This is a genomic window from Corynebacterium sp. HMSC067D03 (assembly GCF_001811185.1).
Taxonomy (GTDB): Bacteria; Actinomycetota; Actinomycetes; order Mycobacteriales; family Mycobacteriaceae; genus Corynebacterium; species Corynebacterium coyleae.
This window is the reverse complement of the sequence record NZ_KV803804.1, coordinates 51,825-216,153: the sequence shown is the minus strand read 5'-3', so window position 1 is coordinate 216,153 and position 164,329 is coordinate 51,825. Positions and strand designations below refer to the sequence as shown.

Sequence of the window (164,329 nt, the reverse complement as noted above, 5' to 3'; positions counted from 1 at the left end):
GTACTCGGCGTACTGCTTCGGGAACAGCAGCTGATCCAGCGCCGCACGACGCACACTGTGGTCGTCGGACTGCAGATCCGGCTCGAGCTCGGTCGGCACCTGGACGGTGTGGTCGACCTCGGAACGGTTCTCCAGCGCCTTTTCGCGCAGCAGCGGCCAGCCACCCGGAGGGGTGCCCAGCTCGCCCTGCAGGAAGCCGATGACGGATTCCGGAATGTCGTACTTGCGCGGGTTCTCTGCGAACTCCTGCGGGCTAACGCCCTGGCCGACGAGCTGCAGTGCCAGGTCGCCGACAACCTTGGAGGACGGGGTGACCTTGGTCGGGCGGCCGAGGATCTCGTTTACGCCTGCGTAGTAGTCCTCGATGAGCTCGAAGCGGTCTTCCAGGCCAAGCGCCTTCGCCTGGGTGCGAAGGTTGGAGAGCTGACCGCCCGGAATCTCGTGCTTGTACACACGGCCGGTCGGGCCCGGGATGCCGGACTCGAACGGTGCGTAGACCTGGCGCACGGCTTCCCAGTACGGCTCCATATCGAAGACGGCCTGCAGGTCGATGCCGGTGTCGCGCTCGGTGTTCTCAAACGCCGCGACGAGGGCGGACATCGACGGCTGGGAGGTGGTGCCTGCCAGCGGAGCGGATGCAACGTCGACGATGTCGGCACCGGCGTTGGCAGCCGCAAGGTAGGTCGAGAGCTGACCGCCCGCAGTGTCGTGGGTGTGGACGTGCACCGGCAGGTCGAAGCGCTCACGCAGCGCGGTGACCAGCTTGGCGGCTGCTGCCGGACGCATCAGGCCAGCCATGTCCTTAATCGCCAGGACGTGGGCGCCAGCCTCGACGATCTCCTCGGCGAGCTTCAGGTAGTAGTCCAGCGTGTACAGATCCTCATTCGGATCCATCAGGTTGCCGGAGTACGCCATCGCAACCTCGGCGACGGTGGTGTTGGTTTCCAGCACTGCGTCGATCGCCGGGCGCATCTGGGAGACGTCATTCAGCGCGTCGAAGATTCGGAAGATGTCAATACCGGACGAGGCTGCTTCCTGGACGAACGCCTTGGTCACGTTGTCCGGGTACGGGGTGTAGCCAACAGTGTTGCGGCCACGCAGCAGCATCTGAATGTTGACGTTCGGCATCGCCTCGCGCAGCTCGTCGAGACGCATCCACGGCGACTCGTGGAGGAAGCGCATGCCCACATCGAAGGTAGCGCCGCCCCATGCCTCAACGGAGGTCAACTCCGGGGTCAGGTGACCCACATGCTTCGCGGCAGCCACAAGGGTGTTGGTGCGAATACGGGTTGCCAAAAGTGACTGGTGAGCGTCACGGAACGTGGTCTCGGTGACACCCAGAGCGGTCTGATTGCGGATCTTTTCAGCCCACTTTGTCGGGCCGAGCTCGAGCAGGTCGTTGCGGGAGCCGCGTGGCATTTCGCCGTACTTGAGCTCCGGAAGCTTCTTCGACGGCTGAATGTTCGTCGGACGGGCACCGTTCGGCTGGTTCACCGTCACGGATGCGACGTAGTCGAGGATCTTGCCGGCATCGTCAGCTGCGGCCGGGGCCTCAAGCAGGTGCGGGTGGTCCGCGATGAAGCCGGTGTTGATGCGATCGTTGCGGAACTCGTCCTCACTGAGCAGGGCACGCAGGAAGCCGATGTTCGTGGACAGGCCCGTAATGGAGAACTCGTTCAGGGCGCGCAGGGCACGGTCGACGGCGACCTGGAAGTTGCGGCCACGGCAGGTCATCTTGACCAGCAGGGAGTCGAAGTTCGGGGTGATGGTGGTACCGACGGCCACGGAGCCGTCGAGACGCACGCCTGCACCACCCGGGGAGCGGTAGCCGGTGACTACGCCGGAGTCCGGGCGGAAGCCGTTGGCCGGGTCCTCGGTGGTGATGCGGCACTGCAGGGCTGCGCCGTTGACCTCGATGAGGTCCTGGGTGAGGTGGATGTCCTCCAGCTTCGCGCCGGCGGCGATGTACATCTGGTTCTTTACGATGTCGATGCCGGTGACTTCCTCGGTCACCGTGTGCTCGACCTGCACGCGCGGGTTCATCTCGATGAAGACGTGGTTGCCGGACTCGTCGACAAGGAACTCGACCGTACCTGCGCCCTCGTAGTTGATTTCCTTACAGAACGCCACAGCGTCGGCACAGATCTTCTGGCGCTGCTCTTCCGTGATGTGCTGCGCCGGAGCGATCTCAACAACCTTCTGGTGGCGGCGCTGCACGGAGCAGTCACGCTCAAACAGGTGCACCACGTTGCCGTAAGAGTCAGCCATGATCTGCACCTCAATGTGCTGCGGGCGGATCACGGCGCGCTCGATGTAGACGTTCGGGTCACCGAAGGCTGCCTCAGCCTCGCGGGATGCCTCGGCTGCGAGACGCTCAACGTCCTCGATCTTCTCAATGAAACGCATGCCGCGTCCGCCGCCACCGGCGACAGCCTTCACAAACACCGGGAACTCGAAGTCCTTGGCAAACTCTGCCAGCTCCTTCGGGTCAGCAGACGGCTCAGAGTCCTTCAGCACCGGCAGGCCGGCACGCTCAGCGGCCTGGACAGCGGCGGACTTGTCGCCCGTCAGGTCCAGCGTCTCCGGGGTCGGGCCGATGAACTTAATGCCGTTGTCGCGGCAGGCACGAGCCAGGTCAGCACGCTCGGAGAGGAAGCCGTAGCCCGGGTAGACGGCATCTGCGCCAGTTTGCTTCGCGGCACGGATGATTTCGTCGATGTTCAGGTACGCCTTGACCGGCTGGCCGGCCTCGCCGATCTGGACTGCCTCGTCCGCGAACGGACGGTGGAACGAGTTACGGTCCTCGCGGGGGTAGACCGCGACGGTCTTCGCGCCAGTTTCAAAGGCTGCACGGAAGGCACGAACGGCGATCTCACCGCGGTTAGCTACCAGGATTTTCTTGAATGCTGGCAGGTCATTAAGCGGGAGGTTATCCGGGTTCATTTGGTTCCTTTCCTCAAGGAAAGATCGAAGTCATACTGCAACGGGTAGTTTAGTACAGGTCACACTTTTCTTGGGTCGTTTTCGCCAACGAATGTGACACGTTTGCACCCTAACGCGGGGGTGCAAAAACGCGGGCGCCGCGTTGCGACGACCCGCGTTTCGGGGGTGATCCGCTTACGCCTTGACGTGGCGCTCCTCCGGGCCGTTGTAGGCCGAGAGTGGACGGATCAGGGAGTTGTTCTCAAACTGCTCGATGATGTGAGCGGTCCAGCCGGTAATGCGGGACATCACGAACAGCGGGGTGAAGAACTCGATGTCGAAGCCCAGGATGTAGTAGGCCGGGCCGGACGGGAAGTCCAGGTTCGGACGGATCTTGATCGAGGTGTTGTCATGCATGGTCTTGGCCATGATGTCGTACATCTCGACCCACTTCTGAGCGTCCTTCTCCGGATGCTCCGCAGCGAGCTTCTTAAAGGCGGCTTCCATCGTCGGCACGCGCGAGTCGCCCTTCTTGTACACGCGGTGGCCAAAGCCCATGACGAGCTCCTTGTTCTTGAGCTTGTCCAGGCACCACTGCTCTGCCTTGGCCGGGTCGCCGATTTCGGTCATGTGGTGCATGACGAACTCGTTGGCGCCACCGTGCAGCGGGCCCTTCAGGGCACCGATTGCGCCGGTGATTGCGGACCAGCCGTCGGACATCGTCGAGGCAATCGTGCGGGCCGTGAAGGTGGAAGCGTTGAAGGAGTGCTCGGCGTAGAGGATCATCGTCTTCTCAAACGCCTCGATGTCGGACGGGATGTTGGCCGGGGACTTCTCATCGTCACCGAAAACCATCCAGAGGAAGTTTTCGGAGAAGCCCTTCTCCTTGCTCGGGGCGATGTACTCCTTGCCCTGGCGGCGACGGATGTCGGTTGCGACAATCGTCGGCAGCTTGGCCAGCAGCTTGCGGCCGATGCCACGCAGGTGATCGGAATCCGGGGTGAACTTCTCCGGATCCTCTGCACCCAGGTAGGACACTGCGGTACGCAGCACGTCCATCGGGTGGCAGTCCTTCGGCATGAAGTTGATGATCTGGATCAGTTCTTCATCGATGTCGCGGTTTTCCATGCAGCCACCGCGGAACTCTGCAAACTGCTCCTCGGTCGGCAGTTCACCGTTCCACAGCAGGTATGCCACTTCCTCGAAGGTGCAATGCTCTGCCAGTTCCTGGACCGGGTAGCCGCGGTACAGCAGCGAGTTGGTCTCCGGGTTGACCTTGGACACTGCGGTGTAGTCAGCGACAACGCCGTTGAGGCCCTTACGAATTTCCTGCTCAGTCATGATGATTCACTCCTTCTTGGTGGTGGTGTTGGTGGTGGCGGTCTACTGCTCAAAGGTGGAGCTGTAGGTGTCTTTCGAGTAGGTGAAGACGGATTGGTCGAACTGGTTGTATTCGTCGTAGCGCACCAGTTCGTAGAGGCGGGCGCGGTGCTGCATCTTGTCCAGCCACGGCACCTGGGTGCCGGTTTCTGCGATGTCGCGCAGCATTGCTTCGGTCTGGCCCATGGCGATACGGAAGGTGGTCACCGGCCAGATCACGGCGTTGTAGCCGAGGTTTTCCAGCTGCTGGGCGCTGAGCAGGTCGGTCTTGCCAAACTCGGTCATGTTGGCCAGAAGCGGCGTGTCCACGGCGGCGCGGAACTTGGCAAAGTCTTCCTCCGAGTACAGCGCTTCGGTGAAGATGAGGTCCGCACCTGCGTCGGCGTATGCCTTCGCACGCTCGATGGCCTCGTCGATGCCTTCGATGCCGGCGGCGTCGGTGCGGGCACAGATGACAAAGTCGTCGTCCTGGCGCTCGCGCACCGCTGCGGTGATGCGGCGGATCATCAGGTCGCGTGGCACAACTTCCTTGCCGTCGAGGTGGCCGCAGCGCTTCGGGTTGACCTGGTCTTCCAGGTGGAGGCCAGCCAGGCCTGCCGCTTCAAACTCGGCGACGGTGCGGGCTGCGGACATCGGCTCGCCGAAGCCGGTGTCGGCGTCGATGAGCACCGGCAGGTTGGTGGCGCGGGCGATCTGGCCGCCGCGGTTTGCAACCTCGGAAAGCGTGGTCAGGCCGATGTCCGGCAGGCCCAGGTCGTTGGCTACCACGGCGCCGGAGACGTATACGCCGGAGAAGGATCCGATGTCCTCGATCAGGCGCGCGGTCAGCGGGTTGAAGGCGCCGGGCAGTGTGGTGATTTTTTCGTCGACAAGCGATGCTCGCAGTGCTTTGCGACGCTCGTTCGGGGTTGTGTCAGGCTTGAACATTAGAAGATGCCTCCCGGGATCTCCTCTGCAGCGGCGCGGGTTGCGTCGTTGACGCGGATGTTGAGTTCGGTCAGGTCAGTGAGGTTTTCCAGATCCTGCACGGCGGCGAGGAAGCGATCCTGCTCGTCCTTATCGACGATGCCCTCAGCCAGGGTGCGGAACTTCTGGATGTAGTTCTCACGCTCGAACGGACGAGCACCGTACGGGTGGGCGTCGGCGACAGCCATCTCATCCTCGATGACGGTGCCGTCGTTGAAGGTGATGACAGCCTTGGCGCCGAATGCCTTCTCGTCCGGATCCTGCGAGTGGTAGCGACGGGTCCACTCCGGGTCCTCCACCGTGGACACCTTGTGCCACAGCTCGACGGTCTCCGGACGGTTTGCGCGCTCCGGGGTGTAGGAGTCGACGTGGTGCCAGCCGCCGTCCTCAAGGGCGACAGCGAACATGTACATGATCGAGTGGTCCAGGGTCTCGCGGGATGCCTTCGGATCCATCTTCTGCGGGTCGTTCGCGCCGGTGCCGATGACGTAGTGGGTGTGGTGCGAGGTGTGCAGCACGATGGACTCGATCTCGGCGGTGGTCTTGCCTGCGTCTGCGATGGTCTGCTTCATGCGACGAGCCAGGTCGATCGGAGCCTGTGCCTGGTACTCGGCGGAGTGTTCCTTGGTGTAGGTGTCCAGGATCGCGCGCTTCGGCTCGCCGTCTGCCGGCAGCGGGACGGTGTAGGTGCGCTCCGGGGAGTGCAGCATCCATGCGATGAAGCCGTCTTCGCCTTCCCAGATCGGGGCCGGTGCGCCCTCGCCGCGCATGGCGCGGTCCACCGCTTCGATGGCCATCTTGCCGGCGAACGCCGGGGCGGATGCCTTCCAGGAGGAGATCAGGCCCTTGCGGGACTGGCGGGTTGCGGTGGTGGTGTGCAGCGCCTGGCCGATTGCCTGGTAGATGGTGTCCACGTCCAGGTTGAGCATGGTGCCGATGCCAGCTGCGGCCGAGGGGCCAAGGTGTGCAACGTGGTCGATCTTCCACTCGTGCAGGCAGATGCCCTTGACCAGGTTGACCTGGATTTCATAGCCGGTGGCGATGCCGCGGATCAGCGCCTTACCGTCGAGGCCCTTGTGCTGTGCAACAGCGAGGATCGGCGGGATGTTGTCGCCCGGGTGGGAGTATTCGGCTGCCAGGAAGGTGTCGTGGAAGTCGAGCTCGCGCACGGCGGTGCCGTTTGCGAAAGCGACCCATTCTGCGGAGTAGGTGCCGTCTTCGCCGAAGACGAGTGCACCCTTGTTGTCTGCCGGGTGTGCCTTGGCCATTGCGCGGGCGACGGCGACCGGGCGGCGGTTATAGGAGGCAACAGCGACAGAAGCGTTGTCGATGATGCGGTTGATGATCATTTCGCGGGTATCTTCCGGCACTTCAACCGGGTCGGCCGCGACCTTGGCAATCTTGTAGGCCAGATGCTCTTCAATCGGGAAGTCTTCTGCGGACTTATGGGTACGTACCTCGTGTTGGATCATTCTTCGGCTCCTTCTGGCAATCGAGATGATGATGCACCTCATATTAGGAGCGAAAGTGTGTTGCGCATCATAGTGGAAGTTGCGTATTCTTGCGTCCTGAAACTGACAGACTTGCAAAGTGTTGCAAATCACCAGGCCAAGCGGCTGAGAAGGAGCAAAATCAACGATGGCAAAGCTGTACGCGGGGGGTCAGATCCGCACACTGCGCACCGCTCGCAACCTCACTCAAGCCGATGCGGCGGTCCTCGTCGGTATCTCGCCGAGCTATCTCAACCAGTTGGAAAACGATCAGCGCCCTCTCACGGCGACGGTGTTGTTGCAGTTAACGTCCGCCTTCGGGGTGGATGCTTCCTTCTTCTCCGGCGACGCCGAACGCGAAACCGCAGCCGCCCTTTCGGAACTGCTCCCCGGCATCGCGCAGCACGAGCTGGAGGAATTCGCCCGCCACTTCCCTACCCTTGCGGAGCGTGTCCGAACCATCCCCGAGCGCCTCAACGAGCAAGCCCCCAACCCCTACGAGTACGCACGCAGCTTTTTCCAGGAACACAGCAACTACTTCCACTCCCTGGATTCAGCGGCCGAAACGCTTGCGGAGCATCTTGGTGGCCGCCAGTTGCGCCTGACCCGTCTTGCGTCGGTCCTCGACCGCGACTTCGGCTACACCGTGCGCTTCAACCAGCCTGTGGAGTCGGGTCGCTCCGACATCGACACCACCACCCGCGAAATCCGCCTGCGCTCAGGCTTGAGCGAAGCGCAACAGTGCTTCGAGCTGTCCTACCGCTACAGCAATCTCGCCCACGGCGACGTGATATCAGAGCTCATTGCGCGTATCGACGACACCCCGGCCCGCAACGTCACCACCCACGGCTTAGCCCAGTACTTCGCGGCCGCCGTAACCATGCCCTACTCCGAGATCCTGCAGGCTGCCCACGAGACGCGCTACGACATCGATGTCATCTCGGCCCGCTTCGGCACCGGATTCGAATCCACCTGCCAACGCCTCGGCACACTGCAGCGCCCCGGCGCGCAGGCTGTGCCGTTTGTATTTATGCGCACCGACCGCGCAGGAAATGTGTCCAAGCGCCAGGCCACCACGTCGTTCCGCTTCGCCGTCTCCGGCGATACCTGCCCGCTATGGGTGGTGCACCGTGCGTTTGAAACCCCAAACCGTGTGACCAGGCAGGTCTCCACCACCCCGGACGGGCGCACACAGATGTGGGTTGCACGCATGGTGCAAGGCCCAGCAGTCGGCTTTGGTCAGCCCCGGCGCGAGCACGCCGTAGCGCTCGGCTGCGACGCCGCCTACGCGCCCCAATTGGTGTACGCCGACGGCCTTGATCTGGCCCCGGCGTCAGCTACCCCGATTGGTCCGGGGTGCGCGACGTGTCCGCGCACCCGCTGCCCCCAACGTGCGTTTCCGGCTAGTCCAGATCCGACTTTGTAATCAGGCGGCGAGCCGCCTCGGTAATCGAGCCCGACAGGGACGGGTACACCGCCATCGAATTAGCCAACTGGCTGACGGTGAGGCTGTTGGTCACCGCGATGGTCAGCGACAAGATCAGCTCGGATGCAGTCGGCGCGACGATCACACCGCCGATGACCTGGCCGGAGCCCTTGCGGGCGAAAATCTTCACAAACCCGTACTGCAGGGAACGCATCTTGGCGCGCGGGTTCGTCGACAAGGGCAGCTTGTAGATGTCTGCCTCAACCTTGCCGTCGCGGATCTCCTGCTCGGTGACACCCACGGCAGCGATCTCCGGACGGGTGAACACGGCGTTGCCAACCGTCTTCAGGCGGATCGGGCTGACACCGTCGCCCATCGCGTGGTCAACGGCAGTGCGGCCCTGCTGCGCCGCAACCGACGCCAGCGGCATGAGGTCCGTGCAGTCGCCCGCAGCGTAAATGCCGGCGACGTTAGTGCGCGAGACGCGGTCCACATGAATGTGGCCGGACGGGGTGGTCTCCACCTTTGCGGCCTCAAGGTTCAAATCTGCCGTATTCGGAACAGAACCGATGGACATCATCACGTGCGAACCCTCAATGGCGCGGCCATCAGTGGTGTGCACGACCACAGCGTCACCCGTGTTTTCCACACGCTCCACACGCGCGTCCTTCTCCAACTGCACGCCGCGATCCGCCAGGACCTTCTCCAAGACATCGGCGGCGTCGGCGTCGTCGTGAGGCAAAATGCGATCGCGGGAAGCAACCATGGTCACCTTCACGCCCAGCTCCGCAAACGCAGAGACAAACTCCGCACCAGTCACGCCAGAACCAACCACAATGAGGTGGGTCGGCAGCTCCTGCAGGTCATACATCTGACGCCAGTTCAGGATGCGCTCGCCGTCCGGCTCCGCCCCCTTGAGCACACGCGGGCTCGCACCCGTGCACACAAGCACCATGTCGCAGCTGACGTGCTCAGTCTCACCAGACTCGGTGACAATCTCAATGTCATGCGTAGTGTGACCGACCTGCTTATCAGAGAAGCGCGCACGCCCCTTGACCAGGCGCACGCCCTTGCGCTCAAGCTGCTCGCGGATGTCACTGGACTGCTCCGCCGCCAACTGCTTCACACGCTCATTCAGCGCCAGCAGCGACAGCTTCGCGTCACCCAACGTGTGGTTGAGCCCCATATCGTCCGCGCGGCGCAAGTCCGTCTTAATGTTCGCGCCCGCAATGAAGCTTTTCGACGGCACAACGTCCTTACGGATCGCCGAGCCGCCAGCCCCAGAATCTTCCACCAACGTGATGTCTGCGCCGCGTTTCGACGCGAGCAGCGCGGCCTCGTATCCGCCGGGGCCTCCACCCATGATGACAATCTTCTTGGACAAAACGGCTCTCCTCAAAGTTTCAGACTTGACGTGACAGGTTAAACAACGTCACAGTCTACCCGGAGCCGGAGAAACCTCACCCACCCGGAAGTACTGCTCCACAATCGCACCGAACAAACGAACCCCAACCCCAATCGCCCGCTCATCAACATTCAGGTTCCCCTGGTGCAGATCCTGTGGCTCACCCTCACCGTTCCACGCACCCAAGCGCATCATCGCGCCGGGTACGTGCTCGAGGTACCACGAAAAGTCCTCCCCACCGCTGGATTGCGGGGCGGAGACAACACTGTGCGGGTCCACGGACCGGGCGGCTTGGACGGCCAGGGCGGTGGCGGCGTCGTCGTTAAGCACGGGCGGCACACCGCGGATGTAATCCAGGTGGTACGTGCAACCGGTCGGCGCAACGACAAGGTCGATGAGGTCCGTAATCAAGTCCTCGATCTCACGCCACGTCGTAATATCCGCCGTGCGCAACGTGCCTTCCAAAACACCCACTTTCGGAATCGCATTCGCCGCATCACCCGCATTGACGTGGCCAAACACCAACACAGTGCCTGTGCGCGGATCCACCCGGCGCGACAATAACGCCGGCAACTGAGTAATCAGCGCACCGATTGCGTACACCACATCGGCGGTCAACTGCGGGCGCGACGTATGTCCGCCGGGGCCCTGGACCTCGATACGAATCACGTCAGACGCCGAGGTGATCGCACCGGTGCGCACGCCGATCTCCCCAACACGGATATGCGGCTCGGCATGCACCGCATAAATCGCGGAAACTTTTTCCAACCCGCCCCACTTGACCACGTCCAGCGCGCCGCCGCCCATAACTTCTTCCGCAGGCTGGAAGATCACGCGAACACCCTGCTCAAGCTCGATCGTGGACAACGCACACGCAAGGCCCAGAGCAACCGTCGTATGCACATCATGGCCACACGAGTGCGACACGCCCGGGTTCACCGACGCGAACGGCAAACCGGTTTGCTCCGGCACACGCAGCGCATCGATGTCTGCGCGAAACGCCAAGCGCTTGCCTTCGGTAGGACCAAGGTCCACATACAACCCGGTGCCCGGGAAGCACACCGGCTTCAGACCATGTTCCTCCAGTACGTTGACCAAAAACTTGGTAGTTTCCACTTCCTCGTTGGATAGCTCCGGGTGTGAGTGAATGTGCCGACGCCACCCCACGACCTTGTCCTGGTTTTGATCAAACCAAGCCGCCACGGCTGTAGCGATTCCGGCGTTACTCACGCGTCCTCCCTTAAGGTCGTCCTGTACAGCGGGTACAAGCAAGTGCATATGTTGCACAGAGTCTACGCCGGGGTCGTCGCCACGCTAGAAGCGCACTGCTTTTTCGGTACTGCGTTTTCAGTGCAGTGCTGAATCTGTTCAGCAACGCTAAACACTGGTGTTCCCCTCGGTGCGCCGGGTTGAAGATAGGCGGTGGAAAACCGGGCAGTGTCGTACGGACTGCGGGGCCACTGGAACATGATCGCCTCCACTTTGGCGTCAGGGCCTTGGAGCACGTAGGCATCGTCGACATCATCAAGACTGCCCGGCAACAGCATCGCAGGTGGCACGTGCAGCGCACGAGCGATGCGGTAGAGAGTGCTTAAGGTTGGGTCGGCAGCCCGCTCGTTGTAGTCGTTGCGCTCAATGTTGGACACAAGCGAGCGCGACACTCCAGCGAGTTCCGCAAGGCGCGTTTGGCTCAACCCCCGCATGATGCGCAGCGCGCGAATACGTTCTCCCAAGCCCAGCGCGTAGCTGGCCCAGTGCGAGTCCGGTAGCAATTCCCCCATGACAGCTCTCCCCCTGGCTGTGTCGTTGTGCTGTTGTGCTGTTGTGCCGTTGTGCCGTTGTGCTCACAATGTAGCGCAGCGCAAGTGTGCACGCCACGGTTATTTTCGGTTCCGTGGCGCGTAGACCTTGCGCTGCGCTTGTACTGTGCGCGCGTTATGCGCGTTAGAGGTCGATGTTGCGCGGACCGTAGAGACGATCACCGGCATCGCCCAAGCCAGGCACGATGTAGGCGTCCTCGTTCAGCGACGGATCGATCGTTGCGGTGACCAGGCGGACAGGCCCGCCGTGAGCCTTGAGCGCATCCACGCCCGGCTGTGCACTGACCATGCAGATGCAGGTGATGTCGTCCGCACCGCGGCCAACAAGCAGATCGATGGCGTGGATGAGCGAGCCGCCGGTTGCCAGCATCGGGTCCACCAGGAACACAGGCTGTCCAGACAGTTCGTCGGGCAGTGCTTCGAGGTACGGCACCGGTTCGTGGGTTTTCTCGTCGCGAGCCAAGCCGATGAAGCCCACCTGGGCGTCCGGGATCATCGACAGTGCTGGATCGATCATGCCCAGACCGGCTCGGATGATCGGGACGATGATCGGCGGGGTGGCCAGCCGCGTGCCTTGAGCGACCGCAACTGGGGTTTCGGTGTCGAACTGCTCGACTTTCAAATCACGCGCCGCCTCGTAGATCAGCATTGCGCCGAGGTCGGCCAACGCCGCACGAAAAGCTGCGTTGTCGCTGCGCTTGTCGCGCATAATGGTCAGCCGCGAAGCAGCCAGCGGGTGGTTAATAACCGTGATGTCCATGCCGCCCATGCTAATTCACCGAAGTTTTTTCTCCTACGAGGGAACCGGCGTGGGGTTTTCGCCGTCCAATGTGCATGACTGTCTTTCAATTTGATTCCGCATCCGTGTTTTCCATGACCGATTCTCTACGCAACGACGCAGCCTCGCTGCGCGCCCTCAACCATGTGCCAGTGCCCGATGTGTGGCCATTGAGCGAATTCCACAACGCAGTGTCCACCGCTATCGAGCAAGCGAACAGTGACGCCAATTTGCTTCGCGACGAAGCCCGGCGCATCGCCGCAACCATGGACCTCACCGTTGATGCTGCGTGCGCCGTCGATACCGCCACCTGCCACAAGTTTGGAGCGACACTATGAACCCCACCCTTAGCACCATGCTCGACGCGCTTTCCTCGCTAGGCGGGCCGCCGTCAGTGACAAACAACCGCCACCTGAACTTCTCGTTAGATATCGGTACTGCTGCGGCACAGATTTTGTCCATGGCAGACATCATCGATTTTCCGACCCTTCCGGGCTATCGCATGCCGGACTTCAAGGACTTCGGTCCGCTCGCACAGGTTGCTAACGCGAGCGGAGAAACCAGGCTGCAGGCTGCATCCGACCTGGCGGCCTACCGTGCAGATATCAGTGACGCAGTCCTGCGCGGGTCAGTCCGCGCTTCGGCCGCGGTCGCCGAGCTTGTCTCTATTGCAATCGGTCTCATGCGCAACGCCGCGGCAGCGCCCGCGCTTGCGGCGACACCAATCGGCCCAATTGGTGCAGCGGCGTTTGTCGCGGCACAAGTCTGTCAGGCGCTCGATGCTGCGATGGCGGCTTTGCAGAGCTTGGAGAAGGACCTGGGCACCCTTGCGACGAAACTGGGTGCGTCGACCGCTGCGGCGGCCGCCCGTGTCATGCCGGGTCCGGGCGCGCTCGGTGAGGCAGCGAACGCAGAGTTACAGCGCCTATCGGCCTCGGTGCCATCATCCCCGCGCCAGCTTGTGGCCGCGGCGCTGCCGACTGCACCGAAACCCGCAGCCACGGTCCCCGCGCCTGCTCCGCCTGAGGTCACGCCAATGTCTGCTCCTCCACCGGAGCCCACGCCAGCGCCAGCACAGGGTGGCTCCCCTGTCGGCGCAGCCGCAGTGGCCGCAGCGAAAAGCCAACTCGGCACGCCATATGTCTGGGGAGGGTCGAGCCCCGGCGGCTTCGACTGCTCAGGGCTGACATCTTGGGCCTACAGCCAGGCAGGGATGGAGATTCCTCGCGTTGCGGCCGACCAGACGGTTGGCAGGCAGGTGTCCTACGAGGAACTGCAGCCGGGCGATCTTGTGCTCTGGTCGGGACACGCGGCGATGTACGCGGGCGACGGCATGATGATTGAGGCCGGCGACCCGGTACAGATGAACCCGGTGCGCACCGAGAACATCGGAATGCCGTTCTACGGGTTCTGGCGGCCAACCGGTTAATCTGCTGGCTGTGAGTTGAGTAGACTCTCACCCCATGAGTACCCGCGCGATCCTTCCCGTGAAACTGTCCCTGACCGAGGGCGATTTTTACACCCTGTGGGCCCCAACCTGGAAAGAGAAGGGCACGCAGTGGCAGGCCTTTCTTGGCGACGACCAATCGGTCCTCGCCTTCAACTCCCCCGAGGAGCTTCTGGCCTACCTCAACACCAACCCGTCGCATGACCTGAGTGACCACCCGAAGTGGGAGGCGTTTAACACTCAGGGCGACGACCGCGTCGTGCCGGGTGACAAGCAGTACTACGACATCATTGGCGCCCCGAACTTCCTAGCGGGTCGTCCGAGCCACGAGAACGTCTCGTCGCTGGCACGCGTCTTCCAGGTGTCGCGTTCGCTGGCCGAGGTGGCCAGCGCTGAGCATGCGCAGATCTTCTTCGCCTCCCACTCCATTTTGGGCAACGTCAACCGTGGCGCGGACCACTACGCGGGCGAGAACGGCATGTCTGAATGGTCGGGTGTGGGCCGCGTTGTGCTGACCAATTGGAAGCAGGTTGTGGAGTCGCTGGATGAGGTGGTGCGTGTCGTCGATACGCAAGATCTCGATGCGAACGAGGTTGCCGCAGCAACCACCGCTATTGCTGAAGCACAGGAAGCACGCGCAGCGGCTGAGGAGCAGCGCCGCGCCGACGAGCAGGCACAGGCCGCCGCGCAGGACCCGTACGATTCCTCCGTTTGGGGCCTTGCTGGCATCGACCCGGTGAAGGTTTCCATCCAGGGCCAGAGCGTGTACACGCTGCGCACGTACCTGAACGGCGCGCCGGTGTTCTTGGGTAAGTACGGCGAGATCATCACCTTCCCGTCCACGAAGCACCTCGGCCGCTGGATTTTGGAAAACGACGACCACGACCTCGCAGGCGTGTCCACTTGGCAGGACATCCTCAACGCGGCAAACGCTGGTGATCTCAAGGTGGAGGTTCACCCGGACAACTCCTACTCGTTTAACGGCATCGCCGCCGACATTGCCAAGGGCACCGACGCGGTAGACACCAAGCAGATGGCCAAGGCCTACGAACTGCTCGCGGACGCCGCCGACTGGGCGAAGGACGATTCGCTGAACTCCCTGCTGCTGGCCAACCCGCGCATGCAGGATTACCTGGCGTACATGCTTGGCTCCACCCGCGCCGCCGGTTACGTTCCGTCCGCACCGTTCACCGATAAGGCAGAAGCGTGGACCGAGATGGAAAACCAGCTGATCAAGCGCTTCTCCAAGTTCTAAGACCTGAGGTTTAGAATGGTCGGCTATGGCAGTGGACCAGGTCGACCCCCTCATCAACGCCATCTATCACTGGATGGACATCTCCGGCGTGCTCCTCATGGGTGTCATTGGCGGCACCCTGGCACGCCAACTCGGCTACGACATCGTGGGGTTTTTCTTCATCGCGATGCTTTCCGCACTCGGCGGAGGCATGTTGCGCGACGTGCTGATCAACGAGGGCACCGTCGCAGCAATGAGCCAGCCTGAGTACCTGATCCTTGCGTTTACCGGCGCGTTGATCGCCAGGTTCACCTACTTCAAGGGCCGCGCATGGGAATTTTTGCAATCGCATGGCGACGCGTTGGTCTCCGCATTGTGGGCGTCCACGGGTGCGTCGAAAGCAATCCAGTACGGGCTTCCGGTTGTGCCCACCATCATGATGGGTGTCTTCACCGCGACCGGCGGCGGCATGATCCGCGACGTGGTCACCGGCCAAGAACCGTCAGTGTTTGGCGGTAACCAACCCACCGTGCTGCCGGCAGTGGCGTGTGCAGTGATCACGCTGATCGGCAACGCCACTGGCTACCTCGCCTGGGGCATGATTCTCGGACCTGTTGCCAGTTTCGCCCTGTTCCTGTTCGGCTACTACGGCAACTGGCGCATTTCCACCGACTCGGAGTTCGCTCCGGTAAATACCACTGTGAACGCGACGGCGACGCAGGTAGCCACGCTTGCGCGCAAGGCTGAGAACAAATCACGCGCGGTGGCCCGCGAGTTGGAGCCAACCCGTGTGCGCTCCTGGCGCCACCGCCAGATGGAGAAGGCGTTGCAGCGTCGCATCGATGCGGAGATCCGCAAGGGCAAGCGCCCGGCGCAGGCGATGAGCGATGCGGATGATTTCCTCACCGAGTTCACCACCCAGTTCCCCGCTATTGATGCGGAGATGCTCGCAGAAGCCACGGGAATTGACACCCCTGTTGAAGACGAGGGGCTCCTCGACGGCATCGGCATGGATCTCTCCGGCGATTCCTACGATGACCAGGTAGAACCAGATCCGGAGGAAACTGAGGCGATGCATGCTGACATGCTCGATATCATTCTTTCCGATGAGAAACTTACCGACGAGCTCATCGACCGCCTCGTCACCCGCTACAAACAGAAGGGGTCCTAAATGATCAAGCGCACGTTGGCAGCAGTTCCGGTGGTGTGTTTGAGCATGGGGCTGTGCTTGACAGCGAACGCGCAAGACGCCGAAACCCCCGCCCCAACCGATGCCATCGAGCCGGCCGCCCCCACCACCGGCTACTACGACGACACCGGCAACTGGGTCCCACCCAAGCGCGACAAAGCACCCGATACCGATAACTGCCCGCAGGCAACCTGGCCGCCGGAGCCTGTCTCCACCTCAGAACGGGCCACAAGCACGCCGGACGCGTTGCCGGTGACCTACGACGGGCCGTGTGGGGTCAGCGTCGCCGACGGTTACGAGGTTCCGCAGGACGTGCTCGCATCCGCGTGGCTGGTGGCTGACCTGGATTCCGGCGACGTGGTGGCGATGAAGGATCCGCACGGACGATACCGTCCGGCATCGATCATCAAAGTGCTGTTGGCATTGGCGGCGATCGACGAACTGCCGCTAGACCAGAAAGTGCCGGTATCCGCCGAGTCCGCGGGCCAGGAAGGCTCCGCCGCAGGCATCGGCGAGGGCGGCGACTACACCGTCAACGACCTGCTCCACGGTCTGCTGTTGGCCTCTGGCAACGATTGCGCCCACGCGCTCGCCCAGGCGCTCGGCGGCAACGAGATGACGCTTTTGAAGATCAACGAAATGGCCAAAACACTCGGCATGACCGATACCCGTGCCACCTCGTATTCCGGCCTGGACAGCGCCGGCATGTCCACCTCCGCGTGGGATATGGGCCTGGCGTACAAAGCGGCGTTTGCGAACCCCACGTTCGCGGACATCGTCGCCACCGAGTCCTACACGTTCCCCGGATTCGACGACTTACCAGCCTTTGAGCTGTGGAATGACAACAAGCTCTACCTCAACGACCCTGACGGCATCGGTGGAAAAACCGGCTACACCGACGACGCCAACCACACCTTCGTCGGTGCGGTCAACCACGATGGCCGCCGCCTCGTCGCCGTCGTCCTCGACACCACTGCCCACGAACACCGCGCCTGGGAACAGGCGCAGATGCTGCTGCATGCGGCGTATGGGGTGGACGGTGTCGTCGCAAAGCTAGCGCCCCCAGAGACCAACACCCCTGAAACGACGAAGGCCGCCCCCTCCCCCACGCCCGAAGAGAACTCCGGTATGGAAGAGGAGACGGCCTGGAACCGTTGGTGGTCCTACCTTGTCGTTGCGGGCGTTGTGGCCCTCGCGTTGCTTGCCGCTGTGGTTAGTCTCGCGTCAGCACGGAAGCGAGGCCAACGCCGATAGCGCCAAGCGCGGCGCCGACGCCAAGCGCCTTGCCGGTAGACGCCGACTTATCGGTGTTACGCACCGCACCTGCACGGATGTTGATCACGGCCGGCTCCGGAACCTCCGCCGGGGCTGCGTCCAGGGACTCCTGCGTCGTCGCAGTCCATGCTGCAACGTAGAGCACCACGCGCCAGATCAGGTACAGCACGACCATGAGGGTGATGATCGGGCCGAAGATTGCACCCGCCGGGTTACCGGTAGCGGAAGAGATCACCAGGCCTGCGAACTGCTGCAAGATGGCAAAGATAACCGCGCCGAGCAGCGCACCCTTCAGACCTGATTTCACCGGCACCTTCGTGCGCGGCATGTACATGTTCACCCACAGCATGACCAAGAAGCTGGCCAGCACACTGACCAGGAATCCAACGACCCACACCACGAGGCGCGCGCCCGGGAAATCACCGATGCCGAGGCGCTCCATTGCGGTGCTGGTCCAGCCGGACACGCCAACCGCGGTCACGCCTGCAGCCACCACGAACAGGACAATGAGCACGATCAGGCCCAGCAGGTCCGCCAACTTCTTGGTGACAAAGTTGCCGCCTTCGTTCGCATCCACCTTCCACATTGCGGACACGCCCACGCGCAGGTTGTTCATCCACCCCAGGCCGGACCACAGAGTGGTTAGCAAACCGATACCAGCGACGGCACCGCGCTGATCAATAGCAGCATTGACCAGTTCATTGAGCATGTCGCCCAGATCGCCGTCGACGGAGGAGGTGATCTGGTTTTCAATCTCCTGGATCAGATCCGGCCGCGCACTCAGGAAGAAACCGAGGCCAGCGAAAAGCAGCATGAGCAGCGGAAACAGCGACAGCACCGAGAAGTACGTAATGCCACCGGCAAGCTGGTTACCGCCTTCGGTACCGAAGCGCTCGTTCATCCGCAGCACGTGAGCCGCAGCGGGCGCCTTCTCCTCTACTTTCGCCTCTAGGCCTTCTTGCTGTTGCTTCGAGGCGCGCTCGATTCCTTGTTCGTCGGTGTACGCCTTACGCGGCGATGTCGAGGTTGCCATCGACGGACGTCCCTTCTAAACGGATGTGCTTTACCGAACACATCGTAGAGGAGCCTGCGAAACGGCGTAGCGGGGGCGTTGCCCGGTGCGGGGTGGCGGCAGGCTCCTCTCATTTCAGGTCAGTTCAGTACATACTGTATAGTTCAGCACATGCTGACCATTGCTTCACGCCTCGACGTCATGAACCGGCTCGGCCGGGCCATGGCGGATCCGACGCGTTCCAGAATCCTGATGACACTACTCGACGGCCCGAGCTACCCGGCCGTGCTTTCGCACGACTTAGACCTGACCCGCTCAAACGTCTCGAACCATCTGACCTGCTTGCGTGACTGCGGCATCGTCGTCGCCGAGCCGGAAGGCCGCAAGACCCGCTACGAAATCGCCGATCCGCATCTCGCAGCAGCGCTCAACGCGCTGGTCAACGCGACGCTGGCTGTCGACGAAAACGCCCCATGCATCGACTCTGAGTGCTCGGTCCCCGGCTGCGGCGAGAAGGGAGCGGACGCATGAGTTCAGCGTGTGGATGCGAACACAAACCCGCCGCGGAGGTCGAAGAGCTCGATCGGCCATGGTGGAAGGATCCCGAGTTGCTGCTACCGATCTTCTCCGGCATAGCCCTCTTCATAGGTCTGGCGCTGGACTGGTCCGACTTGGAGACACCCGCGACAGTACTGTTCTGGGTCGGCCTGCTGTTGGGCGCTTACACGTTCGCACCCGGCGCGATCCGGAACCTTGTCACGAAGCGCAAGCTCGGCATTGGCTTGCTGATGACGATCAGTGCGGTCGGCGCGGTGATCCTCGGTTACGTCGGAGAGGCCGCGGCGCTAGCGTTCCTGTACTCGATCGCCGAGGCACTGGAAGACAAGGCGATGGACCGGGCCCAGAGCGGACTGCGGGCACTGTTGAAGTTGGTACCGCAGACCGCGACGGTGCTGCGCGACGGCACGGCGGTCGAGGTCGCAGCGAAGGACCTCGTGGTTGGCGAGCTAATGCTCGTGCGCCCCGGGGAACGAATCGCCACGGACGGCATCATTCGTTCCGGACGATCCAGCCTTGACACCTCAGCGATCACCGGAGAATCCATTCCGGAGGAGGTCGCACCCGGCGACGAGGTACCCGCGGGAGCAATCAACTCCGCCGGTGTGCTGGAGATCGAGACGACCGCAGCTGGAACGGACAACTCGCTGACCACCCTCGTCGACCTGGTCGAGCAGGCACAGGCGGAAAAGGGCGACCGCGCCCGGATCGCCGACCGGATCGCCCAACCCCTAGTGCCCGGGGTGATGATCCTGGCGGTGCTGGTCGGTGTGATTGGCTCGCTGCTGGGCGACCCCGAGACGTGGATCACCCGTGCGTTGGTGGTTCTGGTCGCAGCCTCGCCGTGCGCGCTGGCAATCTCCGTGCCGCTGACGGTCGTGGCCGCGATCGGCGCGGCCAGTCAGTTCGGAGTGGTCATCAAGTCCGGCGCGGCGTTCGAGCGGCTCGGCGGCATCCGTCACCTGGCGGTGGACAAGACCGGAACCCTTACCCGCAACCAGCCCGAGGTTACCGGCGTGGTCCCGGCGGACGGATTCGATCGGGCGCAGGTGCTTGCTTTCGCGGCGGCAGTTGAGCAGCAATCGACGCACCCCCTCGCCGCGGCGATCGCGGCAGCGGCGCCCGAAGCGCCCACCGCCTCGGACATCAGCGAGGAAGCCGGGCATGGCATCGGCGGCACCGTCGAAGGCCGACGAGTGCTGGTGGGCAGCCCCCGGTGGATCGACGCCGGGCCATTGAAGGCAGACGTTGAGCGCATGGAGTCCGAGGGCCAGACCTGCGTCCTGGTCACCGTCGATGACACCCTCGCCGGGGCGATCGGTGTCCGCGACGAGCTGCGTCCCGAGGTTCCCGAAGCCGTGCAGACCCTGCACGCCAACGACGTGGAAGTGAGCATGCTCACCGGCGACAACACTCGCACCGCCCGGGCGCTGGCTGAAATCGCCGGAATCGACGACGTGCGCGCCGAGCTGCGACCGGAGGACAAGGCAAACATCGTCGCCGAACTCTCCTCCAAGACGCCGACGGCGATGATCGGCGACGGCATCAACGACGCGCCGGCACTGGCAGGCGCGACGGTGGGCATTGCGATGGGAGCGACCGGCTCTGACGCCGCGATCGAGTCCGCTGACGTCGCCTTCACCGGCCACGACCTCCGGCTGATCCCGCAGGCTCTGCAGCACGCCCGCCGAGGCAGCAGGATCATCAACCAAAACATCGTGCTGTCTCTGGCCATCATCATCGTGTTGATGCCGCTGGCGATCACCGGCGTGCTGGGCCTAGCCGCCGTGGTGTTGGTTCACGAGGTCGCCGAAGTCATCGTGATCTTGAACGGCCTGCGGGCCGCACGAGCGAAGCGCTGAGGCTACGCCGGAAACGGACCTGGCTCCGCCGCTAGCCCTTAGCGCTTCGGCGCTAAGAACCCAACCTTCTCGTACACGTCCTTCAGCAGCGGCGATGCCACCTCGCGGGCGCGCTCGGCACCGCGGGCGAGGATGGCTTCGAGTTCGGCACGATCCGACATGAGTTCGTCGTAACGCGCGCGCAGCGGCGTGGTGAACGCCTCGAGCGCATCCGCCGTATCCACCTTCAGCGCGCCGTAGCCTTGGCCTTCGTAGCCGGCGACGATGTCGTCGATAGGCTTGCCTGTCAGCGCCGACTGAATCACCAGCAGATTGGACACGCCCGGCTTGTTTTCCTTGTCGTAGGCAATCACGCCATCGTTGTCAGTCACGGCGGAGCGGATGCGCTTGGCGGAGGTCTTCGGCTCGTCCAGAAGATTCACAATGCCCTTCGGGTTCGCACCCGACTTGGACATCTTCGACGTCGGATCCTGCAGGTCGTAGATCTTCGCCGCACCCTCCACGATCATGCCCTCCGGCACCGTGAACGTCTTGCCGTAGCGGGAGTTAAACCGCTCCGCCAGCGTACGCGTGAGCTCCAAGTGCTGACGCTGATCCTCACCCACCGGCACCAACTGCGGCGAGTACAGCAAAATATCCGCAGCCATCAGCACTGGGTAGGTAAACAGACCAACCGACGTGCGGTCCTGGCCCTGCTTGGCCGACTTGTCCTTGAACTGCGTCATGCGGCTGGCCTCACCAAAACCAGTCAGGCACTGCAGTACCCAAGTCAGCTCGGCGTGCTCCGGCACGTGGGACTGCACAAACAGGGTGGAACGCTCCGGGTCAATACCCAGCGCAATCAACTGCGCACAGCCCGCAAGCGTGCGGTGACGCAGCTCTTCCGGGTCCTGGTCCACCGTGATCGCGTGCAGATCCGGGATGAAGTAGAACGCCTCGTAGCCGTCCTGCAGGTCAATCCACTGTTTCAGGGCACCCAGGTAGTTTCCCAGGTGGTAAGAGTCGGCGGTGGGCTGGATTCCGGAAAGCACGCGTTGCATGCACCACATATTAACCCGATGCGCATTCGAGGGAACCGGGGGTTGTTTACTCGCTACGATGAAGCCCACGAAAGGAGCAGCGATGACTATGAGTAACCGCCCTGAGACAGCTCAGGATGTTAAGGGAGAACGTCCGCCCCGTGGCCAGATTGCTTTCGCAAAGCTGATCCTCAAGAGAGAGCGCGAGGGCAAAGGCAAGATCCGTGTCACTGATGAAATGCGTCGCGTCGCTTCTTTTGACCTCTGACCATGCGCATCACTGTTCTCCAGCCCGACCCGATCAGCCCGCTCCAGCGCCTCGGTCCATGGCTCGAACGCGCCGGCGCTGAGCTCGATGTCGTCGATCTCAACCAAACGCCACCGCGTATCGACGACACCACCTCCGCCCTCATCCTCCTCGGCGGTCGCACCAACGCCCTGGACACCGAGGCCGCACCTTGGCTGCCCGCCGTCCACGACCTCCTTCGCGCAGCTCATTCGTCAGGCATGCCGGTTCTGGGTATCTGCCTTGGCCACCAGATCATCGCCGACTGCTTCGGGGGCGAAGTTTCCGTCGGCTTAGCCAGTCAGGACGAAGAGGGCGCCGCACGAGTGTCGCTGACCGAAGCTGGTCTTGCCGATCCTCTTTTCGGCGCCCTCGATCCCGAATTGGTTGTGGTCGAATCCCACCACGATGCAGTGGTGTCGCTCCCGCCCGGCGCGCAACTGCTCGCCTCGAGTGCCCGCTGCCCCATCCAGGCGATGCGTCTCGGTTCCATCGTCTCGGTGCAGTTCCACCCCGAATGCTCCCCCGATGTTGCAGGTCAGTGGGCCGCGCGCAGCGGTTATGACGCTGCCGCCGTCACCCAGGAGCTTTCGCTTCACGACGACCACCTCACCCACACCGGCCGCACCCTTGCAGCCGGCTTCGTCCGTGCCGCCCAGGCGTGGCGGTAAGCCTTCCGGCCAAGCACCCCTAGTCCACGATCACAGTGGCAATCGCATAGTCGCCGTCGTGGCTCAGGGAGACGCTTTGGACGTGGGGGCCTAACCGTGCGACCTCACCGTGCAACTGGACCACAGGTCGCCCGAATGCGTCGTTGACTACTTCTATCTCGGCGAAGTTGAGCTCGTCCGGGGTGATAAGCGGGGGCTGGCCGATGATCGTTTGGGACCAGGCTTTGATGTAAGCCTCCTTTACCGCCCAGCGTCCGGCGAGCGATGCAGCACGATTCGGTTTCGTGTTGCACGTGCGTATCTCGCGGTCGGTGAACACAGAACCGAAGGTAGAACCTGGGAATTCCATTTGTTGGGCGAACGAGGAAACGTCCACGAGGTCGATGCCGATATGCATGGTCAAAGCCTAGTTTCTTGAATGTCCATCGGGGGTTGGCGTTCGTAATAGAACCTGCTGTGTGGCTGGGAATTTACCTACCGACTAGTAACTTACGGATTCGTAGGTTTAGAATGCCAGCATGCCAAATACGTTTACAGGTGTACATCAGACTGAAAAGGCAGCGGTTCCGGCGACAACCCCGGCACCGGCGACCACAGCCCAAAAACACGATGACCTCGTGCAACGACGCACCGAAGCGGCCGAGCCGATGGGATCAAAACCACTGGAGAAGGTCCGCGCAGCAGGCAGACTGACCGCACGTGAGCGCTTGGACTACCTCCTGGACGAGGGCTCGTTTGTGGAGTTCGACCAGCACGCCCGCCACCGCACCCATGACTTCGGGATGCAGGCGAAGCGGCCGGCAACGGATGGCATTGTCACCGGATTCGGCACGATCGACGGACGCGAGGTCTGCATCTTTTCCCAGGACGGCACCGTCTTCGGTGGCGCGTTGGGTGAGGTCTACGGCGAGAAGATGACCAAGATTCAGCGCCTTGCCGTCACCACCGGTCGTCCACTGATCGGCCTCTACGAAGGTGCAGGCGCCCGCATCCAGGACGGTGCGGTATCGCTGGACTGGATCGCGCGGACCTTCCTGCACAACATCGAAGCCTCCGGCGTGGTCCCGCAGATCTCCGTGATCATGGGCGCTTGCGCCGGCGGTAACGCCTACTCCCCCGCGCTGACCGACTTTGTGGTCATGGTGGATGAGACCTCGAAGATGTTCGTCACCGGCCCGGATGTGATCAAGACGGTCACGGGTGAGGAGATCTCGCAGGAGGAGCTCGGCGGCGCCTGGATCCACATGCAGCAGGGCGGCAACTGCCACTACGTTGCGGAATCCGACGAGGATGCGCTCGACTGGGTGGCTGACTTGCTCGAGTACTTGCCGTCGAACAACCGCCAGAAGTCGGCGCCGCGCCCGGCAATCCCAACCGATGCAGAGGCAGACGCCACCGATGCTGCCGCGCTGGATTCACTGATCCCAGACTCGCCGAACACCCCTTATGAGGTCCGCGACGTGATTGCGCATATCGCGGACGACGGCGAGTTCCTGGAGGTCATGGAGCAGCGCGCTGAAAACGTCGTCACTGCGTTTGGTCGGATTGAGGACCAGCCGGTGGGCTTCGTCGCTAATCAGCCCATGGTGCTCGCAGGTTGCTTGGACATTGACTCGGCGGAAAAGGCCGCGCGCTTCATCCGCACCTGCGACAGCTTCAACATCCCAATTGTCATGCTGGTGGACGTTCCCGGCTTCTTGCCCGGCGCGAACCAGGAACACAGCGGCATTCTGCGCCGCGGCGCGAAGCTGCTGTACGCCTACGGCGAGGCAACCGTGCCGAAGGTGACCGTGACCATGCGCAAGGCGTACGGCGGCGCGTATTGCGTGATGGGTTCGAAGGGCCTCGGCGCCGATGTGAACTTGGCCTGGCCGACCGCGCAGATCGCGGTGATGGGTGCGTCTGGCGCAGTCGGCTTTATCAACCGCAAAGACATTGCCAACGCCCGCGACTCCGGTGTGAGCGACGAGGAGCTCCGCGAACTGATTGCGAAGTACGAGCGCGACTACGAAGACGAGATGCTCAACCCGTACAAGGCCGCTGAGCGCGGTCTGATCGATTCGGTCATCCTCCCAAGCGAAACCCCTGCGGTTCTCGCAGCGCAACTGCGTTTCTTCCGTGACAAGACCGTGGCGCGTCCGATGCGCAAGCACGGCAATATCCCGCTCTAATCCCGCTCCGATTCAAGGACCACAAAGGACCATAAGGACACTGTTATGAATTCCACCTCTTTTTCTTCCCTGAAGCGTCCCGCAATCCTGTTCCCGGGGCAGGGGTCTTCCTGGCAGCAGGCACTTGCGGATGCTGCCTCGACTCCTGTGGCACGCAGCCGCATGGAGCAATTGCTTAACGACGCCCAGTCTCTCACCGCCGCCGTCGCCCGCCCGTTGGCCTCTGTGGTGCCGGGGGTTGTGCAGCGTATCCGCGAGGCGATGGATGCAGATGCTGCGCACGAGGCAATCGACGCCCTGCCCGCAGTCAGCGCGCCGGCGATTTTGCTATCGCAGATTGTTGCTGCTGAAGACCTCGAGCAGCTCGGCCTGGACACCGCCGACGCACTGTTCGCCGGTCACTCGCAGGGCATCCTGGGCGCTGCCGCACTGGATCGCGCCAACGGCCCGCAGGCTGCGGAGAAGGCGCTTGCGTTCGCGTTCATCATGGGTGCCGCCGCGACCAACGTGTACGGTGCCGCCGACTCGCGCAGCCGGATGCTTTCGGTTCGGGGCTTAACGCCTGAGCAGGTCGGTGAGTTTGTCGTCGATACGCAAGCTGCTCCGATCAGCGTGATCAATGGGCACCGCCACGTGGTGCTGTCCGGCAGCCCGGAGGCGCTCGCGCAGGCACGCAAGGACATCGAAGCGGCTGCGAGCAGATACAACGCCAAGTTGGAAGTGGAGTACGGCGGCTCCGAAATCACGCCGGTGTTCGATTCGCTTGATGTTGCGTACCCCTTCCATGTGGAGACCAACGCCGCTGGTGTGGATCTGGCGCAGCAGTGGGCGGACGCGTGCGGGATCACGTTTGAAACCACCACCCCGCGTGAACTGGCGCAGTCAATCTTGGTGGACCGATTCGACTTCACCGAAGTCGTGCGCGACCTGATTGCCCAGGGTGCGAGCCACATTTTCACGTTTGATTCGGCGACGGCAACCATTGTGACCAACCTGGCCAACGGTTCCGGCGTCGCTGTGCTCGATGCGTCCACTGCCGCGAAACGCGACGACCTCGCACGCCCGGGTGCTGAGCTGCCGCAGGGCGTGGACTATTCGGACTACGCGCCGCGAGTGATTGCGCTGCCGGACGGCAAGACGTACACGCAGACGAAGTTCTCGTCGCTGACTGGCCTGTCCCCAATCATCCTGGGTGGCATGACGCCGACGTCCGCAGACGGCGAGATCGTCGCCGCTGCTGCCAACGCCGGCTACTGGGCAGAACTTGCCGGTGGCGGCATGTACTCCGAGGAGGAGTTTGGCAAGCACACCGCCAACCTCAAGGCGTTTTTGCAGCCCGGTCGCACCGCACAGTTCAACACCATGTTCTTCGACCGCTTCCTGTGGAACCTGCAGTTCGGCCAAACGCGCATGGTGCCAAAGGCCCGCGCGGCCGGTGCCCCGTTTAACGGCGTGTGCATCTCCGCAGGCATCCCGGAAGTTGAAGAAGCTACGGAACTGTTCGCGCAGCTGCACCAGGATGGCTTCCCCTACATTGCGCTCAAGCCTGGTACGACGCAGCAGATCCGCAACGCGCTTGCCATCGCGGCAGCGAACCCGGACGACCAGGTCATCTTGATGGTGGAAGACGGCCACGCTGGCGGCCACCACTCCTGGGTTGACCTGGAAGACATGCTGCTGGAGACCTACCCGGAGATTCGTGCGCACGACAACGCGGTGCTCACCGTCGGCGGTGGCGTGTACTCGCCGGAGCGTGCCGCGGAACTGATCACGGGCCGTTGGTCCGAGAAGTTCGGGCTGCCTGCGATGCCGGTGGATGGTGTGTTCGTCGGCACCGTGGCTATGGCCACGAAGGAGGCGAAGGCCACGGATTCGGTCAAGCAGCTGCTCGTGGATACGCCGGGCCTGCCCCCGGAGAACAACGGCGGTTGGGTCGGCCGCGGTCGCGGCGTGGCCGGTGTGGCGTCGTCGCAATCGCACCTGCTGGCAGACTTGCACGACCTGGACAACTCCTTTGCCAAGGCGGCGCGGTTTATCGCCTCGTTGGATATTGAGGAGTACGCGGCGCACCGCGAAGAGATCATCGAGGCACTGTCGAAGACGGCGAAGCCCTACTTCGGCGACGTGGAGACGATGACGTACGCCGAGTGGGTCGAGCGCTTCGTCGAGCTCGCCGATCCGTTCATCGACCAGACCTGGAACGCGCGCTTTGTCGCGTTGCTGCAGCGCATCGAGGCACGCCTGAACGAAGCCGACCACGGTGAGATCCCGACCCTCTTCCCCGACGATGTCGAGATCTCCCCGCGTGATGGTCTTCAGACCTTGCTGCAGCACTACCCGCAGGCACGCAAGGTTGTGGTTTCCCCGCGCGATGCGGCGTGGTGGATCGGCCTGCACTACGCCTACCCGAAGCCGATGCCGTGGGTGCCGGCACTGAATGCGGATCTGAAGTCCTGGTTTGGCAAGGACACCTTGTGGCAGGCGCAGGATGAGCGCTACACCGCTGACCAGGTGCGCATCATCCCTGGCCCGGTTGCGGTTGCTGGCATTACGCGCAAGAACGAGCCGGTTGCGCAGTTGCTGGCACGCTTCGAGGATGCCGCGACGCAGATGCTTATCGACGACGGCGTCACCGCCGAATCCCGCTTCGCCCGACGCAGCGACGCCGCCGACGAGGCCGCGTACCTGCGCTCCTGCCCAACCTTGGTGTGGCACGGCCACCTGATGGCCAACCCGGCATACGCGCTGGACGAGGACGCCTTCGACGTGGAGGCAACCACCAACGCGGCTGGTGAGTGTGAGTGGACGATCCGGATCCACGCTGATTCCGCATGGGATCACCTGCCGGAAGATAAGCGCCCGTTCTACGTGCGTGAGGTGAACATCCCGGTCGAGATCCCTGCCGGCGCAGGCACGGGTGCCTCCCCGGTTGTGGACGGCGATCGTCTTTCCGACAGCGTCTTCGAGCTGCTGTCTGGCCTGGCGGGTGTCGGTTCGGTCAGCGAGGCCGGCGACACGATCACGGAGATTCCGCAGATCGAGGAACCGACCGAGGACGCACCGTTTGGTGTGGCGCGCTCGTCGTTTACGCTGCCTACTTCCCTGCTGGCGTCGCACTCCGCAGTTACGGGTGGCGCTGTGGCCGACAACGCTGTGGTTGGTACGCCGGACGTGCTGGTTGGCCCCTGCTGGCCGGCGATCTACGCCGCGCTGGGCTCCGGCAGGCTGGCTGATGGCACGCCGGTCATCGAGGGTCTGCTCAACGCGGTCCACCTGGATCACGTCATTGACCTGCGTGTCCCGCTGTCCGAGCTTGCCGATGGCAGGCGCATCGACGTGACCTCCAAGTGCACTTCTATTGCCGAGTCCACCTCTGGCCGCATTGTCACCGTCGAGTTGGAGCTGCGCTCTGGCGACGAGGTTGTGGCAACCCAGATGCAGCGCTTTGCCATCCGTGGTCGCGCCACCGGCACCGCGACGCCAGTCCCGGCGCCGGCGTACGGCGGCGGCGCGGCAAGCGATCAGGTGGAGCCGACCCCACGTTCGTTCGTGGACCGCACCGTGGTTCGCGCACCGTCGGACATGACCCCGTTCGCGCTGGTCTCCGGCGACTACAACCCGATCCACACCTCCGCCAACGCTGCCGCCCTGGTCAACCTGGATGCACCGCTGGTGCACGGCATGTGGCTGTCTGCCACCGCGCAGCACCTCGCTGCCGGCCACGGCCAGGTCATCGGCTGGACCTACTCCATGTACGGCATGGTGCAGCTTGATGACGAGGTAGAGATCACCGTCGAGCGTGTCGGCCGCGTCGGCATCCAGCAGGCCCTTGAGGTGACCTGCCGCATCGCGGGTGACGTTGTCTCCCGTGGTCAGGCGCTTCTGGCCCAGCCACGCACCGCCTACGTCTACCCCGGCCAGGGCATTCAGACCCAGGGCATGGGCAACGGCGACCGTGCGGCTTCCGCTGCGGCGCGCGAGGTGTGGCGCCGCGCAGACCGCCACACGCGCGAGACCCACGGGTTCTCCATCCAGCGCATTGTGGAAGACAACCCGTCGCGCTTGGTGATCCGCGGTGTGGAGTTCAAGCACCCGGACGGCGTGCTACACCTGACCCAGTTCACCCAGGTGGCCATGGCGGTTGTCGCCTACGCCCAGACCCAGCGCCTGAACGAGGCCAACGCGTTGGCCTCCGGCGCGTACTTTGCGGGCCACTCGCTTGGTGAATACACCGCGCTTGCCGCGCTGGGCAACATCTTTGATCTGGAAGCGGTCATCGACATCGTGTACTCGCGCGGCTCCGCCATGGGCTCCCTGGTGCCGCGCGATGCGGAGGGTAACTCCGACTACGGCATGGGTGCGCTGCGCCCGAACATGATCGGTGTCGGCCCGGAAGAGGTCGAGGCCTACGTCGCTGGTGTTGCGCAGGATTCCGGCGAATTCTTGGAGATTGTCAACTACAACATCAAGGGCCAGCAGTACTCCGTCGCGGGCACGAAGCGCGGCCTTGCTGCTCTGGAGCGCAAGGCCAACTCGGTCACGCCGCGCGCCTACGTCACGGTTCCGGGCGTGGACGTTCCGTTCCACTCGCGCGTGCTGCGCGAGGGTGTGGCGGACTTCGCCGAGAAGCTCGACGAGCACATGCCGGCGATCATCGACGTGGACACGCTGGTGGATCGCTACATCCCGAACCTGGTGGCTAAGCCGTTCGCGCTGACGCAGCAGTTCATCGACGCCGTCACCGACGAGGTCCCCTCCGAGCGCCTCAAGGGCATGACGCCGGAGAACACCGAACGCAACACGCTCGCACGCACGTTGCTTATCGAGTTGCTGGCGTGGCAGTTCGCCTCGCCTGTGCGCTGGATTGAAACGCAGGACTACCTGCTTGGTCGCGTCGACCAGGTCATCGAGGTCGGCCTTGCGTCCTCGCCGACGCTGACCAACCTGGCTAAGCGCGAGATGGATGTCATTGGCATCCACGTGCCGGTCTTCAACGTTGAGGCAAGCCAGGACATTGTCATGCTCAACGACGTGGTGTCCGCGCCGGAGCCTGTGCTTGTCGACGACACCCCGGCAGAAACAGACGCCGAACCGGCCCCAGAATCCGCCCCGCAACCGGCCGCCGAGGCTGCACCCGCGGCCCCCGTCGCACCGGCAGAGCCAGTACCGGCTGCACCGGCTGCACCTGCTGCATCCGGCGCACCCGCGTCCGACCTTCCCTTCACCGCGGCCGATGCGATCACCGTCCTGTTCGCGCTGCAGAACAAGATCCGCCCCGAGCAGATCAACGATTCGGACACTATTGAGGAGCTCACCGGTGGGGTGTCGTCGCGACGCAACCAGCTGCTCATGGACATGTCCGCCGAACTCGGCGTGCCCGCCATCGACGGCGCTGCTGAAGCCGACGTGGCCACGCTAAACACCCGCGTGAACACCGCCGCGCCTGGCTACACCCCGTTCGGCGCTGTCTTGAGCGAGGCCGTGGGCACCCGCCTGCGCCAACTCTTCGGTGGCGCAGGCCTGAAGCCGGCGTTTGTCGGCGAGCACCTCGCAGCCGCGTGGGGCCTGCCCGCATCCTGGACCGCACACGTCGAAGCCGAGATCCTGCTGGGCAGCCGCACCGAGGAATCGGTGCGCGGCGGCTCGCTGAACAGCCTGCCGTCTGCCACAACCAAGGCGGAGATCACCGCACTGATCGACCAGGCGGTACAAAACGTCGCCGCACGCTACGGCGTTGCAGTCTCCCAGGCCACCAGCGGCGGCGCATCCGGCGGCGGCGTGGTGGATTCGGCTGCGCTCGACGCCTACAAGGACGAAGTCACCGACACCCTGGTGGCTACCGCCCGCACGCTGCTGAACAAGCTCGGCATCGAAAACGAGGTCGCCGAGATCCCCGCACCGGACACCACGATCGTGGAAACGATCGAGGCAGAACTCGGCTCCGGCTGGGTCAAGCAGGTCACCACGGTCTTCGACGAGCGCAAGGCAGTGCTTTTCGACGACCGCTGGGCCCAAGCCCGCGAAGACCTCGCCCGCGTCGCCCTCGGCGAGCTCGACCTCGCACCACAGCGCTTCGCTGGCACCGGTTCCACCGTGGCCAAGCAGGCCGAGTGGTACGCCAAGCGCGTGGAGGGTGATCGTCGCAACGTACTCGGCGAGATCGCCGCTGCCGCCAACGCCGCAGCGAACGAGCCGTACGCAAACGACGTCGCCCTGGTCACCGGTGCCGCGCCGGGTTCCATTGCCACCGCAGTGGTGGAGGGCCTGCTCGCAGGCGGTGCGACGGTCATCATGACCGCATCCAACGTCAGCCAGGCGCGCAAGGAATTCGCCCGCACGCTTTTCGCTGAGCACGCCTCCGTGGGTGCGCGCCTGTGGCTGGTGCCGACGAACCTGTCGTCCTACCGCGACATCGATGCGCTCATCGAGTGGATCGGCTCCGAGCAGAAGGAAACCGTTGGCAAGGACGTCAAGATCATCAAACCGGCACTCACGCCGACGCTTGCTTTCCCGTTCGCAGCACCGCCGGTGTCCGGCTCGCTTGCAGAGGTCGGCGGCAACGCCGAAACGCAGGCCCGCCTGCTGCTGTGGTCGGTGGAGCGCACCATCGCTGGCCTGTCCGACCTGGCGCAGCGCGGCGATCACTTCCCTGCCGAGCGCGCGCACATCGTCCTTCCGGGCTCGCCGAACCGTGGCACCTTCGGTGGCGACGGCGCCTACGGCGAAGTCAAGGCCGCCTTCGACGCGATCGTAAACAAGTGGTCGGCGGAAACCGGCTGGCCAGAAGGCGTGACCCTGGCGCAGGCCCGCATCGGTTGGGTTGCCGGCACGCACCTGATGGGCGGCAACGACGGGCTCGTTCCGGCAGCACAGGCTGCGGGTATCCACGTGTGGAGCCCGGAGGAGATCTCCACGCAGCTACTTGGCCTGGTCACCGAGGAATCCCGCGAGCAGGCGAAGCAGTCCCCGCTGGATCTCGACCTCACAGGTGGGCTCGAGGACGCAGGCGTGTCCATCGCCGATCTGGCGCGTAATGCACGTGTTGATGTGGCGGGCACGGAGTCGTCGACAAGCAATGGCGCCACGGTGCGCGCACTGCCGAACGTCACCACCCCGCGCCAGCCTGCACCTGCAGCTGTGGGCGATGTGACCTGCGCACTTGATGACATGGTGGTTGTCGTCGGCATCGGCGAGGTATCCAGCTGGGGCTCCGGCCGCACCCGCCGCGAAGCCGAATACGGCATCACGCGCACGGGCGAGGTCGACCTCACCGCAGCCGGTGTCCTCGAACTGGCGTGGATGATGGGCCTGATCACCTGGTCCGAGGATCCGAACCCGGCCTGGTACGACGAAGACGGCGCAGAGGTCGCCGAGGAGGACATCTACGAGCGCTTCCGCGACGATGTCATCGCACGCAGCGGTATCCGCACCCTGACGGACAAGTACTTCCTCACCGACCAAGGCTCCATCGACTTAGAGCAGGTCTACCTCGACCGCGACATCACGTTCACCGTGGCCACGGAAGAGGAAGCTCTCGCATACGTGGAGGCCGACGGTGAGAAGACCACCATCCGCCAGATCGACGGCGAATGGAGCGTGACCCGCCACGCCGGTGCCCTGGCACACGTGCCGAAGAAGGCCACCCTGACGCGCACCGTCGCTGGCCAGATGCCGGACGGCTTCGACCCGACCAAGTGGGGAATCCCCGCACAGATGGCCGACGGCATGGACCGCATGGCCGCCTGGAACCTGGTCACCGCCGTCGACGCGTTCATCAACGCCGGCTTCACCCCGGCGGAGCTCATGCAGAAGGTCCACCCGTCCTTCATCGCCACCACCCAAGGCACCGGTATTGGCGGCATGGAATCGCTGCACAAGGTGTTCGTCTCCCGCTTCATCGGCGAGGAACGCCAGACCGACATCCTGCAGGAAGCACTGCCCAACGTGGTGGCTGCCCACACCATGCAGGCACTTGTCGGCGGCTACGGCTCCATGATCCACCCGGTCGGCGCCTGCGCCACCGCCGCCGTCAGCATCGAAGAAGCGGTGGACAAGATCGCGCTGGGCAAGGCTGACTTCGTAGTCGCCGGCGGTATCGACGACGTCCAGGTCGAATCCCTCCAGGGCTTCGGCGACATGAACGCCACCGCCGAAACCGCCAAGATGACGGCACAAGGGATCGACGGCCGCTTTATCTCGCGCGCCAACGACCGCCGACGCGGTGGCTTCCTCGAAGCCGAAGGCGGCGGCACGGTCCTGCTCGCCCGCGGCACCCTCGCTGCCGAACTCGGCCTGCCGGTGCTGGCAGTGGTCGCGTACGCCTCCAGCTTCGGCGACGGCGTGCACACCTCCATCCCGGCACCAGGCCTCGGCGTGCTCGCTGCAGCCTGCGGCGGAACCGACTCGCGCCTGGCCCGCTCCCTGTCCTCGCTGGGGCTGACCCCTGACGACGTCACCGTCCTGTCCAAGCACGACACCTCCACCAACGCCAACGACCCGAACGAGTCCGAACTGCACTCGGTGCTGTGGCCGGCCGTTGGCCGCGACCCGGACGCGCCGATGTACGTCATCTCGCAAAAGACCCTCACCGGCCACTCCAAGGCAGGTGCGGCACTGCTGCAGACCGGCGGACTCCTCGACGTGCTGGCCACCGGCGACCTCCCGCCGAACGCCTCCCTGGACTGCGTCGACCCGCTCATCGAGCCGAAGGCAACCAACCTGGTGTGGCTGCGCTCCCCGCTCGCCCTCGGCGCCGGCAACGTGAAGGCCGCGGCGCTGACCTCGCTCGGTTTCGGCCACGTCGGCGCGCTCGTCGTGCTGGGCCACCCGGGTGTGTTCGAAGCCGCACTGACACGCGACGGCCGCGACGCCGCCGCCTGGCGTGAGCGCGCAACCGAACGCCTCGCCCAGGGCGCAAGCCGACTCGAAGCCGGAATGATCGGCCGCGCCGACCTCTTCACCCAGGTGGAGAACCGCCGCTTCGCCGGTATCGACGACCACGCCGACGAGATCGCACTCCTGCTCAACCCCGATGCCCGTCTCAACGCCGACGGCACGTACCCGACCGCGACCCCGACCGTTTAAGGAGAGACACCATGACACCACTGTTTCGTACCGACGACACGTCGCTGTCCCACGACGAACTGGCAGCACTGACCACCGTCCTCGCCGAGGCCCATTCCTGGCAGGCCGTTGCCGGCACACCTGGCGTTGCTGGCGCGGCAGGCGGCACCGGCACTGCCTACGAAGACAACGTGTTCGGCGATGCGTTCGGCCAGCCGTTCGGCGCCCAGCAAACCATCGGCAACGTCACCTACTTCTAGAAAGGACCGCACACATGCATGACTTTCCGTTCCGCAAGGTCCTCGTCGCCAACCGCGGCGAGATCGCGGTCCGCATCATCCGCGCAGCCCGCGACGCCGGCCTTGCCTCCGTGGCTATCTACGCCGACCCCGACAAAGACGCGCCGTACACCGAAATGGCGGACGAGGCGATTGGGATCGGTGGCGAGACGTCGTCGCAAAGCTATCTGGATATCGACAAAGTGCTCAAGGCCTGCCGCGACAGCGGCGCAGACGCCGTCCACCCCGGCTACGGCTTCTTGGCAGAGAACGCCGAATTTGCCCGGCGCGTCATCGACGAGGGCCTGACCTGGATCGGCCCGCCGCCAAGGGCGATCGACGCGCTTGGCGACAAGGTCACCGCCCGGCGCATCGCTGAGGAGGTCGACGCACCGCTCGTGCCGGGCACGAAAGACCCGGTGGACAGCGCCGACGATGTGGTCGCTTTCGCCGACACCCACGGTCTGCCCGTGGCTATCAAGGCGGCGTACGGCGGTGGCGGCCGTGGCATGAAGGTCGCCCGCACCCGCGGCGAGATCCGCGAACTGTTCGAGTCCGCCACCCGCGAAGCCAAGGCAGCGTTCGGCCGCGGTGAGTGCTTCGTGGAGCGTTACCTCGACCGTGCCCGCCACGTGGAGGCGCAGGTACTGGCGGATACTCACGGCAACGTCATCGTCGCAGGTACCCGCGACTGCTCCGTGCAGCGCAGGTTCCAAAAGCTCATCGAGGAAGCCCCCGCCCCGTACCTCACCGATGAGCAGCGCGAACGCATCCACTCTTCCGCCAAAGCGATTGCAAAGCGGGCAGGTTACGTCGGTGTTGGCACCGTCGAATACCTCGTCGGCTCCGACGGGCTGATCTCCTTCCTCGAGGTCAACACCCGCCTCCAGGTTGAGCACCCCGTCACCGAAGAAACCACCGGCGTGGACCTCGTCATCGAGCAGTTCCGCATCGCCGCCGGCGAGCCACTGCGTTTCGACGCCGACCTGGAACCCACCGGCCACGCCATCGAATTCCGCATCACCGCAGAAGACGCCGGCACCAACTTCATGCCCATGCCCGGCACCGCCACCACCTACATCGAACCGGCAGGCCCCGGCGTTCGCGTCGACTCCGGCATCCGCGCCGGCTCCACCATCGGCGGCCAGTTCGACTCGATGCTGGCCAAACTCATCGTCCGCGGCGAAACACGCGACCAGGCCATCGCCCGCGCCAAGCGCGCCCTCGCCGAATTCCGGGTCGAAGGCATGCCGACCATCATCCCCTTCCACCAGCGCATGCTTAACGACGACGCCTTCACCGGCGACGCCACCCAATTCGCCGTTTACACCCGCTGGATCGAAGAGGAATGGGACCCGGACGTCGCACCCTACGAGTCCGACGGCGCTGGCGAAGACGGTGAGCAGGACGAAGCGCGCCGCCGCACCGTCTCCGTCGGTGTCAACGGCCGATCGATCGAGATCACGCTGCCGGAGCCGTTGCTTCTCGGCGCGGTGGCGCAGCGCCGCCGCGACCGCAAGCGCCGCTCCCGTAATGGCGGATCCGGCGGCAAGAGGTCCGGCAAGGGCGCTGCCAGCGCAGACACCCTGACCGCTCCGATGCAGGGCACCGTGGTCAAGTCCGAGGTCGCCGAGGGCGCCCGGGTGGAAGCCGGCGACATCGTGGTCATCCTCGAGGCCATGAAGATGGAAAATCCGGTCAAGGCCCACAAGAGCGGTGTGGTGAAAAACCTCGCCGTGGAGGCCGGCAGCCACGTGGATAAGGGCGCGGCACTGCTCGACATCACCGACGAGTAGCCGCTAGCCTGCGGTTTCCGCAACATACCCGAATCTCACCCGGCGCGTCAAAATTGGGGGTTGACGCGCCGGGCTTTCCGGTTCTATGGTTACCCACATGAGTGGTAAACCCATATACCTACAGATAGCAGATGAGTTACGTGACCTCATCGGGGCAGGCACCCTCGCTCCCGGCGACCGGGTGCCGTCTACCAACGAGCTCTCCGCCTACCACTCTGTCAATCCCACCACCTCCGCCAAAGCACTCACCGAACTGTTCAACGAGGGTCTGCTGGAGAAACGCCGCGGGCTCGGCATGTTCGTCCTGGAGAGTGCACGTGAGCAGGTGCTACGTACTCGTCGCGAAGCATTTGCCCGCGATTTTGTCCAACCGTTTGTCCATGAGGCCAACCAACTCGGCATCACCACCGAGGAGCTGACCGCAATGATTGAAAAGGAGCGTGCTCAATGAATCCCGGCTTCTACGCGCTGGTCGGCCCGAACGCCGCCGGCAAAACCCACTACCTCCACACGCTCATGAGCCCTCACGCCGCGTTCGTTCCGGCTGGTGCGGATGCCAAGTTTGCAGGCACGACCGTGGACGATCACTTACGCGCAGTCGCAGCGATCTACCCGCACGTGAGGCTCGAGTTCCCCAACGCCCGCATCAAAGATCTCTCCGTTGGGCAGCGCCGCCTACTCACCATTGAGGTGGCCCTAGCCATTGGCAAAGACCTGCTACTTCTCGACGAACCGTTTGATGGCATCGACACCACCACCCGCAAACAGGTCCGCCAGAGACTGATCGACTACATCGCGGAGAACCCGCAGCGCAGCGTGGTGATGGCATCGCATCGCCCCGAGGACTTCGTGGGTCTCGCCACCCATGTCATCCAGGTGTTTGATCGGGTGGTTTCGCGCCCAGTCCCACTCGACGACGCCCGCCTATGCTTTCCAACGGTCACCGGCCCCACCGCCGAGATCAAAGACCTTACCGCCCGCTTCCCCGTCGCTGAGACAGCGAGCCTCGGACCGATGACACGCGTCACTTTCGCCGAACCTATCGGCGAGGCCGATGTCCACTTGCCCATCGAGTACCCGGACGATGCCGAACTCATTGACCTCCTCGCGACGGAAAGGCCCGAACGATGAAACTCTTCCTCAGCCCCTTCAAACCAGCGATGTATTTGGGCATCTTTCTCGTCCTCTGCATTGCCGTACCCTTTGGACGATTGGAGTTTGGCGACGGCGGCCTGTGGACCATGGCGGGCGCTGCCACACTGTGGATACTCTTCGCAATCGGAGGATCGAACTGGCCAGCAATGAACCAGCTGGGCGCCAGCTTCAACCGATGGATGAATTCGGCAACGCTAACGGCTCTCGTGGCGGCGGTCATACTCACGCCACTTACCGCCGCGTCGGCGGTGTACCACCAAGCACATAGCCCGTACTACAAGTGGTATGACCCGTTCATTGTTACGAACGGACAACCGATGCCCTGGATCAACGGCAGCGGCGAACCGTATTTCGTTGAAGGCGCCGCGCAGGACCTGACATCCGTCGTGGCAACTGTGCTACTCCACTTCGTCATCTTCCTCACGATGGCGCTGACCGGTGTAGCAATCGGCCTTGCGCGAGGCACCCGCATGCAGTGGTTCATGCTCAGCAGCATGTTCGTGGGTGGTTTCACCGGGCTCCTAGTGGGGATCTACAAGGCGGATGTGAACCCCTCCGACCCCTACCTCTACGCCATCTTCGTAGCGGCAGCGGGGCCAGTAGTTTTGGCGGCCAGCGCAGTTGTGTTCGCTAGAACCCGCCGTTTCGTGCACTAACGCTCCAACCACTCGGAGCGCAGCAGCCCATGGCGGGAGCAAGCTGCCTCCCACGCCATCGGGCTGATTTTTACCACCATGCGCCGCTGGCATAGCGGGCAAATACGCGGCGCGTCGTAGGGCCTGGCCGGGTCGAGCGGCCAGGCGATCTCGCCGGACAGCACTGCGTCGGCGAGTTCCGTTGAATCCGGGATTTTCATCAGGGCCCGGCTAACTACAGCGACTTGATGGTGTCGTACAGAACACCGTGGCCGGAGTTCTGCTTCTCCCCCACCGGGGTGATGTTCAGGCTCAAGCCTGGCTTCGCCCCGCCTTCCAACACACGGTCAACGGCGTCGCGGTCCTTCTCCATCGGACGTCCAAACGTGGTCAGGTAATTACCGCCGATAATGGCATTCGCGCCGCCCATGAGTCCGGCTTCGGTGCCGTCGTCGCCAAGCGCGAGCTCCGTGCCACCCGCAAAACGGAGCTGGGTGGACGGCATGGCCAGGCGGAACGCGGCGACGGCACGCAGCGCCTCACCCTGGGGCACCAGCGGGCGGTCGGCGAACGGGGTGCCTGGGCGCGGGTCGAGGAAGTTCATCGGCACTTCATGCGGCTGGATTTCGGCCAACTGGGTGGCGAATTCGGCGCGCTGCTCGATGCTCTCACCCAAGCCGATGATGCCGCCGCAGCAGGTTTCCATGCCCTCTGCCAGCACGTTCTCCAGCGTGTCCTTGCGCTCCTGCCAGGTGTGGGTGGTGACCACGTTAGGGAAGAATGACTCGGCGGTTTCAAAGTTGTGGTTGTAGCGCGACACGCCCATCTTGGCCAGTTGGCGAGCCTGGTCGCGGGTGAGGATGCCCAGCGATGCGGAGATGGAAATGTCCACCTCTTCCTGGATGGCGGTGACGGCCTCGGCGACCTGGTCCAGCAGTTGCTGGGTCGGGCCCTTCACGGCGGCGACGATGCAGAACTCGGAAGCGCCCATCTTCTCGGACTGCTTGGCGGCCTCGACGAGCTCGGCGATGTCCAAGGTCACGGCGCGCACAGGTGATTCGAACAGGCCGGACTGGGAACAGAAGTGGCAGTCCTCGGGGCAGCCACCGGTCTTCAGGGAGATGATGCCTTCCAACGAGACATCGACACCGCAATGCTTGATGCGCACCTGGTGGGCGAGGTCGAGCAGTTCAGGCAGGCGCTCGTCCTCAATGTTGAGGATCTGGACGAGCTCCTCCTTGTTCAGGCCTTCGCCGTTTTCCAGGGCTTTTTCGCGGGCGATGTCAAGAATATCGGTCATCTGTGGGCTCCGTTCGCGTCGTTCACGTGATGGTTGCGCAACAGTTTAGCGTGCAATTGAACGGCGTTCAGGAAAACCCAGATTAGCGATACTTAACCACAAGCGGCGAGTGGTCCGACCAGCGCTCTTCCACCGTCGGCGCCTTCTCCACCCACGTGCGCTGCGCACGCTCCAGCATGTTCGCGGTGGCAGCCTGGACGTCGATGCGCCAACCCGCGTCGTTGTTAAACGCCTGGCCGCGGAACGTCCACCAGGTGTACGGCGCGTCCTCCGGGTGCAGCCTGCGCGCCACATCGAACCACTTCGGAGCACCATTTGCTTGACGACGACCCCCCGACCGGTACTCCACCGCCCCAGCCCATTCCACCGCAGCCTTGTCCTCTACATCCTGCGCCTCCGCGTCCGGGAAGCAACCGAACACCGCATCCATGAACGCGCGCTCATGTGGCAAGAAACCGGACTTCTTCCGGTTCGTCTTCCAATTCTTCAGGTCCTCGCGACGGTGGCAGATGTTCCAATCCCCGCCGATCACCATGTCCGGGTATTCGCCCGCCCACTGCTCCAGCAGCGGCTCGAACTGATCCAGAAAGCGATACTTCTCGTCCTGCTTGGCCGTCTCGGCTGCTCCTGAGGGGAGGTAGAGGGAGGCGACACGGGTGTCGTCGTCAAGCGATGCTGCAATAAAGCGACCCGCATCCTCGAACTCAGGAATCCCGATCTCCACATCGCGCAGCGGCGTGCGCGACAGGATGCCCACACCCGCGCGACCCTTCGCACCAGGCGTTTCAGCCGGCGCGACCTCCAAGTGCCACCCATTTTCCAGCGCCGGGGCAAGCGCAGCACGCGCCTGATCCACCGTGGCGCGCACCTCCTGCATCAGCACCACATCAGCCGGATTCTCGTTCAACCAGGCCAACATGCCCGGATTGTTCTCGTTGCGGACCTTCGTGGCGGCACGGATGCCGTTGACGTTGACGGATGCAATGGTAAGGCTCATGGGCCAAGACCTTACCTATCCCCTACCTCTCCCGGCCCTATCGCCAGACAGCGCCCCGTTGGGACGGTACTCTGGTGGGTTGAAGTCAGGAACCTTACAACAAAGGAGCATTATGGCGAAGATCATTTGGACTCGTACCGACGAAGCACCGCTGCTTGCGACGTACTCCCTCAAGCCAATCGTGGAGGCATTCGCTTCCCGTGCAGGCATCGAGGTCGACACCGCAGACATCTCGCTGGCAGGCCGCATCCTCGCACAGTTCCCAGATCGCCTCGGCGACAAGAAGGTCGACGACGCACTCGCACAGCTCGGTGAGCTGGCAAAGACCCCGGAAGCCAACATCATCAAGCTTCCGAACATTTCCGCTTCCCTCGTCCAGCTGAAGAAGGCCATCGCCGAACTGCAGGCCGCAGGCTTCGACATCCCGGACTACGAGGACGCGCAGGACAAGTACGACGCAGTCAAGGGCTCCGCTGTGAACCCGGTCCTGCGTGAGGGCAATTCCGACCGCCGCGCTCCGGAGGCCGTGAAGAACTACACCAAGAAGCACCCGCACTCCATGGGCGCTTGGTCGAAGGACTCCAAGACCAACGTTGCCACCATGGGCGCAGGCGACTTCCGCCACAACGAGAAGTCCGTCATCATGCCGGCCGAGGACACCCTGGCCATCAAGCTCGTCACCGCAGACGGCGAGCAGGTGCTCAAGGACGGCCTGAAGGTTGAAAAGGGCGAGGTCATCGACGGCACCTTCATGTCCGCGAAGGCTCTGGATGAGTTCCTGCTCGAGTCCGTGAAGAAGGCCAAGGAAGAGGGCGTGCTCTTCTCCGCGCACCTCAAGGCCACCATGATGAAGGTCTCCGACCCGATCATCTTCGGCCACGTCGTGCGCGCATTCTTCAAGGATGTCTACGACAAGTACGGCGCCGAGCTTCTCGACGCCGGCCTCAACGGCGAAAACGGCCTCGGCGCAATCTACGAGGGCCTTGCTGATCTGCCGAACGGCGAAGAGATCCGCGCAGCCTTCGACCAGGCCCTGCAGGACGGCCCGGCACTGGCACAGGTGAACTCCGCAAAGGGCATCACCAACCTCCACGTCCCGTCCGACGTGATCATCGACGCCTCCATGCCGGCCATGATCCGCACCTCCGGCCACATGTGGAACGCCGACGACCAGGAGCAAGACACCCTGGCCGTCATCCCGGATTCCTCCTACGCCGGCGTGTACCAGACGGTTATCGACGACTGCCGCGAAAACGGCGCATACGACCCGACCACCATGGGCACCGTCCCGAACGTCGGCCTCATGGCAAAGAAGGCTGAGGAGTACGGCTCCCACGACAAGACCTTCAAGATCCCGGCTGACGGCAAGGTCCAGGTTGTCAACGCCGCTGGCGACGTGCTGATCGAGCACGACGTCGAGGCTGGCGACATCTGGCGCGCATGCCAGACCAAGGACGCCCCGATCCAGGACTGGGTCAAGCTGGCCGTCAACCGCGCACGCCTGTCCGGCATGAAGACCATCTTCTGGCTGGACGAGGAGCGCACACACGACCGCAACCTCATCGAACTGGTGAAGAAGTACCTGGCCGACCACGACACCGACGGCCTGGACATCTCCATCGCCTCCCCGGTCGAGGCCACCAAGATCTCCGTCGAGCGCATCCGCCGCGGCGAGGACACCATCTCCGTGACCGGCAACGTGCTGCGTGACTACAACACGGACCTGTTCCCGATCCTCGAACTGGGTACCTCCGCGAAGATGCTCTCCGTCGTCCCGCTGATGGCTGGCGGCGGCCTGTTCGAGACCGGTGCCGGCGGCTCCGCCCCGAAGCACGTCCAGCAGGTTGAGGAAGAAAACCACCTGCGTTGGGACTCCCTCGGTGAGTACCTCGCACTGGCCGAATCCTTCCGCCACGAGAAGAACACCAACGGCAACGAGAAGGCCGGCGTCCTCGCCGCCGCTCTGGACAAGGCAACCGAAAAGCTGCTGGATGAAGGCAAGTCCCCGTCCCGCAAGGTCAACGAAATCGACGACCGCGGCTCCCACTTCTGGCTCTCCCTGTACTGGGCAGAGGCACTGGCAGCCCAGACCGACGACGCCGAACTGGCTGAGGTCTTCGGCCCGATTGCGAAGGACCTGCGCGACAACGCCGAAGCGATCGACTCTGAGCTGCTCGCTGCCCAGGGTGCCCCGGCCGACCTCGGCGGCTACTACTGGCCGGACGACGCCAAGACCTCCGCGGTCATGCGTCCGTCCGCAACCTTTAACAAGATCATCGACGCACTGGAGAAGTAAGCGCTCGGTTTGATCGGCCCCGGTCACTGTTTCCACACAGTGGCCGGGGCTTTTGCTGTTCGTCGCGTCGTCTGGCTTCCCCCGTGGCGTCTTCTGCTCGCCCTCCCCTTCCCCCTCTCCCTAGATGGTAACCACCAGATGGTAATCAACCGAGTGCCTGGACCGACGGTGCTCTTCCAACTCGGCTCATCACCATCCTCTGGTTACCATCCTCGGCGAAGGGCGGGAACAGCGCCGGCGAAGAGCGGGTGCGACTGCTCACCCCAAGGCTGCTCGGCGCCCGGCGATGGTGGCGAGAACCTCTCGGACGAACTTCTCAGGATGCCGGCGTAGGAAATCCGGCGAGTAGCGGAGGAATACGTATCCTTGGTTGGCGATCATCTTCTGTCGCTCGAACTCTTCCTGCCGCGCGCGTTCGGCGTTGGGTCCCTGGTATTTCACGTTGCCGTCGATCTCAATGAGTAACCAGCCATCGATGCAAAGGTCGGCGTAGCGTCCAGCCACTTCGTACTGTGTAAACAAGGGGCCGATCCCCGCACGGATCAGCAAGGCGCGCGCGAAAGATTCGTAGGGCGAACCGGAATCCGCGACGCTGTGCCGAATGCACTCCCGGACCACTGCAACACCTTTCAGTCTGCCAAGCTGGGATGCCTCCCGTTCAAGGAGTTCAAGCGTAAACCCACTGCGCCGGAGGTAGTCGGCAGCGACGAGCCCTTCGACGAAGCCGTAGTGGCGGGCGATATCAGCGAACGTTCGAAAACCATTGGTAACCCGGTGGCCGTCGCGCAACGAGATTTCGCTCTTGCGCAGCACCATGCGTCGAAACAGGATCCCTTCCCGGTTTCGTCGAGTAGGGGAGCTCCCCCTGGAAAGCAGACACAGTTCGACAGGCTCCTCCGTCGTACTGATCACCCAGATGCCATGCATGCGCGCGGCCGATCTCCCGACCAACACCGCTTCCCGGCTCATCATCGCAGCAGCTTCGACGCGTAGCCATTGGCGTTCGTGGAACTTCAGCTCTCTCCAACTCTTCTCCGGATACACAATGCTTGTGTCGAGTACCCGATGCGGCCCTCGGAGTTTGTCGAGTTGCTTGTGGGAGAGAACCCGCTTGTCCACAATCCCCCGCCGCAGCTCTTCCTTCCGTTCATCCCACCGTTGCAAGTGTGCCTTGTTTTCTCTGTCAATCCCCATACCAGTTCTGACGGTGAAAACCCGGCACCGGTTCCCTCCCGCGGCCGAAAACCTACCCGGCGTTGCGCAGTGCGGTGGCCAGCCCGTTCATGGTGACCTGGATCGTCTTGGAGACGAGGAAGGCCTCGTCGCCGGCGCTCGGCGAGCACACGGCCGAGTGCCCGGCCTAAGAGTCGGATGTCTTCACGGACGTGATCGCGGGCTGGGTATTTGCACTATTTTTATTCAGCCTTTCAACTCGGAAAATAGACCGCTTGGTACACAACGGCAGACTAAGCGGGCTACATTGCAGCCCATGGGAAACTACGACAACTCCAACGCACAAGAATGGTCCTTTGGTACGCGCTCGATCCATGCTGGCCAGCAGGTCGACCAGGACTACGGCGCGCGTAACCAGCCGATTTACATGACCACCAGCTACGTGTTCGACGATGCCCAGCACGCGGCGAACCGCTTTAACCTCTCGGATGCAGGCCCGATTTACACCCGCCTGACCAACCCGACGCAGCAGGCACTAGAGGATCGCCTGGCGTCGCTGGAGGGTGGCGTGGCGGCCACGGCGTTCGCCTCCGGCATGGCTGCGGAGACCGCTGCGATTCTTACTCTGGCGCAGGCTGGCGACCACGTTGTTACTTCCCCGCGCCTCTACGGCGGCACTGAGACGCTGTTCCAGCACACGTTGCCGAAGTTGGGCATTGAGTTCACCTTCGTGGAGAACCCGGACGACCCGGCAAGCTGGCAGGCTGCCGTCCAGCCGAACACGCGGGCGTTTTACGGCGAGACGTTCGGCAACCCGATCGCGGACGTGCTGGACATCCCGGCGATTGCAGAGGTTGCGCATAACAACCAGGTGCCGTTGATCGTCGATAACACGATGGCCACTGCTGCCCTGGTCAAGCCGCTGGAGTTGGGCGCGGACATCGTGGTCGTGTCCACGACGAAGTTCTACACCGGTAACGGCGCTGCGATTGGTGGCGCGATTATCGACGGCGGCAAGTTCGACTGGACCGTCCAGCGCGACGGCAAGGACGTCTTCCCACTGTTTACCACCCCGGATCCGGCGTACCACGGTCTGAAGTACGCGGACCTGGGCGCCCCGGCGTTTGCGCTGCGTGCCCGCGCCGGTTTGCTGCGTGACACGGGTGCGGCGATTTCGCCGTTCAACGCGTGGGTTGCGCTGCAGGGTATTGATACGTTGGCGCTTCGCGTGGAAAAGCACAATGCGAACGCGCTGAAGGTGGCGGAGTTCCTGGCGGGCCACGACAAGGTGGCCAAGGTCAACTACGCAGGCCTGGACGACTCGCCGTACAAGGCGACGAAGGACAAGTTGGGCCTGAAGTACACCGGCTCGGTGCTCTCCTTCGACATCGCGGGCGATCAGGATGACAAGACGAACGCGTGGAAGTTCATCGACGCGCTGAAGCTGCACTCCAACCTGGCCAACATCGGCGACGTGCGCTCGCTGGTGGTGCACCCGGCGTCGACAACGCACTCCCAGTCGGACGCTGCGGGTCTTGCCCGCGCTGGTATTACGCAGGCCACGGTGCGTTTGTCTGTCGGCATCGAGGATGTCGAGGACATTATCGCGGACCTCGAGCGCGGTTTCGCGGCGGTCTAAATGCTGGCTCCCGAAGGGCAGCTTGCCACGGTCGCCATCGGCGATGTTGTCACTGAGGCCAGCGAGGTGATCGCGGATACGCGCATTGCTTATCGACGATGGGGCGCACTGCAAGGCGACCCCAACGGCGTCAACAACGTGATCCTCGTCGAACACGCATTGACCGGCGACAGTGACGCCTCCGACTGGTGGTCCGAAGCCATCGGCCCAGGCAAGGCGCTAGACACCGACGAGTGGTGCGTGATCTGCACGAACGCACTCGGGTCGTGTTACGGCTCCACCGGCCCCGCGAGCGAGCATCCGGACGGCGGCGTGTGGGGATCGCGCTTCCCCGCCATCACGATCCGCGACATGGTGCACGCCGAGCACGCGTTCCTTGAGCAGTTAGGCATCGGCCGGCTCCATGCAGTCATCGGCGGCTCCATGGGTGGTGCGCGCACCCTGGAGTGGACGCTGCTTTACCCCGAGCAGGCCGACTACGCGCTGGTGCTGGCTGTGTCTGCCCGGGCGAGCGCCTGGCAGATTGGTATCCAAACCGCGCAGATCACCTCGATCACCCAGGACCCAGCCTGGCAGGGTGGCGACTACCACGGCACCGGCCAGTCGCCCGATGCCGGCCTTGCCGCCGCGCGCCGCATCGCCCACCTCACCTACCGCGGCGAGCTGGAAATCGACGAGCGCTTCGGCACCTCCGCCCAAACCGGCGAAAACCCACTCGGACCGTTCCGCCAAGACGGCCAACGTTTCGCCGTCCAGTCTTATTTGGAACACCAGGGCACAAAGCTCACCGAGCGTTTCGACGCCGCCTGCTACGTCACCCTCACCGAAGCCCTCAACCGCCACGACATCGGCCGGGGCCGCGGCGGGCTAAACAAGGCGTTGGCGTCCTCGACCGTGCCGACGATGATCGTCGGCGTCGACACCGACATCTTGTACCCCTACCACCAGCAGGAACACATCTCTCGAAACCTGGGCAACCTGCTGGCTATGTCGAAGTTGTCCTCCCCCGTCGGCCACGACGCCTTCCTTGTGGAGGCGCGTCAGATGGACCGGATTCTGCGCAACTTCATCAAACTCACCCACGAAATCCCGCCCGCCCGCGAGATCGCGTCACGCTACGGCGACTACGCGATCTAGGGGTTAAGACCCCAGCGCGTCCACCGACCAGGACAGCCACATCATGGTGGCGCCGAGGGCGGTGGTGAACGTGGCGTCGAAACGCTTGGAACGCACCGCAACCAGACCGATTACTTTGGAGTCGCAGGTCAGGCGCACCAGCGTGAGCCACAGCAGGGCCGCGCCAAGGGTGAACGTGGCGCGACGCCAGTGCTCGGTGGCGGCGAAGATGCCAGAGAGCACAAACCCGACGACAAACACGGCAACCCCGGTGCGCTGCGCCCACAATGGCAGGCGTGACGGGGCGTTGCCGCGGTCGTGAGGGTTATCCAGCGTCAACCCCGGTGGTAGCGAGGTGCCGGGGAGCTGGATGCGGGTGCTTCCCACGTTGTTACGCGTCCTGGTTTGCTTGCTGGTTCACGCCGGCTTGGCGCTCGGCGCTTTCGACGATGTTGCGCACCAGGAACGTGCGCGTCATCGGGCCGACACCGCCCGGGTTCGGGGAGACCCAACCGGCCTTCTCCCACACGTCGGGGTGCAGGTCGCCGACGGTTTTGCCGTCGACGCGGGAGACGCCGACGTCGAGAAGCGCCGCGCCTTCCTTGATCATGTCGGCGGTGATCATGTGTGGCTTGCCAGCGGCAGCGATGATCACGTCCGCGCGGCGAGTCTCCGCAGCGAGATCCTTGGTGCCGGTGTGGCACAGCACGGTGGTGGCGTTGACATCGCGAGAGGTCAGCATCAGGGAAATCGGGCGCCCCACGGTCACGCCGCGGCCGATGACGCACACGATCGCGCCGTTGAGGTCTACGCCGAAGCGCTCGAGCAGCTTGATGGAGCCGTTCGGGGTGCACGGCAGCGGGGCCGGCTCGTTGAGGACGAGTTTGCCCAGGTTCACCGGGTGGAGGCCGTCGGCGTCCTTGTCCGGGTCGATCAACTCCAGGATCCGGTTCTCATCCAGGTGCTTCGGCAGCGGCAACTGGACGATGTAGCCGGTGACGGAATCGTCGCGGTTGAGCTCGTCGATAACCGCCTCAAGCTCCTCTTGGGTGGTCTCCGCAGGCAGGTGCTTCTGAATGGAGGCAATGCCGAGCTCTTCGCAGTCCTTGTGCTTCATGCGCACGTAGTTCTGGCTGGCGGGGTCTTCGCCGACAAGCACCGTCGCCAGACCCGGGGTCACCCCCTGTTCCTTCAGTCGCGCCACGCGCTCGCGCAGGTCCGCGAAAATCTCCTCGCGGTAGAGTTTTCCGTCCAGTTTGATCGCAGTCACGGCCCCAATCCTAGACTCTTGTGCGTGCTCCACATCATCTATGACAATCCGGCCATTGGCGGCAATGCTGGCGCGGCGATCCGCCTTGCGGCAAATACCGGCGCGCAGCTGCATTTCGTCGAGCCGCTCGGCTTCAATTTTGACGACAAACACCTCAAACGCGCAGGCCTGGACTACCACGATCTTGCAGACGTGGTCATCCACCCCAACATCGACGTCTGCTTCGACGCGTTGGAAGGCTCCCGCATTTTCGCGTTCACCGCGCACACCGACCACCACTACCACGAGGTGCAATACCAGGACGGCGACGCGTTGCTGTTCGGCAACGAGGCCAACGGCATCCCGGGGGAGCACCTCGCCCACCCGCGGATTACGTGTCAGGTGCGGATTCCGATGCTGCCGTCGCGGCGCAGTATGAACCTGACGAACTCGGCGTCAGTCGCCATCTACGAGGCCTGGCGCCAGCTCGGGTTCCCCGGCGCTTTGTGACAGCGGCGGCAACTCGCGGGCGCGCAGCTTATCGACGAGCCCACGCGCCTGGTCCTCCTCCAAATCCCGACACGTCACGCTGAAGGCGCCGGGCACCAGGTCCAGGTCAATGCTGGCCAGGCCAAGTTTTCGCTGCAGCGGATCCTGGTTGAAGGTCAGTTCCTGAATGTGTGGGACGTCCACCATCTGGAACCAGCGCCCGATCCGCCCTGCCGTTGTCGTGACCGCGTCGGCGCGGACCTTGACCGTTTGACGTTTCCAGTCGAACGGCGAGATCCACCGGGCGCTGCGCGGGGAGCGGAAATCTACGTTGTCCAGATCGGTCAGTTCTGCGCCGGTTAGCGGACCGACTGCATCGATCACGGCCATCGCCTGTTCCCACGTCCCCACTGGCAGAATCTTCGACGTGCCGGTTTGTTTGTTGCGTTCCGAGCCATAACCCGCCGCCACGACAGAGACCGTCCACCATCCGAACGGGCGCCAGAACATTGGCTGGCGCAACTGCACCGCGTGGATACGCGAGCGAGGCATTGCTTGCCGACGACGATTCGCCAACCCATACGTCAAGTGGAACACCTCCCCGTCCTTCGTCGCGTTGAAGCGCCACGACTGGTCGATCGTGCGCCAAATGCGCGGCATGAAACCCACCACAACCGGGATGATCGCCGCGGCGGTCACATCCGTCCACAGTGGAATCGTCGACCACGCCAGTGTGAATACGGTCGACATTTGCAATGTGGTGCCGATCAGCGAGCGGCGAATCGGGATCGGCGGCACCAACATGTTCGGTGCGTATTCGGCCCCGGCAGCGGCGGCGCTCTCAAGCGAACGCTTTACTGGCCCGTCAATGCGGGCCAGGATCTGCGCGCGGACCTCTTCTGCTTCCTCGCGCGGAAGGTATGTGATGTCCAAACCTGAACTGGCGCTGCCTGCGGCCTCGATACGCACGGAGGCAAGCCCGAACAGTCGCGGTGCAAAGGATTCGACTACGTCAACGGCCTGAACACGGTCGTAGCGCGCGGTGCGGATTTGGTTGGTAAGCACACCGCGGCGGGTCTCCACTTCTTCGTCGCCTACCTTGAATCCGCTGCGACGCCACCACACCTGGGACACCGCGAAAATCACCACGAGCGCAGCCACAAGGCCTGCGGCTGCCCATGCAATGTCGGTGGGCCCGACGTTTTCGCGCTGCATCCACCGATAAATCGGCATGGTGAAGTTGAACAGGGCGAGTGTCGCTAGGGCCAGCATGAACGTCCACACACGCAACAATGGCGTGAGCCTATGGACGTGGCGGTAGCCCTCCATGCCGGGAATTGTCGATACGCGTCCGCTTGTCACAGCCCACTCATCCGCTCACGAGCCTTCAGCGCAAGGCGATCCCGCAACGCATCTGCATCCGCCGCAAGCAGTCCCGGCAGATCCGAGTTGGACGAATTCGACGCCGTATGCACCGTCAGCTCCTTCAGCCCCAGGGCACGTGTGATCGGCCCCGACTGCACATCCACGAACTGAATGCGCCCGTACGGAATCACCGTGATCGTGTGGAACATCTTGCCGGTGCTCAGCACCAGTTCGTCCTCGGTCTCCAGCCAGCCCATGTTGCGGACCTGGTACGGGATAAGGAAGAAGCGCCAGATGAAGATCACCGTGAAAATCCCCAGCGGGATCAGGAATCCCCAGCCCCACTCGCGGTAGGCCAAATACAGACCACCGCACACACCGATGGTCCACAGGGCATTCGACACCAGCATCGGCCACATCAACTTCGGCGACACTTTGTGCATCTCCTCGACCGAGGACGGCAAAGGCTGCACCGGGCTATGCACGCCGGTAGTGGGCTGGCCTGCAGTGTTCGGGCCTGCAGTGTTTGGTCCGGGGTGATGTTCAGGGCTTCCGCTGAGCGCTTCAGACATGGCGATCACGCTACCAGCAGCCCCAGACACGGCCTTGCTCATGACAGGGCTCATCGGAGCATTCATCGGAAGTCCCTCGATCCCCGGGAGAGCAGCTCCCCTATCTCCAACGGTTCGAACCGGTCCGCCACCACGGACACTGCCCCGGAAGCATTTTGCACAATCCCGCGTACGACGAGCGCTTTCGCAGTGCGGGCAAGGACGCGTTGCTTCTTCCACAACCCGACTGAGATAACCACGTTGACCAGCCCGGTTTCATCCTCCATTCCCAAAAATGTCACACCACCTGCAGTGACCGGATGTTGGCGGTGCGTCACCACTCCGGCGATGCGCACGCGAGTGCCGTCCTCCACGCCATGCAGCAGTTGTGCAACCGGAATAACGCCTCGCTCCTCCAGCGATTCGCGCACCATCTCTACTGGCATGAGCTCCGGGGTCACCCCTGTGGCTGCGATGTCAGCCACCATGAGTTCGAACGAGTTCATGCCAGGCAGCGCCGGCGCCGAGATCGCCGATAATCCGGGCAGCATGCCGTGGCGTTCCGTGGCAGCGATACCCGCTTGCCACAATGCTTGTCGACGAGACACCTCAAAGCAGTCCAACGCCCCCGCCCGCGCGAGCGCCTCGACATGGTCGACGCTTAGGTCAGCCCGGCGCGATAGATCCGCAATATCGGTAAACGGTGCCGCTGCTTCGATCCGGTCGGCGGCATCCGCACCTAAGCCACGGACGAGCCCGAGCCCCATCCGGATCGTTGAAGAATCAATGCAGCGCGCCTCGCGCCCCGACGCGTTGACCGACACAGGCAGTACCTCCACCCCGTGCCGGCGTGCGTCCTGTACCAGCGACTGTGGTGAGTAGAACCCCATCGGTTGCGCCCGCAGCAACCCCACGCAGAACTGCGCCGGGTAGTGGCATTTAAACCAGGCGGAGAAGTACACCAAAGAGGCGAACGACTGGGAGTGCGATTCCGGAAACCCGTATGCGGCGAACGCCACGATCTTCTGCCACAGCCGTTCTGCGACTTCTTCGCTGATTTGGTTGGTGGCCCAGCAGCCTTCGAAAAACCTCGCGCGCAACGCGGCCATCTTGGCCGGTGAGCGTTTCGATCCCATCGCGCGCCGAAGCGCATCCGCCTCACGTCCGGAAAAACCAGCCGCGTCGACGCAGATCTGCATAAGTTGCTCTTGGAACAGCGGGATCCCCAGTGTTTTGCCAAGGGATCGCTCGAGCACCGGATGGTCGTACACGACCGGCTCTAGCCCGTCGCGACGCCGCAGGTACGGATGCACCGAACCACCCTGGATTGGACCAGGGCGGATCAAGGCCACCTGCACGACCAGGTCGAAAAACCTGCGCGGCTTCAACCTAGGCAGCGTGCCCATCTGTGCGCGCGATTCAACCTGGAACACGCCGACGGAATCGGCGCGGCAAAGCATGTCGTACACGGCGTCGTCGTCAAGCGAAAGCTCCCACAAATGCACCTTGCGGCCTGTGGTTTCCTCCACGAGATCCACCATGTGGTGCAGCGCTTCGAGCATGCCGAGCCCCAGCAGGTCGAACTTGACCAGGCCAGCGGAGGCACAGTCATCTTTATCCCATTGCACCACCGAGCGATCTGCCATGCGCGCCCATTCGACGGGGACGACGTCGGCGATGGGACGGTCACAAATCACCATGCCACCAGAGTGAATGCCCAGGTGACGCGGCTGCCCCTTGAACTGCGCTGCAAGTTGCTCCACAGCCTCGGGCGGATCTGAAAGCCCCTTCGACCAACTATCCGCAGCGCCCTGTGCGTATCCGAGCGCACGCGCGGCATCACGGACCGCCCCTTTCGTGCGGTACGTAATCACGTTAGCTACCTGCGCCGCATTGTCGCGCCCATATGTGTCGTAGACGTACTGAATGACCTCCTCTCGCCGGCCTGACTCAATGTCTAGGTCAATATCCGGCGGGCCGTCGCGGTCAGGCGAGAGGAAACGCTCGAACAGGAGGCCTGCCTCGATCGGCTCGACATTCGTGATCCCGAGGGCGAAACACACCGCCGAGTTCGCCGCCGAACCACGTCCTTGGCACAAAATGTTCTGCTTCGCGCAGAAATCCACGAGGTCGTAAATGATCAGGAAGTAGCCGGGAAAGTTCAGCTCTTCAATCACACTCAGTTCGTAGCGGATCTGCTTCATCGCCTGGTTGCGCACATCCGCACTTCGCGTCGCGTACCGGAACTGCGCGCTCGCCAACGTCAGATCCCGCAGATGATCCATCTCGCCTCGCCCGCTTGGCGTTGGGTAGCGCGGCAGTTCAGGCGCGACAAGATTCAGCGTGAACGCGCACTGCTTTGCCAACTCAACGCTGTAATCCAGCATGTGTTTGCATCCCGGCAGCATGCGTTCGAGCTGCTCGCCAGAGCGCAGCCAGTTCGCCCCCATCGGGTGCAAGTCCCCGTGTGCTTGCGCAAGTGCTTCTCTGCGAGCCAACGCACGCTTCGCCGCAGCCAACCTCGCCTGCTCACGCGTGGCTGCCGCCGGTATCGCGGTGACGATGGCGGGGAGGTGATCAAAACGATCGAGCATTGCGTGCCGGTCAGCGTCTTCAGGAGTCATCGAAACTTCATATTCTCGCACCACATTGTCCTGGCCAAATGTTTCGACCAGGTGGTCGATTTCCCCTACCCACTGCCAGCCGGCGAGCACGACGCAGGTGCCGCCCAGCTGGTCGCCGATGAGCTCCAGCGGCGGATAGGCCACCTTGTCCTTTTCCCGGGTGGCCATGTGCGCGTCCGCCATCAGGTGGGAGAGTCGCTTGTACCCCTCCGGCCCGCGGGCGATCACGGGCAGGACGGTGTCACCCAACGTCAGCTCCGCCCCGAAGACGGTGTCCAGCCCGGCCGCGGCGGCCGCCTCCGCGAACTTCACCGCGCCGTAGAATCCGTCCCGGTCCAGCAGCCCCACCGCGCTCAGTCCCAGCTCAACGGCCCGGGCCACCAAGTCCTCCGGTTCGCTCGCCCCGCCGAGGAAGCTATACGAGCTGACGGTGTGCAGCTCGGCGAACGGTGTCGTCGATAGGCATTGTTTTTGCGGCGGGGGCGCTGGCTCCGCCTTGCCGTACGCGGCGCCTGCGGGCGTGCCGGTGTGACCGACCGGCACCGGCTCCGGGCCGGGGCGGCCGGAGAGGATGCGTTCGAGCCGCGACCACGACAGTGGCGCTCCCCCGTTGAACCTCATAGCGGGAACGCTACCACCGTTCGAAACTGTGTGCTAGTTACTCCAAGGGGTGATGTATTCGTTCGGTTCCCACCCCTCGATCGCCGCAAGCAACTCTGCAGCCTGCGCACCGTCAATCTGCTCCCGAATGATGTCCGCATGCCCGGCATGGCGGGCGAACTCCTCCACCGCATGCACATAGATGTAGCGCAACTTAGCTACCTGCGGCTCATCCATGCCGTACCACGGGAACGGCCCCACCGGCAGTTCCGCCTCAAGGTCACCGCCGCGACACATCTCCATATAGTCAGCTCGCACGCTATCGAAGCGTTCCAAGATGCGATCCAGCGTCTCTTCGGCAGTCGGCGTAAAGCTGGCTGCAAAGTCGGCCTGTGAGTGTTCATACCCGGCAACACCGGCACCGGAAAGCGACCTCACCATGACAAACGTGACGTGTTTGAGCAGTCCGCTAATGCTCAGCGCACTGCGGAGTGGAGTGCGCCTCGCAGCATCGTCGTCAAGCCCAAACGCGCTAGCCCGCAGCGCATCTAACTGCACGTCAAGATAGTTACAAAGCGTGTCTAGCTCATTGTCTTTGCGCGGAAAATACATCGATATTCCTTCCTGTTGATCACTTTCCAACCGGAACCCTAAGCCCCGTTGAGGACAGCTTTTGTCCGCAGTATGGAGAAGAATGACTGCATGGCAAATACGACGCAGCGCGTGCTCCAGCTTTTGGGACTATTGCAAGCGCGAACCACGTGGCAAGCAAGCGCCCTCGCCTCTGAGCTCGGCGTCACAGAGCGCACAGTGCGCCGCGATATCGCGCGGTTGCGCGATATGGGCTACCCGGTCAATTCCAGCAGCGGGATCGAGGGAGGCTACCAATTGGGCACTGGTCGCCATTTACCGCCCCTACTCCTCGACGACACCGAGGCCGTCGCGCTCGTCGCGAGTCTGCGCATGATGGCCCTGAACGGCACCGACAACGCTGGAACCGCCGCACTTCGTGCCTTGGCCAAAATTGATCATATCTTGCCGCCCCACCTGCGAGCCCTAGCATCAGCGGTTGATAACGCAACTACGGCGCTCCCCCATGAGCGCCCGACCGTCGAACTACAACTACTCACCCAACTCGCCACTTCACAGCGGGACCACACGCTCGTACGTTTCACCTACAGCAAGCCCAACGGCACATCATCCACGAGGGAAGTTGAACCAGCCCGGCTCATGACCCAAGGCGAGCTCTGGTACCTCCAAGCATTTGACAAAAGCAGAGACGACTGGCGCACTTTTCGCCTCGACCGAATAAGCAACGCACAGACAACATGCTGGGGTTTCACCCCGAAGATTCCACCACCCCCGGACTTCAGCAGCGATATCGCAAAACGCTATCCCTGCGTCATCCGTGTGGAGCTGGAAAGCTCACCCGATCTGGTGGCCGAACGGATCCCCCCTCCCTATCGCACCGACCTAGAGGTAACCAAAAATGGATGTACTTTCGTCACCGGCGCACCAGATTGGGACGATCTTGCATGGCACCTTCTTTGGGTATGCCGCGACCTGGACTGCACGATGAAGTTGGACGCGAACGCAGAGTCAGACCACCTTCGAACGGCGTTGCACAACATCGGACAAGCTGCGCTTTTATTGGCCCAGGCATAGAAGCGCAAACTGCTTTGTTCTAAAAAATAGACTAAGCGGTACATAGGGTGCTAGATTCTCACCCGTCAAACTTTCCCAATAAACAAGGAGACATCATGCGTATCAAGCGCACCCTCGCAACCGTTGCTGCTGCAGCGCTCGCCACCACCGGCCTGGTCGCTTGCTCCAACGAGTCCAACGACGCCACCGAGACCACCGCCGCAAACGGCGAGAACGTCACCGTCAAGATCGGTACCACCGAGGCCGACCAGGAGGCCTGGACTGTATTCAAGCAGCTCGCAGCTGACAACGGCATCGAGCTCGACATCGTGCAGTTCTCCGACTACTCCCCGGTCAACGAGGCGCTCGCACAGGGAGAGCTGGACGTGAACAAGTTCCAGCACATTAAGTACCTCGCCGAGTACAACGCTGCTTCCGGCAACGACCTCAAGGTTGTCGGCTCCACCGAGATCGTCCCGCTCGCACTGTTCTGGAAGGACCACGACTCGCTCGACGGCATCGAGGGCCAGTCCGTCGCTATCCCGAACGACCCGTCCAACCAGGGCCGCGCCATCAACGTGCTGGTTCAGGCCGGTCTGCTTACCCTCAACGACAACGTCGCTGACCCGCTGACCCCGACCCCGGCCGAGATCAACAAGGACGAGTCCAAGGTCACCGTCACCCCGGTCGACGCATCCCAGACGCCGAATGCCTACAACGAGGGCAAGCCGGCCATCATCAACAACACCTGGCTGGACCGCGCAGGCATCGAGCCGAGCCTGGCCGTGTTCGAGGACGATCCGGAGTCCAAGGAAGCAGAGCCGTACATCAACGTGTTCGCTGCTCGTTCCGAGGACATTTCCGATGAAACGCTGAACAAGCTGGTCGAGCTGTGGCAGACCCCGGAGGTTGCTGAAGCTACCGCCAAGGACTCCAAGGGCACCTCGGTTCCGGTCTACCGCGACCAGAAGGAACTCAACGACATCCTTGACCGTCTGCAGAACAAGTAAGCACAAGAAGCAATAAGGAGCGCGTAGATCATGCGTACCAAGCGTTTTCTCGCAGCGGCGGCAGCCTCTGTCATCGCCGCAACCTCTTTGGTGGCGTGCTCGTCGGAAACGGAGTCGTCGACAAGCAGTGCTGATGGCGACGCTGTGACCGTCAAGATCGGCACCACCGACGCCGACCAGAAGGCCTGGAGTGTCTTCGCGGACGAAGCCCAGAAGGCTGGCATCGAGCTCGACATCGTGCGTTTCTCCGAGTACCCGCAGGTCAACCCGGCGCAGACCGAGGGACAGATCGAGATTTCGAAGTTCCAGACCATCAACTACCAGGCCCAGTACAACGCCACCGCCGGCAAGGACCTGCGCATCATTGGTTCTGGCGAGATCAACGTGCTTGGCCTGTACTGGAAGGACCACGACTCGCTCGACGGCATCGAGGGCACCGAAATCGCTGTCCCGAACGACCCGTCCAACCAGGGTCGCGCGATCAACGTGCTGGTTCAGGCTGGTCTGCTGAAGCTGCGCGAAGGCGCGCCGAAGCTCACCCCGACCCCGGCGGACATCGATAAGGATGCCTCCAAGGTCAAGGTTGTCGCTGTGGATGCGTCCCAGACGCCGAACGCCTACAACGAAGGCCGCCCGGCTGTGATCAACAACAACTGGCTGGCACGCGCAGGTATCGACCCGGCTTCCTCGGTCGCGGCCGACGATCCGAACTCCGAGCTTGCGGAGCCGTACATCAACGTATTCACTGTCTCAGGCGATGACCTGGACAACGAGACGTACGCCAAGTTGGTCGACCTCTGGCAGTCGCCGGAGGTCACCGCAGCGCTTGACGAGGATTCCAACGGCACCGCCGTGCAGGTCCAGCGCAGCAAGGAGGAACTCAACGAGATCCTCGACCGACTTGTGGAGGAGTACAAGTAAATGACAACAACCGGCACCCGGATTGAGTTCCGGAACGTATCCAAGGTTTTCAAAACCAAAGAGCGCGAGGTCAAGGCCGTCGATGACGTCACCTTGACCGTCGAGCCAGGCGAAATCCTCGGAGTGATCGGCTACTCGGGTGCCGGCAAGTCCACGCTTGTCCGCCTCATTAACGGCCTTGACATGCCAACCTCGGGCGAATTGCTTCTCGACGACACCAACGTCGCCGGTATGCCCGAGCGCAAACTCCGGGAGATCCGCCGCAACGTCGGCATGATCTTCCAGCAGTTCAATCTCTTTTCCTCCCGTACCGCAGCGGGCAACATCGAATACCCGCTGAAACTGGCCGGTGTAGGCAAGGAAGAACGCAAGCGCCGCGTTGCTGAACTGCTCGACTTCGTCGGTCTGTCTGACCGTGGCGAGAACTACCCGGAGCAGCTCTCCGGTGGCCAGAAGCAGCGCGTCGGCATCGCGCGAGCACTTGCGACCAACCCGTCGCTGTTGCTTGCCGACGAAGCCACGTCCGCCCTCGACCCCGAAACCACCCACGAAGTGCTCGGGGTGCTGCGTCGCGTCAACGAAGAACTCGGCATCACCATCGTGGTGATCACCCACGAAATGGATGTCATCCGAGCCATCGCCGACAAGGTTGCCGTAATGGAGAACGGCCGTGTTGTGGAGTACGGCGGGGTTTACGACGTCTTCGCCAACCCACAAACCCCCGTCGCCCAGCGTTTCGCAGCGACGAGCCTGCGCAACACCCCCGATGATGTTGAGCGCGCCGAACTGCTGACCAAACCAGGTCGTCTGTTCACCGTGGATCTTTCCGAGGACTCCGGGTTCTTCGGCGCCGCCGAGACCGCCCGCACGCGCGGTGTTGTCATCGAGCCGGTCCACGCCGGCATCACCACCTTGCAGGAACGTTCCTTTGGCAAGATGACCGTCCGCCTCAACGGCGACGACGCCGCTATCAACGAATTCCTGGCCACACTGCAGCGCAGCACCGAGATTGAGGAGATCACCCGATGACCGAATACCTGCTCGCTGAACCGAACTGGGACAACCTCGGCCCCACCTTCCTCGACGCCATCGGCGACACCCTGTGGATGGTCGCCATCACCATGATTGTTGGTGGCTTCTTCGGCCTGGTGTTGGGCATGCTGCTCTACACCACCCGACCAGGTGGCATCCTGCGCAACAACGTGGTCTACACCCTGATCAACGTTGCGGTGAACTTCTTCAGGCCAATCCCGTTCATCATCATGATCGCGATGCTGTACCCACTGACTCTGGAGGTCGTGGGCACCACCATCGGCCGTGCCGCTGCAACGTTCGTGATGTGTTTCTCCGCCACGTTCACCGTGGCGCGCATCGTGGAGCAAAACCTCGTCGCGATCGACCCCGGCGTCATCGAGGCCGCACGCTCCATGGGCGCAGGCCCCTGGAAGATCATCACCTCGGTGATCCTGCCGGAGGCACTCGGCCCGCTAATCCTGGGTTACACCTTCATCTTCATCGCGGTTATCGATATGTCCGCGATGGCCGGCTACATCGGCGGCGGCGGTGTGGGTGACTTCGCCATCGTGTACGGCTACCGCGCCTTCGAGCCACAAGTCACCTGGGCTGCAGTCCTGGTCATCGTGGTGATCGTGCAGCTCGCTCAGTTCCTGGGCAACTGGCTGTCCAAGAAGGTCATGCGCCGGTAGATTGAAGTGCCATGAAGGTAGCGGCGTTCGACTTCGATGGCACTCTCCACCACCCTCCCCACGGTTTCGACCAGGAGGATATCGCCGCAATAGATGCCTGGCGCAAAGCCGGGCATCTTGCCATTTCTGCCACCGGACGCTCCCGTACAGCGCTCGCCCACGGCATGGCCGGCAGCACGCTAGCGTTCGACTACCAGGTGCTGTCCAACGGTGCATCAGCTACCGACGGCGCCAACCGCGACCTGCTCTTCAGCCACGAACTCGACGGTGCCGTCCTGCGTGCCGCCGTGGAACAGTTCGGGGAGCGCGAGGGACTGGCTATTTTCGGCACCACCATCGGACGTGTCGACGGCGTGTTTGCCAACAACACCGGCCGTACCCACGACTTCACGGCTCACTTCACGCCGATGGGGATTCGCGACATCCCGGACCACCAGTTCGCTGTCATTCCGTTCTGGATTCCTGACAACGACGCGCTGCGCGCCGAAGTCATCGCCTGGGCCACCAAACTCGGCGACGTAGAAGTCGCCCAAAACCAGGACTACATCGATCTGATGGCACCAGGCCGCTCCAAGGGTTCAGGGATCCTCGAGCTGTTCGAGGTACTCGGCATCAACCGCGATGGCGTTGAGCTCTACACGTTCGGCGACTCATGGAACGACCTGAGTATGCATACCCTCGCCGACCACTCGCACTGCTTCCACCACTCCCCCACCGACGTGAAAGCAGCCACAGACCACGTCATCGGGTCAGTGGCTGAGGTGCTCGACGAGTACATCTAGGACCTGGTTTCGCCCCCGCCCGGCATCACCTAACGTGGCTGCACGCTGAGCGCGCCCCAGGCGGAGCCTTCCTTGGGGGCCTTGCCGCAGGAATCGACAATCCCGCTGACCGGACGCTTTTCCAGTTCGACGACGTACTCCCCACCGGCGGTGGTGACGTTGACGGTGGCGGTGGTGTCGTCGATACGCACAGGCGCAACGTCGAACTCCCCGTAACGAGGCTCAGCGACCTCGCTGGCAACAGCAATCTCGGCCACCTGTTCCACAGGACTGAGCGTGCCGCGACCGCGATTGCCGGGTACGAAGTATTCGCCCCGCTTCGCTGCTGTGAGCATCGCGTCGGTGGCCTCCACGTTCATGCGGCCGAAACTGTATGCCCAAGGCATGAGCATCATGGTTGCGGCGAAGCGGTGGCCCTTGATGTGGGAAACCTCCCACACGACATCGTTGCCGGGGCCGAACGGGTAGCGCTCGTGCAGTGCGTTGACCAGCGGGCGACCCTTCACTGCGCAGCAGACATCGCGCTTGGCGTGGGTGCAGATCAGCAGCAGCGGGCGTTCGCGGCGCACTCCACCGTTCTTACCGGGACCCGACAGGTCGAGGTTCAAAATGTCTTCTGGCCCGTCCACATGGAGGACCTCGGTGATGCCTTCGTCGGCGAAGACGAGATAGAGGTGGTGATCCTCAATGTTGCGACCTTCGCGCGTTGGATGGCGGATGAGCAGCAGGGATGCGTCGTATTCGTCGAGGTGTTTGGAGATTTTGGGGGTGATTTCTTCGCCAAGTGCGGCGTTGGAAATCACGTCGCGGGGCCACGGGTCGGGCCACTCAAAGATGACGTAGGTAGCGCCGGGCTTGGCGGTGCCGGGCAGCGGTTCAACCTCAACATCTGAGCAGGGCAATTGTCGCATGTCACCACCATAGCCAAGCTTGGCCTAACTTATTAGATGACCCATTTGAACAACATTCACTTCTGTAACAGTTAGATAACCTTTTGGGTATTTCGCTCTGAGGCTTTTGTTCTGATTCCTCCTGCTGGTTACGGTGGCTTAATGCAAAAAAATTCCGGTTCCTTCCGCGCTGCGGTCGTGGGCGCTTGCGTAGCGACGATCGCTGCCTGCACCGCCTGCACCACACCCAGCTTCGGGGCCGGCGAAACGGTGGCCAGCAGCTTGTCCGCCAGCTCTCCGCGTCTGAAACCGTTGGGCAACGCTGACCCGTCTCCGAAGACGCAGCGCCCGTCGGCACCGTCACAGCTTGTGGTCACCGCGGTCCGTGTTGGCGCACATGAGGGATTCGACCGCGTCGTGGTGGATCTTGAGGGCGACGGGGATCCGGGTTGGTTTGTGGATTACACCTCCACCCCGATGCAGGAGACCACCGGCCAGCCGTTGAAGGTAGCGGGTAACGCGTTTTTGAACATCAACGTCGACGGCACCGTTTATCCGTTTGAGATGGGTAAGGATTCCGATGTTGAGGTGAAGATGGCTGGCGATACCGGCAACGTCATCGACGTGATCAGCGCCGGCACTTATGAGGGCCGCAGCCAGGTCGTGGTGGGTCTGCGCTCTGCCTTGCCGTATTCGGTGCAGGTGCTGGAGGACCCGAAGCGCGTGGTCGTCGACATCGTCCAGAACTAATCGCAGCGCTAAACCCCCACCGTTAATACACCGCCTCGACGCGCCAGCTGCGTCTGCTCCACACAAGCAACCAGCCTGTGACAGCGCCGTCTGGTCCGCCTTCGCGCCCGACGACTTGCATGCGCGCAAGCCGTCCTGTGGCCCCTTCGGTTTGGGCCCACCATCCTTCATCCACGGGCCACGGCCCGGCCCAGCCGGTAACCAGAAACCGGCGATCGCCCCAGGCCAGGGCGTACGGCGTGGTTGAGAGCAGCACTTCGGCGGTGACGATGACGGGGGTTGCGGTGTCGTCGATAAGCGCGATGCGCGAGGCGGGGTGCTCAATGCCGCCGCCGAGGCGCGCAGGCAGCGGTGCTGGGATCGCTCCGGGCCACGACCGCTTGTCGACGACCGGCCCCGCCTCCCCGTACGGCACCATCTGCACCCGTTCTGCCACGCCACGGCCGCCGACGAGCCGGGGTTGGAGCACCGCGTCGATGCCGAGTTGGGATTGCACGCGTTCCACGACGCGGCGGGCGGTGTCGGTGGAGGCGCCGTCGGCCCACAGTTCGCCGACGGGTTCGGGCGCGGCGAGTTCGAGTGGTTCCAGGATGAGACTTGTAATTTCGCCTGCGCCGCCGCCAGTGAGCCAGCCGTCGAGTTGCCAGCGCACACGGTCGGCGGTGGCGGCCTCGGTGAGTGCTTCGCGGGTGCGCCAGACGCGTTCGACACGGGTGCCGTCGCCAAGTTCGGCGGTCACCTTCAGCCGCAGGCAGTTCCGCCCCGTTTCCTTCAGCCGTTCGTGCAGGCTGGCGGCCAGCGCACGGGCGGCGAACGCTGCAGCATCAACTCGGTCGATCGGGTCCTCCGGAGTGATCGCCACCGCGAGGTCCTCCACGGGAATTTCGGGCGCGACGCGGCGGTCCGGCGTGGCTGCGGCGATCCGGTAGATGAGCATCCCGGACTGGCCGAAGCGCGTGGTGACAGCCGCCGGGGGCAGCGCCGCCAACTGCCCGAGCGTGGAAATCCCCAACTGCCCCAACGCCCGCACCGTGTCCATGTCCGCGCCGAGCGCTTCTTCGGCGACGAGCACACCGAGTGGCTGGTCTGCCAGGAACGTCGCCGACTGCCCCTGCGCCACCACGTCAGATGAGCGCGAGGCGATCACTGCGGTGGCGATCTCGTCGGCGGCACCGGCAAGGGCGTCGATGCCGCGGCGCGAGGCGGCGTCGATAAGCATCTCGAGCGCACGGTCCTCACTGCCGTGGAACTTGCCCGCGGCCTCAAGGTCCGCAACGACAAGGCCTGGGCGCAGCACTTCTACGCTCGCCGCGACATCGTCGAGACCCGCTGCAAGTGCTGCGAACATCCGGCCGTCGCGGTCGGCGTTGTCCTCCACCACCGTCAGCTCCGGCGCTGCCGCCTGTGCGTTTCGCACCCGCATCCCACGCCGGATGCCCACTTGGCGGGCTGCCTGCGAGCACGCCTTCACCCTGTGGTGCGCAGCAATCGCAATGGGTTCTATCAACTCGTCGCCGGACTCCAACTTCGCAGCCTGCACGGGCCAGTCCGGAAACCACAACGCCGCTACTCTCATGTGACCAGTCGCAGCTTTCGCCTATCGACGACCCGCTCACCACCAGCACCCAACGTCACCCGTGCACTCGCCGGACGATAGCCCTTACCTTCTGCGCGCACGTCGAAATCGATCCCGGTAATGCGCCCTGTGCCTCTGCCGATGCCGTGGAATTGTGCGAGCGTGCCCGTCAGCGTGAGCGCCGGCGACGGCACCGCAACGTTGACACACACAAGCGCCGCTTGCCCTTTCCGGATCCTGGCCAGCAGTGGCCGGGCGCGCACCGGGGTGAGCTGGAACGGGCTGCGGGTGCGCAGCACCACCAGGTCAAGCCCTTCGGCGAGCACGCCCGCCACCGAGAGGTCGTCAATACCCGGCTCCGGCACCGCAACGACCCGCTCAAGCGCATCGGCGCCGATCGCGGCATACGACAACTCCGGCCAACCCACCACGCCTGCGCGCCCACCGGCTTCCACCACCTGGCCGATGAGCTCCACGATCAGCGCCGGGGTGTCGCTGACGTGCGTGACCGCCCTTCGCGCCAAGCCACCATTCGGCAACACAGTCGAAAGACCACCGCCGATCGTGAGCACCTCAGTATCAGCAGCAACCTCCTGAGGGACCTCCCCGCCGAGCGCAGCCATACGCGCACGCAGCTCTGCGATCTGCTCAGCACGCGTCGGCTGAGCAGGCGCTTCGCCCACTTCATGCAGGTGCGCCGCCGCAGATAACGCTCGAATAGGTGTTCCACTCACGCCAGATAGTATGCACCCCGGGGTCGACGCAGGCAACGCCCCTGGTCGAACAGGCTTGCTAAATTATTTTCAACTTCTTTTCGCTGTTCAAGGAATGAAAGTCTTTCACGCGAATCAGCTTTTGTATACGCATTGAACCAGATTGAGTACGCTCAGCAGCATCATTTCCTATCCGAACATTCGCACAGCTGAAGGAGGCAGACTGATGGAGCGGGTTCCAATTCAACCGCAAACGCTCGCATGGGCACGTCAGGTATCTGGTCTCACAGTAAGCGAGCTAGCAAATGCAATCGGAGTGAAGGCAAAGCAGATTGACGCCTTTGAAACCGGCACCGCGAAGCCAACGTTCAAACAACTGGTCAATGTAGCGAAAAAGCTCGACCGCACACCCGCATTTTTCTTCACCGAACCGCCAGCCCAAGCAGATGTCCCCCCTACGGTTGATTTCCGGCAGTCCCCCGAAGCCGATGGGCTCGACGCAGCCACCACTAAAGCGCTGCGAAGGGCGGAACGCTACCGCGAGATCATGCTGGAGTACAGCCAACCTTCTCACGCCGGAATCACATTCCCTACCGCTTTTCACTGGGGCACAGAGCAGCAGGCAGCAGCAGCGATGCGTTCTCTGTTGGAGCTCGAGCCTTCTTTTGTTCCTACCGGACCAACAAAGGACGCTGGCTTCAAAATGTGGCGCGACCTTTTGGAAAACCATGGGATCATGGTGTTCCAAACTTCGGATGTGGAACGTGGAGTCTTCCGCGGCCTCTCTGTCTATCACGACGTGTTGCCGATTGTTCTACTCAACGGAAAAGACAGCTCTGCAGGAAAGACGTTTACCCTTTTCCATGAATTGGGCCACCTCATCAACCGCAGCAGCGGGTTGTGCTTGCTCGAGGAGACCGACACTGAAGAAGCGTTAGTTAACTCTTTCGCTGCACACTTTCTTATGCCAGGGGCAGCAGTTTCGGAGAAACTATCTGGCCTAGATAGCGATGACCTCGTCGGCGTAATTGCCACCCACTTCAAGGTAAGCCGGGTTGCTGCGGCTATTCGGCTCAAAAACCTCGGTGTGGTCAACGAATCGGCCGTGAAACGTGAAATGTCGTTAAGCAATTCCGCATGGAAACAAGAACGCGACCAGATGAAAAAGAAGGAAGCCGGGCCAGCATATTGGCGGATGCGTTACCGGGATCTCGGCGCAACGTACGTGGGCACGGTGGCTCGTGCGTTAGAAGAAGAGAAAATTAGCATTCTCGATGCATCGTATTTCCTCGATTCGCGTGTACCAACCGTCGACAAGCTGATTGATGCCTATCGAAGTGAGGCAGGATGACTTCCTACACCTTCGATGCCAACATCTTGATCAACATGGAGCGTTGGTATCCCCGCGAACATTTCGCGAGTGTTTGGAGCAATGTCGAAGAGTTGATCACAGATGGTCGCGCCTGCATTTGCGGGATGGTCGAAGAAGAGATCAAGCGAGGTACCGACGACCTTCACAAATGGACAAGATCCATTGATGAATTCGTCCATCCACACACGGAGCAGGACTATGAGATAGCAGCCAAAATCTCAACCGCCCACCCAGACTGGGTAGTTGAGAAACAAAACGCCGCTGATCCCTTCGTCATCGCGCATGCAGCAATCGAGGGGTCGATCCTCGTGACTCAGGAAACAAGAAAGGGACCCGGAGTTCAAGGCCGGAATTTGAAGATTCCCAATGTCGCCGACGAGCATGGTGTCACATGCATCAATTTTTTCGGCCTACTCAAGGCTGAGAACTGGAGGTTCTGACATGATCCCGATCAGCGCCAACGAGGTCCGTAGCCGCGTCACTCCGATCCCCACACCCGCCATCGTGCGCGCGCTGGGTTCGCTGGCTGTGGGCGGTTCCGTGGGCGTGATGGTGTCCGAAGCGCCGCTGGGCATCAAGGCGATCACAGCACTGGTCTGCGTCGTTGTTGCTATCGCGGTGACGTGGTTGCACCCCTACCGGAAGCAGATTGTGGCGTTTGCGGAGGAGAAAAATGTCAGCAGGGTGCCGTCGATAAGCATGGTTGTGCCGCTCATGGTGTGGTGGCTGGTACTCATGATGGGCCCGCTGGTGCACTGGTCCGCGGTGGCGGGGCTGCTGGTTGGCATCCTTGCGGCAGTGGCGGCGTGGTTGCTGTACCCGCACGTGGACGGCACGCGGCGCCTCGCGTACGCATAGAACTACTAGAAAGAATCTACTCGAAAGGCTTTCTAGTAGACGAGTTTTCGCAGCTCAACCTAGAAACATTCCCTTTCGAGTAGCTTTCGAGTAGCTTTCTAGTAGCTTTCGAGCTACCGCAAAGGCCCTTCCAAAAGCCATACCGCCCGAGGGTCCCGCGGACCTTTACCGCGCCATTGAATAAGGCCCTCCTCCCGCAGCGCTTTCAACGCGCGGCGGGCAGGCGGGTTCGAAATCCCCAAGGCATCTGCAACCTCCCCCGTAGACATTGGCCCGCCTTTCGCTTGCATGACTGACAGGGCGCTGCCGGCGTGAGGCGGGAGGGAGTCCGCGGTCTTCGGATCAAGCCGTTGAACCGCCTTCAACGTGAGCAGAACACTTCCGCTCGTCTGCTGGTAAATCGGGTCAGCAAAACCCACTCGCCGCATACCTGCGAACATACGGCGGATACCCTCGCCGAGTTCTTGACCAATCCGAAGCTCTGCCGTCACCCGCGCAATGAGAGGATTGCGCGCAAATCGAGCAATAGATTCTGGTCGTGTGGGGTCCACCAAACCGGGAAAGCGCCCCGGACTCGAAACTTCGAGGCGAGATGGATAGATCTCGAACCGCACATGGTCACCAGCTATGCTGTACGACCGGTGAATGACAGCATTTACTAATCCCTCAAGCCAAACGTCGTTCGGGATGAGATTTTCATCCTCGAACAACCCCGAAGCGCCCAGGCGCCGGACTTGCGGCAGCATCCCCTCAATCGCCCGCTGAGCAGCCCCAATTTGTTGTGGCAACGGCCCCTCAAACCGGTCGTCGGCCAAAAGCTGTTGCTGATGCCCCGCGAGCCGCTCATCCTCACCGAACCGCAGAACACGGACATGCGCATTAGGGAAGAACTCTTGCGGGTCTTTACCGAAGAGCAAGAGTGCTGCTGTTCGGGGCCTACCTTCACGGTCGATGAGATTTCTTGCTTTAAGAGCGTCTTCAGCGGAAGAAGAACCAATAACGTTGGCATATTCACCAACGACCTCCATATCGAGATCACCCATACCGACACGGGGCAGCACCGTCGCGTCGAACTGTTGCTCACCCTTGGTGTAACGCAGTTCGAGAATGCCGTCTGCATTCAGCAACCGAGATTCGTCGCCGACACGCAGGAAGCAGTCCCCCGACCGCAAATAATGCACATGCTCACTCGGGTCTACATGAAACAGGTAAACCTGCGCACCGTCGCCGATATCGAACGGCTCGATTCGAACGCGCACGGTTGGATCCGTGTGGTCGAGCGATGTTTGTCTCAGATCATTGTCCTGTTTAGGCGTCGGTGCCCCATCAAACTCCCGGTCAGTAATTCCGACAGCAATAATGCCGCCCTCCGCATTTGCCATGCCGACGATGGTCTTGGCGAGATCCTTCGGCTTGATACGGAAAGACTTTCGCTCGAACCATTGATCTTCCGGCAGACGCAGAAGGAGGCTCGGGTCATCTCGGTAGTTTCTCTCTGGATGCACAGAAGGAATTCTACTCGAAAGGCTTTCTAGTAGACGAGTTTTCGCAGCTCAACCTAGAAACATTCCCTTTCGAGTAGCTTTCTAGTAGCTTTCGAGCTACCGCAAAGGCCCTCGCGCAGGCCCCGCCATTCTCGAAACCCCTGCTGCGAAGTCCGCCGTAGATACGGATAATGGCACGCATGGCTCAAACCTCATCGACATCGCTCAAGCACATGTGGGAAACCCGCCCGCGGCGCATCACGAAAGACCAAGGTGGTCGGGCCGTATTCGGCGGTGTGTGCACCGGTTTCGGTGCCCGCTACGGCTACGACCCGGTGGCGGTGCGTATCGCGTTTGTGCTCACCGGGTTTATTTTCGGCGGTGGCATCTTCGCATACCTGCTGTGCTGGCTGCTCATGCCGCGTCTTGGGGAGGACATGAGCCCGGGCCGGGCGATCTTTACCCGCAAGGATCAGCGCAGCCCCATCGAGCAGAAGGAGTGCCGCACCGGCTGGCTGCTTCTGCTCGGGCTGATCATTTTCATCCCGGCGGCGGCTGACGCAGGCGATAACCGTGTGACCTTTGGCGTGTACGTGATGTTGCTGTTCATGTGGGTTTTCGCCTACGCCGAAAACCCGACGCCACCCGAGCAATGGCGTGACGACGACCTCGTGTGGCGCGACCAGAAACGCCGCCGCGGGTTCAGGCGCTAGCGGTAGCGCTTCGGCACATCCGGCGCGCCGAGCGTGAGCATGAGACGGTTGGCCCAGTTGAAGAAGGCCGACGAGTTGATCACGTCGATGATTGCCAGATCATCCAACCCGACCTCGCGCAGCGCCTCGACGTGCTCGGCACCGAAAGCAAACGGCGTGCGGGTCAGCGCAACCGCAGCCTGGCGGATCGCGTCCCAGGTGTCAGAGCCAAGGTCCGCCTCCACGCCTTCGTCCAGGAGACGATCGATCGCCTCCGCGTCGCCGCCTTCCTCCTTCGAACGTGCCTGGTGCACGGATGCGCAGTACTCGCAGCCGTTCAAACGGGACGCGACGGTAGCGGCAAGTTCGCGCTCGGCACGGCCCAGGCCACCTTCGGTGTTGTAGAAGATGTCCAGGTCGGTCAGGGTGCGCGCCTTCAATGCCTGCGGGTCGCGGGCGAGCAGACGGAAGTACTCCATGCCGATGCGTTCCGGCTTGATCAGAGCGTCGCGTTGCTCGTCGGTGAAGTCGGACTCTTCAAGCGGTGCCACCCACGGCTTCCAGCCCAGGGAGTGGTTGACAAACTTCTCGGGTGCAACAACCTCCGGCTGCAGGGTCGCCGCGGCCGGCTCCCAGCCGGGATCGGCGACGCCGGCGGGGCGCTCAACAGCAGCATCGCCAGCACCCGAACCACCCGAGGCAGCAGTACCGCCAGCCAGCACCTGCACACCGTGCACGACGCGCAGCTGGAACGCCACAAAGGAGATGAGTTGGCCGAGCGAGACGATCGCGTCCTCGGTGTAGCCAGCGGTCTGCAGGTGCCCGATCGCCGCCGGCGAAGCATCCTTCGGATGGAAGGTCAGCAGGTGGGCGAAGTCAAAGGCGGCGGCGAGCTGCCCCTCGCCGAAGGTGACAAAGTCCCCGCCCGCGTAGGGGCCGGCGGATACACCTGCGCGCACCGCGTCTTCGACCACGGCAACGAGCGCCTCGTCTTCGTCGACAAGCAAATCCGCGTAAAACTCCGCGGCGCGCTGCGCACCGGAAATGCCGGCGACGAAAGCGGCGACGGCGTAGCGGGTGGATACCGGCAGGGCCTCGATCAGCGCCGGGTTGGCGGGCTCAAACAGGGCTGCGAAGCTGCGCTGGGCGTTTTCTACGGCTTCGGGTCGGCGGCGGCGCAGTTCGGCAAGGTCGGCCGGGGTTTCTGCGAGCAGGTCGATAATGTCGTTAGACAACAAACTCTCCTAACTGTCGGGCACGGAAGACGGTGCCGGGGATGGCGTCGATAAGTTCACGGGTGACGTCGTGGCGCGGGTGTGAGAACACCTTGTCGGTGGGGCCATATTCCACTTGTTGGCCGCGGCTGAACACGCTCACCGTATCCGAAATCTGGCGCACCACCGCCAGGTCGTGGGAGATGAACACGTAGGTCAGCCCCAGTTCGCGCTGCAGGTTTTCCAGCAGTTCCAGGATCTGCGCCTGCACGGTCACATCGAGTGCGGAGACGGCCTCGTCAAGCACCACCAGTTCCGGCTCGACGATGAGCGCGCGTGCGATGGCGACGCGTTGGCGCTGCCCGCCGGACAGTTGCGCCGGGGTGCGCGTGGCGAACCGCTCCGGATCAAGCGCCACGCGCTCCAAGTACTCGTTGGCGCGCGCAAGGCTTTCGCGTTTCGACGCCCCCGCGAGGTTGCGCAGTGGCTCCGCCACAATCTCGCCGACCCGCATCTTCGGGTCTAGGGAAGAAAACGGGTTTTGGTACACCATCTGGATGCGGTTGCGGAAGTTGCGCTTCTGCTTCGGGCTCAGCGTGGTCAGTTCCTCGCCGTCGAGGGTGATGCTGCCCTCAGCAGGCTGGTTAAACATGGCGATCGTGCGGCCTGTGGTGGTTTTGCCGGAGCCGGACCCGCCTACCAGCGCGTGCGTGGAGCCGCGCGCGACCTCGAAGGAGATATCGGATACGGCGGTGAAATCGCCGTACTTCACGGCAAGGTTGTCCACGTGCAGGAGGGTGTCGGTGGTGACAGGGGGGCGTCGATACGCATTTGCCACGGACAGCGACGGCACGTTTGCCAGCAGGCGCTTGGAGTAGTCCTGTGTGGGGTTGGTCAGCACCGTGCTCACAGGACCGTGCTCGACGACGCGTCCGCGCTCCATGATGACCACGTCATCGGCGCGATCGCCCGCCACGGCAAGGTCGTGGGTGATGAAAATGACGCCCAGGCCCAACTCGGCACGCATCTCATCGAGCAGGTCAAGGATGGTTTTTTGCACGGTCACGTCGAGTGCGGACGTGGGTTCGTCCGCAATGAGCACCTCGGGCTCGAGCGCCACCGCAGCCGCGATAAGCACGCGCTGCTTCATGCCGCCGGACAACTCGTGCGGGTACTGGTTGTAGCGCTTTTCAGGATCATCGATGCCGACGCGCTCAAGCAGGGCAATTGCTTGACGACGACGCGACGCCGCGTCCCCCACCCCATGAATCTCCAACCCATCCTCCACGGATGCGCCGATGGTTTTCAACGGGTTGAGCGAGTTGTTCGGATCCTGCGGGACCAAACCAATCTTTGCGCCGCGCAGCTGACGCCACTCGGCCGCGCTCAGGCTGGCAAGATCCTGGCCCTTAAACCGGATGGAGCCCGCGCGCACGTTGCCGGTGGGCCCCAACAAGTCGAGCGCCGCCATGGCGGAAGTGGTCTTGCCAGAGCCGGACTCGCCGACGATCGCGGTCATCTTGCCTGCCTCGACAGCAAACGCGATGTTTTCCACGGTCGGCTCGGCATCACCGTACGCAACGGTAAGGCTGTCAACTTCAAGCAGCGGTGTGGTTGCGGTACTCACTTCGCATCACCTTCTGTCTGAATGACCTGGGAGATGTGGTTGGTGGACATCACGGTGGCCACAATGGCCAGACCCGGCAGCACGATCAGCCACCAGGCGGTGGACATGAAGTCGCGGCCTTCCGCGATCAGCAGGCCCCACTCCGGCACTGGTGGCGGTGCGCCGTAGCCCAGGAAGCCAAGGATGGACAACTGCAGGATTGCGGTGCCAAACTGCAGCGCAGCCAGCGCCAACACTGGGGTCAGCGAGTTGGGCAGCACGTGGCGGAACAACACCTGGGTCTGGGTTGCGCCAGAGCCGTAGGCAGCCTCGACGAAGTCTGCACCGGCAATCTGGATCACCTGCGAACGAGCCAGACGAGCGAACGTGGCCACCGATGTCATACCGACAGCAAACGCCGCCTGCAGCGAACCGAAACCGGTGACGATGATGATGGACAGCGACAGCAAAATGCCCGGGATGGCCAGCAGCACGTCCACGAACCGCATAAGCACGGTCTCTACCCAGCCACGCTGCGTACCTGCAACAAGGCCAATCAAGGTGCCCAGGACCAGGCCGACCACCACGGCGATCAGTGCGCCGAGCAGCGACTGGCGTGCGCCGTAAACCACGCGGGAGTACACGTCGCGGCCCACGGCGTCGGTACCGAAGATGTGCTCGCCATTCGGCGCGAGCAGCGCCACATCCACGCCCTTGTATGGGTCGTAGGTGGCAAACACACCCGGCAGCAGCGCCCACAGGGCAGCGATGACCAGGACGATCAGCGACAGGAACGTCGCCGGCGAGCGCCACCGGCGGTTCTTGCGCGACTTCGCCCGCACGCCAGCGCGCGTATTCGCCCGCGCAACAGGATTCGTTGCTGCTTGTGTTGTTTGTGTTGTCATCGGGCGCCCTCCTTCACGGCAGCCTGAGCGGTGCTCTTCTTAGCCTTGTTGCTCTGTGGCCCCGCATCCCGCAGTCGCACATCAAGCACCGGGTAGAGCAAGTCGACGATGAGGTTGATCAGCACGTACGCGGTCGCGGCGATAAGCACCACGCCCAGCAGGACCGGCATGTCGCGGCTGGACACCGCGTTGACGGTCAGGGAGCCCAAGCCTGCGCGGCCGAAGACGGTTTCGGTCACCACTGCCCCGCCGACGAGTTCGCCGAACAGCAGGCCGGCCATGGTGATGGCGGGCAGCAACGAGTTGCGCAGCACGTCGCGCCAGAAGATGCGGGCCTCGCTGGCACCGCGGGCGCGGATGACTTGGACGAATGGTTGGGCGCGGACTTCGTCGATAGACCGGATGAGCACCTGCATCAGCGGCGCAGCCATCGGCACGGCCAGGGTGAGCGACGGCAGGATGAGCCCCTCGAGCGGGGTCGGGTCGACCACGTTGACCCAGCCGAGTTGGAAGGAGAAGAACTGCAGCAGCAGGATCGCAATCCAGAAGCCTGGCAGCGACACCATGAACGACGGCAGCGCGCGGAAGAAATTACGCACCGCACCACCGCCCGGCAGCGTGGCCACATAGGCGGTGAGCAGCGCGACGATGACGGCAAGACCGATCGAGGTCGCGGCCAGCGCAAAGGTGTGTGGTGCGGCGTCGACGATGAGGTCGAACACCGGCGTGCCCGAGGCAACCGAGAACCCCAGGTTGCCGGTAAACAGCCCGGCAAGGGTGGCCAGGTACTGCTCGACGAGCGGTTTATCCACGCCCATCTGCTCGCGGATCTCCTCGATCTCTGCCTGGGACAGCCCAAGCGCGGGGTCCGCATAGCGCGCAGCCACGCCGTCCGATGGCAGGGCGGAAAGCAGGAAGAACGCAAGCGTGTAGGCAAGCAGCAGCACGAGCAGCGCCTGCCCAACGCGTTTCAGCACAGTGTTACTCATTTAGTTGTCCTCCCCATCACGGTCGAAGTACACCGAGTAGAAACTCGGGCGGGCCACCGATTCGGTAACAAAGCCCTTCACGTGTGGCGCAAGTGCGTACACCTGCGGCTCCTCGAACAACGGCAGCACGTAGGCCTGTTCTGTGAGGTAGTCCTGCACCGCCTTCGACGCGGCCGCACGGCCCGCATCGTCCGGTGTGGAAACCACCTTCTGCAGCAGTTCCTCGAGTTTGGCATCCACTGGGGTGCCATCTCCTGCGTTGTTCAGCAGCGAGTCGCGGCGGTTCACCGACAAGTGCGACTCAATCACGTCATAATCCGCACGCCCCACCATCGTGTGCATCAACTGCACGCGGTTGATGTCCTTCTGCGCTGCGTTTTGCGTGGCACGATCACCGGCCACCATGTTCAACTCAATGCCGAGGTCACGCAGGTCCGACTGCACCATCGTGACTATCTCTTTCGAGCGCGGCTGCGGCAGCGCGTGGTTGACCGACAGGCTCAACCGCTGCCCGTCTTTCACGCGGATGCCGTCGGGGCCGGGGGTCCAGCCGGCGTCGTGGAGAAGCGCACGCGCCTGATCGGGATCGAACGTGTACGCGCCGGGCTGCTCCGCGTAGCCAAGGGCACTCGAGGTCATCGACGACGTGGCCAGCGGGTAGGAATCCGACAGCAGAATGCGGATGATCTCTTCACGGTTGATGCCGTGGATAATCGCCTTGCGTACTCGAATGTCCTGCAGCAACGGGTGGTTAAACCGCATGGCCAATTGGTTGTTCATGCCGTTGGTGGCAGAGGCAACCACCTGCACACCCTGGTCTTTCAGGTGCCGCTCCACTGGCGGAGAGATCGTGCGCGCGGCGTCCGCTTGGCCGGACAGCAACGCGCCGGAGCGGACGGCTTCTTCGGCGGCGAAGGTGTAGTGGATGCCGTCAATGCGCGCCCGGCCCTGGTGCTCGAGCGACGGTGGCGCCCAGTCGTAATCCTCGCGCGTTTTCAGCACGAGGTCAGTGCCCAGCGTTTCACTATCGACGACAAAGGGGCCCGAACCGATCACATTCGCCGCCCCGCCTGGGCCGAAGTCCTCGTTGCGCAGCTGCAGGGAGGAATCCGCCAGCAGGCCCGCGTTGTACGAGGACGTAGCCTGCGCGAAGCCCGGAGAAGGTGCGGTGAAGTGGAAGCGCACCGTGTCCTCGTCGACGACTTCGCCGTAGTCGTAGTTGGAGATCTGCTCCGAGACGTTGAGCAGGCGGTCCTTGTCGCCCTGGCCGTAGAGGTCGAAGTTGTCCACGATGTTCTGCGCCGTCATCGGTGTGCCGTCGGAGTAGGTCACATCCGTGCGGATATCGAAGGTGAACACGGTGGCGTCCTCATTGATCTCCGGCAGGTCGGTGGCAATCCACGGCTGGAGTTCGAGCGTTTCAGGGTCTTGGTAGAGCAACCTGTCTGTTAACTGATTCACCACACCACCGTTGGGGTAAAACCCGGCAGCCGGCGGGTAGAGGCTGTTAAACCAGTTGGATTCCAGGTAGGTGAGCACGTTGTCACCCTCTGCGTGAGATTCAGCGCCACCCCCTGCGGTGCAGCCGCTCAGCAGGGCAACTGCACCTACAAGTACAACTGGGGCCGCGACCGTTTTCTTCGGCACGTTATCGTCCTCTTTTCCCTTGTGGTTTTCGGCACCATACCACTTTTAGACAATTCGGTTCTTCCTTAATAGACTGCGCAGTCTATACACGTTATAAAGATTCATCGAAATCGTGGAGGTACATCGCTGTGGGAGCAGACATCGCCATCGTCGGAGCAGGACCGCGAGGCATCTCCATCACCGAGCGCATCGCAGCCTTCCTCAACGACCGTGGCGCTACACCACTGACGTTGCACATCATCGACGACGCCCAGCTCGGTGCCGGCCGCATCTGGGACACCGAACAAACCCGCACACTGTGCATGAACACCCTGGCTGGCGCGGTAACCCTGTTCACTGAGCCCGGCGCGACCGTCACCGCACCTGTGCTCGAAGGCCCCACCATGTTTGAGTGGATCCAGGCGCTTCGCGGCGAATTCGCGCATCCGCTTATCAGCGACCACCCGCCGGCCGTCCCCAGCACCTTCGACGCTGAAATCCGTGTGACGCGACCTGAATCTAATCCTTCGCGCGCGTTGTATGGCGAGTACTTGCGCTGGGTGTGGCAGGTTGCGCTGGCCGAGCTGCCGGACTCCGTCACCGTGGTTGAGCACCAGTCCCGCGCGATGTCGCTGTACAGCGACGGAGGCCGCGACGCGATCTTGCTTGCAGATGGCACGCTGATCCACGCCGACGCCACCGTGGTTGCCTCCGGCTGGGTGCTGCCCGCCCCGACCCCGGCGCAGCAGGCGTTTGCCAAATCTGGCTTGACCTACATTCCGCCCGGCAACCCGGTTGAGCAGGACGTGGAGCGCATCGGCGAGGGCGAGCGCCTGCTTGTGCGCGGTATGGGCATGGGCTTTTTCGACCTCATGGCGCTGACCACCATCAACCGCGGCGGCCGCTTCTTCGAAGACGACACGGCCCGCTCCGGTTTGCGTTACGACGCCACCGGCGAGGAACCCCACTTTGTTGTCACCTCCGGTCGCGGCTACCCCTACCTGCCCAAGTCCGAGTACAACTCGCTGCCGCCAAAGGCCGATCTGTCACGCCTGCGCGCCGCTATCGACGCCAACCCCGCCGAACCCGGCAGCGGCACCTTGTCGTTTGGCCGCACCCTGTGGCCAGCGCTCGCCCGCGATGCCTTCGCCGAGTACTACCGCACCCTCGCGCGCGTGCGCCCCGAGGCGCTGAAGGTGCCGCTCGAGGAGATCCTCACACTTATCGACGACACCGACCTGGCCGTCCACGCCTCCGCCGACGACATCCTGCCGGTCGCCCGCGCCCTGGCCGAAGCACTCGAGGGCACAAGCACCGAACCGTTCGACATGGCTGCCTGGGTCGACCCGCTCGCCGGCACGGAAGATCTCAGCCTGGACGAACTCCAGCGCGTGGTCACCGACTCCATGGCGGGCGACATCGCCGAGGCCGTCGCCGCCTGGGACTCCCCGATCAAGGCCGGGCTGTGGGCGATTTCAGCCGGCCGCAAACCCAGCGCCATCGCCACCGAAAACGGCAAAGGCACCCCGGAGGTGGCCCGCTCGCAGTACATGGCGTTCGGTCAGATGGTCGGCTCCGGCCCGCCACTGTTCCGCACGCGCGAACTGCTTGCACTTGCCGACGCTGGCCTGGTGACGTTCCTGGGCCCGCAGCCGGTCGTCGATACGCAAGATGGCGCATTCACCGCGACCAGCCACGGGCGCAGCGCCACCGCGACCGCACTCGCCGACGCGTTCCTGCCTGGCCCGGACATCCGCAACACCAAGGACCCGCTGGTGCGCTCGCTTGTCGACGCCAACCGCGTCCGCCCCTTCGCCCAAACCGCCTCACCCGAAACCGACGCGGACACCCGCCGCGCCGTCCACCCCGACGGCACCCTGGATCCCCGCCTGCACATCGTGGGCATCCCCACCGGCAAGCAGTGGGCGGACACGACGATCTCGCCGATGCCGGGCACGAACCCGCTCATGCTGCAAGAAACCGACAAGACCGCCCTGTCGCTGCTCACCCAGGCGGGCGTGCTCTAGGTCGGCGCTGGGTCGGCGCTACCCTAAGGCCGGGTCGTAACCGCTGCTGATACAACACGAAAAGAAAGGAACGAAATGAGCCTTGGACGCAGAATGCTGATCATTGCGTTGAGTACGAACATTGCCATGCTTTGTTTAGTGAGTGCTGTTCTCCAGATAGTTCTGCCGAACGATGCACCGCAGTGGCTCATCTTTGGAAATATTGTTGTCTTCGTAGCGTGTGTCTACTACACATACAAAGCAGTGACGGTGTGGCCGGATGAAGAAAAGGCAGCCACAATTAGTTGATTGCCAAATTTCCTGGAGCGCTACCCTAAGTCGCGCGCAACCGCCCACCGGGTCAACTGGTGGCGGTTCGACGTCTGCGTCTTGCGCAAAATGTTGGAGGCGTGCGTCTCCACCGTCTTCACCGAAATGAACAGCCGCTCGGCGATTTCCTTGTAGGTGTAACCACGCGCAAGCAGCCGCAACACCTCAAGTTCACGCCGGGTCAGCGAGTCCACCGCCGGGTCGTCCTCCTCCACAACCGGACCAGAGGCAAACGCGTCGAGCACAAACCCGGCAAGCCGTGGCGAGAAGTACGCGTCCCCGCCACGCACCCGCTCAATCGCCTCCGCAAGCTCCTCACCTGCGATGTTCTTGGTCACGTATCCGCGTGCCCCTGCACGGATCAGCGCGATGACATCCTCGGCAGCGTCGGAGACGCTCAGCGCCAAATACGAAGGTCCCGGCGCGCGCTTGAGCACAGCCAACCCGCCGCCGTCGGGCATGTGCACGTCCAGCAACACCACATCCGGGCGCTCCTTTTCGATCCCGCGCACCGCCTCCGCAACCGTGCCCGCCTCCCCAACGATGTCCAGCTGACCGTCGCCTGCGGCAGCCAGTTCGGCCTTCACTCCGGCCCGAAACACCGAGTGGTCGTCTACTAAAAACACGCGCGTCATAGGTCTAACGCTAGTTCGATCTCGGAGCCATTGCCTATCGACGACACCACGTTAACCTCTCCCCCAACCCGCTCAACCCGGCCCACGATGGAATCGCGCAGCCCGTGCCGGTCCGCCGGCACCGCATCCGGGTCGAAGCCGGCACCCCGATCGCGCACAAACACTTCGAGCCTGCCCGCGAGGTGCTCCGCGTAGACGTCGATCGTGTCCACCCCCGCATGCTTTGCGGCGTTGACCATCGCTTCTCGGGCGGCAAGCACGACTGCTTCGGTGCGCTCATCGAAAGGAATGTCCTCGCCCACCGTGACCGGTTGAATCACGACCCCATAGGCGTCCTCCACCTCGCCCGCAGCTTTCTGCAACGCGGCGAAGGTGGTGGTGTGGTTGGACACGGTGTCGTCGAAAAGCCATGCCCGAAGTTCGCGCTCCTGACCACGGGCAAGGCGCACCACCTCGTCCGGATCATCCGCCTGGCGCTGGATCAGCGCCAGAGTCTGCAGCACCGAATCGTGCAGGCGCGAGGCGATCTCCGCGCGCTGATCCGCCACCGCCTTCGCCTCACGCTCCGCGACAAGCGAGTTGGTCAGCTTGGCAATCAGCGGCACCACAAGCACCCCCACACCCAACACCGTCACCAGCACGGAAACAACCACGCCTGCAACCCCGGCGCTCTCCCCAAGCAATGCCACAGCGAGCACCCCGCTCATGATCAGCAGCGCGCCTAAAGTCAACGCGGCGATGTTGCCCCACGAATCCGTACCGCGGTCGTACGCCTGCAACGCAATGACCGCACCGACGATGAGCACGCCGATGATGAACACCACCGTGGAACCCGCGCCGGAGGAAATCTGCAGCGACGTCAACGCACCAGCGAAACCTGCAAGCACCAGGAAGATGTCGAGCGCACTCGGGCGCTGCCGCGGCGCGGCACCTTCAGCAACCGGGGTAAACACCCACAGACCTGCGTACAGCAGCACGCCGAAGCCACCAGCGAAACTCGCCGCAACCAAAAACAGACGCACCCATTTCACGTCCACCCCGAGCAGGTCAGCCGCCCCGGACGCCACGCCAGCAATAACGCGGCGGGAACGATCACGGGTCAGCCGAGGATACAACGCAGACATGTCCCCTATCGTTGCACGGCAACCCCCTCAGGCACATCGGGGTAAACCCTGAGATGAAAACTCAGGGTCGTTCCCGATACCGCGCTTGGCGTTGCCTCGCAACAATAGAAGCTATGGAAACCAACACACTCAAGCGCATGTGGGAGACCCGCCCGCCCCGCATCCCACAAGACCAGGGCGGCAAGGCCGTCGTCGGTGGTGTCTGCGAAGGCATCGGTGCCCGCTACCAAATCGACCCAACGCTCATCCGCGTCCTGTTCGTCGTATTGTCAATCGCCTTCGGCGGTGGCCTGTTCCTCTACCTGCTCTGCTGGATCAATATGCCCCGCTTCGGGCTGACCCGCACCCCAGCAACTTCGATCGCCACCCCGAAAGAGCAGCTGACCAAGGTAGAGAAGAAAGAGCGCGACACCGGCTGGCTGCTGCTCCTCGGTCTTGTCATCTTCTTCCCGTCCGTTGCTGTTGCCAGCGACCTGCGCGGTGTTTTGGTTACCTTCGCGCTCTTCGCGCTCGGCTGGTACCTTGCCTACCAGCGCCAGCCGGAAGCACCGGAGGGACTCGTGGTGGGCTTGGAGTCGCAGACAAGCAAAGGCCCTGTCGTAGACACCTCCCACCTGACCGTGCCGGAGGGCTACGAACACCCCGGGCAGAAACCACCGGCATGGGACCCACTCGGTGCGGCACCTGGGCTGTGGCACCTGCCGGACCCAGTCGAGCCAGCTCCGGAGCGTGCGCAACCAAAGAAGCGCTACTGGTTGTGGATCCCCGTCACGCTGGTGCTGACAACGGCAACGGTGTTTGCGCTGGGGGTCACCAGCGAAGTACGACTTGGCAATTACAGTCGCTTCGGCAGCGCGTACATCACCGTGTACGACGTCGACGAGCTACCAGACCAAATGGGCACCAGCGGCTTCATCGGCGAGTCCTACATCGACTTCACCGATCTCGAACCGCTGAGTGAGCCGAAAACGGTCAACATCGCGAACAACATCGGCAGCACCGATATCATCCTGCCGGAAAACGTCCCCGTCGACATCAACTGCAAGGTGAACATCGGCGAGGCCGCATGCCCCGAAGAACGGCAAAACGCGGACACAGACAGCGCACTACTCACGATTAACGTGTCGCAGCGCGTCGGATCCGTGTCCGCGTACTACGCCCGCGAGGACGCGGGCGAAGGAAACTGACTTACTCCCACTCGATGGTGGCCGGCGGCTTGGATGTCACGTCCAGCACCACGCGGTTGACGTCGGCCACCTCGTTGGTGATGCGGGTAGAGATCACCTCAAGCGTCTCGTACGGGATGCGCACCCAGTCCGCGGTCATCGCGTCCTCGGAAGCCACCGGGCGAAGCACGATCGGGTGGCCGTAAGTGCGGCCATCGCCCTGCACACCAACCGAACGCACATCGGCCAACAGCACGACCGGGCACTGCCAGATCTGGTCATCCAGGCCAGCCTTGGTCAGCTCCTCACGAGCAATCGCATCAGCAGCGCGCAGGGTTTCCAGGCGCTCCTCGGTGACCTCACCGATGATGCGGATACCCAGGCCCGGCCCCGGGAACGGCTGGCGGTTCACAATCACCTCAGGCAGGCCAAGCTCGCGGCCAACCGCGCGCACCTCGTCCTTAAACAGCAGACGCAGTGGCTCGACGAGTTCGAACTCGACGTCGTCCGGCAGGCCGCCCACGTTGTGGTGGCTCTTGATGTTCGCGGTACCGGTGCCGCCGCCCGACTCCACAACATCCGGGTACAAGGTGCCCTGCACCAGGTAGTCCACCTTGTGATCCGACAGCACATCAGCCACGGCGCGCTCGAAGGAACGGATGAACTCCGCACCGATCGCCTTACGCTTGGCCTCCGGCTCGGTCACGCCGGCAAGCTTGTCCAGGAAGGCCTTGCGCTCATCCACAGTGACCAGCTTCGCGCCGGTCGCGGCGACGAAGTCCTTCTCCACCTGCTCGCGCTCACCCTGACGCAGCAGACCGTGATCCACGAACACACAGGTCAAACGGTCACCGATGGCACGCTGCACAAGCGCTGCCGCCACGGCAGAATCCACGCCGCCAGACAGGCCGCAGATGGCGTAGCCGTCGCCGACTTGGTTACGGACATCGTCGACAAGCTGCTGCGCAATATTCGACGCCGTCCAGTTCTGCTCCAGACCAGCAATCTCCGTGAGGAAGCGAGTCAGCACCTCCTGGCCGTGCGGCGAGTGCATCACCTCCGGGTGGTACTGCACACCAGCAAACTTGCGCTCCGCATTCTCAAACGCAGCAACCGGCGCACCCGGGGTCGAGGCAGTGACCTCGAAGCCCTCCGGCGCCTGCGTCGCAGAATCGCCGTGGGACATCCACACCGGGTGCTCATCCAGGCCAGCGTGCAGCACGCCACCCTTGACAGCCATCGCCGTACGGCCGTACTCGCGGGCACCGGTCTCCTCGACCTTGCCGCCGAGCGCCTGCGTCATCACCTGGAAGCCATAGCAAATACCAAAGATCGGCAGCCCCAGCTCAAAGATCTCCGGATCGAGCTGCGGGGCACCCTCCGCGTACACCGACGACGGCCCACCGGAGAGCACCAACGCCTGCGGGTTCTTCTCACGAACCTCCGCAGCCGTAATAGTCGACGGCACAACCTCCGAGAACACATGCGCCTCGCGCACACGGCGGGCGATCAACTGCGCGTATTGCGCACCAAAATCAACGACAAGAACAGGGCGTTTCTGAGCGGTAGTCACGGCCCAAATACTAGCTGATGGCATATAAATCCGAATATATTGTCCATTCTTCGACGTTTCGCCCCAGAATGATCTGCATGACATTGCGTGCCCCCTCCCCGGTTGAACCCAATGCCGACCGCACCGCCGTGTTGTGCATCCTTGGGTCCTGCCTGTTTCTGCAGCTTGGCGCGGCACTTGCCACGCAGCTTTTCCCCCATGCCGGAACCTGGGCGACGAGTTCATTCCGACTACTCATCGCCTCCGTCATCCTGCTTGCAATCTCACGGCCAGCGTTTTGGCGCTGGACCCCCGAACAATGGGGTGCAGCGATCGTGCTCGGAGTGTCGTTAGGCTGCATGAACGGCTTCTACTACGCCGGTATTGCAACTGTGCCACTCGCATCCGCGGTGACCATCCAATTCCTCGGCCCGCTGCTGCTCGCCGCGGTGTTGTCCCGTTCGGTACGCGACGGCATCTCCGTCGGGCTTGCGCTTACAGGTATGGCGCTGCTTGGCGCTGATTCGCTCTCCGGTGAGCCGCTCGACCGCCTCGGCGTGTTCTACATCCTGATCGCAGGCGCTGCCTGGGCGGTGTACATCCTTGCCAACAAGCGCACTGGCCGCCTCATCGCCGGCCAAGGTGGGCTCGCGGTTGCCCTTGCAGTTGGTGGTTTGGTGACGTTGCCCTTCGGTTTCGAAGGTGCACTCGTTATCGTTTCCGATACCAATCTGCTGCTCCTCGCAATTGGTACCGCAATCTTGGCGTCGCTGCTCCCAACATCACTGGAACTGATTGCTATGCGACGACTCCGCCCCCAGGTATTTTCCATCCTCATCTCGTTCGAGCCTGCATTTGCAGCACTCGTCGGATGGCTTGTGCTCAGCCAGGACCCCTCCCCGCTGAAGCTTGCGGCGATTGCCTTGGTTATCGGTGCTTCCGTCAACCAGACACTCGCCGGCAAGCGACTCCGACGTCAGGTTTAACGGACCGCAGCGCTGAGGCTGTCCAGAGTCTCGCGCACCTTCTCCGTCGAAGGTGCCTGTGCGAGGCGCTCAGCTGAGCGGTGCAGCTGGTTAATCGAGGCATCAGCAGCAGCCATTGCCTTGTTCACCTGCTCCACCAGCGGTGCGACCTCTTCGCCCATGTCGTTGGTGTTCTCAGACCAGCGACGAATCATCTCGAGCGGAATCTTGGTCAGCTCCGTGATGGAGTTAACCTTCAGCTCCACGCGGCGACGGAACGACGAGTGCAAGAACACGGCGTCATCCATGTGCTTGACGTCAGCCTCGAGTGCGTCGACGAGAAGCTGCATCGACTCCTGCACGTTAGCCTCCGTGGAGAACTGTGCGGTCTGTGCGGTGTGCAGACGAGCCAGAGCAATAGCCATACGTGCGTTGGACGTCTTGGCGTAGAGCTCCTGAGCGGTCTCCTCGAGGGTCCTCGCGTTCTCGTCGATAATGCCACGCATCGTCGCCCACACCTGCAGCGGTGCGAGCAGCAGCGTACGCGATGCACCCTCGGTGACCACGTTTTCCATCTCGGCCTTCACGTTGTTGGTCACTGCGTTTTCCTCGACCAGCGTCGCACTGGCCTTGCGCAGCTCCTCAGCAGCGTCCTTAATGGCGGTCTGCACCGTCATGAACTCGTCGAGTTCACGGTAGAGCGTCACAGCAGCATCGTAGATGTCGCCGGAGCCTTCCGGAAGCGTAAAGCCTGCATCCTCACGTGCCTGGACCTCAGCAGGAAGGACTTCGCGCAGGAATGCGTCGTAGTCCGGCAGCAGCTCCGTAACCTTCTCCGCGCCCATCACTGCACGCTCGCGGCGGCCAACACCGTTGGCCTTCGCCTCGTGCTCAACGATGTTTGCTTCTTGGTAAATACCAGCGGCTGCTTCGAAGTTCTCCGTCATCGGACGGGTACGCACCGAGAGGTAACCGCCGTTTGGCAGCGGCGTAACAGTGGCAAACACGTCGTACGCGGAGCCACTCTTCGCCTTATTACGCACATACGCGGCGAAAGGACGGCCCTCCTCGATGGTGTCCCACATGAGTTTGAACGCCGCACCAGGCATCTCCTCATGACGGATGAGGTTGTGCGGCTTACCGATCATCTCTTCGGCGGAGTACTGCGCGTACTTGATGAACACATCGTTCACATGCGTCATCACACCTTTGGCGTCAGTCACCGAAAAGAAGATGTCGTTCACATCAACTTCGTGGAATGGGCCCTCAGGGGCGTCGCGAAGAATCGTTACACGGCTAGACATAGGTCGATTTCATCCAGTTCTTAGTTACGGATTGCCAAATCGGCTTTCTGGAAAGCTTTGATCCCAGTATAGCCACATTTCGCCATAATTCTTTTCAGTCCACCAATGAGATTCTTCGCACCCCACGGATCGCTCGATGGACCGAAGAGCACGACCTCCAGTGGCGTCGAAGAAGTGAAGTCAGGTTCCTTCCGCACGCTACCTCGCGGAAAACGTGGGTGAGCTGTCTGAGCTTCCCAATACACGCCACCGGCAGCGGCCTCAGTTGCCTTCGTTAATGGGTTGCCAAGCATAACGGCATCTGCACCACAAGCGATGGCTGCAGCAATCTCGCCTGCCCCCCAAATAGTGGTATCCGCAAGAATGTGGACATAACGTCCACCAGTCTCATCGAGGTAATCCCGACGTGCTGCCGCGACATCTGCGATAGCGGTAGCCATCGGGACATTCACCACCGTGTCGGCATCGCCCGAACCGACAATGACACCAGCAACGCCAGCGCGCATCAGGTGGGTCGCGGTCGTGTAGTCATACACACCACCGGCAATGACCGGCACGTCGAGCGAACCGACGAACTCTTTCAAGTTCAACGGTTCCCCACCTTTTTGCACGTGCTCTGCAGACACGATCGACCCCTGAATGAAGAGGATTTCTGCACCTGCGGCGATAACTACAGGCGCCAATTCGCGCACGTTCTGCGGGCTCACGCGCACCGCAACAGTCACGCCAGAGTCACGCACCTGGGCGATACGTTCCGAAAGCAAGTCGTGATCAAGTTCTGCGGCGTGCAACTCCTGCAAGGTGCGCACGGCACGCTCACCTGCCTCGACAAACTCCTGGTACTTCTCAGCCGTATCGACGTTAAAGGGGTCCTCGCATGAGTCCACCACCTTCTTCACCGCAGCCTCCAGATCAGCGTGTCGGCCCCACAGGCCTTCCGCGTCAATCACACCGAGGCCACCCTGCTTGCCCATCTCGATAACAAACTCAGGGCTTGCCAACGCGTCCGTCGGGTGGGACGCAAGCGGGATATCGAACGTGTAGGCATCAATATGCCAGGAGGTGTCCACATCCTGCGAGGAGCGGGTGCGTCGTTTCGGAACGATCGACAAATCACTCAAGCCGTAAGCCTTGCGGGCTTCGCGCCCAATGCCGATTTCCACGTAGTCACGCATGTTGTGCTGGTTCTCCTACTGGCGGTAGTTCGGTGCCTCGACGGTCTGCGTGATGTCGTGCGGGTGGGACTCACGCAGGCCCGCGGTGGTGATCTGGACGAACTGCTTGGTCTGCAGCTCCTCGATAGTGGATGCGCCTGTGTAGCCCATCGCGGCACGCAGACCGCCAACGATCTGGTGGGTGATGGAATCCAGGTCACCGCGGAACGGCACGCGCCCCTCAATGCCTTCCGGCACGAGCTTGTCCTCGCTTGCCACATCCGCCTGGAAGTAACGGTCCTTGGAGAAGGAACGCTTCTCACCAGTCAGTCCACGGCCCTGCATTGCACCCATGGAGCCCATGCCGCGGTAACGCTTGTACTGCTTGCCGCCGACAACAACAATGTCGCCTGGCGCTTCCGCCGTGCCCGCCAACATGGAGCCGAGCATGACGGTGGATGCGCCGGCAGCCAATGCCTTAGCCACGTCGCCAGAGAACTGCATGCCACCGTCGGCAATGATCGGCACACCTGCAGCCTTCGCCGGCACGGCCGCCTCGAGGATGGAGGTAATCTGCGGTGCACCAACACCTGCAACCACGCGGGTGGTGCAGATAGAGCCCGGACCGATACCGACCTTGATGGCGTCTGCGCCAGCGTCGATCATGGCCTTCGCAGCGCTACGGGTAGCCAAGTTGCCACCGACAACGTCGACGCGGTCGCCGAATTCCTTCTTCACACGAGAGACCATCTCAAGTACACGGTTGTTGTGTGCGTGCGCGGAGTCGACAACGAGCGCGTCTACGCCCGCCTCAACGAGCAGACCAGCGCGCTCAAATGCGTCCTCACCGGTACCGACGCCAGCAGCGACAAGTAGACGGCCGTTCTCATCCTTCGAGGCGTTCGGGTACTGCTCGCTCTTGACAAAGTCCTTCACCGTGATCAGACCGGCAAGCTTGCCTTCGGAGGTCACAATCGGAAGTTTCTCCACCTTGTTGGCGGATAGCAGATCGAGCGCTTCCTTCTTGTCCACACCCTCCTGCGCTACAACCAGCGGCATCGGGGTCATGACCTCTGCAACCTTGCGCTGAGCGTCCGGCTCGAAGCGCATGTCGCGGTTGGTAATGATGCCAACAAGACGGTCAGAACCGTCAACTACAGGAAGGCCCGAGATGCGGAAACGGGCGCACAGCGCATCGACGTCGGCGATGGTCATATCGGGGGTGGCGGTAACCGGGTTAGTCACCATGCCGGATTCCGAGCGCTTGACCACATCGACGTGCTCCGCCTGGTCCTGAGCGCTCAAGTTACGGTGCAGCACACCGATACCGCCCTGGCGCGCCATCGCGATCGCCATACGGGATTCGGTCACTGTGTCCATCGCCGCCGAAATAATCGGCATGCCGAGACGGATATTGCGGGTGAACTGGGCTTCGGTGCTCACCTCAGATGGAACAATGTGGGACTCCGCCGGAAGCAGCAGCACGTCATCAAACGTCAGCCCCCTCAGCGCCACCTTGTTCGGATCGTCGCCACCCGTCCATACTCGTGCCTCAGACATCGACATGTTCTCCTCTCCCGCGCGATTGTTTTCAGCAATGATATAACGCCGCGCAAGCTCTGGGGCTATGCGGGGATGACGCCCTGATTGGCCTAGCAAGCGGCCACTTAATAGGCTGGGCACCGTGAATTACGACGACATGATGCCGCTGGACCCGTTCGCGGACGACCCAAACGATCCGGCGTCGTTCATCGAAGACGATGAGATCGTGGAGCCCCTCTCCCCTGAGGAGCGCGTCGCCGTCATCCAGGACCTTGCACACGTACGCGACGCACAACGCATGCTAAAGCCGCGCGGAATTTTGGGCATCCATTTCCTGTGCGAGGACTGCGACCAAATGCACTACTACGACTGGGAGATCATGGAACAAAACATGATCGCCACCCTCAACGGGGAACTTCCCCCGGTGCATGAGCCCAGCGCGCAACCGAACGTCACTGCGTACGTTCCGTGGGATTACGCGATGGGCTACCTCGATGGTCTCGAGGCACGCTAGCTAGAAGTTTTCCGACGAGCCCGCTCCACCCGGCACTACCGGCGCGGGCGTTGCTGCGTACCGCGATGCAGAATCGACTGGGTTCGACGGGACATTATCGCGGACCGTCGGCCGTGCTGGCGGCTGATCTCCTGGGATCGGAGTTTGCTCGCGCGAATCGGACGGCTCCACCACCGTCGGTCGCGGTTGCTCCTGCGGCTGGCGCGGCGGCAAGCTCCCGTTCGAAGGCGCCACGGCATCCGACCCCGGTGCCGGTGCCCCAGCCGTCGGCTGCGCATTCTCCGGAGCAGGCGCAGGGTTCTGCTCCGGCGCCGGCGCAGGCTGCTGCACGCTCGGCGGAACTTCAACTTCATGGACCTCCACCACAGTCGTGGTTTCAGTAACCGTGCGTGGCGCTGGTTGCACTACGTCTTCACCGTTACGCGCCTCACGCATCTTGATACCTGCCATAAGCCCCCTAGCCTGCTCAAGCAGGCTTCGGGCGGCCTCCATATCCCCGCTTTGGTTCGCTGCCTCCAGCTCGTCGAGCGTGGTTGCCAACTCCACCATCGTGGTTTCGTTCGCCGAGCTCTGCGTGCCATACACCGCAGCGCCAGTGCCGACGATAGCCACAGACGCAGCTGCAGCACCGACCACACCTGCGACCCATGGGTTGGCGGTCCGGCGGCGCGCGCGGACGTCGTCAAGCGATGCAACCGGCGCAACCGGGATCACCGTGGGAGCCGCTGGCATCGGGCGATCGACGTCCTGCTTTAGTCCAAGCAGCGCCGCAGCCAGTGGGTCACTGCCGTCACTGGGGTCTACACCACTCGAAAGCGCATCAAGAAACGCATCGTCGCGAACGCACTCTTCTCCAAAGTCGCCGCCACCAAAATCACGCGTCATGGCCTGAATGGTCTCCTTCCAACTGCTCACGCAACTTGGACAGCGCCCTATGCTGCGCGACACGCACCGCACCTGGAGTACTGCCCACTACCTCTGCCGTTTCTTCCGCCGAGAGGCCCACAAACACTCTCAGAATCACAATGTCGCGAGCCTTATCACTTAATGAATCGAGTAATGCGCGAACTTCGTTACTTCCGTCTGCAACAACGGCTGCATCCTCCGGCGTGAACGCAACAACCTCCTGGTCAGGGACATCTTCAGTAGGCGTTGTCTTGTCACGCACCAGGCTGCGGTGCGCATCGGCGACCTTGTTAAACGCAATGCCGTACACAAACGCCATGAACGGCCGCCCGGTATCCACGTAGCGGTCAATGGACGTCGCTACCGCCAAGCAGATCTCCTGAGCGACGTCCTCCGCAGTCGGCATGCGCCCGCCTCCAATGCGCGCCCTGGCGTAGCGCAGCACCCGTGGATGGACGATGGCAATCACACGCTGGAGAGCACGCGCATCCCCTTCGGCGGCACGTGGAACGAGGGTGACAAGTTCATCTTCCTCGTCACCCGCTGTCGCGCCGGTATTGCCAATCACAAGCAAACACTATAAACACTCATTCCCCCGCCATATGAGTTACCGACGCGTATCCAAGAATTCACCAACCTTTAACTCTTGCCATTTTCCCTGCGAATTGCGCTTTTATTCACAAGAGCCTCCGAGAAACACCCGTGCCGTAACCGCGCGGCAACCCTTTGTTCACCCACCGCCGGAACACTGCACTGCTGGTTGTGTACATCACGTTTTCCACGGCAAAGGAGATCTCACACCATGACGTTGCCACAGCAACTCCCCGGCCCCAATGCAGACTTTTGGGATTGGCAGCTTCACGGCGCCTGCCGAGGCGAAGCCTCGGAAATCTTCTACCACCCCGAGGGTGAGCGGGGCCGCGCCCGCACGCAGCGTGAGAATCGAGCGAAGGCTATTTGCTTCAATTGTCCGGTGCTTACCCAGTGCCGCGAGCATGCCCTGCGTGTGGCCGAGCCCTATGGCATCTGGGGCGGCATGAGTGAATCTGAGCGCTCCACTGCCCTGCGCCGCGGCCTTGGCAGCGTGAAGTACGTCGCCGCCGTCAAGTAAGCGCACGACAGAAGAATCACGCCAAAAGAAAAACAGTGCCCTACCGAAGTGGGGCACTGTTTTAGCGTATCGACGACACCCTAGTGGGCGTGTGCGTGACCTTCCTCGCCTTCTTCGGCCGGCTTGGTCACCACGGATACCTCCGTGGTCAGCACCATGCGAGCCACGGATGCGGCGTTGACCACAGCGTTGTGGGTCACCTTCACCGGGTCGATGATACCCTGGTCGATGAGGTTGCCGTACTCGAGCGTGGCGGCGTTGAAGCCCTCGCCGTTGTTCATCTCGGCAACCTTGGACACGACGACAGCGCCGTCGAGGCCCGCGTTGTCAGCGATCCAGAATGCCGGCTTGGACAGTGCACGTGCCACTGCCAGCACACCGGTCTTCTGCTCGCCTTCGAAGCCTTCAGCAAACTCCTCGAGCTGCTTGGCAATCTGCACCAGTGCGGAGCCGCCGCCGGCGATGATGCCTTCCTCTGCTGCCGCGCGGGCAGCGTTGATGGCGTCCTCGACGCGGAGCTTGCGCTCGTTTTGTTCGGTCTCGGTCGCTGCACCGACGCGCAGCACCGCGACACCACCGGAAAGCTTGGCCAAGCGCTCCTCGGCCTTTTCCTTGTCCCAGGTGGAATCCGTGGTTTCGATCTCGCGGCGGATCTGCTCGCGGCGCTCCTCGACAGCCTCTGCCGTGCCGGCACCGTCGACGATGACCGTGTCGTCCTTCGTCGTGGTTACGCGGCGTGCGGAGCCAAGGTGGTCCAGGGTGGCGTCCTTGAGGTTGATGCCAACCTCTGGGTCGATGACGGTCGCGTCGGTGACAACAGCAAGGTCATCCATGAACGCCTTGCGGCGCTCGCCGAAGTACGGCGACTTCACAGCAACGACCTTGATCACCTTGCGGATCGCGTTGACAACGAGAGCCTGCAGCGCCTCGCCTTCGATGTCCTCGGCCACGACGAACAGCGGCACCGACTCCGATGCAACCTGCTCAAGCAGCGGGAGGAAATCCGGCAGAGAGGAGATCTTGCCGCGTACGAGCAGCACGCGGGCGTCCTCAAGCACGGCCTGGCCGGCATCCGGATCGGTCATGAAGTACGGGGAGAGGAAGCCCTTATCAAAGGAAATACCCTCAGTCAGATCCACGTAGGAATCGATGGACTGAGACTCCTCGACGGTAAGCACACCGTCCTTGCCCACCTTCTCCATGGCACCTGCGACCATCTCACCAACCTCAGGGTCGCGAGAGGACACGGTGGCCACGTTGGCGATCTCAGCGGACGACTTCACGTCGGTCGCGCGAGCCTTGAGCTCCTCGACGACCTTGTCGGCTGCCGCCTTGATGCCCTTATTCAGCTCGATCGGGTTCGCACCAGCAGCCACGTTGCGCAGCCCTTCGGCGACGAGCGCCTGGGCGAGCAGCGTTGCGGTGGTGGTGCCGTCACCTGCAATGTCGTTGGTCTTGACTGCGACGGACTTCACCAGCTGCGCACCGAGGTTCTCAAACGGATCCTCAAGGTCAATGTCGCGGGCGATGGTCACGCCGTCGTTGGTGACGGTCGGGCCGCCCCAGGACTTTGCAAGCACAACGTTGCGGCCACGGGGACCGAGGGTGACCTTCACCGCGTCGGCGAGCGTGTTCACGCCGCGCTGGATGCCCTCGCGAGCTTCCTGATCAAATGCGATGAGTTTTGCCATAGCGTTTTACTTACTTCTCGACGACGGCCAGCAGGTCACGAGCGGACAGCAGGAGGAACTCCTCGCCGCCGTACTTCAGCTCGGTGCCGCCGTACTTGGAGAAGATAACCGTGTCGCCTTCCTTCACGTCCACGGTGATGCGGTTGCCGTTGTCGTCGAGACGACCCGGGCCAACTGCGATGACGACGGCTTCCTGCGGCTTTTCCGCAGCGGAATCCGGAATAACCAGGCCGGAGGCGGTGGTGGTTTCAGCCTCAGCGATCTGGACGAGGACCTTGTCCTCCAGCGGCTTGATGTTGACGTTTGCCATGATCAAAAACCTTTCATTGGTGAATGATTTAAGAGTTCAGGTCTCACGAGGCGCAGCCGTCGTCGCGGGTGAACAACTGTGCTTCACACAACCTGCTTTGGCACTCTACCCGTGAGAGTGCCAGCCAACAACACTGGTGGCGTTTAGCGGTTTTTCACCGCGTTACGCCACAGCTCGAACTCTTCGGGATTGTCGTTGCGGAAGTTTTCCACCGCACGGATCGCGTTGACAACCTCTTCGACCGTGCCTTCGCTGATGCTGCCGCCCCCGCGCGCCGCGAAGATCACTGGCCCGCAGATCGACCGGGTGGGATCCGTAAGAAACTCCGGGGTGTCCGTCTCTGCAGTGTTACGCGCAAGGGACGCAACAGGGTTCGGCTCCGCTCCGACAATTCCAGCGTCAACCCGGTAAATCGCGTGGAACCGGTTGCCGTCGCGGTCAAACGCCACTTCCACAACTCCATCGGTTCCGCCACCGAGCATCTCGCGCGCAGAGTCCTCATCGAACACGATGCGACGGTACGTCAGATCTGGGTTGACGAGCAGCCCGAAACGTTCGCGTTCGGCCTGCTCTTGGCTAAATTGCTCGGTGGTCACGGAGGATTTCCTTTCACGGGATACAGTTCAGGTGCTCAATATAGCCCCACCCTGGTGACCTCGCTCGGCGAGCGATTACACGAGCGGAACCTCTACCTCGAGCGACGTGTCCGTGCCTACGCCCAAATCAGACGGCGTGGCCCCTTCGTGGATGAGCTGACCCGCAAGCGCTGCGATCATCACACCGTTGTCGGTGCAGAGTTTGAACCGTGGCACACGCAGTTCGATGCCGCGGTCGTCGCAACGCTGCTGCGCGAGTTCACGAAGACGACTGTTGGCCGCCACACCCCCGCCGAGCAGCAGGGTGTTCGCGCCGGTGTCCTCGCAGGCCATGATCGCCTTGGCGGTAAGCACGTCGCAGACTGCCTCCTGGAAGGACGCGCACACGTCCTCCAGCGAGATCACGCGGCCCTCACGCTCGGCGGCCTCAACGTGGCGCGCGACCGCGGTCTTCAGCCCAGAGAACGAGAAGTTGTAACGGTGTTCGCCGCGCAGATCCTCCGCACGCGACAGCGCCCGCGGAAAACGCACCGCATTCGGATCCCCCTGCGCAGCTAACTTGTCGACGACCGGGCCACCCGGGTAGCCCAACCCCAGAAGCCGGGCCACCTTGTCGTAGGCCTCACCAGCAGCGTCGTCGAGTGTGGTGCCGAGTTCCTTCATCGGCTTGCCCACCGCGTCAACCTCGAGCAGCTGCGTGTGCCCGCCAGAGACCAACAGCGCAATCGAGTGCGGCAAGCTTTCCCCCTCGAGGTTGGCCACAGCGACGTGGCCGCCAAGGTGGTTCACGCCGTAAAAGGGCACGCCCCAGGCGGCGGCGTATGCCTTCGCGGCGGAAGCGCCAACCAGCAGTGCGCCTGCAAGACCGGGCCCGATCGTGGCTGCTACGGCATCTGGCTTCTCAATACCAGCGTCCGCCAGCGCCTTTTCCATCACCTGCGGCATCGCCTCAAGGTGTGCACGGGAGGCGATCTCCGGCACCACACCACCAAAGCGGGCGTGCTGTTCCATCGAGGACGCGACGACGTCGGCAAGGATTTCCATCGTGCCGTCGTCATGAAGGTTGATGATGCCTACGCCAGTCTCGTCGCAGGAGGACTCGATACCGAGGACAATCATTGCTTACACCCTTTCGCTCTTGCGCGGGCGCGTCATGGTGTACGCGTCCATGCCGGAGGCCTGATAGTAGTTCTTCCGCACGCCGGCGGTGAAAAACTCGAAACGTTTATACAGCGCGATCGCGGGCTCGTTATCCACCCGCACCTCAAGATAGACCGGACCATCCATGAGGTCAGCGGTGTGCATCATCTGGTCCATCAACGCCCGGCCCAGGCCGCGGCCCTGCTGTTCGGGGTCCACCCCGATGGTGTGGATTTCAAACTCTGGGTCGTCGCGCGGGCCCAGCATTGCAAGCCCCGCGTACCCAAGCATCCGGCCTGCTTCAAACGCACCGAGGTAAAACGTGTGGGGCGCAGCAATCTCTGAACGAAATGCTGCCTCCGACCACGGGTTATCCCCGGCGAACAGGACAGCCTCTATCGCTGCCGCCGCGGCCGCATCGCCGACTGTCAGTTCACGGAACTCCATCACGGCAGCGCGGGCGACTTCGGAGCTTGCTTCGGTGGCACCGCATCCGGCCGACGCAAATACAGCGGGACGAGAGGCTCCGGGGTGGCGCTCAGATCCGCCACAGCAACCAACCCAGCCGGGGCCGGCGCATGGTACGCAATAGTGCCTGCTACGACCGTGACCTGCTCTGCAAGGTTGTCGGGCACGCTCAGCACGTCCACCTGCTCCACTGGCAGATCCGCCGGCTTACATACCTCGGGGCCTGCAACACGGGCACCGTCGTTGTACCGGGCCCAGTACACCTCGCGGCGGCGGGCGTCGGTCACCACAAGCACATCGCCTTGGCGGTCTACCGCTACCGCATCGTGGGTGCATACCCCATGCACCGGAATGCCAAGCGCCTGGCCAAGCGCAGAGGCGGTGGCCATCCCGACACGCAAACCGGTAAACGGGCCCGGCCCGCAACCGACAACGATGGCGTCGAGGTCGGCGAAGGTGAGCGAGGCTTCGTCGAGAAGCACCTGCACTGTCGGCACAAGCTGCTCGTTGTGCGCACGCGTAGCAACGGTTGCCTCAGCAAGCGTTTTCGCCGCCTCGGTATCCACGACACCTGCGACCAAATCCGTAGTCGCCGTGTCGAGGGCGAGCACCAGCATTACTGGCCCATCCCCAGAGCCCACTGGCCCTTCGTGTTGTAGAACGGCATTGCGGTGTTCAGCGGGAAAGTCTCCGACTGCGGAACAGTGCAGATGTCGACCTTCTTCAACTCAACCGGGTCGATCAGGGCAGTCTCACCCTCCGCTGGGATCAGCAGCACGTAACCCATCTCGCCGTTGAGGTCCACATCCTCATCCGTCAGCGCGAAGGCTTCCTTCTTCGCCTTCACCAGCTCCTCCGGCTCGCCTGGGCACAGCGTGGTGTACCCCATGTACTCGTTTGCGTCGTACACCCTGGACGGGTCAACGAGCTGCGCGGCAACCATGTCGCCGCCCGGACGGGTCTGCAGCAACGCACGCGTCAGCGAGTTCGTCGGCTTCACCTCGTCCACAGCGTTCGAGCCACGGGACTGCGGAATGAAGATGATCCCGATCAGGATCACCAACCACAGCACCGCCGCAAGAATGATCCAACCACGGGCTTTGCTACTCGTTTTCAGCATGGGTGTAAGCCTACATCCCCTCTACGACACGCCAGGAAACTATCCGCCCCTCAGTCTCTGCGAGAGTCTCCCGATCCAACTGCACCAAGATGTGGCGCGCCCCCAACTGCTCCATCAAACCGCCGCCCCATTCTGCGACCACCACGGCATCTTCCAACTCGGTATCCAGGTCGAGCGCATCGAGCTCACCCAGCGGATCGTCGCCGAGACGGTAGGCATCCACATGCACCAACGCAGGCCCACCCACAGTGGAAGCGTGTTGGCGCGCGATGACAAACGTCGGGCTGGTCACGCGCCCCTTCACCTGCATGCCACGCGCAATACCTTGTGTGAACGTGGTCTTGCCGGCGCCGAGCGGGCCATCCAGGATCACTAGATCCCCCGCCTCAAGTGCTGCGCCGAGCTCCTCACCAAGCTGCTGCGTATCGACGACCCCCTCACACACCCGCTTTCCTTCACACGCAAACGTGTCCTTCACTTACTCCTCCCCTACATAGGTGCGAAGCGTTCGGCCCTCCGGCGCGCAGACGACCTCGTAGTTAATCGTGCCGGCAGCCTTTGCCAGATCCGTCGCGCTGCGACCGTCGGCGCCGAAGATGACCGCCTCGTCGCCTGCCTGGACGTTGTGTTCGTTCGCGCCGAGCCACACCACAATCTGGTCCATGCTCACACGCCCAACCTGGGTGTAGGTCTGGCCATTGATGGCGATCTCCAACGCACCCTGCCAGCTACGGTGCACGCCGTCTGCGTAACCGGCCGGAATCACTGCGGTGTAGCCGTCCTCGGGCGCTTCCCAGGTGCGTGCGTAACTGGTTGCTTCGCCCTGCTTCATCGGCTTAACCGCGATGACCTGGCCCACCCACGTCATCGCCGGCTTCAGGTCGTGGTCAAGTCCCGCCACCGGCTCGAGCCCGTACAGGCTCACGCCCGGGCGCACCATGTCAAAGTGCAAATCTTTGCGCGTCCAAGTCGCTGGCGAGTTCGCCATGTGGTTTCGCTCCACACGCAATCCGGCCGCACGCGCCGCCTCGATCGCCTTGCGGAAGTTCTCCGCCTGGAAATCCGTGTAGGGGTCGACCGGGTTGTCGGCGCACGCCAGGTGCGTCATCAAACCAGCAACCTCAATCTTGCCGGCCTGCTCCGCCTCAAACGCCATCTTGAACGCCGCTTCCCACTCCGGTTCGTCGATACCGGAGCGGTGCATGCCCGTATCCACCATGAGGTAGACGGTGCGGTGCGTGGGTTCGTCGATAAGCAACTGCAAATGGGCAACACTCGGCGCGCCAAGATCGATGCCCTCCGGCAACTCCTCGTGGATACTCCACAACCAGGCGAGCACAGGCTTCTGCGTGACCTTACGGACACGACGAGCCTCAGCCAACGTGGCCACGCCGAACGCATCTGCGCCATTGCGATCCATCACCGGAACACACTTTTCGACGCCATGGTTATAGGCGTCCGCCTTCACCACACACATGAGTTTCGCCTCGCCTGCCTGCTCTTTCAGACGGCGAGTGTTGTGCGCAATCGCACCTAGATCAATCGTTGTACGGAGCGGAAACATACGCCCCATTGTGCACCACCTACAGCAGGTGCACGACACCCAGCACAGTCAGCATTACTGCCACAGCCCACGTCGCGGCTGCCGTCACCTGCTGCGGGTGGCTGCGCGCCCACGCAAACCCCCTGCCTGCGAGACTTTCAGGACGAGCGCGCACCAACCCGACCAGCAGCGCACACAGCGTTGGCAGCGACAACGCCACCGAGGCGTACAGCGGAATCGCCGCGTAACGCACCTGCGCGTCAATACCCGAGGCGGACAGCAGCGCAAGCCCGCCGAAAAACGGTGCCGAGGTAGCGGACTGCACCAGCCCCAAGACAAAACCCGTCAGCACCGTCAGCGGACCGGGCGTGTTCAGGTGCTGCATGATCTTCTGCGTCAGCGCCTGGTTGTCACCGCCACGCATGGCAAGCACCGCCGTCAGCAAACCCGTTGCGATCAGCAACACACCGAAGACAGGGCCGTTGACAAAACGTTCAACGGCGGAGCCCAACCCGTCGAAAATGACAAGCATCAGCAGCGCAAGCCCCGCCACCCCCAGCCAGTCACCGGCAATCAGCAACGATGTCGTCTTGGCGTAGCGGCCGTTTCCCCGTGGCACCGCAATTCCTACTGCAACGATGACCCCGATGAGCAGAAGGTTCACCGAATCGACGAATGCGAGCTGTAACGCGCCGAGCATCCTGCCTCCTGAGTAACCCCGCCTGCAACGATGGACTCACCCTAGTCCAGACAAGGATGCAGTAGGATCGTCGGCGTGTCTGCGAAGCTAAAGAAACTCTCTGACCTGTCCAAGCGTGGCCCCCACCGCGTCCTTGAAGGCGACTTGGGCTACACGGGCCTGCCCGGCAAGGTGTACACCCCTGCCGAGGGCAAGAACCTGCCCGCTGTCGCGTTCGGCCACGACTGGACGAAAGACGTCGACGACTACCACGGCACACTGCGCCACCTGGCCAGCTGGGGCATCGCAGTCGCAGCACCCAACACCGAAACCGGGTTTAGGCCAGATCACCGTGGCTTTGCTGCAGACCTGGAGACGAGCCTGCAGATCCTCGCCGGCGTGCGACTAGGCAACGGCAACATCTCTGTCTCCCCAGGCAAACTCGGCATCGTCGGCCACGGCATGGGTGGTGGCGCCGCAGTGCTTGCGGCGGTAGACAACCCGAAGGTGAAGGCTGTGGCGACGGTGTACCCGGCAAACGTCGCACCGTCCGCGGTGGAAGCAGCCCGTGCGCTCTTCGCCCCCGGCATGGTCATCGGTCCCGGCGAGGACGGCGATTCCTTGTTCGACCCGGGCAACCCCGCAAAGCTTGCCTACAACTGGGCGGGCGATGTGGTCTACCGCGCACCGAAGAAGGGCGATCAGCAGTCCTTCTCCGAAGACGGCATGATCAAGCGCATCCTCGGCCTGGGTAAGTCCGACCGCGCACTGCAAGAAACCGTGCGCGGCTTGCTCGTGGGCTACTTGCTGCACGTGCTAAACGACGAGAAGGCCTACGCCGGCTACGCGGAAGCCGACGCCGAAGGCTCTGGCGTGGTCTCCCTTTCTGGCGAGAAGCTCGCCAAGGCCGCGGGGCTGGCCCGCGACAACGCCGGTTTCTCCCTGTTCTAGGGCGGCGCGCTTCCGCGAGGTTCTCACTCGCGGGTTAGGCCTCTTCGCCCACGCCGGGCTGCTCCGGCGGAGTCCCCCGGGCCTGGCTTTGCAGCACCGCATGCACCTGCGCCCTTCTTGCGCGACGCGCCGCAGACACACGCGAGCGTTCCAAGGTGTAATCCCCACGCGGCGCGACCGGCTTCGGCCGTTCCATCGTCTCGCGCGCTCTGGCGTAGTGCTTCGCAGTTTGTTCCATCTTGTTCTGGTGCTCGCGCATCATGGCCTCAAAATCAGCCATGCGTTTTTGCGTCCTACGTTGGAACTGGAGCACAAACAACTCGTAATCCATTGGTTACCACTCCCCCGTTTTCTTCATTGCCCACGGATCCTGCCCGCCCTGAGCGCCTGATTGTGCCCCGTCTGCGCCACCTACGGAAGCAGCTGTTGTATCGACGTGCTGTGCCTTCTTCGGCGGTGGTGGCGGCTCTTGCACCTGCGACAGTTCTGGCGGTGGGGCGATAACCCCATCCTTAGTCGGTGTCGGTGCAGGTGCAGGCGGTGGCGGTGGCGGTGGCGTTGGCGCCGGTGCTGGAGCAGGTTTCGGTGCTGGTTTCGCCGGTGGTTCAGGCTCCGGCTTCGGTGCTTCCTCCGGCGGGCATTCCACCTCTCCTTGTGCGAGGTCGAGCTCAACGCCCAGCTTCAGCCCCACATCGACCGAGATATTCACGCCGGCGGCCACAGTGCCGACCGAGGAGCTTGCAACCGTGTCGCATGGTTTCTCCACCGCAGGCTCTGGCTGGGTTTGCGCCGCCTCACCAGTGCACTCGGCAATGCTGTCGAGGCACTCCCGGATCACCCCATTTCGGTCCGTGGTCGTTGCCGTTGCACACCGCAGCGCTTCGATGATCACCTCTACGGCGATCTCCACAATCTGAGTGATCCCGCAACGCTGCGCGATTTCGAACACACGGCGCGCAGGTTCCAAGATCGCACGAATCGCCATATCAGCTGAGCGCACGATCGCTTCTATCGCCGAAGAGCACTCTCCAATACGCTGGCCTACCTGCTTGACGTGTTCAAAGTGGTCGGTCTCGCGGGCTTCATTTCGGCACTCCCGATCCCGGATGCCCACCTCTTCAAACCATCCGCTGTTATCTGCCGTGCACGTGCGCGCTGGTGTATCCGGACGCTCACAACTCAACGCCAATTGCAGGCCGATCTGTGCGAACACCGAAAGGTCGAGCCCGTTGATGCATGAGGACTCGGACATCAACTCACCGGCAAGGCCTCGCACGGCATTGCGCTGGTGTTCTGGCACCTCAGGTGCAACCTCGACTGCTTCGACGAGGGTGCGGACATCATCTTGCACTGTCGGCATCATGGCTGCTCCACCCCCTCAAGCACCTCGGCGGCGAGTGCATCGGCGGCCACGATGTCGTCGGTAAGCGCGAGCACCTGCTCCCAGTTCTCGCTACGGACCTCTAAAAACCGCTTCGACGTACTGTGAAGCGCCTCAAGTGCCTCAGCAACACGCCGGCCTTGCTCCGCGAAGCCATCGCCGAAAGCAGACGGGTCCACCGTGATGCGCCTCGTGTCGAGGTCGTGCGCCGCAGCACGGTACGCGTTAATCGCGGCACCGTACTGCGTTCGAACATTGTCAACGTCAACGTCGACAGCACTGACATGTCGTGTCATTTCCCACCCCTGAAAAGATTCCAGTCCAACTATTTCTACTTAGTTAGACTCCCCCAACGCCCCGGCGGTTCCCTGCCGGGGCAAAAAACTTCTTACTCAGAAGTTACACGGCTGCGACGACCGCCGCGAGCTGTCCGGCAACCTTTCGTGCCTGTTCTTCCTCAGCTGCTTCCACCATCACGCGGAACAGCTCCTCGGTACCCGACGGACGCAGCAAGACACGGCCGGTATCGCCCAGCTCCGCTTCGGCTTCGCGGATCGCGACGGTAACGGATTCGTCGTCAAGAATGCGCGACTTGTCTGAGACCGGAACGTTGATCAGCGTCTGTGGCAGCACGGTCATCACACTCGCCAACTCAGCGAGCGACTTCCCGGTCTCAGCCATGCGTGCCATGAGCATCAGACCGGACAGCACGCCATCGCCCGTGGTCGCATGCTCCGGAACCACAATGTGGCCGGACTGCTCGCCACCCAAGGAGAAGTCGCCACGGTTGAGCTCTTCGAGGACATAACGGTCGCCCACTTTGGTCTCCCGCATCTCGATGCCCTCGCGCTTCATTGCCTGCTTCAGCCCCAGGTTGCTCATCACCGTGGCCACCAGCGTGTTGGAGCGCAACGAGTTGTTGTCGCGCATCGCGGTTGCCAGTACAGCCATGATCTGGTCGCCGTCGACAACATTGCCCTCGGCGTCCACAGCCAAGCAACGATCCGCGTCACCATCGTGCGCCAAACCAAGGTCCGCGCCGTGCTCAACCACTGCGCGCTGAATCTGCTCCATGTGCGTGGAGCCTGCGCCGTCGTTGATGTTGTAGGCGTCGGGCTTGTTAAAGATCGCGGTCACGTCAGCTCCCGCTGCCGCATACGCCTTCGGGGCTACCTCGAACGCTGCACCGTTCGCGCAGTCCACCACAACCTTGATACCTGACAGGTCGGTGCTTACCGCATCAGCCAAGTGCGCCAAGTAGCGCGATTGCGCATCCGGAGCCTCTTCGATCACACGCCCAATGCTGGTGCCGGTCGGGCCCGTTTCCTCCAGCTCGTCCATGGCGCGTTCAATCTCGTCTTCAATATGGTCCGGCAGCTTATGCCCACCGGCGGAGAAGAACTTAATGCCGTTATCGGGCATCGGGTTATGAGACGCGGAGATCATCACGCCAATGTCGGCGCCGTAGTCGTCGGTAAGAAACGCCAAGCCTGGGGTCGGAATCACACCGACGCGCAGCACGTCTACGCCCTTCGATGCCATACCTGCTGCCATTGCAGCCGCCAGCATCTCGCCAGACACGCGCGGATCACGCCCAATCAGCGCCACCGGACGACGCTTCCCGGAGCGACGGTCCTTCGTCAACACCGTCGCCGCAGCTGCACCGAGCTTCAACGCCAACGGTGCCGTCAACGCCTCGTTGGCCAAGCCGCGAACACCATCAGTTCCAAACAATCGAGTCATGCCCACAATTATGCATGCTTGCTGCAATTGCTTATCGACGAACCCTCGCAACCGGTCAGCTCACCAACAATGACAGAAGAAACGGCAAACGCCGCCACCCGAAACCGGGCGACGGCGTGTGGAGTAAGCCAGCGATTAACGCTTGGAGTACTGCGGTGCGCGACGGGCCTTGTGCAGACCAGCCTTCTTGCGCTCCACGGCACGAGCGTCACGGGTGAGCAGGCCGGCCTTCTTCAGGGTCGGGCGCTCAGCCGGGTTGTAGATGTTCAGTGCGCGGGCAATAGCCAGACGCAGAGCACCGGACTGGCCGGTCGGGCCACCACCGGAGATGTTGGCCTTGATGTCGAACTGGCCCTCGCGCTCGAGCAGCGTCAGCGGGGTCAGGATGTCCTGCTGGTGCAGCTTGTTCGGGAAGTACTCCTCGAACTCACGGCCGTTGACTGTGATCTTGCCTTCGCCCTCGACGACGGTCACGCGAGCGATTGCGCGCTTACGACGACCAACAGTCTGGATCGGGCCCTCGTGCAGCGGTGCGACCTCAACGGTCTCCTCAGCAGCGTCAGCCTCCGGCGCAATTGCGTCACCGATGGTGTAGTTGAACTCCTCGGTTGCTGCGGTTGCGGCATCGATGTCGGTGTCGGCAGCGAGGTTGTCGTAGTTGTTCGGCTCGGTCATTACTGTGCCACCTGCTTAAACTCGTAGGTTTCCGGCTTCTGAGCAGCGTACGGGTGCTCGGAGCCGACGAAGACGTGCAGCTTCTTGATAGACTGGCGGGAGAGCTTGTTGTGCGGCATCATGCCCTTCACAGCTTCCTCGATCACGCGGTCCGGACGCTCGTCCAGTGCGCGGCCCAGGGTCATGGACTTCAGACCACCCGGGTAGCCGGAGTGGCGGTAACGCATCTCGCGATCGCGCTTGTTGGAGGAGATGTGGATCTTGTCGGCGTTGATCACGATGACGTGATCGCCGGTGTCAACGTTCGGTGCGAACTGCGGCTTGTGCTTACCGCGCAGCAGGTCTGCTGCGGTGGAAGCAAGCTTGCCCAGCACCACGTCGGTTGCGTCGATGACGTACCAGTTACGGGTTACGTCACCGCTCTTCGGGTGGTAAGTAGACATGCATGACTCCTTAAAGTCTGTCTAGATTGCTGCCGGCCATACTTCGCATGTTCCTCGACGGTTCCGGCGGCCGGTGGAGACCCGAAACGCGCGTCAGGCGGGACACACAGGGATTAAACACTACGGCAATCTGGCCGCAAAACAAAAACGCCGCCGCAGGTGTTCCCCATAGTCACCTGCGGCGGCGTTTCCCCCGAGTCCCCCTTTTTCTTTTGTGGATGCGCCGGGGACGGGTCTGCCGCGCCCTATCCCCCGATGGTCGGCGTTGTCGCCCCGACGCAAGTCTGTTGATTAGCCCCAGCTGTTCGCTGCAGCGTTGTTGACGGCCAACATGGTGGAGTTGCCATCCTCAACGGTCTGTGCGATCTGGGTGAGGATCTGGTTGAGATCCTCTGCTGCCTGATCCCACTTGGCTTGGTGTGCCTGGTAGGCGGTGGCGGCGGTACCTTCCCAGGTCTGAACCATGGGCTGGAGCATCTGCTTCAGTTCGGCCAGGTCGCCGTTGATGCGGGATGCGGATGCGCGCATATCTTCGGATGCGCCGGCGATCTGAGTGAAGTCGTATTTGATCTGCATGGTGGTTCCCCCTTGTGGTTAGAGTGCGAGTCCGCCAGCGAGCTGACGGAGGCTGTCGGTGTTGGTTGCGTCGGTGGACTCGTAGTGCTTCGCGTTGTCGCGAATGTTCGCGGAGATCGCGGTCAACGCCTCCGACAAACGCTTTTGAGCGTCGTCGTAGCGCATCATCAGGTCGTCGAAACTGCGCTGCGCGTTGCCCACCCAGTAGTTGCGAGTGGATTCGACTACCTGTTGGATGCGATCGATTTCACGGTTGACGTTTGCGTTGGTGTCGTCGGTACGGTCTGCGGCGGCGCGCATGACCTCCGCTTCAGTGGCGAACAGCTCCATGGTTTCCCCCTTGTGTGTTTAGGTTGGATGAACGGTGTGTGTTTGCCGTTCATATATCTGACTGACATTTGGTGCTTTCGGTTCCATCGAATTCAAAAGTTTTTCATGTCCGCATGTCAGCCCCCTTAAATTCAGCGGTTTCCATGGCCATTCGACACGTTGCGCGTTGCACTGTGGTGGGTTCATGGCGCGTGTGGCAGCCCACGAAAAGCTGGGTGGTGCCGTGCGGCCAGGTCTTCCAGAGCGCCTGCGATCCATCCGCGGCGCGCTCCAGGTAGGTCACCGAGGTGCCGTCCGTGTCCACAAGTTCTGTTTGCGGGTCCGCCTCAACATCGGCGAGGAGTTGCTCGGCCATAGTCTTGGCCGGTAGTTGGTACAGCCTCTCGACGGCGATGTGGAGGCGGAAATTCGGATCATCGCCGGTTGCGCGCCACGTGCCATCGTCGGCCTCAAGCGCGAACCCGGCAGGCAGTTCCACTTGAAGGCCGTCTTGTTCAAGCAGGACGGTCTGCGGTGCTTCTTCGCGTATCGACGACTCCACCGCCACAGACGGCGTTGCCCCCGCCGCAGCTTCAGTAGCCGTCGGTGTCGCAATTGAACTGTCCGTGTTCGCTGCACTGCTGACGCTGCCGGCACTGCCAACGCTGCCTTTCCAGACAACGTTGAAGATGACCACCGCACACACGACTACGACCACCGCGACGACTGCGGCGATGATCCAGACGCCGATGTTTGACGAGCGGTTGTCCGCAATTGCCGCGAACGTGTCTGTCGGCGGGTCCCGTGGCGGATCCCACGGCGCAGGTGGCGCGGAGGGTGCGTTGAGCGAACGTGGCACGTCTGCCGGATCGGGACCAAGGAGTTCGGTGGTTAAGTCAATGTCGTAGTCCGCCAGGGCGTACTCGAGCTCGCGTAGGCGCGTGTCGTCTGCGGTGATGTGCACGTGTGCCCCGTCTGGGTTCGGCCCCAGCACAGTGCGGATCGTGTTCGCGATTTCACGGCTGCTTGGCGCGTCGAAGCGGTGGACGTCGGCTGCACCGGTGAACACGGTCGACGCATCGGTCGCGGTAATGCGCAGGTCTGTCATTTAGTCCCCCATATTCAGCATCGGCAGTTGGATCATGCCCTTCGGCTCGCCCTGTACGAGCGTTGCGCGCCCTGGTGGCTGCGGTGCCGGTCGGACGCCGAAGAGTGCGCCTTCGTCCTTGGTGCCGTCCAGAATCAGCACGTCTGGGTGAAGGTCTTTCACAGCGGCGAGGAACGGGCCAAACATGGCACGCCCAACACCGCCGAACTTGCGTGCCACCACGATGTGCAAGCCGATGTCACGCGCGTGGGGCAACAAGTCGATGATTGGGCGCAGTGGTTCGTCGCCGACCAGGTCGAGATCGTCGATAAGCAAGTAGAGCTCTGGGCCTGCCCACCAGGACCTGTCTGCCAGTTGGGCGGGCGTGACGTCGCTGCCCGGCAGTCGCGAGGTCAGCGTGGTGGCCAGCGAGCGCACCGCATCGGTGAGCGCACTCGAGGAAGCTGCGTACGCCGCGACCATGTCGCTGTCCGCATGAGCCAGGTGTGCCCGGCGCGGGTCGCAGATCACCATGCGGGCTTGTTCGCGTGGCATCGCTGAAATAGCCGCAATCGTGCTGGCGATGAAGGCGGATTTGCCCGCGCCGCCTGCACCGATGGCCAGGATGTGGCCGGTGGAGTACAGCGGTGCAAGGTCCGCTCCGCCAATGCCGAGTGGGATGCGGGTGCCGTCGATAAGCGGTTGCGCGTCGACTCTTGCTGGCAGCACGCGCAGGCGTGGCACCGGCGTCTGGATCGCCGCCTGGGCTGCGATGTGTGCGATGTCTTCGGCGCTGGTCAGCGCGACATGCATGACTTTGCCGTCCGGGGTGAGCGCACGTCCCGGCACGGCGGCGAGGCGTTCTTGGGCCTTGCGGTCGATCAGCGAATCCATCGGCTCGGTCAGGCGCATCTCGATGCGGGTGCCGATGAGGTCGCGCACATTCGCGCGCACCGCGTTCCACCGCTGTGTGGTAATCAGCAGGTGCACGCGTGCCGCAGGGCCTTCGGAGGCGATTCGCGCCAAAGGATCACGCAGGTCTTCGAGTTTGGAATCGTTGGCCAGCAACGCATGCCAACCATCGACAACGAGCAGTGTCGCGCGCGAGGCAGGCGCATCCAGGAGTCCGGTGACCTCGTCGATAACACGACGCGTGCGTTCTTCATCCTTCACGTTCGCCACACCCGCCACGTGAGGCAGGGATTCGATGTCGCTGTAGTCGCCGCCGCCAGCGTTGATGATGTAAATCGCCACCTCATCGGTTGTGCGACACAGCGCTTGCTTGGCGACGATCGACCGCACCGCCATCGACTTCCCCGTCTGCGGCGCACCAGCAATGGCGGCATGCCCACCGGCACGGGAAAAGTCCACGGCGAAGGGGACTTGGAGTTGGCGATAGGGCTCGTCGACGAGGGCGATGGTGTCGTCGACAAGCGAAGAAAGCGCGAGAGTATCCGGCAACGGTGGCAGCCAGACCTGGTGGGCGCGCATGCTCCGGGTGGCGGCGACGTCGCGGGCTTTCTCCACAACGGCGTCGAACAGGGTTGTCGAATAGTCGGTATCGGTCACGGTTTGCGGAGCGATTTCTATCTCATCGCCGGTAAACACCCGCACTGTCGGGGTGTCGTCGGAGTGCGACAGCACCTGGCGGGTCAGCGGGCCGGAGACGTAAGAACCCCTAAAGCGAGTGAGTTCCATACCTGACTTGAGGTAACCCGAGCCCGGCTCACTGGGCAGTTCATAGGCATCCGGCACGCCGAGGACTTGGCGCGACTCCCCTGCGGAAAACGTCTTCAACCCGATGCGATACGACAAGTGGGAATCGAGCCCGCGCAGCTTTCCTTCCTCGAGCCGCTGCGAGGCGAGCAACAAGTGCACACCAAGTGAGCGGCCCAGGCGGCCCACCGCGACGAAAAGGTCCGCGAAGTGCGGGTGTTGCGAGAGCAATTCTGAAAACTCATCGACGATGATCACCAGCGACGGCAGTGTGTGCCCGGCGCGGGTGTAGTCGGTGATGTTGGCAAAGTTGCCTGCGGCACGCAGCAGTTCCTGGCGGCGGTTCAACTCGCCGGAGATGGCATCAAACATGCGCTCGACCAGCACGGCCTCGTCTTCAAGGTTGGTGATCACCGCACTGGTGTGGGGCAGGTCCTCGCAGCCGAGGAAGGTTGCGCCGCCCTTGAAGTCCACAAGCACCAAGTTGAGCTCGTCCGGCGAGTGCGTTGCGGCAAGCGCAACAACGATTTCCTTAAGCAGTTCGGACTTACCACTACCGGTAGCTCCGATGCAGAGCCCGTGTGGGCCCATGCCACCGAGCGCTGATTCTTTGAAGTCCAGGTACACCGGCTGCCCATCGGGGGTCGCGCCGATGGGCACGACAAGCTTGTTGCGCATCCCCGGCCACATTGTGGTGGCATCGAGTGCATCCAGGTCCGTAATCCCCAGCATGGCAAGCAGATCGCCCGTGTCTTCACTCGCACCTTCTGGGCGTCGGTAGAACCCGAGGTGGCGAGCGATGAACTCGGCCTGCGCGTCAGTGAACGAGTCCGGAAGGCCGAGTTGCTCCATGCCCTGTTCGGTGACCGCAGCGAGCGTATCGGTGCACACGAGGTGGAAGGCATCCGGGTCCACAAAGTAGTGCTCGTCCGGGTGGACGACAATCACACAGTCGGCGTCGGGGGCGTGGAGGTGCTCCACGGTGGCGTCGATAAGCACCACGCGAAAACGTGCATGTTCCGCGCGAGCGTGCGGCAGCCACTTCGCCCACGCGAATGGCGCGTCGATGCTGATCAACTCGGGCCCATGAAAAAACGCGAGTTGGCACACGATGGAACGCGCCACCTCATGCGCACCGGGACCAGCCAGGGTGACCGCGGGAAATGCATCGAGCTGCACAACAATCGGCATGCCAGGCACGGTGCTTACAGCAGCGACAGTGCGACGAAGACTCACCGCGCACACCGGGTCAAGGTCCTCTGGGCTTCCCGGATCCTCTACATCGACAGGCGTGCACAGCGCACCGCTGCCAGTCCCCAACCGGACGGTCAACGCCAGCGGTGACGCCGCAGTGCGCTCCCAAACCCGCTCCACCGGTGTCGCAGCAACAAGATCTGCCGGAGCCGGGTGCAACCCTGTCGCGTGCGCGCGCTGTTGCGCTGCGTTCGCGCGCGCCTTCCGGGTCAACGCATCCAGGTGGCGCAGGTACACCCGGCGCGTTTCGTTGATATCTCCCTGCCGATCTTGCGGATTGATCATGCCCAACAGTCCGAAAAGCATCATCAGCGGGAAGATCAACATCATTGGGCTCACAGTGCGTCCAGATGTCATCATCAGCGCCATCACCGCACCAACGGCAACCACCATCACAATTGGCAGCAAGATTTTGATCACCGGCTGCGTCTGCGGCTTTTGCGCTGTTGGGACTGGCTCTGCACGCAGTTGTCCTGTTGGCAGTGCCGGCACGTCAGGTGTGCCCGCAGTTGGTGCGAGCACAGCATCGTGGTCTAACCCGAGCATTCGTGGATCCCCCCTTTTCACCCCATGTGGCCACAGTTCCCCCGAACTGTGTTGGGCATAGTGTTGAGCGCAGTGTAGACCATTTGCCCGCCAAAGGGGTACGAAAAGCTGGACTGCAGCGTAACGGTGCGCCATACTGGCCCAAGTTGCGTGGCAAATGGGGGCCACGCGTTGAGACTTCCGGGGGAAGAGTTTTGGTTGCTACTTCGGCGCACCACATTGTGCGCGTAACCGTACGTGTTTCTGTTGCGGCGTTTCACCGCGATATCGATGTCACACTGCCGACATCCTCAACGTTTGCAGAGGTGCTGCCCGAATTGGCGCGTCTTGTGGAACTGCCGCAGATCCACCGCCCGTGGGAAATCTCCACGGCAGGCGGACGCCCACTCGACATGCACACGCCGTTGTACGCGCTCAAGCTTCACGACGGCGCCGTGATCGCCCTGCGCCCCAAAGAACCCATCGCACCTCCCGTGGTACGCGACGCCGCCGACGCCCTCGCGCACGCAGGCCGCAATGCCCGCAGCGTGCGCGGCCTCGACGCCGCCGCAACCCTCGTAGGGTTAGCGTGCATTGCGTTGCTGCTCAGCATGTTTACCCCACCTCCCGCGACCTTCGCCGTCACCGGGTTATGTGCGCTCACCCTCGCTGCTGTTGCGAAATCGCCCGCCGTGTTTGCTGCCGCGCCGTTGTGCCTCGGCTGGGCCGCCGCCACATGGGTCATCGGTGGCGCAGAACCGAACCTGCACAGCACAGACGTTGCTCTTGGCGCACTCGCAGGTGTCGTCACAGCCTTCATCACCGTCGGCATTGGAGTGGCTCTGCGCCTTGCAGGCCCTGCATTGGTGGCGTTTGCTGTCACGGTTGGTGTGCTCAGCGGCATCGGCACGTTAGGCACCTGGCTGCCCGCCGCAAACGCGCCTGCCGCATTATCCGTCCTCACCGGCCTGTTTACGGTTGCCGCCACACCCGGCATCGCCACCCGTGCTGCAGGCCTTGCCGTGGCGCACGTGCCCACCGCCGGCGAAGAATTCGATCGCGCCGACGAATACCAACCAGACGTCGACGCACGCAGCCGAGTCGCCACCACCATCGCCAGCGCAGTCACCGCCGGAATTGCCACAGTGAGCATCCCTGCGCTCCTCCAGATCGGCAGCAGCGGCGGTGCATGGAACTTCGTGTTCTGCACCTGCATCGCTGGCGCACTCGTCGTCTACGCATCGCGCCACCACTGGGCTGCAACCCGCATTGCGCTGATGGCGATAGCACTCGCGGCAGTCATTGCTTCCGCCATCAGCGTTGTGCGTATCGACGACCCGCATCCCGCCCTCATCACCATCGCCGTCCTCACCGCACTGGCAGCTACAACCACCGTGCTGTGGGCCCGGCGCGTACCCGACCTAGAACCGACAACCGTTGTCTGGTTCGAACGTGCCGAAATCGCCGCCCTCATCGCCGTCATCCCACTCGCGGTACACCTCACCGGGGTCTTCGACCTGATTCGAGGGCTGTAACAATGCGCACACGTTCCCTGCCCGCTTCCGCACTGTTGCCACTGATGCTCGCCATGCCTGTACTCTGCGCACCTGCAGCACTCGCGCCGGGCTCGCTTACCTACGCCTCCGCCCAAGACATCGCCTGCGCCGTGCCTTCGGCAGCACAACCACCAGGTGAGACACCTGCGGAGCTCCACGAGCTCCGTCGCTTCGCCACCGGAGCCGGCGTGCGCGTCGCCGTCATCGACACTGGCGTCGCTCCACACCCGGAACTTAATCACCTGCGCCCCGGAGCCGACTTTGTCGGCGACAACGCGCTTGCGGACTGCGACAGCCACGGCACCGTCGTCGCCGGCGTCATCGCTGGGCGCACGCTCGGCATCGCACCAGATGCGGAGATCCTCGCGGTGCGCCAAACGTCAGCCCATTACCGCGGTGGCCGCGGCCAATCTGTCGCGGGGGACCTTGAGACGCTCGCCTCTGCAATCAACAACGCGCTCGACGAGGGGGCGCGCGTGCTCAACGTCTCTGTCGTGTCCTGTGTGGACCCGGGGCTTGCCTCGCGCATCGACCTCAATGGGCTGCGCGGCGCGTTGCACCGTGCCGAGGCCGACGGCGCAGTCGTCGTCGCCGCATCCGGCAACACCAGCGCCGATTGTGAACCAGGCTTTAGCGTGATCCCAGCTCTGTTTCCCACGGTGCTTGCTGTGGGGGCTCGCGAGGACACCCACACGCTCGCGTCATACTCCTTGCCAGCGGAAATCTCCGCAGCCGGTCTTGTCCCACACGCGCTCGCATCCAGCGGCAACGGCTGGGCCGACGGCACGCTCACCCGCGACGGGTCACGCCCCTACGTTGGAACCAGCTTCGCCGCACCGGTAGTCAGTGGTGCGGCCGCGTTACTCATGCAGCGCTACCCCGGCATCACGCCGGACCACGTGCGCACGCTCATCACCGCCGCAGCACAACACGGCGGCGGCGCCATCACCCCGCACAACGTGATCAGCCAACTCACCCCGGACGACATCGCGCCACGGGACACCGTCACCGTGGCCCCAACAGAGCGCACCGCCTCCTTGGCCGCGAAACGGTTCAGCAGTGTCGGCCTCGGCGCAGTTGTGTTCGCTCTACTGGGCGCCCTTGCGCTGTGCGCTGCTAGTACGTGGCGGTCAAAGCCGCAGCCCGGGTCAGCTCCTCGCCCTCCGGCAAGAGGCTGACAATCTCCCAAGGCACGCGCTCGACATGCACCGCACCCACCGTGGCAAGTGTTTCCGCATCGGGTGCACGGTGGCGCAACCCGTTGCTCGCCACGACGTGGAAGCCATGGCCGGAATCCACACCGATCGAGCCATCCGCAAGCCCCGCAAAGTGTGTCGCCACCGACGCCCCAGACAGCGCAATCGCCGAAGCATCACCGGATCGCACTGCGCCGTACCGTGCTGCACCAGCGTGTTCTGTACCGTCGTGTTTTATACCGTCGTGTTCTGTACCGGACTGCACCGCGCCACCACGGTCCTGGTCCACGCATACCGTCTGCTGCACCGGGTCAACCCACTGCGGGCGACGCTCTGGAATCGTCAGCCCTAAGTCCCCGTCCTGATACGTGGCTAACTGTTCGCGGCCGATGCTGCGTTGCTTCGCGCCAGCATCCAACAGCACTGCCTGCTGCACCTCACTGAGCGGCTCGATTCTCCCGTTGAACAGCGCCCACGCACCGCTCTCAGCGACCAATACTTCTGGCAGCCGGTCGGGCGCAGGTACTGATACCGGTGGCAATTCCTTCAGCGCCGTCATCACCTGCAACGGTGGCTCCCACATCGGAGTGGTGTGCCCGACCCCCAACGCACGGCGCACAATACGCCCCTGCGGGGACGCCGCATCAGGCAGCAACTGTCTGCCCTCACCAGTCACCAACCATTGGCGGGTGCCGTCGGTGGCCAGCACGGTATCGTCGCCAAGCAAAGGCTCCGGACGCTGCCCCGCAACCACCGTCACACGGCCCGGCACCGCACACACCGACCATGCAGCATCAACCGCACCCTCCGGCGCAAACATCGCCGGCGCAGCCACAATGCCCACCGGAACGCCACGTGGCATCGCCGCCAAATGCTCATCACCCACCCGCGACGGATCAGCCGCCGCACCAGCAATCAAGCGTGCAGAAGAAAGATTGGTCACCGGATGAACAGTGTCATCAACACGCACATACAGCGTGCCGTCCGACGCCCGCAGAATCGGGGCATCCCCCGGATCTGCATTCGGACGCATCCACGCAAACAACCCCATCACCCCGGCGATCATCACCACCGCAGCAACACCAAACACCGTGGCGCGATGGCGCGCCGACAACGGGTCATGAATCATCCGGATATCCCCGAACAACAACCCATGCTCCATACGACGGCGCATGAACTGGTGGCCCGAAACCTGGGCACGTGTAGTAGGCAAAAGTTTCGCCATAATTCCCCCTCCCCCGAGTAAGTACTCAACAGGCTACAGCCTTAGCACCCCGCGCGCATCTACCAGGCGGCTACACCGGCATCTTCAAGCTCGTAAAGCTCATCCGAGCCGTGGTCCTGTCCGTCTTTGCGCATCGCCCGCAACTGGGCGGTGGAGAACTCGCTGTTGACCGCAAACACCGACGTCGTGCCCTTGCGATACACCGGCGTCACCCCGTTTGACGCCCAGAACGCCCGCAGCATCGGATACTGCGGTTTCTGGTCCGCCCAAAACGACCCCGGGCTGAGCACAAAGAACCGTACGTTCAAGTCCTTCAGCGCCTGCTCCACCACTTCGCCGTTGTCTTCTCCGATGAAGTCCGCGTGCTGGAAAACTGTGTCGTGCGCTGAGCCAATCCCGCCGGTCGGCCATAGGTAATGGCGGGAAACCGACGGCAACCCGTTGTAGGCATACATCCACGAATATCCATCCGCAGGATCACCCATGATCGTGCCTTCCCACGCTGCGTCCTGGGTCGCCAACCAGTCAAACACCTGGAGGTCATCCGCGCTTACCATCCGTCCGCTTTGGCGCGGGGTAGCAAACGCGTCCTGTGCACCAGCCTCAGTGTGGTTGCGTACCTGTGGCACCGCCGCAGACCCGGCGATCACCGCCACCGCGATCGACGCCAGCACCGTGGCTCGCTGCCCCGTACCGGTTCGTGCTGCGAGTGGAGCGAAGGTGACAAGGCGGATAATCACAGCAATGCCGATGGCGGCCGCTGCCCACACGCACATCACCACCGGCATGATCAGCCGGTGCCCCGTGCTGTAGTGCAGGTTGCCCACCATGGCCAGTACATCGCCCCACGCGTTATCGAATGGTGTGAGCGCATTTGCGGTCACCGCAAGCGAAACCACATACAACAGCACAGGCCACACCTGGCCACGCCACAGCACCAACGCCAGCGCGCCTGCACCGGCGAGCCACAGCATCACCGTCGGGTCGAAGTCCGGGAAAAACTGAGAGACGTGCCGGGTGTCCATCCGAAACGCACTCCCCCACGCGCCGCCGCGGCCTAGTTTCTCCTGCGGCGCCCACGAGGCAACCTCACTCGCCTGGTCCGACCCCGCCAGCACTTGGGGCAAAAACACGAGCGTTGCCGCGGCTGCCGGGAGTGCCATCCACACCGTATCGCTGCAACGCGAGCGCACCGGGCGAACCAGCAGCGACGTCGCCCACGCAAAGATGACGCCGAGTACCACCACGGTCACCGCAGCCGGGTGTGTGCACAACACGCCAAGGAACCCGATCGCAGCAGGCAGCGCACCCGCATGCCGTGCCGGAACTTCAAGGAACTGCCAAACCACGATGCCGGTCAGGGTCATCGCAAACAGGTACGGCCACATCCCCACGTAGTCGGGCACCCACAGCAGCTGCGGGGCCGCGTACGCCATGATCGCGGCAAACGCGGCGGCAATCTGCGCGGTGAGCCCAGTCGAGCGCATAAACGCGAACACCAGACTCACCATGGTCAGCGGCAGTGCCACCGCTGGCAGCACCGTCGACGCGATGTTGACCGCCCGAATCGGCTCAAGACCAGCAGCCTCCGCAAAGAGAGCAACACCCGCGTGGAATCCCGATGGGTAGAACAGCCGCGCGTGCGTTTCGAAGTTCTGCAGCTCGCCCATGCGTGTCGACGACGCCACGCCCGTCTCCATCACAAACCGCACCGCATTCGCATGCCACTGCGAATCCCACCCCTGGACGATGTTGTCCGCACCGTTGGGCATCTGAGCCAACCACGACAGCCGGTCCGTAACTGCCATCCACGCCGCGACCGCTACCCCGACAAACGGAATGCCCCAGTGCGTCCACTCCACCTTGCCGGGAAAAAGCGCACGGCGCCACGGCACATCACCACCGCGGCGGGCCTTGCGCGCAAACGCATAGCGCCACCCGCCAGCCACCGCGAGGGCAAGCACCATGCTCACCCCGAACGTCCACAGGTTAAACGGCGCACTAGTCACGCCCCACATCCACGACGACACTCCGATAACACCGAAGGTCACCGGCAGCGCCGTGGTCACCGCTGCAGGAACTCGGAGGCCTGCAACCCACGCCACCAGGAATCCGGGAAGCAGGAAAAACACAACTGCAAACCATGCTGCGGCTGCTGTGGTCATCGCACCTCCCAGATTGTCAGTAACCCAAGCATGCTACATCTCGCGACGCGCGCGGGTAGCTTCGGCGCGGGCAGCTAACTCAGAATCAGCGGGATACTCAACGCCGACCAACGTCAGGCCACGAGCGGGAGCGAGTGGGACTTCGGGCGCGCGTTCGTCGCGAAGCAAGAGCTCCTTTGGCCAGTCACTCCCCCGGCGGCCCTCCCCGACGGTTAAACACGTCGCGGTCAGCGCGCGAACCATATTCCAGCAAAACGCATCCGCAACAATGCGCGCTTCGTACACGGTGTCCTCGACCTGCGACCACTCGAAAGAATGCACGTCGCGGATCGTGGTGGCATGCTCCTTCGGGCGGCAAAACGCCGCAAAGTTGTTCAAGCCCACAAGCGCATCGGCACACGCCTGTGTCGTCTCAAGGTCGATAGGTTTTGGCCACACCGCCGTATCGCGCGCCCGTGTTGGCAACGCACCTGCCGGATGCGTAGTCACCCGATATACGTAGGTGCGAGCCAACGCCGAGAAACGCGCGTCAAACCCCTCTGGCGCTTCCACGACATTAAATACGCGGACGTCTTCCGGGAGCAGTTTTGCTAATCGACGAACCAACCGTCCCGGGTCCCCCTCAATCGAACGCTGATCAAGGCTGCTGCGAGGAATATCCACATGGGCGGTCTGTCCCGAGGCATGGACTCCTGCGTCGGTGCGTCCAGCGACGGTAAGGGAGACGCTACTACGCAGCACGAGGCTCAACGCCTCTTCGATGGTCTGTTGGACTGTGCGGATGCCGCTTTTCTGGCGCGCCCAACCGTGAAAATCGGTGCCATCGTAGGCGATATCCAAACGCAGCCGCATCGTCTCATCCATGGCGATCAATCTTATCTGGGCAATACAAAACGCCCAGCTACACGGGGTAGCTGGGCGTTACGCGAGGAAGGAAGTGAGTTTACTTCTCTTCCTCAGCAGCGGTCTCCTCTGCCGGAGCCTCGGTGGTCTCCTCTGCCGGAGCCTCCTCAGCCTTGGCCTCCTCAGCCTGGCGGGATGCAGCTGCGCGTGCAGCGCGGGTTGCCTCGGTGGTAACGGTCTCCTCGAGCACCAGGGAAATCTGGGTCATCGGAGCGTTGTCACCGGAGCGGTTCGGGAGCTTGATGGAGCGGGTGTAGCCGCCCTCACGGTTCTCGAACTTCGGCGCGAGCTCGTTGAACAGGTAGTTAACAACCTGCTTGTTCGGCAGCTCAGCGAGGACTGCGCGGCGGTCAGCCACAGTGCCCTTCTTCGCCTTGGTGATCAGCTTCTCAGCGTACGGACGCACGGCGCGTGCCTTAGCGTCCGTCGTCTTGATAGCGCCGTTCTCGAAGAGGGACTGCGCCAGGTTGGCCAGAATGTGCTTCTGGTGCGAGGCGGACCCTCCGAGGCGGGCACCCTTCTTGGGGGTAGGCATATTCGAACTCCTCGTATGCGGTTAGTTGAGCGCGTGCTCTGTTGTGTTACTCGGTCTCGTCCGCGCCGTCGTCCACGAAATCGCCAGTTTCGGCGTCGTAGCCTTCGAGCTGGGTCGGGTCGAAATCTTCCGGAGCGTCCTTCAAGGTCAGGCCCAGGTTAGCGAGCTTGATCTTGACCTCGTTGATCGACTTCTGGCCGAAGTTGCGGATGTCCAGCAGGTCGGTCTCGCTGTACTCAGCAAGCTCGCCCACGGTGTGGATCTCCTGACGCTTCAGGCAGTTGTAGGAACGAACAGAGAAGTTCAGGTCCTCGATCGGCGTGGAGTACGCAGCGATGTACTCGGACTCCTGAGCCGACGGGCCGATCTCGATGCCCTCTGCAGCGGTGTTGAGCTCACGAGCCAGGCCGAAGAGCTCCACCAGGGTGGAACCAGCCGACGCGAGCGCGTCACGTGCGGTCATCGAGTTCTTCGTCTCAACGTCGATGATGAGCTTGTCAAAGTCGGTGCGCTGCTCAACACGAGTTGCCTCAACCTTGTAAGCAACACGGGTCACCGGCGAGTAAATCTGGTCGACCGGGATACGGCCGGCCTCTCCACCGGAGTTCGGCATAGCCGGGACGTAGCCACGGCCGCGCTCGACAACAAGCTCCATCTCCAGGCGTGCCTGCTCGTTAAGGGAGGCGATGTGCAGATCCGGGTTGTGGATCTCCACGCCTGCCGGTGGCTCGATGTCACCTGCGGTGACGTCGCCCGGCCCCTCGACTGCAAGCTGCATGACTACCGGCTCGTCAAAGTCGGAAGACAGCACGAGGTCCTTGATGTTGAGGATGATCTCGGAGACATTCTCCTTGACACCGTTGATCGTGGTGAACTCGTGGAGCACACCGTCGATCTTGATGGACGTCACGGCTGCGCCCGGGATGGACGACAGCAGCGTGCGACGCAGGGAGTTGCCCAGGGTGTAACCGAAACCAGGCTCGAGCGGCTCGATGACGAACTTCGAGCGGTTGGTATCGATGTACTCCTCGGTCAATTCAGGACGCTGAGAGATGAGCATGAACTTCTCCTTTGGCTCCCGCTATATGAAGCCGGTAGGGACTGATATGGAAGATTCCGTGCACCGTGGACGGCGCGCGGGGTGAAGCAAACGTGTGAAAGTTTACTTCGAGTAAAGCTCGACGATGAGCTGCTCCTGCAGCGGCACCTCGATCTGAGCGCGCTCGGGCAACTGGTGCACGAGGATGCGCAGGGTGTCCGGAACGACCTGCAGCCAAGCCGGAACGACAGCGTCCAGGAGGTTGTCCTGAGCCTCTTCGAACCACAGCATGTTGCGGGACTTCTCACGGACGTCGATGATGTCGTACTGCGTTACCGCGAACGACGGAACGTCGATGCTCTTGCCGTTGACCGTGAAGTGGCCGTGGGACACGAGCTGACGTGCCTGACGGCGGGTCTTAGCCAGACCAGCACGGTAGACAACGTTGTCCAGACGGGACTCCAGCAGGATGAGCAGGTTGTCGCCGGTCTTGCCCGGACGACGGTTCGCTTCTTCGTAGTAGCGACGGAACTGCTTCTCCATCACGCCGTAGGTGAAGCGAGCCTTCTGCTTCTCCTGCAGCTGGAGCAGGTACTCGGATTCCTTGATGCGAGCGCGACCAGCCTGCCCCGGAGGGTACGGGCGACGCTCGAAGGACATGTCGCCGCCGACGAGGTCGACGCGGAGGCGACGGGACTTACGGGTAGCAGGGCCGGTGTAACGAGCCATGTCTCTTTACCTCTTTTCCTTTCAGCCTTAAACGCGACGACGCTTCGGCGGACGGCAGCCGTTGAACGGCTGAGGCGTCACGTCGGAGATCGAAGACACCTCCAGGCCGGCAGCCTGGAGCGAACGGATAGCGGTCTCGCGGCCGGAGCCCGGACCCTTGACGAAAACGTCGACCTTCTTCATGCCGTGGTCCATTGCCTTGCGGGCAGCGTTCTCTGCAGCCATCTGCGCAGCGAACGGCGTGGACTTACGGGAGCCCTTGAAGCCAACGTGGCCGGAGGACGCCCAGGAGATGACGTTGCCCTGCGGGTCCGTGATGGACACGATGGTGTTGTTGAAGGTGGACTTGATGTATGCGTGGCCTGCGGCCACGTTCTTCTTGACGATGCGACGTCCGCGACGTGCACCGGAACGAGTCTGAGTAGCCATAGGTTACTTCTTCTTTCCTGCGATGGTCTTCTTCGGGCCCTTGCGGGTACGCGCATTGGTCTTGGTGCGCTGGCCGCGGACAGGCAGGCCACGACGGTGGCGCATGCCCTGGTAGGAGCCGATTTCGATCTTGCGGCGGATGTCTGCCTGAACCTCGCGGCGCAGGTCGCCCTCGACGGTGTAGGAGGACTCAATCGCGTCACGCAGAGCGGAGAGCTGGTCATCGCTCAGATCGTCCGTGCGCAGGTCCGGAGAAATGCCCGTCTTCTCGAGCAGTTCCTTGGATCGGGTTGCACCGATGCCATAGATGTAGGTGAGAGCGATCTCCATGCGCTTATTGCGCGGGAGATCAACACCAGCTAGACGTGCCATGAGGTACGTACCTTTCGGGTTGTTACGGTGGTTTTCTCCCCACCCGTCCACGTCAACCAACGCTTTATCCGGACCGCGCCGGAGGATGGGTTGGGATTACACGCGGCTCCAGCCACCGTGGCCGGAGGTAAACGACCCACTATGAGCAGGTCTGGGTGAGGAGGCTGAAATGCTTACTTGTAGCGGTAAGTGATACGCCCGCGTTCCAGGTCGTAGGGAGAGAGCTCCACCACGACACGGTCCTCAGGGAGGATGCGGATGTAGTGCTGGCGCATCTTGCCACTGATGTGGGCGAGAACCTCGTGCCCATTGTCGAGTTCGACACGGAACATGGCGTTCTTCAGGGGCTCGACGATGCGGCCCTCAACCTCGATTGCGCCTTCTTTTGCCATACACTCCACTTCCTACACTGCCCGCAAATGTGCAGGCAGAAACGTTTTCTTACCGTGACAGTCGGTACCTGCCAACACTTCGTGGCAGCACCGCTGGACTACTTTATCCGCTCACCTGCGAAAACGCAAAAGGCCCCAGCATTTCGCCGGGGCCAATATGCAACAAAGATGCCTAGTAGACGTAGACCTTGTCACCGATCTGCAGATCGTTGAAGTAGCGCTGTGCATCTCCGCGGTACATGCGGATGCAGCCGTGGGACAGGATGCTCGGGTCCCCTTCGTGGAACGCGATGCCGTTGTAGGTGAAGTACGTGGCGTACGGCATTGGAGCGTTGCCGAACTCCCAGGAGATCTCGTCCTTGACCTTACGGTTGACGTAGAAGGTGCCGCGCGGCGTCTCGTAGCCCGGTCGGCCCGGACCAATCAGGCCCGACTGGTAGTACATGACACCGTTGTTCTGCAGCCAGGAACGGCGACCATCAATGTCAATGCAGGCCTTGGCATCGGCCGGGCACGGACCGTAGTCAAAGCCAGCACGCGGGTTCGGAGCCGGAGCAGGAGCTGGTGCCGGAGCGGGAGCCGGCTTCGGTGCAGGCTTCGGCTTCGGGGTCTTCTCGGCGATGAGTCCGGGGAAGAAAACCTCCACGATCTCGTCGATACGCTGCTTCGCCTTCGCCGGCAGATCCGGGCTGATATTCGCCAACCCGTCTGCCTGCAAGCGCAGGTTGTTGCGAAGATCCCAAGCTGCATCCCGTGCAGACTTATCCAGGTTTGCAAACGCGGTGTTTGCCGACGAGGACAGCGCATCAAGGCTGGAGGTTGCAACCGGATTCGGGGCCGGAGCAGGCGCTGCCTGCGCAGTCACAGGTGCGGCGAGCGTAGCGACGACACCAAAACCGGCGGCAAACGTAATTGCACGTCGCTTCAACGGCGACTGCTTTGCATGGCGAGGACGGTAAGACATGCCGGAAGTATAACCGTATAGCTATGAATCACGCATCGACGCGCCAGCCGTTTATACGCGCGGAGTAAGAATTCGTGGTCCCTGAGCGGTCGCCGCCACGGTGTGTTCCCAGTGTGCTGCCGGCGAGCCATCGAGGGTGGTAACCGTCCATTCGTCGTCAAGTACGCGCGTGTCGTAGCCACCACCCAGGATCAACATCGGCTCGATCGCCAACACCGAACCTTCCTGAATCACAGGACCCCGATTCGGCTTGCCCTCATTGGCCAGGTACGGGTCTTCGTGCATCGTGCGGCCAATTCCGTGCCCGCCGTAGCCATCCACAATGCCGAGCTCAACGCCGAAACGCTCCTCGGCGGCGTAGGTTGCCAACTCCAACGCGTGAGACACGTCAGTGAGCTTGTTGCCCGGAACCATGGCTTTCAGACCTTCTGCGAGCACCCACTCGGTTGCGCGGTTGAGCGCGTCCACATCCGGTGCAAGTTCACCGATACCGAACGACCAGGCACTGTCCCCTACCCAACCGTTGAACGTCGCGCCGCAGTCGATGGAAACCAGGTCCCCTTCTTTGAGCACCACGTCAGCGGATGGAATGCCATGGACCACCACATCGTTGACCGACGCACAAATCGAGCCAGTAAAACCGTGGTATCCGAGGAAGGTCGGCACCGCGCCATGGTCGCGAATGACGGTTTCCGCCACCTTGTCAAGGTCAAGCGTGCTGACACCCGGCTTTGCCGCAGCACGGACCTCCTGCAGCGCGACACCGACAATGCGGCCGGCTGCCTCCATCGCATCGAGTTCGTCGGGGGTTTTGGCGGCAATCTTGCGTTTGCGGAATGCCATAGCGGGGTGCTCCTTTGTGGTGGTCGTCGATAAGCAAAAGCGAAAGGCCGGTGCGAACACCGGCCTTGAGCGTATTCGGGCTACTTGCCCAGCTGCGCCATGGCGCGCTGGTTGATCTCGTCGACGTCGCCCACAGCGTCGATAGAAATGATCTCCTCACCGTAGTGATCGATCAGCGGTGCGGTCTCATCGCGGTACACGGCGAGACGGGTGCGGATGGTCTCCTCGTTGTCGTCTGCACGACCACGGGCGAGCATGCGCTCCACGACAACGTCCTCATCAACAACGAAGTTGAGCACGCCGTCGAGCTTCTCGCCCTTCTTCGCCAGTAGGTCGGTCAGGATCTCAGCCTGCTCCACCGTGCGCGGGAAGCCGTCCAGCAGGAAGCCGTCCTTCGCGTCGTCCTGGTTCAGGCGATCCTCAACCATGCGTGCGGTGACATCGGTCGGCACAAGCTTGCCGGCGTCGATGTAGCTCTTTGCCTCAACACCGAGCGGGGTGCCCTCGCCAATGTTGGCGCGGAACAGATCACCGGTGGAGATGTGCGGAACACCGAGCTTTTCGGAAAGGATAGCGGCTTGGGTGCCCTTGCCGGCACCGGGAGGGCCAAGGAGAACGAGACGCATTATCGCAGAAGTCCTTCGTAGTTGGATTGCAGAAGCTGGGATTCAATTTGCTTAACCGTGGTCAGGGCCACGGAAACCATAATCAGGATGGCCGTACCGCCAAACGCGCTCATACCCATCCGGCCGGAGCCGGTGATACCGGCGTCCATTGCCAGGTTCGGCAGCACTGCGATCAGCGCGAGGTAAATCGCGCCGACGAACAGCAGGCGGTTCATGACGAACGCGAGGTATTCAGCAGTCGGACGGCCCGGACGGATACCCGGGATAAAGCCACCGTACTTCTTCATGTTCTCTGCCTGATCGACCGGGTCATACTGGATCGACACATAGAAGTAGGAGAAGAAGATGATCATCACGACGTAGGTGAGGATGTACTGCCACGAACCCGGGTTCTGCAGCCATGCCATCACGTGGTTCATCCACCAGTTGTCCGGCGGAGTCGGGTTATTCATGGTCACGATCTGTGTGATCAGAACCGGCACGTACATCAGCGACGAGGCGAAGATGACCGGGATAACGCCAGCCTGGTTGACCTTCAGCGGCAAGTAGGTGGAAGAGCCACCGTACTGGCGACGACCCACCATGCGCTTGGCGTACTGCACCGGGATGCGACGCTGGCCCTGCTCAATGAAGACAATGCCGACGACCAGCGCAACAAGCGCGAGGATGACGAGGATCAGCGTCAAGGCACCGGAGTTCTGGAGGATGAACGCACCCTCGGACGGGATCTGGGTTGCGATACCCGCAAAGATGAGCAGGGACATACCGTTGCCCACGCCCTTTTCAGTGATGATCTCGCCGAGCCACATGATGAGCACCGCACCGGAGGTCATCACAAGGATCATCATGATCAAGGTCCAGACATTGCGGTCTTCCACCAGCACCGGCATTCCCTGGCCGAGCAGCTGCTCGCGGTCTGCCAGCGCGACGATACCTGCGGACTGCAGCAACGCCAGCGCCACCGTGAGGTAGCGGGTGTACTGCGTCATCTTCGCCTGGCCGGACTGGCCTTCCTTCTTCAGCTCCTCGAACTTCGGGATCACGACAGTGAGCAGCTGCACGATAATCGACGCCGTAATGTACGGCATGATGCCGATCGCGAAGATCGACAACTGCAGCAGTGCACCACCGGAGAACAGGCCAATGATGGAGAACATCGTGGCACGGTCACCCTGGGCAACCTCTTCGAGTCGCTGGTTGATCAACGCGTAATCAACGCCCGGGGACGGGATCTGGGCACCTACGCGGTACAGAATCATCAGCGCAAGGGTGATCAAGATCTTCTTGCGAAGGTCAGGATCCTTAAACGCTTGAGCAATTGCGGACACATAGCCTCCTGGCTTCCACCTGAACCGCGGCGGAAGGTAGTGGATAGTGCAGCGCCGACTCGTGCATGAAGGCACACAAAACGGGCCGTCGCCGTGTTTGACCCCACTACCCTAGCAGCTGTGCTTAAAAAGTTGATACTCACGGTCGACTTTACCGCTACAGCACAGCGAAAACCCCCACACCGGACAGTGATTGTCCAGTATGGGGGTTATCTCAAGCGCGGAAAGCGTTACGCTTTCGGCTCTTTACGCGTCCTTCGGAGCGCGCTTGGAGAACTCGACGACGGTGGCGGAACCGCCAGCAGCCTTGAGCTTCTCCTCAGCGGACTTGGAGAACTTGTTTGCGGTGACGTTGAGTGCGACGTTGATGTCGCCCTCTGCCAGCACCTTCACCGGCTGCTTCGGGCGAACGAGGCCCTTAGCGACGATGTCGGCAACTGCAATGTCGCCACCCTGCGGGAATGCTTCCGCGAGGTCCGCGACGTTGACCACCTGGTACTCGACGCGGTTCGGGTTCTTGAAGCCCTTGAGCTTCGGCAGACGCATGTGCAGCGGCATCTGGCCACCCTCGAAAGCAGCGGAAACCTGCTTACGAGCCTTGGTGCCCTTGGTACCGCGGCCAGCGGTCTTGCCCTTGGAGGCCTCACCGCGACCAACGCGGGTCTTGGCCTTGTTGGCGCCCTCTGCCGGGCGCAGATCATGGAGCTTGATGATGTCAGCCATGTTTTATCTACTCCCCTGCAACTTCTTCGACGGTGACGAGGTGACGCACCTTGAGGATCTGGCCGCGGGTAGCAGCGTTGTCCTTCTTCACCACGGACTGACCGATCTTGCGCAGACCGAGAGCCTCGAGGTTCTTGCGGGTCACCGGCTTCTCACCGATCTTGCCGTGGTGCAACGTAATCTTCAGTGCCATTGTTCTTAGGCCTCCTGTCCTGCGCGAGCGCGCAGCATACGTGCCGGGGCAACGTCCTCGACAGCCTTACCGCGCTTCGCTGCGACCTCTTCCGGACGCACGAGCTGCTTCAGGCCGGCAACGGTGGCCTGAACCACGTTGAGGGCGTTGTCGGAACCGAGGGACTTAGCCAGGATGTCCTGGACACCAGCGGCCTCGAGCACCGGACGGACTGCGCCACCGGCGATCACACCGGTACCCGGAGCAGCCGGGCGGAGCATGACGATACCGGCGGCTTCTTCAGCCTGAACCGGGTGAGGAATGGTGCCACCGATCATCGGGACGCGGAAGAAGTTCTTGCGAGCCTCTTCTGCACCCTTCTGAATTGCGGCGGGAACTTCCTTCGCCTTGCCGTAGCCAACGCCGACCATGCCTTCACCGTCGCCGACGACGACGAGAGCGGTGAAGGACATGTTGCGGCCACCCTTAACGGTCTTGGCAACACGGTTGATGGTGATGACGCGCTCGATGTACTTATCGCGCTCGTCGTTCTGGTTGCGACGGTCGTCGCGACGGCCACGGCCGCCGCGGTTACCGCGGTCGTTGTTGTTCTGGTTGTCGGCGGAGCGCCCGCCGTCACGCCGTTCACGTTCGGCCATTACGCGATCCTTCCGTTGATGGTGATGTTTGCCGTGATCATTAGAACTTCAGACCACCTTCACGAGCAGCTTCAGCCAGGGCCGCAACGCGGCCGTGGTACTTGTAGCCACCACGGTCGAAGACGATCTGCTCGATGCCTGCTGCCTTGGCACGCTCAGCGACGAGCTGGCCAACCTTTGCGGCCTTCTCCTTCTTGTCGCCCTCCAGGTTGCGCACGTCTGCCTCGATGGACGACGCAGAAACCAGGGTGTGGCCTGCGAGGTCGTCGATGACCTGGACGTGGATGTGGCGAGACGAGCGGTGCACAACGAGACGCGGGGTCTCCGGGGTGCCACGCAGGGTCTTGCGGATGCGGTAGTGGCGACGTGCGCGGGCCTCGCGGCGGCGGGACGAGATGTCCTTGCCCACCGGGGTGCGCTTGGTGTTCTCTGCAGTATTGCTCATGATTACTTACCCGTCTTTCCGACCTTGCGGCGGACCTGCTCGCCGGCGTAGCGGATGCCCTTACCCTTGTACGGGTCATCCTTACGCAGACGGCGGATGTTTGCCGCAATCTGGCCAACCTGCTGCTTGTCAGTGCCTTCGATGGCGAACTTGGTGTTGCCATCGACGGAGAACGTGACGCCTTCCGGCGCCTCAATCAGGATCGGGTGCGAGTAGCCGAGGGAGAACTCAAGGTCCTTGCCCTTCTGCTGCACGCGGTAACCGACGCCGAAGATCTCCATGTTGATCTTGTAGCCCTCAGTCACGCCGATGATCAGGTTGTTGATCAGCGAGCGGGTCAGGCCGTGCAGCGAACGGCTGTCACGGTGATCGTCCGGACGGGACACCACGACTTCGTTGTCTTCGACGGAAGCGGTGATCGGCTCCGGCATCTCGAGGTCCATGGTGGCCTTCGGGCCCTTGACCTCAACACGCTGGCCGTCGATCTTCACCTCGACGTTGTTCGGGATTGCGATGGGTGCATTACCTACACGCGACATAGTCTTTTCAACCTCCCCTTACCAGACGTAAGCGAGGACTTCCCCGCCTACACCCTTCTCTTGAGCCTGGCGGTCGGTCAGCAGGCCGTGGGACGTGGAGATGATTGCCACGCCCAGGCCACCGAGCACCTGAGGCAGGTCGTTGGACTTGGCGTACACGCGCAGGCCCGGCTTGGACACGCGGCGCAGACCAGCGATGGAAGCCTCGCGGGTCGGGCCGTACTTGAGGTTGAGCGTCAGCGATTTGCCAACCTTCTCGTCCTCAACTTTGTAATCTTCGATGTAGCCTTCCTGCTTCAAGATCTCAGCAATAGCTGCCTTGAGCTTGGAGGACGGCATAGACACGGTGTCGTGCTGCGCAGTTGTTGCGTTGCGCACGCGCGACAGCATGTCCGCAATCGGATCTGTCATGGTCATTGTGGTGACCGTTTCCTTTCTCGTTGCGGTTCCCTAAACCCACCTGACCCTTTTCAAGGTCGCGTTTTCCGCATGGTCTATCGGGGGCTACTCAACGCTGCCCACACTCAGTAGCGTGGGCCGCTCGCCGCCTCCCTTGCACGCGGTCCGCATCTTGGCGAGGGGCCTGCAACAAAGTTGGATGTTCAAATGTTTCTCTCGGCTTGGCACGCCGAAATCTCGGCGCACAAGTCCGATCGACCAAGTTACCTGCTTGTTCGCTCAGAACCAAATTGCTTAACGACGACACCTAGCCCCCGTCAGCATCTCCCGACACCGAATTGATCAGAACGGCAGCGCCGCCCTGGACTTCACCCGTGTTTGGCCGAGGTCTGAATTCTCTCCCGCGGCGTGTCCGCTGAGGTACGCACCTGGGTCGAACGAGCGGTTGGTTTGGTGCGCGGAGAGCACAAAGCCCTGCTCTTCGGCGAATTTGGAGCGGGCTTGCTCGGCCTTTGCGGCGTCGTCGACAAGCACAAGCGCATATTCGCTATCCCCCTTTGCTGCGCCCTCTTCAGCTTTCATCAGACGTTTGCCGATGCTTGTCGCGAACCCCTGCATAAACGACCGACGCATCACCACGACCGATTCCCCGAAGTTGGTGGCGCGGATCTTTTGTGATTCTGCAAGCATCACCGGCAACAACAGCGCGTAGAGCATGTCCACCCGGTCGAGGTGTCGCTGAAGGCCAAAAATGTCTGCGTCCTTGACGCGCGTGGAGTTATACACCCGCTGCGTAAAGCCCGTGCAGTGCAACGACCTCGCGATGGAGTGCAGCAGCGTTGCCTGCATATCGGTGTAGGCGCCACGGAACGTGTAGGCGCGGTGGCCTACGTTGTCGCCAGCATCGGGACTTGCAAGATCGCGCTCGTCGTAGCCGTACTGTGCCATCAGCTCGAATGCTCGGGCATAGAACGCGTCACCCTCCGGTGTCCCTTCCCTGTCGTTGGCTTGGTTGAGTAGTTTTTGTACTCGTTGTTTGATCTTTTCTTCGGTACGCATCTGACGCACCCACCCCTTCCCCATTGCTGTTTGGATGTGTGCCTGTAGTTATAACGAACTCGCACGACATGTCCGTTTCAGCTTGTGGAATTTGCAATTTCCGCCCTGTGGATAACTTCTCTTTGCGCAGGTTGTAGCGCTGCGACGACACCCCTCCGTCCCGCTTGCACCCTAAGCGCTAGCATCGTTGCAATGAGCAGGACCAAGCGCAGTTTCGCCGTCACAAAGATTTCCGCTAGCGGCACCCGCGACACGCGCGCGGGCCAAGTGGAAGTGGAAGAACCACTCGAGGTGCGCGCCGGTGGCCGAGAGGTCGCTCAGTTGTTTCGCACCCCGGGCCACGACATCGAACTCGCCCACGGTGTGCTCCTGACGCAGGGCCTCATTACCACCCCTAAAGACGTCATTACCGCCCGCTATTGCGAAGGTGCCATCGGCGGCGAAAACACCTACAACCTGCTCGATATCGAGCTTTCCTACCCTGCTGCACCGCAGTTCATCGACCCAATCCCATCCCAGTCCTGTGGTATTTCCGCCGAGCAGCGCGTACGGGAGTTGGCGGTCCGCCTGAACGTGCGCAGCGAGTTCGCCCCTATTGATCAGGATGCGATCTTCGCCTTGCCAGAACGTCTCAACCAGGCGCGTCGTCGCGACCTGCCCACCGCGCTCGCTGGCGAGACCGCGCGTCAAGACATCGACGCTGTCAACGCGGTACAGAAGATCGCTGGGCGTTTGCTTCTCGACGACACCCTGCCCGCCCACAACCTCACCCTCGCAGTGGATACGCGCGTGACGTTTGAAATGATGCGTGCTGCAGCAGCGGCCGGCTTCGGCATTGTCGCCACCACACGCGACGTCACGTCGATGGCGGTGGAATTGGCCCGCGAAACAAATACAGCGCTCGTCGGCGCAATTACCGACGAGCGCTTCAGCGTGTACTCGGGCGCTTAGCCAATGAACATGCCAGCAGCCTTCGCGGCAGTGGCCCACAGACCGTAGATAAGCAGTCCAGCGATGATTGCCGCCAGAATGATCGCGACAATCTTGTGGATCTGGCCCGCGGAAGCCCCACGTGCCTGACCGGCACCAGCGCCCTCAAGCGCGGAGGCGCGATCTGCCTCGATCTTCGCCTGAACGGTGTCTTGGTCTTCGAACCACTTCGCCGCCACCGGGCGTACAAGGATGTTGGCGATCAGGCCAACAGCAAGCAGGCAGCACATGACGTACAGCGACAGGCGGTAAAGGTCCGGGCCTTCGCCGCCGTTGGCGGCCTGGCGCTCCACGACCATGTTGATGATCAGCGGGCCAGCTACACCTGCAGCCGACCATGCGGTAAGCAGACGGCCGTGAATAGCGCCGACCTGGTAAACACCAAATAGGTCGCGCAGGTAGGCCGGGATACTGGCAAAGCCACCCCCGTAGAAGGACAGCAACACCAGCGCGCAGATCACAAACAGCGCGATGTTGGCGTGGCCGAACCTGGCGAAGATGAAGTAGAAAGCCAACCCGATACCCAGGTACACCATGTAGATGTTCTTGCGGCCAATGACGTCAGAAACCGACGACCAGACGAAACGGCCAGCCATGTTCGCCAGCGACAGCAAGCCAACAAAGCCTGCGGCGGCCGCCGCAGTCAGTGCCGGGAAGTAGTCCTGAATCATCGGTGCCGCATTCTCCAGCACGCCGATACCCGCGGTGATGTTGCAGAACAGGATCACCCACAGGCACCAGAACTGCGGGGTTCGAATCGCGTTGTTGGCGCTAACATTTGCACCGACGATGGCAACCTTGGAAGGTTTGCGCCCCTGCTTCGCTTCGCCCGACGGGGTCCAATCCGGGTGCGGCATGCGGATGCAGTACGCTCCCATAGCGATGACGACGAGGTACACGACGCCAAGGGTGACAAAGGTGGGTTGGATGCCCGCGGCGCGGTTGGCGATGTCCGCACCACCGCCGTAGAACTCCATGAGGCGGTTCGACGCCGGCGAGGCAATCAGTGCGCCGCCGCCGAAGCCCATGATCGCAAGGCCCGTAGCCAGACCGGGGCGATCCGGGAACCACTTCATCAGCGTGGACACCGGCGAGATGTATCCGATGCCCAAACCGATGCCGCCGATAAAGCCGTAGCCGAAGTACACCAGCCACAAGTTTCCGGTGGTGACACCCAGGGTGGCAACGAGGAAGCCGGTCACCCACAGCACGCCGGAAACTGCCATGGACGCGCGTGGGCCGACTCGCTCGACCCAGGAACCGAACAGCGCGGACGAGATGCCGAGCATGCCGATTGCCAACGAGAAGATCCAGCCCACAGCAACTTCGCCGACACCGAAGTGCTCCATCATTGGCTTTTTGAACACGGAGAACCCGTAGACCTGGCCGATAGAGAGGTGGATGGCGAGTGCCGCAGGGACAATTAGCCAGCGATTGAATTCCTTAGGCGCGATAATTGCGCTTCGGGAGAAGTAACTCATGGGGGTTCCCCTATTATGGATGCCAAACAATGTATTTAATACAGCGGACATCATAACCACCTATAGCCAGCTTCACGCAAGCTTTCTTTCATGCTTTTCCAATACGACAAAACCCCTGCGACCGCGGTATAAAAACCGGGTGCAGGGGTGTCGTCGTCAAGCGAACGCTTATGCGCGCTTCATCTTGCCGTCCTTGTCAGCGAACGGGAAGCCGAGGTGCGTCAGCAGTGCGCGACCCTCGTCGTCGCTACCAGCGGTGGTCACGAGCGTGATGTCCATGCCGCGAACGCGATCGATCTTGTCGATGTCGATTTCGTAGAACATGGTCTGCTCGGACAGGCCGAAGGTGTAGTTACCGTTGCCGTCGAACTGCTTGTCGTTCAGGCCACGGAAGTCGCGAATACGCGGGAGAGCAACCGTCAGCATACGGTCGAGGAACTCCCACATACGGTCGCCGCGCAGGGTGACCTTTGCGCCGATCGGCATGCCCTCACGGAGCTTGAAGTTAGCGATGGACTTCTTCGCGCGACGCAGCTGCGGCTTCTGGCCGGTGATCGCGGTGAGGTCCTCGAGTGCGCCGTTGATCACCTTGGAGTCGCGAGCAGCGTCGCCCACACCCATGTTCACAACAATCTTGGTCAGGCCCGGGATCTGCATGACGTTGTCGTAGTTGAACTGCTCGTTCAGCTTGGTGCGGATCTCGTCCTGGTAGCGGGACTTCAGGCGCGGGGTGTAGTTCTGAATGTTCTCAGCCATTAGATGTCCTTCCCGTTCGACTTAGCCACGCGGACCTTCTTGCCGTTCTCGTCGAAGCGGTAGCCCACGCGGGTCGGCTTGCCGTCGGAGTCCAGGATCATCACATTGGACACGTGGATCGGAGCTTCCTGGCTGACGATGCCGCCGGACTCGGCGCCGCGCTCGTTGTAGGAGTTTGCGACGTGCTTCTTGATGCGGTTAACACCCTCGACGAGGACCTTGTCGCGCTGCGGGTACGCCTCAATGACGCGACCCTGAGCACCCTTATCCTTGCCGGCGATGACCTGCACCATATCGCCCTTCTTGATCTTCATACTTAGATCACCTCCGGTGCGAGAGACACAATCTTCATGAAGCGCTTGTCGCGGAGCTCACGAGCAACCGGGCCGAAGATGCGGGTACCGCGCGGCTCGGTGTCGTTCTTGATGACGACAGCAGCGTTCTCGTCGAACGAGATGTAGGAGCCGTCCGGACGACGGGTCTCCTTCTTCGCACGGACGATGACAGCCTTAACGACCTCGCCTTCCTTGACGTTGCCGCCCGGGGCAGCTTCCTTCACGGTGGCGACGATCGTGTCGCCGATGCCGGCGAAGCGTCGAACGGAACCGCCGAGAACGCGGATGCACAGCAGTTCGCGTGCACCCGTGTTGTCGGCGACCTTCAGACGCGATTCCTTCTGAATCACAGTTGGTCTCCTGACCTGGGTCAATGTGCGCCAGATTTCCGTCCTGAACGCACGTGGTCAATGTTCTTGCGGCCTATTGCTTATCGACGAACCTCGTGCGCTCGTCCCTCGCACACGAGGAGAGCGCAGTCTGGTCGAAGGGTCTCGGACGCTTCACTCGGAAACGCGTGTCACGCCCGACCAGCAGTAGACAACTGGAGTATTTAACCATGAGCAGCGCCGATCGCCCAAATTGCCGCTAAATCGTGTCGCCTGAAGATACAAAAATCGCCCCACCCCGAAACTTAGGGGTGAGACGATGAGTGTGCCGCAGCGTTAGCGCAATTTTAGACGGTGCTAGCAGCAACGGCGCCGAGGCCGAGCACACCAGTGAGCGACAGGATGGTGATGATCCAGCCCACGGAGGACAGGGCAGCTGGAACCAGCAGCAGGTTCGGGGCCAGCGGGCCACCGAGAGCGCGCATCTCATTGATGACCTGGTTGAGCGGCTCCGGGTAGGTAGCAGCCTCAGCGACAGGAGCACCAGCACCGATTGCAACAGATGCCGCAAGAGCAACAGCGGCGAGACGACGGAACTTCATGTTCGTTTCCTTTCAGGAGAGGTGTGTACGTGTCGCGGCTTACTTAGCAGCAGTGACGATGGACTGAATGATCGAGATGACAACGTTCAGCGAAGAAAGCGCTGCCGGCAGCAGAATGATGTTCTGGGCTTCCCAGCCACCGACCTTGTAAATCTCGTACAGAACACGGTTCAGCGGTTCCGGAGCAGGCTGAGCGGTAGCAGCCGGAGCAGCAACAGCAACGGTGGTTGCGACGGCCGCCGCAGCAACAAGACGACGAAGCTTCATGTGAGTCTCCAATTTTCTTAATGAACGGTAGGCATCGGCCGCAGCTTGAACGACCTTGCCCACCGAACATTACCGTGACGTTTTACAGTTTTTGGCAGAATTCTCATTTTCTTTCACGATTTTCCAAAGCTTTCCAATCGCCGAATAGGTATTACCACATTTCCGTTTAAGGTAGTACCTCTTGTACATTGGAGGGCGTGAGTTTCTACGAAGCCGCCCCCGAGGCAATCAAGAATAAGGTCGATCTGTTCTCGACAGAACCTGCCCGATTTGCCACGCGTTCCGTACTCGCGGGCGTGTACCTGGGCATCATGACGGCATTCGCCGCATCCACGGCACAACTACTCGACGGCTACGCCCCCGGCTGGGGCAAATACGCCTTCGGCGCCATCTTCGCGTCAACGCTGTACATCATCATCGTCTTGCAAGGCGAACTCGCCACAGGTGACATGATGTTCATGACCTATGGCGCCATCCATAGGCTCAACACCATCACCCGCGGGTTCCTCCTCGTCTTCTTTGTCACCGTGTTCAACCTCATTGGTGCAGTGGCGATTTCATGGCTGATTTCCCGGACCACCATGGGCCAGATGGTCGAGGTGGACGGATTCCTCCACGATTTGCTCGTCGCCAAGCTGCAAAAATCCAGTTCCACCCTGTTCGTTGAAGCGATCCTGGCAAACGTCGTGGTCAACATCGCCTTCATGCTGGCCACCCAGGCCGGCAAGGACTTCAGCGCGAAGCTGTGGGGGGTCATCCTGATCATCCCGTCGTTTGCCACCATGAGCTACGAGCACTCCATCGCGAACTTCATCCTCACCAGCCTGGGCGGGTTTACGCTCGGCCCTGAAACCATCGAAGGCTTCACCAACTGGAACGTCATCCGCAACTGGGTGGTCGTCTGGCTGGGCAACTTCGTCGGCGGCGGGTTCATCATGGGCGGCCTCTACGGATGGCTGAACCTGACCAAGACCGGTTACAAGGACTAACCAACAAGGACTAACTCCCCTCACCCTGGGTGTCTCTGCCAAAATGAGACGGGTGAGTACCCAGACACCTGACGTCCTCGAAGCTGTTCGCAGTGTTCGCGATGCCCTCGCGGACACTGCCCTACCTATTGATGCAGCCCCAGAGGCCCGCGCAATTGTCAACCAGCTCGACGACTATGTCCTGCCCCGCCTCGCCAACCTGGACGCGCCGCTGCTCGCCGTGATCGGCGGCTCCACCGGCTCTGGTAAGTCCACGCTTGTCAATGCATTGCTGCGCGAGCGGGTCTCCAACCCAGGCGTCATCCGCCCCACCACCCGGCAGCCAGTGCTAGTGGCAAACCCAGCAGATGCTGATTGGTTTAACTCCCCACAGGTACTGCCAGGCCTGACGCGCTCGCACGGCGCGGGCAACGAGCAATCGACGACACTTCGAGTCGTGGATACGCAAAGCGTGCCCGAGGGCCTTGCGCTTCTCGACGCCCCCGATTTCGACTCCATCGACGACAAAAACCGCGCCCTGGCAAGTCAGCTCCTTGCGGCTGCGGATCTGTGGGTGTTCGTCACCACCCCGGCGCGCTACGCCGATCAACTTGTGTGGAACTTCCTCCACGACGCCGCTGGCCGCGGCATCGAAGTTGTGGTGGTACTCAACCGCCTGGACGAGAAGGCAGCCGAAACCGTGCCGGACGATCTGCGCCGCATGATGAATGAGGCTGGCTTGCACGACGCAACAGTCTTTACTGTGCCGTTCGTCGCGGACCTTGGCGCGGAGAAGTCTGGAGAGTCCGGGGAGTTTCTCGCCGAAGACCTTGTCGCTTCACTGCGCGATTACCTGACCACGCTCGCCGAGGACACCGTCGCCCGGCGCGACGTGGCTGGCAAGACTGTGGCCGGCGCGGTTCAGACTGCGCTTGATCGAGTGGATACCTTGGTCGGCCGCCGTGAGCGTCAGGAGGCGTTTGCCAACCAGCTCGACGCATCGATCCACGAGTTTTACACCACCGCCAACCGTCAGGTCATCGACGCGACTTCCGACGGACAGTTGCTGCGCTCCGAGGTCATGGACCGCTGGCAGGACGTCATCGGTACCTCTGACGTGTTCCGTGGCTTCGAGCGCTGGTTCAGCAGCGCAATAGATAAGGTGGGCAGTTTCTTCACCGGTCAGCCCGCTCCCCTGCGTGAGGTGGAGACCGAGATCGAGTCCGGTCTGCACGCAGTCATCGTCGATGCTGCCGAATCCGCAGCATCGCGCGCCTGGGCGCATACCGGCGCGGTCGCTCCTGAGCTGCGCACCGACGCCGATCCGGCTCTCGCACGCGCCAGCGCCGACATTTCCGAACAGGCGGCGAAACTGGTGCGAGACTGGCAGCAAGAACTCGTCGGACATATCCAGGACACTGCTGGCGATAAGCGTCAGCGCGCCCGTCTCATGTCCTTTGGGCTCAACGTGGTCACCGTGGCACTCATGCTTACAGTGTTCGCCTCCACCGCTGGTTTGACTGGCGGCGAGGTGGCCATCGCGGGCGGTTCTGCGGTACTTGGCCAGAAACTTTTGGAGACCATCTTCGGCGAAGACACGGTGCGCCGCATGGTCACTCAGGCCCGCAACGACCTCAACGAGCGCCTTGGTGGACTCTTTGCTGCCGAGCGCGACCGCTACCACGTGTTCACCGACCCGTTGCTCGAAGGCGCAACGGCCGAGCAGATCCGCGATGCCTCCCAGCAGGCTCGCCGGGCGGTGGATGCGAAGCTGCTGGGGGTCGTCGACAAGCAAGTGCCTGCGCGTATCGACGACACCCCCAACGACGACCTGAACAACAGCACCCTGCGCGGCCTGTTTGACCAGCTTCGCGGCAACTTCCGAAAGGGGTCCGACAATGGCGCTGTTTAGCAAAAAGATTGGGCTGAGCGAACGGCTGAGCGCGCTCGAGGACGCTGCCGAAATTGGTGCACCGTACCTGTCCGGCGAGCAACGCGAACGCCTAGAACGCGTGGCCAAGGCTGGCGCCGAGCGTCGCGCCCTGTCCGCCGAGCACACCGTCGTGGGCTTTTTCGGCGCGACCGGTTCCGGTAAAACCTCGCTGTTCAACGCCGTTGTCGGCGAGGACCTGGGCAAAGCAGCGGCGCGCCGCCCAACCACGTCCTCTCCCCTGGCCGCAATCTGGCAGCCGGAAGGCTCTGAGGAACTCCTGGGCTGGCTCGGCGTGGAAGACCGCCGCGAGCGCCAAGGCGAGTTTGCCAAAAATGCTGGCCCGCTGATCCTGCTGGATCTTCCCGACTTCGACTCGGTAGAGGCCTCCAACCGCGTCATCGCCGAACGCCTCGCCGGCCAGGTCGACGTGCTCGTGTGGGTGTCCGACCCCGAGAAGTACGCCGACAGTGTCATCCATGACCAGTTCATCCGCCCGCACGCGAACCACTCCGCGGTCACACTGGCAGTGCTGAACAAAGCCGACCTTTTGGCGGAGCGCGACGTGGACACCGTAGCTGGCTCTTATGCGGGCCTGCTTCTCGACGACGGCCTGACCAACGTCCATGTCATCCCCACCTCCACCCTGACCGGCGCTGGTATCGAAGACCTGCGCGGCGCGATCGCGCGCGTGGCAAAGGCCCACAATGCGCAGACTGCCCGCATCGAGGCCGACATCGCCTCCGTTGCCGCCCCATACGCTGGAACGAAGGGTGCCGGTGGTGTGGACAAGCACGCCAAGCGTGACCTCGACACCGCACTGACCAAGGCCGCGGGTGCAGAACGCATCGCGGGCATCACCGCTGCCGCCTACCGCAAACGCCTGCGCCAACGCACCGGCTGGCTGCTGACCTCCTGGATCACCCGCTTCAAACCCGACCCGCTTCGTCGCTTAGGGCTGCGCGAGGATGCCGACGAACTGGGCGTGCACCGCACCTCCATGCCGGAACTCGACGCCGCCTCCAAAGCCGTAGCCAACTCGGGTCTTCGCGATTACGCCACCGCCGTTGGCGAAGGGCTGCCACACGAGTGGGCTGCTGCCGTGGCGGATCGTTCCGAGGAGATCTCCACCGGCCTTCCCGCCGAACTGGATCGCGCTGTGGCCCGTGCGAAACTGCCCGCGGAGCCGTCCAAGGGGTGGGCAGTGCTGACCATCTTCCAGTGGTTTGCGCTGCTCGCCGCCCTGGTTGGTGTGCTGTGGTACCTGCTGGTCGCCTTCGTGCCGGGCGTGCTCACACCGCTGCTCGGCACCGATCTGGTACCGGATGTAGAAGGCTGGCCGATTCCTACCCTGCTGATCATGGCTGGCTTACTCACCGGTGTAATCATCGGATTGATATCCGCGGCCTTCGGCGGCATGTTGGGATCCGGGGTGAAACGCCGAACGCGCAACGCCATCCAAAAGGAAGTGGCCGCGGCCTCAGAAACCGCCGTATCCCAGCCACTATTGGCCATTCGCGAGGACTATTCCCGTTTTGCCGAGCGCATCGCCCTCGCCGCTGGCTAGTTCCGGGTAGCGTCAGTGCCTATGGCACGTCTCCCGAGAGTTCTCTCCATTGCCGGTACCGACCCCACAGGCGGTGCCGGCATTCAAGCTGATCTGAAGTCCATCGCCGCCGCAGGGGGCTACGGCATGTGCGTGGTCACCGCGCTCGTCGCCCAGAACACGCAGGGTGTGCGTGAGATCCACACCCCTCCCCAAGCCTTTCTGCGCGCGCAGTTGGATTCGGTGTTCGACGACGTCACAGTCGATGCCGTCAAGATCGGCATGCTCGGCGACGCAGCCACAACCCGCACTGTCTCCGAATTCCTCACTCAGCACCCGGTCCCCGTCGTTGTTGTCGACCCCGTCATGGTCGCCACCTCCGGCGATCGCCTGCTCACCGAGGACGCCGAGGACGCCCTACGCACCCTCGTTCGTGAGCACGCCACTGTGGTCACCCCAAACATCCCCGAGCTCGCAGTACTTTGCGACGACACCCCCGCCACCACATTCGACGAAGCGGTTTCCCAGGGTCGTCGATACGCAGCAGATGCGAGCGTGTCCGTTCTGGTCAAGGGCGGCCACCTCACCGGGGATCACGCCTCCAACGCGCTGATCACCCCCGACGGCGACACCCACATCGCGGACGTGCCCCGCGTGCGCACAAAAAACACCCACGGCACCGGCTGTTCTCTCTCCGCAGCCCTTGCAACCCGGCTTGTTCTCGACGACGCCCCCGCCGCCGTCGAGTGGGCTTCCGCCTGGCTCCACGAAGCCATCGCACACGCCGACGACCTCGAGGTGGGCCAGGGCCACGGGCCGGTGCACCACTTCCACCAGCTCTACCGCCTCGCCGAACCGCTAGAATCACCTGCATGACTGACCCGCGCAACGAAGATCAGAAGGTCGCCGCCGTGAATGCCTCGATGATCATGGCGGGCCAACCCATGTCCGCAGAGGACGAGGCGCTTCTGCGACGACAGCTGCGAGGAGATATCTCGGCCGACGAGGCCGTGCTACAGGTGCTCGAAAGGGAAGGCCTGGGAAACACGCCTCGTGCACGTGAACTGCGGCAACGTATCACCGGAGCTGCCTAAACGCCATGGCACGACGAAGCAACGAGGCCCCGGAAAACCTATTCGGGCTAACAGACCCGGTTGTGCTGGACCGCATCGCTGGCAACCTCGCGCTTCAACGACTCGGCGAGCTCGAAAACGGTCCACTGCTCACCGAGTTCACACGTGAATCTCTGCAGTCCACACACCATTACCTCATGCAGGACATTTACCCCTGGGCGGGCCAGATCCGCACCGAGGAAGTTGGTGCGATGGGCATGGCGATGTGTCGAGCGCGATACGTTGAGGCTGAACTCGACCGAGTGATGGGCCGGATCGCGAAACTGCCGGTCTACTCCGATGACAAGTCTGCTGCAGTAAACACCATCGCGGATCACTGGAGCGAATTGACAATCGTGCATCCGTTCCGGGACGGTAATTCGCGGACCCAACGCTTTTTCTTCGATCAGATGCTGCGCACCTCCGGTTGGGCAGTCGACTGGACACGCATCGACGCCGCAGAAGCCCACGCCGCCCGCTACGTCGGCGCAGCGACGGCTGCCCCTCATTTCTAGCAGAGGTTCTCACCCCGGGAGTATTCGCGCTTGACGCATTGCCTGACAACACGGGTACGCTCAGCGCGACACAGGGGCAGCGGGCTGGTGCTGCGGAGATCTTCCACCAGATGATGAAATACCGCAGCGCCAATCCCGGGGCGCCCTGGCGCGGTCGGTAGCTTCTACTCCACCGTGACGGACTTGGCCAGGTTACGCGGCTGGTCCACGTTCAGGCCGCGTGCTTCTGCGACGGCGCAGGCGAAGATCTGCAACGGGATCGTCGCCAAGAGTGGCTGCAGCAAACCCGGGGACTCCGGGATGCGGATGATGTGGTTGGCAAACTGCTCCACATCCGTGTCGCCCTCTTCCGCGATCACGATAGTCACGGCACCACGGGCGCGCACCTCTTGGATGTTGGAGACGACCTTGGCGTGCAGGTTGTGGCGCGACTTCTTCGACGGCACGATGACGAACACCGGCTGGCCTTCCTCGACCAGCGCGATCGGACCGTGCTTCAACTCGCCTGCAGCGAAGCCCTCGGAGTGCAAATAAGCAACCTCCTTGAGCTTCAGCGCGCCCTCGAGGGCGACCGGGAAGCCGACGTGGCGGCCAAGGAAGAGCACGGACTTTGCATCCGCCATATCCTGGCCCAACTGCTTGACCTGGTCTTCGTTGTCCAGCACGCGCTGGATCTTCTCCGGCATCAGCTCCAGCTCGCCGATGATCTGACGGATCTCATCGGCGTACTTGTTGCCACGCACCTGCGCCAGGTACAGCGCCAGCAGGTACGCCGCGACAATCTGGGAGATGAACGCCTTCGTCGACGCCACAGCGATCTCCGGGCCTGCGTAGGTGTACAGCGACGCATCCGCCTCACGCGGGATCGAGGAGCCCACGGTGTTGCAGATAGCGACGACCTTCGCGCCCTGCTCACGTGCGTGACGGACAGCCATCAGCGTGTCCATGGTCTCTCCGGACTGGGAAACGGCAACGACGAGAGTCTGCTCGTTGACAATCGGGTCGCGGTAGCGGAACTCGTGGGCGAGCTCCACTTCCGTCGGGATACGGCACCAGTGTTCGATGGCGTAACGCGCCACCTGGCCCGCGTACGACGCAGTACCGCAAGCGACGATGATGATTTTGTTGATGGAGCGCAGCACGGATTCGTCGATACGCAACTCGTCCAACATCAACTTGCCATCTTCGTCGAAGCGACCGTAAAGCGTGTCGCGGACGGCACCCGGCTGATCATGGATCTCCTTCTCCATGAAGGAGTTGTAGCCACCCTTCTCCGCAGCGGTGACATCCCACTCAACCTTGAACGGCTTCGCCTCGGCGGGGGTGCCGTCGAAGTCAATCACGTCGTAGCCATCAGCCGTCAACGTCACAATCTGGCCGTTGTCCATCTCCACCGCGTCACGGGTGAACTCAATGAAGCCAGCGACGTCGGAGCTCAGGAAGTTCTCGCCCTCGCCTACACCGATCACCAGCGGGGAGTTCCAACGCGCCGCAACAATGCGGTCTGGATGGTCCGGGTGGATGGCGAGCAGGGTGAACGCGCCCTCCAGACGGTTCGCTGCCAACTGCATCGCACGGGTCAGATCCCCGTCCGCTTCCGTGTTGTAGATATCCAGCAGCAGCGTGCCAGCAACCTCAGTATCGGTTTCAGACTTGAAGGTGTAGCCCTTCTCTGCGAGCTCAGCCTTCAAATGCGAAAAGTTTTCGATGATACCGTTGTGCACCACTGCCATACGGCCATCTCCCACCACATGCGGGTGAGCATTCGCATCCGTCGGACCGCCGTGGGTCGCCCACCGGGTATGCCCGATGCCCAGGTTCGATGCTGCGATGGGGTTGTTAGCAATCTCCGCTTCGAGATCCGCTACCTTGCCGGCCTTCTTCCGGCATTCGATCGACTGGTCGTTCACCACCGCAACACCTGCGGAGTCGTACCCGCGGTATTCGAGGCGGCGAAGACCATCGATGATTACGTCTTTCGCGTCACGCGTTGTCGCGTTTGCGCCTACATATCCAACGATTCCACACATGCGGGAAATCGTACCCTTGTGTAAGGGCGCAGAAAAAGTTGAAAACGCAAAAACCGCCCCGGGTTGGTAGCCAACCCGGGGCGGTGGAGTCGTCGAGAAGCGACTAGCTTTTAGCGAGCCTTCTCGATGATGTCGACGAGACGGAAGTGCTTGTCCTTCGACAGCGGACGCGTCTCCTCGATGTGGACGAGATCGCCAACACCAGCGGTGTTGTTCTCGTCGTGAGCCTTGACGCGCTTCGTGGTACGCACGATCTTGCCGTAGAGGGCGTGGGACTTGCGGTCCTCAACCTCGACGACGATCGTCTTGTCCATCTTGTCGGACACGACGTAGCCACGGCGGCGCTTCTGCACGGCCTTGTCCTTGGTGTTCTCAGTCACGTTTGCCTCACTCATGGTTATGCCTCAGCTCCCGTGGACTCCGGGACGACGGACAGACCAAGCTCACGCTCGCGCAGCACCGTGTAGATGCGAGCGATGTCGCGCTTCACGGTGGAGATGCGGCGGTTGTTGGTCAGCTGGCCGGTTGCAAGCTGGAAGCGCAGGTTGAACAGCTCTTCCTTCGCCTCGTTGAGGCGGCCCTTCAGCTCGTCGTCGTTGAGCTCGCGGAACTCAGATGCGGGGGTACCGTTAGCCATTAGAACTGGTCCTCCTTCTTGATGACGCGGACCTTGCACGGCAGCTTCGCGCCTGCACGGCGCAGCGCCTCAATGGCAGTTTCCTCGTTGGGGTAGGACATTTCGAACAGGATGCGGCCAGGCTTGACGTTGGCCACCCACTTCTCCACCGGGCCCTTACCGGAACCCATACGCACGCCGAGCGGCTTCTGGGTCAGCGGACGATCCGGGAAGATGTTGATCCAGACCTTGCCACCACGCTTGACGTGGCGGTTGATAGCAATACGGGCAGACTCGATCTGGCGGTTCGTGATGTACGCCGGCTCGAGGGCCTGCAGGCCGTAGTCGCCGAAGTTGATCTGGTTGCCACCCTTGGACACGCCAGAACGGGTCGGGCGGTGCTGGCGGCGGTATTTCACGCGCTTAGGGATGAGCATGAATTAGCCCTCCTTCTTCTGCTCTGCCGCCCGGCGACGCTGGCCGCCGCGGCGCGGGCGACGGTCGCCACGTCCACGACGATCGTTGCTCGGTGCATTGAGCTCAGACTCGCGGACGCCACCGACGACGTCACCCTTGTAGATCCACACCTTGACGCCAATGACGCCGAAGGTGGTGTGTGCTTCTGCAGTGCCGTAGTCGATCTCCGCGCGCAGCGTGTGCAGCGGAACGCGACCCTCGTGGTAGCGCTCGACACGGGACATTTCCGCGCCGCCGAGACGGCCGGACGTCATAACCTTGATGCCCTTGACCTGCGGGTTACGCATAGCGGACTGGATGGCCTTACGCATGGCGCGACGGAACGCGACACGGTTGACCAGCTGCTCGGCGATGGACTGAGCAACCAGGGTGGCGTCTGCATCGACGTTCTTCACCTCGAGGATGTTCAGTGCAACCATCTTGCCGGTCAGCTTCTCCAGCTCACGGCGAATACGGTCAGCCTCAGCGCCGCGACGGCCGATGACAATGCCCGGACGTGCGGTGTGGATGTCCACACGGACGCGGTCGCGGGTGCGCTCGATGACAACATCGGAGATGCCAGCGCGCTCGAGGTTCTTCTCGAGCCACTCGCGGACCTTGATGTCCTCAGCGACGTACTCGGCGTAGTTCTTGTCGGCGTACCAGTGGGACTTCCAGTCGGAAGTGATACCCAGGCGCAGGCCGTGTGGGTGAATCTTCTGGCCCATTACTTGGCCCCTTCCTTGGACTCGACAACAACGGTGATGTGAGAGGTGCGCTTCCGGATCTGGAATGCGCGACCCTGTGCACGCGGCTGGAAACGACGCATGGTCGGGCCCTCGTTTGCGTAGCACTCGGCAATGACGAGCGTGCGCGGATCCAGGCCGAAGTTGTTCTCCGCGTTGGCTGCTGCGGAAGCAACAACCTTTGCAACGTCCTTGGACGCACCCTGCGGGGCGTACTTCAGGATGGCGAGTGCCTCAGCAACCGACTTGTTGCGGATGAGAGCAAGCACGCGGCGTGCCTTCATCGGAGAGACGCGAACGAACTTGGCAGTCGCGGATGCAGTGGTGATGGTGTCAGCCATTGCTTATCGACGTCCCTTCTGTTCCTTGACGTGACCCTTAAAGGTCTTGGTCGGTGCAAACTCGCCGAGCTTGTGGCCAACCATGGACTCGTCCACGAACACCGGCACGTGCTTACGACCGTCGTGGACGGCGAAAGTGTGACCGATGAAATCGGGGAGAATGGTCGAACGGCGCGACCAGGTCTTGATGACCTGCTTGGTGCCTGCCTCGTTCTGAGCATCCACCTTGTTGAGGAGGTGCTCGTCGACGAACGGGCCCTTCTTAAGGCTACGTGGCATGTCTGTTTACCTCCTCTTAGCGCTTCTTCGAGCGACGACGTCGCACGATCATGTTGTTGGAATAGCGGTTCGGGTTGCGGGTGCGGCCTTCCTTCTGGCCCCACGGCGAGACCGGGTGACGACCACCGGAGGTCTTGCCCTCGCCACCACCGTGCGGGTGGTCGACCGGGTTCATAACCACACCACGCACGGTCGGGCGCCAGCCCTTCCAGCGCATACGACCAGCCTTGCCCCAACGGATGTTGATCTGGTCAGCGTTGCCGACCTCACCAACAGTTGCACGGCAGCGGATGTCCACGCGGCGGATTTCGGAAGACGGCATACGCAAAACTGCGTAGTTGCCTTCCTTACCCAGCAGCTGGATGGACGCGCCAGCGGAACGAGCCAGCTTTGCGCCTGCGCCCGGCTTGAGCTCCACAGCGTGGATGGTCGTACCGGTCGGGATGTTGCGCAGCGGCAGGTTGTTGCCAACCTTGATGTCCGCGTTCGGACCAGCCTCGACGATGGTGCCCTGCTTCAGGCCCTTCGGGGCGATGATGTAGCGCTTCTCACCGTCGTAGTAGTGCAGCAGTGCGATGTTCGCGGTGCGGTTCGGGTCGTACTCGATGTGAGCAACCTTTGCCAGCACGCCGTCCTTGTCGGAGCGGCGGAAGTCGATCACACGGTAGCGACGCTTGTGGCCGCCGCCGCGGTGACGAGTGGTGATGTGGCCGTGGGTGTTACGGCCACCCTTCTTCGGGAGCGGGCGCAGCAGCGTCTTTTCCGGGGTCGAACGAGTGATCTCGTCGAACGCGGACACGGAGCTGGCACGGCGACCCGGAGTTGTCGGCTTGTACTTACGAATAGCCATAGTGGTTCCTTTTCTATCGTCTCTTCAGCGAGCCGCGGGTTACGCGGTCGCACCGCCGAAGATGTCGATGGAGTCGCTGCCCTCGCGGAGAGTGACGTAGGCGCGCTTGGTGTCCTTACGCTTACCGAAACCGGTGCGGGAGCGCTTGCGCTTGCCCTCACGGTTGACGGTGTTCACCGAAGCGACGTCGACACCGAAAATCTCTTCCACGGCAATCTTGATCTGGGTCTTGTTCGCGGACGGGGACACGTAGAAGGTGTACGTGTTCTGCTCCATCAGGCCGTAGCTCTTCTCAGAGAGCACCGGGGCGATGATGATGTCGCGCGGGTTAGCGATCTTTGCCATTTACTTCTCCTCCTCCGCAGCGGCGGCAACAGCTGCGCCGCGGTTGATGAAGGTGTGGAGTGCCTCGACCGAGAACACAACGTCATCAGCGTTGAGGACGTCGTAGGTGTTCAGCTGAGCCGGCTCAATGATCTGGACGCCCGGCAGGTTCCTTGCGGAGAGACGGGAATTCTGATCATCACGGCCGATCACCAGCAGGACCGACTTGCGGTCGGTGAGGCGCTCGATGAATGCACGAGCGGACTTCGTCGACGGGGTCTGGCCCGGGACGAGATCCTCCACGATGTGGATGCGCTCGTTCTGCGCACGGTTGGTCAAAGCGCCAGCGAGGGCAGCCTTGATCATCTTCTTCGGGGTGCGCTGTGCGTAGGAACGCGGCTGCGGACCATGCACAATGCCACCACCGGTGTAGTGCGGAGCACGGATCGAACCCTGACGGGCGCGACCGGTGCCCTTCTGGCGGAACGGCTTCTTGCCGCCGCCGGAAACCATGCCGCGGGTCTTCGTTGCGTGGGTACCCTGGCGCTTAGCAGCAAGCTGTGCATTCACAACCTGGTGCATGAGTGCCACGGATACCTCGCGGTCGAAGTACTCGGCCGGCAGGTCGACGGAACCCTTGGTAGCTCCGTCTGCGGTGTGGACGTCAAGCGTCAGCTTCGTCATGCGTGAGCACCGCCCTTCACTGCGGTCTTGACGGTAACAACGGAACCCTTTGCGCCAGGGATGGCGCCCTTGATCAAGATGAGGTTGTTGTCGCCGTCGATGCGTTGAATCTTCAGGTTCTGGGTGGTAACGCGGTTACCGCCCATGCGGCCAGCCATACGGGTGCCCTTGAACACGCGACCCGGGGTCGCGCAGGCGCCGATGGAACCCACACGACGGTGGGCAGCCTGGTTACCGTGGGAAGCACCCTGGCCGGCAAAGCCGTGGCGCTTCATGGCACCGGCGTAGCCGTGGCCCTTGGTGGTGCCTGCGACGTCGACGAAGGTGTCGCCTTCGAAGATCGTTGCATTGAACTCCTGGCCGAGCTCGTAGCCCGAGGTGTCGTCCATGCGGATCTCAGCAACGTAGCGACGCGGGTTGACGCCAGCCTTCTTGAAGTGGCCAGCCTGCGGCTTCTTAGCCTTACGGGGATCGATGTCGCCGTAAGCGATCTGGATGGCGGAGTAGCCATCGGTCTCAGGGGTACGGATCTGGGTGACAACGCACGGCCCAGCCTCGACGACGGTAACCGGGATAACGCGGTTCTCCTCGTCGAAGATCTGGGTCATGCCGAGCTTCTTGCCCAGAATGCCCTTGATCTGGTTGTCAGACATGTGTTAGTTCTCCACTACTTACGTTGGGGATTGCTCTACTGGATGTTCACGTCGACGCTGGCCGGCAGATCAATGCGCATAAGCGCGTCTACCGTCTTCGGCGTCGGGTCGAGAATGTCGATGAGGCGCTTGTGAGTGCGCATCTCGAAGTGCTCGCGAGAATCCTTGTACTTGTGGGGAGAACGAATCACGGCGTACACGTTCTTCTGGGTTGGCAACGGCACCGGGCCGACGACGCGGGCACCCGTACGGGTGACCGTCTCGACGATCTTCTTCGCGGATGCGTCGATCGCCTCGTGATCGTAGGCCTTCAGCCTGATGCGGATCTTCTGTCCCGCCACGCTTACCTCTTCCTCGCATCCCCACGTTCAACTCTCGCTTCGCTCGAAGTTGAACGAAGTGAAACGAGAGAGAAGCGGTGGGGTTTGTAGCTTCTAGTTTCTCTATAACGTTGTCCGGGCTGGGCCCTTGGCTCAACGCCAGTGTCTTTTCTGACTGTCATGACACATCCGGAAGTTGAGACCTGCGCAATAAACGCGCCGACGCTCAGTGCTTCCGCCAAGGCACGTTGTTGGCCGACACGTCATCGTCGACAAGCAATATGCCCGGGTATCAGACACGGAAGGGTGCGTGACCCTCGCGTACTGCCGCTGTTTATTTGCCATGGCCCCTTCACCGGTCTTCCGACTGGAAGGTGTCATGTTTGCCGAGCCACCGGCCGACTTCCGTCAACCCATGTCAAGGCAACCTGCGTATTAAAACACAAGGTTGCCACCAACGCAAGCCCGCTTGACGACGACAACCTGTGTACCCTTGTTCCCATACCGTACGCGTCATCTATATAGGCGCACTCGGAACATGAACATCACAGTTGAAAGGACCGTCATGGCCGACCAGAACGCAAACAACACTGCAAACAACACTGCAAAGAACACCCCAGCAACCACCTCGACCGCAACCGAGACCGAGAAGCAGCGCCCGCGCAACGAAAACCTCGAAACTGAGCACGGCAGCACTGTTATCGACGACAACGTTGTTGGCAAGATCGCCGGCATCGCAGCACGCGAAGTCTCCGGCGTCCACAACCTCGGCGGCGGCGCAGCCCGCATGTGGGGCGCAGTCCGCGAGTCCCTGACCTCCTCCACCAACGTCCAGCAGGGCGTCAACGTGGCAGTCGAGGACGGCCACGCATCCGTCGCAGTTGCCATCATCGCCGAGTACGGTGTCGCCATCCACGAGCTGGCAAACGCCATTCGCGAAAACATCACCGTCGCCATCACCCGCATGACCGGCCTGATCGTCGACCGCGTCGATGTCACCGTCCACGACGTCAACCTGCCGGAGCAGGAGACCGCAGGTGAGAACTACGACGACGGCAACTACCAGGCAGTCAACCAGTCTGTAAACCAGCAGATCCAGTAATCATGGCCAACACCCCCGTTACCCAAGAGGTTGCGGAGGGCGTCCGCGACGCCACACTCGCCGTCAACGGAGTAGCAAAACTCTACGGCGGCCGACTCGGCGAAATCGCAACCTACTTGCCGCACCAACGCATCGAAGGCATCCGATCTGCCTCACGCAACGGCAAAGCGGGCCTCGAAGTCCACTTCACCTTCGACGTCGCCTCAGGACGCAACGTCCACGAGGTCGCCGAAGACGTACGCGCCGCAGCACTGAGCGCTTCGGACGCCGAGTTCGTGGACGTCATCGCCGGCGATGCGCAATAGCAGCAACACGGGCTACGCCCCCGCACCTCACACAACAACCCGAAAAGTGGTTTAACAATGAATCTCTTTGCCAACAAGGCACTGACCGGCGTCATCATCGGCGTCATCGTTGCCTTCTTCGTCACATTCGGTGGCTGGGCCGGCCTACTCTGGCTGCTGCTGTTTACCATCCTCGGCGGCGTAGTAGGCGCCCAACTCGACGGCCGCCTCGACCTAGCCAGCATCATCGGCAACGGAACCGGCCGGAGCAATAGCTGATGGACACTTCCTTCTACCACGTCAGCGAACGCACCATCGAGCGCGTGGCGGAAGTGGCGGCCTCAACAGTGCCGGGATCCCGCAACATCGACGCGAAATTGGCGGGCCTGGCGGGCCGCAGCCTTCCGCGCATCGAGGCACACATCGACCGCACGACGGGCCTTGTCGCCATCGATGCCGAGATTGCCACGTCCTACCCCGCGCCCGTCGCGGCGATTACGGACGCTGTGCGCGCCACCATCATCGCCCACATCCGCACCCTCGCAGGGATGGATGTCTCCCGCGTCAACGTCACCGTTGCTAACGTCGAATCGATCGACGATGGTTCCCGTGTGACCTGGGACGATGTTGCGACCCACGATGCTTTCATCATCCCAGAGCCCATCCAGGTTTCTCCTACCGAGATCACGCACCCCGTGACCAACGAGCGCGAGGAACTGGCGCCGATCGAAGCGCGATCGCTTGTCGACGACATGCGTGCCGTCACCACACCAACTCCCCCAAGCGTACGAACACCGAAGCAGCCCCAACCGGTCACCGTTTCTGGCGTTGACGTGCCCGAGCCACTCGAGCCGTTCGCCCCAGAGACGCCCATGCCCGTGGCTCTGCGCGCCCCGTCGCTGCCAGCGTTGCAGCCCCTCGCCCCGATCGCTGTCAAGGCGTTCGGGCACATGCGGCCGGTTGAGGTGCCGTGGCAGCGACCGTTGCGCGATATCACCGTAGATAGGCAGCCGCTCAAGCCGGTGACAATTCAGCCCAGTGCGCGCCCAACAAGCCCGCGCGGCCCGGCTCCGAAGCCCGTGGTCATCCCCCAGGCCCCACAGCCGAAGCCACTTCAGCAGATCACGATAGAACCGGTGGTGAAGTACTATGACCGAACCAACTAGCGCCCGCCCAGTCGGGCCACACCCCGGCGACGAACCGCTAGGCACCCCTGCATCGCGCTGGATCGCAGTCCTCATCAGCCTGCTCCTCATCGCTTTAGCGGGTGTCGGCGCGCGTGACCTCTGGTACTACACCTACGAGTCGGAATCACCCGAGCAGTCCTGGTTTGGTCGCGCGTTTGAGTTCCTCGGCTCGTTCACCACAGAGATCCCCGCCGTCATCATTGCGTGCCTGCTGGCCTTGGTCGGCCTTGTGCTCATCGTGGTTGCGCTCAAACCCCGCCCGCACCGGTTTGTCCGAGTGAACTCCCCGGTGTCTATCTGGACCCGTCCCGTCGATGTGGCACGAAAGTCCACCAACACGGTTCACAGCGACCTCGGTGGCGAGCAAGTACGCTCCAAGGCGACCCGCAAGTCGGTCAAGGTACAGGTTGTCGACGACGGCTCCGGCCCCGCAATGCAAGAACGCATCACGCGATCGCTCAACAGCGAGCTCAAGAGCCTCGCCGCGCCTCCTGCGGTGTCCGTGAAGGTGTTGCCTAAGGAAACGCCTCAGGCACAAGTCGCCACCACGACGCAGTCGACGCCCGAAGTGTCCGACGTCCGTCCCCCGGAGGTGCACCGATGACCAAAACATTGAGCTTCTTCAACCGTCTGGTCACGTTCCTGCTCGGCCTGTTGATGGTCGTTGTGGCCCTATTCCCCATTGCGGAGTACTGGGAAATCCCGTACCTGAGCGATTTCCTCCGCGACATCGACCGCAGCCGCGTGACGTACCTCGCCTACGAGGACTGGTATACCAAGGCGCTTATCGCCGCCGCTATTGTCCTGGCCGTGTTGGGATTGTGGATCTTGCTTGCAAATCTACGCTCCCGCGCGTTCTCCAACGGCAACATCGTGCCAGCCGATGCCGCGCACGGTGACACGGTAATCAACGTTCAGCGCGTCGCCGAGGCAGCCTGCAACACCATCCAGCGTCTCGACGAAGTCCAACGCGCCGACAGCCGCGTCGCTATGGTCGGCCAACGCCCGACCGTCACGTTCACCGTCACCGCGAACCCGAACTACCCGTTGGAAAGCGCCATCCGCGCTATCGAGGCCGCAGACGACGATTTCCGGCTCGCAAGCCACACCATGGACATCGATACCGTATGGAAGCTGCAATTCGATAGGATCTCCGCCTAAACGCGGCTTCGCGGCTGTCTAGGCTTCCTCCTGAACTTCCAGCGGCAACACCGCGGTAACTCGCCCCAGCACCACCGGCTCCCCGCCGGAGGCTGGGGCGATTGTCATGTCCGCCCCCGCCTCGCATTGAAGAATGCGTGCCCAGGCGAAGGTATCCACGTCAACATCACGACGCGCCTGTACCCAACGACGGATCCGGCTGCCGACCACAGCCCTTGCTCCATCTTCCAGCGCGACCAACCATCGGTTCCCTCCGACGCTATCTTGCAGCAATCCCGCCAGCGAACGACTCTCTCCCGGTGCAAAAAGCTTCAAATGACGGACAATCCCCAGCCGATGTTCCACCCCCTCCACATCAGTTACCACGAGCGGTAACCCCGGACCGGTACGTCGCATCGACGCATACCGCCACACCGACGGCATTCGCCCTGGGTGCGCCGCGCTTCGCACCACCACATTTCCGTCCACCAAGGTAACCTGAAGGTGCGGTTCGACGGTGGTGAAGGTAATGGGGGCGGAGGTGTCGTCGACAAGCGAAGGATGCTCCTGAGAGACCTGCTGAAGAACTGCGAGCGCCTCTGCGTCAGTTGAGTCCCACCCCAGCCCACGATTGCCCAATACCCCAAATAATTGGCCGAGGCTCAAATCTGGTTGCCCCTCCCAAACCTCTTGAAGCGCGGCCAGAATCTTCGGGATACGTGTTGGGTCCTGCACACCTCAGACCATAAACCCCCCTCAGGGCATGCAAAAGGCCGCCCCTCCCAAACGGGAGAGGCGGCCTTGGCGTTTATCCGACGGTTACGTCAGATCGACTCGAATTAGTCGAGGATCTTGGTAACGCGGCCAGCGCCGACGGTGCGGGAGCCCTCGCGGATAGCGAAGCGCAGACCCTCGTCCATAGCGACCGGCTGGATGAGCTCGACGGTCATGTCGACGTTGTCGCCCGGCATAACCATCTCGGTGCCCTCCGGCAGCTTCACAACACCGGTCACGTCGGTGGTGCGGAAGTAGAACTGCGGACGGTAGTTGTCGAAGAACGGGGTGTGACGGCCGCCCTCGTCCTTGGACAGCACGTAGACGGAGCCCTCGAACTTGGTGTGCGGGGTGTAAGCGCCCGGCTTGATGATGACCTGGCCGCGCTCGACGTCCTCGCGCTTCAGACCACGCAGCAGCAGTGCAGCGTTGTCGCCAGCCTCAGCGGTGTCGAGAAGCTTGTTGAACATCTCGATGGAGGTGACGGTGGTCTTCTGGGACTTCTCGCGGATACCGATGATCTCGACCTCGTCGTTGAGGTTGAGGACGCCACGCTCCACACGACCGGTAACCACGGTGCCGCGGCCGGAAATGGTGAAGATGTCCTCGATCGGCATCAGGAACGGCTTGTCGGTCTCGCGCTCCGGATCCGGGATGGAGTCATCGCAAGCCTGCATGAGGTCGACGATGGACTGAACCCACTTCTCATCGCCCTCGAGAGCCTTGAGAGCGGAGATGTGGACGATCGGTGCTTCCTCGTCGTAGTCCTGCTCAGCCAGCAGCTCGCGAACCTCCATCTCGACGAGCTCGATGATCTCTTCGTCGTCGACCATGTCGCACTTGTTCAGTGCAACGAGGATGTACGGAACGCCAACCTGGCGAGCGAGCAGAACGTGCTCACGGGTCTGCGGCATCGGGCCGTCGGTAGCAGCAACCACGAGGATTGCGCCGTCCATCTGAGCAGCGCCGGTAATCATGTTCTTGATGTAGTCGGCGTGGCCCGGGGCGTCGACGTGTGCGTAGTGACGCTTCGGGGTGTTGTACTCCACGTGGGAGATGTTGATGGTAATGCCGCGCTCGCGCTCCTCCGGAGCCTTATCGATCATCGCGTAGTCGAAGGCCTTGTTCTCCTCCGGGTACTGGTCTGCCAGTACCTTGGTGATCGCAGCGGTGGTGGTGGTCTTGCCGTGGTCGACGTGACCAATGGTGCCGATGTTCACGTGCGGCTTAGTGCGCTCGAACTTTTCCTTTGCCACTGATTGTCCTCCTGGACTTCATGGTGGCTACGACCTTCGCAGCCACGTGGTTTGCTTACGCCCAACCGCTACAGCCCAAAACGGATATAGCGACGGGAGCCATTTCACAATGTGCCAGTTACAAGATCCTAGGTTCAAAAAGGCCGTTTTTCAAACTGGCCGATCCGATTCCCCGGACCAACCTAGAGGGTAACGGCCGGCTCAGACAACGCCCGTTGTTGCGTTGCCTCAGCGCGACCGCTACCCCGCTAGGGGTTCTCCCTTTGTACGCCAGCTGCTGGCACGCAGCTGGCGGGAGAAGGCGGCTTAGTTGCCGTTGCGCTTCTCGATGATCTCCTGCGCAACGCTCTGCGGAACCTCAGCGTAGGAGTCGAACACCATGGTGAAGTTCGCACGGCCAGCGGTCGAGGAACGCAGGTCGCCGATGTAGCCGAACATCTCGGACAGCGGCACCTTCGCACGGACGACCTTTGCGCCGGAGCGATCTTCCATGGCGTAGACCTGGCCACGGCGGGAGCTGATGTCACCGTTAACGGTGCCCATGTACTCCTCCGGGGTCACGACCTCAACAGCCATGACCGGCTCAAGCAGAACCGGCTTCGCCTTAGCAACAGCTTCCTTGAGGACCTGGGAGCCAGCGATCTTAAACGCCATTTCCGAAGAGTCGACGTCGTGGTAAGCGCCGTCCTCGAGGGTGGCCTTGATGTTCACCAGCGGGTAGCCAGCGAGGTAGCCGTACTGCATTGCGTCCTGGATACCAGCGTCGACGGACGGGATGTATTCCTTCGGCACGCGACCACCGGTGACGGCGTTCTCGAACTTGTAGGTTGCGGACTCGCCCTCTTCCAGGGTCTCCGGATCCGGGTTGTACGGCTCGATGGTGACGATGACCTTTGCGAACTGGCCCGAACCACCGGTCTGCTTCTTGTGGGTGAAGTCGAGGGACTCGACCTTCTTGCGAATGGTCTCGCGGTAAGCAACCTGCGGGGAACCGATGTTTGCCTCAACCTTGAACTCGCGCTTCATGCGGTCCACCAGCACGTCGAGGTGGAGCTCGCCCATGCCGCCGATGACGGTCTGGCCGGTCTCTTCGTCGAGCTGGACGGTGAAGGTCGGGTCCTCTTCAGCAAGCTTCTGAATAGCGGTACCGAGCTTCTCCTGGTCAGCCTTGGTCTTCGGCTCGATGGCCACCTGGATAACCGGGTCCGGGAAGTCCATGGACTCGAGGATGATCGGGTGATCCGGGTTGCACAGCGTGTCGCCGGTCGTGGTTTCCTTCAGCCCGATAAACGCGTAGATGTTGCCGGCGTCTGCGTGCTCGACCGGGTTCTCCTTGTTCGCGTGCATCTGGAAGAGCTTGCCCACGCGCTCCTTCTTGGACTTCGTGGAGTTGAGCATCTGCTCGCCCGGAATAGCCTGGCCGGAGTAGACGCGCACGTAGGTGAGCTTGCCGAAGAACGGGTGCACGGCGATCTTGAAGGCCAGTGCGGAGAACGGCTCTTCGACGGACGGCTTACGGAAGAGTTCCTCGGAGCCGTCGACGGAGGTGCCACGCACCTCGCCGATGTCCAGCGGGCTCGGCAGGTAGTCAACAACAGCGTCGAGGATCGGCTCGATGCCCTTGTTGCGGTATGCGGTACCGCAGAACACCGGGTAGATCTCGGAGTTCACGGTGAGCTTGCGGATGGCGCCCTTGATTTCCTCGATGGTGAGTTCTTCGCCACCGAAGTACTTCTCCATGAGCTCTTCGTCGGACTCAGCAACGGTCTCGAGAAGCTTCTCGCGGTACTCTTCTGCGAGCTCCTTGAGGTCCTCCGGGATCTCGGTGATCTGAGGCGGCGTGCCGGTCTCGACCTTGCCCGGCCACTGCAGAGCCTTCATCTCGAGCAGATCGACGACGCCGTCGAAGTCGTCCTCAGCGCCGATCGGAATCTGCATTACCAACGGCTTAGCGCCGAGGCGGTCGACAATGGTGCCGACGGTGTAGAAGAAGTCTGCACCCAGCTTGTCCATCTTGTTGACGAAGCAGATACGCGGTACGTCGTACTTCGCAGCCTGACGCCACACCTGCTCGGACTGCGGCTCAACACCTTCCTTGCCGTCGAACACGGCGACAGCACCATCGAGCACGCGCAGGGAGCGCTCCACCTCAACGGTGAAGTCCACGTGACCCGGGGTGTCAATGATGTTGATCTGGTTGTTGTTCCAGAAACAGGTCACAGCTGCGGACGTAATGGTGATGCCGCGCTCTTTCTCCTGATCCATCCAGTCGGTGGTTGCGCCACCGTCGTGGGTTTCGCCGACCTTGCGGTTGATGCCCGTGTAGAACAGGATGCGCTCGGTGGTGGTGGTCTTACCGGCGTCAATGTGGGCCATGATGCCGATGTTGCGGACCTTGTGCAGGTCCTTAAGCACTTCTTGTGCCACGTTTGTTACCCCAACTTAATGTCGTCGACGCGGTGAAGCGTCTTTGTCGGTTAGTTGTCGTTAGTCAATTCTGCCACTTTGTTGCTCAAATGGCAGCGCGAGCTTGTGCTTATCGACGAAAACCCCGAAAACGCGGGCCCCACGAGGGGACACATATGCAGTTTCGGGGTCTGCCGACGATCATCTCGCTTCCAGCTCTTACCAGCGGTAGTGGGCGAAGGCGCGGTTGGCCTCTGCCATCTTGTGGACATCCTCGCGACGCTTCACGGATGCGCCGAGACCGTTGGAAGCATCCAGGATCTCGTTGGCGAGACGCTCGATCATCGAGTTCTCACGACGCTGGCGGGTAAAGGTGACCAGCCAACGCAGGGCGAGAGTGGTGGAGCGCTCCGGCTTGACGTCAACCGGGACCTGGTAGGTTGCGCCACCAACACGGCGGGAGCGAACCTCGAGGTCCGGGCGAACGTTGCCGATAGCCTTTTCCAGGGTGCCCACCGGATCGGTGCCGGTCTTCTCGCGGCAGATCTCGAGTGCGCCGTAGACGATGCGCTCGGCGGTGGACTTCTTGCCGTCCTGCAGGATCTTGTTCACAAGCTGGGTGACCAGCTCGGACTCGTATACCGGATCCTTAACGATGGGACGCTTCGGTGCTTGCTGCTTACGCATTGATTACTGTCCCTTCTTCGCGCCGTAGCGGGAACGTGCCTGCTTACGGTCCTTCACTGCCTGGGTATCGAGGGCGCCACGAACGATCTTGTAGCGCACACCCGGGAGGTCCTTCACACGGCCGCCGCGCACGAGCACCATGGAGTGCTCCTGCAGGTTGTGGCCCTCGCCCGGAATGTAAGCGGAAACCTCGACACCGGAGGTCAGGCGCACACGGGCGACCTTGCGCAGTGCAGAGTTCGGCTTCTTCGGGGTGGTGGTGTACACGCGGGTGCACACGCCGCGGCGCTGCGGAGAGCCCTTCAGCGCAGCAGTAGCCACCTTCGCGCTCTTGGAGTGGCGGCCCTTGCGGACCAGCTGCTGAATAGTAGGCATTCAAGCCCTTTCTGTTCGCGCGTCCCGCTCACACATGGCCATACATGCAAAAATAGGGGCTCTTCTTCCGGGGCCCTGCCGTTTGCATGAACTACCTAGTGAACGAGTCGCATGGAGTTCGTTTAACTTCGCACCGATTCACACGGGCGAAACCTCAGATAATTTACAACACGCCAAGGCATGACGGCAAATCCGTGCTAGCTTTCGTGGCATGAGCGATGCGAACCTCCCCCGTAAGCGACTGAGCAGCGCGGAACGCGACCGTGCCGCCGCCTTCCTTCACGATGCATTCGTCGATGGACAGCTCTCCGTCAACGAGTTCGACGAGCGCTCTCGCATGCTCTACGAGGCAACCTTTGTCGATGAGCTTCCTGCGCTTATCGACGATCTCTCCCCCGTCACCGCCCAACCCCATCCTCCGGCCCAGCGCCCTTCAGGAGTGAGGAACTACGTCACCGGCGAATCCGGCGGCTCCGGCTTCAGCCTTGCAGTCATGGGAGGCAGCGAGCGAGGCGGCGACTGGTTGGTAGCTCCGACGCACACCTCCTTCACCGTGATGGGCGGAAGCTCAATCGATCTGCGCGAGGCGAGGTTGAGTTCTCACGAGACCGAGATCAACGCATTCGCCATCATGGGTGGCATCGAGATCATCGTGCCAGACGATGTCCGAGTCATCGATGCAGGAATTGGAATCATGGGTGGTTTCGGGGTGGAAACCCACTCATCGTGCAGGTTTTCTCTCGCTGAGATTCCCGCCGATGCTCCGGTCATCCATGTTCGCGGGCTCGCACTCATGGGTGGCGTAGGAATCGTGCGCGCAGCCCGTGGTGCTCACATTTAGTATCAGCACAACAAAAAGCCCGGCCTCCCCTCAGCGGGGATGCCGGGCTTTGAAGCAGACCTAGCTAAGCCAGAATGCTGGGGCTGCCTTTAGAGCTCCTCGTAGCCGAACTCTTCCATCGGCACCGAAGCGCCGGTGAATTCGCCGTAGCCTTCGTCGCCGTAGATGGAATCGCCGAAGGTCGGGATGGCGTACGCCGCGGAGCGTGCCGCCTCGGTCGGCTTGACCTGGATGTTGCGGTAGCGGGAGATACCGGTACCAGCCGGGATCAACTTACCGATGATCACGTTCTCCTTCAGGCCGATGAGCTTGTCGGAACGCTTGTTAATCGCAGCGTCCGTGAGCACACGGGTGGTCTCCTGGAAGGACGCGGCCGACAGCCAGGACTCGGTAGCCAGCGATGCCTTGGTGATGCCCATGATCTCGGAGCGCATCTCGGCCGGCTCGCCACCGTCTGCCACAGCAGCGGCGTTGACCTGGCGTGCCTCCGACAGGTCAACGAGCGTGCCCGGAAGGAACTCGGTGGTACCCGAGTCGATCACGGTGCCGCGACGCAGCATCTGGCGGATGATGATCTCGATGTGCTTGTCGTGGATGGACACACCCTGGGTGCGGTACACGGCCTGGACCTCGTCGATAAGGTGCTTCTCCACACCGCGACGGCCGAGAACCTCGAGCACGTCGTGCGGGTCAGCAGCACCGCGAAGCAGGCGCTCGCCCACCTCGACGTGGTCACCCTCGCGCAGGCCACGCTCGATCATGGCGTCCGGGTTGGACTCCATCGGGCGGCGAACCTGGGCCAGGCCCTGGCGCTTGGACAGCTTCTCGTAGACCACCACGTCGGAACCGTCATCCGGGTGGATGGTCAGCGTCCAGAAGTTGCCCTCGTCCTCGAGAGTGATCGTGCCGGCCACGGAAGCGATCGGGGCACGGTTCTTCGGAACGCGGGCCTCGAAGAGCTCCTGGACACGCGGCAGACCACCGGTAATGTCGCCACCGACACCACCCTGGTGGAAAGTACGCATGGTCAGCTGGGTACCCGGCTCACCAATGGACTGTGCAGCCACGATGCCGACGGCTTCGCCGATGTCGACGAGGTGACCGGAGGCCATGGACTTGCCGTAGCACTTCGCGCAGACACCGGTCGGGGTCTGGCAGGTCAGCACGGAGCGAACCTTGACCTCGGTGATGCCGGCGGCCACGAGGTCGTCGATACGCTGCTCGCTCAACTCGGTACCAGCCTCGGCGATGACCTTGCCATCAGCGTCGGTGGCATCCGCAGCCAGAACACGGCCGGAGACAGAGGTCTCGACCAGGTCGTGGCGGTGGAAAACGCCAGCGTTTTCCACGGCAACAGGAACCTTGACGCCCTGACGGGTGCCACAGTCCTCCTCGCGGACGATGACGTCCTGCGCCACGTCCACCAGACGACGGGTGAGGTAGCCCGAGTCAGCGGTACGCAGAGCGGTATCGGCAAGACCCTTACGGGAACCGTGGGAGTTGTTGAAGTACTCCATCACGGACAGGCCTTCGCGGAAAGAGGTCTTGATCGGGCGCGTGATGTACTCACCACGCGAGTTCACGACCATGCCCTTCATGCCGGCCAGGGTCCAGATCTGACGCATGTTACCTGCAGCACCGGACTTCACGATCATCGGAATCGGGTTGTCGTCCGGGTACAGGTCCTCGACGGCCTGACCAACCTTGTTGGTGGCATCCTGCCACAGCTCGACCAGACGGTCGTAACGGTTCTCCTCCGTAAGCGCGCCCTTCTCCCAGAACTTGCGCTCGATGGCCTCGGCTTCCTTCTCGTACTGCTCGAGAACTTCGTTCTTGTTCGGGAGAATCAGCACGTCGGACATGGAGATGGTGACGCCGGAACGGGTGGACCAGTAGAAGCCAGCGTCCTTCATCTTGTCCAGCACCTGAGCGACGGTGATCATCGGGTACTGCTCAACCATGGACTGGATGATGTCGCCGAGCAGCACCTTGCCGCCGCCACCGCCCTTACGGACCATGGCGCCTTCCTGGTACGGGAAGTTAAACGGCATGAGCTCGTTGAACATGATGCGACCAAGGGTGGTCTCCATCATCCACGGCTGACCCTTCGTCCAACCATCCGGGAACTGCTCTGCCTCGATCTCCTCCGTCGGACGCAGGTGATCGATGCGCACCTTGATCGGTGCCTGCAGGCCAAGCACGCCCAGGTCGTAAGCCATGATGGCCTCACGGTAGGACGAGTAGACGCCGCGCTCCGGGCCGTTTTCGTCGGCAGGTGCATATGCGCCCTCGCCGCCGATCTCCTGCGGGCCCTTGAGCATGGTTAGGAAGTACAGGCCGGTCACCATGTCCAGGCGCGGCATTGCCAGCGGCTTGCCGGATGCCGGGGACAGGATGTTGTTGGAGGACAGCATCAGGATGCGGGCCTCAGCCTGCGCCTCTGCGGACAGCGGCAGGTGGACTGCCATCTGGTCACCGTCGAAGTCGGCGTTGAATGCTTCACAGGCCAGCGGGTGCAGCTGAATTGCCTTACCCTCGACCAGCTTCGGCTCGAACGCCTGGATACCCAGACGGTGCAGGGTCGGTGCACGGTTCAGCAGCACTGGGTGCTCGGAAATCGCCTCTTCGAGGACGTCCCACACCTCAGGGCGCTGACGCTCCACCATGCGCTTGGCGGACTTGATGTTCTGCGCGTAGTCATTATCGACGAGGCGCTTCATCACGAACGGCTTAAACAGCTCAAGCGCCATACGCTTCGGCAGACCACACTCGTGCAGCTTCAGCTGCGGGCCGACGATAATCACGGAACGGCCGGAGTAGTCCACACGCTTACCCAGCAGGTTCTGGCGGAAGCGGCCCTGCTTGCCCTTGAGCAGATCAGACAGGGACTTCAGCGGACGGGTGCCCGGGCCGGTGACCGGACGGCCACGACGACCGTTGTCGAACAGGGCGTCAACGGACTCCTGCAGCATGCGCTTCTCGTTGTTCACGATGATCTCTGGTGCACCCAGGTCGATCATGCGCTTCAAACGGTTGTTGCGGTTGATCACGCGGCGGTACAGGTCGTTCAGGTCAGAGGTGGCAAAACGGCCACCGTCGAGCTGGACCATCGGACGCAGCTCCGGCGGGATCACCGGGATGGCGTCGAGGATCATGCCGGCAGGGTCGTTGCCCGAGCGCTGGAACGCAGCGACAACGCGCAGACGTTTCAGGGCGCGGACCTTCTTCTGGCCCTTGCCCTCGGCGATGATGCCGCGCAGCTCCTCGGCCTCGGCGTCGAGGTCGAAGTTGCGGATCAGGGTCTGGATTGCCTCGGCGCCCATGCCGCCGGTGAAGTAATCCTCGTAACGGTCGACGAGTTCCTCGTAGAGGTTTTCGTCGATAATCATCTGCTTCGGAGCGAGCTTCTGGAAGGTGGTCCAGATCTCGTCGAGGCGCTCAACCTCGCGCTCGCCAGCCTCGCGCAGGTGCTGCATTTCCTTATCGGCAGCGTTCTGCACCTTCTTGCGGGCAGCAGCAGTTGCGCCGGAAGCCTCGAGCTCAGCGAGGTCCTCCTCCAACTTCTGCGCACGGTCGGCGATCTCGGAGTTGGTGTCGTCCTCGACATCCTTCTTCTCCATCAACATCTCCGCCTCGAGGGTGGACATGTCGTTGTGTCGAGCCTCGTCATCAACCGAGGTGATGATGTTCGCCGCGAAGTAAATGATGCGCTCAAGATCCTTCGGCGCCAGGTCGAGCAGGTAGCCCAGACGCGACGGCACACCCTTGAAGTACCAGATGTGCGTCACCGGAGCAGCCAGCTCAATGTGGCCCATGCGCTCACGGCGCACCTTGGACTTGGTCACCTCGACGCCGCAGCGCTCGCAGATGATGCCCTTGTAGCGGACACGCTTGTACTTACCGCAGGCACACTCCCAGTCGCGGGTCGGACCGAAGATGCGCTCGCAGAACAGGCCGTCCTTTTCCGGCTTGAGCGTGCGGTAGTTAATGGTTTCAGGCTTCTTCACCTCGCCGTGGGACCAACGGCGAATGTCGTCGGCGGTGGCCAGGCCGATGCGAAGCTCATCGAAGAGGTTTACGTCAAACACGTAAAAATTCCTTTTCTTTTAAGTGGTTGGCTATTGCGTTCGTTTGATCGTCGACAAGCAATTGCTTCACGACGACCACCTGGCGCCTAAGCGGTATCCGCCGCTGCACCCTCATCGCGGGACAGGTTAATGCCGAGCGAGGAGCCAGCCTGATCAAACTCGTCGTCATCGCCGTCGAGCTCCATCGGCGTGCCATCAGTAGAGAGAACCTCCACGTTCAAGCACAGGGACTGCAACTCCTTGAGCAACACCTTGAAAGACTCCGGAATACCCGGATCCGGGATGTTGTCGCCCTTGACAATCGCCTCGTAAACCTTCACACGGCCGACCACGTCATCCGACTTAATGGTCAGCAGCTCCTGCAGCGTGTAGGCAGCGCCGTAAGCCTGCATTGCCCACACCTCCATCTCGCCGAAACGCTGGCCGCCGAACTGAGCCTTACCGCCCAGCGGCTGCTGCGTAATCATCGAGTACGGACCAGTGGAACGAGCGTGAATCTTCTCGTCCACCAGGTGGTGCAGCTTCAGCATGTACATGTAACCGACCGAAATCGGGTACTTGTACGGCTCACCGGAACGGCCGTCGAACAGGACAGTCTTGCCGTCGCCGTCCACCATGACGTCACCGTCGCGGTTCGGCTTGGAGTTCGCAAGCAGGCCAGCGATCTCGTCGTTGGTCGCACCGTCGAACACCGGGGTTGCGGTCAGCGACTCCGGCGGAACGTCATACAGGTGCTCCGGCAGGGTCTCCAGCAACTTGGCGTTCGCCGGATCGTCCGGGTTCACCGTCCAGCCGGCCTTCGCCAGCCAGCCCAAGTGGACCTCGAGCACCTGGCCGATGTTCATACGACGCGGCACACCGTGGGTGTTCAGAATGATGTCCACCGGGGTGCCGTCAGCCATGAACGGCATGTCTTCCTGAGGCAGGATCTTGCCCACGACACCCTTGTTGCCGTGGCGGCCAGCCATCTTGTCGCCGTCCTGGATCTTGCGCTTCTGAGCCACGTACACGCGGATCATCTCGTTGACACCCGGGGACAGATCGTCGTCGTCCTCGCGGGAGAAGCGACGCACAGCAATGACCTTGCCCTGCTCGCCGTGCGGCACCTTCAGAGAGGTGTCGCGGACCTCGCGAGCCTTCTCACCGAAGATGGCGCGCAGCAGACGCTCCTCCGGGGTCAGCTCGGTCTCACCCTTCGGGGTGACCTTACCGACGAGGATGTCGCCGTCACGCACGTCAGCACCGATGCGGATGATGCCGCGCTCGTCCAGATCCTTCAGCACGTCCTCGGACACGTTCGGGATCTCACGAGTGATCTCCTCGGCACCGAGCTTGGTGTCGCGGGCATCAATCTCGTGCTCCTCGATGTGCACGGAGGTGAGGATATCCTCCTCGACCACGCGCTGGTTAAGGATGATGGCGTCCTCGTAGTTGTGGCCTTCCCACGGCATGAACGCAACCAGCAGGTTACGGCCGAGAGCCATCTCGCCGTCCTTGGTGCCCGGGCCGTCAGCGATAACCTGGCCGGCCTCAACACGGTCGCCCGCGCTCACGATCGGAGTCTGGTTGTAGCAGGTGCCCTGGTTGGTGCGCTCGAAGGTGCGCAGCATGTAGGTGTCGCGGCCACCCTCATCATCCATGACGGTGATGTAGTCGCCCGTGACGTTCTCAATCACGCCGGCCTTCTTGGAAATGACGGTATCGCCAGCGTCGTACGCAGCACGCTGCTCCATACCGGTAGCCACGTATGCGGACTCGGCGCGCAGCAGCGGCACAGCCTGCTTCTGCATGTTCGCACCCATGAGGGCACGGTTTGCATCGTCGTGCTCGAGGAACGGAATCATCGCCGTAGCCACGGACACCATCTGACGCGGGGAAATATCCAGGTAGTCAACGCCCTTCGGGCCGACGACGCCGATGTCGCCGTCCTTGAGGCGGACCTCAATACGCTCACCGGTGAGGTTGCCGTCCTTATCCATCGGGGTGGCCGCCTGCGCAATGGCGTAGCGGTCCTCCTCGTCGGCGGTGAGGTAATCAATCTGATCGGTCAGCTTGCCGTCTTCGACCTTCTGGTACGGCGTCTCAATGAAACCGAACGGGTTGACGCGCGCGTACGAGGACAGCGCACCAATCAGACCAATGTTCGGGCCTTCCGGGGTCTCAATCGGGCACATACGGCCGTAGTGCGACGGGTGCACGTCTCGCACCTCGATGCCGGCGCGCTCACGCGACAGACCACCCGGACCAAGCGCAGACAGACGACGCTTGTGGGTCAGGCCAGACAGAGAGTTGTTCTGGTCCATGAACTGCGACAGCTGCGAGGTACCGAAGAACTCGCGGATCGCAGCGGAGACCGGACGCACGTTAATCAGCGACGTCGGGGTAATCGACTCCGCATCCTGGGTGGTCATGCGTTCACGCACGACGCGCTCCATACGGGACAGGCCAACGCGGACCTGGTTCTGGATCAGCTCACCCACGGTGCGCAGACGACGATTACCGAAGTGGTCGATGTCGTCGGTGTTGATCGGGATGATCTCACCGGACGGGGAGGTCATCTCCGACTCACCTGCGTGCAGACGCACCAAGTACTCGAGGGTGGTAGCAATGTCCTCTTCGGTCAGCGTCATCAAACCGTCGTGATCGCCGCCGAGACCAAGCTTGCGGTTGACCTTGTAACGGCCCACGCGAGCCAGGTCGTAACGCTTCGCCTTGAAGAACGAGTTCTCCAGCAGGGACTGCGCAAGGTCACGCGTCGGCTGCTCGCCCGGACGTTGCTTGCGGTAAATCTCCAGCAGAGCCTCGTCGGTGTTGTTCACACCGTCGTTTTCCAGGGTGGACATCATGATCTCGGAGAAGCCGAAGCGCTCCGTGATCTGTTCCGTGGTCCAACCCAGAGCCTTCAGCAGGACGGTAACCGGCTGGCGACGCTTACGGTCAATACGCACACCAACGGTGTCACGCTTGTCCACGTCGAACTCGAGCCAAGCGCCGCGAGACGGGATAACCTTCACGGAGTGCAGCGGGCGCTCCGTGGACTTATCAATCGACTCGTCGAAGTACACGCCTGGGGAGCGCACCAGCTGGGAGACAACGACACGCTCGGTGCCGTTGACAATGAAGGTGCCCTTGTCGGTCATCAGCGGGAAATCGCCAATGAACACGGTCTGGGACTTAATCTCCTGCGTGTCGTTGTTAATGAACTCCGCGGTCACATAGAGCGGCGCGGAGTAGTTGATGTCCTTGTCCTTGCACTCGTCGATCGTGTACTTCACGTCTTCGAAGCGCGGCTCGGACAACGTCAGGCTCATGTTGCCCGAGTAGTCCTCGATCGGGGAGATCTCCTCAAGAATGTCCTCAAGGCCCGAGGTGACGCGTGCATCGTCGCCACGGCTCGCCTGCTCATTCTCACGCCACTCCGACGTACCGACGAGCCACGCGAACGATTCGAGCTGCACATCGAGCAAGCCCGGGACGGTAATGGGCTCGTTAATCTTCGCGAACGAATAACGTTCCGGAGCCCCCGGGATTTCAGCCATATTCATGGTCTGGTCTGAGACTGCCAAGTTGGGTCCTTCCAGCACCTCTGGCGGATGCTCACCGGCCCGCGTCTGGCTTCGCGGTCCAGCGGCATTTCCGCAGGATAAGTTAGCATTTGGTCTGCTTCGGAAGACCCGCCCCCAGAGACAACAAAATCACCTTGTCAAATAGGAAATTCTCATCCGTATGCACAAGGCTTCAATGACGTACTGGAGACGGCTTCCAGCGCAACGAGCAAGCTTATACAAAAGCTAACAAATTGTAAAGGGCCCTATCGGGCACTCAACCCCCCGCGTTACAACCCTCACGCACCCGTGCCGTCTGGTGCCGTTGTCCAAGTTGCTGGAGGGCAGCCTACCACCCCACCCGCGCGACTCGTCAATTGCGACGCGCCGAAACAACCGAACCAATCAGCCCCACCAGGGCCAACACCGCACCGACACCGGTGACAATCCACCACAACAACGGATTGGCCGCCTTCGGCTGCGCCTGACCAACCCGCTGCACAAGTTCCGTGACCTGCGCCTCGTCCATACGTCCGTCATAGGTCAGCACGTTCTGCACGCCGTTACCCTCGGCGTCGGCATAGTAGTCGTCGACACGCTCGTTGATGCCCACAACAACGCCCGTTTGCTCGTCGACAAGCAACTCGCGCTCCGCCGCATGAGTAAAGAACGTACGTTCACCGTCGATCGTGAGCGTGTTACGCGGATCGGCGTAGCGCTGCGCGATATTCGTCGGCGCGACCGTCTGCTGGTAGCGGTTGACGGTGCGTCCGCCGATCTCTTGCGTATCGACGAACCGCGCCACCGCCGAACCACGCAACACCGGATCAAACACGTCCACGTCCGACGCAGGCGCGGGCGACGGGAATTTCAGCCACACACCATTCACCGCCACCTGAGCAGCAGGCATCGCAAAAATTACCTGCGCCTGCGCCGGCGACAACGCCTCACCCGACACCCGATCCAACTCATACGACCACGTCGTCGCAGACACCAAATTCTCAAAATCCCCCGGAGCCTCACCCGCTCGCACCGAATCCCCCACACGAATAGCCGCCCGCTCATCCCCCGAAGGCTCCATCACCTCCAAATGCAACTGACGCGTCACCGGCGCCGACTCCCCCGCACGCATGCCATCCGGATCCGTAATCGTCCACGTCGCATCCCCCAACGCCAACGGCAACCGCTCCCCTGACAACAACACCCGCGGCGCCAACATCCCAGCAACCACCAGCGCAATACCCACACCAGCAACCAACGCGGCCAAGGAACGGGAAAAACGCAGCATGGTCCGAAATCTTAGCGCAGGACAAGCGAAACCCCCGCCAGCCGGTAAACGTACCGGTGGGCGGGGGTGTCGTCGAAAAGCGAAAGGCTCTTACTTGAGGGTGACCTTTGCGCCAGCCTCCTCGAGCTTAGCCTTAGCAGCCTCAGCGTCGTCCTTGGAAGCGCCTTCCAGGATGGCCTTCGGGGTGCCCTCAACCATTTCCTTAGCGTCCTTCAGGCCCAGGCCCGGAACGAGCTCGCGGACAGCCTTAATGACACCGATCTTCTTGTCGCCAGCGTCCTCGAGAACAACGTCGAACTCGTCCTTCTCCTCAGCAGCCGGAGCATCGCCAGCAGCGCCCGGAGCAGCAGCAACTGCAACCGGAGCAGCAGCGGTCACGTCGAAGACCTCCTCGAATTCCTTCAGGAACTCGGAAAGTTCGATGAGGGTCATTTCCTTGAACTGCTCAATGAGCTCGTCCTTGGTGAGCTTAGCCATGATGGCTTCCTTTCTTTAGGTGGGCGTCTGCAGCCCAGATGTAAAAGTTTGCTTACGCGGCTTCCTGCTTGTCCTGCAGCGCAGCGACAAGACGAGCCGTCTTGGAGGCCGGAGCCTGGAACAGGCCGGCAGCCTTTGCCAGAGAACCCTCGAACGCACCAGCGAGCTTCGCAAGGGTGGTCTCGCGGTTGTCCATCTCAGCCAGAGCGTCGATCTGGGAAGCGTCCAGGACGTTACCGTCCATGAAGCCGCCCTTGATCACGAACGCGTCGTGGTCCTTGTTGAACTTCTTCATCACCTTCGCAGCATCAACAGCCGCGTCGCCCTTGATGAACGCAACAGCGGTCGGGCCGGTGAGAAGATCGTCGAGACCCTCAATGCCCTGCTCATTAGCAGCGATCTTGATGAGAGTGTTCTTGGCGACGTGGTACTCGACATCAAAGCCCATATCGCCGCGCAGCTGCTGGAGCTGGCCGACGGTCAGGCCACGGTACTCAGTCAGCACGATGGAGTCCGCCTCAGCGAACTTCTCCTTCAGAGCTGCAAGTTCCGCAACATTCTTCGGGTTTGCCATGACACACGCCTCCTTCCGATACTTCATGTCCTTCAATCCGCCCGGAGCACCAATGAAAAATGCCCCGTGCAGAAGGCACGGGGCAGACGCAAGTCCAGCCTCGTTTCTCCTGCGTGGGTCGATCCCTGGAATGGGATACCTTCGACTCCCTTACGGAAGTGACCGACGGTCTTCGGTGAAACTTGAGCGCGACCCTTACGGATCGCTCAAACTTCGGTTGGGTATCTTAGCGGGTTTCGCCGCGAGGTCAAATTGCCTGTGGATAAGCCATTGCTTTTCGACTGCTTTTCGACGACCCCACGCCCAGTTATCCACAGGCCAGGTGCACTTTCTCTGTTGACGGTTTAGCGTTTTAGGCATGAATTCGTTCGAGGTGTTAGTGCAGGCGATGTCGGCCGCAGCGTTAGAGACGCTGGCCGACTTCGACCTTGATGTTGCGCTCGCCTCGGGCTTCGCTCCGGATCGTGCGCGTGCCTGGTCGCGGCTGCGCGATGTGTACTTCGGGCGCACCAAGTTCACGCGCAAACAAAAGACAGCCAGTTCTTTAGCGCGAGGTTTCTCCCTCGACGAGCTGGCGCTGATCGAGCGACGCATCGCACCGGTCAAGGACGCCTCCCAGCGGTGGGCGCTGCGCCTGGCCTTGCTTGAGGTTGAGGGTGGGTATCGGGCGATTGAGGCTGCAGCCCGCACGTTGGTGCCGGCAGATGAGACACCTGCGGTGGATGCGGCGAAGTTCGGTCCGTCGCGAAACGGCAAACGCACCCTGCACCTAACCTATGACGAGCGGGAGATCTCCGACATGGAACACGCTGGGCGTCTCGGGATTGATCAGGATCGTCCGGCTGCACCCCAGATTGCCGAGAATTTGATTGGGATCTTCTTCGGCGACGGCAAGGTCGCAACCGCAGCGCCACGCCCGACGGTGTTGGTGCCGCTGCCGGATTACGTACGCATCCTGGACGGGACTGGTGATGATGTGCTCTTGGCCATGACTGATGGCACCACCATGACCGGTGCGGAGTTTTTGGCCGCCCAGTTCGCCGATGCGTTGGAAGTAGCGGCGTTTCATCCGCAGGCCGGTGCGGTGAATCTGTACCGCACGCAACGTTTGGCGAATCAGAAGCAGCGCGATTTGGCCAAGTTGGTCTCGCCGGTGTGTGCGTTTCCTGGCTGTCGTCACGGAGCAGACAACTGCGAGTTACACCATGTGGAGGCCTGGCGGCATGGTGGGGAGACCAACATCGCGAATCTGGCGCCGCTATGCAGGTATCACAACCGGGTCAATGATGATGACCCGTGGCGTAAGAAACGGGGCCGGATCGTCATGGTGCGGGGTGCCCCGGTATGGATTTCACCCCGCGGCTACCCGGTGAAAAACACCAACCG

General features: G+C 62.4%; 161 protein-coding genes and 1 pseudogene. 56 read left to right on the top strand and 106 right to left on the bottom strand.

Features of this window, described 5'->3' with window-relative positions; genetic code table 11:
• The 4 genes from HMPREF2785_RS04195 to prpD form a co-directional block, all read right to left on the bottom strand.
• Positions 1-2,943: pyruvate carboxylase (locus HMPREF2785_RS04195; protein ID WP_070614310.1), on the bottom strand; the 2,943-nt coding region annotated here is incomplete at its 3' end.
• A 174-nt stretch (positions 2,944-3,117) separates the two neighbouring features.
• On the bottom strand, positions 3,118-4,263 hold the full coding sequence (locus HMPREF2785_RS04190) for a bifunctional 2-methylcitrate synthase/citrate synthase (RefSeq protein WP_070422833.1): 1,146 nt from the start codon (positions 4,261-4,263) through the stop codon (positions 3,118-3,120).
• Positions 4,264-4,305: 42 nt separating this feature from the next.
• Positions 4,306-5,229 (bottom strand): methylisocitrate lyase, encoded by a 924-nt coding sequence (prpB, locus tag HMPREF2785_RS04185; RefSeq protein WP_070422832.1) that lies wholly within the window; start codon positions 5,227-5,229, stop codon positions 4,306-4,308.
• Positions 5,229-6,740, bottom strand: coding sequence for a 2-methylcitrate dehydratase PrpD (gene prpD / locus HMPREF2785_RS04180; protein ID WP_070570511.1), 1,512 nt, complete (start codon positions 6,738-6,740; stop codon positions 5,229-5,231). The genes prpB and prpD overlap by 1 nt, the downstream gene beginning before the upstream one ends.
• 166 nt (positions 6,741-6,906) lie before the next feature.
• Here prpD and HMPREF2785_RS04175 point away from each other — a divergent pair, with 166 nt between their 5' ends.
• Positions 6,907-8,184 (top strand): helix-turn-helix domain-containing protein, encoded by a 1,278-nt coding sequence (locus HMPREF2785_RS04175; protein WP_070614309.1) that lies wholly within the window; start codon positions 6,907-6,909, stop codon positions 8,182-8,184.
• Here the strand turns inward: HMPREF2785_RS04175 and HMPREF2785_RS04170 are convergent.
• The 4 genes from HMPREF2785_RS04170 to upp form a co-directional block, all read right to left on the bottom strand.
• On the bottom strand, positions 8,162-9,568 hold the full coding sequence (locus HMPREF2785_RS04170; RefSeq protein WP_070614308.1) for an NAD(P)H-quinone dehydrogenase: 1,407 nt from the start codon (positions 9,566-9,568) through the stop codon (positions 8,162-8,164). The genes HMPREF2785_RS04175 and HMPREF2785_RS04170 overlap by 23 nt on opposite strands.
• Positions 9,569-9,616: 48 nt before the next feature.
• Positions 9,617-10,819 carry an amidohydrolase gene (locus tag HMPREF2785_RS04165; RefSeq protein WP_246821152.1) on the bottom strand — a complete coding sequence of 401 codons (1,203 nt, stop codon included), beginning with the start codon at positions 10,817-10,819 and terminating at the stop codon, positions 9,617-9,619.
• A gap of 62 nt (positions 10,820-10,881) precedes the next feature.
• Positions 10,882-11,370, bottom strand: a complete 489-nt coding sequence (locus HMPREF2785_RS04160; protein WP_070482389.1) for a helix-turn-helix domain-containing protein — start codon at positions 11,368-11,370, stop codon at positions 10,882-10,884.
• A gap of 163 nt (positions 11,371-11,533) precedes the next feature.
• Positions 11,534-12,169 carry a uracil phosphoribosyltransferase gene (upp, locus tag HMPREF2785_RS04155; RefSeq protein WP_070614321.1) on the bottom strand — a complete coding sequence of 212 codons (636 nt, stop codon included), beginning with the start codon at positions 12,167-12,169 and terminating at the stop codon, positions 11,534-11,536.
• Between the two features lie 74 nt (positions 12,170-12,243).
• Between upp and HMPREF2785_RS04150 the strand changes: the two genes are divergently transcribed.
• The 5 genes from HMPREF2785_RS04150 to HMPREF2785_RS04130 are packed head-to-tail and all read left to right on the top strand — an operon-like array spanning position 12,244 to position 17,311.
• Complete coding sequence (locus HMPREF2785_RS04150) at positions 12,244-12,525, top strand: hypothetical protein (protein ID WP_070482391.1); 282 nt, start codon at positions 12,244-12,246, stop codon at positions 12,523-12,525.
• Positions 12,522-13,616 (top strand): C40 family peptidase, encoded by a 1,095-nt coding sequence (locus HMPREF2785_RS11530; RefSeq protein ID WP_246821151.1) that lies wholly within the window; start codon positions 12,522-12,524, stop codon positions 13,614-13,616. Before HMPREF2785_RS04150 ends, HMPREF2785_RS11530 begins: the two co-directional genes overlap by 4 nt.
• A 34-nt stretch (positions 13,617-13,650) precedes the next feature.
• On the top strand, positions 13,651-14,889 hold the full coding sequence (locus HMPREF2785_RS04140) for a hypothetical protein (protein ID WP_070422825.1): 1,239 nt from the start codon (positions 13,651-13,653) through the stop codon (positions 14,887-14,889).
• 25 nt (positions 14,890-14,914) lie between these two features.
• Positions 14,915-16,039, top strand: coding sequence for a trimeric intracellular cation channel family protein (locus HMPREF2785_RS04135; RefSeq protein ID WP_083279474.1), 1,125 nt, complete (start codon positions 14,915-14,917; stop codon positions 16,037-16,039).
• On the top strand, positions 16,040-17,311 hold the full coding sequence (locus HMPREF2785_RS04130) for a D-alanyl-D-alanine carboxypeptidase family protein (RefSeq protein ID WP_246821149.1): 1,272 nt from the start codon (positions 16,040-16,042) through the stop codon (positions 17,309-17,311).
• Here HMPREF2785_RS04130 and HMPREF2785_RS04125 read toward each other — a convergent pair.
• Positions 17,271-18,365: a YhjD/YihY/BrkB family envelope integrity protein gene (locus HMPREF2785_RS04125; RefSeq protein ID WP_070422824.1), complete on the bottom strand. Its 1,095-nt coding sequence runs from the start codon at positions 18,363-18,365 to the stop codon at positions 17,271-17,273. The genes HMPREF2785_RS04130 and HMPREF2785_RS04125 overlap by 41 nt on opposite strands.
• 150 nt (positions 18,366-18,515) lie before the next feature.
• On the opposite strand from HMPREF2785_RS04125, the gene HMPREF2785_RS04120 reads away from it, so the two are divergent.
• Together HMPREF2785_RS04120 and HMPREF2785_RS04115 are read left to right on the top strand one after the other, a co-directional pair.
• Complete coding sequence (locus HMPREF2785_RS04120; RefSeq protein WP_070614306.1) at positions 18,516-18,875, top strand: Cd(II)/Pb(II)-sensing metalloregulatory transcriptional regulator CmtR; 360 nt, start codon at positions 18,516-18,518, stop codon at positions 18,873-18,875.
• Positions 18,872-20,764: a heavy metal translocating P-type ATPase gene (locus HMPREF2785_RS04115; RefSeq protein WP_070614305.1), complete on the top strand. Its 1,893-nt coding sequence runs from the start codon at positions 18,872-18,874 to the stop codon at positions 20,762-20,764. The genes HMPREF2785_RS04120 and HMPREF2785_RS04115 overlap by 4 nt, the downstream gene beginning before the upstream one ends.
• 38 nt (positions 20,765-20,802) lie before the next feature.
• Here the strand turns inward: HMPREF2785_RS04115 and trpS are convergent, their stop codons facing one another.
• A complete protein-coding gene (gene trpS / locus HMPREF2785_RS04110) occupies positions 20,803-21,813 on the bottom strand; it encodes a tryptophan--tRNA ligase (RefSeq protein ID WP_070422821.1) in 1,011 nt (336 codons plus the stop codon).
• A gap of 73 nt (positions 21,814-21,886) precedes the next feature.
• Between trpS and HMPREF2785_RS11795 the strand changes: the two genes are divergently transcribed.
• On the top strand, positions 21,887-22,051 hold the full coding sequence (locus HMPREF2785_RS11795) for an RNA helicase (RefSeq protein ID WP_141750636.1): 165 nt from the start codon (positions 21,887-21,889) through the stop codon (positions 22,049-22,051).
• Positions 22,052-22,053: 2 nt separating this feature from the next.
• Complete coding sequence (locus tag HMPREF2785_RS04105; RefSeq protein ID WP_070422820.1) at positions 22,054-22,740, top strand: type 1 glutamine amidotransferase; 687 nt, start codon at positions 22,054-22,056, stop codon at positions 22,738-22,740.
• A gap of 19 nt (positions 22,741-22,759) precedes the next feature.
• Here HMPREF2785_RS04105 and HMPREF2785_RS04100 read toward each other — a convergent pair whose 3' ends face one another.
• Positions 22,760-23,137 (bottom strand): holo-ACP synthase AcpS, encoded by a 378-nt coding sequence (locus HMPREF2785_RS04100; RefSeq protein WP_070422877.1) that lies wholly within the window; start codon positions 23,135-23,137, stop codon positions 22,760-22,762.
• A 121-nt stretch (positions 23,138-23,258) separates the two neighbouring features.
• Between HMPREF2785_RS04100 and HMPREF2785_RS04095 the strand changes: the two genes are divergently transcribed.
• The 7 genes from HMPREF2785_RS04095 to HMPREF2785_RS04065 all read left to right on the top strand — a co-directional run bounded on the left by HMPREF2785_RS04095 (position 23,259) and on the right by HMPREF2785_RS04065 (position 37,859).
• Positions 23,259-24,911: an acyl-CoA carboxylase subunit beta gene (locus HMPREF2785_RS04095; RefSeq protein WP_070614304.1), complete on the top strand. Its 1,653-nt coding sequence runs from the start codon at positions 23,259-23,261 to the stop codon at positions 24,909-24,911.
• Positions 24,912-24,956: 45 nt separating this feature from the next.
• Entirely contained in the window at positions 24,957-33,995 is a 9,039-nt protein-coding gene (locus HMPREF2785_RS04090; RefSeq protein WP_070614303.1) for a type I polyketide synthase, read from the top strand.
• An 11-nt stretch (positions 33,996-34,006) separates the two neighbouring features.
• Positions 34,007-34,234, top strand: a complete 228-nt coding sequence (locus HMPREF2785_RS04085; protein WP_070614302.1) for a hypothetical protein — start codon at positions 34,007-34,009, stop codon at positions 34,232-34,234.
• A gap of 14 nt (positions 34,235-34,248) precedes the next feature.
• Positions 34,249-36,048, top strand: coding sequence for an acetyl/propionyl/methylcrotonyl-CoA carboxylase subunit alpha (locus tag HMPREF2785_RS04080; RefSeq protein ID WP_070614301.1), 1,800 nt, complete (start codon positions 34,249-34,251; stop codon positions 36,046-36,048).
• Positions 36,049-36,145: 97 nt separating this feature from the next.
• Complete coding sequence (locus tag HMPREF2785_RS04075) at positions 36,146-36,499, top strand: GntR family transcriptional regulator (protein ID WP_070614319.1); 354 nt, start codon at positions 36,146-36,148, stop codon at positions 36,497-36,499.
• The gene (locus tag HMPREF2785_RS04070) at positions 36,496-37,179 is read left to right on the top strand and encodes an ATP-binding cassette domain-containing protein (protein WP_070614300.1); all 684 of its coding nucleotides are present in this window, start codon (positions 36,496-36,498) and stop codon (positions 37,177-37,179) included. Before HMPREF2785_RS04075 ends, HMPREF2785_RS04070 begins: the two co-directional genes overlap by 4 nt.
• The gene (locus tag HMPREF2785_RS04065) at positions 37,176-37,859 is read left to right on the top strand and encodes a hypothetical protein (protein ID WP_070614299.1); all 684 of its coding nucleotides are present in this window, start codon (positions 37,176-37,178) and stop codon (positions 37,857-37,859) included. Before HMPREF2785_RS04070 ends, HMPREF2785_RS04065 begins: the two co-directional genes overlap by 4 nt.
• On the opposite strand, the gene HMPREF2785_RS04060 is transcribed toward HMPREF2785_RS04065, so the two are convergent.
• The 3 genes from HMPREF2785_RS04060 to HMPREF2785_RS04050 all read right to left on the bottom strand — a co-directional run bounded on the left by HMPREF2785_RS04060 (position 37,856) and on the right by HMPREF2785_RS04050 (position 40,135).
• Positions 37,856-38,059, bottom strand: coding sequence for a biotin synthase auxiliary protein BsaP (locus tag HMPREF2785_RS04060; RefSeq protein ID WP_070422813.1), 204 nt, complete (start codon positions 38,057-38,059; stop codon positions 37,856-37,858). The genes HMPREF2785_RS04065 and HMPREF2785_RS04060 overlap by 4 nt on opposite strands.
• 14 nt (positions 38,060-38,073) lie before the next feature.
• Positions 38,074-39,138 (bottom strand): biotin synthase BioB, encoded by a 1,065-nt coding sequence (gene bioB, locus HMPREF2785_RS04055; protein WP_070614298.1) that lies wholly within the window; start codon positions 39,136-39,138, stop codon positions 38,074-38,076.
• A gap of 82 nt (positions 39,139-39,220) precedes the next feature.
• The gene (locus tag HMPREF2785_RS04050; RefSeq protein WP_070614297.1) at positions 39,221-40,135 is read right to left on the bottom strand and encodes an exodeoxyribonuclease III; all 915 of its coding nucleotides are present in this window, start codon (positions 40,133-40,135) and stop codon (positions 39,221-39,223) included.
• Between the two features lie 112 nt (positions 40,136-40,247).
• Between HMPREF2785_RS04050 and HMPREF2785_RS04045 the strand changes: the two genes are divergently transcribed.
• On the top strand, positions 40,248-42,431 hold the full coding sequence (locus HMPREF2785_RS04045) for an NADP-dependent isocitrate dehydrogenase (protein ID WP_070614296.1): 2,184 nt from the start codon (positions 40,248-40,250) through the stop codon (positions 42,429-42,431).
• Between the two features lie 258 nt (positions 42,432-42,689).
• Here the strand turns inward: HMPREF2785_RS04045 and HMPREF2785_RS04040 are convergent, their stop codons facing one another.
• Positions 42,690-43,625 (bottom strand): hypothetical protein, encoded by a 936-nt coding sequence (locus HMPREF2785_RS04040; RefSeq protein ID WP_083308841.1) that lies wholly within the window; start codon positions 43,623-43,625, stop codon positions 42,690-42,692.
• Between the two features lie 295 nt (positions 43,626-43,920).
• On the opposite strand from HMPREF2785_RS04040, the gene HMPREF2785_RS12080 reads away from it, so the two are divergent.
• Both HMPREF2785_RS12080 and HMPREF2785_RS12075 read left to right on the top strand, forming a co-directional pair.
• On the top strand, positions 43,921-45,243 hold the full coding sequence (locus HMPREF2785_RS12080) for an O-acetylhomoserine/O-acetylserine sulfhydrylase (protein WP_070570545.1): 1,323 nt from the start codon (positions 43,921-43,923) through the stop codon (positions 45,241-45,243).
• Positions 45,244-46,380 carry a homoserine O-acetyltransferase MetX gene (locus HMPREF2785_RS12075; RefSeq protein WP_070614295.1) on the top strand — a complete coding sequence of 379 codons (1,137 nt, stop codon included), beginning with the start codon at positions 45,244-45,246 and terminating at the stop codon, positions 46,378-46,380. It begins immediately after the preceding gene.
• Positions 46,381-46,383: 3 nt separating this feature from the next.
• Here the strand turns inward: HMPREF2785_RS12075 and HMPREF2785_RS04025 are convergent, their stop codons facing one another.
• Entirely contained in the window at positions 46,384-46,746 is a 363-nt protein-coding gene (locus HMPREF2785_RS04025) for a DUF3017 domain-containing protein (RefSeq protein WP_244268678.1), read from the bottom strand.
• 4 nt (positions 46,747-46,750) lie between these two features.
• Positions 46,751-47,629, bottom strand: coding sequence for a bifunctional methylenetetrahydrofolate dehydrogenase/methenyltetrahydrofolate cyclohydrolase (locus HMPREF2785_RS04020; protein ID WP_101740604.1), 879 nt, complete (start codon positions 47,627-47,629; stop codon positions 46,751-46,753).
• An 18-nt stretch (positions 47,630-47,647) separates the two neighbouring features.
• Between HMPREF2785_RS04020 and HMPREF2785_RS04015 the strand changes: the two genes are divergently transcribed.
• On the top strand, positions 47,648-48,118 hold the full coding sequence (locus HMPREF2785_RS04015) for a tRNA (cytidine(34)-2'-O)-methyltransferase (RefSeq protein WP_070614294.1): 471 nt from the start codon (positions 47,648-47,650) through the stop codon (positions 48,116-48,118).
• Here HMPREF2785_RS04015 and HMPREF2785_RS04010 read toward each other — a convergent pair.
• The 4 genes from HMPREF2785_RS04010 to HMPREF2785_RS03995 all read right to left on the bottom strand — a co-directional run bounded on the left by HMPREF2785_RS04010 (position 48,065) and on the right by HMPREF2785_RS03995 (position 53,849).
• Positions 48,065-49,459, bottom strand: coding sequence for a PH domain-containing protein (locus HMPREF2785_RS04010; RefSeq protein ID WP_141740851.1), 1,395 nt, complete (start codon positions 49,457-49,459; stop codon positions 48,065-48,067). The genes HMPREF2785_RS04015 and HMPREF2785_RS04010 overlap by 54 nt on opposite strands.
• On the bottom strand, positions 49,456-50,034 hold the full coding sequence (locus HMPREF2785_RS04005) for a PH domain-containing protein (RefSeq protein WP_342027948.1): 579 nt from the start codon (positions 50,032-50,034) through the stop codon (positions 49,456-49,458). The genes HMPREF2785_RS04010 and HMPREF2785_RS04005 overlap by 4 nt, the downstream gene beginning before the upstream one ends.
• Positions 50,035-50,096: 62 nt before the next feature.
• Positions 50,097-53,258: an error-prone DNA polymerase gene (locus HMPREF2785_RS04000; protein WP_070614293.1), complete on the bottom strand. Its 3,162-nt coding sequence runs from the start codon at positions 53,256-53,258 to the stop codon at positions 50,097-50,099.
• 33 nt (positions 53,259-53,291) lie between these two features.
• Positions 53,292-53,849 (bottom strand): DinB family protein, encoded by a 558-nt coding sequence (locus tag HMPREF2785_RS03995; RefSeq protein ID WP_070422802.1) that lies wholly within the window; start codon positions 53,847-53,849, stop codon positions 53,292-53,294.
• Between the two features lie 90 nt (positions 53,850-53,939).
• Between HMPREF2785_RS03995 and HMPREF2785_RS03990 the strand changes: the two genes are divergently transcribed.
• The 6 genes from HMPREF2785_RS03990 to HMPREF2785_RS03965 all read left to right on the top strand — a co-directional run bounded on the left by HMPREF2785_RS03990 (position 53,940) and on the right by HMPREF2785_RS03965 (position 59,300).
• Positions 53,940-54,902: a helix-turn-helix transcriptional regulator gene (locus tag HMPREF2785_RS03990; protein WP_083284741.1), complete on the top strand. Its 963-nt coding sequence runs from the start codon at positions 53,940-53,942 to the stop codon at positions 54,900-54,902.
• A 95-nt stretch (positions 54,903-54,997) separates the two neighbouring features.
• Entirely contained in the window at positions 54,998-55,891 is an 894-nt protein-coding gene (locus tag HMPREF2785_RS03985) for a MetQ/NlpA family ABC transporter substrate-binding protein (RefSeq protein WP_070422801.1), read from the top strand.
• Between the two features lie 30 nt (positions 55,892-55,921).
• Positions 55,922-56,812 carry a MetQ/NlpA family ABC transporter substrate-binding protein gene (locus HMPREF2785_RS03980; RefSeq protein ID WP_070614292.1) on the top strand — a complete coding sequence of 297 codons (891 nt, stop codon included), beginning with the start codon at positions 55,922-55,924 and terminating at the stop codon, positions 56,810-56,812.
• Positions 56,813-57,841, top strand: a complete 1,029-nt coding sequence (locus HMPREF2785_RS03975; protein WP_070614291.1) for a methionine ABC transporter ATP-binding protein — start codon at positions 56,813-56,815, stop codon at positions 57,839-57,841.
• Positions 57,838-58,518, top strand: coding sequence for a methionine ABC transporter permease (locus HMPREF2785_RS03970; RefSeq protein ID WP_070482425.1), 681 nt, complete (start codon positions 57,838-57,840; stop codon positions 58,516-58,518). The genes HMPREF2785_RS03975 and HMPREF2785_RS03970 overlap by 4 nt, the downstream gene beginning before the upstream one ends.
• Before the next feature lie 11 nt (positions 58,519-58,529).
• Complete coding sequence (locus HMPREF2785_RS03965; RefSeq protein WP_070614290.1) at positions 58,530-59,300, top strand: HAD family hydrolase; 771 nt, start codon at positions 58,530-58,532, stop codon at positions 59,298-59,300.
• Positions 59,301-59,329: 29 nt separating this feature from the next.
• Here HMPREF2785_RS03965 and HMPREF2785_RS03960 read toward each other — a convergent pair whose 3' ends face one another.
• Complete coding sequence (locus HMPREF2785_RS03960; protein WP_070614289.1) at positions 59,330-60,211, bottom strand: sucrase ferredoxin; 882 nt, start codon at positions 60,209-60,211, stop codon at positions 59,330-59,332.
• A gap of 141 nt (positions 60,212-60,352) precedes the next feature.
• On the opposite strand from HMPREF2785_RS03960, the gene HMPREF2785_RS03955 reads away from it, so the two are divergent.
• A complete protein-coding gene (locus tag HMPREF2785_RS03955; RefSeq protein WP_070614288.1) occupies positions 60,353-60,940 on the top strand; it encodes an AMIN-like domain-containing (lipo)protein in 588 nt (195 codons plus the stop codon).
• Between the two features lie 22 nt (positions 60,941-60,962).
• Here the strand turns inward: HMPREF2785_RS03955 and HMPREF2785_RS03950 are convergent, their stop codons facing one another.
• Both HMPREF2785_RS03950 and HMPREF2785_RS03945 read right to left on the bottom strand, forming a co-directional pair.
• Positions 60,963-62,516: a Y-family DNA polymerase gene (locus HMPREF2785_RS03950; protein WP_070614287.1), complete on the bottom strand. Its 1,554-nt coding sequence runs from the start codon at positions 62,514-62,516 to the stop codon at positions 60,963-60,965.
• Positions 62,513-63,250: a hypothetical protein gene (locus tag HMPREF2785_RS03945; protein ID WP_246821147.1), complete on the bottom strand. Its 738-nt coding sequence runs from the start codon at positions 63,248-63,250 to the stop codon at positions 62,513-62,515. Before HMPREF2785_RS03945 ends, HMPREF2785_RS03950 begins: the two co-directional genes overlap by 4 nt.
• 205 nt (positions 63,251-63,455) lie before the next feature.
• Between HMPREF2785_RS03945 and HMPREF2785_RS03940 the strand changes: the two genes are divergently transcribed.
• The 3 genes from HMPREF2785_RS03940 to HMPREF2785_RS03930 are packed head-to-tail and all read left to right on the top strand — an operon-like array spanning position 63,456 to position 65,459.
• Complete coding sequence (locus HMPREF2785_RS03940; protein WP_070570562.1) at positions 63,456-64,580, top strand: helix-turn-helix domain-containing protein; 1,125 nt, start codon at positions 63,456-63,458, stop codon at positions 64,578-64,580.
• On the top strand, positions 64,577-65,041 hold the full coding sequence (locus HMPREF2785_RS03935; protein WP_070422792.1) for a DUF4411 family protein: 465 nt from the start codon (positions 64,577-64,579) through the stop codon (positions 65,039-65,041). Before HMPREF2785_RS03940 ends, HMPREF2785_RS03935 begins: the two co-directional genes overlap by 4 nt.
• Position 65,042: 1 nt before the next feature.
• Positions 65,043-65,459 (top strand): hypothetical protein, encoded by a 417-nt coding sequence (locus HMPREF2785_RS03930; protein ID WP_070570565.1) that lies wholly within the window; start codon positions 65,043-65,045, stop codon positions 65,457-65,459.
• A 113-nt stretch (positions 65,460-65,572) separates the two neighbouring features.
• Here the strand turns inward: HMPREF2785_RS03930 and HMPREF2785_RS03925 are convergent, their stop codons facing one another.
• Positions 65,573-66,964: an RNA-binding domain-containing protein gene (locus HMPREF2785_RS03925; RefSeq protein WP_070614286.1), complete on the bottom strand. Its 1,392-nt coding sequence runs from the start codon at positions 66,962-66,964 to the stop codon at positions 65,573-65,575.
• 179 nt (positions 66,965-67,143) lie between these two features.
• On the opposite strand from HMPREF2785_RS03925, the gene HMPREF2785_RS03920 reads away from it, so the two are divergent.
• A complete protein-coding gene (locus tag HMPREF2785_RS03920; protein ID WP_070815582.1) occupies positions 67,144-67,656 on the top strand; it encodes a PspC domain-containing protein in 513 nt (170 codons plus the stop codon).
• Here the strand turns inward: HMPREF2785_RS03920 and HMPREF2785_RS03915 are convergent.
• Genes HMPREF2785_RS03915 through HMPREF2785_RS03895 form a run of 5 tightly spaced genes read right to left on the bottom strand, consistent with a single transcriptional unit; the run spans position 67,653 to position 73,996 of the window.
• Entirely contained in the window at positions 67,653-68,870 is a 1,218-nt protein-coding gene (locus tag HMPREF2785_RS03915; RefSeq protein ID WP_070614285.1) for an alkylhydroperoxidase domain protein, read from the bottom strand. The genes HMPREF2785_RS03920 and HMPREF2785_RS03915 overlap by 4 nt on opposite strands.
• On the bottom strand, positions 68,863-70,476 hold the full coding sequence (locus HMPREF2785_RS03910) for a dipeptide ABC transporter ATP-binding protein (protein ID WP_070614284.1): 1,614 nt from the start codon (positions 70,474-70,476) through the stop codon (positions 68,863-68,865). The genes HMPREF2785_RS03915 and HMPREF2785_RS03910 overlap by 8 nt, the downstream gene beginning before the upstream one ends.
• On the bottom strand, positions 70,473-71,360 hold the full coding sequence (locus tag HMPREF2785_RS03905) for an ABC transporter permease (RefSeq protein WP_070614283.1): 888 nt from the start codon (positions 71,358-71,360) through the stop codon (positions 70,473-70,475). Before HMPREF2785_RS03905 ends, HMPREF2785_RS03910 begins: the two co-directional genes overlap by 4 nt.
• The gene (locus HMPREF2785_RS03900) at positions 71,357-72,349 is read right to left on the bottom strand and encodes an ABC transporter permease (RefSeq protein WP_070422785.1); all 993 of its coding nucleotides are present in this window, start codon (positions 72,347-72,349) and stop codon (positions 71,357-71,359) included. Before HMPREF2785_RS03900 ends, HMPREF2785_RS03905 begins: the two co-directional genes overlap by 4 nt.
• The gene (locus tag HMPREF2785_RS03895; protein WP_070614282.1) at positions 72,350-73,996 is read right to left on the bottom strand and encodes a TIGR04028 family ABC transporter substrate-binding protein; all 1,647 of its coding nucleotides are present in this window, start codon (positions 73,994-73,996) and stop codon (positions 72,350-72,352) included.
• Between the two features lie 128 nt (positions 73,997-74,124).
• On the opposite strand from HMPREF2785_RS03895, the gene HMPREF2785_RS03890 reads away from it, so the two are divergent.
• Positions 74,125-76,002 carry an FAD/NAD(P)-binding protein gene (locus HMPREF2785_RS03890; protein ID WP_371440480.1) on the top strand — a complete coding sequence of 626 codons (1,878 nt, stop codon included), beginning with the start codon at positions 74,125-74,127 and terminating at the stop codon, positions 76,000-76,002.
• Positions 76,003-76,077: 75 nt separating this feature from the next.
• The gene (locus HMPREF2785_RS03885) at positions 76,078-76,290 is read left to right on the top strand and encodes a hypothetical protein (protein WP_224213060.1); all 213 of its coding nucleotides are present in this window, start codon (positions 76,078-76,080) and stop codon (positions 76,288-76,290) included.
• A 20-nt stretch (positions 76,291-76,310) separates the two neighbouring features.
• Here HMPREF2785_RS03885 and HMPREF2785_RS03880 read toward each other — a convergent pair whose 3' ends face one another.
• A complete protein-coding gene (locus tag HMPREF2785_RS03880; protein ID WP_070422782.1) occupies positions 76,311-76,946 on the bottom strand; it encodes a LuxR C-terminal-related transcriptional regulator in 636 nt (211 codons plus the stop codon).
• Positions 76,943-78,070, bottom strand: coding sequence for an ATP-binding protein (locus HMPREF2785_RS03875; protein WP_070482456.1), 1,128 nt, complete (start codon positions 78,068-78,070; stop codon positions 76,943-76,945). The genes HMPREF2785_RS03880 and HMPREF2785_RS03875 overlap by 4 nt, the downstream gene beginning before the upstream one ends.
• 113 nt (positions 78,071-78,183) lie before the next feature.
• Between HMPREF2785_RS03875 and HMPREF2785_RS03870 the strand changes: the two genes are divergently transcribed.
• Entirely contained in the window at positions 78,184-79,257 is a 1,074-nt protein-coding gene (locus HMPREF2785_RS03870) for a PspC domain-containing protein (protein WP_070614280.1), read from the top strand.
• 1 nt (position 79,258) lies between these two features.
• Here the strand turns inward: HMPREF2785_RS03870 and guaA are convergent, their stop codons facing one another.
• Entirely contained in the window at positions 79,259-80,833 is a 1,575-nt protein-coding gene (gene guaA / locus HMPREF2785_RS03865; RefSeq protein ID WP_141750635.1) for a glutamine-hydrolyzing GMP synthase, read from the bottom strand.
• Positions 80,834-80,886: 53 nt separating this feature from the next.
• Between guaA and HMPREF2785_RS03860 the strand changes: the two genes are divergently transcribed.
• Entirely contained in the window at positions 80,887-81,774 is an 888-nt protein-coding gene (locus HMPREF2785_RS03860) for an EamA family transporter (protein WP_070614313.1), read from the top strand.
• Here HMPREF2785_RS03860 and HMPREF2785_RS03855 read toward each other — a convergent pair.
• From HMPREF2785_RS03855 to guaB, 3 genes are read right to left on the bottom strand one after another with little or no spacing between them, the layout of a single operon-like run.
• Entirely contained in the window at positions 81,771-83,057 is a 1,287-nt protein-coding gene (locus tag HMPREF2785_RS03855; RefSeq protein WP_070614279.1) for a PAS domain-containing protein, read from the bottom strand. The two genes, HMPREF2785_RS03860 and HMPREF2785_RS03855, sit on opposite strands and share 4 nt — an antisense overlap.
• Positions 83,058-83,077: 20 nt before the next feature.
• Positions 83,078-84,232, bottom strand: a complete 1,155-nt coding sequence (locus HMPREF2785_RS03850) for a GuaB3 family IMP dehydrogenase-related protein (RefSeq protein WP_070422776.1) — start codon at positions 84,230-84,232, stop codon at positions 83,078-83,080.
• A 15-nt stretch (positions 84,233-84,247) separates the two neighbouring features.
• Positions 84,248-85,771 (bottom strand): IMP dehydrogenase, encoded by a 1,524-nt coding sequence (gene guaB / locus HMPREF2785_RS03845; protein ID WP_070422775.1) that lies wholly within the window; start codon positions 85,769-85,771, stop codon positions 84,248-84,250.
• Between the two features lie 124 nt (positions 85,772-85,895).
• Between guaB and HMPREF2785_RS03840 the strand changes: the two genes are divergently transcribed.
• Positions 85,896-86,267: a DUF5319 domain-containing protein gene (locus tag HMPREF2785_RS03840; protein WP_070422774.1), complete on the top strand. Its 372-nt coding sequence runs from the start codon at positions 85,896-85,898 to the stop codon at positions 86,265-86,267.
• On the opposite strand, the gene HMPREF2785_RS03835 is transcribed toward HMPREF2785_RS03840, so the two are convergent.
• Positions 86,268-87,152 carry a hypothetical protein gene (locus HMPREF2785_RS03835; protein WP_070422773.1) on the bottom strand — a complete coding sequence of 295 codons (885 nt, stop codon included), beginning with the start codon at positions 87,150-87,152 and terminating at the stop codon, positions 86,268-86,270. It abuts the gene before it with no gap.
• Positions 87,142-87,741, bottom strand: coding sequence for a sigma-70 family RNA polymerase sigma factor (locus tag HMPREF2785_RS03830; protein WP_224213064.1), 600 nt, complete (start codon positions 87,739-87,741; stop codon positions 87,142-87,144). The genes HMPREF2785_RS03835 and HMPREF2785_RS03830 overlap by 11 nt, the downstream gene beginning before the upstream one ends.
• Positions 87,742-87,975: 234 nt before the next feature.
• On the opposite strand from HMPREF2785_RS03830, the gene HMPREF2785_RS03825 reads away from it, so the two are divergent.
• Positions 87,976-88,284, top strand: coding sequence for a WhiB family transcriptional regulator (locus HMPREF2785_RS03825; protein ID WP_070422772.1), 309 nt, complete (start codon positions 87,976-87,978; stop codon positions 88,282-88,284).
• An 80-nt stretch (positions 88,285-88,364) separates the two neighbouring features.
• Here HMPREF2785_RS03825 and groL read toward each other — a convergent pair whose 3' ends face one another.
• The 10 genes from groL to HMPREF2785_RS03775 all read right to left on the bottom strand — a co-directional run bounded on the left by groL (position 88,365) and on the right by HMPREF2785_RS03775 (position 95,852).
• Positions 88,365-89,975: a chaperonin GroEL gene (gene groL, locus HMPREF2785_RS03820; RefSeq protein ID WP_070422771.1), complete on the bottom strand. Its 1,611-nt coding sequence runs from the start codon at positions 89,973-89,975 to the stop codon at positions 88,365-88,367.
• 10 nt (positions 89,976-89,985) lie between these two features.
• Entirely contained in the window at positions 89,986-90,285 is a 300-nt protein-coding gene (groES, locus tag HMPREF2785_RS03815) for a co-chaperone GroES (RefSeq protein WP_070450554.1), read from the bottom strand.
• Positions 90,286-90,428: 143 nt separating this feature from the next.
• Positions 90,429-90,881, bottom strand: a complete 453-nt coding sequence (locus HMPREF2785_RS03810; RefSeq protein ID WP_070422769.1) for a hypothetical protein — start codon at positions 90,879-90,881, stop codon at positions 90,429-90,431.
• Positions 90,882-90,956: 75 nt separating this feature from the next.
• Positions 90,957-92,000, bottom strand: coding sequence for a tRNA (adenosine(37)-N6)-threonylcarbamoyltransferase complex transferase subunit TsaD (gene tsaD, locus HMPREF2785_RS03805; RefSeq protein WP_070422768.1), 1,044 nt, complete (start codon positions 91,998-92,000; stop codon positions 90,957-90,959).
• Positions 92,001-92,003: 3 nt separating this feature from the next.
• Positions 92,004-92,468, bottom strand: coding sequence for a ribosomal protein S18-alanine N-acetyltransferase (gene rimI / locus HMPREF2785_RS03800; protein ID WP_070450557.1), 465 nt, complete (start codon positions 92,466-92,468; stop codon positions 92,004-92,006).
• A complete protein-coding gene (tsaB, locus tag HMPREF2785_RS03795; protein ID WP_070422766.1) occupies positions 92,468-93,106 on the bottom strand; it encodes a tRNA (adenosine(37)-N6)-threonylcarbamoyltransferase complex dimerization subunit type 1 TsaB in 639 nt (212 codons plus the stop codon). The genes rimI and tsaB overlap by 1 nt, the downstream gene beginning before the upstream one ends.
• Positions 93,106-93,609, bottom strand: a complete 504-nt coding sequence (locus HMPREF2785_RS03790; RefSeq protein ID WP_070450560.1) for a hypothetical protein — start codon at positions 93,607-93,609, stop codon at positions 93,106-93,108. Before HMPREF2785_RS03790 ends, tsaB begins: the two co-directional genes overlap by 1 nt.
• A 10-nt stretch (positions 93,610-93,619) precedes the next feature.
• Positions 93,620-94,087: a tRNA (adenosine(37)-N6)-threonylcarbamoyltransferase complex ATPase subunit type 1 TsaE gene (gene tsaE, locus HMPREF2785_RS03785; protein ID WP_083284743.1), complete on the bottom strand. Its 468-nt coding sequence runs from the start codon at positions 94,085-94,087 to the stop codon at positions 93,620-93,622.
• Positions 94,088-95,173 carry an alanine racemase gene (gene alr, locus HMPREF2785_RS03780; RefSeq protein WP_070450656.1) on the bottom strand — a complete coding sequence of 362 codons (1,086 nt, stop codon included), beginning with the start codon at positions 95,171-95,173 and terminating at the stop codon, positions 94,088-94,090.
• A gap of 19 nt (positions 95,174-95,192) precedes the next feature.
• Positions 95,193-95,852 (bottom strand): hypothetical protein, encoded by a 660-nt coding sequence (locus HMPREF2785_RS03775; protein WP_070614278.1) that lies wholly within the window; start codon positions 95,850-95,852, stop codon positions 95,193-95,195.
• Between the two features lie 75 nt (positions 95,853-95,927).
• Between HMPREF2785_RS03775 and HMPREF2785_RS03770 the strand changes: the two genes are divergently transcribed.
• The gene (locus HMPREF2785_RS03770; protein WP_070482476.1) at positions 95,928-96,782 is read left to right on the top strand and encodes a dienelactone hydrolase family protein; all 855 of its coding nucleotides are present in this window, start codon (positions 95,928-95,930) and stop codon (positions 96,780-96,782) included.
• Between the two features lie 34 nt (positions 96,783-96,816).
• Here the strand turns inward: HMPREF2785_RS03770 and HMPREF2785_RS03765 are convergent, their stop codons facing one another.
• From HMPREF2785_RS03765 to eccCb, 10 genes are all read right to left on the bottom strand, one after another.
• The gene (locus HMPREF2785_RS03765; RefSeq protein ID WP_141739346.1) at positions 96,817-97,062 is read right to left on the bottom strand and encodes a hypothetical protein; all 246 of its coding nucleotides are present in this window, start codon (positions 97,060-97,062) and stop codon (positions 96,817-96,819) included.
• Between the two features lie 54 nt (positions 97,063-97,116).
• The gene (locus HMPREF2785_RS03760; protein ID WP_101740578.1) at positions 97,117-98,145 is read right to left on the bottom strand and encodes a hypothetical protein; all 1,029 of its coding nucleotides are present in this window, start codon (positions 98,143-98,145) and stop codon (positions 97,117-97,119) included.
• Entirely contained in the window at positions 98,142-98,459 is a 318-nt protein-coding gene (locus HMPREF2785_RS03755; protein WP_070450572.1) for a hypothetical protein, read from the bottom strand. The genes HMPREF2785_RS03760 and HMPREF2785_RS03755 overlap by 4 nt, the downstream gene beginning before the upstream one ends.
• 103 nt (positions 98,460-98,562) lie before the next feature.
• Positions 98,563-99,906, bottom strand: a complete 1,344-nt coding sequence (glmM, locus tag HMPREF2785_RS03750) for a phosphoglucosamine mutase (RefSeq protein WP_070614276.1) — start codon at positions 99,904-99,906, stop codon at positions 98,563-98,565.
• A gap of 135 nt (positions 99,907-100,041) precedes the next feature.
• Positions 100,042-100,581, bottom strand: a complete 540-nt coding sequence (rpsI, locus tag HMPREF2785_RS03745) for a 30S ribosomal protein S9 (RefSeq protein WP_070422757.1) — start codon at positions 100,579-100,581, stop codon at positions 100,042-100,044.
• Entirely contained in the window at positions 100,581-101,024 is a 444-nt protein-coding gene (gene rplM / locus HMPREF2785_RS03740) for a 50S ribosomal protein L13 (protein WP_070422756.1), read from the bottom strand. Before rplM ends, rpsI begins: the two co-directional genes overlap by 1 nt.
• Before the next feature lie 291 nt (positions 101,025-101,315).
• A complete protein-coding gene (locus HMPREF2785_RS03735) occupies positions 101,316-101,600 on the bottom strand; it encodes a WXG100 family type VII secretion target (RefSeq protein ID WP_070450580.1) in 285 nt (94 codons plus the stop codon).
• 18 nt (positions 101,601-101,618) lie between these two features.
• The gene (locus HMPREF2785_RS03730) at positions 101,619-101,930 is read right to left on the bottom strand and encodes a WXG100 family type VII secretion target (protein WP_070422754.1); all 312 of its coding nucleotides are present in this window, start codon (positions 101,928-101,930) and stop codon (positions 101,619-101,621) included.
• 103 nt (positions 101,931-102,033) lie between these two features.
• A complete protein-coding gene (locus tag HMPREF2785_RS03725; protein ID WP_070614275.1) occupies positions 102,034-103,017 on the bottom strand; it encodes a type VII secretion-associated protein in 984 nt (327 codons plus the stop codon).
• Complete coding sequence (eccCb, locus tag HMPREF2785_RS03720; protein WP_070614274.1) at positions 103,018-106,512, bottom strand: type VII secretion protein EccCb; 3,495 nt, start codon at positions 106,510-106,512, stop codon at positions 103,018-103,020.
• Between the two features lie 221 nt (positions 106,513-106,733).
• Here eccCb and eccD point away from each other — a divergent pair, with 221 nt between their 5' ends.
• Together eccD and HMPREF2785_RS03710 are read left to right on the top strand one after the other, a co-directional pair.
• Entirely contained in the window at positions 106,734-108,026 is a 1,293-nt protein-coding gene (eccD, locus tag HMPREF2785_RS03715) for a type VII secretion integral membrane protein EccD (RefSeq protein WP_070614273.1), read from the top strand.
• 2 nt (positions 108,027-108,028) lie between these two features.
• Positions 108,029-109,225, top strand: a complete 1,197-nt coding sequence (locus tag HMPREF2785_RS03710; protein ID WP_083308839.1) for a S8 family serine peptidase — start codon at positions 108,029-108,031, stop codon at positions 109,223-109,225.
• Here HMPREF2785_RS03710 and eccB read toward each other — a convergent pair.
• The 20 genes from eccB to HMPREF2785_RS03610 form a co-directional block, all read right to left on the bottom strand.
• On the bottom strand, positions 109,164-110,456 hold the full coding sequence (eccB, locus tag HMPREF2785_RS03705) for a type VII secretion protein EccB (protein ID WP_246821145.1): 1,293 nt from the start codon (positions 110,454-110,456) through the stop codon (positions 109,164-109,166). The two genes, HMPREF2785_RS03710 and eccB, sit on opposite strands and share 62 nt — an antisense overlap.
• 71 nt (positions 110,457-110,527) lie before the next feature.
• On the bottom strand, positions 110,528-112,633 hold the full coding sequence (locus HMPREF2785_RS03700) for a DUF6541 family protein (RefSeq protein ID WP_070614271.1): 2,106 nt from the start codon (positions 112,631-112,633) through the stop codon (positions 110,528-110,530).
• A gap of 33 nt (positions 112,634-112,666) precedes the next feature.
• The gene (gene truA / locus HMPREF2785_RS03695) at positions 112,667-113,497 is read right to left on the bottom strand and encodes a tRNA pseudouridine(38-40) synthase TruA (protein WP_070570613.1); all 831 of its coding nucleotides are present in this window, start codon (positions 113,495-113,497) and stop codon (positions 112,667-112,669) included.
• A 79-nt stretch (positions 113,498-113,576) separates the two neighbouring features.
• Positions 113,577-114,071 carry a 50S ribosomal protein L17 gene (gene rplQ, locus HMPREF2785_RS03690; RefSeq protein ID WP_070422747.1) on the bottom strand — a complete coding sequence of 165 codons (495 nt, stop codon included), beginning with the start codon at positions 114,069-114,071 and terminating at the stop codon, positions 113,577-113,579.
• 46 nt (positions 114,072-114,117) lie between these two features.
• A complete protein-coding gene (locus HMPREF2785_RS03685; protein ID WP_070422746.1) occupies positions 114,118-115,131 on the bottom strand; it encodes a DNA-directed RNA polymerase subunit alpha in 1,014 nt (337 codons plus the stop codon).
• Between the two features lie 102 nt (positions 115,132-115,233).
• Positions 115,234-115,839, bottom strand: coding sequence for a 30S ribosomal protein S4 (gene rpsD, locus HMPREF2785_RS03680; protein ID WP_070422745.1), 606 nt, complete (start codon positions 115,837-115,839; stop codon positions 115,234-115,236).
• 27 nt (positions 115,840-115,866) lie between these two features.
• Positions 115,867-116,268 (bottom strand): 30S ribosomal protein S11, encoded by a 402-nt coding sequence (gene rpsK / locus HMPREF2785_RS03675; protein WP_070422744.1) that lies wholly within the window; start codon positions 116,266-116,268, stop codon positions 115,867-115,869.
• Between the two features lie 3 nt (positions 116,269-116,271).
• On the bottom strand, positions 116,272-116,640 hold the full coding sequence (gene rpsM, locus HMPREF2785_RS03670) for a 30S ribosomal protein S13 (RefSeq protein ID WP_070422743.1): 369 nt from the start codon (positions 116,638-116,640) through the stop codon (positions 116,272-116,274).
• 173 nt (positions 116,641-116,813) lie between these two features.
• Positions 116,814-117,032 (bottom strand): translation initiation factor IF-1, encoded by a 219-nt coding sequence (infA, locus tag HMPREF2785_RS03665; protein WP_070422742.1) that lies wholly within the window; start codon positions 117,030-117,032, stop codon positions 116,814-116,816.
• A 172-nt stretch (positions 117,033-117,204) separates the two neighbouring features.
• Complete coding sequence (locus HMPREF2785_RS03660; protein ID WP_070614270.1) at positions 117,205-117,996, bottom strand: L,D-transpeptidase; 792 nt, start codon at positions 117,994-117,996, stop codon at positions 117,205-117,207.
• Positions 117,997-118,047: 51 nt separating this feature from the next.
• Positions 118,048-118,839: a type I methionyl aminopeptidase gene (map, locus tag HMPREF2785_RS03655; protein WP_070482499.1), complete on the bottom strand. Its 792-nt coding sequence runs from the start codon at positions 118,837-118,839 to the stop codon at positions 118,048-118,050.
• Positions 118,840-118,919: 80 nt separating this feature from the next.
• The gene (locus tag HMPREF2785_RS03650; RefSeq protein WP_070422739.1) at positions 118,920-119,465 is read right to left on the bottom strand and encodes an adenylate kinase; all 546 of its coding nucleotides are present in this window, start codon (positions 119,463-119,465) and stop codon (positions 118,920-118,922) included.
• Positions 119,465-120,793, bottom strand: a complete 1,329-nt coding sequence (secY, locus tag HMPREF2785_RS03645) for a preprotein translocase subunit SecY (RefSeq protein WP_070422738.1) — start codon at positions 120,791-120,793, stop codon at positions 119,465-119,467. The genes HMPREF2785_RS03650 and secY overlap by 1 nt, the downstream gene beginning before the upstream one ends.
• 246 nt (positions 120,794-121,039) lie before the next feature.
• Complete coding sequence (gene rplO / locus HMPREF2785_RS03640; RefSeq protein WP_070422737.1) at positions 121,040-121,516, bottom strand: 50S ribosomal protein L15; 477 nt, start codon at positions 121,514-121,516, stop codon at positions 121,040-121,042.
• Between the two features lie 7 nt (positions 121,517-121,523).
• Positions 121,524-121,709: a 50S ribosomal protein L30 gene (rpmD, locus tag HMPREF2785_RS03635; protein ID WP_034997282.1), complete on the bottom strand. Its 186-nt coding sequence runs from the start codon at positions 121,707-121,709 to the stop codon at positions 121,524-121,526.
• A gap of 5 nt (positions 121,710-121,714) precedes the next feature.
• Positions 121,715-122,347, bottom strand: a complete 633-nt coding sequence (gene rpsE, locus HMPREF2785_RS03630) for a 30S ribosomal protein S5 (RefSeq protein ID WP_070422736.1) — start codon at positions 122,345-122,347, stop codon at positions 121,715-121,717.
• 40 nt (positions 122,348-122,387) lie between these two features.
• The gene (rplR, locus tag HMPREF2785_RS03625; protein WP_070422735.1) at positions 122,388-122,792 is read right to left on the bottom strand and encodes a 50S ribosomal protein L18; all 405 of its coding nucleotides are present in this window, start codon (positions 122,790-122,792) and stop codon (positions 122,388-122,390) included.
• 2 nt (positions 122,793-122,794) lie between these two features.
• Complete coding sequence (rplF, locus tag HMPREF2785_RS03620; RefSeq protein ID WP_070422734.1) at positions 122,795-123,331, bottom strand: 50S ribosomal protein L6; 537 nt, start codon at positions 123,329-123,331, stop codon at positions 122,795-122,797.
• Positions 123,332-123,349: 18 nt separating this feature from the next.
• A complete protein-coding gene (rpsH, locus tag HMPREF2785_RS03615; RefSeq protein ID WP_070422733.1) occupies positions 123,350-123,748 on the bottom strand; it encodes a 30S ribosomal protein S8 in 399 nt (132 codons plus the stop codon).
• Positions 123,749-124,072: 324 nt separating this feature from the next.
• Entirely contained in the window at positions 124,073-124,789 is a 717-nt protein-coding gene (locus HMPREF2785_RS03610) for a DUF2786 domain-containing protein (protein ID WP_141740849.1), read from the bottom strand.
• A gap of 192 nt (positions 124,790-124,981) precedes the next feature.
• On the opposite strand from HMPREF2785_RS03610, the gene HMPREF2785_RS03605 reads away from it, so the two are divergent.
• Entirely contained in the window at positions 124,982-125,740 is a 759-nt protein-coding gene (locus HMPREF2785_RS03605) for a formate dehydrogenase accessory sulfurtransferase FdhD (protein WP_070614269.1), read from the top strand.
• On the opposite strand, the gene HMPREF2785_RS03600 is transcribed toward HMPREF2785_RS03605, so the two are convergent.
• The 6 genes from HMPREF2785_RS03600 to HMPREF2785_RS03575 all read right to left on the bottom strand — a co-directional run bounded on the left by HMPREF2785_RS03600 (position 125,737) and on the right by HMPREF2785_RS03575 (position 129,549).
• A complete protein-coding gene (locus HMPREF2785_RS03600) occupies positions 125,737-127,260 on the bottom strand; it encodes an L-lactate MFS transporter (protein WP_070614268.1) in 1,524 nt (507 codons plus the stop codon). The genes HMPREF2785_RS03605 and HMPREF2785_RS03600 overlap by 4 nt on opposite strands.
• Positions 127,261-127,428: 168 nt before the next feature.
• Positions 127,429-128,016: a 50S ribosomal protein L5 gene (rplE, locus tag HMPREF2785_RS03595; RefSeq protein WP_070422729.1), complete on the bottom strand. Its 588-nt coding sequence runs from the start codon at positions 128,014-128,016 to the stop codon at positions 127,429-127,431.
• Positions 128,016-128,330: a 50S ribosomal protein L24 gene (rplX, locus tag HMPREF2785_RS03590; protein ID WP_070422728.1), complete on the bottom strand. Its 315-nt coding sequence runs from the start codon at positions 128,328-128,330 to the stop codon at positions 128,016-128,018. The genes rplE and rplX overlap by 1 nt, the downstream gene beginning before the upstream one ends.
• 2 nt (positions 128,331-128,332) lie before the next feature.
• Positions 128,333-128,701 carry a 50S ribosomal protein L14 gene (rplN, locus tag HMPREF2785_RS03585; protein ID WP_070422727.1) on the bottom strand — a complete coding sequence of 123 codons (369 nt, stop codon included), beginning with the start codon at positions 128,699-128,701 and terminating at the stop codon, positions 128,333-128,335.
• A gap of 326 nt (positions 128,702-129,027) precedes the next feature.
• Positions 129,028-129,282 (bottom strand): hypothetical protein, encoded by a 255-nt coding sequence (locus HMPREF2785_RS03580; RefSeq protein WP_070570616.1) that lies wholly within the window; start codon positions 129,280-129,282, stop codon positions 129,028-129,030.
• Positions 129,283-129,321: 39 nt separating this feature from the next.
• Positions 129,322-129,549: a hypothetical protein gene (locus HMPREF2785_RS03575; protein WP_070482515.1), complete on the bottom strand. Its 228-nt coding sequence runs from the start codon at positions 129,547-129,549 to the stop codon at positions 129,322-129,324.
• A 197-nt stretch (positions 129,550-129,746) separates the two neighbouring features.
• On the opposite strand from HMPREF2785_RS03575, the gene HMPREF2785_RS03570 reads away from it, so the two are divergent.
• The 6 genes and pseudogenes from HMPREF2785_RS03570 to HMPREF2785_RS03545 all read left to right on the top strand — a co-directional run bounded on the left by HMPREF2785_RS03570 (position 129,747) and on the right by HMPREF2785_RS03545 (position 135,620).
• On the top strand, positions 129,747-130,538 hold the full coding sequence (locus tag HMPREF2785_RS03570; protein WP_070422867.1) for a formate/nitrite transporter family protein: 792 nt from the start codon (positions 129,747-129,749) through the stop codon (positions 130,536-130,538).
• Between the two features lie 52 nt (positions 130,539-130,590).
• Positions 130,591-132,429 (top strand): GTPase, encoded by a 1,839-nt coding sequence (locus HMPREF2785_RS03565; protein WP_246821143.1) that lies wholly within the window; start codon positions 130,591-130,593, stop codon positions 132,427-132,429.
• Positions 132,416-134,014, top strand: a complete 1,599-nt coding sequence (locus HMPREF2785_RS03560) for a GTPase (protein WP_210386087.1) — start codon at positions 132,416-132,418, stop codon at positions 134,012-134,014. The genes HMPREF2785_RS03565 and HMPREF2785_RS03560 overlap by 14 nt, the downstream gene beginning before the upstream one ends.
• 21 nt (positions 134,015-134,035) lie before the next feature.
• Positions 134,036-134,845: pseudogene (gene thiD, locus HMPREF2785_RS03555) on the top strand (bifunctional hydroxymethylpyrimidine kinase/phosphomethylpyrimidine kinase); the annotation flags it as partial.
• A 20-nt stretch (positions 134,846-134,865) separates the two neighbouring features.
• Positions 134,866-135,087 (top strand): antitoxin VbhA family protein, encoded by a 222-nt coding sequence (locus tag HMPREF2785_RS03550; protein WP_070422723.1) that lies wholly within the window; start codon positions 134,866-134,868, stop codon positions 135,085-135,087.
• A gap of 5 nt (positions 135,088-135,092) precedes the next feature.
• The gene (locus tag HMPREF2785_RS03545; RefSeq protein ID WP_070614266.1) at positions 135,093-135,620 is read left to right on the top strand and encodes a Fic/DOC family protein; all 528 of its coding nucleotides are present in this window, start codon (positions 135,093-135,095) and stop codon (positions 135,618-135,620) included.
• Positions 135,621-135,784: 164 nt separating this feature from the next.
• On the opposite strand, the gene glmS is transcribed toward HMPREF2785_RS03545, so the two are convergent.
• From glmS to rpsJ, 12 genes are all read right to left on the bottom strand, one after another.
• On the bottom strand, positions 135,785-137,650 hold the full coding sequence (glmS, locus tag HMPREF2785_RS03540; RefSeq protein ID WP_070422721.1) for a glutamine--fructose-6-phosphate transaminase (isomerizing): 1,866 nt from the start codon (positions 137,648-137,650) through the stop codon (positions 135,785-135,787).
• A gap of 110 nt (positions 137,651-137,760) precedes the next feature.
• A complete protein-coding gene (gene rpsQ / locus HMPREF2785_RS03535; RefSeq protein ID WP_070422720.1) occupies positions 137,761-138,045 on the bottom strand; it encodes a 30S ribosomal protein S17 in 285 nt (94 codons plus the stop codon).
• A gap of 2 nt (positions 138,046-138,047) precedes the next feature.
• On the bottom strand, positions 138,048-138,287 hold the full coding sequence (rpmC, locus tag HMPREF2785_RS03530; RefSeq protein WP_070422719.1) for a 50S ribosomal protein L29: 240 nt from the start codon (positions 138,285-138,287) through the stop codon (positions 138,048-138,050).
• Entirely contained in the window at positions 138,287-138,703 is a 417-nt protein-coding gene (gene rplP / locus HMPREF2785_RS03525; protein WP_070422718.1) for a 50S ribosomal protein L16, read from the bottom strand. The genes rpmC and rplP overlap by 1 nt, the downstream gene beginning before the upstream one ends.
• A 3-nt stretch (positions 138,704-138,706) precedes the next feature.
• Positions 138,707-139,450 carry a 30S ribosomal protein S3 gene (gene rpsC, locus HMPREF2785_RS03520; protein ID WP_070422717.1) on the bottom strand — a complete coding sequence of 248 codons (744 nt, stop codon included), beginning with the start codon at positions 139,448-139,450 and terminating at the stop codon, positions 138,707-138,709.
• Entirely contained in the window at positions 139,450-139,809 is a 360-nt protein-coding gene (rplV, locus tag HMPREF2785_RS03515; RefSeq protein WP_070422716.1) for a 50S ribosomal protein L22, read from the bottom strand. The genes rpsC and rplV overlap by 1 nt, the downstream gene beginning before the upstream one ends.
• Positions 139,810-139,812: 3 nt before the next feature.
• Positions 139,813-140,088 carry a 30S ribosomal protein S19 gene (rpsS, locus tag HMPREF2785_RS03510; protein ID WP_018017481.1) on the bottom strand — a complete coding sequence of 92 codons (276 nt, stop codon included), beginning with the start codon at positions 140,086-140,088 and terminating at the stop codon, positions 139,813-139,815.
• A gap of 16 nt (positions 140,089-140,104) precedes the next feature.
• A complete protein-coding gene (rplB, locus tag HMPREF2785_RS03505; protein ID WP_070422715.1) occupies positions 140,105-140,938 on the bottom strand; it encodes a 50S ribosomal protein L2 in 834 nt (277 codons plus the stop codon).
• A 39-nt stretch (positions 140,939-140,977) separates the two neighbouring features.
• Positions 140,978-141,283: a 50S ribosomal protein L23 gene (rplW, locus tag HMPREF2785_RS03500; protein ID WP_070422714.1), complete on the bottom strand. Its 306-nt coding sequence runs from the start codon at positions 141,281-141,283 to the stop codon at positions 140,978-140,980.
• Positions 141,284-141,946: a 50S ribosomal protein L4 gene (gene rplD / locus HMPREF2785_RS03495; RefSeq protein WP_070450615.1), complete on the bottom strand. Its 663-nt coding sequence runs from the start codon at positions 141,944-141,946 to the stop codon at positions 141,284-141,286.
• Positions 141,943-142,599, bottom strand: a complete 657-nt coding sequence (gene rplC / locus HMPREF2785_RS03490; protein ID WP_070422712.1) for a 50S ribosomal protein L3 — start codon at positions 142,597-142,599, stop codon at positions 141,943-141,945. The genes rplD and rplC overlap by 4 nt, the downstream gene beginning before the upstream one ends.
• A gap of 35 nt (positions 142,600-142,634) precedes the next feature.
• Positions 142,635-142,940: a 30S ribosomal protein S10 gene (gene rpsJ / locus HMPREF2785_RS03485; RefSeq protein ID WP_034997227.1), complete on the bottom strand. Its 306-nt coding sequence runs from the start codon at positions 142,938-142,940 to the stop codon at positions 142,635-142,637.
• Between the two features lie 544 nt (positions 142,941-143,484).
• On the opposite strand from rpsJ, the gene HMPREF2785_RS03480 reads away from it, so the two are divergent.
• The 6 genes from HMPREF2785_RS03480 to HMPREF2785_RS03455 are packed head-to-tail and all read left to right on the top strand — an operon-like array spanning position 143,485 to position 146,653.
• Positions 143,485-144,021: an Asp23/Gls24 family envelope stress response protein gene (locus HMPREF2785_RS03480; protein ID WP_070614265.1), complete on the top strand. Its 537-nt coding sequence runs from the start codon at positions 143,485-143,487 to the stop codon at positions 144,019-144,021.
• A gap of 2 nt (positions 144,022-144,023) precedes the next feature.
• The gene (locus tag HMPREF2785_RS03475; RefSeq protein WP_070614264.1) at positions 144,024-144,326 is read left to right on the top strand and encodes a hypothetical protein; all 303 of its coding nucleotides are present in this window, start codon (positions 144,024-144,026) and stop codon (positions 144,324-144,326) included.
• Positions 144,327-144,383: 57 nt separating this feature from the next.
• Complete coding sequence (locus HMPREF2785_RS03470; RefSeq protein ID WP_070422710.1) at positions 144,384-144,584, top strand: hypothetical protein; 201 nt, start codon at positions 144,384-144,386, stop codon at positions 144,582-144,584.
• Positions 144,584-145,471 carry an Asp23/Gls24 family envelope stress response protein gene (locus HMPREF2785_RS03465; protein ID WP_070614263.1) on the top strand — a complete coding sequence of 296 codons (888 nt, stop codon included), beginning with the start codon at positions 144,584-144,586 and terminating at the stop codon, positions 145,469-145,471. Before HMPREF2785_RS03470 ends, HMPREF2785_RS03465 begins: the two co-directional genes overlap by 1 nt.
• Positions 145,455-146,096 carry an Asp23/Gls24 family envelope stress response protein gene (locus HMPREF2785_RS03460; protein WP_070450621.1) on the top strand — a complete coding sequence of 214 codons (642 nt, stop codon included), beginning with the start codon at positions 145,455-145,457 and terminating at the stop codon, positions 146,094-146,096. Before HMPREF2785_RS03465 ends, HMPREF2785_RS03460 begins: the two co-directional genes overlap by 17 nt.
• Complete coding sequence (locus tag HMPREF2785_RS03455; protein WP_070422707.1) at positions 146,093-146,653, top strand: hypothetical protein; 561 nt, start codon at positions 146,093-146,095, stop codon at positions 146,651-146,653. Before HMPREF2785_RS03460 ends, HMPREF2785_RS03455 begins: the two co-directional genes overlap by 4 nt.
• A gap of 18 nt (positions 146,654-146,671) precedes the next feature.
• Here the strand turns inward: HMPREF2785_RS03455 and HMPREF2785_RS03450 are convergent, their stop codons facing one another.
• The 5 genes from HMPREF2785_RS03450 to rpsL all read right to left on the bottom strand — a co-directional run bounded on the left by HMPREF2785_RS03450 (position 146,672) and on the right by rpsL (position 152,130).
• On the bottom strand, positions 146,672-147,367 hold the full coding sequence (locus tag HMPREF2785_RS03450; protein WP_070614262.1) for a hypothetical protein: 696 nt from the start codon (positions 147,365-147,367) through the stop codon (positions 146,672-146,674).
• A gap of 104 nt (positions 147,368-147,471) precedes the next feature.
• Positions 147,472-148,662: an elongation factor Tu gene (gene tuf / locus HMPREF2785_RS03445; protein WP_070422705.1), complete on the bottom strand. Its 1,191-nt coding sequence runs from the start codon at positions 148,660-148,662 to the stop codon at positions 147,472-147,474.
• A gap of 306 nt (positions 148,663-148,968) precedes the next feature.
• Positions 148,969-151,089: an elongation factor G gene (fusA, locus tag HMPREF2785_RS03440; protein WP_070422704.1), complete on the bottom strand. Its 2,121-nt coding sequence runs from the start codon at positions 151,087-151,089 to the stop codon at positions 148,969-148,971.
• Between the two features lie 198 nt (positions 151,090-151,287).
• Positions 151,288-151,755 carry a 30S ribosomal protein S7 gene (gene rpsG, locus HMPREF2785_RS03435; protein WP_070422703.1) on the bottom strand — a complete coding sequence of 156 codons (468 nt, stop codon included), beginning with the start codon at positions 151,753-151,755 and terminating at the stop codon, positions 151,288-151,290.
• A 3-nt stretch (positions 151,756-151,758) separates the two neighbouring features.
• The gene (rpsL, locus tag HMPREF2785_RS03430) at positions 151,759-152,130 is read right to left on the bottom strand and encodes a 30S ribosomal protein S12 (protein WP_070422702.1); all 372 of its coding nucleotides are present in this window, start codon (positions 152,128-152,130) and stop codon (positions 151,759-151,761) included.
• Between the two features lie 211 nt (positions 152,131-152,341).
• Between rpsL and HMPREF2785_RS03425 the strand changes: the two genes are divergently transcribed.
• A complete protein-coding gene (locus HMPREF2785_RS03425) occupies positions 152,342-152,971 on the top strand; it encodes a DUF1707 SHOCT-like domain-containing protein (protein WP_070614261.1) in 630 nt (209 codons plus the stop codon).
• An 89-nt stretch (positions 152,972-153,060) separates the two neighbouring features.
• Here the strand turns inward: HMPREF2785_RS03425 and HMPREF2785_RS03420 are convergent, their stop codons facing one another.
• The 5 genes from HMPREF2785_RS03420 to rplJ form a co-directional block, all read right to left on the bottom strand.
• Entirely contained in the window at positions 153,061-157,059 is a 3,999-nt protein-coding gene (locus HMPREF2785_RS03420; RefSeq protein ID WP_070422700.1) for a DNA-directed RNA polymerase subunit beta', read from the bottom strand.
• A gap of 86 nt (positions 157,060-157,145) precedes the next feature.
• Complete coding sequence (locus HMPREF2785_RS03415) at positions 157,146-160,643, bottom strand: DNA-directed RNA polymerase subunit beta (protein WP_070614260.1); 3,498 nt, start codon at positions 160,641-160,643, stop codon at positions 157,146-157,148.
• Between the two features lie 334 nt (positions 160,644-160,977).
• Positions 160,978-161,892: a cell envelope lipid trafficking protein PgfA gene (locus tag HMPREF2785_RS03410; RefSeq protein WP_070422698.1), complete on the bottom strand. Its 915-nt coding sequence runs from the start codon at positions 161,890-161,892 to the stop codon at positions 160,978-160,980.
• Positions 161,893-161,982: 90 nt separating this feature from the next.
• A complete protein-coding gene (gene rplL, locus HMPREF2785_RS03405; RefSeq protein WP_070422697.1) occupies positions 161,983-162,369 on the bottom strand; it encodes a 50S ribosomal protein L7/L12 in 387 nt (128 codons plus the stop codon).
• Between the two features lie 52 nt (positions 162,370-162,421).
• Positions 162,422-162,943 (bottom strand): 50S ribosomal protein L10, encoded by a 522-nt coding sequence (gene rplJ / locus HMPREF2785_RS03400; RefSeq protein ID WP_070422696.1) that lies wholly within the window; start codon positions 162,941-162,943, stop codon positions 162,422-162,424.
• 358 nt (positions 162,944-163,301) lie between these two features.
• On the opposite strand from rplJ, the gene HMPREF2785_RS03395 reads away from it, so the two are divergent.
• A partial coding sequence (locus HMPREF2785_RS03395) for an HNH endonuclease signature motif containing protein (RefSeq protein ID WP_070614259.1) occupies positions 163,302-164,329 on the top strand: 1,028 nt, incomplete at its 3' end.

Coding starts and splice junctions, on each gene's coding strand:
- HMPREF2785_RS03480 (WP_070614265.1), top strand. CDS start 143,485: ATGGCCGACCAGAACGCAAACAACACTGCAAACAACACTGCAAAGAAC.
- HMPREF2785_RS03660 (WP_070614270.1), bottom strand. CDS start 117,996: ATGTCTTACCGTCCTCGCCATGCAAAGCAGTCGCCGTTGAAGCGACGT.
- HMPREF2785_RS04135 (WP_083279474.1), top strand. CDS start 14,915: ATGGCAGTGGACCAGGTCGACCCCCTCATCAACGCCATCTATCACTGG.
- HMPREF2785_RS03470 (WP_070422710.1), top strand. CDS start 144,384: ATGAATCTCTTTGCCAACAAGGCACTGACCGGCGTCATCATCGGCGTC.
- HMPREF2785_RS04130 (WP_246821149.1), top strand. CDS start 16,040: ATGATCAAGCGCACGTTGGCAGCAGTTCCGGTGGTGTGTTTGAGCATG.
- HMPREF2785_RS03960 (WP_070614289.1), bottom strand. CDS start 60,211: ATGCGACAATTGCCCTGCTCAGATGTTGAGGTTGAACCGCTGCCCGGC.
- rpmD (WP_034997282.1), bottom strand. CDS start 121,709: ATGGCACTGAAGATTACGTTGCACCACGGCAAGATCGGTGAGAAGCCG.
- HMPREF2785_RS03460 (WP_070450621.1), top strand. CDS start 145,455: ATGACCGAACCAACTAGCGCCCGCCCAGTCGGGCCACACCCCGGCGAC.
- HMPREF2785_RS04105 (WP_070422820.1), top strand. CDS start 22,054: ATGCGCATCACTGTTCTCCAGCCCGACCCGATCAGCCCGCTCCAGCGC.
- HMPREF2785_RS03755 (WP_070450572.1), bottom strand. CDS start 98,459: ATGACACGACATGTCAGTGCTGTCGACGTTGACGTTGACAATGTTCGA.
- HMPREF2785_RS04045 (WP_070614296.1), top strand. CDS start 40,248: ATGGCGAAGATCATTTGGACTCGTACCGACGAAGCACCGCTGCTTGCG.
- HMPREF2785_RS03465 (WP_070614263.1), top strand. CDS start 144,584: ATGGACACTTCCTTCTACCACGTCAGCGAACGCACCATCGAGCGCGTG.
- eccCb (WP_070614274.1), bottom strand. CDS start 106,512: ATGCTCGGGTTAGACCACGATGCTGTGCTCGCACCAACTGCGGGCACA.
- HMPREF2785_RS03600 (WP_070614268.1), bottom strand. CDS start 127,260: ATGAGTTACTTCTCCCGAAGCGCAATTATCGCGCCTAAGGAATTCAAT.
- groES (WP_070450554.1), bottom strand. CDS start 90,285: ATGGCAAACGTCAACATCAAGCCGCTGGAGGACAAGGTCCTCGTCCAG.
- guaA (WP_141750635.1), bottom strand. CDS start 80,833: ATGCCATCAGCTAGTATTTGGGCCGTGACTACCGCTCAGAAACGCCCT.
- HMPREF2785_RS03985 (WP_070422801.1), top strand. CDS start 54,998: ATGCGTATCAAGCGCACCCTCGCAACCGTTGCTGCTGCAGCGCTCGCC.
- HMPREF2785_RS03775 (WP_070614278.1), bottom strand. CDS start 95,852: ATGCTCGGCGCGTTACAGCTCGCATTCGTCGATTCGGTGAACCTTCTG.
- HMPREF2785_RS04085 (WP_070614302.1), top strand. CDS start 34,007: ATGACACCACTGTTTCGTACCGACGACACGTCGCTGTCCCACGACGAA.
- HMPREF2785_RS03855 (WP_070614279.1), bottom strand. CDS start 83,057: ATGTCTAGCCGTGTAACGATTCTTCGCGACGCCCCTGAGGGCCCATTC.
- HMPREF2785_RS04080 (WP_070614301.1), top strand. CDS start 34,249: ATGCATGACTTTCCGTTCCGCAAGGTCCTCGTCGCCAACCGCGGCGAG.
- rpsE (WP_070422736.1), bottom strand. CDS start 122,347: ATGGCCGAACGTGAACGGCGTGACGGCGGGCGCTCCGCCGACAACCAG.
- HMPREF2785_RS04190 (WP_070422833.1), bottom strand. CDS start 4,263: ATGACTGAGCAGGAAATTCGTAAGGGCCTCAACGGCGTTGTCGCTGAC.
- HMPREF2785_RS03575 (WP_070482515.1), bottom strand. CDS start 129,549: ATGAAGCTTCGTCGTCTTGTTGCTGCGGCGGCCGTCGCAACCACCGTT.
- HMPREF2785_RS04005 (WP_342027948.1), bottom strand. CDS start 50,034: ATGTCTGAAGCGCTCAGCGGAAGCCCTGAACATCACCCCGGACCAAAC.
- HMPREF2785_RS04125 (WP_070422824.1), bottom strand. CDS start 18,365: ATGGCAACCTCGACATCGCCGCGTAAGGCGTACACCGACGAACAAGGA.
- rpsG (WP_070422703.1), bottom strand. CDS start 151,755: ATGCGTAAGCAGCAAGCACCGAAGCGTCCCATCGTTAAGGATCCGGTA.
- rplC (WP_070422712.1), bottom strand. CDS start 142,599: ATGTCTGACAACCAGATCAAGGGCATTCTGGGCAAGAAGCTCGGCATG.
- HMPREF2785_RS03885 (WP_224213060.1), top strand. CDS start 76,078: ATGAGCCTTGGACGCAGAATGCTGATCATTGCGTTGAGTACGAACATT.
- HMPREF2785_RS04065 (WP_070614299.1), top strand. CDS start 37,176: ATGAAACTCTTCCTCAGCCCCTTCAAACCAGCGATGTATTTGGGCATC.
- trpS (WP_070422821.1), bottom strand. CDS start 21,813: ATGTGGTGCATGCAACGCGTGCTTTCCGGAATCCAGCCCACCGCCGAC.
- HMPREF2785_RS04150 (WP_070482391.1), top strand. CDS start 12,244: ATGACTGTCTTTCAATTTGATTCCGCATCCGTGTTTTCCATGACCGAT.
- HMPREF2785_RS03455 (WP_070422707.1), top strand. CDS start 146,093: ATGACCAAAACATTGAGCTTCTTCAACCGTCTGGTCACGTTCCTGCTC.
- rpsS (WP_018017481.1), bottom strand. CDS start 140,088: ATGCCACGTAGCCTTAAGAAGGGCCCGTTCGTCGACGAGCACCTCCTC.
- HMPREF2785_RS03560 (WP_210386087.1), top strand. CDS start 132,416: ATGGCGCTGTTTAGCAAAAAGATTGGGCTGAGCGAACGGCTGAGCGCG.
- HMPREF2785_RS03765 (WP_141739346.1), bottom strand. CDS start 97,062: ATGGCTGATTTTGAGGCCATGATGCGCGAGCACCAGAACAAGATGGAA.
- HMPREF2785_RS11530 (WP_246821151.1), top strand. CDS start 12,522: ATGAACCCCACCCTTAGCACCATGCTCGACGCGCTTTCCTCGCTAGGC.
- map (WP_070482499.1), bottom strand. CDS start 118,839: ATGGCATTCCGCAAACGCAAGATTGCCGCCAAAACCCCCGACGAACTC.
- HMPREF2785_RS04090 (WP_070614303.1), top strand. CDS start 24,957: ATGAATTCCACCTCTTTTTCTTCCCTGAAGCGTCCCGCAATCCTGTTC.
- HMPREF2785_RS03725 (WP_070614275.1), bottom strand. CDS start 103,017: ATGACAGACCTGCGCATTACCGCGACCGATGCGTCGACCGTGTTCACC.
- rplL (WP_070422697.1), bottom strand. CDS start 162,369: ATGGCTAAGCTCACCAAGGACGAGCTCATTGAGCAGTTCAAGGAAATG.
- HMPREF2785_RS04120 (WP_070614306.1), top strand. CDS start 18,516: ATGCTGACCATTGCTTCACGCCTCGACGTCATGAACCGGCTCGGCCGG.
- glmS (WP_070422721.1), bottom strand. CDS start 137,650: ATGTGTGGAATCGTTGGATATGTAGGCGCAAACGCGACAACGCGTGAC.
- infA (WP_070422742.1), bottom strand. CDS start 117,032: ATGGCAAAAGAAGGCGCAATCGAGGTTGAGGGCCGCATCGTCGAGCCC.
- HMPREF2785_RS03965 (WP_070614290.1), top strand. CDS start 58,530: ATGAAGGTAGCGGCGTTCGACTTCGATGGCACTCTCCACCACCCTCCC.
- HMPREF2785_RS12080 (WP_070570545.1), top strand. CDS start 43,921: ATGGGAAACTACGACAACTCCAACGCACAAGAATGGTCCTTTGGTACG.
- HMPREF2785_RS04000 (WP_070614293.1), bottom strand. CDS start 53,258: ATGAGGTTCAACGGGGGAGCGCCACTGTCGTGGTCGCGGCTCGAACGC.
- rpsQ (WP_070422720.1), bottom strand. CDS start 138,045: ATGAGTGAGGCAAACGTGACTGAGAACACCAAGGACAAGGCCGTGCAG.
- HMPREF2785_RS04095 (WP_070614304.1), top strand. CDS start 23,259: ATGCCAAATACGTTTACAGGTGTACATCAGACTGAAAAGGCAGCGGTT.
- guaB (WP_070422775.1), bottom strand. CDS start 85,771: ATGTCTGAGGCACGAGTATGGACGGGTGGCGACGATCCGAACAAGGTG.
- HMPREF2785_RS03425 (WP_070614261.1), top strand. CDS start 152,342: ATGAGCGATGCGAACCTCCCCCGTAAGCGACTGAGCAGCGCGGAACGC.
- rplO (WP_070422737.1), bottom strand. CDS start 121,516: ATGGCTGACATCATCAAGCTCCATGATCTGCGCCCGGCAGAGGGCGCC.
- HMPREF2785_RS03880 (WP_070422782.1), bottom strand. CDS start 76,946: ATGACGCGCGTGTTTTTAGTAGACGACCACTCGGTGTTTCGGGCCGGA.
- rplF (WP_070422734.1), bottom strand. CDS start 123,331: ATGTCGCGTGTAGGTAATGCACCCATCGCAATCCCGAACAACGTCGAG.
- HMPREF2785_RS04075 (WP_070614319.1), top strand. CDS start 36,146: ATGAGTGGTAAACCCATATACCTACAGATAGCAGATGAGTTACGTGAC.
- HMPREF2785_RS03700 (WP_070614271.1), bottom strand. CDS start 112,633: ATGACCACAGCAGCCGCAGCATGGTTTGCAGTTGTGTTTTTCCTGCTT.
- rplB (WP_070422715.1), bottom strand. CDS start 140,938: ATGGCTATTCGTAAGTACAAGCCGACAACTCCGGGTCGCCGTGCCAGC.
- HMPREF2785_RS03940 (WP_070570562.1), top strand. CDS start 63,456: ATGGAGCGGGTTCCAATTCAACCGCAAACGCTCGCATGGGCACGTCAG.
- HMPREF2785_RS03730 (WP_070422754.1), bottom strand. CDS start 101,930: ATGGAGCTGTTCGCCACTGAAGCGGAGGTCATGCGCGCCGCCGCAGAC.
- rplR (WP_070422735.1), bottom strand. CDS start 122,792: ATGAGCAATACTGCAGAGAACACCAAGCGCACCCCGGTGGGCAAGGAC.
- HMPREF2785_RS03975 (WP_070614291.1), top strand. CDS start 56,813: ATGACAACAACCGGCACCCGGATTGAGTTCCGGAACGTATCCAAGGTT.
- HMPREF2785_RS11795 (WP_141750636.1), top strand. CDS start 21,887: ATGACTATGAGTAACCGCCCTGAGACAGCTCAGGATGTTAAGGGAGAA.
- HMPREF2785_RS03410 (WP_070422698.1), bottom strand. CDS start 161,892: ATGCTGCGTTTTTCCCGTTCCTTGGCCGCGTTGGTTGCTGGTGTGGGT.
- prpB (WP_070422832.1), bottom strand. CDS start 5,229: ATGTTCAAGCCTGACACAACCCCGAACGAGCGTCGCAAAGCACTGCGA.
- HMPREF2785_RS03685 (WP_070422746.1), bottom strand. CDS start 115,131: ATGCTCATCTCTCAGCGTCCTGAATTGACCGAGGAGTACATCGATACC.
- glmM (WP_070614276.1), bottom strand. CDS start 99,906: ATGACTCGATTGTTTGGAACTGATGGTGTTCGCGGCTTGGCCAACGAG.
- alr (WP_070450656.1), bottom strand. CDS start 95,173: ATGTTTCCGCTCCGTACAACGATTGATCTAGGTGCGATTGCGCACAAC.
- groL (WP_070422771.1), bottom strand. CDS start 89,975: ATGGCAAAACTCATCGCATTTGATCAGGAAGCTCGCGAGGGCATCCAG.
- rpsI (WP_070422757.1), bottom strand. CDS start 100,581: ATGACCGAGCCGAACAACTACGACAACCTCGCTGCCGACACCGACATC.
- HMPREF2785_RS03610 (WP_141740849.1), bottom strand. CDS start 124,789: ATGCGTACCGAAGAAAAGATCAAACAACGAGTACAAAAACTACTCAAC.
- HMPREF2785_RS03850 (WP_070422776.1), bottom strand. CDS start 84,232: ATGCGTGACTACGTGGAAATCGGCATTGGGCGCGAAGCCCGCAAGGCT.
- rplM (WP_070422756.1), bottom strand. CDS start 101,024: ATGTCTACTTACCACCCGAAGAGCGGTGACGTAACCCGTAACTGGTAC.
- rplQ (WP_070422747.1), bottom strand. CDS start 114,071: ATGCCTACCCCCAAGAAGGGTGCCCGCCTCGGAGGGTCCGCCTCGCAC.
- tsaB (WP_070422766.1), bottom strand. CDS start 93,106: ATGCTGGTGCTCGCCCTCGACACGGCGACTACGGATTTGGTCGCAGGT.
- rplD (WP_070450615.1), bottom strand. CDS start 141,946: ATGACGAAGCTGACGCTTGACGTCCACACCGCAGACGGAGCTACCAAG.
- rpsK (WP_070422744.1), bottom strand. CDS start 116,268: ATGGCTACTCAGACTCGTTCCGGTGCACGTCGCGGACGTCGCATCGTC.
- HMPREF2785_RS03930 (WP_070570565.1), top strand. CDS start 65,043: ATGATCCCGATCAGCGCCAACGAGGTCCGTAGCCGCGTCACTCCGATC.
- HMPREF2785_RS03825 (WP_070422772.1), top strand. CDS start 87,976: ATGACGTTGCCACAGCAACTCCCCGGCCCCAATGCAGACTTTTGGGAT.
- HMPREF2785_RS03980 (WP_070614292.1), top strand. CDS start 55,922: ATGCGTACCAAGCGTTTTCTCGCAGCGGCGGCAGCCTCTGTCATCGCC.
- rpsC (WP_070422717.1), bottom strand. CDS start 139,450: ATGGGCCAGAAGATTCACCCACACGGCCTGCGCCTGGGTATCACTTCC.
- HMPREF2785_RS03790 (WP_070450560.1), bottom strand. CDS start 93,609: ATGCTGAAAACGAGTAGCAAAGCCCGTGGTTGGATCATTCTTGCGGCG.
- HMPREF2785_RS04070 (WP_070614300.1), top strand. CDS start 36,496: ATGAATCCCGGCTTCTACGCGCTGGTCGGCCCGAACGCCGCCGGCAAA.
- HMPREF2785_RS03870 (WP_070614280.1), top strand. CDS start 78,184: ATGGAAACCAACACACTCAAGCGCATGTGGGAGACCCGCCCGCCCCGC.
- HMPREF2785_RS04175 (WP_070614309.1), top strand. CDS start 6,907: ATGGCAAAGCTGTACGCGGGGGGTCAGATCCGCACACTGCGCACCGCT.
- HMPREF2785_RS03970 (WP_070482425.1), top strand. CDS start 57,838: ATGACCGAATACCTGCTCGCTGAACCGAACTGGGACAACCTCGGCCCC.
- rplV (WP_070422716.1), bottom strand. CDS start 139,809: ATGGCTGACACCATCACCACTGCATCCGCGACTGCCAAGTTCGTTCGC.
- rpsM (WP_070422743.1), bottom strand. CDS start 116,640: ATGGCACGTCTAGCTGGTGTTGATCTCCCGCGCAATAAGCGCATGGAG.
- HMPREF2785_RS03995 (WP_070422802.1), bottom strand. CDS start 53,849: ATGTATTTTCCGCGCAAAGACAATGAGCTAGACACGCTTTGTAACTAT.
- HMPREF2785_RS03990 (WP_083284741.1), top strand. CDS start 53,940: ATGGCAAATACGACGCAGCGCGTGCTCCAGCTTTTGGGACTATTGCAA.
- rimI (WP_070450557.1), bottom strand. CDS start 92,468: ATGGAGTTCCGTGAACTGACAGTCGGCGATGCGGCCGCGGCGGCAGCG.
- HMPREF2785_RS03605 (WP_070614269.1), top strand. CDS start 124,982: ATGAGCAGGACCAAGCGCAGTTTCGCCGTCACAAAGATTTCCGCTAGC.
- upp (WP_070614321.1), bottom strand. CDS start 12,169: ATGGACATCACGGTTATTAACCACCCGCTGGCTGCTTCGCGGCTGACC.
- HMPREF2785_RS03950 (WP_070614287.1), bottom strand. CDS start 62,516: ATGAGAGTAGCGGCGTTGTGGTTTCCGGACTGGCCCGTGCAGGCTGCG.
- rplP (WP_070422718.1), bottom strand. CDS start 138,703: ATGCTCATCCCTAAGCGCGTGAAATACCGCCGCCAGCACCGCCCGACC.
- HMPREF2785_RS12075 (WP_070614295.1), top strand. CDS start 45,244: ATGCTGGCTCCCGAAGGGCAGCTTGCCACGGTCGCCATCGGCGATGTT.
- prpD (WP_070570511.1), bottom strand. CDS start 6,740: ATGATCCAACACGAGGTACGTACCCATAAGTCCGCAGAAGACTTCCCG.
- HMPREF2785_RS03650 (WP_070422739.1), bottom strand. CDS start 119,465: ATGCGTCTCGTTCTCCTTGGCCCTCCCGGTGCCGGCAAGGGCACCCAA.
- HMPREF2785_RS03710 (WP_083308839.1), top strand. CDS start 108,029: ATGCGCACACGTTCCCTGCCCGCTTCCGCACTGTTGCCACTGATGCTC.
- HMPREF2785_RS03835 (WP_070422773.1), bottom strand. CDS start 87,152: ATGACGCGTGATTTTGGTGGCGGCGACTTTGGAGAAGAGTGCGTTCGC.
- rplE (WP_070422729.1), bottom strand. CDS start 128,016: ATGGCTGAGAACATTCAGAACTACACCCCGCGCCTGAAGTCCCGCTAC.
- HMPREF2785_RS03860 (WP_070614313.1), top strand. CDS start 80,887: ATGACATTGCGTGCCCCCTCCCCGGTTGAACCCAATGCCGACCGCACC.
- rpsH (WP_070422733.1), bottom strand. CDS start 123,748: ATGACCATGACAGATCCGATTGCGGACATGCTGTCGCGCGTGCGCAAC.
- bioB (WP_070614298.1), bottom strand. CDS start 39,138: ATGACCGATATTCTTGACATCGCCCGCGAAAAAGCCCTGGAAAACGGC.
- HMPREF2785_RS03900 (WP_070422785.1), bottom strand. CDS start 72,349: ATGAGTAACACTGTGCTGAAACGCGTTGGGCAGGCGCTGCTCGTGCTG.
- truA (WP_070570613.1), bottom strand. CDS start 113,497: ATGGATGAGACGATGCGGCTGCGTTTGGATATCGCCTACGATGGCACC.
- HMPREF2785_RS03735 (WP_070450580.1), bottom strand. CDS start 101,600: ATGCAGATCAAATACGACTTCACTCAGATCGCCGGCGCATCCGAAGAT.
- HMPREF2785_RS04115 (WP_070614305.1), top strand. CDS start 18,872: ATGAGTTCAGCGTGTGGATGCGAACACAAACCCGCCGCGGAGGTCGAA.
- rplJ (WP_070422696.1), bottom strand. CDS start 162,943: ATGGCAAACCCGAAGAATGTTGCGGAACTTGCAGCTCTGAAGGAGAAG.
- HMPREF2785_RS03955 (WP_070614288.1), top strand. CDS start 60,353: ATGCAAAAAAATTCCGGTTCCTTCCGCGCTGCGGTCGTGGGCGCTTGC.
- HMPREF2785_RS03905 (WP_070614283.1), bottom strand. CDS start 71,360: ATGACAACACAAACAACACAAGCAGCAACGAATCCTGTTGCGCGGGCG.
- HMPREF2785_RS03550 (WP_070422723.1), top strand. CDS start 134,866: ATGACTGACCCGCGCAACGAAGATCAGAAGGTCGCCGCCGTGAATGCC.
- HMPREF2785_RS04040 (WP_083308841.1), bottom strand. CDS start 43,625: ATGGGGATTGACAGAGAAAACAAGGCACACTTGCAACGGTGGGATGAA.
- rpsD (WP_070422745.1), bottom strand. CDS start 115,839: ATGGCTCGTTACACCGGCCCTGCTACCCGTAAGTCCCGTCGCCTCCGC.
- rpsL (WP_070422702.1), bottom strand. CDS start 152,130: ATGCCTACTATTCAGCAGCTGGTCCGCAAGGGCCGCCACTCCAAGAGC.
- rplW (WP_070422714.1), bottom strand. CDS start 141,283: ATGGCAAAGATCGCTAACCCGCGCGACATCATCATCGCCCCGGTGCTC.
- HMPREF2785_RS04100 (WP_070422877.1), bottom strand. CDS start 23,137: ATGCATATCGGCATCGACCTCGTGGACGTTTCCTCGTTCGCCCAACAA.
- rplX (WP_070422728.1), bottom strand. CDS start 128,330: ATGAAGATCAAGAAGGGCGATATGGTGCAGGTCATCGCCGGCAAGGAT.
- HMPREF2785_RS04160 (WP_070482389.1), bottom strand. CDS start 11,370: ATGGGGGAATTGCTACCGGACTCGCACTGGGCCAGCTACGCGCTGGGC.
- HMPREF2785_RS03920 (WP_070815582.1), top strand. CDS start 67,144: ATGGCTCAAACCTCATCGACATCGCTCAAGCACATGTGGGAAACCCGC.
- HMPREF2785_RS03475 (WP_070614264.1), top strand. CDS start 144,024: ATGGCCAACACCCCCGTTACCCAAGAGGTTGCGGAGGGCGTCCGCGAC.
- HMPREF2785_RS04060 (WP_070422813.1), bottom strand. CDS start 38,059: ATGAAAATCCCGGATTCAACGGAACTCGCCGACGCAGTGCTGTCCGGC.
- tsaD (WP_070422768.1), bottom strand. CDS start 92,000: ATGATTGTCCTCGGTATCGAGTCCTCCTGCGACGAGACTGGCGTAGGC.
- HMPREF2785_RS03760 (WP_101740578.1), bottom strand. CDS start 98,145: ATGATGCCGACAGTGCAAGATGATGTCCGCACCCTCGTCGAAGCAGTC.
- HMPREF2785_RS03580 (WP_070570616.1), bottom strand. CDS start 129,282: ATGAAGTTCCGTCGTCTCGCCGCTGTTGCTCTTGCGGCATCTGTTGCA.
- rpmC (WP_070422719.1), bottom strand. CDS start 138,287: ATGGCTAACGGTACCCCCGCATCTGAGTTCCGCGAGCTCAACGACGAC.
- HMPREF2785_RS04050 (WP_070614297.1), bottom strand. CDS start 40,135: ATGAGCCTTACCATTGCATCCGTCAACGTCAACGGCATCCGTGCCGCC.
- HMPREF2785_RS03935 (WP_070422792.1), top strand. CDS start 64,577: ATGACTTCCTACACCTTCGATGCCAACATCTTGATCAACATGGAGCGT.
- HMPREF2785_RS03545 (WP_070614266.1), top strand. CDS start 135,093: ATGGCACGACGAAGCAACGAGGCCCCGGAAAACCTATTCGGGCTAACA.
- HMPREF2785_RS04140 (WP_070422825.1), top strand. CDS start 13,651: ATGAGTACCCGCGCGATCCTTCCCGTGAAACTGTCCCTGACCGAGGGC.
- HMPREF2785_RS03875 (WP_070482456.1), bottom strand. CDS start 78,070: ATGTCTGCGTTGTATCCTCGGCTGACCCGTGATCGTTCCCGCCGCGTT.